Here is a 230,686-nt window from a genome sequence, read left to right as displayed (position 1 = left end):
TCTGCTTTACCTACGTTAGACGCATGGCCTTGAACAGATACAGTGTGTTGTGGGTATTTAGTTAAGTGGTCAGCAAGTTTTTCTAAATCAGCAAACGAACCAGCACGGATTTCAGCTGAATCATTAGCAAATAAAATACCACCTAAGTCATACTTAGTTGTAACGTTTTCATAAACACTACAACCAGTCGCATCAACTTTGTGAGTTGATGGTGTGTCTGGACATTTGTCGATGTTGTTTGTTACGCCATCTTTGTCATCATCACCTAGAGCAACAACAACGGGTGCAACAACAACTGGAGCAGCAACTGGAGCTGGAGTAATCGTACCAAAACGGTAGCTTAGAGCTAGACCCCAATAGTTACTTTCCATTTTTAAGTTGTTTAATGCGTCAGCGTCTAAATTTTCGTAACGACGATATTTCGCTTCTAACTTAAGATTGTCGGTAAAGTTATAACCAACACCAGCGCCAGCAAATAATCCTACGCCAGAATCACTTAATTTCTGACCATTAACTGTTTGTTGGTTTTCTAATAGGTAACTATAAGTACCTATTTCTGATGATAAGCTCCACTTGTCAGCAAGTGGGTAAAAACCAACTAAACCTAGACTAACGCCGGTAGCTCCGACATCGTAGCTTTTAGTATCGTAATTAGTCCATTCAGCACGGCCTAGGTCACGATAACCTAATTCGATACCAATGTATTCGTTGAATAAATAACCGCCGAACAAGTCCCAAGCATATGGGTCATCTTCACCACATACTTTCATGGTTTTTTGGTCGCAGCTAGGTTCATAGTTATTGACGCCTACACCACCACCGATATACCAAGGTGTTAGTTCTTCTGCAGCTGATGCAGCAAAAGGCAACATAGAGGTGAGTAATACTACTTTTAATGTGTTCTTCATCATATATACATCCATTGTTATTTTACTCCACCAAATATGCATGTAACGGAGTTGTTATTTTCATGCATTACTGACGCTTAATGTGGTGTTTCTTTGTATTTTAGTCAGCGGCGCAATTATGGTCGGTAATTAGATGTTTTTCCATAGTAAAAAGGATTAATATTTTGTAATAGTTCACTATGCTACCTCGTTGCCATATAAGTGAAATCTTAAAAATATGAATAAAAACAGAAGGTAATGTTAATTGTTTGACGCTCTGAACGATTAGATTTATTATAAAAATATTGTTAATATTTTTAATGAGTTACTCAAGAAACATGGTTAGTTATTTTTTTTGAGGGTTAAAAACAAAAATACGTCCAATTAGGACGTATTTTACGTGAGTGGTAGCTCTGTTAACGTGTCCACACCCAGTTTTCGATCTCTTCAGGGTCGACACCGTTTGCTTTGATGTAGTTTTTGTGGTCTACCAAGCGTTGTAACATATCGGTCGTGATGGTCACATGTTGTGATTCATCAATTACGCCTTGCTGGAACAACTTGTATGCCATATCGATAACTAAATGGTAGCGAGAAGTACCGTTACGCACACCCATATCAAATGGTGTAGTCGTTGAACCTTCTTCTTCATAACCTTTAATACGGAAGCGACGGTTACCTTTATAATCAAATACAAGCTTTTTGATGGTGTTTGGGTAGCCATGGTAGTTGAATACCACACCTTTATCTTCAGTGAAGACTTCATCCATCATCCAAGGCTTGCTTTGAAACTTAAGACTACCTAAACCGCTGCTGTGAAGTTCTGAGACACTTACAAAGCGGATGCGCACTCTTGGTAAAATCTCACGAATTAATACCAGTGAGGCCATACATTCTTGCGTCGCGTAGTCACCACAACCTGCAAGTACTACATCTGGTTTGTCATCAGAGGCGAAATCCCACACCATGATACCGTCTTTAGCTTGCTTACGGGCTTCATCAAGTGATAACCACTGTGGTAACGACTTTTTACCCGCAACAATAATGTTCAGTTTATCGCGATCAGCGTAAGCACGTTCAGTGTAAACCAAGGTACTGTTAGCATCTGCAGGTAAATAAGCAGAAATAATGTTCGGATGTTTCTCTAACATAGCGCCTAGGAAAGACGGATTCTGGTGAGAATAGCCGTTGTGATCTTGGCGTTCTAATAGTGAAGACAATACGACGTTACATGCAGGGATAGGCTTACGGAAATGGATGCCTTGGCTTGCATGAACATATTTACAATATTGATCTGCCATTGATGACACTACCTGAGAGAAAGATTCGTAGGTAGGGAACATGCCGTGACGACCTGTTACTGTGTAACCGTGTAACATACCGAAAAGTAAATTTTCAGATAGGAGCTCAATCACGCGGCCATCGCGAGACATATCTTGATCCCAGCTTTCGATTGGCCACTGCCATGCGCGGTCGGTTTCTTCAAACACAGCTTGTAGTTGGTTTGAGTATGTTTCATCAGGGCTGAAGATACGTAAGTTACGTTGATCGCGGTTTAGTTTGAAAGCATCACGCATCCACTCACCCATTTTCAACATTGAGAAACCACGTTGACCACGAGCTGTTTCTGAACCGTAACCCAATTTGTTTAAATCTGGATTTGCTAAAGCACGTACAACTTCACCGCCGTAACTCAGACGTTGACGACCACAACATAACTCTTTTGGCGGCATCAAAGACATAATGTCTTTATCAAATATCAATTCACCGCTTTCAGTGGTTTGCACTAATTCGTCAAACTTATAGCTAGCCAACCACTTATCAAGTGCTTCAAGATGGCCTTTATCTTTGGCGCAGTTGCTCACTATTACTTGATGAGATTCACAGTTACCAGCAAGTTTCTTACCATCGTATTCAGAAGTACCAGTCCAACCTTTTGCGGTTCTCATTAAAATAACTGGCCAGCGTGGTTTAACGACATCTTCACCTGAACGTGCGCGACGTTGGATGTCATTGATCATGTCATATGACAAGTCCATTGCTGCGGTCATTTGTTCAAAAATATCGGTTTCCATTTCATCATCAACGATGATTGGGTGATAACCAAGACCACGGAATTCTAAATCTAGCTCTTCATGGCTCATTCGGCCCATACGAGTAGGGCCTGAAATTTTGTAACCGTTAATATGTACGATTGGTAGCACTGCACCGTTGTTATCTGGTGAGACTAAACGGTTGGCATACCAAGATGCAGCTAATGGACCTGTTTCTGCTTCACCGTCACCAATTAAACAGGCGGCAATAAGATTTGGGTTATCTAATACAGAGCCCCAAGCAACTGAAAGTGAATAACCAAGCTCACCACCTTCTAATATTTGACCTGGTGCTTCAGGATTCGCATGTGATGGATAACCGTAAGCTGCTGAGAATTTTTTACAGATATCTTCGATACCCGTTTCTGTATAAGGTATGGTCTCTGGGTAGAAATGGCTTAATGAACCTTCTACAAATAAGTTAGCTTGTACTGCTGGGAAACCGTGGCCAGGGCCAACAAGGTAAATGAATTCACGATTATGCTTAACAATAAGACGGTTAACGTTAGCGTAGACAAAGTTGATACCAGGACACGTTCCCCAGTGACCAAGTAAACGAGGCTTTATATCAGTATGTTGTAAAGGACGCTTAAAAAGTACGTTTTGCTTCAGATAAATTTGCGATGTCGCCAAGAAGTTAGTCGCTCGTACGTATTTTTTTAGTGCAGTTATTTCATTTGAGTTAGTCATTGTGACCTCGATTAAAAGTGAAAATAATTATTTAACTTTCTTTGAGAACACTGTATCTGTAATTTTATTACAATAATGTGGCCTTTATCTGATTTTTGACGAGTCACTTTTAGTTCAGATCGCATTTTTGGTTGATATGTCGATAATTACTTGAAATTTAATAACGATTTGCCAGTGCTTTAAGCATAGAGCATTAATAATAGAAGTGATAAAGTGTGATGGATGTCACTTGTTGCTTTTTGTTTTATTTGTGTTGCTTCAACGTGTTATTTACTTAGGCAATGTATCAGGTAGGTAACGTTGTTTTAGCATTCACAGCCCTTGGTGATCTATACCTATTAATCCACCATCATTAGCTTTTATAATGGCGCCTTTATTTGGCACTTTTATTTGTTTTACCGTTTGACACATAGCAGCTTGCATATGAAGTGCCAGGTCTGTCCATTATGTGCTTTAACATTCAGCGCAATAGCCTGATACAAAAAAATAACCTTATAACGGGGAAGATTAGACAATATGGCAATGTTAGAAACGATTATTAATTTTATGAATAGCCTACTTTGGGGCAAGCTACTAGTTTATGGACTGGTAGGCGCTGGGTTATTTTTCACCATTCGTCTCGGTTTTATTCAAGCCACTCATTTTGTTCATGGCATTAAAGTATTGGCTATTAGCCGTCGTCCAGGTAAGCATGGCTTATCATCATTTCAGGTTTTTTGTACCAGTATGGCAGCACGTGTAGGTGCTGGTAACATGGCTGGTGTGGCTGTTGCAATTGGTACCGCAGGACCAGGTGCCGTGTTCTGGATGTGGGCTATTGCGGTACTTGGTATGGCAACCGCAATGATTGAGTCGACCCTTGCCCAAGTTTATAAAGTGAAAGATGGTGATGGTCAGTACCGTGGCGGGCCTGCTTATTATATGGAGAAAGGTCTTGGTCAACGCTGGATGGGTGTGCTGTTCTCGATATTTTTAATTATAGCCTTTGGTTTAGTGTTTAATGCAGTCCAGGCTAACACCATAACTGGTGCTATGACTCAGGTGTTTGGTTTTGAGCCTGTCTATATTGGAATTGGTATTGTTATTTGCAGTGCCTTTGTGATCGTTGGAGGCCTTAAAAAGGTTGCTAAAGCGTCTGAGTTAATTGTACCCGTGATGGCTATTGCTTATATTGCCATTGCTTTTGTCGTTGTGGGTATGAACATTGAAAAATTACCCGACATATTCATGTTGGTTATCAATAGTGCATTTGGTTGGCAAGAAGCTGCTGCTGGTGGTGTTGCATTTAGTGTTTCGCAAGCAATGCAAGCTGGTATTGCCCGAGGATTATTTTCAAACGAAGCGGGTATGGGGAGTGCCGCAAATGTTGCTGCAAGTGCATCTCCAAATCCTAACCATCCAGCATCGCAAGGTTTTGTGCAAATGATGGGCGTGTTTGTTGATACCATTGTTATTTGTACCGCAACCGCAGCGATTATTTTATTATCTGGAGATGCAGCTTCTAGCTCGGATGGTATTGCCAAAACCATTAGTGCATTAACCAGTCATGTGGGTGATTGGGGTGGAGCATTTATTGCTTTTGCCATTTTACTCTTCTGCTTTACGTCTATTATTGCCAACTATTCTTATGCAGAAACCAATGTAATGTTCTTGTCTGGCAATAGTAAAAAAGCCTTACCTTTATTTCGTTTAGTGGTTTTAGGTATGGTGATGTTTGGTTCTCTCGCTAAAATTAGTTTGGTTTGGGATTTAGCGGATGTGTCGATGGGGCTAATGGCCATTGTTAACTTAGTGGCATTAGTCTTGTTGTCTGGTTTGGCGGTTAGAGTGATCAATGACTACCGTGAACAGATAGACGCTGGTATTGATCCGGTATTTGATACTAGTAAGTTTCCGGAGCTAGCCGATCAATTAGAAGAAAAAATTTGGCCTAACTCAGCAGAGCCTGTAAAAAAATAGCATTTACCTATTAGGGTAATCGAAAAAACCATGCTACAGCAGCATGGTTTTTTTTTATCAGTTCAGTATGATGACATTATGATTTTACCTGGAGCGTACTTATGCTGGTTTTAGTTTCACCCGCGAAAACATTAGATTTCGAAAATCCACCTATAACTAACACCCATTCTCTGCCGTGTTTACTTAAACAAAGCCAAGCATTGATTGATGTATGCCGTGAATTAACACCAATGGATATTGCCAGTTTAATGAAAGTAAGCGATAAAATTGCCGGGCTTAATGCTGCTCGTTTTGCGGACTGGCAGCCACCGTTTAGCCTTGATAATGCTAAACAAGCTATATTCGCATTTCGAGGTGATGTCTACACCGGTTTTGATGCCGATCATTTATCTGAGTCACAAATAGCTTCTAGTCAAAAGCATCTGCGTATTTTGTCTGGTTTGTATGGTTTACTTAAACCGTTGGATTTAATTCAACCGTACCGGTTAGAAATGGGTACCAAACTAGCAAACTCACAGGGCAGCAATTTATATGCTTTTTGGGGCGAGACTATCACTGCTGAAGTGAATAAGGCCTTGAAAGAGCAGGGTGACGATATCATTGTCAATTTAGCGTCGAATGAATACTTTAAATCGGTCAACGTTAAGCAACTTGAAGGACAGTTGATTACACCAGTATTTAAAGACTGTAAAAAAGGTCAATTTAAAGTGATTAGCTTTTATGCTAAAAAAGCGCGCGGATTGATGGCTCGTTACATTGTGGATACTAAACCTACTAGTGTTGAACAATTAACCGAGTTTGATCTTGAAGGTTATTATTATAACGAAGTGCAATCGACCCCTACAGCGCCAGTGTTTTTACGAGACGAACAAAAATAACGCTCTCTGAAATAATAAAACCAGCTTGATAAAAAGCCCTTGAATAAGGGCTTTTTAATGTCTGAGTGTTAAGCTCGATTGAGATAAACCGATTAGTGTTGTTCTTTTTGCTGAGTAACAGGCCTTAAATCGATTTCTGATTGCGCCATCATATAAGCAAATTGTGCATAAGCAGCGGCACTTTGCGCTAGTTTCTTGGGATCAATTTTATCCAAGGTGTCGTTAGGAGTGTGGTGATAATCAAAATAATCTGAACCATCTTGATTTAACGACGCAACTGGAACGCCTAATGCTGGTAGAATTGAAACATCTGGGCCACCAGACGCTTCATTATTGCCTAGTTCAACGCCGTTTAAGGTCATAGCTGAATGTTCTTGTTTGACCTGTTCAAATGTCGCGGCATTAACGTTAAAATCAATTTTATATACTGGTCCTGCACCAAAATCAGATTCTGCGGCAATATAGTGTTTATCTAATTCATCAGCATGTTGTGCCGCATAGGCTTTACCGCCAACTAAACCGACTTCTTCTGCAGCGTATAATACTACTCGAATAGTGCGTGCTGGCTTTTGTGGTAAGTCTTGGATAAGTTTAGCAGCGGTGGTGACAATCGCCACACCAGCGCCATCATCAATCGCACCTGTACCTTCATCCCACGAATCAAGATGAGCACCAATAAGGACGATTTCGTCAGGCTTACTGCTACCTGTGACTTCTGCAATGACATTATAAGAGGTGGCTATCCCTAGATTTTCTGAGGTCAAATTTAATGATAGTGTGATGTTAGGATCGCGCTTTAACATCGCATTAATTAAATCGGCATCTGGATTCGACATTGCTGCCGCAGGAATTTTAGGCGTTCCTTCTTCATATCGCATCATGCCAGTATGGGCCATTCTGTCATGATCCGTCCCAATAGAGCGGATAACGATGGCAACCGCTCCTTTTTGTGCAGCAACTATAGCTCCACGAGAGCGACCACCTACAGCTTCGCCATAACCTTTACCTGTAATATGGCGTTCAGTTTTGTGGTCGATGAATACAATTTTGCCTTCGATGCGTCCAGGTGATGCATTAGATAACTCTTCTAAGCTGTCAAAGCGTACAATTAATGCTTGAATACCGTTAACCGGTGTTGCCACGCTTCCACCTAAGGCGGTAACGACTAATGGCTGATCATAAGGCGCCACGATACTTGCGTGGGCGCTACCTCTTGACCATGCAGGAACTTGAACAGACTCCTTGTACACTTTATCAAATCCGAGCAGCCACAATTTTTCCATTGCCCAATCAACCGCAACTATATCTTTATCCGTGCCAGCTAATCTTGGTCCAACTTCAACGGTGAGTGATTCGACTATGTCATAACTTAAGCGAGACGATAAAGCTTGTTTAGCTAATTGTTGACTGATTTTTGCATCATCAGAATCATTAATCACTAATTGTGGTGCAGGGGCTTTAGTTGGTGACGTTGTTTGACAGCCAATAAGTGCTGCAAAAATGGCACCGACGAGAGTGGCTCTTTGATAGTTTTTCATGAGTTTCCTTTGATTATTTTAGCTAAGTCTCATTTTTTACAACAATCTACCAAAAAGTGTGCTTTATGTCCCGACTCTATTTGTAAGGGAACGCTATATTAGAGCGGGGTTAGATGAGGAGAAGAGCGCGTGATGAATATAGAAAAAATGCAGCAGCAAGCAGATCATGCGGTCGTATTGCTAAAAGCATTAGCAAATGAACGTAGATTGTTTATTTTGTGTCATCTTCTTAATGAAGGTGAAATGTGTGTTGGTGAAATGAATAAGAAGTTGGGGTTGAGTCAATCGGCATTATCTCAACATTTGGCATGGCTTCGTAAAGACAATTTAGTCTGTACTAGAAAAGAAGCACAAACCGTTTTTTATTCATTAAAAAGTAATGAGGTAAAAGAGTTAATTCAAGTATTAAATAATATGTATTGTTATTAAATTGACTCCACAAACGTCTTAACTGATGCATCTCATTGATGATGTCTTAAGTTAAGACGTTTAGTTCTGTAAATTATATACACGCCATATGCCGCTTACTGGCCGCAATTAAGACACTTCAAACCACAAACCTGCAATGTATCAATATTTTCAAAACCACCAACAATCAACTTTCAACTTTCAACTTTCATAAAATTGATCGTTCTCCCGTTGAAATGAGTGAAAGCTTTCATACTGTCTTTCTACAGGCTTAGTTAGTCGCCAATATTAATAGTATTAAATTAAACGTTAAAACAGCTCTCAAGCGCAACTTGCTTTTAATCAGACTATTTTTCAGGGTCAGATCATTAATAATTTTGACATTATTATATTGATACTAATCTGTTGAGTTGAGTTGAGTTGAGTTGAGCTGAGATAGGGGAAGTTGCAGATGAAAAAGATAGATAGGTAAAATTTAGTAATAAAAAAACCGGCCTAAGCCGGTTTTTTGAATCTTAATCTACAAAAACTTAAGCTGCGATAGCTTTGATTTTTGCATTTAAGCGAGCCTTCTGACGACCGGCTTTATTCTTATGAATAAGACCTTTAGTCGCCATACGGTCAACAATTGGTTGTGCAATAGCGAACGCTTCTGTAGCCGCTTTATGGTCACCACTTTTGATAGCAGCGATGACTTTTTTAACGTATGTACGTAACATAGAGCGACGACTAGCATTATGCTGACGACGCTTTTCAGACTGAAGCGCGCGCTTCTTTGCAGACTTGCTATTAGCCAAGGTGCAACTCCTAAAAACTGGATTTGATACTTTTAAAGGCCGAGGAATATGCCTGCTTTTTGTCGTCTTGTCAACGACTACAGTTGAATAATCATCATAAAGATAAATTAATCCAACCTAACATGCCTAACTTCAACCCACTCGTGTAATATGTGGCGCAATTCTACCAGCTCTTTGGTCTGTGTGACAGGGCCATAATAGAATATTTATTAATATATCCCATTAATTTTCGTTGAAGTGTGTTTGTGCCTGGGGGGCTGTTTGAGCAAAAAATTATTTAAATCAGGCTTGATTGTCAGCGTTATGACGCTGATTTCACGAGTATTAGGTTTAGTTCGAGATGTAGTGATTGCGAACCTAATGGGAGCAGGCAGCAGTGCTGACGTGTTCTTTTTTGCAAATAAGATACCTAATTTTTTAAGGCGTTTATTTGCCGAAGGGGCTTTTGCGCAGGCATTTGTGCCGGTACTGACCGAGTACCAGGAAAAAATGACCCCAGAAGATACACGCGAGTTATTAAGTAAAGTCGCTGGTACCTTAGGTGTACTAGTGACAATTGTTACTTTGGTTGGTGTTGTTGGTTCTCCAGTATTAGCTGCTCTTTTTGGTGGTGGCTGGTTTGTCGATTGGTTAAATGACGGGCCTAATGCAGAAAAATTTGAACTGGCTTCTGTCATGTTAAAAATTACCTTTCCGTACTTATGGTTTATCACCTTCACAGCCCTAGCAGGATCAATCCTTAATACTCGTGGACGCTTTGCAGTTTCAGCCTTTACGCCAGTATTTTTGAATGTGGCGATTATTGCCGTGGCTTTATGGTATGCGCACACATTAGAAAACCCTGAAATTGGTTTGGCTTGGGGGGTATTTGTTGGTGGATTGATTCAGTTTTTATTCCAAATACCTTTCTTAATTCGTGAGAAAGCACTTGTTAGGCCTACGTGGGGATGGCATCACCCTGGTGTGGTAAAAATTAGAACCTTGATGATCCCAGCTTTATTTGGTGTGTCTGTGTCGCAAATTAATTTATTGTTCGACACTTTTATAGCCAGTTTCCTGATGACCGGATCGATTAGTTGGTTGTATTACGCAGACCGCCTATTGGAGTTCCCTTTAGGATTATTTGGTATTGCCATCGCGACAGTGATTTTGCCTGCATTATCGCAAAAACATGTTAATGCCCAAGGCAGTGGCTTTAACCAAACGATGGATTGGGGAGTAAAAGCCATTTTACTCTTAGGCACACCGGCTATGTTAGGACTGATTATTCTTGCTAAACCAATGCTGATGGTGTTGTTTATGCGTGGTGCATTTAGCCTAAATGACGTTGAAATGGCTTCGTATAGCTTGGTTGCTTATGGCTGTGGTTTGTTAAGTTTCATGATGATTAAAGTGTTAGCTCCAGGATATTATTCGCGTCAAGACACTAAAACTCCGGTTAAATATGGCATTATTGCCATGGTTAGTAATATGGTGTTTAACCTTATTTTTGCCATTCCATTTGGTTATGTGGGCTTAGCCATTGCGACCTCAATGTCTGCGCTATTAAATGCGGGTTTGTTATATCGAGGTTTGCATAAAGCGGGCGTTTATCAAATGAGCCGACAAACGTTATTTTTCTCGTTTAAAGTGATTATTTCTACAGCCTTAATGGCCATTGGCATTGTTTATTTTATGCCGCAACAAAGTACATGGCTCGAATGGCACACCTTCGAACGGATGTTTATGTTGATTGAGCTCATTGTTGGTGGCGCGGTTATTTATTTGTTGAGTTTACTCGCATTGGGTGTACGGCCTTGGAAAATTAAACGTCAGGGATAATTTATCCTACGTGAGAGACTTAGGCATATCGGCTGATTATCCAAAATTCGCTGTAATAATCTGAGGTTGAAACTCGCATCTGACATTGGTTTGGGTATATAATCTGCCGATTTGCAATAGGCAGTATTGAGCGTAATGGAATTAATCCGCGGTATACACAATATTTTACCTTCTCATCATGGTTGCGTTTTGACCATTGGGAATTTTGATGGTGTCCATCGTGGCCATGCACAGGTGATCAGCAGCTTGGTTAATAAAGCGCATCATTTTCAACTGCCTGCAATGTTAATGACCTTTGAACCGCAACCGCAAGAACGTTTTCGTGGTACAGATGCGCCGGCACGTTTGAGTCTTCTACGTGATAAAATTAGATTGTTAGATGAGCTTAAAATTGATCAGCTACTTTGTATCAATTTTACTGAAGCCTTTGCTAGTCAACCTGCTGAAGCGTTTATTGAAGAGTTACTGGTTAAAAAACTCGGGGTTAAATATCTCGTTGTTGGAGATGATTTTTGTTTTGGTAAAGGTCGCTTAGGCAACTTCGATATGCTCGTTGCTGCGGGTAAAGAATTTGGCTTTACTGTGGTCAGTACACAAAGCTTTGTTGTTGGTTCGTTGCGAGTAAGCTCTACTGCAGTGAGAGAACAACTAGCGTTAGGGCACTTAGAGCAAGCAAGGCGGTTATTGGGTCATCCTTTCATTTTAAGTGGTAAGGTTGCACACGGGCAAAAATTAGGCCGTACAATTGGTTTTCCAACAGCAAATATTGCCTTAAAACGACACGTAGTACCTGTAAGAGGGGTGTTTGCGGTTCGTTTGTACTGGGATGGCAGCGATATTTATGACGGTGTGGCTAATGTGGGTTTTAGACCCACTGTAAATGGTCAAACTTGCAGATTAGAAGTCCATTTGTTTGATTTTAGCGGTGATTTATACGGCAAACGAGTGGAAGTAGAATTAGTAGCAAAGATCCGTGATGAACAACCTTTTGAGTCATTGGACGCGCTAAAAAAACAGATTTTAAATGATGCAAATGAAGCTCGCGCTTTATTTAGCAACGATGCTAGCTGAAATGAATCAGCTTTAAATAATGGTATGGGATCAATGAGCGACTATAAATTTACTTTGAACTTGCCGGAAACAGAGTTTCCGATGCGCGGTAATTTGGCAAATCGCGAGCCAGAAATGTTAAATAGCTGGACGCAAGACGGACTGTATCAACAGATCCGTGATAGCCGTGCTGGCCGTAAACCTTTCATTCTTCATGATGGCCCTCCATACGCCAATGGCAGCATTCATATTGGTCACTCGGTAAACAAAATCCTTAAAGACATCATTATTAAGTCTAAAACCATGTCAGGTTTTGACGCGCCTTATATTCCAGGCTGGGATTGTCATGGATTACCGATTGAGCTTAAAGTTGAGCAAAAAGTCGGTAAGCCAGGTGTCAAAATTTCTGCGGCAGAGTTTCGTGAAGAATGTCGTAAATATGCCGCTATCCAAGTTGATGGCCAACGTGATGACTTCATTCGTTTAGGTGTATTAGGTGATTGGCAAAACCCTTACCTAACCATGGACTTTTCAACCGAAGCGAATATTGTCCGTTCATTGGCAAAAGTAATTGAAAGCGGTCATTTACACAAAGGTGTTAAACCTGTGCATTGGTGTACCGACTGTGGTTCAGCACTTGCTGAAGCTGAAGTGGAATACGAAGATAAAACATCTCCAGCAATCGATGTCGCTTTTGTAGCGGTTGATAGCCAAGCTGTTGCAGCTAAATTTGGCGTAGAAAATTATGCTAAACCAGTAGCGATGGCAATTTGGACCACGACCCCATGGACGATTCCTGCAAATCGTGCATTAGCGTTAAGCCCTGAGTTAGATTACAGCCTGGTTGAATTTGTTAAGAATGGTGAAACGACTACCTTGATATTAGCTCAAGTTCTGGTTGAGTCATGTCTTGAGCGTTACAGTGCAGAGTCACACACTATTTTAGGTGAAGTAAAAGGCGCAGAACTTGAGTTAATGCGTTTTAATCACCCATTTTATGCGTTTGACGTGCCTGCTATTTTAGCCGATCACGTTACTACTGACGCAGGTACCGGTATTGTACATACAGCACCAGGCCACGGTCAGGACGATTTTATTGTCGGCCAAAAATACGGTTTGGAAGTCGCTAACCCTGTTGGCGACAATGGTGTTTATAAGCCAGACACTGAGTTTTTTGCTGGTCAGCATGTATTTAAAGCCAACGCCAATGTGGTTGCGCTGTTAGAAGAAAAGGGCGCATTACTTCTGCATGTTGCTATACGCCATAGCTATCCACATTGCTGGCGCCACAAAACACCAATTATTTTCCGTGCCACGCCACAATGGTTTATCTCTATGGATAATCATGGTTTGCGTTCACAAGCGTTAAAAGAAATTGAACAAACGAAGTGGATCCCTGATTGGGGCCAAAGCCGTATTGAAAAAATGGTAGAAAATCGTCCAGACTGGTGTATTTCACGTCAGCGTACTTGGGGCGTACCTATTACGTTGTTTGTACATCGTGAAACGGATGAATTACATCCAGACAGTGTTTCATTAATGGAACGTGTAGCGCATCGCATTGAACAACAAGGCATTCAAGCTTGGTGGGATTTAGATGCCAGTGAATTGTTAGGTGATGAGGCAGATCAATACCGCAAAGTGACTGATACATTGGATGTATGGTTTGACTCAGGTTCATCATTCTCATCTGTTGTCGCAGCGCGTCCAGAGTTTCATGGGCATGACATTGACTTGTACCTAGAAGGAAGCGATCAGCATCGTGGTTGGTTTATGTCATCATTGATGATCTCAACCGCTATGAATGGTAAAGCACCTTATAAGCAAGTATTGACGCATGGTTTTACCGTTGATGGTAAAGGCCGCAAGATGTCAAAATCTGTTGGTAACGTGATTGCTCCATTACAAGTAATCAATAAGCTTGGTGCTGACATTTTACGTCTATGGGTTGCCGCAACCGATTATAGTGGCGAAATGACCGTATCTGACGAGATTTTAAATCGTAGTGCTGATGCATATCGTCGTATTCGTAATACTGCCCGTTTCTTGCTTGCTAACTTGAATGGCTTTAACCCAGAAACGGACATGATCGCATCTGAAGATATGGTCGCGTTAGATCGTTGGGTTGTTCGCCGTGCAGCAGTACTGCAACAAGAAATCATCGAAGCGTATGATCAATACAACTTCCATTTAGTGACTCAAAAACTGATGCAGTTCTGTTCTGTAGAGCTAGGCAGCTTCTATCTTGATATTATTAAAGATCGCCAGTACACCGCTAAGCAAGAAGGGCATGCACGTCGTAGCTGTCAATCTGCGCTTTATCATATTGCCGAGGCAATGGTTCGGTGGATGACGCCAATTTTAAGCTTTACCGCTGATGAAGTGTGGCAATTGTTACCAGGTAAACGTGAAAAGTATGTGTTTACCCAAGAATGGTATCAAGGCTTAGAAGCCGTCACTCTTGAAAGTGATTTAAGCGATGATTATTGGGAGAAACTATTAACTGTCCGTAACGAAGTTAACAAAGTACTCGAACAAGCGCGTCGTGATAAACGTATTGGTGGTTCATTAGAAGCTGAAGTGACATTGTTCGCCGATGCTGATTTAGCTGCTGAGTTAGCTAAAGTGGGTGATGAGTTACGATTTATTCTTATTACCTCTAAAGCAGCCGTGGCGGATATGTCACAAGCGGGTAGCGATGCCATCGAAACCGAATTAAGTTCGCTTAAACTAGTGGTTGCCAAAAGTAGCGCCGAGAAGTGTGAGCGTTGCTGGCACTATCGTGAAGAGGTTGGCACTATTGAAGCTCACCCAACATTGTGTCAACGCTGTGTGACCAATATTGAAGGTGAAGGCGAGAAACGCGAATTCGCTTAAGGAAACATTGATAATGAGTACTGTGCCATTAACATGGAAAGACAGTGGCTTACGTTGGTATTGGGTAGCTGCATTGGTGTTTTTAGCCGATCAGCTGTCTAAACAATGGGTCCTGAGCAATTTTGAATTGTATGAGTCTATACAGCTTTTGCCGTTTTTTAACTTCACTTACGTGCGAAACTACGGTGCAGCGTTCAGTTTTTTAAGTGAAGCAGGAGGTTGGCAACGTTGGTTGTTTACCATTATTGCGGTTGGTTTTAGTACCTTGTTAACAATATGGTTGCGTAAACAATCTTATTCGTTATGGCGCAGTAATTTAGCCTTTACCTTAGTTATTGGCGGCGCATTAGGTAATTTGGTTGATCGTTTAATGCATGGTTTTGTAATTGATTTTGTCGATTTTTACTGGAATACCAGCCATTACCCTGCATTTAATATTGCCGATGCAGGCATCTTTATTGGTGCGGTACTGATCATTTGGGAATCATTTAGACCCGACGCAAAGCCATCGAAGGAGCAAGATTAACTGTGACAGATTTAAATAAGCAAGACAGTCATTCATTAATATGTCATATGAATATTGTACTGGAAGACGGGTCCACAGCCGACAGTACAAAATCATCTGGCAAACCTTCACGTTTAAATATTGGTGACGGTAGTCTAAGTCCGGCTTTTGAAGACGAACTAAAAGACTTGAAAGAAGGTGATAAGCACACATTTACCTTAGCGGCAAAAGACGCTTTTGGTGAGTCAAACCCTGATGCGATTCACTATATGGACCGAAGTCGATTTCCTGCAGATATGAAGCTTGAAGACGGTGTTATTGTGAGTTTTGCGGGTCCTGGTGGCAGTGAAATACCGGGTATCGTTCGCGATACTGCTGGTGATTCAATTACCGTCGATTTAAACCATCCACTCGCAGGACGCACGCTTACGTTTGAACTTGAAGTTATTAGTGTCATAACTGAGTAAAAAAGGTATCACATGCTAAAAGTTGATCCGACGTCTCCAGAACTGAGTATTTTATTGGCCAACCCTCGTGGTTTTTGTGCCGGTGTTGACCGTGCTATCAGTATTGTTGAGCGTGCTTTAGAGTTATTTGAACCGCCAATCTATGTACGCCATGAAGTGGTACATAACCGATATGTGGTTGAAAACCTAAAACAGCGTGGTGCTCTTTTTATTGATGAACTTGACCAAGTACCAGACAACAGTATTGTTATTTTTAGTGCACACGGCGTATCACAAGCTGTGCGTAAAGAAGCTAAACATCGTGGTTTAAAAGTCTTCGATGCGACATGCCCGTTAGTGACAAAAGTACATTTACAAGTGACTCGTGCAAGTCGTAAAGGTATTGAGTGCATTTTGATTGGTCATGAAGGCCATCCAGAAGTTGAAGGCACCATGGGACAATATGATAATCCTAAAGGTGGTGTTTATCTTATTGAGTCTCCAGAGGATGTTAATAATCTTCAGGTCAATAACCCAGACAACTTATGCTTTGTCACTCAAACAACACTTTCTGTTGATGACACCTTAGATATTATTACTGCATTGCAAAAGCGCTTTCCTTCAATTGAGGGGCCGCGTAAGGATGATATTTGCTACGCGACGCAAAATCGACAAGATGCTGTACGTAGTATGTCTTCCGAAGTCGATTTATTGATTGTTGTCGGTTCTAAAAATAGCTCTAACTCAAATCGATTACGTGAGCTGGCTGAAAAAACAGGTACGCAATCTTATCTCGTTGATACCGCTGCTGACGTTGAGGCTGTGTGGTTTGATGGTGTGAAAAAAGTGGCTGTAACCGCTGGAGCTTCAGCGCCTGAGGTGTTAGTGCAACAAGTTGTTAACGCTATAGCTAAACTTGCTCCAAGTATTATTACTGAAGTTGAAGGCCGTAAAGAAGACACTGTATTTGCAGTTCCAGCTGAATTACGTTAGTAATTTCAATCATCTATAAATATTAACCCGCAACTTAATTTAAGTTGCGGGTTTTTTGTGCTTACAAAGTAAACCGAGTATAATACGGATAAAATATGTTGTTCTATTAATCATACAAAATTGATACTATCTGATTACATTTAAGTCAGCTATTATCTATGCTGAATGTTTAGACTGGTTAAATAGTTGTGCTGTATAAAATATCGATATTCAAGAGTGAAAATATCTACTTTTGATCTTATCTGGAGGTTTTACGTTCATGTCATGCAAAAGGAATGGATTTTCCTTAATTGAAGTAATGGTATCACTGGTTATTCTGGTGATAGGCCTTATTGGGATTTTTAATCTTCATATTATTTCAAAACAGGGCAGTTTTGAGTCTTTTCAGCAAACTCAAGCGTCATATTTTGCCAATGATATAATAAATCGTATGCGCCTGAACGTAAGTGAATTAAGCAATTATGGATCGTCCTCCGGTACTCACTATAGTGGAGAATCATTAACAAAACCCACAGAATGCTCTGGAGTTTATCGCTGTTCTAATACTGAATTGAGGGCGTGGGATTTATATGAGTGGCAGAGTGCTTTTATTGGCGATTCTGAAGTTGATAGTGATGGCAGTATTGGAGGTTTGCCTTCGCCAACAGCATGTGTGTATGTTAATTCAAATGATGTTGTAATAGTGATGACGTGGAAGAGTGTCCGTAAATTTAATGGTGCCAATGAGAATTATTCTGATGAAGTAAAGTCATGCGATTCCTCTGGTGCAACGCGAAGAGTTTTTGAAATTAAAACGGCAATTTTTTAATGAGACATATGATGAATCACATTTCTATAAAGCATCGTGGAATGTCTTTAGTTGAATTAATGATAGCCATGCTTGTTGGGTTATTTTTAACCGCGGGTATCTTCACTATGTTTAATATGTCGTCAAGCAATGTGACAACTACCGGTCAATTCAATCAGCTACAAGAGAATGGGCGTATAGCTCTGGCTATTATGGAAAGAGATATCAGCCAGCTGGGATTTTTTGCTGATATAACTGGCACAGAACTTATTGTGAATGTTAATTCTAGTAACTCAGCGACAGTTTTAACATCGGACTGTGTTGGTGAGGGGGTTAATAATGCAACTTTTCCTCAAAATGTCCCTGCTCATTTTCGAAGGCTATGGGGAAATGAATATACTAATGCGTTAACTATGGTGTGTGGTGCGCCTCTCACTCCAGACAGCAAAACGGACATTATACAAGTGAAGAGGCTTGTTGGACCTTCCGTGTTAGCCGCTCAGTTAGATGCTAACAGTTATTATGCTTCAGTTACTGCTAACGAAATTGAATTCTTTAATGGCAGTGTAGCTACACCGCCAGTAAAATTAAATAGTCGTATGTGGAAATATCAACATAGAGTCTATTTTGTGGAAACTGATTCAGGTATCCCTGTATTAAAACGCCGTAGTCTTAATATTTCAGGTGGCATGTCAAACGAAGAGCAACTTGTTGAGGGTATAGAGAATATCCACTTTTTATATGGTTTTGATAATGATGGCGACTCGACACCAGATACCTTTATACCCGCGAAAAATGTGTCAACTTTTATGTGGGACAATCAAGGTTTTCAACGTCTAGTTGCTTTAAGAATGTACGTATTGGTTCGATCTATTCAGATTGATCGTAGTTATGAAAATGATGTGACCTACACATTAGGTGATAAAGAAATATCGGGTTCGGTCAATCCAAATAAGAGTAACGACACTGATTATAAACATTATCGACGAAAGGTGCTGTCCACAACGGTGGTGTTAGAGAATCCTGTATTGATTAGAAATTAATGTAAGGTTGTCAAACCAAATTTAGGTGTGAAAATGATCAAGACGTATAAATATCAACAAGGAATAGTGCTGTTTTTTTCTCTAATCGTTTTAGTATTAATGACGATAATCGGTGTTGCTTTGGCGGTTAGTTCTACACAGTCCTTAAGAATGTCTGGTGCTGGTAGTGATAGGTTAGCTGCTACATCGCTTGCTCTGGGTGGACTCAATACTGTTATTTCAAAAAGTGTGGTGTATCAATTTAGTACCACTACTGATCCAAAGAGAACTGTGGCGGAATTGAGCGGTAGCCAAGATATTACGCTTATGCCTCTAGATAATCCAGGTATCAATGTAAGTTGTCAAAGAACTGAAAAGGCTAATGCTGCAAATTTAATTAACTGTCGAAGAGTCGAAATTTCTAGCACAGTTAATTACGGACGAGGTGGTTACGGAGAGCTGTCTGTGACAATGGGTGTTGAGCAAGAAGTGCTCAAGGAGAATTAAAATGTTCAGTAAGTATCCGATTTTTATTATGTTATTTTCTGTATTGGGCTTTGTAGCTAATGCCGTTGCAGATGATACCGAATTATATGTTTTAGAGTCATCTGTGCGTAGTGATGATAATCCACAGATTCTTATTATTTTAGATACTTCAGGTAGTATGGACAAAAATGGCGGCGATATGCTTTCCCCTCCATTTCTTACCCAACCTACACCTTCTACTAGCACCAAATTATATTATTCCACAAGTGTCGATGAAGTTCCGATCTCAGGAAGCCAGAACTACTTTACATATAGCAAAAATAATTGTAATTCGTCGTTAAGTATTATCAAGTCTTTCGGCATCTATACTGGTTATTTTAGACAATACCAAGATGGGAAATGGATAGCGTTACCAATCTCTGATGGTAGCGGGATTTCTGCTGTTGATTGTTATGAGGACATAGCCGTATCTGATAATAAAAATGCCAGTGGTAAAAGTAATGGTTATCCTGTTGATGGTTTAAGTAGTGCTTATAGCAATGATTCAAATGCTTTAAGTAATGCTAGATTAACTGATTTTGGTTTAGGACAACCTATTACTTTATTTACCGAAAATTATATTAATTGGTACCATAATAGGCCTTCAAATAGCTGGACTACCCGTATGGCTGTCGCTAAACGAGTGCTGAGTGAAGTTATCGTGAATACACCGGGTGTTGATTTAGGTTTGATGATTTTTAATGTAAATTCAAACGGTTATGATCGACATGGTGGTCGTGTTATTTCGAGTATCAAAACAGGGAATATAACTAATAAAAATAGTTTACTTAATACTGTAAACAATACTAATTCAATTCAGAATAACTCTACACCGTTGTGTGAAACGTTATATGAAGCGGCTCAGTATTTACATGCAAAAAGTGTAGTCAATGGCCACAAAACTAGTGGTTCTTCAACTAATCCTAGTTATGACACCAATGCAGAGTCTCCTTCTGGAACCTATAAAAGTCCATTTATAGGCAAAGAATGTGGCTCTAATGCATCTATTATTTTAATTACAGATGGTGCTCCACAGTATGATACCCATGAAAATGGCAATATAAAAACTTTGTTAGGCTTACCATCTAATACAAATGACGAAAATGTTCCTGGATCCCAGTACGTTACAGCTTATAATTACGATAAACATTATAGTTTATTACCTTCAGTCGCGAATTGGTTAGCTAATAATGACGTTAATCCATATGCTCCTGGTGTACAAACAGTTAAAACATATACCATTGGTTTTAGTGAGGGAGTCAATAACGCAACAACATTATTGAATGCAACTGCAACTCAAGGTCAAGGGAAAGCATACTACGCGACCGATACCACAGGGTTACAAGCTTCATTGATTAGCGCCATAGAAGCAATTAGCTTGGATAGCTCAAGTTTTTCTTCGCCGTCTGTCGTTCTTGATAAAACTCAAACTGGTAACTCTGCCTATTTTGCTATGTTTTTACCTGGTGAAGGTCCTAGGTGGACCGGTAATCTTAAAAAATTTAAAGTGAGTTCAACAGGTGATATTTTAGATAAACGTGATGTAAAAGCCTTCTCTAGCGATGGTCGAATCGCTAAAGATGCATGCTCTTTGTGGGTAACTGACTCAGATTGCGCCAACGCAAGTTATGAAGGTTACGATGTTAATGACGGTGGCGTTGCTGCCGCATTACGATCTAATTATCGAAACTCTGCAGGATTAGCGACAAGAAATGTTCTTACAAACACGGGTAATTCAGGTCAACTTGTAGCATTGACTAAGACTAATGCTCAAATTAAAGGCAGTTTAACAGAGCAACAGTTAGCAACATTTTTAAATGTCGATAAAGATAGTATAGAAAGCACTTTAAATTGGGCTAAGGGGCAGAACGTCGATAATGAAAAATATGATTTAGATACAGCCCCCTATCTTAGACAAGATATATTAGGTGACCCGCTTCATTCAAGACCTCTGGTCATAAATTATGGCACAACCGCTTCACCTGATATAAGAATTATTATGGGAACCAACCATGGCTTTGTTCATATGTTTAAAGACACTGAGTCAGAGGTTAATGGTGAAAGTGTCAGTGCTGTATCTGAATCATGGGCTTTTATTCCTCATGAATTATTACCTAATATTAAAAGCTTAAGAGATAATCCTAAAACAGGTGTTCATTCTGTTTATGGTATGGATGGTTCTCCAGTTCCTTATTTTGAATATGATGCAGATGGTAAAATCAATAAAGCTTGGGTATTTATGGGGATGCGAAGAGGAGGCAGTTCATATTATGCCTTAGATGTAACAGATAAAGATGCAGCCCCAACGTTACTGTGGATTAAGAATAACAGTGACTATTCGTTATTAGGGCAGTCTTGGTCTGAGCCAGTAGTGACGAAGATATCAGGTTGGAAAGATTCTAAAGGTAAGGCAAAACCTGTTCTAGTTGTGGGTGCGGGATATAACCCCAATACAAAAGATGGTGCCAGTGTTGGTACTAATGACACAACAGGTGCTGGTATTTATATCTTGGATGCTGCAACAGGAGCTAAACTGCATAGCTTTGGCGGTTCGGGAGCTGATACATCTATGCCTGGCATTGTTGATAGTATTCCGAGCAAAGTGGCAGTATTAGATAGTAACAATGATCAATTAACCGATCGCATTTACGCAACAGATACTGGTGCTAATGTGTGGCGTTTAGATTTACCGGGGTTACCGACAGACACCCAAAACCCATGGAGTGCGTATCATTTTGCGAGCATGGGAGGAGGGGATCTTGCATCTGATATTCGTTTCTATTCTGAGCCAGTAATAGCTCAAACAGCTTTTAGTAATGTAGCTGAACATACTTATACAGATATAAACAATAATAGTGTCACTTCAAAACAATACCAAAGCATCCCTTACGATGCAGTTGTTGTAGGGAGTGGACATAGAGCGAATCCTTTGAATAAAAGTAGAAATGATAAGTTTTTTGTATTCCAAGATAGGAATATTATTTCTAAATCTTATAGCTCTGCTGCTGGGAATACTGTTCCAGATACATTAACTATTTCAGATTTATATGATGTAACTACGGAGTCCCCAACCGAAGAAACAGCATTAATCACATTTGGCCTAAAGCGAGGTTGGTATTATCGTTTCGCAGATGCTGGTGAAAAATCTTTATCCGCCGCAACAATTGTGCAGGGAAAAGTATTTTTTACATCCTATGTGCCTCAGACCGGAGCAACTGAAAATGCATGTTTAGTTCCAGGTGAAGGACGTCTTCGCGGCCGAGATCTCCATAAAGGAGGGAAAGTTTACAGCAACTCACAAGACTATTTTAAAATGAGCGAACAGGTTCCTGATACTCCAACCTTAGTAATTCCTAAAAATGGTGATGATAGTAGCTATATGTATTTAATCGGAATTGGCGATGCCGCAAATGATATGATCAAAAAAGATCTTTTGGGTGATGATGGCTGTGCTGCTGGCGATAACAAATGTGTCGGTGGTGGCTTAGGCGTTAATCAGATCTATTATCATATGAAAGAGAATTAAAAATGAAAGTAACAATCACTAAAGCATACTCTGGTTTTACCTTAATAGAGGTAATGATTACCGTCGTCATTGTAGGGATTTTAGCTTCTATTGCATATCCCTCGTATACTAAATTTGTTGCGAAGGGAGCTAGGGCTGATGCGCTAGCTGGTTTGATGAATGTGGCCAACAGGCAAGAACAATATTATTTAGATCATAAAACGTTCACTAAAAATATGAAAAAACTTGGTTTTTCTGTTGATGGTGATGGTAATTTTGTTGTCGAGAATGGATTTTATAAAATAGATGCAACTGTAGCTAATGCTAATAGATATACTATAGAGGCTAAAGCTATTGGTGTCCAAGCTACTCGAGATACAGAGTGTGCATCAATAGAGATAACTTCAGATGGGGTGAAAACACCAAGTGACTGCTGGTAAAGTTAGTTGTTTTTTACCGCTATGAATTGCAATTTACATCAGTGTTGATGGCTGCTATTTTCCCCGATGGGCTGATGCTAATGCCTTTAGAGTATTCACTATTTTTCTTAGACGGACAATAGTGAATACTTATTGAGCTTGTGCTACTTAGCATTCCATCCATACCAAACGTTATTAGTGTAGACGATGCTTTAATAAAATCTTTAGAGTTAAAACCTTGTATCCTCTTTAACACTTCAGTTCCATTGTCGGCAGTTTTATCTCCATTATCATCAATGAAAATAATGTAGCCATTATTCCAACTCCCCGAACAACTACTCCCATTTCCTGGACAAACAGATACTTTTCTACCAAAATTAACAGCTTGGCTTCTTGCGAATGCCATAGAACTTTCGATATTTCCGATTGCAGAAGCCGCGCGGGTATTATTGTATAACGAAGTAAACGAAGGCGCAGCGACAGCCAACAAAATTGCCGAAACGGCTACCGTTACCATCAACTCAATAAGAGTAAATCCGCTAGTTCTTCTCATGATTCATCCTTGTTGCACATAGTCATTATTAGTGGAATAAGCCTGATTTTCCGATGTTTTAGTTAAATAATACCATGTTTTTTGTTGTTTAATTGTTTTCAGCCTAAACCAATTCACTTTCAACATTCATCGTTTGTTCTTGAAAATAAAGATGGCATAGATCAGTAAAGCATCAAATAGCCATAGCCAATATGACTTTACTCCACAGTCGTGTCTAATCATATATTTTTGTTTATGACATGCTACAACGCTTGCTCTGAGGAACCACGCGTGAAGACTGTTTTCTGACAGTTATTCACAGAAAACGTTCAGGAAAATATCAACTTTTCATACCGGATAAGCAACGGACAAAAATAGTAGAGCATAAATTATTATTAATAATAAGCGATGAAAAGGTCTGTATAAAGTCATTTGACAATATATTTTTTATAGAAGGGCTATTATGGTATTGGTTCCACTAGTGCGGATTTATTCGTCTACAATTAGGTAAATAAGACGTTACCTTTTTTTACATGTTACCTTTTTCTTTGAAAAGCGTACTCTGCCAGATTGATTAATTATTACTGCTTTCGAGTAAGGGCTATCAATTGAATTAGGGCAGTACCTAAAAGTGCCGTTGGTTCCTGACGCGAGACCATCAGGTTGGAATCTTACTGATGTTCTATTGTAATAAACAAAGTCATTCTCATTAAAAGAAGGTACTTGAAGTAAAATTATATCATCTACAGATAATTCATTTTTTTGTGAACCATCAAGGAAAACTGTAAATCCTTTATGCCATTGCTTGGTGCAATTGTTATCTTCGAGATTACAAACCGTCACTCTTCTTCCGTAATTGATCGCCATATTACGAGCAAACTGCAATGATTGCTGAATTGTTATGATATTGCTTTTTACTCTGACTTGCTCATTAACTGATTTGAATGATGGAATTGCAATAAGTGACATTAACATTACAACGAGTGTCGTCACGATAACTTCAATAAGACCAAAGCCTTTAACTCGGTTAAAATTTGTCATACTTGTTCATCCTTAAACGTCGTTAGCTGCGTCCTGCAGTAAGATTAAATTAGTATAGAAAACAACCAGCAGCTTTGCCGAGAAATATCTTTTCGTAAATACGTAAAATAGCCGCGACAATTAGCTTCGCTTTCAAGTAAGATATTTGGATGATGTTAGCAAGCATATAAATTGCAATGAGGACATGTGCTTAATCAACTTCAGTATGGAATTATAAATGGTTATTAAATAGCTCCTGCTTGCTGTAGTGGATTGACTTGCAATAGGCACCATATTGACGTGCAAATGTGACTTGTTAGTAAAACAAATGGCAAATTCGATATTGCAGATTTGAAATAAACCATTTTCTTATCGATTTATCCCATCTCTTATCCCGAGTTGAGGTTAATCAAAAACTTAGCCGATGACAGGAGTATTTAATGAAAAAAGTCGAAGCGATTATTAAACCGTTTAAACTTGATGACGTGCGTGAGGCACTTGCTGAAATTGGCATTACGGGTATGACGGTATCAGAGGTTAAAGGCTTTGGGCGTCAGAAAGGCCACACAGAGCTTTATCGTGGTGCAGAATATATGGTTGATTTTTTACCTAAGGTAAAAATTGAATTAGTGATCCAAGATGACATTCTGGAACGTGCGATTGATGTTATCGTTGATATAGCCAGAACAGGTAAAATTGGTGACGGTAAAATATTTGTAACTGATATCGAACGCGTGATTCGTATTCGCACTGGCGAAGAAAATGAAGAAGCAGTATAAGGCCCATAAGGGCCTTTTTTTATAACTGTAAATATTGTGTGATTATGTTGTTGGTATAAGGTAATTCCGAGGTAGTGTATGGTGCAACGAATTGTTATCGTGGGTGGTGGGGCTGCAGGGCTAGCATTGGCTTCAAAATTGGGCCGGAAATTTGGTAAAAATCCGTTAATCGACATTAGTTTGATTGATAAAAATACCGTCCACATATGGAAACCTAAATTACATGAAGTCGCTGTTGGTGTAATTGATCAATCAATCGAAGGCCTACAATATCGAGATCACGGATTAAAGAATGGTTACCGTTATATTCGAGGTGCCATTGAGCAATGCGATCCGACGACTAAGAAAATTCAACTTGCTCCTGTGTATAACGATGAAGGCGAGATGATCATTGCCGCGCGTAATATTGAATACGATACTCTTGTTCTAGCCTTAGGGGGCGTATCAAATAGCTTTAATACACCAGGAGCCGAAAAACACTGTATTTTTTTAGACAGTCTAGACAGTGCTAATCTGTTTCATCATAAGCTGATGGATGCACTGTTACAGCTTAATGAAACCCAAGATCAATTAGGTATCGGCATTGTTGGTGCGGGTGCTACAGGTGTCGAGCTTGCCGCTGAGCTCCATCATGTTATTGAATCAGTAAGAGAGTACGGTTATCAAAACATCTCTAAAGATCATTTAGATATAAATTTAATAGAAGCATCCCCAAAAATACTCCCTCAATTGCCAGAGCAAGTCAGTACCAGAGCGCAAACTGTACTGTCAAAATTAGGGGTTAAATTGCATTTAGGTGTGCAGGTTAAAGAAGTAACCAAAGAAGGCTTTGTTACTGCGACAGGGGAGACGATAAAAGCCAATATCAAAGTGTGGGCGGCAGGTGTTAAAGGTCCCAAAGTATTTGAAAATTTCACTCAACTTCCCGTCACTCCACGTAATCAAATTGATGTAGATGATTGCATGCGTGTAAAAGGCATTGATGATATTTATGCTTTAGGCGACTGTGCTCAATTAATCTTACCATCAGGTAAGCCGGTACCACCAAGAGCCCAAGCAGCGGCTCAAATGGCAGATCGTCTCTATGCCAATATTTGTTTGAAGATGAAACAGCAGCCAGAAAAGCCTTTCGTTTATAAAGACTATGGATCACTAGTATCACTGAGTCGTTTTTCGGCGGTTGGGAACTTAATGGGAAGCCTCCGCTCAGGAGATTTTTTTGTTGAAGGACACATTGCTCGTTTGATGTACATCTCTCTGTATCAGCGTCATTTAGCCAGCTTGTATGGCTGGTTCTCAGCTTCTGTATATCGTATTGCCCAAAAGCTACTGCGCTGGCAACGCCCTAAGCTCAAGTTACACTAGGCGAGTAATCACATAGAGAGTTGAGCTACTATCAATATAAACGAATAAGCTTTGTTAAACACAAAGCCTATTTTGCACAAGAATTGGCCATTTGACGTTTATTGACGCAATTTAACTTAAATCTACTTGAATTTAAGATTTAACTTGGTAGTTTCAGTTATTAATTATTTGTTAACACAACGTATGACAATGATGTTGTACTTATACCATAAAAGATAATCAGTGCTTCAAGGAGCCAAGATGCCTAACCAGATTACATTATTAGAACAAACCAAGCATGGTGATTTAAAACTGACTCCAAGTGATTTTTCTCACGTGGCGGAGCAGCACATTGTGCCGGTTACCTTGCATGAAATTAACCGTGCTGCCACTGAGTATCCAATCGTATTTGTTAAAAACAGTGACACTAACGAATTTCAATCAGTTGCGATGTTAGGCCTAAAACCAGGTCAAAATCTAAGTGTGAAAGATGGTAAGTGGCAAGGTTTGTATATTCCAGCTGTTGTTCGTGACTATCCCCTTGGTTTAGTGGTTAATCCAGACGTTAAAGATAAAGTATGGATTGGTATACGCGAAGATGCCAAAGAAGTGACTAAAACAGACGGCCAAGCATTATTTGAAGATGGTAAAGAAACTCCATTTTTAGAAGCGCGTAAGCAAGCTTTGATTAGCCACTATGAACAAGATCAAGCTACTCGCGGTATTTTAGGGTTTCTAGATGAAAAAGGGCTGTTGATTAATCAGACTCTCACTGTTGATGTAGCGGGTGAGAAGCGTAATATCAATGGTTTATACCTTATTGATGAAGCTAAATTAAATGCACTAAGCGACGAAGAGTTTATCGAGCTTAAAAAGCGCGGTCTACTAGGCCCAATTTATGGTCATTTGGGTTCTTTAAACCAAGTTAATCGTTTAGCCCGTGTTGAAGTACTCGGTAGATAGTCTTCGGGCTTCCCCAAACAAAACAGGCACTCAATTGAGTGCCTGTTTTGTTTAGGGAAGTTAAATTCAATAAATACAATATCTGAATTAAGATGTTTAGATTTGACTAAATAGCAGATGCAAAAAAGCCACTCATTGAGTGGCTTTTTTGTTTTTATGGTGCCGGCACCAAGAGTCGAACTCGGGACCTACTGATTACAAGTCAGTTGCTCTACCAACTGAGCTATGCCGGCTAAATATGGTGCCCGAACCCGGAATCGAACCAGGGACACGAGGATTTTCAATCCTCTGCTCTACCGACTGAGCTATTCGGGCAACTAACTAAGCGTTAGTTAATCACTGCAGACTAGGTATTAACTTGGTAATCAATGCCCGTCTCGTCTGGAGTGCGCACATAGTATAGTGATGGTTTTTATCGTGCAAGTGGTTTTTCAAATGTTTTTACTCGTTCGGCTAGTTAATGTGCAAACTGGTGGTTTTTTATCGATTTTTAACGCTAAAAGTAGTTTGTAAGTGTTAATCGGTAAGAATAAAGTCGTAGAAGTTTGCTGACGATTAAATAAAATAACTAAAGAGAAACCAGAAAATTGAATTCGTCATTTGTTTTTTGCTCAGCACTAGACCCGTTTGATTTTTAACTTATGGTTAGTGTCCTCGCTTTAATTGCAAGTTCAAGAACGGTAAGCTTGAGTTGTTAGGCTGATGAATAACTTATTTACATGTAAATGAGTGAACTTTTTGTAGCGTCGTTTATCTTAATTTATGTGAGCTGAAATGCTAGGGCATTTACTCAACGGGATAGAGGTGCTTCGGATATGGTTATTTAAGGCCATACGATCTTTCAAGCTCAATTTTACCGTTAACTGTGGTGACTATTGATACCAGACAGAGCTATGGTATGTCGTTATTCGTTATTCGTTATTCAGTAAGCATTAAGCAGTAAACAGTAAGCGATAACGCAGTAGAAAGAAGCCACAAACGCTGCCCGAAGAGTTCAGCTTAATCTTTATAGAATATGTTTGTTACAGTGCATAAGCGTAGTTAGAGACTTAATGTCTAACACTGCGCTGTCTTTTAATATAAAAAACTAAGCCGTTTATCTTGAAAATATTTAGCCAAGAAAGATCAATACATCCTAGATGCTATTTGATAATTAATGACTACAATTGAGACATGTTTAATAAGTAGTTGCTTAATTATTTGGTTGTTCGCTATTTTAATACCTGTTACTTCTATTTTATAGAACGATTTCGGCTATTTTTACTGATTTTCTTTCCTAAAATTAACGTTAAAATGTTGTGACTTTTTTAGAGGAAAGTAAGATATGTTAAAAAACACTTCAGCTGGCTATGGCTTAGTAACCATTTTTTTCCATTGGTTGTCCGCCATCGCAGTTATTGGTCTATTTAGTGCTGGTTATTGGATGGTAGATCTTACCTACTACAGTAGTTGGTACCAAACTGCGCCGCATCTGCATAAAAGTGTCGGTTTGCTTTTACTTGGGTTAACGCTATTAAGGTTAGTTTGGCGAGGGATATCACACACTCCGAGCCCATTATCGAATCATCAGCCTTGGGAAAAACGCTTGGCAAAGTGGGCACATACTGTTCTTTATACGCTAATGTTACTCATTATGAGTTCAGGAATTATGATTTCGACAGCCGATGGTCGAGATATTTGGATTTTTGACTGGTTTGCCGTGCCATTTCCTAATGCTTTTATTGATGATCAAGCTGATATAGCGGGGTTAATACATCAATACCTTGCCTATAGCTTAATTGGCTTGGTTGTGTTGCATGCAGCTGGTGCGATTAAGCATCATGTTATTGATAAAGATAACACCCTTAAAAGAATGCTGATGCCAAATCGTATTAGCAAATAATCGAATTGTTTAACCGTTGAATTGTTTAACCGTTGAATATATTAACCGTTATGTTTGATGAATATATCAATACCTCTTTATATATCTACTTGTTATTAACTTAAAGGAATAAAAAACCATGAAAAAACACCTTATAGCAGCACTAATCGGTGCAACGTTTATGTTACCTGTTGCAGTTAATGCTGCCGACTATGTTATCGACACTCAAGGTGCACATGCATCGATTCAATTTAGTGTAAGCCATTTGGGTTATAGCTTTGTAGTAGGGCGCTTTAATGAGTTTTCTGGCGACTTCAGTTTTGATGCTGACAAAGTCGCAGATGCGAAAGTGAATGTTAAAATTAACACTAACAGTGTTGATTCTAATCATGCCGAGCGTGACAAGCATTTACGCAGTGCAGACTTTTTAAATACCAGTAAATTCCCTGAAGCCTCTTTTTCATCAACATCAATTGTTGATAAAGGAAATAACCAGTTTGAAATTAATGGTGACTTTACTTTAAATGGTGTGACTAAGCCGTTAACCATTGATGCCGTTGCTATTGGTGAAGGTAAAGATCCATGGGGTGGATATCGTGCTGGTTTTAGCGGCACAACCACTTTTGCGATGAAAGATTTTGGTGTCAAAATGGATTTAGGTCCAGCTTCTGCTAACGTTGAATTAGCATTGGTAGTGGAAGGCGTTAAACAATAATCTGTCGGATTTAGTCATTGATAACCAAAAACAAAGCCGCTAAGTTAAGCGGCTTTGTTTTTTAATATAGTTATCTATTATATTACTAGGTTATTCATCTTCAGCAGGTGGAACATAGCCTTCAATTTCAACGTCTTTACCTTCAAATAAAAAGTGAGTCATTTGCTCTTCAAGAAATTTGCGGTCATCAACATTCATCATATTGAGCTTTTTCTCATTAATGAGCATGGTTTGTTTCTTTTGCCATAAGCCCCAAGCTTCTTTACTGATATTGTCAAAAATACGCTTACCTAATTCGCCTGGGTAAAGCTGAAAATCTAAGCCGTCAGCTGATTTGTTTAGGTGTTGACAGTGAACTGTGCGAGCCATGATGATTCCTTACTAACTTTAATTACACTAAAAACTAATATGTCGCGAAAAGTACGGCTAAATTAGCCAAAATACGTTCTGTGGCGGCTGCCAACCCGACTTTCGCAGGTTGCTCTATGTTATACCAGAGAGCCGAGGTTTGTTCCATGATGCCTGTTGCTTGATCGACAGATAGTTCAACTAATACTGGTTGAATATCAAGATGGAAATGACTGAATGTATGCCTAAACCCAGCAAGCCCTTGTTCTGACGCTGTCAAATTATGCAGCGTTAAATAATCTTCTAATTCTGCTTGCTGTTCAAATTGCGGAAAACACCATAACCCCCCCCAAATACCTGCAGGTGGGCGTTGGATAAGCTGAACTTTTACAGAATCTCCGCTGTTGTCGACTAATACCAGCATAAAAGCTGATTTTTCTGGCGTCACTTTTTTAGGTTTTTTACCGGGATATAGACTTTGATGACCCGTCTGTTGAGCCACACAATCAATTGCTACAGGGCAGGCTGCGCAATTAGGTTTACTGCGAGTGCAAACACTTGAACCAATATCCATCATTGCCTGGTTAAACTTTTCAACGTTTTTGGCAGGTGTGAACGTATCGGTTAATTGCCACAATTGTTGTTCAACGTTTTTTTGCCCTGGCCAACCTTCAATAGCACCATGTCGGGCCAATACTCGTTTTACATTACCGTCTAAAATAGGGTGGTGTTGACCGAGCGACAAGGATAATACTGCGCCAGCAGTTGATTTACCGATTCCAGATAACGCGAGCACATCATCAAACTGAGTAGGAAACTCGCCATTAAAAGCATCACGAATATGTTGGGCTGCTTTATGTAAATTGCGTGCTCTGGCGTAATAACCTAGGCCAGTCCACAAATGCAGCACCTCATCTTGATGAGCATTCGCAAGATCTACCACGCTGGGGAAACGCGCCATAAATTTTTCATAATAGGGAATAACCGTCGCGACTTGGGTTTGCTGGAGCATGATCTCCGACACCCAAACACGGTAAGGCGTTTTATTGATCTGCCAAGGCAGTGATTTACGACCATGTAGGTCATACCAAGCGATGATACGCTCAGAAAATGGAGTCAGATTTTTCATGGGCGCAGTGTAGCCATAGCCATTTTATTACACAAGTGGCACTGCTATTTTAAATCACACGTTTGCACTAAATTAGCGTAAACATGTGCAATGAGTTTAGGTATAATGCCCAACTGATTTTAAAATTGATCTATCACAGATAGCAAATGCGTAATGTGTTGATAAAGAGTGGCAGCCTAACGGTTAGACATTTAGTAACACAGCACAACAAAGTACGTAGACAATGAGGCAAAGATGAGCGACGTTACCACAGCTGAATTTAACGAAGACGGTAAGTATATTCGTAAAATCAGAAGTTTTGTTTTACGCGAAGGCCGTTTAACCAAAGGCCAATCTCAAGCAATTGAAGCACATTGGCCAGCAATGGGACTTGATTATACTCCACAAGCATTGGAGTTAACTCAAGTATTTGGTCGCGATGCTGATACCGTGTTAGAAATCGGTTTTGGTATGGGGGCATCATTAGTCCAAATGGCAAAAGCTGCCCCAGAGCAAAACTTTATTGGCATAGAAGTTCATAAACCTGGTATTGGTACGTGTCTTTCTGATGCCGGTGCAGCTGAAGTGACTAACTTACGTGTATATCATCATGATGCAATGGAAGTGCTAGAGCACAGCATTGTTGATGGTTCACTTGAGCGCGTACAATTGTTTTTCCCTGACCCATGGCATAAAAAACGTCATCATAAGCGCCGGATTGTACAAGCTGAATTTGTACAACTTATCCGCCGTAAGCTTAAAATTGGTGGTGTATTTCATATGGCAACCGATTGGGAAAATTACAGCGAGCATATGTTAGAAATAATGAATGCAGCAGAAGGTTATAAAAATCAATCAACAACTGGTACAGTTGTCGAACGTCCAGAGCATCGTCCGCTTACCAAGTTTGAAGCAAGAGGCCACAGACTCGGTCACGGCGTATGGGATATCATGTTTGAGCGTACTGCTTAATCACAACTACACTTTCAGCAATCGGAGAATACACCATGGCGCAAAATCGTAGTCGTCGTTTACGTAAAAAATTACGAGTTGATGAGTTTCAAGAATTAGGCTTTGAAATCAACTGGACTTTTGATGAGTCGGTATCTGAAGAAGATATTGATAACTTAGTTGATCAGTTTCTTGTTGAGGTCATTGAACCTCGTCAATTAGGTTTCCACGGTGGTGGACACAAGCAATGGGAAGGTATTATTGCTACCCAAGCTATCGGTAAATGTACTGATGAAGATACCGCAGCAGTGAATGCGTTCTGGAAAGACAAGCCTGTTTCTAACCTCGAAGTGAGTGATTTGTACGATATCTGGTGGGGTTAAGCTAAATTGCCTGAGCAATTATTACTTCAACAAGCCGTCGATAAAGTAAGATTGCTATTGGGTAAAGGCAAGGTTGCAGGATATATTCCTGCGCTTGCCTGCGTTGACCCTAACAAAATAGGGATTGCCGTTACTACCCTTGATGGCCAAACAATTGGTGCCGGTGATTACCTTGAGCCTTTTTCAATTCAAAGTATTTCTAAAGTCTTTAGCCTTACTCAGGCACTTAATTTATATACTGAAGATGAAATTTGGAGTCGTGTGGGTAAAGAACCCTCAGGGCATTCATTTAACTCGCTGGTACAGGTCGAATTAGAACGCGGTAAACCTCGCAACCCTTTTATTAATGCCGGTGCGCTAGTTATTGCTGACTTGTTGCAAGCCCGTTTAGGGGCGCCTAAGCATCGTATGCTTGAGGTTGTGCGTCAATTGAGCCAGAACCCGACGTTAGCCTACGATAAAGTTGTGGCGGATTCTGAGTTCCAGTTCAGTGCACGTAATGCATCTATTGCCTATTTAATGAAGTCATTTGGTAATTTTGAAGGCGACGTCAATACCGTACTTAAAAGTTATTTTCATTATTGTGCATTAAGAATGAATTGCGCTGACTTGTCCCGTGCGATGTTCTATTTGGCCAATCGCGGTAAGACACTCGATGGTGACAGCTTAGTTTCGCCGGTGCAAACTCGGCAACTCAATGCATTACTGGCGACATCTGGATTATACGATGGCGCAGGAGAGTTTGCTTATCGAGTAGGTATGCCCGGTAAAAGTGGCGTGGGTGGCGGCATTATTGCGGTTATTCCTGGTGATATGTCTATTTGTGTGTGGTCACCTGAGCTAGACAATAATGGTAACTCGCTTGCGGGCACAGCCATGTTAGAACATTTAAGCCAACAGTTAGGCCGTTCAATTTTTTAGTTTATACAAGGGCTAATCTTTCGCGGTTAACGTTGTTCGACCTTAACGTACTCACTCTTTGTATATCAAATTTGAATCTATAATATTGACTCAAAACGTTTAAAAGTCATTTTACTGCCCACTTGGGCAGTTTTAGTGGCTTCTTTTCGCCTAGGTTATTGCTTACTTATCTAGAACAACCACACGTCGTATACGCTTACTTGTCTAGCAAAATACAAACTGCAGTAAAATTCATCCTGAAGCTCAGCTGGCCCTAGATAGATTAATTATTATTGAGATTGGTAAAATAGACTATTTATTGGTTTATTTTACCAATACACTTCCGCTATTGTTTATTCATTAGCTTATATATTGCCTTATTTTATCATTAACCTATTAAAAGTCATGTAGTTATAGTTGTTGGCATAACTTGTGCTTTATAAAGCTCATATACGAGCTAATTATTGATATATGTATAGCAAAAGGATTTTTATCATGACCAAACAGAAGTTGATTTGTAGTGTAGCGTTAACCAGCATGTTATTCACAGTAGGGGCGCTAACTCCCGCCATAGCAAAAATGTCCATTAATGATGAAAAGTGCAATGTGACATTAAACTATGACGTTACTGTTGAACCAAAAAAATTGCAGATTAGTGATAATGGATCCGAGAAATATCGCGTTGAACTAGATCAACTATATGTAGACGGTAAAAAAGTCACCTTAACCGCTAAACAACAAACGTTACTCACTCAATATTCTGATGAGCTATCTCGTCAAGTACCTGAGGTAATTGATTTGGTTGGTGATGTTGTCGTAATGGCATCTCAAGCAGTCAATATGGCATTAACCCCAATATTTGGCGACGCCACTGGTAGCCAAATTGATAAGCTAATGACAGGGATTCAAACACGCATTGACACCATGGCGTATCAGCAAGGCGATAAGTTTTATTTAGGTTCGACAGAGTCTTCAATTGAACATGCATTTAATGAAGAGTTTGAACAAGAGATAGAACAAATGGTCACCAACTCAATGGGATCATTAATGATGACATTAGGTAGCCAGATCATGTCTTCTGAAGGCGGTTCATTTGAAGAAAAAATGAATACCTTTTCACAAAAAATGGACAATGTCGGTAAAGACATCGAGCAACAACTTGAGTCGCAATCACAAGGCCTTGAACAACGAGCTGATAAAATTTGTGATAATTTTGAAGGATTATTAGTGTTAGAAAGCCAAGTGCGTAAATCCATACCAGAACTTGCACCTTATACATTGGCCAAGCTAGGCGAGCTAAAAGAGTAAATTTATTTTGTTCAACCTGTCTTCCCGGACACCTGACCTTCCCCTGTGCTCTTTTTGAAGACACAGGGGCTTTTTTTTGGGGCCAATTCTAGCTGTTTTACCGCTATAGCTCGTGTTGCTTTGTTCTGATAAAAAAATTGTCAATTATAAATATAGAGCCATAGAGGCTTTTTTTGTTATACTCTTGAGAATTATTACAAAATTACACTCTACTTTAGATGTGGTTATATTTCAGAATCTTCATTTGTTAGTGTTGATTAAAGATATTAGTTTGTTTTGATGCTCATTTGGCAGCAACAATCATAATATCTGAGTGTCGATATTGATGCTAAGCAAGGTTTAGTTACCAGCAATGGCTAACAGATATCTGAAATTTTTATTAATGTCGTAACCAGCTTAAGGCGACTTTCATGTTAGAACTGTTAGAACCTATCGCAATTTTTACTCATGTTGCACGTGCAGGAAGTTTTAGTGCTGCAGCCAGACGTCTTGGCATTTCTAAATCTAAAGTAAGTACTCAAGTTGCAGATCTTGAACATAAACTTGGTGTGCAACTTATTCAGCGTACAACCCGCAGTTTAAGCCTTACTGAAGCCGGCAATTTATTGTATCTACAAGGCGAAGAACTTCTTCGTGATGCAGAGCAGGCCGTTTCAAGTGTTCACAACTTAAATGATGCAACTCGTGGTGTATTAAAAGTTGGGATATCACAATCATTTGGCACCATGCACATTATTCCAGCTTTACCAGCATTTATGGCAAGGCATCCAGAGCTTGAACTACAAGTGAGCTTACTTGATCATAAAGTCGATGTTGTCAGTGAAGGCTTAGACCTATTGTTAACCATGTCTGAGCAATTGCCGCTGGGTATGGTGGCAAGACCGTTAATGAAATGTCAGTTCTTGTTAGTCGCATCACCGGGTTATATTGCCCAACATGGTAACATTAGCCGCCCAGAGCAATTGGTTGAACACAATTGTTTGGTGTATCAAGGTGAGTGGCATGAGCACAGCATGTGGCAATTTAAAAAGGGTGAAGATTATTGCGAAATAGGTGTGTCAGGCAATTTTCGTGTCGATAATGCGCCAGCATTGAAATCGGCCGCAGTAAGTGGTTTAGGCATTGTCTATTTAGCCAGTTACTTAATGGAAGATGAAATCGCTCAAGGGACATTGATTCCTTTGTTACCTGATTGGCAGTTGACTCACAATCTTCCATTACAAGCTGTGTATCCTCGTCGTAAACATCTAGCTCCAAAAGTTAGTGCGTTCATTGATTTTATTAAAACGCACATCAGCAGCCCACCTTATTGGGATGCTAAGTTCGATCATTTGTATAAACTTCGTAAGTAAAAGTGGAAACATTATTTCAAATTTAGAACAAAGCCGCAGCTTGCCTTGCGGCTTTGTATTAAGCGGCTGATTTTAAAGTGCTTAAGGTGTTGATTGATTAGTTTATTAGTAAGTTGCTAATCAAGGGTTTAGCAATTTACATTTGTTAACTAGTTGAACTCTGTTCTGATATCAATACAATAGTACTCAGTTGATTCGAAATGATTTGAACCCTACGTTTTTCTGAGAAATGACCCCTTTTCAGTGAGATGTACAAATCGGCAAGGTAGCAAATTTTGAGTCAGTGTTGGCAATGGTTTTCGAACTAAAATAATGCCAACCTTAAAACCATCATCCTAATTTATTTGGTTTACCCCAGACTTTGTTCTGGGGTTATTTTTTTGTGGAAATTGATAAAGCAAAACGGCAACCTCAGGTTGCCGTTTTATGTTTCGAGTGGATTAATGATTAAAAATTACAGCGATTGAACCTGCTTAATCCACTTATTTACTTGCTCTTCAAGTATGTCTAATGGCAATGGTCCATTTTTAAGGATTACAGTATGAAATTCGCGAATATCAAACTTGGCTCCTAGCGCCTTTTTAGCCTGCTCACGTAGTTGTAATATTTTAATCATACCTACTTTATACGCAGTAGCTTGTGATGGCATAACAATATGGCGTTCGACCATTTTTATCGCATCAGACTCAGCGTTTGGAGTATTCTCAACGTAATAGGCAATAGCCTGCTCACGAGTCCACTTTTTAGCGTGTATCCCAGTATCAACCACTAAACGGCATGCGCGCCATAGCTCCATCGATAAACGACCAAAGTCAGAGTATGGGTCGGCATATAAGCCCATTTCCTTCGGGAAATATTCTGAGTAAAGTCCCCAACCTTCAATATAAGCAGTGTAACCGCCAAATTTACGGAATTTTGGAATGCCTTGCAATTCTTGTGCAATAGCAATTTGCATGTGATGTCCTGGGATCCCTTCATGGTAAGCAAGCGCTTCCATCTGATACTTTGGCATCGCTTCCATTTTGTATAAATTAGCGTAATAGCTTCCAGGGCGAGAACCATCTGGTGCAGGTTGGTCGTAAAATGCTTTACCTGCTGATTTTTCTCTAAACGCTTCTACCTTTCGAACCACTAATTCGGCTTTAGGCTTAATCGTGAACACTTCGTCTAAACGAGACTCCATAGTATCGATCAGCGATTTTGCTTGGGCGAGATATGCCGTTTTGCCTTCATCAGTTTCTGGGTAATAAAATTGCTTATCATCGCGCATGAACACAAAAAACTCTTGTAAGCTGCCGGCAAAGTGTACCTTTTTCATAATGACCCGCATTTCATCATGAATACGCTTAACTTCAGATAAGCCAAGATCATGGATAGTGTCTGCGGTCATATCGGTTGTAGTGGTGCGGGCGAGGGCGTTATTGTAAAACGCTTCTCCGTCAGGCAGTTTCCAGGCTCCATCTTGAGTATCGGCTCGAGCTTCAAGTGACTTAGTATAGGTGATTAACTGCTCATAGGCAGGTTTTACCTTAGTCAGTAGAGCTTGTTTTACTTCGACTAATAAGGCTTGTTTGTTGCCATCGGTTATATCGAGTTTATTTATCTTACGGTTCGCGTCAGCCCATAACGCGCTGTCTTTTCCAGTCTCTGTAAATGGGGCGCCAGTGATAATGTTTTTACTATCGGAAATTACATATGGGAAAACAAATTTTGGCGCGATAATATGCTTTTTAGCGCGAATTTCTAATGAGGTTTCTAATTGTGCAAGTAGTGTTGGTATGCCGTTCAAACGACTAATATAAGCTTTAGCATCACTTTCATCGGTTATTTGATGTTGGTTAATCAATAATGAAGCCACCACAGAATGGACGCCATACATTTGGTTAATCGGATAGGTGTGATAACGCCATTTATCGTCGCTAATACTGTGCTCTAAGCTGGCCTTCAACAGTTCATAACTGAGCGCAGCTTGTTCATTTAATTTATTGGCATCAAGGCGAGTTAATCTTATTAGTTGCTGTTTACTGCGGGCTAAATCAGCATCTGCAGCAGCATCAGACAAGTCATTCCACTTGCCGTAATCTTGTTTGATGCCCAGGTAAGTTTGGTTAACCGGATTCGCCATTACATTTTCCATAAAAATGGCTTCAAACAATACGTTGGCTTTTTCTGATTCAGTTTGTTGGCTTGATGTCGCTGTACTTTCTTGTTGGCTCAATTGCGGCATGTTGTGCAAGTTCGCAATGACTGATGCGCTTAATAAGCTTGATAACGCGACAGCAACGAGAGTTGTTTTAGTTTTAATAGACATTGATATCTTCCCAAAGTACCTAAGTTATAAGCGCATATCCTAATCAAGCTTTGCCTAAATGTGTGAATAGAAATGTTAGAAAGTGTGTATTTAAGGTAAGTAAATTGTGGCGCTAGAAGCAGATTTTTGATTATTGACTCGCAGTTAACGGTTGAAAAAGAAAACCGCGAGTCATATTATTTTATTCAATCGACTGGTAAATTAAATAAACTGAGACAGCAAATCATTTACAAACATGTGGCCTTTAGACGTCAATTGCCAATGCGTTGTGGTTTCTGTCAATAATCCCCGTTCAATTGATTTTTGCATTCCTTGTTTTACTACCTCTGCAGATTGGCCTGTACGCTGCTCAAATTCAGTTTTAGGGATTGGAGTCATCAACCTTAGACGGTTCATTAAGTATTCTAATGGGCGGTCTTCTTCAACGACATCTGTGGTTTCAAAGGTATATTTATCCGCAGCGAGGTAGCCTTTAGGGTGCTTTATTTTTACGGTACGTACAATCCGATTTGAGCCGGGCAGGGTGATTTTACCGTGGGCGCCGCAACCGATGCCAAGGTAATCGCCAAATTGCCAATAATTAAGATTATGGCGACATTGGAATCCAGGTTTTGCATAGGCTGATATTTCGTATTGCTCATAACCTAATGCCGCTAAGCGCTGCTGACCTTGCTCGTATATTTGCCACAGGTTTTCATCGTCTGGTAATTGTGGTGGTTTTGAATGAAACAAGGTGTTGGGTTCAATGGTGAGTTGATACCAAGAAAGATGCGGTGGAGCTAAAGCCGTTGCTGTGTCGATATCATGCATGGCCTCGTCAAAGCTTTGGTTTGGTAAACCGTGCATTAAGTCGAGATTAAAACTTAAATAATCTGCTTGTTTGGCTTTTTCAGCCGCCACTTTAGCTTCATCTTCATTGTGGATACGTCCTAGCAGATTAAGTTTTTCTTTTGAAAAACTTTGCACCCCAATAGATAAACGCGTGACACCCGCTGCGCGGTAAGCACTAAAGTCGTCGTGCTCTAATGTGCCAGGATTGGCTTCCATGGTGATTTCAATATTATCTTCAAAAGGGATTAACGCTTGCGCGCCTTCAAGTATGCGTTGAATTTGACTAGCATCAAATAACGATGGCGTGCCACCGCCGATAAAAATGGTATGCACCTTTCGACCTTGAACATACACCAAGTCTTGTTTTAAATCTTCTAATAATGCATCGACATATTGTTGCTGTGGTAACTCACCGTTTTGGCCGTGGGAGTTAAAATCGCAATAAGGGCATTTTTGCACGCACCAAGGAATATGGATATACAAGCTAAGTGGGGGTAATTGCAATATCATTTATTGGTGGCCGCCAGAAGTATTGTTCGATGTACTGTTCGATAAAATGATACCTTGAGCTTTCATGGCACTCACTAATAACTCAAGTGCTTTGCCTCGATGACTATGGGCATTTTTCTGTTCACGAGTTAGCTCTGCTGCCGAGCACTCAAAACCTTGCGGAATAAATACGGGATCATAACCATGGCCTTGCTCGCCTTGTGGAGCATGGTTGATTGTCCCTTCCCATGAAGCCTGGCAAATAATAGGCGTAGGATCTTTTGCATGACGCATATAAACCAGTACACATTGGAAACGGGCACTTCGAAGTGTTTCGCCTTGCAATGCATCAAGTAGCTTGAGGTAATTGCTGGTTTCGGTTGCATTGGCTCCTGAATAACGGGCAGAGTAAATCCCTGGTTGGCCTTGTAGTGCATCAACTTCAATACCTGAGTCATCTGCAATTGCAGCTTTACCGGTTATTTCTGCGGCATGACGAGCCTTAATAATGGCGTTCTCTACAAATGTAGTGCCTGTCTCTGCAACCTCTGTCACGTTAAATTGATTCTGTGGTAATACTTCAATATTAAATGCTGTCAGCATTTGATCAAATTCGGCAAGTTTGCCTTTGTTGCCACTGGCAAGAACAATTTGTTGTTTGACTAAGGTATGCATAAGTTTTTTAGATGAGGGTAAATTTGCCGTCATTATACTCTAACTACCCCGCGATAGGCTATTGCAAGCGATGACAAGCGGTAACGGCGATGAAAGCGATATCGATCGGTAACAGCGATGAAAAGCGATATCGATCGGTAACAGCGATGAAAAGCGATAACAAGCGGTAACAGCGATAGCAAGAGATAATGGCGAAACGGCGGTAATGGGCGATGAAAAGCGATGAAAAGCGATGAAAAGCGATAACAGCGGTAGCAAGAAGTAATGGCGTTAACAAACGATAGCAAGTATGACGAGCGAACGCTGCACTTTTTGCTTGTATAGGATCTAGCCGCGAAGCGTCCTAGCAGCGCTCTTTCGCTCTTTCGCTCTTTCGCTCGTTATCGAGATTTTAGGCCTTAATCTACATAGAATTTTTGTTTGAATTTCAATGAGGTGTTTAGCTGGTTGCCGTGCTTAATGGCAATGGTAAAATTGACATCTTGATCATCACGATAAGGCACTTCTGCGATGTAATAGATGGATTTCCCTTCGCGAATTTCTTTAAAATCCAGAGTTACGCGAGCATCAATTAAGTTATTGGCGATTCCTGAAATTTCAACTGGGACAGCAGGGTGTCCTTCTAGATTCGTATTGAGCACGGTAATGTTCACCAATCCATTGTAACTACTGCGTTCTATTCCGTAGTTTTTTGCTATTTCTGGGGTAATAAAGGTGCTACTGAGCGCCATGTAATGAATATCAAAATTACCAACTTGTTGTTTTTGTTCTGCTTGAGCGTAGCCGATACTGGTCATCGTTATTAGTGACAACAATAATATTTGTAATAATGGGCGACATAAACGCAATGATTGGAACATAATTTAGTCCTTAGCGGGCATGAGCTATAACGTTATTATAGGAGAAACAGTCACAAAAGGGCGGCTATTTCAGGCGGAATAATCTGCGGTTGGCATATTTTAATTTGCTTATGACGACCTTGTTCACCCTTAAGGATATGAACCTGACTTTTAGCCACTTTACAGGCTTTTGCAAGGTATTTAGACAGATAAGCATTTGCTTTACCGTCAATCGGTGGCGCTGTGATAGCTATTTTTAATTCGTTACCGTGCAAACCGACAATTTGATCGCGGCTGGCTTTGGGTTGTACATACACAAAAAGCAGCAAGTCACCTTGCTGCTCATCGTTAATATAGCTGACTGGATTCATTAGTTAGATTTGTTCGACATCTAAATAATTGACCAAAACGGGATATATTGCGCACACAACATATTAATGAAATTCATCGCAATAAATACCACTAATACAGATAGGTCTAAGCCACCAATAGCGGGTAGCACTTTGCGTACTGGCGCTAAAATAGGTTCTGTTAATTGGGTCATCACCATCACAATTGGGTTATAACCTTGGTTGAACCAACTCAATACTGCGCGGATAAGTAACATCCAAAAAAGTAACACGCCAGCTTGTTTTACGACAGAGATCACTGAGAATAATAACAAGGTAACAATATCTACAGTTGCCCCTGCAATGAAAGTAAGCACTAACATTTTGACCAACACGACAATCAGTGCCAGTACCATTGATGAAGTATCAAAACGTCCTACAGACGGTAATAGTCGACGCATTGGTGCGATAATCGGTTGTGTCGCTTTAACCACAAATTGGCTAAATGGATTATAAAAATCCGCTCTTGCAAGCTGTAGCCAAAAACGAAGAATGACGATCATTAGGTATAAGTCAAACAGAGTGTTGACTAAAAAACTCATTGCATTCATGTATGTTGCCTTACGTTGATGTGATTTAGTGCTTAATCTTGTACTTACATTAGAGCGCAGATTAGAGTGTGAATTAGCACTGAAATTAACTGCGTCAATATTTAACTGTACGACTAACTGAGTTAACAATATAACGGATTATCACTCAGATTTGGTGTTTATAAGCTTAGTTTTACGCAACTATTTTACACCAAAGAGGTTAACCGTAAGTTAAATAATCGTTCATCTCATAACGTTAGAATGTTTTAGCCATTTCTTGGGCTCTAGCAACGCAGTTTGTCATGGCTTTATCGACCAATTCGACTAAACCGCCTTGTTGAAACGTTTCAACGGCTTTAGCTGTAGTTCCGCCCTTTGACATAACATTTTGACGCAGTTCGGTTACCGATAACTGTTGGTTTTGTATCACCATCTGCGCGGCCCCCAAAGCGGCTTGCTCGGCAAGGAGTCTTGCTTTGTCTTCAGCCATGCCCATGTTGACGCCAGAGGCGATCATTGACTCGATAAACAAGAAGAAATAAGCCGGAGAGCTGCCTGCAAGGGCTATCACTTGATCTAATTCCGCTTCTTTATCAACCCAAACCACTTTACCGCCGCTTTGCATTAAAGTTTCACAAATCCCTTTGTGCTCGGCAGAAATACTGTCATCGGCATAAATACCTGTCATACCATAGCCAATTTGAGTCGGAGTATTAGGCATGGTGCGAATAAGTTTAATAGGTTGCTTAAAGTAGACTTGATAACGAGATGCTGGAATACCTGCAGCGATAGTAATGATTAACTTATTGGCTAAATCCAGTGAACTTAAGTCTTCACAAACCGTTGCCATTAATTGAGGTTTTACGCTTAACACGATGACATCGGCAGTTTGTGCAGCTGCATAATTATCGTGGGAAACTTGAATCGCAAAATCTTGCTGCAACGCATCCAATTTACCCTTGCTTGGATTGGTTGCATGAATAAGGTCACTAGGATAGCCATGCTTAACTAAGCCACTAATAATGCTACGAGTCATATTGCCCGCACCGATAAAACATACTTTTGCTTGAGTCATTAAGTCTGTATCCAATTAAAGAGTGAATTTATGTCCAATTGCAGTGTATGTTACCTAATTCAGCCCTAGGACGCTACGGTCGGTAAAACAGACGACAAGCGATAACAAGCGGTGAAGAGGGATAAAGATGATAACAAGCGATGACCAACGATATAGGGCGATAACGAGATAACGCTGCGCTTTTTGCTTGTCACCGCTTGCTATCGCTTGCTACCGCTTGCTATCGCTTGCTACCGCTTGCTATCGCTTGCTACCGCTTGCTACCGCTTGCTACCGCTTGCTACCGCTTGCTATGGCTTGCTACCGCTTGCTACCGCTTGCTATCGCTTGCTATCGCTTGCTACCGCTTGCTATCGCTTGCTACCGCTTGCTATCGCTTGCTACCGCTTGCTACCGCTTGCTACCGCTTGCTACCGCTTGCTATCGCTTGCTACCGCTTGCTATCGCTTGCTACCGCTTGCTATCGCTTGCTACCGCTTGCTATCGCTTGCTACCGCTTGCTATCGCTTGCTACCGCTTGCTATCGCTTGCTACCGCTTGCTATCGCTTGCTACCGCTTGTCACCGATCATCATCGTTCTTTTGATTATCTTTCACCAAAGATCGCACTGCCGATACGTACCATGGTTGATCCGTTGGCGATGGCGATGTCCATGTCGCCGCTCATACCCATTGATAAGGTGTCGACGCTTGGATATTGCAGCTTAAGTTGGTCAAAAAGTTGCTTTAATTGGCTAAATTCTTGTTGTTGAAGTTGTACGTCATCAGTCGCGGTTGGGATAGCCATTAATCCGCGCAGCTTAAGGTTGCTTAAGGAGGCGATAGTAAGTGCTAACGTGGCGACATCTTCAGGGTTAACGCCCGACTTAGATTGTTCCTGGCTTATATTGACTTGAATGCACACGTTTAATGGCGGCTTGTTATTTGGACGTTGCTCATGCAAACGTTGAGCAATTTTGGCACGACTTAAGGTATGCATCCAATCAAAATGTTCGGCAACAATTTTGCTTTTATTCGATTGCAACGGGCCAATAAAATGCCACTCGATATCTGGGTAATCAGCCTGCAAGGCAGTAATTTTAGTTTCGCCTTCTTGGACATAGTTTTCACCAAATAGACGTTGCCCCGCTTGATAAGCGGCAATGATGTCACTGATCGGTTTGGTTTTACTCACTGCTAATAGGCTTATTTCGGCCGATGAACGTGAACACTTTTGCGCCGCTTGACTAATTCTACTCTGGGCGATTGATATTCTGTCTGCTATTGTTGTCATAATGTTGGTTAAATGGATGTCTCTACAATGGAAATCACTGAATTACTCGCCTTTAGTGTAAAACACAAAGCATCAGATCTACATCTTTCAGCAGGCGTTTCTCCTATGATCCGCGTTGACGGTGAGGTAAGAAAAATTAATTTACCTGCGTTAGATCATCAAGGCGTTCATAGTCTTGTCTATGACATCATGAATGATAAACAACGTAAAGACTATGAAGAACATCTAGAAATCGATTTTTCATTCGAAGTGCCTAATCTAGCGCGTTTTCGTGTTAACGCCTTTAATCAGTCGCGTGGCGCTGGCGCGGTATTCCGTACCATTCCGTCTGACATTTTGTCGCTTGAGCAACTTGGCGCGCCAGAAATTTTTAAGAAAATTGCCAGTTTCCCACGTGGCTTAGTATTAGTAACCGGGCCTACTGGTTCGGGTAAATCAACCACATTGGCTGCGATGGTCGATTATGTAAATGAAAACCGACATGACCATATTTTAACCATTGAAGACCCTATAGAATTCGTACACCAAAACAAGCAATGCCTAATCAACCAGCGTGAAGTTCACAAACATACACATAGCTTTAATGCAGCCCTAAGAAGTGCATTACGTGAAGATCCGGATGTTATTCTTGTGGGTGAAATGCGCGACCTCGAAACCATTCGCTTAGCCATGACCGCCGCTGAAACGGGTCACTTAGTATTCGGTACTTTGCATACCACTTCAGCTGCCAAAACTATTGACCGTATAGTCGATGTATTCCCTGAAGGTGAAAAGAGCATGGTTCGTACCATGTTGTCAGAGTCACTTCAGGCGGTTATTTCACAAACATTGATCAAGAAAATTGGTGGTGGCCGAGTGGCGGCTCATGAAATCATGATGGGCACCCCAGCGATTCGAAATCTTATTCGTGAAGATAAAGTCGCACAAATGTATTCAGCTATTCAAACGGGTATGTCTCACGGTATGCAAACCCTTGATCAATGTCTGCAAAACTTAGTTAATCGTGGGTTAATTACCCGTGAAGATGCGATGCAGAAGAGTTCGAATAAACAAGCTAATTTCTAAGGAACTGGGATCATGGATGTTCGTCCGTTTTTAAATATGATGGTGGAAAAAAAGGCGTCTGATTTATTTATCACTGCTGGTTTTCCACCCAGTGCCAAAGTCGACGGAGAGCTACGTCAACTATCCGATAATCGATTAACACCAGAGCAATCATTAGTGTTTGTTGAGTCGTTGATGAGTGACGTTCAAAAGAAAGAATTTCACGACACTAGTGAGTGTAACTTTGCATTTGCAGCCAAAGATTTAGGTCGTTTTCGTGTCAGTGCCTTTTGGCAACGCGAATCAGCCGGTTGTGTTATGCGCCGTATCGAAACCCAAATACCTGAAGTTGATGACCTAAAACTCCCTCCTATTTTGAAAGACTTGGTCATGAGTAAGCGTGGTCTTATCATTATGGTGGGTGGTACCGGTACTGGTAAGTCGACTTCGTTGGCTGCGCTAGTGGGATATCGAAATGCTCATGCTCGCGGACATATTCTGACCATTGAAGACCCAGTTGAGTTTGTGCATAACCATCGTAAAAGTATTATTACTCAGCGTGAAGTGGGTATTGATACCGACTCATTTGATGCCGCGCTTAAAAGCTCTTTGCGTCAAGCGCCAGATGTCATTCTGATTGGTGAAATCCGTACTCAAGAAACCATGGAGTTTGCGTTGTCATTTGCCGAAACGGGTCATTTATGCATGGCAACCTTGCATGCAAACAACGCTAACCAAGCACTCGATCGCATTATGCATTTAGTACCGGAAAGTAAGCACAATCAACTGTTGTTTGATTTGTCGTTAAATTTACGTGGCATTGTAGCGCAACAGCTTATTCCTAAATCAGACGGCACCGGGCGCCGCGCCGCCATTGAGGTGTTAATTAATACCCCTCGAGTGGCCAGTTTGATTGCTAAAAATGAGTTGCATTTACTGAAAGAAACCATGGGTAAGTCACGCGAACAAGGCATGCAGACTTTTGACCAGGCATTGCTAGATTTATATGTAGAGGGTGAGATTAGTTACGCCGATGCATTACATCATGCCGACTCGCCAAACGATTTACGTTTAATGATTAAATTGCGAAATAATGAAGCGGCTTCTTCAGGATCAATGGAAGGCATTACTCTCGACATGGATTAGTGATGTTTTGAGGCAATAAATGAGTGAATTAGTGATGTTTTGAGCCAATAAATGAGTGGATTATCAATCGAACCATTGGTTATGAGAGGTCGTAAGTAACATCTTACGGCCTTTTTTTGTTATCATGGCCGTTATCATTGTTATAATTACTCCTGTTGTCGTGGACATTTCGATGACAAAAGTACATTAAAACCTTTATTTAGTAACCTTATCCGTATAAACACATTATACGTTACTCATTTTTATCACGCTTTATAACATTGTTCTTTCAAGGATGTTTCATGCAGTTATGGCAAAAAATCACCGTCTTTTCTTCGTTAATCTTACTCCCGCTTTCGGCATCGGCTGTACCTGTCACCGATGAAGTTGATATTGGCGGTGCAGTTCGGGTGAACTACGGTTGGAAAGATTACGACGACAACGCCAAGCTTGAGTTTGAATTGTTCCGTGCTGACGTTAATTACAAGAGCAAAGATGGCTTATTCGCCTCAGCTCAGTATCGTTGGTATGAAAACATGGACGTAGTGCATCATGCCTACATGGGTTATCAATTTGATGACGCCCAATCAGTACAAGTGGGTGTAACCCAAGTCCCATTTGGTTTATTGCCTTATGCTGCTCATTCATTTTGGTTCGGCGCAACCTATTATCTTGGTTTTGAAGATGATTACGATGCTGGTATCCATTACAAAAATGAACAAGATGGTTGGCGCTATGATTTAGCTTATTTTGTTAATGACGAAATTGGCGACGGTTCTAATTATGATCGTTACTCATTTGATGCGGCCACAACAGCCGATTCACCATATGAAGAGGCAGGACAAATCAACGCTCGAGTTGAACGTGAATTTACTTCTGGTGAAGTCACTCATAAGTTAGGTGGTTCATTACAATACAGCCAATTAGATTTTATGGCTGATGCAGCTACCGTAGTAGGTGAAGACACCAATGGCCTTGCCGCTGCAGCGCATTGGCAACTAGACTGGAAAAAATGGCAATTACAATTACAATATATTCATTATGACTATGATATAGACAACAGTGAACGTATTGCGTTGAGTGCATTTCAATATCCATTTGAAATTGCTGCTGAAGCCGATGTTGCTACCGTTAACATTGCTAAATCGTTTGACGTTGATTGGGGACCAATCACTAATTTAAATTTTTACAACGATTACAGCCAGGTAATGGCATCGGGTCAAGGTCTTGATGATTCTATCCAGAATGTGACTGGTGTTGCCATCACTGCAGGTAAATTTTATTCTTATGTAGATTGGATTGCCGGTAAAAATATGTGGTTTGTTGATGGTGCAGGTGTTGGTATCGATAACGGTGATACATCATGGCATTCACGTTTAAATATTAATATTGGTTTTTATTTCTAATCATTTATGATCTGAAAAAAGCAGTACTTCGTACAGTCCTGTGATACCTAATAGGCATCGATAAATTCGTTTATCGGTGCCTATTTCTATCTATTCTTATAAACTTTGAGTAAAGGACAAACTAATAATGATTAAATACCTAACGGCAATTGGCTTATTGGGATTAAGTTTTGGCTCCGTGGCTGCAAATTGTCCTGATTATCTCAATGTTGACGCTCGTAAATTACATTCAACAGAAAACGTCAATTTATGTGAACTCACCCAAGGCAAAGCCGTATTAATCGTTAATACCGCATCCCATTGTGGATTTACCCCTCAGTTTGAAGCACTTGAAGCATTACACAAACAATATGCCGATAAAGGTTTAGTGGTGATTGGCTTTCCGTCAGATGATTTTTTCCAAGAAGAAAAAGACGAAGCTAAAACTGCCGATGTTTGTTTCATTAATTATGGTGTTACGTTTACCATGGTGGCAACATCACCAGTTAGAGGCGGTGAGGCTAACTCAGTATTTAAATACTTAGGCGACAAAACTGGCGAACCTAAATGGAATTTCTATAAATACGTAGTTTCCGCTGATGGCCAAACCGTACAACAATTCAGTTCTCGTGTGAAACCTGATAGCGAAGAATTGAAAAAAGCGATTGAATCAGTTTTGTAATCGTTAGCTAAACAGAGTTGTTTAGCTTAGCGGCTAAATAAAGCGACTAGATAGAGCTGCTTAATAGAATGACCTAAGCGAGTTAGCTAGGGTAAATAAATATTTGCCGAGTGCGGGTTAATTTGATGATAAAATCGATACCTAGCGCTCTTTTTGTTTTAAATGAATGCGATACAATTTTGATTTAAGCTCATGAGATATCCAAAGTGAGCTGTATTTATAAAACCATATCAATAACGGAGAAGATACTTTGGCTAGATTTTCAGGGTTAGATAAAGACACCGGCCACAAAGCTCGTGGCAAAACTGGTGTATTATTATTGAATCTAGGTACACCAGATGCACCTACTGCATCAGCTGTTCGCATCTATTTAGCTGAGTTTTTGGCGGATCCTCGAGTAGTCGAAATTCCAAAGCTGATATGGATGATTATTCTTCATGGGATTATTTTACGTATTCGTCCTGCTAAATCAGCAGCCTTATACAAACAAGTCTGGACCGACGAGGGCTCCCCTTTACTGGCTATCAGCCAACGTCAACAAGCCAAACTAGCCAAACATCTTCAAGCGCAAGGGTACGATGCAAGTGTACATTTAGCGATGCGTTATGGTTCGCCATCAACGTCGAGCACCTTACAAGCTATGCATAAACAAGGCGTAGATAACCTAGTTGTTCTGCCTTTATATCCGCAGTATGCTGCGCCAACAACGGGTTCAGCATTTGATGCTTTAGCTAAAGAATTAATGAAATGGCGATATATCCCGGCACTGCATTTTATAAACACCTACCATGACAACCCTGATCTTATTGATGCGCTTGCAGCATCTATCCAAAAAGATTTTGATCAGCACGGTAAACCGCAAAAACTAGTGATGTCTTACCATGGTATGCCTGAGCGTAATTTGCATTTAGGCGATCCCTATTACTGTTTCTGCTTGAAAACGACTCGTTTAGTGGTCGAAAAATTAGGCTTAAGTGAAGACGATTACGTTGCAACATTCCAGTCTCGCTTTGGCAAGGCTAAATGGTTACAACCTTATACCGACGCAACAATCGCCAGCCTACCAGCCAAAGGCATCACCGACATCGCCGTCATCTGCCCAGCATTTAGCGCCGATTGCCTAGAAACCCTAGAAGAAATCAAAGGCGAAAATCGTCACGTATTTGAAGATGCCGGCGGCAAAAACTTCAGATACATTGAATGTCTAAATGACAACGACGACCACATCAATATGATGGCAAATCTGGTAAAACCTTTTCTATAATTTCATCGAAAAGAAACTACGATGAAATGAGGGTAACAAGCGGTAACAAGTGAACAGACGATGACAAGCTTCGCTGTTAAGATCTTTATAATCTAGCAGCGATGTAATTTCTCCGATGTTAATTTTAGCTCTTCACCGCTTGTTATCCTTCGACCTCGCTATATCGCTCGCTATCGTTTTCCACCGCTCTTCACCGCTTGTTTTCCTTCGACCTCGCTATATCGCTCGTTATCGTTTTCCACCGCTCTTCACCGCCAGTTATCATTCTTTTAATCGCCTTACATTGCTCGCCTCTGCTTTTATGATTTGTTAAACTCAAATAATGTTTTACTGCTAAAGAAATAATATGAGAATAGATCCCAATATCGCATTAGTTTATAGCACTGATAAAGGTCGTATTGATCAGCCAAAGCCACAAGCTGAAGTACCCACTGGCGACGGTATAGTGCGGATCCATAAAGACAGTAAAGGGCGTAAAGGTAAGGGCGTAAGTGTTATCAAAGGGCTCGAATTAGATGAAAAAGCCTTAAAAGACCTTGCGCAAAAATTGAAGAAACAATGTGGCTGCGGTGGTACAGTGAAAGACTTCTGCATTGAAGTACAAACTGACAATCGCGAACAAATAAAATCCATATTAGAAAAGTTAAATTTCACTGTGAAATTAGCGGGTGGATAATACAAAACGCTAAAACACTATTGGGGATAGCATATGGATAATTTCAAAGATCACTTTTTAATTGCAATGCCATCATTAGATGACACATTTTTCGAGCGCTCGGTGATATACATTTGTGAGCATGATAAAAAAGGTGCCATGGGCTTAATGGTTAACCGTCCAATCGGTGTTGAGGTTGAAGATCTGCTTGAACAAATGGAACTCTATCTGTCGCCAGAGTTTTTATTCTCCTTAGACAGTCAAGTGCTCATTGGCGGCCCTGTCGCTCCCGAACGTGGTTTTGTGTTACACACGCCTCAAAAGCACTGGGTTAACAGCACTGAAATTAGCGAAGAGACTATGTTAACCTCCTCGCGAGATATATTAGCCTCGATTGGTTCTGATAAATCACCCGAAAATTTTATTGTTGCGCTAGGTTATGCTGGTTGGAGTAAAGACCAGCTTGAACAAGAAATTGCCGACAACACCTGGTTAACGATTAAAGCGACACCAGAGTTATTATTTAACGTTGAGCCTGAACAAATGTGGCTAATGGCTACCCAACAGCTCGGGTTTGATATTTGGCAAATGTCCAGCCAAGTCGGACATGCTTAAAGCAAGGTAACAAGCGGGTAGAGAGATAACAAGCGGTTAAAAGATCACAGACGATGACAAGCGATAACAAGCGGTTATTAGATCATAGACGGTGACAAGTGATAATAAGCGGTTATTAGATCATAGACGGTGACAAGTGATAATAAGCAGGAACAGCGATTAAAACGATGAAATCCGAACGAGATGAAAAGCGCATGTTTGCTTACGAACACAATGACTCTAGAACTTAGGTTTTTCGCTCGTAATCTCTTGATGTCGCTCGTAATCTCTTGATGTCGCTCGTAATCGCTCGTAATCGCTTGATATCGCTCGTAATAACTTGATATCGCTCGATACCGCTTGTCACCGCCATTTCTACGTACGAAGCGTAGGCTCTTTGCCCTTATTAAATTATTCTCGCTCGATTAAAGAGATAAACATGCAACCACAAACCGTTTTAGGGTTCGACTACGGCACCAAAAGTATTGGTGTCGCTATAGGTCAAGCCATTACAGCTAGCGCCACACCTTTATTATCAATTAAAGCGGTTGATGGGATCCCTAATTGGGATGATATCGATAAATTATTGAAAGAATGGCAACCAGATCTTGTTGTTGTCGGTTTACCGTTAAATATGGACGGCACCGAGCAAGAGATGACTCAACGGGCTCGGAAATTTGCTAATCGAATTAACGGTCGTTTTGGCGTTAAAATTGCCACCCAAGACGAACGTTTAACCACTGCAGATGCTAAAGCCCGTTTATTTGAATTGGGTGGTTTTAAAGCGTTAACCAAAGGTCAAATTGATGCGGTGTCAGCGGTGTTAATTATTGAAAGCTATTTCGAAAACCAGTTCTAACTTAATGCCGAGATTCTAGGCCGCTACGCGGATAGAGCGCTGCGCTTCTAGGGACAGCTTCGCTGCTAAGATTTAGTCACCAGATTCCAGTATTAATCTAGATGCTAGATTCTAGGCCGCTACGCGGATAGTGCGCTGCGCTTCTAGGGACAGCTTCGCTGCTAAGATTTAGTCACCAGATTCCAGTATTAATCTAGATGCTAGATTCTAGGCCGCTACGCGGATAGTGCGCTGCGCTTCTAAGGACAGCTTCGCTGCTAAGATTTAGTCACCAGATTCCAGTATCGTTCGATTTACTAGGTCTTTTGGCTTTTATAGTATCTAGCAGCGTAGCGCTCTAGTCATCTAGATTCTAAATACTAGGCAGCTACGCGGATAGTGCGCTTCGCTTCTAGGAACAGCTTCGCTGCTAAGATTTAGTCACCAGATTCCAATATTAATCTAGATGCTAAACTCTAGGCCGCTACGCGGATAGTGCGCTTCTAGGAACAGCTTCGCTGCTAAGATTTTATAGCATCTAGCAGCGTAGCGTTCTAGCATCTAGGCTCTATCGCTTTTTATCGCTTTTTATCGCTTTCTATCGCTTGTTACCACTCTTTACCGCTCATCTTCCTTTTTTTTGCCCCAAAATGGTGCAATTTTTATTCATTGTTGCACATATGTTCTTATCCTGGTCAATACACCTTTTCACATCATCGTTTCTATTCTGAAAATAATATCAAAAATATCAATGGGTAAACTCTATTTGTGCCATTAAGGTGCAAAGTTATTACGTTTGGCACATATCCTGAATCTACCTAATCAGTTAATTGAGTTACAGCGACAACAGAAATAGCTATGACAGGTGATAACAAGCGAATGCTGTGCTTACGAATTTAGTGATGACAGGCGATAACGAGCGAACTGCGCTTACGAATTTAGTGATGACAGACGATAACGAGCGAACGCTGCGCTTACTGATAGAGCTATGACGAGCGATAACTAGCGGACGTTGCGCTTACTGATGGAGCTATGACAGGTGATAACAAGCGAACGCTGCGCTTACTGGTAGAGTTATGACAGACGATAACTAGCGGACGTTGCGCTTACTGATAGATCTATGACGAGCGATAACAAGCGAATGCTGTGCTTACGAATTTAGTGATGACAGACGATAACAAGTGAGGGCGATAACAAGCGGATTGTGTGGAAACGGGTGAACGTTGGCTTTCAGCTTTTATAGAATCTAGCCGCGCAGCGAATTAGCTTCTAGGCTTTAAGCTTGTCACCGCTCGTCACCGCTCGCTATCGCTTGATATCGCTTGATATCGCTTGATATCGCTTGATATCGCTTGTTATCGCTCGTTATCGCTCGTCACCGTTTATACCGCTTGATAACATTCTTGATAGTCAGCATTCAATGATTGAAAAGGGATACGATATGACAACACTACCACTTATCTTTACCGACATCGATGGCACTTTGCTGGACCATTTTGACTATAGTTTTAGTCATGCAATTGAAGTGATTGAAGCATTGAATGAACGCCATATTCCTATTATCGCTAATACCAGTAAAACCTTTGCTGAAATGGCGAAGTTACAACAAACCATCGGGTTTAACTCACCGTTTATATCTGAAAATGGTGCAGTCGTTTATATTCCAATTGGGTATTTTGACCAACAGCCAGAGGGGACATTTACCCAAGGATATTATTGGATAAAAGAGTTTTGTCAGCCGCGACAATACTGGCTTGAATTATTAAACCAACATGCACAGGCATTTAACGATGACTTTATTGGTTTTTCATCTTTATCAGTTGAAGAGTTATGTGAGATAACCGATTTGTCACCCGATAATGCCAAATTGGCTTTGATTAGACATTATGCCGAGCCAGTACTTTGGCAAGGTAATGAAGTTAATAAACAAGCCTTTATTGAGTTGATGACAAGCGTTGGTGCACATACCCTGCAGGGGGGACGCTTTCTACATGTGGGCGGAGATAGCGATAAAGGCAAGGCAATGAAATGGTTAGCCGATATCTATTCCAAGCAATATAGCGCTCCAGTGACTACCATTGCACTCGGCGACAGTGGTAATGATAATGCCATGCTCGAAGCCGCTGATCTTGCAATACAAATTAAGTCACCTGTTCATCCATTTCCCATATTAACGACCCAAAAACAAAGTATTCAAAGCAGTGAGTGCGGCCCTAAAGGTTGGGCCGAATGCATTAAGCAAACTCTATTGTCTTCATCGGCTGAATCGCAGCTAAACCAACTACCATTTGGAGGGGCGTAACATGGCCGACTTTTATCAAAATGGCATTGTCACCACAATGCATAATTTAACCCGACGTACTCATGAAGAGCTTGAACAAGACTTAATCAAGTTTTCAAAAACGCGTCCGTTAGGATTAATTTTGCCATCTCTGTATTCAGAGCTAGAAGGCGCCGCACTTAAAGATATTGTCAGTAAATTAAAACAGGTGCCGTATTTATCCGAAATTGTAATTGGATTAGATAGGGCCGATCTGAAGCAGTACAAACATGCGCTAAGCTTTTTTGGTGAGTTACCGCAGCATCACCGAATACTATGGAATGACGGCCCGCGCTTACAAGCGCTGGATGCAAAGCTACAAGCGTTAGGCTTAGCCCCTAAAGAGCTGGGTAAAGGTCGAAATGTCTGGTACTGCATGGGCTATATTTTGGCTTCAGGCAAAACAGAATCGGTTGCATTGCATGACTGTGACATCGTGACCTATGAAAAATCATTACTCGCTAGACTGCTTTATCCGGTCGCTAATCCACAGTTTAACTATGAATTTAGCAAAGGGTATTATGCACGTGTGTCTAATGGGCAAATTAATGGTCGAGTGTCACGTCTATTAGTTACACCGTTAATTAAAGCGCTTAAAAAAGTGGTTGGTTATAACGAATATTTAGAATACATGGACAGTTTTCGTTATCCATTAGCGGGTGAGTTTTCATTTAGACGAGACGTGCTCAACGACCTACGTATTCCAAGTGACTGGGGCTTAGAAATTGGGGTGTTATCAGAAATGCAGCGTAATTATGCCCATAATCGCATCTGTCAGGTCGATATTGCTGACAATTACGATCATAAACATCAAGACTTATCATTGGATAATGAAGAAGCGGGCTTGTCTAAAATGTCGATTGATATCACCAAAGCATTTTTCCGAAAATTAGCCACTCAAGGTAATACTTTTAGCACCGAATCTTTCCGAACCCTTAAGGCAACGTATTACCGTATTGCCCTCGATTATGTCGAAACCTATCATAATGATGCATTAATGAATGGCTTAACCACCGATATACATCTAGAAGAAAAAGCGGTTGAAATGTTTGCCCAAAATATTGTCACGGCAGGGCAACGCTTTTTAGATAATCCAATGGAAACTCCGTTTATGCCAACATGGAGCCGAGTCGTGAGTGCCATGCCCGACGTGCTTGAACAGCTTAAAGCTGCTGTTGAAGCCGATAATGCCGAGTTTAGCTAATATCAAAATCGACCAAGAGGACACCCTATGTCAGTAATGGATGGATTACAGCAAAAGCTGCAGCAACAACTTAGCTGTATTTACAACGATGTCGACATTGGCATAAGTGTGCCAGCATTGGCTGATCAGCTCATCGATATCATGCGTATCACCGAGTATTGTCAAGTGCCCGAACCCTTTGTAAATCATTGGTCTGAAAAAGACATTATTATGATCACTTATGGTGACAGTGTGGTCCAACAAGGTGAGCGGCCACTCACCACCCTGGCACAATTTATCGACAGCTATTTAAGTTGCATCAATGCTGTGCATATTTTACCGTTTTTTCCTTACAGTTCAGACGATGGTTTCTCGGTTATCGACTATTCAAGTGTTAACGAAGGGCTCGGGTCGTGGGCAGACATCAGTGCTATCGCCAGTAAACGACGATTGATGTCAGATTTAGTGATCAATCATTGTTCTAGTCGAAGCTTATGGTTTGATAATTTCTGTAAAGGTGAGGGTGTAGGACATGACTATTTCTTTACTGCCAATCTAAATGATGACTTAAGTGCGGTGGTTCGGCCAAGAACGTCAGCACTATTAAGACCCACAGAGACACCTAACGGAACTCAGCATGTGTGGTGTACCTTTAGTCATGATCAAGTTGATTTTGATTTTCGTAATCCACAAGTATTAATCGAGTTTGTCCGCATCATTCGTCAATATTTAGATGCGGGCGTGAGTATTTTTCGCCTCGATGCGGTGGCTTTTTTATGGAAAATAGTCGGCAATAAATCAATTAACTTACCGCAAACCCATGAAGTTGTACGTTTATTGCGGACATTAATTGAACACGCCCAACAAGATGCCATTATCATTACCGAAACTAACATTCCCAACACCCAAAACTTAACTTATTTTGGTAATGCAAACGAGGCACATTGCATATATAACTTCTCGTTGCCGCCTTTGTTGATCAACAGCCTGATTACCGGCAGTTGCTTATACTTAAAGCGCTGGCTTATGAGTATGCCGCCCGCACAAGACGGCACAACTTACTTTAATTTTATTGCTTCTCACGATGGCATTGGTTTGCGCCCGGCAGAGGGTTTACTCGATGAAGATGAGATTGAAACTCTGGTCGACACCATGAAGCAGTTCGGTGGCCAAATTTCATCAAGAACCACAGAAGATGGCCTGCAAAAACCTTACGAAATGAACATAGCCTTGTTTGATGCGTTACAAGGGACCACTAAAGGTAAAGACCTATGGGGAATGCAACGTTTTGTATGTGCTCATACCATCATGTTAGCGCTCGAAGGAATTCCAGGTATTTATATCCACAGTTTACTGGGAACCCGCAACGACTATGAAAAACTGGCCAATACTTCCCATAATCGGGCCATTAACCGTCATCGTTGGGATCTCAATCAATTAACGGAAAAACTAAATGATGCCAATAGCGATCATAGCCAAGTGCTAACCGAGCTGACCAATTTAATCAATATCCGTACTCAGCAAATTGCATTTCATCCCAATGCCACTCAATTCACCTTACATCTAGGGTTACAGCTATTTGGTTTTTGGCGTCAAAGTCGTAATCGTAAACAAAGTATCTTCTGTATCAGTAACGTATCAGACCAAATCACCGATCTGCCCATTAACGAACTGAATCTTATTATTGCGGAAAACTGGGTTGATCTATTAAGCGGACAGCCAATAGAAGACATCACCCAAACCATGTCACTGCAACCCTACCAAACAGTGTGGATTAGTAATGTAAAAGAGCGGTGACAGGCGATGGTAATAGATGACAAGCGATGACAAGCGGGTCTCGCTTGCCATCGTTATTCCGCTTATACCGTTCGTTATCGATTTTGCATGTCATCGCTCTTTAACACTATTTCCGTTTGTTATCATTTGTTATGAAACCTTGTTAACTTGACAACGCCTTTGCTCTCTATAAGCTAATAAGAATTAACATCTTGTTTTTGGAGCCTGTATGAAAACCTTATTTATCGCTGCGGCAGTATTAGCATTGAGCGCATGTAGCACCTTGAAATCTACTTCAGACTTCGATCCATCGGTATCATTTGAACAATATAAAACCTATTCATGGGTAGAGAAAAAAAATGAAGATGCGGGCTATCATTTAGACGGACTCATGGACCAACGTGTTCGTGCTGCTGTCGAAACTCAATTAAGCCAAAAAGGCATCAGCAAAGCCGACAAACAAAATGCCGATTTATTAGTTAACTACATCACTAAAGTAGATAAAAAAATCAATATCGACACCTTTAACAGTAACTTCGGCTATAACCCATATTACGGCCCTCGTTGGGGATTTGGCGGCAGTCTTCATAGTGAAACGACTGTGCGTGAATATGATGTTGGCACATTAATGGTCGACTTAGTTGACAACAAAACCGGTAAGTTAATTTGGCGTGGTACTGTGGCCGATACCGTGCGTGAACAAAGCACTCCAGAAGAGAGAATTAACACTATCAATCAAGCAATTGGTACTGTAATGATGAATTACCCACCCAAGCCGAATAAGTAATCTTTACGTCAACATAAAATATCTAATGAAAGCCTCGTTTATCGAGGCTTTCTTTTTTTGTAGGCTAGCAATATCTATAGCGCCTTAAACTGACATTAATGACTAACATCAAACAGAATTTATAAATTATCGATCGATAGTCGATCAATAATTTATCGATGGAGTAAGTAATTTAATAATCGGTCAAGTCAGATTTGGATTGTCATAACTGGAAGCAAAATAACATGATAAAAGACAGTCAATTAGTTGTTAAATCTGTTTAGGTATACAAAATATCAACGGATTTTGAGACTGTGCGTTTGCATTTGGTAACCGCCAACTTAAGAAGATTGACATTACTAAGCACTTTTTATTATACATAAAGCAAAATTAACCGAGTGCTGTGCGCTAAAAGTGTTAAGTCAATGTAGAATGATAAATCAATTAGTTACTTCTGAATGTAGATAATAAATGATGGTGTTATTGCTTAATATAAAACCAGACAATGATTTAAACGCTGTATTTATAGGCATTAAGGCTCAAAAACACATTCAAATAAGTAAGTAATTTTGTTAATATCCCAAGTCGTGAATGGGATGTCACTTGCTCAAACTGATGAGCAAATCTAAACAAGCGAGTAATAATGAAATCTTGGTATTTACTGTATTGCAAACCACGTCATGAAGTACGTGCACAGCAAAATTTGGCTTTACAAGAAGTCGAGAGTTATTTACCTGTGATCACCCAGCAAAAAATGGTCCGCAATAAACCACAAATGGTTACGGCACCACTTTTCCCTAGCTACCTGTTTATCTATTTTGATCCTCTTGTGACCAGCGTCAGCAAAATCCACAATACACGTGGTGCTAATCGTATTGTTGGCTGCCGAGAAGATATGACTCCCATTGACGACAGAATTATTTCAGCGCTTAAAAGACGTGTTCAAGGTTATGTACCAGAAGAGGTAAAACCGTTAGGCAAAGGCGATAAAGTCAAATTTGTCGATGGACCGTTTAAAGACCTTGAAGCAATATTCGACGAGAATAATCCAGATAAACGTTGCCATGTGTTATTTAACATCATGGGGCAACAGAAAAGGATTTTAGTTGAGTTGACGAATCTAACGCCTGTTTCTGGTAGCAAAACAGAATAATAGTAGTATGTTAAGACTTCCGCCCTAGATCTTGTAGGATATTGTCTATTCACATATTTAACTTTGGTTGTTATTTAACCAATTGATTGGTAAAAAGAACCAATATTAATGTTTTTATCTACTTTGCTATTTGTAGGTAAGTAAAAAACAATTTACTTACAACATTAAAGTTATCGTTTAGGTATAATTTCGCGCCGATTATTTAGATTATATCGGCGATAAAGATATATTTCGCACAGCGAAGGGCATGTTGGAAGCCGTAATCCATGGGCGGTAGCGTGTCTTAAAATCGATAACAAACGGTAAAAGTCGATAAAAAGATAGAAAGCGATCAAGGCCATAAAAGCTAAAGCTCCTAAAGCGAAGCGAGAGCGCTTCGCTGCTAGATGCTATAAAATCTTAACAGCAAAGCTGTCCCTAGTAGCGCAGCAACACTAGTAGGACGAAGCCCGTCCTCTGGCGAGCCTGCGAGTTCCTAGAACCATTTTAATTAAAAAAATAATATTGGAGATACCTGGTGTTACATAAAACCAAAAACGTGTTAATAGCTGGCTTATCAGCCCTTATTATTTTAACAACACAAGCAAATGCTGTTACACCTACACCGCAGATGCTTGAACAGTTTAAACAATTACCTAAAGCAGAACAGGAACGAATCGCCCGTCAGTATGGTATCGATCCATCAATGATTTCAGGTAGCTCTAATAATTCTGTTAACGTTACTAATCCTAACGTAGTTGAACCCCGTGATGATAAAGGCAATAAAGAAGATAAAGATCAATACACAGAAAAAAATAAAAAGAATGAATTTGATTTTAAAGAAGACAGTGACAAAGACACACTAAAACGTTTCGGTTACGAAATGTTTGAAGGTGAACCAACAACTTTTGCACCAGTAACAGATGTTCCTGTACCAAGTGATTATATGGTCGGTCCTGGTGATGTTATTAAAGTTCAGTTATACGGCAAAGAAAGCAACGAATACAGTTTAACTATTAATCGTGATGGTACAGTACAAATTCCTGATTTAGGTCCTGTATCTGTTGCCGGATTAAGCTTTTCCGATTTACGTCAAGAACTGTCTAAGCGCATAAAGCAGCAAATGATTGGCATTGAATCAAATATCACCATGGGTGAATTACGTTCAATTCGCATTTTCATCGCTGGTGATGCCTACAAACCAGGCTCATATACCGTATCAAGTTTATCAACCATCACTCAGGCGTTATTCGTTGCTGGTGGGGTAAATGAAATTGGTAGTCTTCGTAACGTGCAAGTTAAGCGAAGTGGTAAGCTTATTGGCTCATTCGACTTATATGATTTATTACTTCGTGGTGATGCTTCTGGAGACATTAATCTCCGTTCTGGTGACGTGGTATTCATCCCATCAATCGGTGGTTTAGTCAGTGTTGCTGGTGAAGTACAGCGCCCAGCTATTTATGAACTGAAAAAGAACGAAACCATTGAAGATGTTATCAATATGGCTGCTGGTATTAAACAAGGTGCCTATCCGAAAAATAGCAGTATTGAGCGCTATAATACTAATGGATTAAAAACCATAGTTAATGTCGATTTAACATCCGCCAAAGGTAACAACACTTTAGCTAAAGCTGGCGATTACATTCGAGTTAAAAATGCCTCTAATCAGTACGAAGATGCCATTACGGTAGTTGGTGCAGTGGTTCGCCCTGGTAAATATCAATGGAAGCAACAGCGTATTAGCGATCTTATGCCATCAATTTGGGGGGATTTACTCATATCTGCTGATTTAGATTATGGCTTAATCATTCGAGAAATAAATAAGGACGGCGATATTGAGACGTTACAGTTTGCCCCAGGTGAAGCCATTACTTCTCCTAATTCTGTACAAAACCTGGCTTTACAGCCTCGTGATAAAGTGATGATATTTAACTTTAATGACGATACTCAAAATCGCTTTGAATTAAACTCGTTAGTAAAGAAACGAGTGAATAAAGTTGAAGCATTGAAAGGTGATTCATTACTGGATGCAGATCTTTTCAAAGTAGGGTTCGAAACATTAGACAATTCAGTAGCAAAAAAATATACCAACGAGATTGCGGGCGTTGTCTTAAGTGAAAAAGAATCTGAAGAACAGTCGCTAGTCAGTAGCGAAGTCGCCAAAATGCTATCAAATCTTTTTGAAGACCGCGACTTAATCAAGCTCAGTAATGTGATGTCGCGAAAAGAGTTATTATATCCTATCGTAACCAAACTGACTCTTCAGGGTAACGCACAACAAGGCATAAGAATTGTCGCTATAGCAGGTAAAATTCGCCATCCAGGTGTTTATCCTTTAACAAATAACGCTAACGTAACCGACTTGCTTAAAGCCGCTGGTGGGTTGTTAGAAGGTGCCTACATTGAGCGAGCAGAACTAACACGCACACATACTACGTCAATAGTATCGGATATTATCCATAAAACCATTAACCTTCATGCAGCAATTAATGGCAGTCAAGAAGACAATCTCGAGCTAAAAGGTCGTGATATGGTCACTATTCTGACGACTCCAGAGTGGCAAGAAAGAAAAGTTATTGAAATCAAAGGTGAAGTTAAGTTTCCAGGTACATATAACATCAGACGTGGTGAAAGGCTATCAGACGTGATTGCTAGAGCAGGTGGGTTTACTGAATTTGCATATCCTTCAGCGTCAGTATTTGTTCGTGAATCCGTTCGTTTACAAGAGCAGCTCGAAATTAAGAAGTTAGCCGATCAACTTCGCAGAGACATTGCGACTCGTGGTGTATCAAAAGACGGTTTAGCCAGTAGTTATTCAGAAGTACAGTTAATGTTAACTGATTTGGAAAACATAAAAGCGGTAGGTCGTTTGGTTGTTGATTTAAATGCAATTAAATTAGGTATCCCAGAAGCCGATCTTCAACTTGAAGACAGTGACGTATTGTATGTTCCAACGACCAAGCAAACAGTTGCAGTAATGGGTGAGGTTCAGCATCCTTCAACGCATAGATTTAAAGAAGGCTTAACGTTAGAAGAATATTTACAACTGTCTGGTGGCTCTAGAGAGCGCGGAGACGAAGACCGAATTTATGTTATAAAAGCCAATGGTTCAGTGATGATGCCAACAAAGAGCATCTGGTTTAGTTCCGACTCTCAAATTTCAGCCGGAGACACTGTTATTGTCCCTCTAGATACAGAGTACAAAGATAACTTAACGCTTTGGTCGCAAGTCACTCAGATTATTTATAATTCTGCAGTTGCATTTGCCGCGATATCAGGGATCTAGCCCGCTTCGCTGATATGAAAAAGCGATAACAAGCGATAACAAACGAACGCTGCGCTCACGGATAGAGCGGTCGAGCACCTAGGTACTTGGCTTGCAATTGCCCCTAACCGCTTGTCATCTCTTGATATCGCTTGCTACCAAGATTTTATAGAACCTAGCCGCGAAGCGTCCTCGAATCTAGAAGCGAAGCGCACTGCTTCCCAGACAAAAAAGACTTATGACTAAACAAAACCTACAACCTGCTTATGATGGAAACCTTACCTCACAACAAGCAACAGAAAGCGTTCAAAAGGACGAAATCGATTTACGCGAACTTTTTGCTGTTATTTGGCAAGGCAAGTGGTTAATTATTGCCATCACTGCTGTATTTTCAATCGGCGCTGTTATTTTTGCCATTAACCAGCCTAATATCTATAAGTCAGAAGCGCTGTTAACACCTGCAGACACAGAGCAAGGTGGTGGTTTAGCTGCACTTGCAGGACAGTTTGGTGGCCTGGCAAGCATGGCTGGCATCAACTTAGGTGGCGGCGGTGGTGTCGATAAAACCCAAATGGCTATCGAAGTGATGAAGTCTCGTCAATTTATCAGTGACTTTATTCAAAAACATAGTATTTTACCTGACTTGATGGCAGCTAAAACGTGGGATATGGCTAGTAATACAATCAACTATGATGATGAGCTATATAATGTAAGTGATAAAAAATGGCTTCGTATAGTTGATGCCCCGTTTAAAGCAAAACCATCAATGCAAGAAGCATATAAAGAATTCAGTAAAATTTTTGCAGTTAATTCTGCAAAAGATACTGGTATGGTTACTGTATATATAGAACATTTATCTCCGCAAGTAGCACAGCAATGGGTTAACTGGTTAGTTGCTGATATTAATACAGAAATGAAACAGAGAGATGTCGCTGAAGCTGAGAAAAGTATAGAGTTTTTAAAGACTCAGATACAACAGACAAATATTGCAGATATACGTTCCGTTTTGTATAAATTAATAGAAGAACAGGCAAAAACTATTATGTTTGCCGAAGTTCGTGACGAATATGTGTTTAAAACCATCGACCCAGCATTAATTCCAGAAGAAAAAGCTAAACCCAAGCGAGCATTAATATGTTTGTTAGGTTTAATTTTAGGCGGCATATTATCCGTTATGTTGGTATTAATTAGGTCTTTTTTTAAAAAATAAAATTATAAAAAGGTTAAATAAAGAGACTATTGAAATAGTTTTTGTAAAAACCTACGTTCTATTTAGATTAGCGACGATTAACCTGTCTAAAATCGTAACATTAATACTGACGTATTAATGTGTAATTATTCAACATCTTTTTGTAGATGTTCTTCTAAACTAGGTCTGATGTCATGACGAAAAAGAAAGTACTTACAATATTTGGAACTCGCCCAGAAGCTATTAAGATGGCTCCGCTAGTTCATGCTTTAGCATCTGATGAACGGTTTGAAGCGAAATGTTGCGTCACTGCCCAACATCGAGAAATGCTTGATCAAGTACTTGAACTCTTCGATATTACACCAGACTATGATCTCAATTTGATGAAAGCGGGCCAAACGCTAAATGATATAACGGCTAAAATTATTCAAGAGTTAAAACCAGTACTGCAAGATTTTAAACCTGATGTAGTACTTGTTCATGGCGATACCGCGACAACATTTGCAGCAAGCTTGGCTGCATATTACGAGCAAATTCCAGTTGGTCATGTGGAAGCTGGTCTTCGGACAGGAAACATATATTCTCCTTGGCCAGAAGAAGGCAACCGAAGACTTACCGGTGTACTTGCTAAATATCACTTTGCCCCAACTGAAACATCTAAACTAAATTTGTTAACAGAGAATGTTAATATCGATGATATTACAGTCACTGGGAATACGGTCATTGACGCACTCTTAATGGTTAAAGATAAGATTGAGTCGGATGAAGTATTAAAACAAACCTTGGCATTGCAGTTTCCATTCCTGAACGAAGCTCAAAAATTGATTTTGGTTACAGGTCACCGTCGTGAAAGTTTTGGTGGTGGTTTTGAACGAATTTGCGAAGCATTAGCGCAGACTGCTAAGGCTCATCCAAATTGTCAGATCCTTTATCCAATGCATTTAAATCCAAATGTCAGAGAACCTGTTAATCGGATCTTAGATGGAATAGAGAATATCTTCCTAATTGAACCGCAACAGTATCTGCCGTTTATTTACTTAATGACTCGCTCTTATATTATTTTGACCGATTCTGGTGGAATTCAGGAAGAGGCTCCTTCTTTAGGTAAGCCAGTACTCGTTATGCGTGATACGACAGAAAGACCTGAAGCTATAGATGCTGGAACTGTGAAGTTAGTAGGTACTGATATAGATGCAATTGTAAATAATCTGAATAAGCTTTTGGTGGACAACACGGCGTATAAGGAAATGAGTTTTGCTCACAATCCTTACGGCGATGGTTTTGCATGCCAGAAGATATTAAATATACTAGCTAAGGTTTGATTGATGAAAATATTATTAACCGGTGGAGCGGGGTTTATTGGCTCTGCAGTTGTACGTCATATCATCAATAACACCCAAGATAGCATCATTAATGTCGATAAACTAACCTATGCTGGTAATCTTGAATCATTGGTAAGTATTGAGTCGAGTCAACGATATATTTTTGAGCAAGTTGATATTTGTGATCGTGCTGAATTAGACCGCGTCTTTAAGCTACACCAGCCAGATGCTGTGATGCATTTAGCTGCGGAGTCTCACGTGGACCGTTCTATCACTGGACCATCAGATTTTATTCAAACTAATATCGTTGGCACCTATACATTACTTGAAGCAACTCGTGAGTATTGGAATACTCTGTCAGCCGATGCCAAACAAGCATTTCGTTTTCATCATATCTCTACAGACGAAGTATATGGTGATTTACCTCATCCTGATGAGCAGGATGGTAAGCTGCCATTATTTACTGAGAGCACGTCTTATGCCCCAAGTAGCCCTTATTCGGCATCGAAAGCATCAAGTGACCACCTTGTCAGATCGTGGTTACGCACATACGGTTTACCAACCATTGTGACTAACTGCTCTAACAACTATGGTCCGTATCATTTCCCTGAGAAGCTAATTCCATTAGTGATCCTCAATGCGCTAGAAGGTAAAGCTCTTCCTATCTATGGTAAAGGCGACCAGATTCGAGATTGGCTCTATGTTGAAGACCATGCCCGTGCACTTTATAAAGTGGTGACGACAGGTAAAGTCGGTGAAACCTACAATATTGGCGGTCATAACGAGAAACAAAATATTGACGTAGTAAAAACCATTTGCAGTATTTTAGATACCCTCGTGCCAAAAGACACGTTATACGCTGAACAAATCACTTATGTAACAGACCGACCTGGTCATGACCGTCGCTATGCAATTGATGCCAGCAAAATGAGCAATGAATTGAACTGGCAACCAGAAGAAACCTTTGAAACGGGTTTACGTAAAACTATCGAATGGTATTTAGCTAACCAAACGTGGTGCCAACATGTACAAGATGGTAGCTATCAACGTGAACGCTTAGGCATAAACTCTTAATCGTATATTTTTGTAATATTTGGCATGTTTAACGTATAACGTTTGAGGATTTATGAAAGGAATTATATTAGCTGGCGGTTCAGGTACACGTCTATACCCGTTGACACGAGGGGTATCAAAACAGTTATTGCCTGTATACGATAAACCAATGATTTACTATCCATTGTCGACTTTAATGCTTGCTGGTATAAGAGACATCTTGGTAATCACCACACCAGAAGACAACGAAGGCTTTAAACGTCTATTAGGTGATGGTTCAGATTTTGGCATAAACTTAAGTTATGCCGTGCAAGCTTCACCAGATGGTCTAGCACAAGCATTCATCATCGGTGAAGAGTTTATCGGTAAAGATAAAGTATGTTTAGTCTTGGGTGATAATATTTTCTATGGCCAGTCGTTTAGCAAAACATTGAAGAGTGCTGCAAATAGAGAAGAGGGGGCGACAGTATTTGGTTATCAAGTCAAAGACCCTGAAAGATTTGGTGTGGTTGAATTTGATAAAAACATGAAAGCAATATCAATAGAAGAGAAGCCTACTAAACCTAAGTCTAATTATGCTGTTACAGGTCTATATTTCTACGATAATAGTGTTGTTGAAATGGCAAAAAAAGTTAAGCCATCTCACCGTGGTGAGCTAGAAATTACCACCTTAAATGAAATGTATTTAAATCAAGGCAACTTAAATGTTGAGTTGCTCGGCCGTGGCTTTGCCTGGTTAGATACAGGTACCCATGAAAGTTTGCACGAAGCCTCATCTTTTGTACAAACAATTGAACATATTCAAGGGTTAAAAGTTGCCTGCTTAGAAGAAATAGCCTGGCGTAATGGGTGGTTAACCGCAGAGCAACTTGCTGAAATAGCAAAGCCAATGATGAAGAATAACTATGGTCAATATTTAGCTCGTTTAGCTAACGGATTATAATATGAAGATTTTAATTACAGGCAAGAATGGCCAAGTTGGCAGTTGTTTAGTCGACCAACTAAGCATAATGTCAGATATCACCTTGCTAGCATTAGACCGTGTTCAGCTTGATATTACAGACGAAAATGAAGTTAATAAAATAATCGCGGAATTCAATCCAAACATCATTATTAATGCAGCTGCCTATACCGCTGTTGATAAGGCAGAGCAAGAAAGTTTATTAGCTTATGCTATTAATCGTGATGGGCCACATAACCTAGCGGTTGCTGCTAATACGATTAATGCCGCAATTATACATATCTCGACAGATTACGTATTTGCTGGCGACTGTAGTGCTTCTTATACCGAGTCTGATAAAACCAATCCCCAAGGTGAGTATGGGCTCAGTAAACTGGCTGGTGAACAAGCAGTTGCACAAGCGTGTTCTAGGCATATTATACTAAGAACAGCTTGGGTTTTTAGTGAGCATGGCAATAATTTTGTTAAAACCATGCTTCGTTTGGCGAAAACTAAAAATTCCTTGGATGTTGTTGCTGATCAGTTTGGTGGCCCAACCTATGCCGGTGATATCGCTTGTGCAATTATTAAGATTGCAAAATCAATAGTATCAGGTAATAAAGCATATGGTATATATCACTATTCAGGTTTTCCATATGTAAGTTGGTTTCAATTTTCTAAAAAGATTTTTGAAATAGCATTCGATCAAAAAATTATTTCTCATGTAATGCAATTAAGTGCTATTACAACTTCAGATTACCCAACGCCGGCTAAACGACCTGCGAACTCTAAACTTGATTGCCATAAAATTTTAAATAATTTTTCTATTAAACAAAGTAATTGGCAAGAAGCATTGTTAGATGTGATAAAAAATAAATAAAGTTTTTTGTATTAAATTCATACAAAATGTCTATTTTCCTAAGTAAAAAAATCTCTACGATACTTTATGAATAAATCCAATTGAAATATAATTTCATTTATATAAAAATATAACTTTTTGTTATAAAAGTATAATCAAGATATAAATTGATGAGTTCACATGAAAAAAGTCAGTATTTTAGTTGTAACATACGGAATTGATTTAATTGAATCATTATCACTTATTGCTATTTCCAATTTAGATTTACGGAATATTGATTATAAACCCGTATTGAAAATATGGATGAATAAATATTCCGATGAAAATATTTATCTAAACGAAGAAATAAAAGATAAATTTGAAATTGAAATAGTTAAAAGCCTCGAAAATAAAGCACTGCCTATTATATATAATAGATTCCTATTAGAACAAGATTCTGATTATGCGATATTACTCGATCAAGACTCAATCATTGAAGATGATTATATCAGTGAAATAAACCAAGTAATAAATGATATGAATGTTTACTTATTACTTCCTAAAGTAGTTCATGGAGACACACTAGTCAGTCCTGGGCGGTTAAGACTTTTTTTCGGTACTTTAGACCCAACACTAAAAGATAGGAAAGGTATCATTAAAGACAGAGATATTGTTGCTATTAATAGTGGGCTGGTCGTAAAAGTAGAATTAGTGAAAAAAGATATAATTAAATATGATGAGCGTCTTAAATTTTATTTTACGGATACTAAGTTTTTATTAGATTATAATAAATTAGGTTTTGGGATTTATTTGCTAGAATCGGTAATAAGCCATGACTTATCTGAGTTGAGTGATAGTAATAATACATCCAGAGCATCAGTTAGATTTAGTGATATGGTCTTTGGTTTTAGAGCAACATACCCTAATGGGGTTCTAAGAATATTATTAGAATCATATTTGGTTTATGTTGCGGTTAAATATTCAATTAAATTTAAAAGTTACATATTTCTTAAGTTATTAGTAGGGTAAATGACAAAGTACATATTTTTATTTCTAGCTAAAGCATGTTCCTTTTTTGGTTTGTTTATTTTCGCCAAGTTTCTAGATATTAAAGAAGTTGGACAAATATCTACATACCAAGTGATGCAGTTTTTTTTAATACCTATTTTATCATTACAGATACCCGCAGCTATATTTAGATTCTATGGTGATAAAAGTTTTGATGATGAAATAGGTTTAGCATTTAAATATGCAAATTCAATTTTGTTTTTTTCATTTTTTCTCGTTGTCGGATTTTCTTTAAGTGTTAATATATATATAGGTGTACTAGCATCTGCGTTTTGTTATATAGTATTTTATGTAAACTTGGAATATTTAAGACGAAGTGCAGGCGATAATACATATTTCTTTTTATTGTTTTTTCAGGTTTTTTTGTTTTTAATATTCTCACTTTTTTTTATTTTTATTTTAGAACAAAAAGGGCTTAAATCATTACTGTTATCAGAATGCTTTAGTATTTATATTATATGGATTGTTTTTTCTGTAAATAAGAACCTATCTATTCCTAATGCTTTTTTTAAGAAAATGTTAGATTATTCATTGCCATTAATACCAGCAAGTATGTGTTGGTGGTTATTAAGCGGTGGTATTATATATATGGTTTCGCTTTTATATGGCGATAAAGCGACAGCTCAGTTTAATCTAAGTTATAAAATCCCTTCTTTTGTTATTGTTCTATCAAGCTTAATTTCTGCAGTATGGCAATCTGAGTTTTTAATTAGATTTAATAATAAAACGTTAGACTCAGGTTTTATAAAATCAAGATGTAATCTTTTTATAATGATATCTGCTTTTCTATGTTTAGGTTTTTTTGCATTCTCAAATACTATTATATACTTTTTTTACAATGAGTATTTTATGGGATTTTCAATATCTATCCTAATTAGCATTATAACTGTTTTATATGCAGTAAATGCATTCATTGGCATGCAATATATTATTTCATGTAATACAAAACGTGATTTTTTAATATTGTCCATCGGCTCTGTAATTACGATGTTTTCAGGCTATTTATTTGGGTTTTATCTAGGAATACAAGGTTTATTATTCGGGTATATCATTGGGTTGGGTTTTATTCTTTTTGTTAGAATGAGAGATTTTTTAAATTGGCAGAATTCATTTTCATCGTAATGAATAATAAATTGTAGAAAGTTGATTAGGTTTTTAATGATAAATGATAAATGCAAATCTTATAACCTTATAAGTTCAATCTTATTAATAGTTTTCTGTTATATTTTATTTGAAAATTATTTTGTAGTTTCAATGAAAACAAATGGCCTCGATAAGCTATATTATTCATTCTCACTATTCAAACTTGTCTTCTTATACGGTACTTTTTTGATATTATTACTCTCCGGTATTTTGAAAGCCAGTTTTGAGATAAGAACAAAAACATTCTTTGTTATTTTATACATAGGAATCTTAATTTATATAGGGTACTTTGTAAAAGGTAATGGAACCATGGTAATGTTAAGTATTCAGAATATGTACTTCTGGATATTCTTATTATCTTTGTTATATGTGCTACCAGGTAAACCTCATACTCAGTTCTTTAAAACTTTAATGCCAGTAATGGTAGTTTGCTTGTTGATCCATTTCATATATTCATTGTGGATACAAACTTTATTTAATGGTGATTATAATTTATTTTATTTCTACGAACTATATTCAAATCTTGAGATGTTTGGTTCGTGGAATCATCTTAAAGATGGTGATGTAAGAGCATATGGTTTCTTTGGTAGCTCAACTGGGTTATCACAAGTTTTGTTAATACCAATATGTTATTTAATCGCTTGTTGTATATTGAAGAAAAAATCAAAAATATTGTATTTTCTATTTTTTATAATATTCATATATTTTCTTTTCATTACAAGAATTAGAAACCCAGCTCTTTCATTATGCTTTGTTGTACTTTTATTAAGTCTTTTAAAACTTTTAAAAATAAGCAGTTTTAGATCAATAATTGTTGTTTTTGTATTCCTTTTTATTTTTAGTTTTGCTATTGCTCCCTTAAGTGATTTATTGGGTATTGGCGATCTTTCATCACAAGCTAGAACACCTATGTTACTAAGCTTTATAGATAACATAACTGCTAATCCAATGGGATATGGTATTGGTTCAACTGGTAATTTAAAGGCATATCAATTTTTTTACGAATCGTCTTTTGCAACAATAGTAAATGATTTAGGGTTTTTCTACAGTATTCCTCTGTTCTCATTTTTGCTTATTCTAATAGCTTCATTCTATAGAGTTTACTTATATGGTACCCCTACGCATAAATTGATCGGCTTGACTGGTTTTCTGTCATTATCATCACTTTTTTTTCTAATGAACTATTCAAATATTTTTGATTTCACACTAAACATATACATTATATTTTTGTACTCTTGTTTTAGTGTTTTTAAAATTGATAAGGTAAGGCTTCAATAATGGCTGTTAATAAAAAAGTACTATATATTTCACATATTGATTGGAATTGGATAAAACAACGCCCACAATTTATCGCTGAAGGTTTAGAAGATAAAAATATTAATGTTAAAAAAATGTATCAATTTTCTTTTTCTCGAAAACTTTTACAGAAAAATGGTAAGCGCGTTGATAAAAATTTGTTTCCATTTTTTAAACTTCCTTTTTCTAATCGAAGTGAATTATTAAATCGTGTTTCTACTCATTTATTGAAGTTATATTTCAGGTTCGTGATTTTACTTTTTAAACCTGATTATGTTTGGTTAACTCATCCTACTTTAATCGCTTATATTCCAGAAAATCGAAGTTTTAAATTAATTTATGATTGTATGGATGATAATGCAGAATTTCATGAGAAAAATTGTTGGCAGTACAATAATATTACTAGGTTCGATAAGGCATGTATAAACTCGAGTGACTATGTCTTTTGTACCAGCACATGGTTACAAGAAAAAATAGCTAATAAACATAATATAAAAGCATCGCTATCTCGTAATGCATTTGGTGGAAAGATAATTACTGAAGAGGTTATACCTCCAGCTGAAGTAAGAAATATGGCTTATTTTGGTACAATTTCAAATTGGTTTGACTTCGAATCTATTTTATATGTTCTCGAGCAAATACCAGATTTGACTGTAGACCTTTATGGCCCTATTGAATCCGGTGTTATTATTCCTTCCGCTGCTAGATTAAATTATCGTGGAGTAGCTAATCATTCAGAACTTTTTTCTATTTCGAAGGGGTATAGTTGTTTATTAATGCCTTTTACTTTAAATGATCTTGTACTGGGGGTTGACCCAGTTAAATTATATGAATACGTTAATTTTGGAAATAATATTATAAGCGTTCAATATGTTGAGGTTGAACGATTTTCTCCATTTGTTCATTTTTATAATACTAAAGATGAACTAAAAAATATTATCATAAATGGCTTAGGTAAAAAATATACAGAAGAACAACGGATCCAATTTATTGATAATAATTCATGGTCAAATCGGGTTGATAATATTTTGAGTGTAATAAATTGATCATTTGTGGTAAATAAATATGATAGTTAAAAAGTTTATTGAATTTATGGTTTTAAAAATTAAAGGTCGTACTTTCGAAATTGATGAGAACGTCGACGATTTGTATTTAATTAATTTATCTTTGTCTCAGTTGTTTTCGTTGATGAGAGGCCTTATAAAGGTAAGGAAAATAGTTTTTCTTGGGCAAAATGTTAAGGTATACGGTACTAAAAAATTAAAAATTGGTAAGGGTGTTTCAATATCAGATTTTTGTATCATTGATTCCTTAAGTGTCAATGGTTTATTTTTGGGTGATGGATCAAGTATTGGTCGTTTCGGTATCGTTAAAGTTAGCGGTTCTTTGGCTTATATTGGAGATAATATTACCATAGGTAAGAACGTAGGTATTGGTGACTTCTGTCATCTAGGGGGAGCCGGTGGTGTTTCAATTGGCGACGATACTATTATTGGAGCTTATTTTAGTGTTCACCCTGAGAATCATATTTTCGACGATAAAGAAATTTTAATCCGTAATCAAGGTGTTACTCATCAAGGTATTTCAATCGGTCCCAATTGTTGGATAGGAGCCAAGGTCACCGTACTTGACGGAGCTATAATTGGTCCTAGATGTATTGTTGCAGCAGGTTCAGTTGTTAAAGGCTCTTTTCCTGAAGGCTGCGTAATTGGTGGCGTACCAGCAAGAATTTTAAAAGAAATTTAAAAGAAATCAAAATGAAAAAAAGTGTAGATATTTTTTACGTTCATTTATTTAATGACTTTAGTGGTAGTCCTAGAGTATTTAGGGATGCTATAAACAGTGGTATTAGCACACCGAATAATACATATGTACTTACAAGTAAGCATAGAGGCTTTCTTGATGGTGTTAATGCGAGACGGATTAATTGCTTTTATGCACGAAGTAATAATCGTTATATTCAACTTTTCTATTTTTTAATATCGCAGATTTTTTTATTCTTCCAGTTATCTTTTTGGTTGATCGGTAATAGGCTAAAAAGCCGAAAGTCAACAGTGATAATTAATACTATGCTTCCATTTGGAGCTGGGGTGGCAGCAAAATTATTTGCTACCAAAGTGGTGTACTATGTACATGAAACACATATAAAACCAGATTTACTTAAAGCTTTCTTACGATTCTTTATACAACATTGTGCTACAAGTGTAATATTTGTTTCAAAATATCTTCAACATCAAGAAAGTTTTGATAAAATTGGATCTGATGTTATTTATAACGGTTTACGAACAGATTTTATTCCTTCCAATGATCTTGATTTTCGCTCAAAGTTTGAAAGGAAACAGTTGTTTTTTGCCGGTTCGTTAAAAAAATATAAAGGAATATCACAATTAATTTCACTTGCATTAAGTCTACCTAAATTTAACGTTGTTGCAGCTATAAATTGCGAAAGTTATGAATATGATGAATTTATTGCTGGCAACACTATACCAAAGAATTTAATAATTCATGTTCGTCCGTCTAATATTCAACAGTTATTTCAGGAGAGTTTCCTAGTATTAAACTTATCTTTACCTGAAGCGTGGACTGAGACTTTTGGTTTATCGCTTTTAGAAGGTATGGCATTTGGTTGCCCAGTAGTAGCTCCAACTGTAGGAGGTCCTGTTGAATTCGTTAATAATGAAAATGGCTTACTCGTTGATGCTAGGAATACAGAAAAAATTGTTGAGTTTGTTTTATATTTAAATAGTTCTTTTGATGTTTGGAATCGATATTCTAACGAAGCTTTATCCATGTCAAAAAAGTTTACTGCTGAAGAGTATAAAATGGCTTTGATAGCATATTTTGAAAAGTTTGATTTAGTTTGATTTAGTTTTTATTTTAAAGATTTTTGCGTAACTTCTATTAGTAGTTTTAGTATTTATTACAATGAAAATTAGCTTGAAAATAAAGTTGGACTAATAAAATAAATATATATTTTAAATTATAATAAAAAATAAGAGTAATAACTATGAAGATCATAGCTACAGCAATACCTGAAGTTAAAATAATTGAGCCTGATGTTTTTGGTGACGACAGAGGTTTTTTTATGGAAACTTGGCAACAAGGCAAATTTGAAGAACTTATTGGCACCGGCCCTATTCAGTTTGTTCAAGATAATCATTCAAAATCTATGCATGGTATTTTGCGTGGACTGCACTATCAAACCCAAAATACCCAAGGTAAGTTAGTTCGTGTCGTTTCTGGAGAGGTTTTTGATGTTGCCGTTGATGTTCGTAAAAACTCACCAACTTTAGGCCAATGGGTAGGAGTGCTACTCTCAGCTGATAACAAACGTCAACTTTGGGTGCCTGAAGGATTTGCTCATGGTTTTTACGTAACGAGTGAAAGTGCTGAGTTTGTTTATAAATGTACTGATTATTATAACCCAAAGTCTGAGCATTCTATTATTTGGAATGATCCGGATATCGGCATTATTTGGCCTTTAGTTCATCAGCCGATTCTTTCAGAAAAAGACAAGTCTGCTACCAGAATGAAAGATCAGGAATTACTTTAATGATTAAGGTTGCAGTCGTTGGTACTGTTGGTATACCTGCTTGTTATGGTGGGTTTGAATCGCTAGTCGAAAATTTAACATTGTATAAGTCAAATGAGATTGATTATACTATTTTTTGCTCAGGTAAGTCTTACGTCGACAAAGTAGATACTTATAACGATGCTAAATTAGTTTATTTGCCATTAAATGCGAATGGTATTCAAAGTATACCGTATGATATTTTATCATTAATTAGATGTTGGTTTTTACGGCCTGATACAGTACTAATATTAGGTGTTTCTGGATGCCTTTTTTTACCTATTTTTAAGTTTTTCTCTAAAGCTAAAATCGTCACTAATATAGATGGTTTAGAATGGAAACGTGATAAATGGAACAAATGGGCTAAGAGATTCTTAAAGTTTTCAGAATCAATAGCAGTTAAATATTCTGACGTGATTATTACTGATAACAAAGCCATTGGCGATTATGTCGACGTTGAATATTCAACGGACAATGTTGTTATTGCCTATGGAGGTGATCATGCAATGATTGAAGGTATCGACGTTGGCCAAGAACAAGATTACTACTTATCACTATGTCGAATAGAGCCTGAGAACAATGTTCAAATGATCTTAGAGGCGTTTGTAAATAGTGATAAAAAGTTAAAATTTGTTGGGAATTGGAATTCTAGTGAATTCGGTAGAGAGCTCAAAAGAGAATTCTCAGACAAACCGAACATTGATATTATTGATCCGATATACGATATTAAACAGTTGTTTATGCTAAGAAGCGAATGTAAGGGCTACATTCATGGACACTCTGCCGGAGGCACCAATCCCTCTTTAGTCGAAGCTATGCACTTCCAAAAACCAATTTTTGCTTTTGACTGTAAATTTAATAGGTACAGTACCGAAGACCGGGCGGTATATTTTTCCTCATCACATAATTTGAATGGCATGCTAACAGAGGTGACTACTGATGAGTTATCAGCTATTGCAGTTAATATGAAGCAGATCGCTGAAAGTCGTTACACATGGAAAAATATTAATCAGATGTACGAAGAGACATATTCATAATTTCTAGTATATCAAGTTCAATAATAAGATTATATCAAGTTCAATAATGAAGATGGAAATATTTATTTTCATTATTTTTTAATAAAAGACTGTTTTCAGTATGATTTTTATACCAAACGATAATTTTTTGAGTATTTTTATATTAGCTAATTAATCATATTATAGCGTGGATATTCAGTTTAAAGACACTCCAGATTGTTTTCACCTAAAAACAGTTATGGTATGTCATGTTTATTGTGTGCTCCTGTATTACATGACGATTTAAAACTGATTACTATAGGCTTTGTTACCACCTGTCTAAAGTTTATTTTGTACGTTTTTGAGTCGAAAACGTATTTATTATTTCGCGTAAATAATTTACGTAATTTTTAGGCGAGCTCAACCAAATTTTATCTAACACTGAGTCATTTATGTCCATGAGTTTGTCTTTATTATTTGTATTCTGTGCTTCTTTCACCAGTTTGTTCATCTTCAGAAAGTTAGCCAAACGTTTTGGCTTAGTTGATAAGCCTAACGAGCGTAAGTTGCACGTTGGTCAGATCCCTCTTATTGGCGGTATTTCAATTTACTGCACGTTAATGATCGCCTTGTTTGCGCTTTTTCCTATTACCAACGCTTTACTTCTTTACGTTGTATGTTCGACAGTGCTAATTGTATTGGGTGCCCTAGATGACAAATACGATTTAAGTTTTAAATCGCGCTTAGTGGTCCAAGCTTGTATTTCACTTGCTATGATTTTGATTGGTTACAAAAGTTTGCATTACCTTGGCGCTATGATCAGCGATACAGCCTTAGTCATCCCAACTTACTTGAGTTATATCGTAACCATTTTTGCCGTAATAGGGGCAATCAATGCATTTAATATGGTTGATGGTATTGATGGATTATTAGGTGGGCTTGCTTCAGTGACATTCTCCGCGCTTGGTTTAATGTTTTATCTCGCTGGAAACGACTATTTAGCGCTTTACTGCATGTTGTTCGTTGGCGCTATGCTGCCCTATATCATGCTTAACTTAGGCTTTCCGTTTGGTCGTCGTTTCAAAGTATTTATGGGTGATGCTGGCAGCATGTTTATCGGGTTTACTGTTATTTGGTTGTTGATTGAAGCAAGCCAACCAGATAATTCTTTGGTTATTCGACCTGTAACCGCATTGTGGTTTATTGCTTTGCCTCTTATGGACATGGTTTGTACAATGACGAGAAGAATCAAAAAAGGTCAATCACCTTTTAAACCTGATAGAGAGCATTTGCATCATATTTGCCAGCGTATTGGAATGACTTCAACAATGTCACTCTTGGTAATCTGTTCATTTTCCGCAATTATGGCTATAATTGGTATTCTGTCAGATTTGTATCAAGTGCCTGAATTTATTATGTTTATTTCTTTTCTACTTGTCTTTGGTGTTTATTTCACCGTGATTTCAAATATTTGGCGCATCACGTCTTTTTTGCGCAAACATTTTCTGTTTACCTTACCATCACGCGATTAATTAATATTTATCACCAATCGGATTACATATGTGAAGTATAAGGTGTATTATTTTCTGGATCAGGTAAGTGGTCTGGATCGATAAGTGGTAAAGTTTCGTGTTGTATTTTGAGTTTTGTATATGCTTAAGGATGAGGTGATGGATTATTTTGTTCCGTTTATAACAGCTTTTGTGTTGAGTTTTGGGGCTATTTTAGTTTTTAAGCCCATTGCTGCTAAGGTTGGCTTGTTAGATTTACCTAACGAGCGTAAGTGTCATGATGGTGCTATACCTCTTATTGGTGGTATAGCCATTTTTTGTAGTATTTTCTTCGCTTCCAGTTTATTTATTCAAGCTAGCCAAACGCTTAATTTATATCTAATTTCCTCCTCAATGATTCTTTTTATAGGCGTTTTAGACGATCGCTATGATTTGTCAGTCCGTTTACGTCTTGTTGCTCAAGTTATTACAGCATCTATTTTGGTTTTTGGTGCAGGTTTTTATCTAACAACACTAGGCGATATTTTTTACTTTTTTGAGTTTAAACTGGGTTACGTTGGTATTTTAGTCACCATAATCGCTGTTATTGGCTCAATTAACGCATTTAACATGGTTGATGGTATCGATGGTTTAGCAGGAATGCTTAGTTTAGTCACTTTTACATCATTATCTGTGTTATTTTACCGCGCTGGTAATGAATGGTTTTTGCTGCCATTACTGTTTGATGCCGCTATCCTTGCCTATCTATTTTTTAACCTTCGTTGGCCTTTTATATCCGTTCAGAAAATATTTATGGGTGATGCGGGCAGTATGTTAATTGGGTTAACTGTAGTGTGGTTATTAGTACTAGGTACTCAACCTTATAACGTACATCATGGGGTTAGCATTAATGAGCCTGTATTCTCTCCAGTAACGGCTTTGTATTTGATTGCTATTCCGTTAATGGATATGGCCGCGATTATGTTTAGAAGGTTTAAAAAAGGCTTATCACCTTTTAATCCAGATCGTGATCATCTACATCATATTTTTGAGCGAGCAGGTTACAATCGTAAACAAACCCTCATCAGAATTACTTTGTTGTCATTGTTACTTTCTCTATGTGGTTTAGCAGGGGAGTTTTATCTGGTTCCTGAATGGATCATGTTCAGCTCTTTTATCGCTTTATTTATTATATACAATTGGGCCCTTGCCCATGTTTGGCAGATCATTACTTGGCTAAAACGTAGCGACTAAATTGTCTATCGCTATACTCTTTATTTGCTAATATTTTTAAATGATTTCGTCTAAAGATGTTAAATGAATCTTGTTTTTACGATTACTTATTAGGTATTCGTATGTTGTCTTTAATCGATGCCTGAAAACCAGCCATAGGTTAAATATCATCGAATCTTGCTGTTGTTAGGCGTTATTTGAGCAAACCTATGCTTGATCAGCTAAAACACCAACGGGATCGAGGATCAAATTCAGTTAACCGAAGCCATTAGTATGTTGATTTCGCAAGATGGCGTAGTAGTCTTTAATATAATGGGTAAGCAGCACTATTATGGAGACAAGCTAAGCTCCCCTCGCATGTATGCATTTGTTGAGTATCCATTACGTGAGGACAAGTAAGATTCAGTGTTTAGCCGTCAACCATATAAGCAGGACATCATTCTTCTTATTCATGATATAAGAAAACTGAAATTGCTAAAGTAGAAAAGGGTGTATCAGTCGGTTTCGGTTAAAATATGCAATTACACTGATAAAATAAAAAGTTAACTACAGACAGATTAATTAAAAACGCCAATAAATGTGTATTTTTGCTTCAAAAAAAGGATATTGCATCAGCAATATCCTTTTTTTATGACTAAAAATAAATACAGCAAGTCAAATATCTAATTATAACCGTTATTGTAGGCTTATCATGATGATTAATTAGGATTTAATACTGTATATTAGTTTTTTTGGCTGTAGTGTTTCTGTCACGTAACCGCAATATAATGGCAAAATTAATCACAAGATTGTCATTTCTGTCTGTAAATTACAGAAATTTTAAGTATAATCAGCGCTCAAAATGCATATTCGACGTAATTTAGTCGTAAATGCTTAAAAAATGGAAGTTTCGTTGAAATTTTGGGCATGCTGGAGCCGTAACCTATGGGCGGTAGCGTGTCTGAAGATCGCTCTAGGCTCTAGGCCGCTACGCGGATAGGTGCTAAGTTCTAGCAGTTAGAGCAGTTAGAGCGGTGTCAGGCGGTATAGAGCGATGACGTGCGATAGCAATCTAGCGGCTAGGAGCTAAGTTCTAGACCGCTTCGCTTCTAGATCGGACTTCGTCCTGCTAAGGACTGCTTTGCAGTTAAGATTTTATAGAAGCGCAGCGCTCTAGCAGTTAGAGCGGTGTCAGGCGGTATAGAGCGATGACGTGCGATAGCGATCTAGCTTTAACGTTTTTTGGTACGAAGCGCTAGTAATAGATAACAAGCGGTATCAGGCGATATCGAACAATAAATAGCGAATGAGCCCTTTTGGCTTGTCGACTAATCTCCTCGAATAAATAATGGATTATGTTCACTCAATTCTCATAAGAAACATGGCAACGCCTTTGTTCCTTAACGAGTCAGCTAATCCTAAAATTATAAAAACGATAATAAATGAACTAGACTCTAGCAGTTAGAGCGATGACGTGCGATAGCAATCTAGACTCTAGGCTTTTGCTTGCTAGCCTTTTGCTCTACTTAGAAGCGCAGCGCCCTAGAATCTAGCATCTAGGCTTTTGCTTTCTATGCTGCTACGCAGCTAGTGCGCTTCGCTTCTAGGGCGGACTTCGTCCTGCTAGGGACTGCTTCGCAGTAAAGATTTTATAGAAGCGCAGCGCCCTAGAATCATAGAGCCTAGGAAGCTACGCGGATAGTGCGCTTCGCTTCTAGGGCGGACTTCGTCCTGCTAAGGACTGCTTCGCAGTAAAGATTTTATAGAAGCGCAGCGCTCTAGAATCTAGCAACTAGGCTTTTGCTTTCTAAGCTTTTGCTTTCTAAGCTTTCTATCTTTTACCCTTAATTCATTACAAAAAATTTAAATAAATTGGAATCATACAATGACGTTTAGTTACAAAACACTCATTACATCATTTTTGCTTGTATCTGTGTCGGGTTGCGCCATTGTTCCCGGCAGTCATTTTGAGGGGATTGATTCTGGTGATCAAACAAGAAGCCTCGAACAAGACTTAGATAAGGTCAACATTCAAATTATTGATGCATCATTAATAGCACAGCAAAAACAACTTCGAAAAAGTGCTAAACCGATGTCCAGTTATGCAGGTATCGATACCAGCAATTATAAATATAAGTTAGGAATTGGTGACGTACTAACTATAGGTGTATGGGATCACCCTGAATTAACCATTCCTGCAGCAGTTCAACGTACCGCCGAGTTTGATGGTTTTAGGGTACAACAAGATGGCACCGTTACTTATGCTTATGCACCCAATATTCCTGCGGTAGGTAAAACAGTCAGACAACTGCATAAAGAATTGGTTGAACGGTTAAGTAAAGTCATAGCAGACCCACAAGTCGATATTAAAGTGGTTGGTTTTAGAAGCCAAAAAACCTATATCACCGGTGAAGTCACCCAACCGGGTGTGTTTCCTATTACAGAAATTCCGTTAACCCTTATTGATGCATTAAATCAAGCGGGTGGTTTATCCGAATCAGCCGACTGGCGCACGGTGACATTTACTCGTGGTGAAACCACTGAGATTATAGAGTTAGACAAGTTTTATGCCCAAGGCGATATATCACAAAACCGTTTACTGCAAGACGGCGACATCGTGCATGTAAATCGTAACGATGCGCAAAAAGTGTTTGTATTAGGCGATGTCAAAAAAGCCGGTACCGTAATGCTTAACCGTTATGGCTTAAACCTAGCGGAAGCGTTAAGTGATTCTGGCGGCTTAAACGAAAACACCGCAGATGCGAACGGCATATTTGTACTGCGTAAACGCGATTATCAACAAACGGGTATTTTAGCCGATGTATATCAATTACACGCTAAGAATATTGCCTCGTTGGTACTTGCTGAACAATTTGAGTTACAACCGCACGATATTGTGTATGTAACTTCTGCACCATTGGCCCGTTGGAACCGCGTAATCAGCTTATTACTGCCTTCGGTCGCGACATTAGATAATATTAATGGTATTTAAAATTAATCAATTAATGTCTACTCCGTTAAGGGTTTTACACCATGTTTGATTCAGTATTAATGGTTTGTGCAGGCAATATTTGCCGCAGCCCAACAGCTGAGTATGTTTTAAAAAGCAAGCTTATCGATAAAAATATCACCATCGCATCAGCAGGATTAACCGCATTAGTCGGTAAATCAGCTGATGCCATGGCGCAAAAAATTGCCTTAAGCCATGGTGTGGTAATGGACTCACACCAGGGTCAGCAATTGTCGTCGCAATTAATTGCCGCTAATAGTGTCATTCTTGTTATGGAACAACGCCATTTAAACGATGTTCACAGTCGCTACCCTGAAGCGCGTGGTAAAACGTTTTTATTAGGGAAATGGATTAATAATGCAGAAGTTCCCGATCCGTATCGCCAAAGCCAAGAAGCATTTGAGCATGTGTACGCATTAATCGATAGCGCATGTAGCGCTTGGCAAAAATATCTATAAGGAATGGCAACTTAATGAGTGCTCAGCCTACAACAAAAAAGAATGATAACCTTGCTCAGCAAGCACAAGAAATCGATTTAATGGCATTGTTTGGCGCCTTGTTAGACCGCAAATATTTTATTATTGGTTTAACGGCGTTATTTATGTTCGTTGGCGTTGTGTATGCAGTGTTATCGACACCTGTTTACCAGGCTACTGCGATGATCCAAGTCGAAGACAGCGGCTCATCCGTGCCTGGTTTAGATGACATGGCGGGGATGTTCGAAAGTACTTCAACAGCCGTGACCGAAATTGAATTATTAAAATCACGCTCGGTGATTGGTGAAGCAGTCGATAATTTAAAGCTAGATGTTATTGCTGAGCCAAACCTATTTCCATTTATTGGTTCTCGTTCATTTCGTAAATTTGCGCCTATGAATGAAGGTGACCTAGCTGAGCCCAGTTTTGGTGCCAGCAGTTATGCCTGGGGCGGCGAAATTATTGATGTATTCCGTTTCGATGTACCAAAATCTGCTATTGGTTCAGGTTTTACCTTAGTAGCCTTAGACAACAACGCCGTCGCGTTATTAAACGACGATGGCGAGCAAATTCTCAAAGGCAAAGTGGGTCAAGAGCTTACAAATTCAAAATTTAGCTTAACCGTGCGCACGTTACATGCACGCCCAGGTACAGAATTTACAATCACTCGCCAAGATAGATTAAACACTATTCTAGATTTGCAAGCCGCAATAGGTGCCAGTGAGAAGGGTAAAGACTCAGGCATTATCAACTTAAGCTTACAAAGCAACAACCCTAGCTATGCCGAACAAGTACTCGATAAAGTCGCGGCTATTTATGTCCGTCGTAATGTTGAACGAAATTCTGCTGAAGCACAAAAATCATTAGAATTTTTAGAAGTTCAATTACCCGAGATTAAAAAGCAACTTGAATTTGCCGAGCAACGCTTTAACGATTATCAAATAAAACGTCAGTCTATTAACATCACCCTAGAGACCCAAGGCGTACTTGAGCAAGTTGTTGCCCTCGAGACTAAATTACAAGAGTTGGAATTAAAACGACTAGAAATGAGCCGTAAGTTCAAAAAAGATCATCCAACCTATCAAGGCTTAGTCGAGCAAATTAGTGCGGTTAATGATCAAAAGAAAGAGCTTGTGGGGCAGGTAGGTAATTTACCTGAAACTCAACAAGAATTGTTACGTTTAAAGCGCGATGTTGAAGTCAGTAACGAGATTTATACCATGTTACTGGGTAAAACTCAGGAGTTGGACATTGTCCGTGCCGGTACCGTCGGTAATGTGCGCATTATTGACTCTGCCGAGGTCAACACCTCTAAACCAGTCAAACCTAAGAAGCCATTAATTGTGGTTATGGCAACGATGTTGGGTGGCATGTTAGCCATTGCGATTGTGTTAGTGCAAAAAGCAATGCACCGTGGCGTAGAAGACCCTAGCGAGATTGAAGCAATCGGCTTGCCTGTTTATGCCAGTGTGCCGTATTCAGAAAATCAACAAAAGCTCATGAGCTTCGGTAAATCGAGTAAAGCCAAAGCGGCTGCTAAGGCTAAATCAATATTAGCCATAGATAATCCGGCCGATTTATCCATTGAAGCTCTACGTAGTCTTCGTACTAGCTTACATTTTGCAATGATGGAAGCTAAAAATAATATTATTGCTATATCTGGTCCAAGCCCTGGAGTGGGTAAATCATTTATCTCGGTTAATTTAGCCGCAGTACTTGCCCAGAGTGGTAAGAAAGTACTGATTATTGATGCCGATATGCGCAAAGGCTATTTACAAACCCAGTTTGGCCTAAAGTGGGATGACGGTTTAAGTGATTACTTATCTGGCCGTTTAAATTTAGAACAGGTCACTAAGCCAAGCAAAATTGAAGGTTTAAAAGTTATTACCCGCGGACAAATACCGCCAAATCCGTCTGAATTGCTTATGCATAGCAACTTTAGCAAGCTAGTAGATGAAGTCAGTAAAGCTTATGACTTAGTCATTATTGATACCCCGCCAATTTTAGCCGTAACCGATCCCGCTATTGTCAGTGCTCATACTGGCACTACGTTATTGGTTGCCCGTTTTGGCCAGAATCATCTCCGTGAGATTGAATTGACTCGTAATCGCTTCGAGCAAAATGGTATCGATGTTAAAGGCGTAGTGTTTAACGGCGTAGTTAAAAAGGCCAGTAATGCTTATGGTTATTATGGCTATTATAATTACGAGTACAAATCGGATAAGTAAGAATTTTTAGCCATTTATAATATTATAAAAGTAGATTTTAAACTTTACTGATTTTAGATAATTAGTTACTCGGTTTGCGAACTAATTAAGTTTCAAAAACTGATATTCAATTTAAAGGATTGTGCTTTGAAAATTTTAGTATCAGGTGGTGCAGGTTTTATTGGCTCTGCAGTTGTTCGTCATATCATCAATAATACTCAAGACAGCGTCATCAATGTTGATAAATTAACCTATGCAGGCAACCTCGAATCACTTGTCAGTGTAGAAAATGATGAGCGATATGTTTTCGAGCAAGTGGATATTTGTGATCGTGCTGAATTGGACCGCGTCTTTAAGCAACATAATCCAGATGCAGTGATGCACCTTGCGGCTGAATCGCACGTTGACCGTTCAATTACTGGGCCATCAGACTTTATTCAAACAAACATCGTTGGCACCTATACGCTACTTGAAGCGACTCGCGAGTATTGGAATGCATTATCAGCAAAAGCCAAGCTTTCATTTCGTTTCCATCATATCTCTACAGATGAAGTATACGGTGATTTACCGCATCCTGATGAGCAAGACGGCCAAAGTTCTAATGAAGCGCTGCCATTATTTACTGAAGAAACATCTTATGCACCAAGCAGTCCTTATTCGGCATCTAAAGCATCAAGTGACCACCTAGTTAGATCGTGGTTACGCACATACGGTTTACCAACCGTTGTGACTAATTGCTCTAATAACTATGGTCCGTTTCATTTTCCTGAGAAGTTAATCCCATTAGTGATCCTTAATGCATTAGAAGGGAAGTCGCTTCCTATCTACGGTAAAGGTGATCAAATTCGTGATTGGCTCTATGTTGAAGATCATGCTCGTGCACTTTATAAAGTCGTGACGACGGGTATAGTCGGTGAGACTTACAATATTGGTGGTCACAATGAGAAACAAAATATTGAAGTGGTCAAAACCATTTGCAGTATTCTAGACACCCTAGTCCCAAAAGGCACACCTTACTCTGAGCAAATTACTTATGTCACAGACCGACCAGGTCATGACCGTCGTTATGCGATTGACTCAAGTAAAATGAATCATGAGCTTAACTGGCAACTACAAGAAACATTTGAAACGGGTTTACGTAAAACCATTGAGTGGTATTTAACTAACCAAACGTGGTGTCAACATGTACAAGATGGTAGCTATCAACGTGAGCGTTTAGGCATTAATTCTTGATAGTATTTTCTTTGATATTTGGCATGTGTAACATATAACGTTTGAGGATTTATGAAAGGGATTATTTTAGCTGGCGGTTCAGGAACGCGTTTATACCCACTCACAAGAGGTGTATCTAAGCAGTTACTACCAATATATGACAAACCCATGATCTACTATCCACTGTCAACATTAATGCTTGCAGGCATTAGAGATATATTGGTTATTACTACACCAGAAGACAATGAAGGTTTTAAGCGTTTATTAGGTGATGGTTCAGATTTTGGTATCAATCTAACATATGCAGTACAACCTTCACCAGATGGCCTAGCGCAAGCCTTTATCATTGGTGAAGAATTTATCGGTAAGGACAGTGTTTGTTTAGTCTTGGGTGATAATATTTTTTATGGTCAATCTTTTAGTGCAACATTGAAGAATGCGGCGAATAGAAAAGAGGGTGCCACAGTATTTGGTTATCAAGTCAAAGACCCAGAAAGATTTGGTGTGGTTGAGTTTGATAAAGATATGAAAGCCGTATCGATAGAAGAAAAACCAACGAAGCCAAAATCAAATTATGCTGTCACCGGTTTGTACTTCTACGACAACAATGTTGTCGAAATGGCAAAGCAAGTTAAACCGTCACATCGCGGCGAATTAGAAATTACCACGTTAAATGAAATGTATTTGAACCAAGATAACTTGAATGTTGAGTTACTCGGGAGAGGTTTTGCATGGTTAGATACCGGTACCCATGAAAGTTTGCATGAAGCGTCTTCTTTTGTACAAACGATTGAAAATGTACAAGGTCTAAAAGTGGCTTGCTTAGAAGAGATAGCATGGCGTAATGGGTGGTTAAGCGATGAGCAGGTACTCACGCTTGCCAAGCCGATGATGAAGAATGAATATGGTCAGTATTTAACTCGTTTAGTGACTGAAAACCAGAAAAGGATGTAAGTTAATGCGAGTACTAATTACAGGGTGTAATGGGCAGGTAGGTTGTTGCATTGTAGAGCAATTAACAAATGATGCTGATACAACAATATTAGCACTTGATAGAGATTCCTTGGATATTACTGATCAACATGCTGTAAATGCTGCAGTTGAAGAATTTCAACCAAGTATCATTATCAATGCCGCTGCTCATACCGCAGTTGATAAAGCAGAAGATGAAATTGAACTTTCTTATGCTATTAATCGTGATGGGCCTAAATACCTAGCACAAGCTGCGCAAGAGGTGGGAGCTGCAATACTCCATATTTCAACTGATTATGTTTTTGAAGGTAATAAAGTTGGTGAGTATGTAGAAAGTGATATCACAAACCCACAGGGTGTTTATGGCGAAAGTAAGCTGGCCGGAGAAATAGCTGTAGTAGAAGCGTGCGATAAACACATTATTCTTCGCACTGCTTGGGTGTTTGGTGAGAATGGCAATAATTTTGTAAAAACCATGCTGCGTATAGCCGCAACTCGTGATGCATTAAGTATTGTTGGTGACCAATTTGGTGGGCCAACCTACGCAGGTGATATTGCTAACGCGCTAATTAAAATCGCTAAGAGTGTAGCTCAAGGTGATACTGTTGAATATGGCGTATATCATTACTCAGGTTTACCTCATGTGAGTTGGTATGAGTTTGCAGAAACTATTTTTGATACTGCACTCGAGCAAGGCGTAGCCAAGAGAAAGCCTCTTCTGACCAGTATCACAACAGAGCAATATTACACACCAGCAAAGCGACCAAGTAACTCTCGTTTAAGTACTGAAAAAATAAACAATGCATTCTTAATAGAAGCATGTGATTGGAAAACAGCGTTAAATAATATTCAAGCCTACACAGAGTAAAACCATGAAAGTGATAAATACCAGTATTCCTGATGTAAAAATTATAGAGCCTAGTGTGTTTGGTGACGAACGCGGTTTTTTTATGGAAACCTGGAACCAACAACAATTTGAAGAGCTCGTTACAGGCAAAGAGACAAGATTTGTACAAGATAACCATTCTAAATCCAAGAAAGGGATCTTGCGTGGTTTACATTACCAGACTGAAAATACTCAAGGGAAACTTGTTCGGGTTATCTCTGGTGTGGTTTTTGATGTGGCCGTTGATATTCGAAAAGGCTCACCAACATTCGGCAAATGGGTTGGTGAATACCTTTCCGCTGAAAATAAGCGTCAACTATGGATACCTGAAGGCTTTGCACATGGATTTTATGTAACTAGTGAAGAGGCTGAATTTGTATACAAGTGTACCGATTATTACAATCCTAAAGCAGAAAATTCTATAGCATGGAATGATTCTTCTATAAATATTCACTGGCCAATTAGCTTTCCTCCTCTTTTATCCGAAAAAGATAAATCAGGACGTAAATTATCGGATGTTATTAAAATATAAAGGTTTAAACGTTAGAATTTAACAACTCTTTAATTTTTTGTCTTACAGTTTGGATTTTATTGATGATGAAGAAAATTTTACTTGTAACTGGAAATGATGGATATTTCGCGCAGAAAAAGTTCCCTTGGCAGTCTTTAGATGTTGTGAATATGAAAGAAAGGCTGGTTGAACTTGGTTATGATGTTGAGATAATGACTTTTCAGGTTTTACAAAAAACAAAATTTAATGAGATCGGAAACTATATTGTATATACAAGTTCTCAAAAGATTGAATTGAAAAAATACATCGAAGATACAATGTATTTTTTTGATAGAGATAATACATTAATTCCGTCATATGAAGCATTGAAAGCGCACGATAATAAAGGTTTTCAAGTTTATATGGCAAAAAAATACGGTTTTAACCTTATTGAGTCTAACTACTTTTCTGATTACAAAGAAGTAACAAATATTCGTGATTACCCTATAGTATTCAAATTTGCCAATGGTGCGTCATCTCAGGGAGTAAGGCTTATAAAAGTATTTGAAGATTTGAAAAAGAGTGTTTTTTTCATTGATTCAATAAGCCAAAACATAGTGAGATTGAAAAGGAAGCTAAAAGAGCTTGTTTTTAAAGCACGATTTGATAAACCGTGGCATGAGTATATATCTTACGGCGAATCCAGGTTCGTGTTACAGTCTTTTGTTAAAGACCTTGATTGTGATTATAAGGTTTTAGTTTTTGGTGAAAAGTTTTATATTTTAAAGAGACTTATTCAAGGCGATGATTTTAGAGCTAGCGGCAGCGGCCTGCATAGTTTAGAAATCGGTAGTGATATTATTTCTATATTGGACGAAGCAAAAGCATTTACAGACAAATATCCTTCTCATGTATACTCTCTAGATATTTGTGTTAGCAACCTAGAAGCTAAGGTGATTGAATTTCAGTTTACTCATGTTGGACCTGTAACGCTAACTGATTCAAATTGTTATTATATAAGTAAAAATGACAATTGGAAAAAGGTTGAAGGTAAGAGTAATTTGGAACAAGAGTATTGTAGTGCAATTGATATTTATATAAATAGAGTTAGTCAGTGAAAAGTATAATATCAAATTTTTGTAGTTTAAGTATGATAAATGTAATCGGTATGATAATACCTATTTTGTTGATCCCTTATCTAACGAGAACTATTGGATTAGAGTTACTCGCTGTGGTTCTTTTAGTTAACACTGTTGTTCAGTTTGGTATAATTGTGTCTGACTACAGTTTTAATATTACTGGGACTAGATATATTGCGGCAAACAAAGAGAATATTCATTTAGCTTTAAATGAGTATGCAGTTATTCAAAGAGTTAAGTTGATTATTTCTCTTTTTTATATATTTTTATCAAGTTCGTTTCTGTTTTTTTATGTAGATATTGATATTATTGTTATCACTTTAAGCATTGCATTTGGCGTTATCGGAAACTATTTTTTAGCTGTTTGGTACTATCAAGGCTTATCTGAACTCAAGGTAATAGCTCTAATCGCAAGTGTTTCAAAACTGATATTTTTTCTTTTTGTCATTTTATTTGTTGATGATAAAAGTGATATTAATTTGTTAATTATATCTTATAACTTACCTCTGTTTATACTTGGTAGTGGGTTTTACTTGATGTATATGCATAAGCCGACTAGGCGAATTCAAATCACTGTTCCTAGTTTATACTCAAAATTTGTCAGCGGGTTTAATGTTTTTTCTGGTGATTTCGCTCCGAATTTATATAACAATATTCCATCAATAGCATTAGGCGCTGCAACTGGAGGGGCTACTTATACCTATTATGCAGTAGCGACAAGGGTTACTAATGCCTTTGTAGGATTTCAACATGTTTTATCTAGATCAATTTTCCCTACGATTGTTGATGGAGGCAAGACAGGGTTAGATGTTTCTATAAAGCTTAATATTATTCTAATATTTCCATTTCTTTTAGCTATTGGTTTATTTTCGGAAGAAATAGTATTGTTTTTTCTTGGTGAAAACTCAACAGAAGCAGTTTTTTACCTGCAAATATTAACTGTTAGTGTATGTTTTAATGCTATAATAAATATAATCAATCAAGGCTATCTATTACCTAACAATAAAGACAAAGCATTTAGAAATATATCTGTATCCGTCTCAGTCGTTTCAGCTCTGTTAGGTATGTTGCTAATTTATTTTTTCGGAATATCAGGTTTAGTTTATACTCAGTTGTTAGCTCGCTCGTTACTCGCTACTTCAACTATTTTATATTTAAAGTTTGAAAAATAATTAAGGTTAGATAATGATAGGGTATTTTTTACATAATTTCAGTGGATATAGTGGGGCTTCAAAGCAGGCTAAGTTATTAGCTGAAAACATTGAACATGAAGTTGTTTTTTTTAATTTTGGAGATAGAGTCGAAAATAACCCCAAAGTAGTCAATATCCCAAGTTCTTTTTTTCTGCAGTTTTTTTATATTACATATTTTGTATTGAAATTTAAGATCAATACTTTTCATTTTCATGGTTCATTTAATGTTTCGCTCGTTATTTCGTTTTTATTAAATAAAAGAGTTATATTGAAAACGACATTACTTGGTGATGATGACTTTGATTCTTTTTCCACAAAGCGTAACTGGATCGTTAAGTTCTTCTTTATCAAAAATATCTATAAAAACATAACATTATCTAAAAGAGTTTATGAAATAAATTCAAAGTATCTACCAGTGCAAAAATTAATGTTAATACCGAATGGTGTTAGTATAGGTCCTTGTATAGAACTTAATAGTAAGGAAACTAATTCGTTCTGTTTTGTTGGCCTTGTTTGTAAAAGAAAAAGGACATTTGAAAGTATAGAATATTTTTTGCAAAACTTCTCGCACCTGCCTGATGCAAAATTTTATATTGTTGGCCCTTATGAAAATGTAAAAAATAATTTTGAATTTTCACAAGAATATGTTGATCTATGTATGCAACTAGTTGAATCTTCAGAGCATAAGAATAAAATAACATTTATTGGCCATGTCGCGCCTATAGAAGCACAGAATATCATGAAGAGGTGTAAGGCTTTATTGTTTTTCTCTAGTAAAGAAGGTATGCCTAACGTTGTATTAGAGTCTCTGGCACAAAATTGTGTCCCTATTACAAATTGGTTAGATGGTGTTTCTGCTGAAATTTTCGAAAATAAAGTTAGTGGTTTTATCATTGATTCACAAGAAGAATGTATTGATATCTCAGATATTGATTTAATGGTGTATAATAGAAAACCCTTTAAATTAATGAAAGATAAGTTTGATATAAAAGTTATTGCAAAGAGTTATAATAAGCTTTATTTGTAGACTTTAATTGTAAAGAGGTCGTAGTGGTTTTAATTTCAATAGCTTCACTCATTATATTTATCTTGCTTCTTTATTTGTACGCTAGGGTATCGTTATCATTATCTTTACTTCTAGTATCTTGCTTTTCTATATGTACTTTTTCTGGTGTAGTTTCATCTTCTGGTTTCATATTTTACCTTTTTTCAATCATAATATTTTTTTTGTTCAATCGAATTACATTTAAAAAAGATCTTTTTATTTTATTTTTTATGTTTTTATTTTTTCTTTTGCCAGTTTTGTTTTTGTCTCTTAATAATGGTGCTAGTGAACTAAATAGTTTTCTTAAATTCTTTCAGTCAATTGTTGCGACATTTGGTCTTGTATTCATTTCTAGAGCACATGTTTCAATTACTCAAGTTCAAATGGAAAGGATTTGCATTTCTTTTGTTATTGTAAATGTTGTATTTGGGCTTGTATTTCATTTATTGTTTAATGTTTATGACTTAGGGCTGATTCGTTTCAGCGGAATATTTTTTGATTCTAATTATTATGGATTGTATTGTCTGCTATTGTATTTTTCATTGGATTTGTTTTTTAAAGGTAATAGATTATTAAAGTTGACATTAGCTTTAATGGTGATTTCTAGTTTATCCTTTAGTATCCTCTTGATATTTTTAATGTATATAATACTGTCTCAAAAATGTCCTAAATTTATGATGAATCCTTTCTCCTTTTTTTTCGCTTTAGTTTCTAGTATGATTTGTTATTTAACATTGATGTTGGCAATGAAGAAATTGTCTAGTGAGGCTGTAAGTAATCAATTTATCTTTTATAAGTTGAGCTCCTTGTCCCACCGCTTATCTGCGCAGTTTGACGCACTTGACATTTTAACGTTAAATAATGCATTTTTTTCAGGAATGGGGAGTGGTCGGAATTTGGAGCTAACGGGGAGAGCCTTACATCATTCATTTTTACAAATGATTTTCAGTCATGGAGTTATTTACTATTTGCTAATGATTTTAATTCTGACTTTATCATTAAAAGGCTTAGATAATACACTTGTGATAACTAGAAAGTATTATGCTATTTTTTATTGTTTGTTAGTTGCGTGTTTTGTCTTAGACCCTTATGCAACTTTATATTTCAATATAGTTGCATTGTTATTTTATGCAATTAAATCGAAACCCATTTTAGAAAGAGGCTAATAATAGATGTATTTTTCGTTGATATTACCAACTCTGGGAAGAAAGACTGACTTAATTAGGTTTGTTAGTTCCCTTCGTTTTGCAGCAGAAAAAGTTGATAATAAACTAGAATTGATTGTGATAGACCAAAACGACAAATTGTTTGGATTAAAGGAAGTGTTGGAAACACTACAGTGTGATTTTGATATTATCTATATCCACTCTGATATTAAAGGACTATCATACAATCGAAATTTGGGCTTGAAAGTATGCAACGGTAAGTATATTGCTTTTCCCGATGACGACTGCACTTATTACCCTGATACTCTCAAAGTCGTCCTTGACCTTTTAGATATGGGGGATGAGATAGATTTTATAGTTGGCCAGATTGTTGATGTTAAAACTAATCAGAAAATTATAAAAAATTGGCCAGAAGTAATAAAGAAAATTACTTTTCTAAACTACTACTTTTTATCTTCATCGATTACCATTTTTGCTAAATTTGATAAAAATGATTATTTTGACGTATCTTTGGGAGCCGGTGGGCTGTTTGGTTCTTGCGAAGATCCCGATTTTCTTTATACAAAGCTGCTAAAAGGAAAGAAAGGTATTTACTATCCATCGGTTAAAGTTTGGCACCCAATACCTGACTTTAGCTCAATAGATAATTGTAAAGTTTTTAATTATGCTAGTGGTTTCGGTTATTTTATAAGAAAAAACATTTCAATAATAAATTTTTTGTTTTTGTTGCTGTTACTATTTAAAAAATCTATGCAATTTATTTTTCTTAATAGTAAGTTTAAAGATGGTTATTTTTCAAATTACTTTAAAGGATTGTGGCATGGGTTCAAAGGTTATGGCATTAAAAAGAGATAATAATTTTGATATTTTACGACTTTTCTTTGCCTTTTGTGTTGTATGGCATCATTACTCAGTCCTGAATAACGTGGAATTTTATTTTCCGCTGTTTGAAGTATTTAATTCTGATGTTGCTGTTAAATCATTTTTTTTCATAAGTGGGATTCTAATTTGGGATAGTGCTCTTAGGACGAAAAATGTAAAAACTTATTTTTTTAAAAGATTAACACGTATCTATCCCGCACTATTATTAGTTTTAAGTGTTTGCAGCCTAATTTTTTTGTTTATAGGGGCTGAACCGTTAAATCTAGCTAGCTACTTATCTTTTAGTTCTGTTTTTCTAACTTTCATCCAACCATGTGTCAATGGTATTTTTGATAATAATGTTATCTGCGCTGTTAATGGCTCTCTTTGGACGTTAAAGTTGGAAGTGGCGTTTTACATTATAATTGCTCTTGCGGTTTACTTTTTTAAAAATAAGCAATTTCAATTTATAATGCTGCTTTCATTAATATCGCTTGTACTCGATGTTGCGTACTCACTTGGCACGCTCGATAACATTCCTTTTATATCGCAGTTATCAAATCAAATATTTTTTAAGTTATATTTCTTCGGGGCAGGTGTTTTTTATTATAATTATAAGGAATATATAGGTGTTAAAGTTTTAGTCTCAATTCTTTTGCTATCTTTTTTGCTCCAGACATTTTTAAATCAGTCAATATTCAGTACTTTTCTTTTTGTTTTTTCTGCTGTTATCATTCTAGCTTTTTACGCACCTTATTTGAATATTTCTAAGCTTGGTGACATTTCTTATGGAATGTATATATTTCATTTTCCGCTTGTACAGTTTTTAGTGTTTTCTGAAGTTTCAACAGGAGATAAGGCTGTAGATTTTTTATTGTTTTGTATAGTATTAGTTTTTATTTCAAAAATGTCTTGGGATTATGTAGAAAAAAAATGTTTATATAGGTCAAAATAAATGGTTAATACTAAAGTTGCAGTTTTAATGGCTGCATATAATGGGCAAGATTTTATTGAAGAGCAAATCGAATCAATTTTATTGCAAAAGAACATATCGTTTAGATTATACATAAGTTTAGACCGCTCTGTTGATGGTACTTACGATATCATTGCTAAATATATATCTAAATACCCTGGGTTAATATCAATTTTACCTTGTGGAGAGCGCTTTGGGTCTGCATGTCGTAATTTTATTCGGTTGATAAAGGAGGCTGCAGTAGATGACTTTGAATATGATTTTGTCGCATTTTGTGACCAAGATGACATTTGGGAAGAATACAAACTATCTAATGGTGTGAAATCCTTGCGGGATAACTGTTGCGACGGTTATTCATCTAACGTGACGGCATTTTGGCCGGATGGTCGCACAGCGTTAGTTAGAAAGTCCTATAATCAAACCGAGTATGATTATTTATTTGAAGCGCCTGGACCCGGTTGCACCTTTGTATTAAACAAGGAGCTGTTTGTATCAATTAGAGATTTCATCAAAAAAAATGTTGATAACATTGATAGCATGTGGATGCATGATTGGTTTTGTTATTCTTTCGCAAGATATAACGGTTTTAAATGGTATATAGATAATAAACCTTCAATGAATTATCGCCAACATGAGTCCAACGTTGTTGGTGCCAATCATGGGCTTGGTAGTTTGGTTACTCGCGCTAAAATTGTTGTTTCTGGTGAAGCTTTTGATAAGGTCATCCAGCAAGCTATTTTGTTGAAACAGCAAAATGAAAAACCAGTCAAGTTTTTGTCATCCGGTAGTCGTATCTCCTTTTTAAAGCTTTTTTTAATTTCTTTGAAATTGAGACGCAATCCCGTACATAAACTTTATATGGGAACTATATTTTTACTTTTCATTTTTATTGGCTATAAAAATAAAACTGTTTTTAACTAACATAAATTATGTTGTTTTGTGATTAGCTTAAGATAAACTTATTTTTTCCATAAAATCAAACTGTAGGGTGATGTTGTGAGTATTTTGATAACTGGTTCATCTGGTTTTATCGGTAGGAGTTTTGCTTCTTGTACTGACAAAAAATTTAAATATGTAGTTCGATCTAATCAAAAAAATAATAGCAATAATTTTCTTATAGAGAACTTGGATCGTTTTACATCTTGGGAGGGGGCTTTTGACGGTGTTGATTCTATAATTCACTTGGCCGGATTAGTACACTCTAAGAGTTTTTCTGAACAAGATTATTTAGATGTAAACGTTGAAGGAAGCCTGCATTTAGCTAGAAAAGCAGCTAGAGCGGGAGTTAAACGTTTCGTGTTTGTGAGTTCGATTTTGGTTAATAATATCGAAAATTCAATGCTACAAGAAGGTATAGATGCTCATGGTAATAGTCCATATATAACTTCAAAGCTTTTAGCGGAAAGAGGCTTAAAGGAAGTTTCGTTAAAAACAGGTATGGAATTGGTTATTGTCAGGCCTGCTTTAGTTTATGGCGCTGGTGCTCCAGCTAATTTTGGTAGTCTTACTCGATTAGTCAAATTACTTCCATTATTACCATTTGGGGCTATATCAAATAAAAGAAGCTTTATAGCTGTTCAGAATCTTTCCGATTTGTTACTTCAGTGTGCTACTCACTCGAGTGCTAGCGGCAGAACTTTTTTAGCATCTGATTGTCGAACTGTATCTATGAAAGAATTCACAACGGCAATAGCTCATGGTTTGAATAAATCGACTTTTCAAGTATCCATACCTGTATTTATTTTGCGTAAACTTGCACAAATTTTCGGTAAATCAAATATGTTAGAACAATTATTGATGGATTTTGAAATTGACTCTTCCGATCTTTACAACGTTTTAGGTTGGAAACCGCCTTATACGATGGAGCAGGCAATGGCTTCACTTTCAGAGAGTAAAAAATGATTCGTTTAATAGATTTTCTAGCAGCCTTCTGTGGATTGCTATTACTGTGGCCTGTCTTACTTATTGTTTCTATTATCGGTATGTTTGATACTGGTTCGCCTATTTTTGTTCAAACCCGTGTAGGCCGAGATAAAAAACCATTTAAATTGATTAAGTTCCGTACAATGTCTGTAGAAACGAAATCAGTTGCTAGTCACTTAGCGAGTAATGCGTCAATTACAAAGTTGGGTAACTTTCTACGGAGAACGAAGATTGATGAACTACCTCAGTTGATTAACGTTGTTAAAGGTGAAATGAGTTTGGTTGGTCCTCGTCCAAACTTATTTAATCAGGAAGAACTAATTAAAGAACGTGATGCATTAGGTGTTTACGATTCTTTACCAGGTGTAACAGGTTTAGCACAAGTTCAAAACATTGATATGTCTACGCCGGCGTTGTTAGCCAAAATTGATAAACAGATGATTGATAGTTTAACAGTTAAGGATTACTTCAAGTACATTATAATGACAGTCACTGGTAGTGGCTCTGGTGATGCGGTAAAAAAATAGTTTCGCTTAACTCTCTATTTTTGCTCCTTGAAATCTGCTTTGGCAGTTTTGAAATTTTGAAATCAAAGGTTTATTAAAATAAATATGAAGATTGCTATTGCCGGTACTGGTTATGTTGGGTTATCAAACTCGATGCTACTTTCGCAACATAATGAAGTTGTTGCCATAGATATTATCGAAGAAAAAGTCGATATGTTGAATAATTGTATTTCGCCAATTGTTGATGAAGAAATAACTGATTTTCTTAAAAATCATACTCTTTCATTTACTGCTACATTAGACAAAGAATTTGCGTACAAAAATGCAGAGTATGTAATTATCGCAACTCCGACAGATTACGACGTTCAAACAAACTTCTTTAATACATCGTCTATTGAAGCAGTGATTAAAGATGTAATGTTAATTAACCCAAAAGCGATAATGGTTATCAAGTCAACTGTCCCTGTCGGTTACACAAGTCGAATTACTGAAGAATTGGGTTGCAGTAACTTGATCTTCTCGCCCGAGTTTTTACGCGAGGGTAGAGCGCTTTATGATAACCTTTACCCTTCGCGTATTATTGTCGGTGAACAAAGTGAGCGAGCTAAAACCTTTGCGAACTTGCTAGTTCAAGGCGCAATTAAAGAAAATATTGATGTTTTGTTTACTGATTCTACAGAAGCTGAAGCTATTAAGTTGTTTTCTAACACTTATCTGGCGCTTCGTGTTGCCTACTTTAATGAATTAGACACTTATGCTGAATCTCATGGGTTAAACAGTAAGCAAATTATTCAGGGGGTGAGTTTAGACCCTAGAATTGGTAATCACTATAACAACCCTTCATTTGGTTATGGTGGTTACTGTTTACCAAAAGACACTAAGCAGTTACGCGCAAATTATGCTGATGTTCCTAATAATATAATTAGTGCAATTGTCGATGCCAATACTACCCGTAAAGATTTTATTGCCGACTCTATTATTAAACGTAATCCTACCACTGTAGGCATATATCGCTTAGTGATGAAAACAGGTTCTGACAACTTTAGAGCTTCAGCTATTCAAGGTATTATGAAGCGAATTAAAGCTAAAGGGATTGAGGTTGTTGTATATGAGCCGTCTCTTGAACAAGATGAGTTTTACCACTCTCGTGTTATAAAAGATTTAGAGGAATTTAAACAAATTTCTGATGTTGTGGTTTCTAATCGTATGGTTGATGAGCTAAATGATATTATTGAAAAGGTTTACACTCGCGATTTATTCGGTAGTGATTAGCCATTAGTATCATGTATTAAATTTGTTAAGGAATAACATGAAGTATTTAGTTACAGGTGCAGCAGGATTTATTGGTGCAGCAACGACTCAAAAATTATTAGCAACTGGTCATGATGTTGTTGGTATAGATAATTTAAATGATTATTATGATGTTAACTTAAAGTTATCACGCCTCGCTCTGTTTGAAAATCACGACAATTTTACCTTTGTTAAAATGGATATCGCAGATCGTCCTGTAATGTCTGAGTTATTTCAAAGACATCAGTTTGATAAGGTCATTCATCTTGCTGCACAAGCTGGTGTTCGTTACTCTATTGAAAACCCAAATGCTTATGCAGACTCTAATTTAGTAGGTCATTTAAACGTACTTGAAGGCTGTCGTCATAATAACGTCAAGCACTTAATTTATGCTTCATCGAGTTCTGTATACGGCTTAAATGAAAAAACTCCTTTTGCGACATCAGATAGTGTTGATCATCCAGTATCTTTGTATGCAGCAACTAAGAAAGCCAATGAGCTAATGGCGCATAGCTATTCACATTTATATCATTTACCGACAACTGGGTTACGCTTTTTTACTGTTTATGGTCCTTGGGGACGTCCAGATATGGCACCATATATTTTTACTAAAAAGATACTTAATGGTGACACTATAGACATTAACAATAACGGTGATATGTGGCGTGATTTTACTTACATTGATGATATTGTAGAAGGCGTTGTACGAGCCGCTGATGTAATCCCTGTTGTTAACCCTCAATGGAAAGTCGAAAGTGGCTCACCGGCCTCTAGTTCTGCACCTTACGCGGTGTATAACATTGGTCATGGCAGTCCGATTAACCTAATGAATTTTGTTGAAGCGATTGAAACTGAAATAGGTATCACAGCACGCAAGAACTTTCGTGAAATGCAAGCAGGTGATGTTTATCAAACTTACGCAGATACCAAAGATCTATTTGCTTCAACCGGTTATATCCCTGAGGTCAGTGTACAAGTAGGTGTTAAACGTTTTGTTGATTGGTTTCGAGAATTCTACCGCTAAATATTCATAATCTATTTCGTTAAAATTGAAAGTAATTTTATTGTTATTAGTATAACTGTTTGTTCAACTTTAATATTTAGGAGCGGAAAATGGATTTTTTGCAAGTTATTTTTTCTTTATCACGAGCTAAAAAACGCTTAGTGAGCCTTATTGTCGATTCTTTATTTTTAATGGTAGCTTTTTTTGGTGCCTTATTAGTCCGACTTGATGACATTAATGTATTAAGCAATAGTGCCAATTGGGCTGTTATATTGACGGTTGTGCCTTTTAGTTTATTTGTATTTACTCGGCTAGGGCTTTATCGCGCAGTGTTAAGATATATGGGATTACAAGCCCTTATTGCCATTTTGGGGGGCGTTGTTTTTTCAACGTTCTCACTGATATTAGTGTCATTTTATGCCAATGTGAGTATACCAAGAACAGTGCCATTAATTTATATTGCTTTTGCCCTTGTGCTTGTGGGTGGGGCGCGTGCTTTAGTGCGTTCGTTAGTGGGCACCGGGATGAAACGTGTCGGAGAACCAGTGATTATTTATGGCGCTGGTGTCAGCGGTCGGCAGTTATTGACATCATTAGTACAAAGCCACGAATATTATCCGTTTGCTTTTGTTGATGATGATGAATCCTTGCATGGTTCTGTGATTCAAGGAGTACATGTTCATTCCCCCTCTATTATCCGTAAATTGATTAAACAGAAAACGGCCACCAAAGTGTTACTGGCAATGCCCAGTGCTAGCCGATCAATGCGCCAAACGATATTGACCCGGCTTGAACCTCTAGCGGTACAGGTATTAACTATTCCTGCTATGTCTGATTTGGTTAATGGCTCTAAGCTTTACACTGATATTAAAGAAGTCGAAATTGATGATTTATTAGGCCGTGATACCGTTGCGCCTAGACAAGATCTGTTGACTGCCAATATTAAAGATAAAGTGGTAATGGTGACTGGAGCGGGTGGTTCTATTGGCTCTGAGTTATGTCGGCAGATTTTAAAACAGTTGCCTAAAAAGTTAATCCTTTTTGAACAGTCTGAGTTTGCCTTGTATGCCATTGAACGTGAGTTAAATTCTACGGCTAAAGAACTCGGCTTAAACGTTAGAGTTTTGCCTTTGCTGGGTTCTGTGCAACGTGAGAATCGTGTGCAAGCGGTAATGGAGTCTTTTGGAGTACAAACTGTTTACCATGCTGCAGCCTACAAGCATGTACCTTTAGTTGAACATAATGTAGTAGAAGGTGTACGCAATAATGTATTTGGTACTCTTTATACTGCTAGAGCGGCTATTGCGGCTAAGGTTGAAACCTTTGTATTAGTGTCTACTGATAAAGCCGTGCGGCCAACTAATGTGATGGGCACCACTAAGCGTATGGCCGAATTAGTGCTGCAAGCACTGTCTCGCGAAAATCATCAAACTCGGTTTTGTATGGTGCGGTTTGGTAATGTGCTTGGGTCATCGGGCTCGGTTGTGCCGTTGTTTAGAACCCAAATTGCTAACGGCGGCCCTGTTACTGTCACGCACCCTGATATCACTCGCTTTTTTATGACCATACCAGAAGCATCGCAATTAGTGATACAAGCTGGTGCTATGGGCAAGGGCGGTGATGTTTTTGTGTTAGATATGGGGAACTCGGTCAAGATTGTTGATTTAGCTCAAAAGATGATTCGTTTAAGTGGCTATGAAGTACGTAGTGATATCAATCCTGATGGTGATATCGCTATCGAGTTTAGTGGCTTACGCCCTGGTGAAAAGTTATACGAAGAACTGCTGATTGGTGATGATGTTACCGGCACTGAACACGAACGGATTATGACAGCTAACGAGTTATATCTGACCTGGAAAGAGTATTCGTTAATCTTGGATCGTCTAGATGCCGCTTGTCATGACTTTGATCATGAATTGATTCGGGACATTTTACTTGGCACGCCAACAGGTTTTGCACCAACCGATGGCATTTGTGATTTAGTGTATCAACAAAAAGCCAAAAATATCGCATCAGTAAACAAAGTTGTTAACTTTGTTTCTTAGTGTTTTACATTTTATTCTTTATAACTGATGATTTATCGAGTTTCAGTTAGTTGTTAGTTTCAGTTAGTTGTTAGTTTCGGCTAGTTGTTAATTTATGCTTATTACTCGTGATGTTTACCGTCAGTTTAGGTCTATTTGACAAGGATTTATTATGAAAGTTGTTATTCCAGTGGCTGGTTTAGGTACCCGCATGTTACCCGCCACTAAAGCTATTCCGAAAGAGATGTTACCTTTAGTTGATAAACCGTTAATTCAATACATTGTTAATGAGTGTGTGGCTGCTGGTGTTAAAGAAATCGTATTAGTGACTCACGCCAGTAAAAATGCGATTGAAAACCATTTTGATAAATCATACGAGCTTGAGTCGACACTTGAAAAGCGTGTAAAACGTCAATTACTACATGAAGTACAAGCCATTTGCCCTAAAGATGTGACCATCATGCATGTGCGTCAAGGTGAAGCCAAAGGTTTAGGTCATGCGGTATTATGTGCTTACCCTTGTATTGGTAATAGCCCGTTTGCAGTAGTGTTACCAGATGTTGTTTTAGATGAATATACCGCGAATCAAAAAACTGAAAACTTGGCGGCGATGATTGCCCGTTATAAGGCCTCTTTTGCTAGCCAGATTATGGTAGCTCCAGTACCTGAATATGACGTTAATAAATACGGCATAGCCGATTGTAATGGTGTTGAGATAGCACCAGGTGATTCCGCTAAGATTAAAAGAATGGTTGAAAAGCCTGCTATTGGTGAAGCACCGTCTAATCTAGCGGTTGTTGGTCGTTATGTGTTATCTGAAAAAATTTGGGCTTTATTGGCTAAAACACCAGCGGGTGCCGGTGATGAAATTCAGTTAACTGACGCTATTGATATGCTGATTGAACAAGATACCGTTGAAGCTTTTAATATGACTGGTAAGTCTCACGATTGCGGCGACAAACTAGGTTATATGAATGCTTTTGTTGAATATGGCCTACGCGATGCTAAGTTAGGCGCAGATTTCAGAAAAAGTGTTGAAAAAATTCTGCTCGAACAGTAATTTTTACTGATAATTTGAAAACCAACTTATATTTAGTTGGTTTTTTGCTTTTTGCTTTTTGCATTTTGCCTAGATCAGCTGCGCTGCTAGGACGCTACGCGGCTAGATGTTAAGAATAGGGCGCCTGCGGCTGCTAGGACGACCTTCGGTCTTCGAGGACGCTTTGCTGCTAGATGCTATAAAATCTTAGCAGCGAAGCTGTTCTTAGCAGGACGAAGTCCGCCCTAGAAGCGCTGCACACTATCCGCGTAGCGGCCTAGAATCTAAGAAGCGGAGCGACTCTAGCAGGACGCAGTCCGCTCTCTGGCGAGCCTGCGAGTTCCTAGAACCTAGCAGGACGAAGTCCGTCCTAGAACTTAGCAGTGACGAAGTCACGCCCTAGGTACTTAATTTTTAATTTTGGAGTTTTTATGTCTCGTAAGTATTTTGGCACCGATGGTGTACGTGGAAAGGTGGGGACGTTTCCTATTACGCCTGATTTTGCTATGAAATTAGGTTGGGCTGCGGGCAAAGTATTGGCCTCAACCGGTACCCAAGAAGTGTTGATTGGTAAAGATACTCGTAGTAGCGGTTATATGTTGGAATCGGCGATTGAAGCGGGCTTATCTGCTGCGGGTGTGAACGTAGCATTAATTGGCCCTATGCCAACCCCAGCAGTGGCGTATTTAGCCTCTACATTCCGTGCCGATGCTGGTGTAGTGATTAGTGCGTCACATAATCCGTTTTATGATAATGGCATTAAATTTTTCTCTAATTCAGGTACTAAACTTAATGACGAGCAAGAGCTTGAAATTGAAGCGTTACTCGACCAGGCGTTAAATCATAATGCGATGGAATGTGTTTCATCTGAATTGTTAGGTAAAGTCCGTCGTATTACTGATGCTGCTGGTCGTTACATTGAGTTTTGCAAAGGGGTGTTTGCTAAAGATTTAACCTTAGCAGGTCTTAAAATTGTCGTCGATAGTGCTAACGGTGCGGCGTATCATATTGCGCCCAATGTATACCGTGAGTTAGGTGCTGAGGTGATTAGCATTAATGATAAGCCTAATGGCACCAATATTAATGACCATTGCGGCGCGACCCATTTAGACAGTCTGCAAACAGCGGTTATGGTACATGAAGCTGACTTAGGCATTGCGATGGACGGCGACGCTGACCGGGTGATGTTTGTTGATCACAATGGCCATGTTGTCGATGGCGACCAAATTTTATATATTCTGGCTAAAACAGCTAAACAACAAGGTACTTTGAGTGGCGGTGTTGTTGGCACGTTAATGTCTAACCTTGGCCTTGAGATCGCGTTAAAAGAAATGGATATCCCGTTTAAACGTGCCAAAGTCGGTGACCGTTATGTGGTGGAGCAATTAAAAGCCACAGGCTGGCGCATAGGCGGCGAAGGTTCTGGTCACATCTTGCACCTTGATCATGCTTCTACTGGCGATGCTGTTGTGGCATCACTATTAGTATTACAAGCGGTATTACAGTCTGGCCAGTCATTAGCTGAGATTGTATCGGGCATGAAAAAGTTACCTCAAGTACTGCTCAATGTTCGGCTAACCGCTAATAACGCTGATGAAATCTTAGCGTCAGAAGCCGTAAAACAAGCGGTGATAGAAGCCGAAGCCGTACTAGCCGAAAACGGTCGAGTATTATTACGTAAATCTGGCACCGAACCGCTTATCCGCGTAATGGTTGAGTCAACAGACCCAGAAATGTCACAAGCGCAAGCAGAGCATATAGCTAAAGAGCTAAGACGATAGCAAGCGTGTTGGGGCTGAGATGATAGCAAGCGCGTTAGAGCTGAGATGATAGCAAGCGCGTTAGAGCTGAGATGATGACAAGCGGTGACAAGCGGTTAAAGCTGAGATGATAGCAAGCGGTGACAAGCGATTAAGGCTGAGACGATAATAAGCTTTGTCTTTTTTTGACATGCATTTTCGCTTGTCATCGATTGTTAACGTTCTTCACCGCTTTTACCGCTCAAAGTGCGTTAGAGCTGAGATGATAGCAAGCGCGTTAGAGCTGAGATGATGACAAGCGTGTTAGAGCTGAGACGATGACAAGCGTGTTGGGGCTGAGATGATGGCAAGCGGTGACAAGCGGTTAAAGCTGAGACGATGACAAGCGTGTTGGGGCTGAGACGATGACAAGCGATTAAGGCTGAGACGATAATAAGCTTTGTCTTTTTTTGTCATGCATTTTCGCTTGTCATCGATTGTTAACGTTCTTCACCGCTCAAAGCGCGTTAGAGCTGAGATGATAGCAAGCGGTGACAAGCGATTAAGGCGGCGATGATAATAAGCTTTGTCTTTTTTTGTCATGCATTTTCGCTTGTCATCGATTGTCATCGATTGTCATCGATTGTCATCGATTGTTAACGTTCTTCACCGCTGGTCACCGCTGGTTACCGCTTTTATCGCTTTATATCGTTTGTCATCGATTTTACCTCTTCTATTATCTATTTTTTATTTTATGAATTAATCCAGCGAGCATTGCTGATATTTTGTTTGCTTGCTGTAATTGTTGTTCAACAAACTCAGGGTCCAGATAGTTGATGTCTCTGCCAATCATTAACTGGGTCATTAATTCTGCTAATGAACCTCTAGCAATATACATAAACTGAATTTGTTCTTTGTTAGTTTGCCTTTCAATACCCTCTGCAATATTTGATGGAACAGATAAGCCTGAACGTGTTATCTGATCTTTATATCCCCAATCTCGAAGATCTTTGGTCTGATTATAAATAGCACAAGATAGTTGATAACTCAGCTGCCAAACCTCTAAATTTTTAAATTTCATTTCATCCTCCTTTATATTCCCGACCGCAACCGCTATTTATCACTTGTCATCGATTGTTATCGTCCTTCACCGCTAGTCAACTCTCTTTTTTCTGCTCGCTACCGATTGTTATCGTCCTTCACCGCTTGCCATCTATCTTTATCACTTTTTACCTCTTTTTTGCCCGTCACCGCTTGTTACCGCTTGCCATCTATCTTTATCACTTTTTACCTCTTTTTTGCCCGTCACCGCTCGCTACCGCTCACCATCTATCTTTATCACTTTTTAACTCTTTTTTGCCCGTTACCGCTTGTTATCGTCTTTCACCGCTTGTTACCGCTCACCATCTCTCTTTATCATTCTTTACCGATAACGATTTCTGCCTCTGGCAGTAACTTTTGATATTCGTTTGCTAGCGCTTGTTTGGCTTCGTTGTCGCCGTGGACGATTCTGATGTGGCTGGGTTTGTGGTGCATGCGTTTGACGAAGTTGATGAGGTTGTGTTGATCGGCATGGGCGGAGTAGCCGCTGATGGTGTGGATGGCGGCTTTGATATCAACTTTTTCTTCGTTGATGTAAACGTATCCGCCTTGTGGGCCGTAGGTTTGTATGTCGCGGCCGGTAGTGCCTCTGGCTTGGTAGCCGACAAATAGAACGTCTGTGGTGGGTTTTGATAAGAAGCGGGCGAGGTAATTGCTTATTCGCCCGCCGGTGCACATGCCGGATGCGGCGATGATGATGGCGGGTTTATTAACTGAGTCTAAATAATTGATTACGGCGAGGTGGTCTTGGTGGCTGTCTATGGTGATGAGTTGGTTGAAGTCGAGTGGGTGGCGTCCCTGGGCAAGCTTAGCTTTGGCTTCGTTGTCCCAGAGTGTTTTGAACTGACGATATTTTTCGGTGAAGTTAGCTGCCATGGGGGAGTCGACGATAATGTCGATGTTTTGCCATACTGGGTTGTGTTTATTGCGATGAATAATGTGTTCAAATTCGTATAGAAGCTCTTGGGTTCTGCCGATGCTAAATGCTGGAATGAGTACCACGCCGTTATCTTTTACGGCGCTTTCGATGATATTTTTGAGTTGCTTGCTGCGTTCTTTACGACCTTGATGGTTTTTATCGCCATAGGTGGATTCAATGACTAAGGTATCTGCTCTATACGGGCTTTTAGGGCTAGCAAGTAACGGCGCGTAGGTTGCGCCTAAGTCACCAGAAAATACCACGCGGTGATTTGTGTTGCTGGCTTTGGCATTCGTTTTAGGGCCGCTTAAGTCTATTTCGACATAGGCTGAGCCGAGTATGTGGCCGGCAGGTTTAAATTTAAGTTTCGCGCTGGTATATATTGCGGCTGTCGGTTCAGTTTCGATTGAAGCGCTATTTGAATTTGTTGTCGTTGTTGCCGGAGGGTTGATTGGTAGCGTTATCCATTGGCCATAATCTACAGCTACAAGTAGTTTGTTGAGTCTATTAACGCAAGCTTGAATGAGTTTTTTATCGCGAGTGACACCGACTTTTAAGGCATCTTCTATTACCAGTGGTAATAGTGCCGCTGTAGCGGTTGTGGCATATATTGGTTGGTTAAATCCTGCTGCCAGTAAGTAGGGTATTCGCCCAACATGGTCGATATGGCAATGGGTAATAATGAGGGCTTTGATATTGCTAATGTCAAAGGTGATTTGTAGCTGTTCTGCTGAATTTTTTCCGGCAGTTTCTGCACCTTGAAATAAACCACAATCGATAAGATAACTGCTGATGTTGTTGCCGTTTCCGTGGTTATGACTGTTATTATTGTCGTTATTCACATCTAGTTGATGACATGATCCTGTGACACCGTTTACCGCTCCATGGTGGATGATTTGCATGTTAGTCCTTTAATTGTATTCAGTACGGTTAGTTAACTTAGCAGTGGTTGTGAGATTTTGCGAGGTTCTAGGCCGCTACGCGGATAGTGCGCTGCGCTTCTAGGGCGTACTGCGTCCTGCTAAGGACAGCTTCGCTGCTGAGAAAATAGATAGCGAGCGATAACAGGCGATAACAAGCGGTAACATGCAGTAGCGAGCGGTAACATGCGATAACAAGCGGTAGCGGGCGGTAACAAGCGATCATAAGCGGTAGCGGGCGATAACAAACGAACTAGATTCTAGTGCGCTGCGCTTCTAGGGCGGACTGCGTCCTGCTAAGGACAGCTTCGCTGCTGAGAAAATAGATAGTGAGCGGGAACATGCGGTAGCGAGCGGTAACAGGAGAATAAGCGGTAGCAGGCGGTAACAAGCGATCATATGCGGTAGCGGGCGAGGAAATAGATAACAAGCGGTAGCGGGCGAGGAAATAGATAACAAGCGGTAGCGGGCGAGGAAATAGATAACAAGCGGGAACATGCGGTAACAAGCGAACTAGATTTTAGTGCGCTGCGCTTATTTAGGTGCAATTACAATCGAGCAAGTTAACTGTCATTTATTTATGATGATTCGATAATGATTTATGACCACTATTAGCTAACCGTAAGGTAGTGGGCTAAGTGAAAGTTAATTAAACACTTAGCGAGAATACTGCAAAGCCTAGTGCTTAGTATTCTGCTGTTGGCATGATTTACTTTGGGTGAGATTACTTTGGGATAGATTACTAGAGGGATTAGATTAAGAGGGTAATCATACCTGGCATCATATCGGACATTATATCGGACATTATATTGCTTGCCGATCTTGGTTGATGTTAAAGGCGTGTTCATGCAATCACGTTTCTTAAACTAGATAAAAGTGATTTTTTTCAGGTCAAGCTTGTAAAGTGACTTCTATGCTGGTTAAGCCGTTTTTAGTAATGAATTATATTACCTCTAGGCAACGTCATTAAACTCAGATGCCACGCGGTCGCCAAGTGCATTCAACATTTCAACTTCACCTTTAAATACCGCCACGATGATTTTATCCACTTTGTATTCCGCCGGGATAATCACACGTCCGCTTACGCCTACTTCGAGATCGTATAACACTTCAGCTATGGGTTTAATGGCGAGTTCAGCTGGGTAGTAAAGTACTGTTATCGTCTGCGTTGTCATAATTGTATCCATACATTTTCTGGGTGCCCAGATGATCCTTTCTTATGTTAAATAATATACAAACCTAGCGTTGTTATCATGATTTAACTCTCTCGCAAATGAGAGGATTAACCGTACCGTATACGCAACACCTAATGGATCGGAATCATAGTCGTTTAGATGCATACAGTAAAGCGCAATAAACCCTTATTCAACGATTAAAAAACAGTGTTTCTTGTTTTAGCCTAAGCCGATTTCAGCGTCTGTAAAATACTGCAATCCTTTATCTGATGGCTTTTACAGCAGCTCGCGAGTGCGGCTAATGATTGTTCTAGTAATGCTAATTCTCGCTGTGTTTGTTGAATACGAGCAAGTTGTTCGGCAATGATGTTGTCGACTAATGCGCACGACGATTTTGGGTCTTGTTGTGTATCAACCAAGCGCTTGATGTCATCGAGTCCGATGTTTAATTCTCTGCATCGCCTTATGAACACTAATGTCTCGATGTCTTTTTCTTGGTAATGACGATAGCCATTACTGGTACGGATTGGCGGGGAGAGTAGACCAATCTGCTCATAGTATCTGATGGTTTTAACCGATACCTGGGCAATTGATGCCAATTCACTTATTTTCATATTGACCTTCCAGTGGCTGTAACCTTTAAGCTTAAGCATATCATTTTTCGATAATGTCTTGTTATAAGGAAGTTGTATGTTGAGTTATTCCGCGGCGTCATTAATTTTGTCGCTAGGTGTTATTGGGGTGAGTGAAGCCAGTGCGGTGGACGACTCGATAAATACGTCTGGGCAGAGTGCAAATCACAGTGAGAATGACAGTAAAAGCCACAGTGCAAACCCTCAACATTCTGAGCATGATGATCCACAAGCGGATGTTGATGAGCACGAGCATGAACATGAACACGAAGAAGAAATGGAAACCATTGTCATACAAGCCACTCGTTCTGGGCGGATTGCTGATGAACAACCTATTCGAGTCGAGGTGATTAACCGCGAAGAGATTGAAGAAAAAGCGGCGATGAGACCCGGTAATATTTCTATGCTGGTGGCTGAAACGGGCGGTGTAAGATTACAAACAACTTCTCCGGCGTTAGGCAGTGCCAATATTCGCCTACAAGGCTTGTATGGTCGTTATACCCAATTACTGGCAGATGGTTTACCGCTGTACGGTAACCAAGCAGGATCGATTGGTTTGTTGCAAGTGCCGCCGACAGATTTAAGTCGCGTTGAAATTATTAAAGGTTCGGCGTCATCACTTTATGGTGGTTCAGCACTCGGTGGGGTGATTAACCTTGTATCTCGAACGCCTGGTGATGAACTCAGTGGTGAAGTGTTGCTCAATGCAACCACGCGCGATGGTCAGGATGTGACCACCTATTTTGAGTCGCCATTGAGCGAGAATGTAAAAGGGTCGGTGACGGCAGGGGCTCATTATCAAGACAAGCAAGATATTGATAGTGACGGTTGGATCGATCTGGCAGGTTATGAGCGATACACTGTGCGTCCGCGTTTATTTTGGGAAGGACAAGAAGGGCAAACTCTGTATGTGACTAGCGGGTTTATGACCGAGCAACGTACTGGCGGTACTTTAGGGGATAACACGGTCGCTGATGGTACTTCGTTTGAGCAATCGCAAGATTCAGACCGGCTTGATGGCGGCCTGGTGTTTAGTATGCCGTTATTAGAGTCATTGACGTTTAATACACGCGCATCGGCGATGGTACAAGATCATGTGCATGTTTATGGTGCCGATATAGAAGAAGATCAACACGAGAGTTATTTGCTTGAAAATAGCATTGCAGGTTATACCGATAACAGTGATTGGGTTGTTGGTTTAGCCTATCAGTCTGAAATTTTTGCCTCTGACACGTACCCTGAGTTCGATTATTCTTATAAAGTGCCGGGTGCATTTGCTCAACTTGATTATGAGCTGACAGACCAAATCACCACCTCTTACAGTGCGCGCATTGATGAGCACAGTGAATATGGTACTCAATTTAGCCCAAGAGTGTCGGTGCTTTATCGCCCAAGTGACTTAACCATAAGAGGCTCTTATGGGGAGGGGTACTTTGCCCCTACGCCGTTTGTTGAAGAGATTGAGGCCGCAGGATTATCAAGATTAGCGCCGATTGACCACTTACAAGAAGAGCGCGCTAAAACGGCATCGCTTGATGTGAGTTATACCTTTAATGATGTGGAAACGAGTTTGACTTTGTTTGGCTCGAATGTGGATAACGTCACGGGTTTAGAGGCTTTCTCTGCCAATAACGATGGTTCATTAGATGCTGTTAGATTAGTTAATGCACCCGGCGAAAGTCAGATCCGCGGTTCTGAAGTGTTGCTGCGTTACTACTTAGGCGATGTAAAGCTTACAGCAAGTTACTTGTATTTAGATGCAACTGAAGTGTCACCCGACGGAGACGGCCGTAGAGCCATTGCTTTAACACCACGTCATTCTGGTGGTTTTGTCGCTATGTGGGAGCAACATGGCAACTTTAGAGCGGGCTTTGAAGCTTATTATACCGGCACCCAAAACGTTAACGATAACCCTTATATTGATGAAACCAACCCTTATTGGCATCTTGGTTTAATGGGCGAAATTACTGTGGGCAGAGTCAGTTGGTTTATTAACTTAGAAAACTTACTCGATGTAAAACAGACCGATGAACATCCAATGTTACTGCCTAATAGAGCGCCTAGTGGCCAATGGACTACCGATATTTGGTCACGTAATGATGGCTTTATTGCTAACGCAGGTGTAAGAGTTAAATTTGGTCATTAATCGCGCTTTACTCGTGTAAGTTGGCCCATCACAAAAAAGATAAACCGTCAGTCTAATACTGGCGGTTTCTATTTCATTTCTATTTTCATTGTATTGCTTCTTTAATTCACTCCCTCTGGCTAATTCACTTATCCTTGTTAATCAATTATTCGCATATACAAAGGGCGACAATTATTGATACACAAAAAATATGCATTTATCGGTCAGTTTTGTCACACTTGCATAAAGAATCAATAAAAAAAGCAACAATAAGGACAGGTAATGAAAACGTTTTCTCTGGTGTTAACCAGTTTAGCCATTGCAATATCGGGCATGGTACATGGGGCAGAAATTGACGCTAAGTACATTCAGCGAATAGGCCCAGTAAATCAAGTCTCAGCAGCGCCATTATCGAAAAGTGCTCATGCAGATGCGCTGCGTGCTAATTTGGTTGCTCAGCTTAGCCAGGCTAATCACGCCAGTAAGGTGACGATATTTAATCAGCCACTGTCTTGGCAAGCTGCATCAACTAAGGTTGAAGGCGAGGGCTGGTTAGCCTATCAAGTGCCAATGTCGACAGATCGTTTTACCCAAGGCACATTAACCGTTAACGGGCTTGAAAATCCTCAAGTGTATTTGAATGGGCAATTGGTTAAATCTGCCGATAAAGTCGAACTTGAGCTGAACAATGGTGACTATCACCTTGTGGTATTGGCCGATGGCCAGGCGCAAGATAGCGCATTTAGCCTTGATTGGCAGGGTAAAAGTGAAGTTGATAATCTCGACTTTGCTGTACAAAAAACGCAGCGTGTATCTGCGGAGCAGTTATTTGATTCAAAAGTGATCAGTGGCTTAACTCTGTCACCTAACGGCAAGTATTTACTGCAATCGACCATTGAATACCAAGCTAGCCAAGGCGATACGCCGATTCAAGTGACCGAGTTACGTAAATTATCGGATAACAGCGTGATGTACCGCTGGCAAGATAACCGCCCAAGCAGTGCGGTTTGGTCAAGCGACTCTTCACAACTCGTTTTTGTGGCTAACAAACAAATTCAATTATTTAATGTTGCTGATTTGAGCATTAACGTTGTCGCGACTGATATGGACAATGTGTCTGGTTTACAGTGGTTAGGTAACACTGTGTTATTTAGCTGGGAAAAGCCTTTTAAAGCCGATGACAAAGCGACATCAAAACGTTTTCAAGCATTAGAAGACCGCTGGAGTTATTGGCGTAACAACAGTCAACTTTATCAAGTAGATGTTGCCTCGGGCTTTATTCGTCAACTTACAGACAACAACGTCAGCAGTTCTTTGTTAGACAGTAATGCAGATAAAGGCAAACTATTGTTAACGCGCTCGCCTGTGGATTATGCACAGCCAGCCCATGGAATAACGCAGCTTGTTGAGCTGACGTTAGCTGATTTAAGCGAAACCATGATTGGTGAGTATCGCAGTTTTAATAGTGCACTATATGCTGATGACGGCATGTACATTACCGCTGGGCCGCGTTTTATGGACGGCATAGGAATACAAGATCCTAATATTGAAGTGAACGACTATGATGGTCAGTTATATTGGCGTGATGCTAAAGGCAATGTCAGTGCACTCAGTAAAGCGTTTGATCCTTCCATAGGCAGCATGACCAAGCTTGAAAATGATGATTTAATTGTGACGGTAACCGAAGGCGACCGTGCACCTTTGTATTTATTTGATAAAAGCAAAACACGCTTTAATCGAATAGACACTGGTGTGGATATGATCGACGGTTTTAGTGTTGCCATTGAACAATCTACGCCGACATTGGTATTTGCAGGTACCTCAGCCACTGCGCCGCAAAAAGCCTATAAAATGGCAGTTAATTCAAGCCGCAAACAGTTGCTGTTTGATAGTCAACAACTGAGCTATGCCAACACGCGCTTGGGGAAAATTGAAGATTTTGATTTTATTAATACTCATGGGCATAACATTGATGGCCGTGTTTATTTACCTGTCGATTTTGATGCCAGTAAAAAGTATCCCGCATTAGTGTATTACTATGGCGGTACCTCACCTGTAGGGCGTCACTTTACCGGGCGTTGGCCATTTAATTTATGGGCAGCCCAAGGTTATGTTGTGTATGTTGTGCAACCAAACGGTGCAACCGGATATGGCCAAGCCTTTAGTGGCCGTCATGTTAATGCCTGGGGCAAGTACAGCGCTGACGATATTATTGAGGGTACTAAAGCTTTCTTAAATGCGTACCCGTCGGTTGATGCTAAACGTGTGGGAAATATGGGCGCATCTTATGGTGGTTTCATGACCATGTATTTGGCGACAAAAACCGATATTTTTGCGGCGTCAATGTCGCATGCGGGGATCAGTAATTTATCGTCTTACTGGGGCCATGGCTGGTGGGGTTATGGTTATTCTGGCGTGGCCAGTCGCGGCAGTTTTCCGTGGAATAATCCAGAACTCTATGTAGAGCAAAGCCCGCTATACCATGCAGACAAAATTACCACGCCGTTATTACTTATTCACGGTAATGCTGACACCAACGTACCTGTAGGTGAAAGCCATTACATGTACACCGCGCTTAAACTATTAGGCAAAGAAGTTGAGTTGGTTGAGTTTAACGACCAAGACCATCACATCAATAGCCGCCAAGCCCGCTTTGATTGGTGGAATACCACTATGGCATGGTTTGATATGAAGTTAAAAGATGAACCACAGTGGTGGAACAGTATCTACCCAGAGACAAAAGAGTCTCAATAGCGCCTAATTAAATCAGCCCCGCAATGCGGGGCTGATTAGTTTTACCTAGAACAAGAATATAGCTGGATGGGTTAAATAATACCTCAATGTCATTAATTGAATTAATGGTTAGTACATCGCGTTGCGTGCATTATTGTTTTATATATTCTGCTTCTGAGTCTTGAGAGTTTTGAGCTATCAAGACTCGAATTTTTTCTATTTCCGATTCGCTAATCGAACGAAGTGGATGCCTGACTGTAGGCGATATCGGCATGCCGATAATGTGTAATGCCGCTTTTACTTGTGCATGTGAACTTGTCACTTTTTTTAACAAAGGTATTGGACAACGAGACAGAAGTGTTAACAGGTTCCATTGCCATTTGGCCGGCATGTTCAAAGCATTAATGATAGGTAACGCAGCCTTTAAATACTGATGATATACGCGGCTTTGTGTATCGTTATTCTGCTTAATAGCAAGCCAGTAGTGTTGGCTTTGTTGTGGATAGATGGCAGCTAAAGGACAAATGGCCCCAGCAGCATTAGGCAGTTGTTCAAGCATTAAGCTTAAGCCACTAAAATAGAGCGTTGATGGACATTTTTGAATGAGTTTTTTAGCGGTTAACAGATGCAATGAACTGTCTTTTATACCGATAATGTTTGGCAGTAATAAAATGACTTCAAGTTGAGACACCGTTAGGAACTGCTTGGTTATTTGAGGAAAGTAATAAAAAATGATCGGGGTGTCTGACGCTGCAGCTATAGTACGAATTGACTGATAATAATCTTCAAAAGCCACCGGATAATAACTGTTTACCAGCAATAATATGGCATCAGCATAAGGTTTGTAGTGATTAATCTTATCAATGGCTTGTGTTGCCGAGTAGGCTTGTAGTCCTACAATAATCTTTTTATGCGCTCCTATCGTGAGATGGGCTGATATCAGTAATTCGAGTTGCTCTTTATCACTAAAGTAGGGCAGTTCTCCGCCACTACCCAAAATGGTTACCCCAGTAATATCTGTCGTTAAATAGTGCCTTAAGCATGCCTCAAAGTTAACGATGTCCACAGATTGGTCAAGGTGTAATGGTGTATGGATGACAGGGTAAATCCCATGTGGTATTGGCATAATAAGGCCTAGGTAATGGCTTTCTGATCAAGATGATCAGAAAGCCTAATCATTAAATACTGAGGTCGTGTAGGTTATAGTCTTTGATGTCTTTTTGTGCTTGTTGATCCCAGCGGTATTGCAACCCTTTATCAATGAAAGGCTGATACTGATATGGGGTTTCATCAGGGTATTTTTGTTTTCGCGCATCAATTGCGTAGCCAATGACTTTTGAACGCTGCTCGATAATTTCTTCGGTATATTCTTGTGCTTCACTGTGCATGCCAGCGCCCATGATGCCCAATACCGACGAACGGCGATGAAAGCCAAAGTTAACGGTGACACGAGGTTCAAAACCGGTATTGGCAAACGATCCATGTAACAACTGTCGATTACAAATGACGACATCGCCAGGTCCGCAGATTAATGGCACTAGCCCTTCAATACGCTCGCTGCCTGATTGTTCGATAAGGGCTTTGATGTCAATTTTTCCTGTTTTATGACTTCCTGGTAAGACCCATACTCCATTTACAGCGGTGCTACCGTAAACTTGCGCCATAAAATTAAACCCATGAATGCCGTCATCAAAATGTTGGCTATTCCAATGAGTGTCGCCATCTTGATGCCAAGACACTGCAGCGCCAACGCCGGGATCTTTAATAAATAAGCATTCATGAAATGGCGCAAAGTCTTTGCCGTTAACGGCTTCAGCTACGCGTAATAACTGCGGATGGCCATAAATACGCAGGCAAGCTTCTGAGAACTGTAGCGAACCGAGTAGTACGAATGGCGAGTATTCTGGGGTGTCTTTTGCTGCTGTAGGTTCAAATAACTTAACTTGATGACGGCCATTGGCAATATCAGTGCCGCCCAATGGATCACCTAATGACTTAGACCAAATTAAGCTGGGTGCTTTATGGTCAGCCCCTAACGCAGGCTTACCGTCTGCGGTGGTTTTGCCATAAGGTGCTGCCGAAAAAGTACTGCGCATTTGAGCCAAGTCGGCTTTTACTTCATTGAGTTCATTTTCATTGAGCACGTTCTCGAATATGTAAAAACCATACTCGTTATATGCCTCGACGATGTGCTTTGCTAATGTGCCATTATTATCAAACGAAATAGGGCCTCTATTGTTAAGTGAGCTCGCTTTGGCTTGCCCATTCAGTAAGTAGGTTTTCATCGCTTGGGCTTGTTCACCGTAATGTGCTGCACATGCCTCGATTGATTTAGTTATATCTTGCTTCATAATGATGGCCTTATTGTTATTTTGCAGATTTTATTGTGAATAAAATTTAACTCATAATAAAAACTGTGGTCAAGTACTATTTTTAGGCTTATGTCATGACACCGTTAAGTAATGCCCGTGGCAATGCCACCCGCCAAGCGAATAAAACCTTAAGACGAGAGCGATTATTGTCGATCGCCAGAGAGCTTATTTCGGGTAATGGTTTTGAAGCATTTACCATCAATGAGCTTGCCTTAAAAGCACAGGTGAGTATCCCTACTGTGCATAATCTGTTAGGTAAAAAAAGTGATATTTTTGAACATCTTGTTGTTGATATGGTGGCAAAAGTTGAAGCTGCGCTTGCGCAGCCTAATATCAAAGATCCAATCGTGGCTACAGAAGCGTTTATTGACAGTTTGTTAGACCTTTTTGCCGCCAATGAAACATTTTATAAAGCGGCTTTTGTGGCTGGCGAGCGCACTCAATTTTTTGAACATGAATTGCCAACAGGGATTTTTAATAAATCGCTCAGTATTGCAATGCAGGTATGTGTCGACGCGAAAAATAATGGCTTTTTACAAGGTAATATTGACGTTGATTGGCTTGCGAAGCAGCTTTTTGGTTGCCAACGTTTAGCTCGCCATGATTGGGTTAATGGCTATATCAGCTTGTCTGAGTATCGAACTCAAGTATTGATCGGGGCATTTATTACTTTGGCTGCCGATGCGACACCCTCGTTTCAGTTACGACTTTTTGCGGTGATTAAGTCCCTTGCTAGTTAGTTGCAGGCGACTTGAGGTTGATGCTTTAAGGTACTAGGGATGATAAGCGTGTGATGAGTTATTTCCCACGCTTTAGTTTATTCATCCCTAATAGCGATATATTGTATGAACCTGTTTTTATTCTGCTTCATTCAACCATGGCAATAATGCGTTTATGGTGTTGGTTTGGGTTGCTGCTGATTCTGATTGATAGCCGTAGATGCGGATCCCAAATGTGACGGTCATCAGTTGAGCTGCATAGGCTTTAGCGGTTTCAGGCTCATATAATTGGCTTAGGTAATGTTGATATACATGCTCAATCTCAGTTAATTGTGATGAGGCAAATTTGTATAGCTCGTTGCCTTGAGAGGCGAGTTCAAGTTGGGTTTTGATTAAGAAGCAGCCACAGTAATCACAAGACTTTGACTGCTCGACAATGTTGTCGAGGATCTGTCTAATACCTACTTTGACATCGTCAGCTTGTTGCATCAGTTGGTGTATCGCCTCAATCGAAAAGGTGGCGTAGCGTGCTAAGGCTGCTTGGAATAAGCCTTCTTTGCTATCGAATTCATAATATAAGCTACCCGGTTTTAATCCGGTGGCTTTAGTGATTTGCTGAATGCTCGATGCGGCATAACCATTTTGCCAAAATAGGGTGATGACCTTATCTAATACGTCCGCTCGTTCAAAATTTTTCTTTGCCATGACATCGATCCTCAATCGTTACTGACGCTATAATACCACTACTTGAATGATTGTTCAAAAACTGCTTGCGTTGTTGACATGATTTGATTATCTTGAATGAAAATTCAAGATAATCTGAGAAGCCATTATGTCATTATCCACTCAACTGACTGAAAAACGAGATGCCTCTGCAGCCAACTTACCTGCAGAGGTATTGGCGATCATGTCGGATGCGACCTTAAACCTGAAGTTATCCGGCATTATTGATAATGCGCCTAAGGCAGGCGATAAACTGGCTGCGTTTTCGTTAACTAATGCATTGGGCGTTACCCGTCATTTAACCGATTTGTTAGCCAATGGACCGGTTGTGGTGACATTTTATCGTGGCAATTGGTGCCCTTATTGTAATTTAGCCTTGCGTGCCTATCAGCAGCATCTTGCTGAATTTAAACAGTTAGGGGCAACACTGGTGGCTATTACGCCTGAGTTACCTGATATGTCACTTTCAACGGCAGAGAAAAATGAGCTTGAGTTTGATGTATTGTCAGATGTGAATGCCGAGTATGCCAAAGCGCTTGGACTGGTGTTTACGTTACCTGATTCAATTCGTGATCTTTATAAGAAATTTGGTGTCGAAGTTGAGAAACATAATGGTGCTGAACAGTTTGATTTCCCATTAGCTGCGACATTCGTAGTAGCCAAAGATGGCACCATTGTGAAAGCATTTGTTGATGCTGATTATACTTACCGTCTTGATCCTGAAGATATCATTAGCTCATTAAAAGCGCTGTAGGGATCTGATTTATGATGTTTAAAAGCTTATTTGAATCTAAAACCGTGATGGCATCTAGAATGAACATATTACCTAAAATAGTGTTGTTATCTAAAGCGCGAGTGATTGCGTCTTTGGTGTTGCTGAGTAGCCTGTTAACCAGCACAGTGTTTGCCGCTGATTATTCGGTGTTTCGCGAGCTAGATAGCCAGCATCCTCCTGGTAATGTGGCCGTGTCGTCTACTGGGCGAGTGTTCATGAGTAATCATCACTTTTATGGTGTTGATTCGAGAATTGTGGAGCTTAAAAAAGATGGCTCTATCGTTGATTATCCCAATACAGAATTTAATCAAAATCTTAATCCTGTTTTGGGCGTGGTAATTGATGAACAGGGTATTTTATGGATGCTTGAAACTGCTTCCGCTGATGGTGTCGGGCGACTTATCGGTTGGGATACTCAACAAAACAGCCTATACAAAACAATATCTTTAACTGCGTCAGTATTGCCCAGTAATTCATTTTTAAATGATCTTGCGGTTGATAGAAAGCACGAAACGGTTTATGTCACCGATCCTGCTGGTGGCAGTAATGCGGCATTAATTGTGGTTGATTTAACGAGTGGCACAGCAAGACGAGTATTAGATGGCAGCGTTTATACCCGTCCCGAAGATGTTGATACGGTGATTAATGGCAATACTTTATCTATCGGTGGCCAGCCTATTCGTATAGGGGTTGATTCTCTGACCGTAGATCCGAACAACGAGTGGGTTTATTTTGGTGCATTGAGTGGTGAGAAGTTATATCGGGTGCACACTCAATACCTACTGGATGCTAAATTATCGGCTAATATGTTACGCAGCAAAGTAGAGTTTTATGCCAATAAACCGATTAGCGACGGCATCACCATTGATAATGGCGGCAACATTTATGTTACTGATATAAGCCATAATGCTGTCGGTTATATCGACACAGATCGTCAATATCATATTTTGTATCAAGATGATGACAAGTTCAGTTGGTCTGACGGCTTTTCAACTACGGCTGATGGTAAGTTGTTAGTTACGGTGAATAAGTTACATCAGTCTCCAGCGGTCAATAACCAGCAAGACAAAAGTGATGGTCGCTATTATATCATTCAGTTCGACGCGTTAACCGAAACGACAGTTGGGCGTTAGAGCTGAGACGATGACAAGCGGGTTAGAGCTGAGATGATAAACGAGCGGTTGGAGCTGATGGCAAGCGGGTTAGAGCTGGGATGATAACGAGCGATGACAAGCGGGTTAGAGCTGAGATGATAACGAACGATGACAAGCGGGTTAGAGCTGAGATGATAAACGAGCGATGGCAAGCGGGTTGGAGCTGAGATGATAACGAGCGGGTTGGAGCTGAGATGATGACAAGCGGGTTAGAGCTGGGATGATGACAAGATGGTTGGAGCTGAGATGATGGCAAGCGGGTTAGAGCTGGGATGATGACAAGCGGGTTAGAGCTGAGATGATAAACGAGCGATGGCAAGCGGGTTGGAGCTGAGATGATAAACGAGCGATGACAAGCGGGTTGGAGCTGAGATGATGACGAGCGATGACAAGCGGGTTAGAGCTGGGATGATAACGAGCGGGTTAGTGCTGAGATGATGACAAGCGGGTTGGAGCTGAGAAGCGAGGCTGCCTGATATCATTATTTATCCTTAATTAAATCATCTTTTTATATCGCTTTTCTTCGCCCGTAATCAGCCTTCTAGTCATTTATCTGTGATTATCGCCTTTTACCGCTTTTAATTGCTTTTAATTGCTTTTAATCGTTTGTTATCGCTTGCTACCGCTTGCTACCGCTTTTAATTGCTTTTAATCGTTTGTTATCGCTTGCTACCGCTCGTCATCGCTTTTACTACTGTTTATCGCCTTTAAATTGGGAAACACTATATTTTTCAGTGTCTAGCTTGTAAAAAACTATTTTGTCGTCCAAAGTTAATGCCTATGACACTTAACTAATGATAAAAATGACCAGACTATCTAGTTATAAAAATGCGCTTAAATTGGGTATTGGAGTATTTGCTTTTGGCTTAGTCATTAGTTTTGTTACTGCTTTAAGTGTTAAGAATCAAAATAACACCATCATTACTCAATCTCTCGAAACGGTATCTGAACAAGTTGCTAACAATATTATTGATCGTATCGTTTTGTATCAATATGGTTTACGAGGTGCTCGAGGTGCCGTTTCCACTATCGGTGAAGACAAAATAACCCGCGAAATCTTTAGAAAATATAGCTTAACGCGTGATATTGAAAGTGAATTTCCTGGCGCTCGTGGGTTTGGTTATATCCGACGTGTTCCTGTAGCCGATGAAGCTGATTTTGTTGCCAAAGCTAAACTTGATGATTGGCCAAATTACAGTGTACGTCAGCTTAATCCTCATGATGATGAACGGTATTTGATTGACTATATTGAACCCATTGAGCGTAATCTTGCCGCTGTCGGTTTGGATATTTCCTCTGAGCAAAACCGCAAAAATGCCGCACAACAAGCGTATTTAACTGGTGAAGTGCGCTTAACTGGGCCGATCACGTTAGTGCAAGCAACAGGTAATCCGTTACAAGCCTTTCTCATTTTAATGCCCATTTACCGTACTGGTTTTACCCCATCAACCGAAGCATTAAGGGAGCAACAAGCTTTTGGTTGGAGTTATGCACCGTTAGTTGCCAATGAAGTTTTTGATAAGATCAGTTTATCCCGTAAGACCACAAAATTATTGATCAATGATGTGACCGATGCTCAAAATAATGTCATGTTTTATGAAACCCACTTAGATGATGTAAATCCGTTATCGGATTATTCAGTTACATTAGATCGAGAGATATTTGGGCGTAAATGGCATGTATCGTTAGTGGCTTATCCCGAGTTTGTCAGTGGTTTACACTTAAGTTCACCTAATATTGTGTTTAGTTATGGTGCGATTGTTAGTTTGTTATTGGGCGGGCTTATTGGTTTTTACGGCTACGCATTAGGTCGTAAGCGCCTAATTTTGGAAGATAATGAAAGACGTGCCAATATTTTAGAACATTCGCTTGATGCGATTATTAGTTTTGACTGTGATGGTGTTATTACCAGTTGGAATGATGGCGCGGTAACGATTTTTGGTTATGAAAAACATGAGGTGATAGGTCTCAAGAAAACAACGTTCATTGTTCCTAACGATGGATATGATGCAGAAGCTGAAAAGTTTAATCAGGTCCTTAGCGGTAAATCGTTATTAAATTTTGTTAGCCAACATAAACGAAAAGACAATGCACTACTGTCAACGTCGATGACCTCATTGGCTATTTATAATGAGTTTGGCAAAATAATCGGTGTCAGCCAGACTATTCGAGATATTACGGTACAGCTGAATGCTGAAAAGCAAATTTTAAATATTAATGCCAACCTTGAACGTAAAGTTACCGAGCGGACCCAGGCGTTACAGCAAGCACTGTCAGAAAATAAAACCTTACTTGATAATATTAACCAGCAGCTGCTTTATTCTGAAACGGATAAAGATGGCGTTATCTTGGGGGTAAATGATTATTTCTGTTTAGCATCTGGATTTACTCGCGAACAAATGATCGGTCAGAAGCATTCAATTTTGAAATCTAACCAGCATGATGATGCCTTTTGGGCCAATATGTGGCAAACCATTAATGCTGGTAAAACTTGGCATGATGAAGTGTGTAACCATGATAGTCAGGGTAATGTTAAGTGGTTTGATACGGTCATTGCGCCTGTGATGGATGCGGACGATAACCTTGAACGCTGCTTTGCACTGCGAATTGATATTACTGAACGTAAGAATACCCAGCTTGAAAAGAATGAACTGGCTTCCTTACTTACCAATGTGCTTGCAGCTGCATCAGAAATAGCCATTATTTCCACCGATAATAACGGTATTATTAATATTTTTAATCGCGGTGCCGAGTTATTACTTGGCTATCAAGCTGAAGAGATAGTGGGTAAGCAAAGCCCTGCAATATGGCATTTACCTTCGGAGATCCGTGAACGCAGTAAACAGTTAACCAAAGAATTTGGCGAAGATATTATTGCTTTTGACGTGTTTGTGTATAAACCAAGAGTACAAGGGCCTGAAACGCGTACTTGGACGTATGTTCGCAAAGATTTCTCTCAATGCCAAGTGTCGTTGTCGGTATCCGCTATGCGCGATCAAAATGGAGAGATAATTGGGTATTTAGGGGTAGCGGTTAATATTGATGTGATGCTTCAACAACAAGAAGAACTAGTATCAGCCAGTAATCAACTGAGCAAAGCGGCTGAGGTGGCTGAGTTAGGTATTTGGAATTTAGATTTTCACACTAATCGTTTGCAATGGAACGATCGTATGTTTGCCATGTACGATTATCCATTAGCGCTTACGGAAGAGGAATTAAGTTACCAACATTGGCAAAAACGGGTCCATCCAGATGATCTTGCTATGGCTGAACTCGCTTTAAAACAAGCCATTGACTTAAACCTTCCTTACGATCCTACTTTTAGGATCATTACCAGTACGAATCAGATTCGCTATATTCATGCTGGTGCCCATATTAGTTACGATAAATCAGGTAAACCGGTACGCGTGGTCGGGATTAACCGCGACATTACTGAGCAACGCGAGTTAGAGCAAACCTTGCGGTTAGCGAAACAAGCTTCAGATGCAGCCAGTGCCGCTAAATCTCAATTTTTAGCGAATATGAGTCATGAAATCCGTACTCCAATGAATGCTGTATTAGGCATGCTACAACTTATTCAACATTCTGATATGAGTCGTCAGCAAGCTGATTATGTTTCTAAGGCTGAAATAGCTGCGAAGTCATTATTAGGGCTGTTAAATGATATTTTAGACTTTTCTAAAATTGATGCTGGTAAGTTAGAACTTGATTTGCATCCGTTTCAACTGGAAACGTTAATGCGTGAGCTAGCGGTGATGCTGGCGACCAATGTACACAGTAAAAATTTAGAAGTTATTTTTGATTTAGACCCTGCCATTCCATACCTTATTGAAGGTGATGAACTTCGTTTGCGCCAAGTGTTGTTAAACCTTGCGGGTAATGCGATTAAATTTACCTCAGAAGGTCATGTTATTGTCAGTGTGCACTGCAATGAATGTATTGCTAACCAAGCGAATTTAACCATTTCGATTACCGATACGGGTATCGGAATCAGTCCTGAACAAGGAAGTAAAATTTTCCAAGGTTTTGTCCAAGCAGAGTCTTCTACGTCAAGACGATTCGGCGGTACAGGATTGGGATTAGCAATCACTAAACGTTTAGTTGAGTTAATGGGCGGTGAATTAACGTTATCGAGTCATGTTGGCAAGGGCAGTCGCTTTTGGTTTGATTTGACGTTCAATATTGTTGAAATAAAGAATAACGATTTAGATATCGACTTACAGGGTAAGAATATTCTGATTGTTGATGACAGTAAGATGAGCCGTAAAATTTTATCCAAAACCTTAATGGCCCATGGTGCTTATGTTAATGAGGCTCATAACGGCAAGCAGGCTATCAATCTTATTGATCAAAGCTTAAATGCTAGCAATCATTATGATGTGATTATTATGGATTGGCGCATGCCTGATAAGAATGGCTTAGAAACCGCCAATCATATTCAAGCGATGTTTCCGGCAGGTAAAGCTCCGGCCATTATTATGCTGACCGCGTATGGTGCAGAGGTGATGGAACAAACTAAACAATATCGCCAACAGCCTTTTGTGAGTATGTTGACCAAACCGGTGACGGCGAACTTGATGCTCGAGTCGGTTTACCGAGCCATTCATGGTTTAGAACAGCCAATACAATCTAGAAAAATAACTAATTTAGCATTAAAAGGTGCCAGGGTTCTGGTGGTTGAGGATAATCAGCTTAATCGCCAAGTTATTGATGAATTATTACGTCTACAAGGTGCGATTGTTACATTGGCTAAAGACGGTATTGAGGGTGTTGATTGGGTCACTAAGTCAAATAATCAATTTGATATTGTTATTATGGACATGCAAATGCCGGTAATGGATGGACTTGAAGCAACACGTATTATTCGTGCCGATGGCCGATTTAATGATGTACCTATTTTAGCGATGACGGCTAACGCATCCCTTGCCGATAAAACATTATGCCTAGACGCGGGGATGAATGATCATATCGGTAAACCGATAGACATGACACTTTTGTTACCTTGTATACTTAACCTGCTAGGCCAAGATAATAGTGCTTATTATCATTCAACTGTTAATAATCCGCCTATTGCGTTACCTGAGGTGCGTAATGATGGCGACGATGATGCGATTATCGAAAATCCTGATTCTATTTTACGTCGTTTTGGTGGTGAACTTGCCTTTTTCATTGATGTGAAACATCATTTTGCATCAGAAATGTCAGAGCAATTATCATTACTTACGCAAGCGTTTGCACTCGAAGATGACAATGCTATCAGTAGTATTGCTCATACAATTAAAGGCACTTCGAGTAATATTGGTGCTAAGCGGCTGGCAGCTTTTGCTGCCACACTAGAGCACAATATAAAAAATGCTGTTAATGTTGATTCAGATGCTTGTTTAAGCCAAATGCAAGGCCAGATAAATGATAGCCTGCATATGTTAGATACTCTATTTCCAGATGAAAGTGCTGTATTAACCACTCGCACACTTGATAATAGCGCTGTATTGCCGATACAAAGCATAGACGCGGATAAAACCGATCGATTAATGGAATTATTGGTTGATCAAAATTTAGATGCCATTGAGTATCTTGAGCGCCTGTTAAGCAACGTGGTGCCAGATAAACAGTGGTTAAGATTAAAAAACCAAGTGAGCCAACTTGAGTTCTTGGATGCTGTCGATACATTAAAATCGATAATTAAGGAGTGATGCGTGTTCATAGATGAGTATATTTCAGGTGCTGCGCCTGTTAGAGGTAAAATACTGTTAGTTGATGATCAAGTTGTGAACATCAAAATATTGCATCAACTCTTGCAAGCGGATTACGACATTTATATGGCTCGCGATGGTCATCAAGCCATTGATATGTGTAAAAAAGTCAAACCGGATATCGTATTGTTAGATATTGAAATGCCGATGCTCAATGGATTTGATGTGTGTGCACATTTGAAACAAGATCCCGATACCGAAGATGTGGCGGTTATTTTTGTCACCGGTCATTTTGATGAAGTTAAAGAGGTTAAAGGATTTCAGTTAGGGGCAGTCGATTTTATTCATAAACCCATTAACCCGGTTATCACTAAAGCACGTATTAAAAATCAGATGATGTCTAAATCTCAAACTGATTTATTACGCTCTATTGCACTGTTAGATGGATTAACCGGTGTTGCTAACCGGCGTAAGTTTGACCAAGTGCTGCCTGTAAGTTGGTTACAATGTGCGCGTGAAAAACAGCCATTGACCATTATTTTATTGGATATCGATTTCTTTAAGCACTTTAATGATACTTACGGCCACACTGAAGGCGATACGTGCTTACGCATCGTTGCACAGAAGATACAAGACACCGTTAATCGTCCTTATGACTTAGTCGCGCGTTATGGTGGTGAAGAGTTTATCTGCGTGCTGCCAAACACTGATTTAATTGGCGGAACTTATGTGGCTCAGCAAATTGTTGACAGTATAGTATCATTGAAAATAGCTCATTTAAATTCACCAATATCTGAATTTGTTACTGTAAGCGCTGGGGTTTCAACGGTAGTGCCAATGTATGATATGCCGAATAAAAATTTAGTTGAAGCGGCAGATAAACAATTGTACTTAGCCAAAGACCGTGGCAGAAATAGAGTGTTAGGTTGTTTAGCAGAATAGCCTAGATAACTAGAGCGCTGCGCTGCTAGTACGCTTCGCGGCTAGATGCTATAAAATCTTAGCAACAGCCTAGATCGCTGCGCTGCTAGTACGCTTCGCGACTAGATGCTATAAATGCAAAGACCTAGAGCTTAGAGTCTAGACTACTAGAGCGCTTCGCTGCTAGATGCTATAAAATCTTAGTAACAGCCTAGATCGCTGCGCTGCTAGTACGCTTCGCGGCTAGATGCTATAAATGCATAGCCCTAGAGCTTAGAGTCTAGACGACTAGAGCGCTGCGCTGCTATAAAACCAAAGGCCTAGATGACTAGAACCTAGTTCGCTTGATATCGCTTTTCATTGCTTGCTATCGATTTACATTTAACAGCGCAGCTGTACCTAGCAGGACGCAGTCCGCCCTAGAAGCGCAGCGCTCTAGAACCTAGGATCTAAAATTTATGCCGATAACCTAATACATAAGCTATATCAGCACTGTTATCCATGTTTAAAAAGTTCTCAACCATAGTGAATTCGATGGCGCTGCTATTGAAGTAATAGCGATAACCCAACACCGCTTCATTAGAGGCTTCTGAGAAGTTTTTATCCCAACTCACCATGCCATCATAACGATGATATTCAGCTAACCAACCGTGCCTACCTCTACGATATTCGTAACCCAGCCCCAACATTAAGTAATGTGATTCGAAGGCATTTTGCGATAACGGTTCTGTATTGTGTAAGAAACTCATTCCTAAAGTCGAGTTCACATGGTGATTGCCATTGTGATAACCGTAATTGATTTGTACGCTTTGCTGGAAACTTTCATCAACAAATGGGCCTGAATCTACATACTTGTAGTACAAGGTTCCCCCGATGGAAATACCATGGTGTTCATTTTGCAGTAATTGATAACCTAGGTATGCATTAAGAGCATTATTGAGGGTTTCACCATTAAAGTTTTCAACATTGATATGGTATTTTTCTGAATGGATCTGACTTTGGTGTTTCGCTTGTTTATTACGACCATTTTGCTCAAATCCAAAAGCATCGTGAAACCACATTGTTAAGGAGTCTAAATGGTTATCACCGCTAAATTGCCAAGTGTATTTAGCATCAAACAATAAATCCTCAGTGATTTGCCATTTTAAGCCGCTGCTAATCGCATTTTGGTAGTAATCAGCTAATAACTCATCTGACTCTGACCAGACGCTGGCTGCATTGGCTGTGATGTACCATTCTTTTTGACCTTGGGGCAACGAAAAGCCAGATCGTAAAAGTGGGCTAAGATTAATAGATTGCATCGGTGATTGCGCATATACCTGTAACGGTCCGTAATCATTAAAACTGACTACTTGCGCTTTTGCAGGCAAGATCGTAAAAATACTCACAATGGATATCAGTTTAAGGTTGGTCTTCATCGCTATTCCCTGCGTTAACTGTCCAGTTAATCTATTTGTATCGGCTAATTACAGAAATAAAATAAATACTCGTATCTGCCAATATTTAGTGGTGTTAGTTGATGAGGTTGTGCGCATTATGATGGTATAAGAACATAATTTAAATATCCAAAAGGAACACATTATGACGTTCAGTTATATCATCACTCCTATGCTAACAATAGTATTCACTGTTTAAGATAATGTTGGCTAATATTACTGAGTATTTAAACAACTATTTTATTTGTAAAGTATTGATTATTATCTGATAGCAAGGTATAAAATTATTTATAGGCTCCTTGTGGATAATGAAATTAATATGATAGTGTTAATTTTGAATTGTTAATTCGAGTTTTATTTTGAGTTGTTGTTTGAATTGTTGTTTGAATGCTGTTGCTGTACAGAGATATAGTTTCTTTAATGTGTTATTTTTGATATCAAACTGCCGATTTACTCAGTTTTTTAGTTGTATTATTTAAGCGTTATTTCCCCAAAATGTGTAATGGATACGCATTAATAAAATGGATTTGTAATGAAAAAACTTTCTTTTCAATTTACGCAATCAATGTCCTTCGAACTATTTCTTAACCTTTATATTTCTGCAATACATCATCAATTAGTTTACTCAACAGTACCTTTTATCTCTGTTATTTATGACATTGTTATTGGCGAGAACGTTTTTTTCAGGATCACTTGCTGCAATATTAGCGATACAGTCCCTCACTGTTCGATGCTGGAGCTGTGATGGATTTCATTTGGTTGTTAGGTTTACTGGCCATCTATATTCCAATCCAAATGTGTATTGATACGTACATTGTGTATCGAACTGACGTACAACAAAAAGGTTGTGATTACCTGTTGGCATTTATTCCGTTGCTGACGCTTGCCTATCCAGAGCACTATTTGTATAGTTTTATCTCTTTAGCGCTCATTGTACTGTATGGCATATCACTGCGTTATTATGCTGCATTTAATGATTGGCTTGATTTTGATCAAGATCGTTTAGCTGGATTGTGTCTCGGTGGGTTGGGGGTTGGTGGCATAATTATCACCGCGAGTTTGATTTACCAATTTGTACAGCATTAACCTAAGATAATGTAGGTTTGACAATTTAATAGCTGAATGGCGTTATGCTTGAGCGACAATTTTTTGATGAAGATTATCCCATTGTTCTGGGAATTTTCCATCTAACATATACACAAATGCAATCAATTCTGCGATTAAAAGATACAGCTCTTTAGGTACTTCATCACCTAATTCTAATAGCTGCAAAAACTCACTTAAGTGTGGATCTTGATGTATATGGATCCCCGCTTCTTTAGCGATTAATATCATCTCCTCGGCAACTAAGTCCTTACCCGTAGCAGTAATTTTAGGAGCACTTTTACCATCAAAACTGAGTGCAACTGCTTGCTGTATTTTTTTAGAGTCATCTTTCATTATGTTCTCTATTAAGCTCTGGTTTTGACTAAATAGTGATCGCCAGGTAATAACGTCGCTGGAATTTGGGCTAACTGTGTTGTGAGCTTACCTGGTGTAAAACCAATTTGTGTAATTTTATCTGACAGTGTTTGGTTAAAACGTTCTACTTTCGTAAGTAGCATTTGGTTGTTGCCTTTAAATTGGATATCAAGCACATCTGCCTGCTTATGAGCACAAATCAATAATGATCCTTGGGCTAAATTAAATTTGAGTTGTAGTTTCCATCCTGCTTTTTTATCTTTGTCTGAATCATTTTCTTGTTCAAATTTACCTTCAAACTGTTCATCGCGTTGGTTAATTGAATAAGGTAGAGCAAAGTACCAAGTCATGGCTTGATTGGGATCGGTGCTTGCATGTTGGTACAGCGCAATACTGTTAGCCAATTGTGCCAAAGAGTCTGCCCCTCCTAACTTATCTAATGCGGCTAACAGGCCTGAATTAGCACTGAGTTTACTCAAGGTCCGTTGTTGCAACTGCGCAAGGTGGGCCTGAAGTTTATCGCTGATCCCTGAGCCTGTTGATTTTGTTTTCACCCCTAATAATAACTGGAATAAGGTTGTGATAGCGCTACCAGAAAACAGAGGCGAGGGTTGTGAGTTTGTTGAGTGACCTAGCTGAGTGTGGGCAAGATTAAGCGCCGCTAAACTGTATAGCTCACTGCTGAGTAATGCTGGGTCACTCAATGCACTTAATGGATGCGGGCTAATTTGTGGCAAATGCTTAAACAGTTCACTGGCCAGATTATGTGTAACTTGTTGGCTTAACTGCTGTTTTATTGGCATCGCGCCTGCTTTTGATAATGCTTTATTCAGCACTTCTATTGGTGCTGGGTCACTGTTCATTTTGTTTAATGCGTTGTTGTTGGATGCATTGTTGTTTAATGCATTGTTGTTTAATGCATTATTGCTTGGCGCATTGCTCTTTGCACTATTGTCTATCGCAGAAGCAGTGTTTGCTTTGGGTGTGTTTTGTTCCGCTAATGATTTTGTCGATAACGATGTTTGCTCTACCGTGTTGGTAGCGTTTTTGGCTAGATTGGCTTGCTGAGCCATACTGCTGGCGGTTTTAGTGAGATTCGATTCAGATGAAAGTCCTGATGGATTAGGTTGTTGTGTTACCGGCCCCCCGGTTTTTACTGTAGCACTATCTTGGCCGATTTTGGCTGAAAAAGGCGTTAATTTAATAGGCGTTTTTTGTTGGGTATCGCTTCCTTTTACCGCATTATCAAGTGTAGGCAGTGGTGTGGACTCTAGCTTTTTTAGAAATTGGCTGAGGATTTGTGCTGGTTCATTTTTAGTGATGATGATGTTTGCTGCTTGAACAGACTGATCTGCTTGAGGCGTTGTGGTGAGTTTCGTTAAATTAACGGTTATTTCAGCAATGACTGGCGTGAGCGCAAGTTGCAATTGCTGATGCTGCACCACCACCTTAGCTAAATATTGGCCTGAGTTTAACGCGGTGTTTGGCGATAATTGGATGCTTGTGCCACCAGAAAAAGTTAATTTCCCTTGGTCTATTATCGCTGTAGGCAGAGGATAACCTTGAGTTCTAGTTGCCAGCGTTGCGAGTTGTTGTGTTGATACACCATTTTGCTTTGCCAGTTCCTCAAGACCTTGTGGTAAGGAAAGCTGAATGGGTTGTGCCAAAAGCACTAATTGAGTGGTAACTGTTTGGGCGGGTGATGTGACCGTTGAGCCAGCAGAAGCCGTTGACATTACAGGGGTGGTAGCTTGGTTGTTGATGATTTCTGTTTGGACTACGGGTACATTTACACTGGAAACGGCACGAGCCACAAGTTTAGCGTGATCGCTTGCTATAACGACTTGCGCTGTCTGTTGTAATAATTTTTGCAGTTCAGCGGTCTTGTTTAGTTGATATTGCTGATTTTCAATGGTGACGTCGAGTGGTGCGTTTGCTGGTGGTTGTAACACTTTGACGGGCAATAATACGGCTGCTAAATCTGATTTAGTGGTCGACGAGCTAGATACCGCGGATTTGTCATTTGAAGTTTTTGTTGGCAAAGAAGGACTATCGGTTTGAGTTTGTTTGCGCTCAGCCAACTTCTGCGGACTTGCATCTGCAGGCTTTATTGTGACGGTATTGACCGTTTTTTGAGGGAGCGTTGTTGGTACAGCCATAGAAATCCTTTCAAACGAACATGTTTGTCTATTGAAATCAATCTACATGTCAGTGAATAATATTAACTACATTTACAATTTTTTGATTGATATTGTCAAATGGGACAGTATCCTTAGCTCCCTGTTACCTTATTGGGGTAACATACAGGGTTTTATTGCCATTACAGTGAATGATTGCTGATAACACAGACGTATGAGTAAGGCCTGACTGATAAATAGTGAATAATAACAGCCTTACACTTGCTTGCTAAATTATATCGACTTGAACAAAAATTGCTTTAATAAAAAAGACAAAAATAGCAGTTTGTTGAGTAGTACCTTTTGTCATTTTAAAGAGAATTATATGAAGTATAAATGGATATTACTTCAGGTGTTTGTTGCCGTTAGCATGCCAGTGTATGCCGAAGCAGAAGCACCTCAAGTTGCCACATCATCACGTCCTGCGGTCGAAATCAAATACAATGATCCTCGCGATCCATTTGAAGAAGTTAACCGCACAATGTGGGACTTTAACTATCTGTTTTTAGATCGGTATATTATTCGCCCAGTTGCCCATGGTTATAAAGACTATGTCCCTAATCCAGTCAGAACGGGTGTTAATAATTTTGTTTATAACCTAGAGGAACCTAGCTCTCTGGTGAATAATACCTTGCAAGGAAAGTGGGGATGGGCTGCTAATGCCGGCGGCCGTTTTACGGTTAATACCACCATAGGTTTACTGGGTTTAGTCGATGTAGCTGACATGATGGGGATGCACCGTAAACAAGATGATTTCAACGAAGTGTTGGGTTATTACGGTACACCAAATGGCCCTTATTTTATGGCGCCGTTTTATGGCCCAATTGTGACAAGAGAAATCGCCTCTGATTGGGTGGATGGTCTATACTTTCCTTTATCTGAGCTAACGATGTGGCAGTCAGTATTAAAATGGGGTTTAAAAGGCTTGGATGCTCGTTCTAAAGCCATTGATCAAGAAAGATTATTAGACAATGCTCTTGATCCTTATGCTTTTGTAAAAGATGCCTATTTGCAGCATATGGATTACAAAGTTTTTGATGGTGATGTGCCATCTAGTCAAGCGGACGATGAGTTACTTGACGAATATTTAGATGAACTAGAATAGTCGAGGCATACAGGCACCTCGGCAGTGTAGTTTGCGAGGTTGTTGTATGGCGCTTACTGATGTCGAGATCCTCTTTGTTGAAGATGACCCGATATTTCGCCATGTCGTTGCTGATTTTTTGCAGCGGCAAGGTGCTCGGGTTCAACAAGCATGTAATGGCGATGAAGGCATAGCCCTTTTTTCCGATGCTATTTTTGATATTGTTATTGCAGATTTAAGCATGCCAGGCCTTCATGGTTTGTCGATGCTTAAACAAATGCAAGATATTAATCCTGCTATACCCGCTATTGTTATTTCTGGTAATGATGTGATGTCTGATGTTGTCGAAGCATTGCGCATCGGTGCCAGTGATTATCTGACTAAACCTATTGCTGATTTATTCATTATTGAGCAGGCAATCATACAAGCGATGATGTCAGCCGCTACGCCGATGAATGTTTCTGGGCAATCGCATTTACAAGAAATGAATGAGTTATCTTACCAAGAGCTTACCGATAACTTATCTTTACTTGAGCAAAATGCTCAAGCGGCCAAAAGTGTTCAGCAGCAGTTATTTCCTGCGTCGCATATCTATTATCCCAAAGCCGAAATCAATTACAGTCTATTTAAAAATAATGATGTTAGTGCTTACTTCATTGATTCTACAATGGTGGGGGAGCATCATTTAGTGATGTATATGGCACACTTTTCGCCTGAGGATAATAGCGCCGCTTTTGGCTGTGTCTTATTGCGTAGTTTTATTAATCAAAAACTTAAGTTATTTAGAAATGGTTTAAGCAATACCTTAATCGAACCTAATAATATGTTGTCTTATCTTCATGAGCGTATGGTGAAGTCTGGGTTACATATTCATACCGATATTATTTATGTGTGCCTCGATTTGACCCGCTACCAGTTATCAATAGGGCAGTCTGGTAAAGGATTAAGGTGCTATTTACGTAACGGTAATGAGCTTACTCCTCTAGCATTGCCAGAATCAGCACCTCTTGGCAGTACCGTATGGGATAAGCCGAGTATGCAAACTAGAACCTTGTTACTGGATGAACAAATTTGTATTGGCACACATTTTTATGAGCATAAACAACAACTGCTTGATAACCGTTTTACAGGATTGGTTTATCAATCCGATATTAAAGCAGGTGGCTTTATGCAGTTAGCGTGTCGCTGATCATTGTTTAAGTCTATCTAGACACTAGAAACCTAGAGCGCTGCGCTGCTAGGACGCTTCGCGGCTAGAGGCTATAAAAGCAAACAGCATAGCGAAGTGAACCTAGCAGGACGAAGTCCGCTCTAGCAGCGAAGTGAACCTAGCAGGACGAAGTCCGCTCTAGCAGCGAAGCGAACCTAGCAGGACACAGTCCGTTCTAGCTGCGAAGTGAACCTAGCAGGACGAAGTCCGCTCTAACAGCGAAGTGAACCTAGCAGGATGAAGTCAGCTCTAGCAGCGAAGCGATTCTAGCAGGACGAAGTCTGCTCTAGCAGCGAAGCGATCCTAGCAGGATGATGTCAGCTCTAGCAGCGAAGCGATCCTAGCAGGACGAAGTCCGCTCTAACAGCGAAGCGACTCTAGCAGGACGAAGTCCGCTCTAGCAGCGAAGCGATTCTAGCAGAACACAGTCCGTTCTAGCAGCGAAGCGACTTTAGAAGGACGAAGTCCGTTCTAGCCGCGAAGCGATCCTAGCAGGACACAGTCCGTTCTAGCAGCGAAGTGACTTTAGCAGGACACAGTCCGTTCTAGCAGCGAAGTGACTTTAGCAGGATGATGTGGGTATATAAAAAATCCCCTCACAAGTGAAACTTGGAGGGGATTTTATTAAGAATAACAATTACATCAAAACCAATTAACGTTGAATTCCTTCGTGTTCGGCCGTGACTGCAATTTCTTCTTCTAATACTTCTTCTTCAGTCTCATTTTTGTTTTCTGCACCGTGCATCCAGTCAACTAATTTATCTGACATTAGGTATAAAATAATACCTGAGACGACCGCGGTAATACCAATGCCGGCAAAAATTGCCATTGCGTTAGCGAGTTGTTCTTCGACTTCGCCGCCATGGCCAATCAATGAACCGACTAGGCCACCAATTTTGTTTGCTGCAGCAATAAATAGGAACCATGCACCCATCATTAATGATGCAATACGCAGTGGAGCCAGTTTAGTGACCATCGATAAACCAATTGGTGATAAACATAATTCACCCATGGTGTGGAAGAAGTAAGCTCCTACTAACCACCACATGCTTGATTTAACTGAAGCGTCGCCACCCATTTCGAACACTGCGCCCATCATGAATAAGAAACCAATGGCCAGTAAGAATAAACCTAACGCAAATTTAACGGGTGAGTTAGGTTCATTTTTACCTAAGCGGATCCAAATAGAGGCAATCACTGGGGCAAAAACAACAATAAAGATAGCATTGAGTGATTGGAAGTAAGTGGTCGGTACTTCCCACGAGCCAATCATACGATCGGTGAAATTGTTGGTGAACAAGTTCATTAATCCGCCTGCTTGTTCGAAGCCAGCCCAGAAAATAATGGTGAATAACCCCATTACCATAATGACTTTAATACGGTCACGTTCAATCTTAGTTAGTGGTTCACTTCTGGTTTCACCTCTAGCTGCATTTTTTCTTTGTTCTACTTTAGCTGCCGGTTCGGTACCGATGTCGCCAAGTAATTTTTGGGCAAAGAAAAATTGAATAATCAACGATAAAATCATACCAACACCGGCGCAGAAGAAGCCTGCTTGCCAGTTATTGATAAACACGTCTTCACCACCAATAACCACTTCATGACCAAATGAAGTGTAAGCCCAAGCAACGATAAAGCCTGACAAGGCTGCACCTAAGTTGATGCCCATGTAAAATATGGTAAATGCGCCATCACGACGGTGATCACCAGCAGGGTATAAATCACCTACCATTGTGGAGATATTTGGTTTAAATAGGCCGTTACCTATAATTAGCGTCCCTAAACCAATATAAAACATAGTGGTTTCTAAACCCGGCATCCAGCTATGTGGTGCTGCAAGCGTAAATTGACCCGCTGCCATTAAGAAGCCACCAATATAAATGGCTTTACGTTGACCCAATACGTTATCTGCTAGCCAGCCACCAATTAATGGTGTTAAGTAAACTAAACCGGTAAAAGTACCATATAGAGATAATGCGTCTGCTTGGCTCCAGCCTAAACCACCACCTGCTTCATTGCTTTGCACTTTATCTACCAAATAAAGTACTAAAATTGCACGCATTGCGTAATAGCTAAAGCGTTCCCATAGTTCTGTTGTAAAAAGCAAGAACAGCCCCTTAGGGTGTCCAAACAATGTACCTTGTGGTTTTGCGTCACTCATTAAGTCTTCCACCTTAAGCTTGTGATTGCCTGTGAGAAAATATCGTCACAGAAATAATTGTTTGCAAGAGTTGTCTATGATTGCCTTATCAACTAACACTTGAAATAACGGGTGTTTGACCGTGATGAAGCAATACTGAGCAACTTTATTGTTTATTTTTTATATTAAATAATGTCAGTTTGACGCTGAATGCTAACCAAACATCAAAAAGCTAACCTTATATACCCTTTTCATGCCGGCAAAGTCAATGTTAATGCGGGGAACAGAGAGGTTAAGCTTGTTATAAAATGTGTCAATACAAACAATCAACTATCAGTAATGTTAGTTGTTTGTATTGTTTTTGTTGCAAAGTTAGCTGGAAATTAATAAGGTTTTCTGGCATCGAGCCGATACCTATATCACGCTTAAGTGACATTTTAGTTAAGCATGATGGTGCAAGGTGTTGATTATAAAGTGTTGTCTTTTAATTTCAGCGATAAACAGTTAAAATACGATTCTTTAACAAATTTCGATGTCATGTCGAAGAGGTATTTATGACTATCATTCGAGCTGTGACATTGATTTTAATTGGCTGTTTTATCTGCACTGCCCATGCCTGGGTCGATACAGATTTTGACGGCGTTCCTGATAAAAAAGATGCCTGTAATGATACCCCTGTTAATAGCGTTGTTATGGCAAATGGTTGTATTGATACTGAATTGTTGATTGTTGATGAGGATGCCGAAGATGATGCAGAGTTTGATGAAGCTGAATTAGGTGCGACAGTAACAAATAATTCGGCCCTTATTGCTGAACAATGTCGTCAACAACGAGATGTTTCTGTGGCAGTGGATTGTTTTGGGTCTATTCTTCAACCTGTGTATTTTGATTTTGATAAATCAGTAGTGTTGTTAACTCAGCGACCAACCTTGGTTAGGGTACAGCAATACATTGAACAACATCCTCAAGTGGCTATTCGTTTAGAGGGACACACTGATAATATTGGTAGTGATGCTGTTAACCGCTCACTATCACTTAAACGTGCAGCCACCATTAAAGATTTACTCGTAAATGAGTACCAATTTCAACCGACGTCGATTGAGATCGTTGGCATGAGTAACAAAAAACCGATCGCGGATAATGCCACTATAGAAGGGCGTCAGCGTAATCGACGAGTAGAATTTATTATATCGGCAGAATAAGACTGCTATTAAAATGGAGAAAGAAATGGAACATATAGAAGGTTTAGATGCTTTAGTGGAGCAGGCACCTGAGTTTTTGATGACTTATGGTCTTAAAGCGCTAGCTGCTATTGTTATTTTTCTCATCGGTAAGTATTTTTCCGGTGTAGCAAAACGCATAACAACCAAATTATTGACCAACCGCAAAGTGGATACAACAGTTGTTTCGTTTGTGGCAAACTTAGCGTGGATGTTGGTGTTTGTATTTACTATTGTCGCCACGCTGGGTCAAGTTGGTGTGCAAACTGCGTCATTGGTTGCGGTTATCGGTGCCGCGGGTTTAGCGGTAGGTTTGGCATTACAAGGTTCACTTTCGAACTTTGCATCAGGTGTATTGATGGTGCTTTTCCGTCCATGTCGCGTAGGTGACTTTATCGAAGCGGCTGGTGTTGCCGGTGTAGTTGATGAAATTACCATTTTCTCAACCCGTTTACGTACTGGTGACAACAAAATGATTATCGCGCCTAACTCAGCGATTATGAACGGCACTATCACCAACTATTCAGCCTTAGAAAAGCGTCGTATCGATTTAACGATTGGTGTTTCGTATACTGCTGATATCGCTAAAACTAAGAAGGTATTAGCGGATATTTTAGATAATAATCAGTTTGTGTTAAAAGACCCTAGTTATACTATCGGTCTAGCTGAGCTTGCTGACTCTTCAATCAACTTTGTTGTACGTCCGTGGGTTAAAACACCAGACTATTGGACTGCGCGTTTTGAATTGCTTGAGCAAATCAAGAATGCATTAGATGCAGCTGAGATTGAAATTCCATTCCCACAAATGGATTTGCATGTGAAAGAAGTTCCAGCAAAATAATATTGCAGACAAGTTAATCTTCTAAAAACCAGCATTTGCTGGTTTTTTTATACCTAATATCCGCTCTACTCCCCAAAAACATTCTTAATTGAGTTGTTTTTTGTGCGTCAATAATCATCTAGTTAGTCTTACTTTTATTATTTACTGTTTTTAGCAGCCATAACGCCTTATTTAATAAATATATATTTTTTTGAACATATAAAAAATAAATGTTTATGAAAAAATAACCATTTAGCATTGTTAAGCAGCGTTTCCAAGAGGATGATAATTAAAGGTAAGATTTTTGGCTGTCATTGATTAAAAATCTACTGCTGCACCTTTTTTCATCAAATTTCATACTTAGGAGTATCTTAATATGAGTCAAAGTATCGCAAGTTTTATTACTCAAACCCTTGAACAAGCAGGCGTGAAACGGATTTGGGGGGTAACTGGCGATTCACTTAACGGAATTAGTGATAGCTTGCGAAAAATGGGTACGATTGAATGGCTAGGAACACGCCATGAAGAAAGCGCTGCTTTTGCCGCAGGTGCAGAAGCACATATTTCAGGAGAGTTGGCCGTCTGTGCTGGTTCTTGTGGTCCAGGTAATCTTCATTTGATTAATGGGTTGTTCGATTGTCATCGTAATAAAGTTCCAGTATTAGCCATTGCTGCTCATATACCTTCATCAGAAATTGGCAGCAATTATTTCCAAGAAACTCACCCACAAGAATTATTTAAAGAGTGCAGTGTTTTTTGTGAATTAGTTTCCAGCCCTGAACAAATGCCATATTTACTCGAAACAGCCATGCGTCAGGCTATCTTACATAATGATGTTAGTGTGCTGGTTCTTCCGGGAGATATCGCGCTTAAGGCGATGCCTGAAACGACCAAACCAAAATGGAACGTCCCAAAACCTGCTTCTTATATCGCTAATTTAGCTGACACAAAAACACTTGCTACTCACCTTAATAAAAGCGGCAAAGTCACTTTATTGTGTGGTGCTGGCTGTAAAGATGCTCATGATGAAATTGTTGCCTTAGCCGCAAAATTACAAGCACCCATTGTACATGCCATGCGCGGTAAAGAGTTCCTTGAATATGATAACCCTTACGATGTTGGGATGACTGGGTTTATCGGCTTTTCATCTGGTTACCACGCAATGCAACAAGCAGATACGTTGTTGATGATAGGCACCAGCTTCCCTTATCGAGCTTTCTATCCAGAAAACATCACTATCTTACAAATTGATAATCAGCCCGCGTCACTCGGGAGACATGTGCAGATTGATTTTGGTGTTCTAGGGGATACCAAAAATACCGTCACTTCACTGCTTGAACTTATTAAGGAAGGCCGTTCTAGCGCTCACCTAGAGCAGTGTGTTAAAAACTATCAAGAATCCCGAAAAGATTTGGATGTTCTCGCCAATGGTAAAACATCACATAATTTAATTCATCCACAATACTTAACCCGTCTGCTTGATGAGCAAGCAGGTCAAGATACTATCTTTACCTGTGACGTTGGCACGCCAACAGTTTGGGCTGCTCGTTATTTATCGATGAATGGTCAACGTCGTTTAATTGGATCATTTAACCATGGATCAATGGCTAATGCATTGTCACAGGCAATGGGAGCTCAATCACTGGATCGTAATCGTCAGGTAATTGCAATGTGTGGTGATGGTGGATTTTCGATGTTGATGGGAGAGCTACTCTCTCTGAAACAACTTAACCTACCGATTAAAATTATTGTTTATAACAACCGCTCACTGGGTTTTGTCGCCATGGAGATGAAAGCCAGTGGCTACTTATCAAATGATACTGATCTAGAGAATCCAAGCTTTGCAAAAATTGCTGAAGCTTGTGGTCTGAAAGGGATCCATGTCAACGATCCAGGCAAACTACCCGAAGCAATGGCGGAAATGATGGAGCACTCTGGGCCAGTTGTTCTTGAAGTCGATACGGCGAAACAAGAGCTTGCGATGCCACCAAAAATTAAGTTCGAACAGGCGAAAGGCTTTAGCGTTTACATGATGAAAGCGCTAATTAATGGTAAAGGTAATGAAATTGTTGAACTGAGTAAAACCAACTGGTCACGTTAATCAAATCCCGTTCCTGTTGGGCTAGGTCATTTAGCCCTTTAGGAAAGTATATGATCGTTAAGCGTTACATTGTAAAATGCCTTGTCGATACTACAGTAACTAATAATCTCTAAACTGTAGATTGAGGCTTATTAAGTCACTAAACTGGCTTTTAAAGAGTATCGAGAAAATTTTATCTAGTAATATCGATTCAAAGTTAAATATATAATATTAAAACTGATTAACTATCTTTATCATAAGAGCACTGAGCCATTAGCTATCATTTACGTAACTATTGGCTCTAACTATTTCTACTGGTGTCATGTTTACTAAGATCTCTCGTTAGCACCCAGTTCAAACCGCTCATCAGTACCTTTAACAGGAGTTTTCCATGAAGCTATTTTCTACCATTGCAGTGATCACATTATTATCTTCATCGGTTATGAGTGCCCCCAGTTTTGCTGGCGAGAAAACCATGATTACTATGGGGGGAACCCCTGTTGCTTTAGAAGGTAAAATACCGAGTATAAATACGGTTGCACCCTTGTTTACTGTTGTGGATGAAAAGTTTAATCCAGTCAGTTTGAGTGACTTTAAAGGTAAGACGATACTCATTAGCGCGGTACCCAGTTTAGACACTGGCGTGTGTGCATTACAGACCAAACGATTTAATAAAGAGTTTACTCAATATGATGCCAATGTGGTCATGTTAACCATTAGCGAAGACTTACCGTTTGCTCAGAAGCGTTTTTGCCAAACCGAAAATGTGGATAAAATTAAAGTGTTGTCTGACTCCGTATGGCGTGATTTTGGCGAAAAGTATGGTTTGTTGATCAAAGACCGTGGTTTATTAGCCCGTTCAATTTTTATTATTGATTCTCAAGGCATATTGAAATATCAAGAATTAGTGACTGAAGTAAGTGAACACCCAAACTACGATGCTGCTTTAGCGGCATTAACAGAAATTTCATCAGCGGCGAAGTAGTTGCGTAGTTTCCATAATGTTGAGTGAAAGAGGATAGAGATGCAGCATGATTGATTTTCGAAGTGATACGGTGACTCAACCGACTGAAGCAATGCGTTTAGCCATGTCGAGGGCGGAGGTCGGTGATGATGTTTATGGTGATGATCCGACCGTCAATAATTTACAAGATATGGCTGCAGAGATGTTTGGCTTTGATGGTGCTCTGTTTGTCAGTTCTGGTACGCAAGCTAATTTATTGGCATTGATGTCTCATTGTGAACGCGGAGATGAGTATCTTTGTGGTCAACAAGCTCATAACTATAAGTTTGAAGGCGGCGGGGCAGCGGTATTAGGCAGCATTCAACCTCAGCCTCTGAATAATCAAGCTGATGGCAGTATTTTATTGAATGATATTGAAGCTGCGATTAAGCCTGATGACGTGCATTTTGCAAGAACACGGTTATTGAGCTTAGAAAATACCATTGGCGGCAAGGTATTAAACCAAGATTATTTATCCCAGGCACAAAGTCTTGCGTTTAATCGTGGGCTTAAAATCCATTTAGATGGTGCCCGGGTTGCCAATGCTGCGGTTGCGCAGGGCATTGCTATTGCCGATATTACTCAATACTTTGACTCTGTATCGATTTGTCTATCAAAAGGCTTATGTGCACCGATTGGGTCGATTCTGTTAGGCGATGAGCGATTAATTGGTAAAGCGACACGTTGGCGTAAAATGCTCGGTGGTGGAATGCGTCAAGCAGGTATTATCGCTGCAGCGGCTAAGTTGGCGTTAACTGAGCAGGTCGATCGTTTAGCGGATGATCATTACAATGCAAAAACCTTGGCTTTGTTGTTGGCTGAAATGAGTGAGTTTGCTGTCGATGTTAGTTTGGTGCAGACCAATATGGTTTTCGCCACACTCGCAGAACATATCGACCCTAAAATGCTTACTGCCAAACTGGCCGATAAAGGCATTATCATTAGTCCGAGCCGGCAGTTGCGCTTGGTGACTCATAAAGATATTAGTGCTAATGACATCAGTGTTTTTGTGAATACGTTGAAGCAAATTATTCGCTAATCAATATCAGTTAATATTCATTTTAAAGGCCATACTCAGTGTGGTCTTTTTCTTTTTTGGTGCGAAGATGCATTTATTTTGGGCATTCTAAGAGTTTTCTAATTTAAAAATCTATTTATCACATTGATTTTTAAAGCTTAATACACTTGGCTTGATCGTTGCTACTTATTTAGAGGTATGCGCCTAACGACGCAAAATTAATAAGTCAGATAATGAGGTCACTATGAAATATTTCTCACGTCATATCATCATGCCTATTCATCTTAATAGCACTCAAAGCTTATGTTGTGGCCAGTTATTAAGTTGGGTTAATGAGGAAGCAACAATTTTTGCCAGTTGCCAAATGCGCAGCCAATTCCATATTGCCAAAGTGATATCGGAAATTAATTTTATGGCACCGGCACAAACGGGCGACATTATCGAGTTTGGGTTTGAGCTCGTAAGCTTAGGTCAAAGTTCAGTCACTGTTCGCTGTAAAATACGTAATAAAGTCAATCATGCGCCGATTGCTTTCATCGATAAGATGGTATTTGTCAACGTGAATGAGAATGGCTTACCCATTCCGCACGGTATGCGAGCCAATGCCGCTTAATTGTATTTCTATTATCGTGGGTTCGTGTTCGTAAGTATGTGTTACGACAGGGCAAGAACTTATAGCCATTGACAATAAAACCGCAAAAAATAAGGAGCTATGATAGCTCCTTAATGTTGATGGTAAATAGACTTGATGTATTATTCGACTTTAGCGATACGCTGTTGATAATCATCGATTAAATGCTCCATTATTTGATTCGGAGAAGCATCTTGGCAGCAGTTGTCTAAATAGATTTTAAAAGTGACAAGGGCATGGCCATCATGCTTAAGGCGGCTACTTTGCATGGCAAAATAAGCTTCTTCATTATCGGCCTTTCGAACCACAAAATCGTCTAGTTCAAATGATTTGGTGCCAGAGAGGTTGTGCCATTTAGTGATACGGTCTAGAGCAATTTCACAAGATTGGTTTACTTCGATATGGTTGAGCCATGTTGCAGCTTGTTCGTTTTCTTTATAGTGCGGGCATCGAACGGTGTAATTATATATATGAGTGATTGCTGTCATTGTTTACCTACCTATTCGCTATCTAAGTGTTTTCACTATAGACCTTATTTTTTATATTGGTCAATCCTTATTTCAAGAACTTAGATCTAAGCATCACTTTTTACTAAATTAAAAATAAGCTGTTGTCATTGTTGATTTTTTACATTAAACGGCAGATAAAAAAGCCCGTAATAAAATACGGGCTTTATGCTGTGCTATAAAACGAATTAAGCTTAATTCTGGTTAATAACTATTTGATAATTACTTATTATCCCTTACTGAGGTTAGTTATAAAGCGTTTGTGAAAATTTGACAGATCTCTTGATGTGTCGCTTGTTTCGGGTTAGTAAAGCCACAAGCATCCTTGAGAGCATTGTCTGCTAAAGTTGGGATGTCTTGTGCTTTTACGCCTAGCTCGGTTAAATTAGCAGGAATGTTAACGGCTTTTGATAATTGCTTAATGGCGTCAATGGCCGCTTTAGCGCCTTGCTCGTCTGTCATTGCTGCTATGTCGACACCCATAGCTTTTGCGACATCAGCTAAGCGTCCAGGCACAACTTGGGCGTTATAGGTTTGTACATGAGGTAGCAATAATGCGTTACAAACCCCGTGTGGTAAGTCATAAAAACCGCCAAGTTGATGTGCCATAGCATGCACATAACCAAGACTGGCATTATTAAAGGCCATGCCCGCTAGAAATTGTGCATAAGCCATGTTTTCTCTGGCTTGAATGTCATCGCCTTTTTTAACTGCATTAATTAAATTGGCTTGGATCAGTTCAATAGCTTTGATTGCACACGCGTCGGTGATGGGATTGGCTGCAATAGAGACATAAGCTTCAATTGCGTGTGTTAATGCGTCCATCCCAGTTGCAGCAGTCAGTGATGCTGGCTTTTCTAGCATCAGTTCAGGATCGTTTACAGATAGAATAGGTGTGGTATTTTTATCGACAATGGCCATTTTAATGTGCCTTGCCTCATCGGTAATAATACAAAAGCGGGTCATTTCACTTGCTGTGCCTGCGGTAGTGTTAATCGCGACTAAAGGCATTTGTGCTTTAGTTGATACATCCACACCTTCATAATCTTTAATGCTACCGCCGTTGGTGGCCACGAGTGCGATTCCTTTAGCGCAATCGTGCGGTGAACCGCCGCCTAAAGAAATAATCACATCACACTGATTGGCTTTTAGTAGTTCAAGGCCTGCAGCAACATTACCTGTTGTTGGGTTAGGTTGAACTCCATCAAAAATAACCACTTCAATACCATTGGCATTGAGTTTATCTGCAACCTTCGCCACTAAACCAATACTCACTAGTGGTTTGTCGGTGACAATAAGTGCTTTGGTAAATCCAAACGCGTTGATGTCTTTAATCGCTTCATCTACGCTGCCTTGACCCAGAATGTTGACGCTTGGAATGAAAAATTTAGTCGCCATATTGATTGTCCTTTATGTAGAATTAAGTTTTCTCTGAATTAAACATACCAATAACATTGCAGTTTTTATGTGACGTGAAGCTCGTTAACGTCGATTAAGTCACAATCAATAGGCCGTTTTATTACCAACACGACATTTTCCAAGTAACTGTGATCTAGGGTGATATTTTTTGACACCGACACTATGGTTGGTCGGTTATTGCGCATTTTGTTGTGTTGGATAGGATGACAATTTCTCTTAAATAATATTATCGAAATTTCAGATGAATATTATGCCCTTTATATATAGAATGGTTTACGGTATAAAGACGAAAAATCATAGTGTTAGTTTACTTCTACTATACTAAATAGAGACAGCTTGGATGCTAATGTGCTTGTTAAGGATGGATAAGGGAAATGTATAGATGTTTGGTCTAAATGTTTTTTTCTCAATTTTAGAAAATGCAGCGCTATTACTTGCGCTAGTTTATGTTTACTCACTCTCTCCTACGCATCAACGTAAGGTGATGCCTTTTTTATGGCAATTTTTAATGGGCGCAGTTATTGGCACTATTGGCGTTGTTATTATGATGGATCCCTTGGTTCATCAACAGGAAATATTGTTTGATGCCCGCTCGGTAGTACTCTGTTTAAGTGGACTGTTTTTTGGAGGTATTCCAACACTTGTCGCAACTATTATCATGGCGCTTTATCGCTATCATTTGGGTGGCGTTGCTGTATGGGTTGGTATATTTGCGTTAAGCAGTAGTGCTGTCATTGGATTAGTGTGGCGTCGGTACCGTCGGCATGAATTAGATCAAATTCGTTATCGTGAATTCTACCTTTTTGGCGTTATTGTTCATTCCCTATTGTTGTTATGGCTATTTTTATTGCCATTTGATCAAGCGTTACACGCTATCAGTGTTGTGTCTTTGCCTATCATGCTGGTATTACCTTTATTGACTATGGTCATCGGTCATTTACTTGCAAAAATAGTGTTTCGTGGGCGCGATATTCAAGTCAAATTACAAGAAGATTTTCTTTTCAACAATCAATTTGATATTGGCAATATTGGTATTTCTATTACCACTAAAACTAAGCATTGGTTGAGAGTTAACCCCTATTTATGTCGAATGTTCGGTTACAGCGAAAATGAATTAAAGGCGTTAACGTGGGCTGAATTAACACACCCAGATGATTTGAATAAAGATTTATTATTATTTGAGAAAATGAGTAAAGGCGAACTCAATGAATATGAAATTGATAAGCGTTTTATTGCCAAAGATGGTTCGGTCATTTATACCCATGTGACCATCGCCTGCCGCCGTCATGTTCAAGACAATACTTTCCTAGTTATTGCCGGTTTTCTTGATATCACTCATCAGAAACAGGCCGAACAAGATTTATTGCAAAGTAACGAGCAACTTGCGCTGGTACTCGATAGCAGTGAGTTAGGCGTGTGGGACTGGGATGTACAACACAATCGAATTCGTACGAATCGATACAGTGCTGACATTTTAGGTTGCTCAATGGAAGAGCTTAATCAGCATCCTAAATTGTGGATAAATGCGATACAGCTAAAAGATAAATTTAAGTTTCTTCGCAGCATTAATGAAATTGTAAAAGGTCGCTGTATAAGCCAACGAGTGGAATATCAATTAACTAATATGGACGGCGACAGTCGGTGGATTTTGCAAACAGGAAGAGTGGTTGACGTTGATGATAAAGGTAAACCGCTTAGAATGTGTGGTACTCATAGTGATATCACTGATATCAAGCAGGTTGAAGACTCGCTAAGTATTGCAGCATCTGTATATCAAAACTCCAGTGAAGCCATGAGTGTGTTTACTGCAAAGGGCATTATCATTGATTCAAATCCTGCCTTTTCTTTTATCACTGGATTCAGTCAACAAGACATACAAGATCAGCATTTACGTATGTTTGAAACAGATCTTCAACCCCAACATTTTTATCAACAATTAAGCCAACAGCTTAGCCAGCAGGGACATTGGCATGGTGAAGTGTGGATGCGTCGTAAAAATGGTGAAAATTACCTTATCTTATTAACCATTAATTCAATCATCCGAACAAAGTCGCAGGCTGCGCGATTTGTTGCGTTGTTTTCCGATATTACCGAGAAAAAGCAAACTGAAGAGTTGATATGGCGCCAGGCTAATTATGATGCACTTACCGGTTTGCCAAATCGTAGGATGTTGTTAACATTTTTGAATCAAGAGGTATTCCATTCTGACCGACAGCATAATCATTTTGCATTGATGTTTTTAGACTTGGATTTTTTTAAAGAGGTTAACGACACGTTGGGCCATGATATGGGCGATGTATTGTTAATTGAGACGGCGGAACGCTTAAAAAACAGCGTACGCGAAACCGATGTTGTCGCCCGTCTTGGTGGTGATGAATTTACCATAGTGTTAACTAATCTTGAAGATACTCATGGGGTAGAACGTGTTGCACAACAAATACTTAAACGACTTGCAGAGCCTTATTTATTAGGTGATCAAACGGCCTATATTAGTGGCAGTATTGGTATTACGTTATTTCCAGACGATGCAAAAACAACCGAGGCATTATTGAAGAATGCCGACCAAGCCATGTATTCGGCAAAATCCCATGGTCGTAATCGGTTTAATTATTTTACCTCCGCAATGCAAGACGATGCACAAAAGCGGATGGCGTTGATTCAAGACCTTAAAGTGGCGATTATTCAGCAGCAATTTGAGTTGTATTATCAGCCTATTGTGGATTTAAGCCGTCAGCAGATCATCAAGGTGGAAGCGTTAATTCGTTGGAACCATCCAACAATGGGGTTGATTCCACCGGCAGATTTTATCTCTATTGCTGAAGATACTGGGATGATAATCGATATTGGTAATTGGGCTTTTTATCAAGCCTGCGAGCAAGTCGCAAAATGGAAGACACAATTTAATCACCATATTCAGATTAGTATTAATATGTCACCAGTACAGTTTAAAGACGAGTCGACCGATGTTGAAAATTGGCTTAAACACATGTCTTTACTCGCGCTGCCTACCAATAGCATTTGTATTGAAATCACTGAAAACTTACTACATGACATTGAACCTAATGTTGAGGCTAAATTGCAGGCTTATAGTGATGCAGGTATGCAATTGTCGCTTGATGACTTTGGTACTGGCTATTCATCATTACCCTATTTAACCAAATATAATGTTGATTATCTTAAGATTGATAAATCTTTTGTGGGTCGATTGGCTGCCAAAAACAATGATATGTGTTTGTGTGAAGCGATTATTGCAATGGCTCATAAACTCGGTATCAAAGTCATTGCCGAAGGTGTTGAAACCGAAAGTCAACGGCGTTTATTGGCGTCTGCTGGTTGTGATTATGGCCAAGGATATGTATTTTCGCATGCCTTGTGCCGCGATGATTTTGAGCAAAAGTATTTAGTGGAAAAAGTAATACCATTGCAGGTTAGTCAGCAGATATAACGTTAGTACTGTGACTCTTCATTCAAAACCGGCGTGACCATCGTGATGATATGGCTAATGCCATCACTAATGTAATAGTTAATGATGTTTAGATTAGTATACAATAGCGACCTATTTTTATTTGTGTTATTGGGTCTGCTATGTCATTTACGTCGCTAGGGTTACCGCCATTATTATTAGATGCGGTTAATCAATCTGGGTATCAAACTGCTACTCCTGTCCAACAAGCTGTGATCCCACTAGCGCTAGATGGCCGAGATGTATTGGCCAGTGCCGAAACCGGTACCGGAAAAACAGCTGCTTTTGCGTTACCGTTACTAAGTCATTTAATGGCGCAAGATCATTCAGACTTATTGCCACCAAATCGTTTACGCGCATTAATAATGACACCGACTCGCGAGCTAGCGATTCAGATTGAGCAAAATTTAGTTAAATACAGTCAGTTTATCAATCTGACCAGCTTAGCCGTTTATGGTGGCGCGAGCATCAATCCTCAGCGTAAGGCATTAGAACAAGGCGTAGATATTTTAGTGGCAACGCCAGGACGATTGTTTGACATTATTGGCCAGCATGAATTGGATCTATCTTTTGTTACTCACTTAGTGATTGATGAAGCTGATCGCATGCTTGATCTTGGTTTTGTTAAAGATATTGAAAAAGTGAAGCGTTTAATCGCCAGACAACATCAAACTATGATGTTTTCTGCTACTTTTTCTGAAGAAGTTAAAACGCTAGCGGCTAAAATGCTAAACAATCCTGAATACGTTCATGTTGAAACCCAAACTACTGCCGCTAATGTTGTCCAGCAAGTCTATCAAGTGGATACCCGCCGAAAAGCTGAGTTGTTATCTGAATTAATTGGCAAGCATAACTGGCAACAAGTTATGGTGTTCACCAGCCGTAAAGAAACAGCAGATCATTTATACCGCGAGTTAAGCTTAGACGGTATTAAGTCATCGGTATTTCACGGTGATAAAAGCCAAGGGGCTCGAAATCGTGCGTTGGAAGAGTTTAAAGCTGGTCAATTACGCGTGTTAATCGCTACCGACTTGGCCGCTCGAGGGCTTGATATTCAAGCTCTACCAAGAGTCATTAACTTTGAATTACCTGAAGAATGCGAAGATTACATCCATAGAGTAGGGCGTACAGGCCGTGCGGGATTAGGCGGTGAAGCCATTTCGCTGGTGAGTCCTCAAGAGCTAGAGTTACTAGGCGCGATTGAACAACTTATTGAACAATCATTGCCGATATTGGTACCAACAGGATACGAGGAAGGGGCGCCATTACCGGCTCGATATCGCGATGTTGCGGCAGAGAAACCGAAAAAAGTCCTTAAGTACAAACGTGGCAAGCCATCGCAAACAGATGTGAAACCTACTCGAAAGGGTAAATACGCTAAAGCGAAAAAATGATCACTAAACCGATTAACACCAATATTATTACTGGCTTTCTGGGGGTGGGTAAAACCACGCTCATTAGCCAATTATTAGCTCATAAGCCCAAAGATGAAGTGTGGGCGGTGCTGGTAAATGAGTTTGGCGAAATAGGCATTGATGGTGGTTTGTTAAATGCGACTGCTGCAGGTAATAGTAATAATAGTAATAATAGTAATAATAGTAATAGTCCTGATGTTACACCAGCAAAGCCTGCCAGTATTGTTATAAAAGAAGTGCCAGGTGGTTGCCTGTGTTGCGTCTCCGGCTTACCAACACAAGTCGCGATAAATCAACTTATTCAGCAAACTAAGCCGGACCGGTTATTGATAGAACCTACTGGGCTTGGGCATCCTGCTGAAATCGTGAAGTTATTAACATCTGAATATTATCAACATGTTATTACTTTGCAAAGTAGTGTATGTCTGGTTGATGCGCGTAAAGTCAGCGATCCGCGCTATCGAAATCATGATACGTTTACGCAGCAATTACAGATGGCAGATGTGCTGTTGGCCAATAAAGCCCAGCATTACACTGAAACAGATCATTTACAGTTACAGCAATTCCTCAGCAAGTTACATTTACAACAGACGCCACTAATTAGTGTCGATAATCACTTTACTGATGTTGACCTAATCCAACAGTTATTATTGCGCTTAAATACCCCGACAAAGTATCAAACGGTGCCAGCGGGACAACGGCTATTGGGGCGGAAAACGCTTATGGATAACTGGCTGTCTAACGAACCACCACTGAGCGATATCGATACCCCTGAGTTTTCCCCTACTGGGTTTATTCACAAAACTAACCAAGGTGAGGGTTGTTACAGTAGTGGTTGGATATTTTCAGCAGTACATTGTTTTCAGTTTGAGCAATTTATGGCGTGGGTAGACACGGTTAAAATGGACAAGGTACTGAGATTAAAAGCTATTGTTATTACCCAGGATGGGGTGCTCAGTGTCAATATGGTGGATGATAAGTTGATGCTTAATGAACTTGATGATGCACTAGATACACGGGTCGAAATTATTAGCGATATGCCGCTTGAACATGAAAGATTGCAGCAACAGTTACTGGCGTGTTTATTGATTTAGTCTGAGTTGAGATGGGCAATTCGTTTTATAGGACATCTCGTTTTGATACACATCTCGTTTTGATAGGACATGTCGTTTTGATAGGACATGTCGTTTTGATAGTACCTCTCGATTGAGTAGGATGACTCGTTTGAGTACGCTAATTAACGCTGAGTTCGGATATTAGTGTTAAGTATGGTAACAAAAATTAAGGGCATTGATATGATATCAATGCCCTTATTGTTTACGCTATTTACTGTGATGGTCCGTTAGTTTAACGAGTACATTCTTCTAATAAATACGCTAAATGGCGGTATGAAATACCACTGTGTTGGGTTAAGCCGACTTCACACATTCTGTTAGCGTAGTAACCTTCTTTCGTTTCTGCCGGAATGAGCTTTTTAATGTTACGCAGTGCGCTGGCATTAATTTCAGGCTTATAAAGCCCTTTTTCACCGGCATAACCACAACAGCTAATGCCCGCTGGCAACACTACATGGTTAGCACACGCATCAGCAATAGCTTGTTGCTTAGGCTCTAATTTCATCTTACGGGCACTACAGCCTTGGTGTAAAGTGACGTTAGATTTCTTCGTAATTGTCATGTTTGGTAACATCTCGTCGTGCATAAACTCGACTAAATCAGTTATTTTCACCTTAGGGTTACCGGTTAATGTGCGATAAGTACAAGACAATGCATCAACGATAATAGGCACTTTGCCATTTTCTGACTGTGTACTGAGTGCGTCAATAAGTTCATCACGCTTAGCATCGGCGTTTTTAAAATCACCTTTTGATTCCCACATCTGACCGCAACATAAATGGCGGGTATTTTCTGGGATGATCACATTGTAGCCAGCGCGTTCAAGTAAAGTCATAACCACTTCTGGCAAGGTGCGGTTGTCAGGATCTTTTGGTGTTGGACCAAAGGTTCTGCCACCACATGCAGGGAAGTATAAAACTGTTTGTTGACCAGGTTTATGGGCTGATGGCTTTGCCACTTTGCCACCTTTAGGGAAGTCTGGATTCCAATAAGGTACTTCTTTGGAAATCAAACGACCCGCTTTCATCAACGAGTTGGTGATACCATCGCCAGTTATTTTATGCACAATACCTAAAATATCAAAGCCGGTGCTGATCACTTGGTTTACTGCGCCAAAATGCTTGGCTTGGAAGTCGAGCACTTTTTGTTCTGTGGTGGTGATGTACGGTGTGCGCAGTTTACGCACCAAATTACCCATGCTGTTGTCAACTGGGCAGGCAATAGTACATAGCTGACAGGCTGCACAGGTATCAACCACATCATATTTGGCACTGGCACGCATTTCTGCGGCGGCTTTTTTATCACCCGATTGCTCTAAACGTTCAATTTCACGCAAGACCGCAATACGTTGGCGCGGAGAGAAGTTAAGCGCCGATGTTGGACAGGTTTTCTCACAAAAACCACATTCAATACATTTATCAATAAAGTCATCTACCACTGGGCAAGGTTTGATGTTTTTAACATGTACCAGCGTGTCATCATTGAGAATAACCCCAGGATTTAACAATTTACTTGGGTCGAAAATTTGTTTGATTTGCTTCATTAATGTATATGCGTCAGTGCCCCATTCCATTTCAACAAAGGGGGCTACAGCTCGACCAGTACCATGCTCTGCTTTCATCGAACCATCGTACTTATTGATCACCATTTCAGCGACATCTTGCATGAAATTTTGGAAACGATTGATATCATCTTGAGAGGCAAACGTTGGCGTGATAATAAAATGGAAGTTACCGGCTAAAGCATGGCCATAAATCACCCCTTCTGGGTAACCGTGTTGATGGAATAAAGCGGTTAAGTCTGCTGCTGCACTGGCTAAATGTTGTAATTCGAATGCAACATCTTCAATAATAACCGATGTGCCTTTAGGTCTTGCACCGCCAATAATAGGGAATAAACCAGAGCGCATTGCCCAATACTGGCCAAATACTGCTGGATCATTACTGAATTCAGTTGGACGTTCAGTGTCAATGTGAGCGATTTTTGTGATCACATCTTGAGTGTATTGCACTAACGTTTCGGGGTCATTAGCACGACACTCAATTAATAGAATGGCTGAACCTTCTGGTAAATCACTTAGCCACTCCGGCATGCCAGTTTTACCGGTAACGGATTTAATCGATGCCCAATCAAGTAATTCTGCAGCGGCCACACTATCACCTTTAATCGGTGGTATTGCGCTGGCAGCATCTTCCATATTGAAGAACACCGCCATGGCAGAAGCTTTAAATTGAGCTTCTTCAACAGTGTGATAAGTGACTTCATTTACAAACGCAAGTGTGCCTTCTGAGCCCACAATTAAGTGATTAATGATGTCAAATGGATCGCTAAAATCTACCAGTGCATTAATGCTGTAACCAGTGGTGTTCTTAATCGAGAACTTTTTACGGATCCGCGCCGATAGGGTTGGATTATTTTGAGTTAATTGCGCAAGATCGGTTAACGCCGTAAGTAACGCAGGATTAGACTGGCTAAATGCTGCTTTTGAATGCGGACAACCGGTGTCAAGTTCAGTACCATCGGCAAGCATTAATTTAACTGATTTAATGGTTTGATAACTGTTCTGCGCGGTGCCACAACACATTCCTGATGCATTATTTGCTACCATTCCGGCAATTTGTGCAGAGGCTAGTGTGGCTGGATCGGGACCAATTTTTTTATTGAAGGGTTTTAATGCCATGTTGGCATCTGAACCAATGACCGCAGCACCTAGAGTGATTGAATTTCTATCTTCACTGATTTCAATGTTTCTAAAACCATCATGGCCCAAAATAAGTAAAATACCATCACCAATTGCCTGGCCAGATAAACTGGTACCGGCAGCACGAAAGGTTACTGGCACATTATGTGCTCTGGCGATATTAAGGGTTATTTTAACTTGTTCTGGAGTATCTGCGTGTACCACAATTTCAGGTACGATACGAAAGTAACTGGCATCAGTTGACCAAGCAAAACGACGCACTGGATCATTGGATACGGCGTGACTGCCGAGCTGTGACGTTAACGTATCCATCACTACTTGATAATTAATAGTCATAACATGCTCTCTTTACACTCGAATGAACGGCAGGCATTTTGTGCCTGCTGTTGTATTGTTATCGTTAGAATATAAGTAACTTTATCGTTAATTAGAATCCACCCCAGATAACAGCAATAGTGCCTGCAACTAAGGCATAACCCAGTGCGATAGGCATTGTTTTACGAATAATTTCAGACTCACGACCTGCCATTCCTACCACGGTAGCAGCAGCAACGACGTTCATTACACACATCATGTTACCCGCATTGGCTCCAATGCCTTGCAACGCTAACGCGATGGCGTGATTCATGCCGATATTATCTGCAACTGAATACTGTAAGCCTGAGAACATCATGTTTGAGAAAGTCGCAGAACCTGACAGGAAGGCACCAAAAATACCGACAATAGGTGAAACCCAAGCCCAAACTGAGCCCATGCTATTGGCCAGTAGGTCTGCTAATGCAACTGGCATTGAAGCGAGACCAGCGCCATTTTCACCTGAGTTTAGGAATATTTTTACCATAGGTACTGATGCACCTAGTGAAATGATCGTTGGTAACATTGAACGACAAGATACGGTGATTGATTGCTTCATTGCAGTAGGTTTCATTTTAAATAAGATAAAACCGAATAAACATACAACAACAAAGAAGATTCCCGGTGCATACAATGTAGCAAAGCCGGCTTTAAGCTCTGTGCCTAATAAACCCGTCCAGCTAATGTTAAAGCCAAGCAACCAGCTTTTAAATGGTGTAACGACACGAGATAAGACTAATAACGACGCCATAATGATGTATGGAGACCAAGCGGCAATTTGTGAGAATTTAACCGGTGTTTGATTAATCGCGAGCTCTTCATCTGATTTATTGTCGTTTTCGCTGAAGTCACACCAAGGTGTTGATGGCAGTAACCAGCCTTTTCTCGCGACAGGGATAACTAACGCCATACCCACAAGAGCACCAATAACAGAAGGGAATTCAGGACCGGCAAAATAGTTAATTAACCATGCTGGTATGGTAAAGGCAAAACCCGCAAATATTGCAAATTTCCAAACTTGTAAACCTTCTTTAATCGACTTGTTGCGACCAAAAAATCCTGTTAATACACAAACCATCACTAACGGAATTAATGTACCTGTTATTAAGTCGATGGTGATCATGTGTTTAGCAATATACTGTGCATAACCTGCGAAGGTGCCACCATGTTCAGCAATTTGAGCTGCCGCCATGTTAACGCCGCCTTCTGTTAGGCCTTGTTCCATCCCAAATAGAACAGGTAAACCAATTGCGCCAAATGACACTGATGTTGAATCAGCAATCAAGGCCACTACGGCTGCAGCAATGGGTGGGATACCTAATAATACTAGTAGCGGTGCACCGATTGCAGCTGGAGTACCGAAGCCTGCAGAGCCTTCAATAAACGATCCAAACAACCAGCAAATAATAATCACCTGAACTCGCGCATCGGCACTGATGTTAGTAAAGCCTGAACGAATAGTGTCCATGGCGCCAGAATATTTAAGGGTATTTAACAAAAATACCGCGCCAAAAATAATGGTCAGCGGTGTTAACGCCGCGAGAAGACCTTCGACTACAGATGCCGCAAGAAGTTGCGTATCCATTTGCCAAATAAACATTGCTACAAGGCCTGTAGCAACCATTGATATGGGCATTGCTTTCGACGCTGGTAAGCGCATAAGCACCAAGAATACCATTACGCTAATAATGGGGGTCAAGCTTGCTAGTATCTGTAATATTGTCATGCATACCTCGTATCACTATAAGTGGGTACTAAATTGTTATTATTTGTTAGCATTTGGCTAACTAGGGCGTAATAGACGTTATTTAAGTGTTAAAAGTGTTGATCGAGATCATCTAATACACGGGAAAGTGCATTAGCCGACAGAACTGTGAAGCGAGTCCAATGTGAGGTTTTTAGTGCGTGGTAGAGATCACGCTTTTCAGAGATGTAACAATTCATATAAAGTAAAACCAAGCGAGTTACCGATTGGCTTACAATATAATTAATTAGTATTTGGTAATGTGAAGAGGCTCACTAGAAAGGCGACGGTGTTGTGATCGAGTTCAAACAGTTAGAAAAGTTTACTTCCCCAGCCTAATTTGTTACGTAATACGTGAAAATAATTATGGCCTTTGGGATGGATGAGTCTTAGGCGTTCATTTGAGCGGCGAATAAAAATTTCATCACCGGGTAATACGGCTAAATGAACATGGCCATCACAACTGACTTCGAGGTTTTCACCATTATCAGGTGATACCACTAATTTAATGGTACTACACGCATCGACTACAATAGGTCGGCATGACAAGGTGTGAGGAAACATCGGCACTAAAATAAGTGCTTGCAGATTAGGTGTTAATATTGAACCGCCAGCTGACAAAGAATAAGCTGTAGAACCTGTTGGTGTAGACACAATCATGCCATCAGCACGTTGGCTATACATAAACTGCTCGTCAATATACACCTCAAATTGGATCATATGAGCAATTTTGCCAGGGTGAAGTACCGCTTCATTGACGGCAGTATTACTGGCGGTTATTTTGCCGTGACGGTGAACTTCAGCCTCCAGTAAAAAACGGTGTTCAGTTTCAAATTCACCGCCGAGCACTTTAGACAAGGCTTCTTCGAAGTTATCAGGAGGTAAATCAGTTAAAAAACCTAAGTTACCCCGGTTGACACCAATCACGGCAACATTAAAACGCGCCAATACTCGGGCTGCACCTAACATATTACCATCACCACCAACCACGATGGCTAAATCACAATGTTCACCCATTTCAAGTAGGTCCATTGAACAAACATCTACCCCCAGCTCTGCAGAGACTCGTCCTTCAACGATAACCCTAAAGCCCTGCATGCTTAACCAATGATGCAATCGGGTTAACGTGAGGTTAGTCCCTTGATGATGTGGTTTACCGATGAGACCGATTGTCTGGAACATTTTAGTCATATTCGAGTTTGTTATGCCTTTAGGCCTTGAAACATAAGAATTGATCCCCATAATATACTCAAACTTATTAGAAGTGTGAGATTTGCTGTTAATTTATCAGTAAATGGCCACTTTATTTTATTGTCGTAGAATACGAAATAACGCATTTTTTAGCTGGAGTGAAAATGAGCAACGAATCGAACAACACATCGCAAGATCAAGTGGAAGAAGCTGTAACTCCTGAAGTTGTGGCTGATGAGGCAAGTTTGATGGATGAAGTAACCCAAGCAAATTTTCGAATTGAAGAACTAGAGCAACTATTGGCTGAGTCTGAAACTGCGTTAGCTGAGCGTAAAGATGTTGAAATGCGCGCAGCGGCAGAAACACAGAATATTCGTACTCGCGCGGCAAAAGATGTCGAGCAAGCACGTAAGTTTGCCTTGGAAAAGTTTGCTAACGAACTCTTACCTGTAATCGATAATATGGAACGCGCCTTACAGGGGACTAACCCTGAAGATGAAGCGACTAAAGCGATTTATGAGGGTGTCGAACTGACCATGAAAGGCTTTTTAACCTCGGTGGCAAAGTTTGGTGTAACTCAAGTTGATCCACAAGGCCAAGCATTTAACCCTGAACATCATCAAGCTATTGGGATGCAGCCAAGTGCTGAATTTCCTGCCAACACTGTCATGATGGTCATGCAGAAAGGTTATTTATTGAATGACCGTTTACTGCGTCCTGCGATGGTGATGGTATCTCAAGGCGGTGGCAGTGTGGATGTTGAAGCTTAACGATAACGTTAATCTCAATAATACTCGCTTGTTGACACTAGAGCTGTAGCCAATAGCATTATAGTATCTTCAACATAGTGCTATTCATATAGTGCTATTTATTATAGTGCTATTTATCATAGTTACGTGCACTATGATCACTAGAACGCGAGCCATAAAAAAGGACTGAATTTTCAGTCCTTTTTTGATCCTCTGCCAGTAATAACAGTAGAATATTAAGCCATAAATGCTTGGATTTGCGCTAAAATACCTTCAGCATCAAGTTGAAGATCCGTGATGATTTCATCAGGTGCGCCGTGTTGAATAAATTCATCAGGCAAACCAATCTGTAACACAGGTTTCACGATCCGCATTTTGTGTAATGCTTCAATCACTCCAGAACCCGCACCACCCATAATCGCATTTTCTTCAACGGTAACGATAACATCATGGCTATTGGCAAGTTGTTCAAGCAAGGCTAAATCTAGTGGCTTAACAAAGCGCATATCGGCAATGGTAGCATCCAGTTTTTCAGCAGCATAGGTAGCAGCTTCAAGTGTGGTACCAAAGTTAACAATGGCAATTTTTTGACCTTGACGGGTTAATACCCCTTTACCTATCGGTATTAATGTCATGGCCTCAACTTGTTCAGCCCCAGTCGCAAACCCTCGAGGGTAACGTACCGCAGTCGGCCCATCTTGATAGCAATAACCTGTATAGAGCATTTGACGGCATTCGTTTTCATCTGATGGCGCCATAATGATCATATTAGGAATACAACGCATAAAGCTTAAATCGAATGCCCCTTGATGAGTTGGGCCATCTGCACCAACAATACCACCACGGTCAATAGCGAATAATACTGGTAAACGTTGCAAAGCCACATCGTGGATAAGTTGATCGTATCCGCGCTGTAAAAAAGTCGAGTAAATAGCAACCACAGGCTTTAGACCTGCACAGGCAAACCCTGCGGATAAGGTGACTGCATGTTGTTCAGCAATGGCAGCATCAAAATATTGGCTTGGGAATCGTTGCGAAAACTCAACCATGCCAGAGCCTTCGCGCATAGCGGGCGTAATAGCGACTAACTTGTCGTCTGTGGCAGCCATGTCGCATAACCATTTACCAAATACTTGTGAAAACGTAGGCAAACCTGGTTTCGTTGTCGGTTTCTTAAACTGGCTGGGATCAAATTTAGGCACCGCGTGCCAGCCGATAGGATCTTTTTCAGCAGGCTCATAACCACGACCTTTTTTGGTCATGATATGCAGTATCTGTGGACCTTTGAGGTTACGCATATTACGCATTGTTTCAACGAGCGAATCAACATCGTGACCATCTATTGGGCCAATATAATTAAACCCTAGTTCTTCAAATAACGTTGCAGGCACCACCATGCCTTTAAGGTGCTCTTCAGTACGCTTAGCCATTTCTTTAATGACCGGCATCCCTTTAAGGACCTTTTTACTGTTTTCTCGAATGGTGGTATAAAAACGACCTGACATCAGCTGTGCCAAATGATTATTCAGTGCGCCAACATTTTCAGAAATCGACATTTCATTGTCATTCAGTACCACGAGCATGTCATTGTGCAAGTCGCCAGCATGATTTAAGGCTTCAAACACCATTCCCCCGGTCATGGCGCCATCACCAATTACAGCAACCACTTTTCGACCCGCACCTTCTTTCCCTGCCGCAATCGCCATACCTAAGGCGGCGCTAACAGAGGTGCCAGAGTGACCCACGCTAAACGTATCGTATGGGCTTTCTTCACGCCATGGGAAAGGATGTAAGCCATTCTTTTGTCGAATGGTATGCATCTGTTCACGACGATCGGTAAGGATTTTATGTGGATAAGCTTGATGCCCTACATCCCAAACTAACTGATCAAATGGGGTATTGTAGACATAATGAAGTGCCACAGTTAATTCAACTGTGCCTAAGCCAGAAGCAAAATGTCCGCTAGAAATAGCAACAGACTGAAGTAAGAACTGTCTGAGTTCATCAGACACTTGAGGAAGTAAACCTTGAGGTAACTTCCTTAATTCTTCTGGTGTATTAGCTTTCGCTAGTACTGGAAATTTAGAAATATCGAAGCTCATAGCGAGATTGTCTGACTCTTTATTATAATCTTCGCTCAATAATGTAGTGGGCGAAGTCTGCAATTAACTGGCTATTGTATGGTAATTTAGTCAGCGCTGATAGTGCATCTTGTATTAGTTGTTCTGCACAGGCTTTGGCACCATCGAGACCCAATAGTTTCGGGAACGTGCTTTTATTCGATTGCTGATCGCTGCCTTGTGGTTTGCCTAGCTCTTCGGTGCTAGCAGTAATATCTAAAATATCATCTTGCACTTGAAAAGCTAGCCCAAGCGTATGGGCATATTTCATCATTAATTTATAATGCTCATCGGGTACGTCAGCAGCGATTAAGGCAAGCTCAACCGCACAACTGATTAACGCTCCGGTTTTTTTATTATGTAATTCGGTTAATCGGTCTAAATTTATACTGTGATCTGTTGCACTCAGATCAATCGCCTGCCCACCGCACATACCTTGATACCCTGAAGCTTTTGCGAGTACTCTGACCATCGCCAGTTGTTGCTTCGGATGTAAGTCATTACAAGGGGCTGTGATAATTTCAAAAGCCAATGTTTGCAACGCATCACCGGCTAAAATCGCGGTGGCTTCGTCAAATGCAATATGAACAGTTGGTTGGCCACGACGAAGTGCATCGTTATCCATTGCCGGTAAGTCATCGTGTATTAATGAATAGGCATGAATACACTCAATAGCAGCCGCGGCTTTATCAAGTGCATTGATATTGACACCGAGCATGTCACCTACACTGTAGACCAAAAATGGTCTTATGCGTTTCCCACCCAATAGCGCACCATGGAGCATCGCTGCTTTTAAATCTGGTGCAGCGTCATCGAGCAGCGTTAAATGTTGGTTAAGAATACCATTAACGCGATTTTGGTATGTTGTTATTGCTTCAGCTAACACGTATCAAGACCTATTATTTAATACACACTATGTTGACGATTATTCACTTTCTACAGTGAACGACGCTAATTCGGCATCATCTTCATTTAATAAGATAGAGACTTTTTGCTGTGCTTGCTCAAGTTTTGCTTGGCTTTGACGTACTAACTTAATGCCACGCTCAAACTGCTTAAGTGCATCATCCAGCGACACTTCACCTTGCTCCAAATGAGCAACAATGGTTTCAAGTTCAGTTAATGATTGTTCAAAACTGAGATTTTCAGGTTTTTTAGCCACGAGTAATATTCCTTTCATTCAGCGTGTGACAAGGTATATCAGCCCAGCGTATCGGTCAAATACAGTCGCTGGTTATTTGCTCAACAGCACGCTTTGTTATTGAATTTTGTTTAGAATGTACAAAAACAAGCTAAACTTGAGCCAAGTTTGTCCGATAACAAGTCATGATTTAAATTTGCTAGCAAAAATAGTATTGAAACTTTTGCTGTAATACATAACGATGGGCGTTGTTATTAACACAAAATGCTGTCGGATTATTCGGGTCATATAACGTGCGCTAACAGCACGATGAAAGTAGCACAAATAAGCAGCATAATGACTGCGATTGAGGAGAGGTTGTGGATTTAGCTACCCTAATAGGTATTATCGGTGCTTTTGCATTTATTATTGGTGCGATGATCACCAGTGGTGGTATCGGATTATTTATCGATGTACCGTCAATTTTGATTGTTGTGGCAGGCTCTTTATTTGTGGTGATGATGAAATTTAACCTAAAGCAATTTTTAGGTTCAATAAAGATTGGTATGAAAGCCTTCATGTTTAAATTAGATAAACCTGAAGACTTGATAGAACAAGCTGTCACCATGGCTGATGCTGCCCGTAAAGGCGGTTTTTTAGCATTAGAAGAAGCGGTTATTACCAACACCTTTATGCAAAAAGCCGTTGATATGTTAGTTGATGGCCATGACGGTGATGTGGTGCGCAACGCATTAGAAAAAGACATCGCATTAACTGAAGAACGCCACAAAACAGGGGTGGGTATTTTTAAAGCCATGGGCGATGTGGCACCTGCAATGGGCATGATTGGTACTTTAGTTGGTTTAGTGGCGATGCTATCTAACATGGACGATCCAAAGTCTATTGGACCTTCAATGGCAGTGGCATTGTTAACGACTCTTTACGGCGCGGTAATTGCCAACATGATCGCCATCCCGATGGCGGATAAATTATCATTACGAATGAACGAAGAATTGCTTAATCGTAATTTAATTATGGATGCAGTATTAGCGATTCAAGATGGACAGAATCCACGGGTTATTGAAGGCTTTTTGAAGAACTATTTGGCTGAAAGTGTGCGAAAAATCGATACAACGGACGGAGAGTAACTCATGGCTAAGGCCAAGTGTGATTGTCCACCCGCTGGCGCCCCTATGTGGCTTGCCACATTCGCAGACTTAATGTCGTTGCTGATGTGTTTCTTCGTGTTGTTGTTAGCGTTCTCTGAAATGGACGTGATGAAGTTTAAACAAATCGCTGGTTCAATGAAGTATGCATTCGGGGTACAAAACAAAGTTGAAGTAAAAGACATTCCTAAGGGGACATCTGTTATTGCGCTTGAATTCCGCCCAGGTCGCCCCGATCCCACCCCAATAGAGATCATTAATCAACAAACCAATGAAATGACTCAACCGACGATAGAATATCAGGCGGGTGAAGAAGACAGCGCGGGTGGGACTCAAAAACAGAATGGTGAGCAACGCGGTGGCAATGCAGCCGCAACAGCGCAACAAGAAGCTGAAGCCGTTAAAAAAGACGCTGCCTCTTCGCAAGAAAACATTAATGATCAAGTTAAAAAAATGGCTGAAAAACTCAATGAAGAAATTGTCGATGGCGCCATTGAAATTGAATCTTTAGGCCAACAAATTATTATCCGTATCCGTGAGAAGGGCTCTTTTGCTTCGGGCTCAGGCTTTTTACAACCTAAGTTCAAACCTATTGTGCGCTCAATTGGTGAATTATTAAAAGATGTCCCTGGGATAATTACGGTGTCGGGTCACACTGATGGTGCTGATATCAATAATGAGCTTTACAGTTCAAACTGGGAACTATCAAGCCAACGAGCTGTGGCTGTGGCTCATGAATTAAGAAGAGTTTCTGGTTTTGATGAATCAAGGATGAAAGTGGTTGGCGAGGCGTCTAATCGACCATTAATCGCCAATGATTCTATTGAAAATCAGGCTCGAAACCGCCGGGTAGAAATCTCTATCGAACAAGGCAAAGCGAAAGAGTCGAATGAAATAATTGTAACTCAATAGTTTGCCATCAAAAGATAAGCGCAATCTCTACAAGTTAAAGAGATTGCGCTTTTTTGTTTTATAAATGTGCCTTACAGCGCTTTTACTAACAAATAACAGATAAAAAAGTGAATATGTTTGGTTAATAGGCATCATTTGGTATAATCGACGAATTATTGCATACGTTATGCTATCGACTGGATTATATACACATCTAGAAAATAGAGCTGTGCTGTTTTTTTAATTTATTATCAAGGTATTACTGTCTTTTTTATTTAGCAAAACCGAGTGTAGTGCTATTTGATGGTGACACCTGTGGACGCCCCATGAAGTTTATTGTAAAGCTGTACCCTGAAATTATGATGAAGAGCAAGTCGGTAAGAATGCGCTTTACCAAAATGCTTGAAACTAATATACGTAATGTGCTTAAAAATGTGGATGAAGGTGCAAAAGTACAACGCTTATACGATCGTATCATCGTGCAAGTACCGAGCGATAAACCGCAGTTATGTGATGTTTTTGCAGAGCGACTAGCGTGTATTCCAGGTATTGCTCACGTGGTGCAAGTGAGTGAGTATACTTTTGATTCAATCGATCATATTTATCAGCAAGCTTTACCAAAGTACCGCGATGAAATTGCCGGTAAAACTTTTTGTGTCCGCGTAAAACGTTCTGGTAATCACGACTTTAATTCAATTGATGTTGAGCGTTATGTCGGTGGCGGATTAAATCAACACACTGAGGCGCTAGGGGTAAAACTTAAAGACCCTGACGTGACCGTTAATCTTGAAATCAATCAAGATAAGCTTTACATGGTTGAGCGTCGTATTCAAGGTTTGGGTGGTTTTCCGATGGCGACCCAAGAAGATGTGTTGTCGCTTATTTCGGGCGGTTTCGATTCTGGTGTGTCGAGTTTTCAGTTTATTAAAAAAGGCGCTCGTACCCATTACTGTTTCTTTAATTTAGGTGGCGCTCAGCACGAAATTGGCGTTAAGCAAGTCGCTTACCATCTATGGAAGAAGTACGGTGAGTCTCACAAAGTACGTTTTGTGTCGGTGCCATTTGAGCCTGTAGTTGAAGAGATTTTAGAGCGTATTGATAACGGTCAGATGGGGGTGGTACTTAAGCGTGTAATGATGCGAGCAGCAACACGTATTGCTGACAAATACGGTATTCAAGCACTAGTGACAGGTGAGAGCTTAGGTCAAGTATCTAGCCAAACACTGACGAATCTAAATGTTATCGATCGCAGCACCGATTTATTGATTTTACGCCCGCTTATCGCAATGGACAAACAAGATATTATTAATCAGAGCCGTATTATTGGCACTGAAGATTTTGCTAAATCTATTCCCGAGTATTGTGGTGTTATTTCACAAAAACCTACGGTTAAAGCGGTATTATCGAAGGTTGAAGCCGAAGAGCTTAAATTCTCTGAAGATTTAATCGACCGTGTGGTTGCATCTGCAGTGGTAATGGATATTCGCGATATTGAAGCTGAAATGAACCAACAAGTGACCGAGACCGAAACGGTTAACGATGTCGCTTCTGGCGAAATAATTATTGATGTTCGTGCACCTGAAGAAGAAGAACGTAGCCCATTATTAATTGATAATGTAATGGTTAAAGCGATTCCATTCTTTAAGTTAGCCACCCAATTTGCCGATTTAGATAAGTCTAAAACGTATTTGTTATATTGCGATCGTGGCGTAATGAGTAAGCTGCAAGCCTTATATCTTGTTGAAAAGGGCTATACTAACGTTAAAGTGTATCGCCCTTAAGCCGTCGAAACGACACCGTCTTTGCGGTGTCGTGACTTTGGTCTATTTTTAGGGATTTATCCACGTTAGTGTTAGTTGTGGCAGTGAGCTTAAACAGTAATACGCTTTGAGTGAGATGAATCACAGACAATAAAAAACCGCATTTAATGCGGTTTTTTATTGTCTCAGTAACGTGCTTAAGATGAGCTAGCTCTAGTTAGCTTGAACCACTTCTGAAGTTTTTTGTTGTTCATCATTGTCAGCAATTAAAATGCTGTTAACATCATTATTGATATCAATTTGCATCGCTTCAATGCTTTGTGATAATTCAGCATGTAAATCGATCATATCGATAGGTTCTAGTTCAGTCGCTTGAGCAGAAGATAAACCCAATATAGATAATAGTGCGACTGCAAAAATAGTGTTTAGGTTGAACATAGGGGATGAGCCTCCAGGCTAATAAGTCACATTTGCCGGACTATCCCAGTAACATCGTAGAGATTGTCCAACTGTATTTTCAATGATGCTAATTTAACCAAACACAGTGTTCTTTACAAACGACAAAAAATAACGATAATCATTAGAAAAACTAATTAAAAAACGAGAGATTGATCACTATGTCTAGACGATTACCTCCTTTGAATGCAGTTAAAGCATTTGAAGCTGCAGCACGACATTTGAGCTTTACCCGCGCCGCAGAAGAGTTGTTTGTCACTCAGGCTGCGGTGAGTCATCAAATTAAAGCATTAGAAGATTTTTTAGGGCTAAAACTGTTTAGACGTAAAAATAGATCATTATTGTTAACAGAAGAAGGCCAAAGCTATTTTCTGGACATTAAAGACATTTTTATTGAACTCGGCGAGGCAACTAATCGCCTGCTTGCCCGAAGCGCGGTAGGATCGTTAACGGTGAGTATGTCTCCGAGTTTTGCTATTCAATGGTTAGTGCCTCGTTTAGCTAAGTTTAGCGAAAAAAATCCTGATATTGATGTGCGTATTAAAGCGGTAGACAGTGATGCCAGTTCGTTAACCGATGATGTCGATGTGGCGATTTATTACGGTCAAGGTAACTGGCCTGGACTACGTGCGGATAAACTGCGTAATGAAGTGCTGATTCCAGTATGCTCACCATTATTACTTAACGGCCCTAAGCCATTAATTCAACCGAGTGATTTAAAGCTCCATACCCTATTACATGATTCCAGTCGCCAAGATTGGCAGGCATGGTTTAGGCAATGTGGCGTCACTGACATCAATGTCAATCAAGGGCCGATATTTAGCCATTCTTCATTAGTGCTGCAAGCTGCTGCACATGGTCAAGGTGTGGCATTAGGATATAGCGTACTAGCAAGACCCGATATCAAAGCAGGGCGCTTAGTGTGTCCGTTTTCTGAGGTGCTGGTGAGCAAAGATGCTTATTATTTAGTGTGTCAGCAAAACCATTCTGAGATTGGTAAAATTTCAGCTTTTAGAGAGTGGATGGTCGATATGTTTGCCGAGGAGTCGCGTAGTGAGTTACTTACCGGATAATACGCCAGTATTAGCTGAAGACTTTCTTTTGCACGGTTCTAAAAGTGACACCTTGATTGTTTTTGCTCATGGTGCTGGTGCGAATATGCATCATCAATATATGACTTCGATGACCGATAAGTTAATCGCTCAAGGCTATCAAGTGTACCGATTTAATTTCTTGTATATGCAAGCCAATATGCAAGATGGTAAACGTCGTCCGCCTGACCGTGCGCCTAAATTACTTGCGCACTATGAACAGGTGCTGCTTGATATTCAACAAAAAATGGCTCTTGGTCTTATCAATTGTCAGCGGATAATCTTAATGGGTAAGTCAATGGGCGGTCGCATGTCGGCGATATTGACCAGTTCAGACCATCAACTACAACAGCCCCTTATTACCGATGTTGCCAATAAAATTAGTGCAATTGTGTGTTTGGGCTACCCATTTATTCCCCTCAAAGGTGGAGAGCCACGACTTGCGCCTATTCAGCACAATTCCATTCCGATGCTGATTGTTCAAGGTGAACGCGATAAATTTGGCGACCTTCAACAAGTACCCAATTGGGCTTTGGGTGAACATGCAGAAGTCTGTTGGATTGGTGATGGTGACCATAGTTTACAACCGCGAAAATCGTCTGGTTATACCCTTGAGGGCAATCTTAATCATGCCATTGAGAATATTCGTCAGTTTATTACCCGATTAGGTTAATGCTGTAACGCGATGTTTTACGCATATGTGGTGACTATTATGCTGATATTTTTATTAACGTCACCATAGTTATTAATACCTGCATTAATAAGTATGGTGATGGTTTAAGTCACGAAAATCAGCTTGCTTCAATAGTATGATGCATTGTCGGTTTATGTTGTATGAGGTTAAGTAAAATGAATAAAGGTCTATTATTATTTGCCACATTAAGTGGTTTTATGGCTGTAGCACTGGGTGCTTTTGCTGCTCATGGGCTTAAAACTATCGCACCACCGGAATTAGTGAGTATTTTTAAACTCGGGGTCGATTATCAGTTTTATCATACCTTTGGATTGATTGCATTGGCTTTTTCTGCTCATTGGATCCCCTCTAAGTTGATCAACTGGGCTGCTTATAGCTTTATTGCCGGGATAATATTGTTTTCTGGTTCGTTATACCTTTATGCCTTTACGGGGGCTAAATGGATTGGCCCAATTACGCCTATGGGCGGGTTATGCTTCTTAGTGGGGTGGTTGTTATTTGCTGCGGCAATTTGGCATGCTAAATCAGCAGAATAATGCCATAGCTAAATTCTCCCACCTTGAGCATTTTTGAGTATAATAGCGAGATTATTGTCTCGCTATTATGCGAATATCCTTACGCTAAGGCTCCAAATGAAAAACCTATTCCTATTTTGTCGCTCAGGCTATGAAAAAGACTGTGCGGCAGAAATTCAACAACGGGCAACAGAATTAAATGTGGGTGGTTTTGTTAAAACCAACATCAACGATGCCTATGTGATTTATCAATGTTTTGACGATAATGGTGCCGATACGTTAGTTAAGGAATTGGCGCTTAGTTCATTAGTTTTTGCGCGTCAGATGTTTGCCGCGGGTGAGTTGTTGAGTGATTTACCTGAACAAGATCGAGTCGGGCCTATTGTGGCTTCATTGGCCGCGCTGTCAAAATGTGGTGAGCTACGCGTTGAAACGCCTGACACCAATGAAGCAAAAGAATTATCTGCATTTTGTCGTAAATTGACAGTGCCGTTACGTCAAGGTTTAAAAAAGAGCGGCGCATTGCTTAACGCTGAAAGTGACCGCCGTCCTATTATTCATGTGTGTTTTATCGGACCAGGCAAAGCGTATGCGGGTTATTCGTTAAGCCACAATAGTTCGCCACACTTTATGGGTATTCCTCGATTAAGAATGGCTGCAGATGCGCCTAGTCGTTCAAGCCTTAAGCTAGATGAAGCGTTTGGAGCCTTTTTAACGAAAGAAGAACAAGAAACACGTTGTCGTAGTGGGTTAAATGCCGTTGATTTAGGCGCTTGTCCTGGCGGTTGGACTTACCAATTAGTTCGCCGTGGGATGATGGTGGCTGCGGTAGATAACGGTCCAATGGATCCGAAGTTGATGGAAACAGGCCAGGTGAAGCATTACCGTGCAGATGGTTTTCGTTTTGAGCCACCGCGTAAAAATGTGTATTGGTTAGTGTGTGATATGGTTGAAAAGCCAGCCCGAGTTGCTGAATTAATGGAAGCTTGGGCGATTAATGGTTGGTTTAAAGAAGCTATTTTTAATCTTAAGTTACCAATGAAAAGCCGCTATAAAGAAGTTAGCGTGATTTTAGAAACCATTGGTGCCATTTTAACTGAAAATGAAATTGATTTTAAAATGCAGTGTAAGCACCTTTATCATGACCGCGATGAAGTGACCGTGCATTTATGGATATTCCCTGAAAAGGGTGTGAGCTACGCATAAAAATACTATTGCGCCGCTAACAAAAAGCCCCTTATGCAACATTGCATAAGGGGCTTTTTAGTTAATGACAGATAACTCAGTCATTAACGTAACCATATGGAATTATCCTAGACGATCGAGTACTGCTTGAGTGAAGTCGGTAGTGCCGTGAGTGCCGCCTAAATCGCGGGTAGTACGGTCGCCTTCTTCAATAACAGCCGATACTGCGCTACGGATCATCTCAGCTTTATCAGACATACCTAGGTATTCTAGCATTTGAATCGACGCTAAAATTACCGAGGTTGGGTTAGCTAAGTTTTTACCTGCGATATCTGGTGCACTGCCGTGTACCGCTTCAAAAATAGCGGCATCGCGACCAATGTTTGCCCCTGGAGCCATGCCTAAACCGCCCACAAGACCGGCACATAAATCAGACAAGATGTCGCCAAATAGGTTAGTGGTCACAATAACATCAAAGTTTTCAGGATTCATAACCAGTTTCATACAAGTGGCATCAACAATCATTTCTTCGGTGGTGATGTCTGGGTAACGCAAGCTCACTTCACGTGCCACTTTCAAGAATAAACCTGAAGTTGATTTCATGATGTTAGCTTTATGAACGATAGTCACTTTTTTACGATTTTCTTTACGAGCAAGTTCGTAAGCAAATGTGGTGATTTGCTCTGCACCTTGACGAGTAATAATACTGGTCGCTTCGGCTGTTTGACCATCGTCAGAGATTTTTTGGCCTAAGCCTGAGTACATGCCTTCAGTGTTTTCACGCACGGTAATGATATCAATGTTCTCATAACGCGCTTGGGTTCCTTTAAATGAAATCACCGGGCGCACGTTAGCATAAAGACTGAACTTTTTACGTAAGTTTACATTAATAGAGGTAAAACCTTCACCGACAGGTGTGGTTAAAGGTCCTTTAAGCGTAATGCGGTTTTTCTCGATAAGGTCTAATGTACGTTGTGGTACTAATTCACCGTGCTTTTCTAACGCCGTTAACCCTGCATCTGCAAATTCATATTCAAAGTTACATCCTGCTTTGTCGAGGATTTTCAATGCTGAATCGATAATGCTTGGGCCAATCCCATCACCTGGGATCACGGTTATTGTACGTTTTGACATGAATAGTCCTTCCACGGTTGTGGTTACTGCAATTGATAGACCGCATATATGGCACGGCTAGGTGACGATAAAAAGCGTCGTTTTTCTGCGGCGTATTTTAACGACTTTTAATGTTTATTTACAGAAAATAGTGAGTATTATCACATTATTTCCGTTATTTTTAAGTCAATTCTAATTTGATTGTTTTACTATGAACCTTTATTACAAATCGTTTACTTGTAAAGTATCTTAATGCTGAAGATTTATCTGCGGTTCAATGTTTCATTGGCAGCATTAGCTTATTCTGTAAGCATTTTTTATAAAGACGACTTTGGTCGCATGTCATGTCTTTTGCTGGTTGGCTTAACGTTAGCTAGTCAATATTGAGATAATCCAACACGATGATCTATTACGGTGATCTATAAAAATAATCAATCAACGTTACCATTAGAGGAAAACTGTGAAATTATTCAATTTAATTCCATTGGCAGTCTGTCTGTCATTTAATGCCCATGCGGCTCCACAACGTGCACTGTCCCTTGATGACATTATGCATTTTGAAACCTTACAACAGCCGGTTATTTCTGATAATGGCAACGTGATTGCGGTACAGGCTACTCCTGATAGAGGCAATAGTCGTGCATTAATCCGTTTTAGTGATAACAGTAAACAGTATGAAATTGCCAATGGCACCGATGTGAATGTCAGTGCTGATGGCAAATTTGTGTTGGCGACCATTGAAGCGAACTTATTTGAGCGAGAAACCAAGAAGAAAGCCGATTTACCCCATGAAGTGGTCTTACTGAATACTCAAAGTGGTAAGCAACAGACGTTTGAGAATGTTGAATCTGCCCTATTTAGCGATAATGGTCATTTTTTAGTTTTAAAATTTAAAATTAACAAGCCTGAGTCTACGAATGAGAAATCTGAATTATCGGAATCTAAGGCTGTTGAATCCATTGCTTCTGAGTCTAAAGCTTCTGAATCTATTATCTCTGAATCAACGGTTACCGAAAATACTGCTAAGGTTGAAGATGATACTCATGTTGAAATTGAGGAAGCAGATAAAGGCTCTGATGTTCGGTTAATTAATCTGGCTACCAATCAACACACCCAGCTATCTGATGTGACCCAATTTGCTTTTGATAAAGCTGGGAAGCATTTTGTTGCAGTCGTTAATCAAGGTGAAAATCAATTGCACCAACTAGTGCTGGTAGCATTGGATGACCAAAAACAGCGTCAACTTTATGGTAGTCGCGATGAACATATTGAAGCATTAGCGATCAGCGATGATGGTCAATATGTTGCCGTGACGAAAGGCGCTGCGAGTTCGACACGCTATGGCCGTGAGCACAACATGTTGCTTATTGATGTAGAGCAGAATAAACAACAGCAATTTGCCCAGTCTGAAGCTTGGACATATAACCAATATTCAAGCTTACAGTTTTCAAAAGACGGCCAACGTTTGTATGTTGGTCGAGTCCCAAAAGTTGCTCAGCAAGCTGAATTAGCTGATTATCAAAATACCAATGATGTGTTTAATCCAGAGATTATCACGGCGAAAAAGCAGCTACGCATTTGGCATGGTGATGATGCCAAAATTAAGCCTCAAGAAGTCAAAGAATATGAGCAAGAATTAAAACGCACTTATTTAGCGGTTTTACACTTAGATTCAAATAAGTTAGTCCAATTAGCTGATCAAGTGGTGCCAGATGTTACTTATGGTGAGCAAGCGCGTTTTTTATTGGCCAGTTCAGATGTGCCATATCAAAAAATGATCACCTGGGCAGGTTTTTATCGTGATGTGTATTTGGTTGATGTAAACAACGGTAATAAAATTCCAGTGTTAACTCAGCAACCTAGTGATGCAATGCCGACTCTGTCACCGAATGCTAAGTTTCTAGCTTATTATCAGCAAGGTAACGTGTTTCTTTTAGACATTGCATCTCAACGTCGGGTTAATTTGACTGCTAATATTACGACACCGTTTGCTGATGAAGACCATGACTATCCCAGTGCTGCACCCGGTTACGGTTTTGGCCCTTGGCTAACTGATGATAGTGCGATAACCGTTTATGATAAATATGATGTATGGCAGTTTAATACCGCATCGAACCAAGGGTTTATGTTAACCAATGGCGAAGGGCGAAAGCAGAAAACTCAATTTAGACTGGTTGGCTTAGTGAAGGATGAATTGTTACCCGCAGTAGTGAGTGATGCTGAAACTGTGCTATTGCAAGGTTATAGTCATCTATCAAAAGCAGACGGTTTTTTCAGCGCCAAAATGGGTGTTGCTGGTGTGAAGCGCTTAACCGAAAGCAACAGTAAATTAACGTTGCTTGCCAGAGCTAATAAAGCCTCGACAGTGGTGTTTTCGAAACAGCGCTATGATTTGTATCCTGATTTATATATTGCAGCTAATACCTCACCACAGAACGCCCAACAGGTGACCCAATTGGATAAGCAGCGTAAACCCTTTAAATGGGGCAATGCGGAGCTAGTACATTGGCGAGATGGTGACGGTGTTAACATGGATGGGGTACTCATTAAGCCAACAAATTACCAAGCCGGTAAACAGTATCCAACCTTAGTGTATTTCTATCGGTTTATGAGCGATAGGCTACATGCGTTTCCTGATATGAAGCTCAATCATCGACCTAACTTTGCTTGGTATGCAGACAATGGTTATGCGATTTTCTTGCCTGATATTCGTTTCGAGATAGGTTATCCGGGGATCTCTTCAGTAAAAGCACTGACCGCAGGCGTACAAAAATTGATAGCGATGGGGATTGCCGATCCTGATGCTGTTGGTATTCAAGGGCATTCTTGGGGCGGCTATCAGAGTGCTTATGCGGTAACCCAAACCAATATCTTTAAAGCTGTTGTGACTGGAGCTCCGGTATCGAATATGACCAGTGCTTATAGTGGCATTCGCCATGGTTCAGGGCTAGCAAGACAATTTCAATATGAAACGGGCCAAAGTCGAATGGGCGAGAGTCTATTCAAGGCACCACAAAAGTATATTGAAAACTCGCCGATTTTTTATGTCGATCGCATTCAAACACCCATGATGATTATGTTTGGTGATAAAGATGATGCTGTACCATGGGAGCAGGGTATTGAGCTATATCTGGCAATGCGTCGTGCAGGCAAGGATGTGGTGTTTTTACAATATGAAGATGAGCCACATCATTTGAAAAAATATCCCAATAAACTTGATTATACCATTAAGATGAAGCAGTACTTCGATCATTACTTAAAGGGTGAGCAAGCCCCAGATTGGCTCCGCCAAGGTGAAGTTTATCAGGAGTATAAAAAGTAGATTAAAACGGCTATCAATGTTTGATCTGAATTAACTTTTACGCCCTATGCTGATACCGATAGGGCGTTTTTTGTTATTGATACCACAGACAAATAAGCAACTATTGTGGTTCTTGATGGGTTATTGGCACGGCAAAATATTGATCTTCAGTGTCTTGTCCCCATGCAATCAGCAGATTATCTCTAAATAACAATGGGGTGCACTCTTCTTTAGTGGTTTCACCGTCTGATTTTATGTGGTGGGTACGGTAATACATCACTTGATATTGTCCATCAATGCCGGTTTTGGCTTCGACAAAATCTGCACTGCCTAATAATGTTCTGATCTCATCAAGGCTTTGACCAAAGCTGACTTCACTCATTTTTTGTAAGTTGAATGCTTGGCGATCATCCCATGCTCGGTCTTCTGGCTGTGGTTCATAAACAAAAATCACCACGGCAACAAACAGTAAATAGGCAGTGAAAATTCCACCGATGATATACGTCACTTTTGCATTCATAATCTGTGTAATCCGTTATGGTATTAATACCGTTGAGGTTATGTGTTTTTACTCAACTCTGGATAATAAACGGTTATCAAATAACACTTTTCTGTTATCTGTATTGTATCGACTTACCATAAGCCTACTATTATGTTAAAACCCTTGGCAACATCAATAGCAAGAGTGATAGCAGACGTTAAATACACTTATTTTTAACGCTTTAGCCCATCCCTTATCCAGAGTAAAGGTTAGCTTATTATGGCATTAGTTTGTTATTGGATTGATCCTAAATTGTTTCAAATTAATATTCAGTGGAATATCGCATTGTAACTGCGCTAATTTATAACTAATTCTGGCAATCTCTTTTCCTTCGGCTAATTTAAGTGCTTGCTTGGCGCCAAGGTTATCTAAAGAACGATATAAATTAGCTAGCGTTCTAAATTTATTGAGTAAATCCGCTGCAGATTTTGGGCCTATGCCCATAATTCCGGGAATTTTATTGCCGCTGTCACCCGCTAATGCAATAAAGTCGAGCATTTGGTATTGCTCTATTCCCAGTTTCTTTTCATATTGCGCAACATCAAAAACGTGCTGATTAAAGTGATCCCACAAGGTGAGATTTTTGGTCGGTAACTGGCTAAAGCCTTTGTCGGTTGACACAATAATCACTTCACCCTTGTTGCTGATCATTTTCATCGCGATGGTGGCGATAACATCATCGGCTTCAGATTGAGCGTCGAAAGAATTGATATCGTGTTCAGCCAGTGTGGCTTTGATATTTACCAGGCCATCACTTAATGCCGTCGGCATGGGTTTACGACCTTTTTTGTAATCACTGTACAGCGTTTTGCGCCAAGATGGCTCATTGCCATCCCAAACGACAATGCAATGAGTCGGTTGATGTTGTAACAGCATTTTTTTGGATGCTGCTAAAACACGTTCTTGAACGCTGGTAATATCGTTTTCATCAGGTAGCACCGCATGAATGCGGCGTACGAGATTGAGTCCATCAATAATGAGTAATTTATTCATTTGTTTTTATTATTTCGTAGCAGGGCACGTAAGCGCTGCCTGGCAGTTTCATTCGTTGTTGTTTAACAAAAGCGTTTAATAGCTTATCCATCATTAGCATGAGCTTAGCATCACCTTCAATCTTAAAGGGACCAAACTCTTGAATTAACTTGATGGTATCGCCTTTTACGTTACCGGCGACAATACCTGAAAACGCTTTACGTAAGTTAGCGGCAAGTTCTGCCTTATTTTCTTGAAAATAGAGATTCAAATTTGCCATAACTTCATGGGTCGGCGCAAAGGGTAATTGAAATTCGGGTTCAATTTTGAGTGACCATTGATACTGGTAAGCATCACATTTTTCTTTGCGATAGATTTTTACTTGCTCCATGCCTTGCTTCATTATTTGCGCCACTTTGGCAGAGTCGCCGATAATGATTTGATACTTACTCTGTGCTTCTTCGCCTAATGTTGCCCCGATAAATTCATCGATAACGGCAAAGTATTCAGCACTTTCAGCAGGTCCGGTTAATACCAGTGGAAAGGATGCATGGCAATTTTCTTTATTTAATAAGATACCAAGAAAGTAGAGTAGTTCTTCAGCCGTACCCGCGCCGCCAGGGAAAATGACAATACCATGGCCTAAACGGACAAAGGCTTCTAGACGCTTTTCTATGTCGGGTAAAATGACTAATTCATTAACAATTTGGTTTGGGGGCTCAGCAGCAATAATACTGGGTTCGGTTAAGCCGATATAACGGGCGTTGTGAACTCGTTGCTTTGCGTGGGCAATCGCCGCGCCTTTCATTGGGCCTTCCATAGCACCAGGGCCGCAACCGGTGCAAATATCCAGTCTACGTAGCCCAAGTTGGTAACCGACATCGCGGGTATATTGGTATTCAACAGCATTGATGCTGTGTCCTCCCCAACAAACCACCACATTAGGGTCTTTCATTGGCGAGATTGCTTGAGCATTGCGTAAAATATCAAACACAACATTGGTAATGTGGCTGGCATTACTTAAGTCAATATGCTTTAAATTTTCGTACTTATTGCTGATGTATATAATATCGCGGAGTACTGCAAACAAATGTTCTTGAATACCGACAATGATTTCCCCGTCGACGAAGGCTTGCAGAGGAGGGTTGATGAGTTCAATTTGGATGCCTCTTTCACGTTGTAAAATATTAAGACTAAAAGATTCATAGCGACTAAACAGGTCTTCGGAACTGTCGCTGATAAGGCCTGAAGCTAACACTGCGAGTGAGCAATTTCGATATAATTGGTAAAGGTCGCTTTTTGCACCTTGTTTCAGACGTTCGACTTCTAATTGAGAAAGCTGATCTAGACTACCACGTGGACTAATTTTTACTATCATAAGCAACTCCTTTGGACTCGAGTGTTTGATGCCGAGTCCAAAGAAAACTGTCTTGGGAGGCTAGATATCAATAACGACTCGGTCTCTGCCGTTGTTTTTTGCTTGGTATAATGCAGCATCTGCTCTTTCGAAAGCTTCTTCAAGCGTTTCGTTTTCCATTACTTGTGCAGCACCTATAGATAATGTAACTGTAATTCTCTGATTTTTAAACTTAAACGGAATATTTTTGATTTTCTCTCTCACTCGATTCAATAATTGAGAGATATGTTCATCAGTAACATCAGGTAATAGTAATACAAATTCTTCACCACCATAACGAGCAACAAACTCGCTATCACGTAATGAGTTTTTTAACGCCATAGCAATGACTTGCAGGGTTTTATCGCCGGTACTGTGACCAAAGCTATCATTAATGCCTTTAAAGTGGTCTATGTCTGTAACGGCTATCCACAGTGGCGTTTTAAAGCGGACATGGTTGCGATACTCTTGCTCCATGCGATCTTCTAACGCAGTACGGTTTGCTAATTGGGTAAGCGGATCGAGTAGGTTGAGCTTTTGATGTTCAAATAGCTTTTCTTTGTAACTATTCGCTTCCTGGCTCATTGAATTGAGCTCTTTACGCATTGTCTCTATTGATTTACGTAAAATGGTTTGTTCACGTTGTTCCAGTGCCTCTTTACGAGACAGTGAATCGCGAAGTGAAGATAACTGCACCGTCAGTTGAATCTTTAATTGGTTAAGATCATCTGCATCTACCACTAACTCGTCGGCATTATTGACGCGTAAATTGATTTCTTTATTTAATTGACCTTTAAGTTGCTCACAACGTTGGTTATTGTTATGGGTGTTGTTGACCACATCGCGAACGATAGTCAGAGCATCATTGAGGGCAAATAAAAAGTCTTGTGATGCAGTTTTTTCGCGAGCAATATTTTCTAATAGTAAGCTTAATATCGATTGGTAAGAATCCAGTAAGCTATTTAAGCTGATATCACCAAGTAACACTTCTTTTATGACTAGAATTTGGTCCCGTTGATCTTTTCTAAATTCAATTTCAGCAATTTTAGCGGCAAGCTCTTTAGCTAGCTGAATATGGTGAGGCAAAATTTCGTAATTGTCGGCATCAGCAAATTCGTGTTTTAAAATTTCTTCATAGAAAAAAATCAGTTTTTCAACTTTGGGAATGTATTCCCATACAGTATGGAATGGTTTGCCTAATTCTTGTTTAAAGTAAGTGATTTCTTTTTTGAGTTTGTCTGGCGCAGAGTTAATTCGTTGGATCTGACGGATCACTCGATTGAGCCCATTACGACTGTCTTCTAAACGAGTCATGGTATGGCTATATTGAGATTTTAATAGTCTTTCGATATCGACGAGTTCAGGTAGTGCCTCGTCAATTTGCTCAAAATTGTGCATATGATGGCGCAATTTAGCCAGTTTATTATCGAGTTCTAAGTTTTGCCCTTTACAAGCAAGACTCAGATGAGTGATAAATTGAATTAATGTTTTCAATTTATCATTACGATCGATATTTATTTCTTCGAGAGCAAGTTTAGCTGCATGGAGCTTTTGCTTCATCAACGAAATTTGAGTTATCGCTGTATTTGACTCTTTCATTTTGCAGTGCCTACTTTCATTCTTCAGCTAAAGGCATCTATTGCCGTGATTAGGATATTAATTTAGACGGCAAATCGAATTTATAGTAACTAACATATCATCGATTAACATTATAGTAATATTATCTCAATAATGTTGTGCAGCAAATCCAATTACCGTACAAAATCTCATAACTGGTCACAACAGCATGTTTATTAATCGATTAGTTTTTCGGCCAGTTGATCTCTTGGGTGTTACGATTACTTTCTGCACGAATGATGCCGCGATTAAGTGCTTGAGTCAGATTTAAATAAAGTGGGCGCATAAAAACAGCCGCTGGAGCGAAATTAAGTGGTCGCAATGACACATAAGCGGGTTGCTCAGTTATTTCCATGGCTGCAGCCAGTGCGTATTGCAATGTTTCAAATTGTAATTCAGCACTGATGCTGGCATCTGGGTTACCCAGTAGTGGCAAATTAATGTGACCAATACTGGCATGTTGGACCGCGGATATGTTAGCAAAATTTGGTATAGTAAATTGGGTCTCATGTAATTGTTTAAGGCAATCAATTACAGCATGTAAGATATTTTCTGCGTCGTATTGCTTATCGAAATAACATGCAATCAATCCTGAACGTATTATATACACTTCAGTGTCGAGGTGTTTACTGAACAGGCTATTAAAATTTTGCATCAATGCGATAGATTCAGTGAGCCCAAGTTGAATATCAATATTGTTTAATTTATTGATATTCACTAACGCAATCGTTTTAGACTCAGTGTGTTTAAGAGTGCTGATGCGTTGAATAAACGCCCTGTAACCTTGGGCTTGCGTTATCGGGTCTATGGTATTTAAATGTTGGGCGTTAAGGTATAAGGTATTTCGCTGTTGAAATTTTCTGTAGATAAAAAACAACACGATAATCGCAATACTGAAACCGAGAATTAATACTAAAATGATAAATTGACTATATTTATTCTTTGCCGTTTGTTGATGTAGTTTATTACGTAATAAACCCAGTTCGAATTTTAATTTTTGTTCAGTGAGTTCAGAAAAATCATTTGTTTGTTCGGTTTTTTGTTGCGATGTGTTGATCAGCTCAACAATGGCATCGACTGTTGCAAGTGCTGCATTGAGGTTGTTTGTTTTGCGATATGCGGTAGATAAATAGCCTAATGCTTCTGTTTGCACATCATTTAAATGTTTCTTTTTAGCCAGTTCAATAGCCTTGCTCGCATGATCAATAGCCTCATTCCACATGCCTTCACTGGTATTTATTTGGGCAAATAGTAGTTCATTATGGACTAAGTAATGTTCTACTTTCCGAGCTCTAAATATATCATTTGCACGTTGCATTACGTTCAATGCTGCTTGGATATTATTTAATTTGAAGTAAGCCTCGCCTAAGTTGTGGTATGTGAGCCCTATGGCGATTTCATTTCCCATACGCTCATTAACTTGCTGGACATTTAAATAATAGTCGATGGTTTTATTCCATTGATCTTGGCCAGCGTAAATCATTGCGATGACCGTCAAGGTCTCTGCTAGGTAGACATCTTGACCTATCGCTTGAAGTATTTCGGCAGCATTATGGGCATATTTTAGGGCATCATCCCATTGTTCTAAATCTCGGTATGTACGCGCAAGATTAAGTTGTGTATGGGCTTTAATTCCGGGGTAATCCAGACTATTGGCTAAACGAAATGCTTCACTGTAGTGCTGGAGTGACTTGGCTTGATCGCCATTAAGATTGTAATAACGACCTAACTGGGTTTCGGCATCGGAGATAAAATAATTATTGTGTAATTGGTAAGCGATATCGCGGTAACGATTTAAGTGAGAAAATGCCGGCGTAGGTTGAAGTAGCAATGAATGTAACATGCTGAGTTGTTCATGAAGTGTTGATTTAAATAGCGTACTTTCTAAACTGACATCTGTATTAACCATATTCAACGCATTATTTGATTCAACAATCACCTGGTTATATTCTTGGTTTTGACGGCCTTTAATTCGCGCTTTAAGCATGATGACGACGGCTTGCTCAAGTGTGGTTGATGCAATGGCGTCTAATTGTGTTATGAGCAATTTAGCGTCTTTATACTTAGTAGGTGATGTAAGCTTTGCTTCTAAATTCAGTCGAGCCAGCAGCTCTAAATCGCGATGAAGTTCATTGGGTGGGTAACTTAATTCATTTGCGGCTTGCTCAAATTCCTCCTTATTTGAAAATTGTAAAGGAAACTCTGTGGCCTTCATTAGTTTTGTATACAGCTTTTGAGGATTTTCTTTGAAAAATATTTCTTGCTGCTCAATATCCCTTGCTGAAACCACTGAACTTAATAGTATCGAACATAATATGACCAGAGGAAAACATCGCAGCATAGTAAGAGATACCTTTTATAGTGTTAGTTAACGTTGACTTCATTTTTACGTGGAATGAATAAATAAATTTACCTGGGTCAGATGTTCTCACCGGGTGTTTTCCACTAAATTGCAAATTGCCACTGTGTTAATGAGTCTAGATCGTTATAATTGTTCGGAATTTAAAATAAAAACAATAGAATCATACCAGAAGGAACCTAGAGTGAAACCTACTTCTCTTGCAATTTTAACCAGCAGTGCTATTTTTTCGATGAGTTGGGCAATGCCTGCACTTGCAGATGTCGATTACCATATCGATATTAACCAACCCACACACCATTTAGCCCAAGTGAGTGTGTCATTCCCTCAAACCAATTCGGATGTATTAACGGTCAATTTACCGGTATGGCGAACAGGTCGTTATCAAGTATTACCCGTTGCAGATGGCGTAAGGTTGTTTAATGCGACCGACAGTAAAGGACAATCATTACCTTGGAAACGCACTGCCAGTGGCGAATGGCAAATCGCCTTAACCAAACCTACATCGGTGAAGGTGACATATCAATTACATGCCAATGAGCTTGGTGATCGTTTACGTCACATTGATAGTAGCCATGCTTTTTTAGATGCCAGTGGTGTATTTATGTATAGCCCTGCATTTCGTCAGCAACCCGTTACGGTCAACATGGAAGTTCCTGAAGGTTGGAAAAGTTACTCTGGCATGGATAAAGGCAGCACATCACATTCATTTAAAGCGGCCAATTATGATGTGTTAGTTGATTCGCCAATAGAAACAGGCATAAACCAACATGTCAGCTTTGAGGCTGACGGTCGTGATTACGACGTGGTATTTTGGGGCGAAGGTAATTACGATACTCAAAAAATTGTAGCAGATCTCACCAAAATCAGTGGTCAGGCATCGGCTATTTGGCCTGATTATCCATTTAAACGATATGTGTACATGGTGCATGCAACCAGCGGTGCTCGTGGTGCAACAGAGCATCTCAATTCTACTATTATCCAATTACCACGATTTAATTTTCGTGAACGCGAAGATTATTTACGCTTTATCAGTACCGCCTCGCACGAGTTTATTCATACGTGGAATGTTAAAGCTTACCGACCTCAAGGGCTGGTTCCGTATGATTACCAGTCGGAAAATATGACCGATTTACTGTGGATGGCTGAAGGCTCCACCAGTTATTTCCAAAATCAGTTATTGTTACGCGCTGGAGTGATAACCGCCAAAGAGTTTTTCGACGATTTAAGTCAACGTATTGTGCTTAATCAACATAACCCAGGTCGTGAAGTCCAATCTGTCGCAGAAGCCAGTTTAGGCCAGTGGAGTAGCACTTGGGGCGATTATGCGGTTAATCACAGTGTGAATATTTACTCTGAAGGTTACTTGGCTTCAATGGCACTTGATTTTAGTTTGCTAAGCGATACGCAACTTGCTCATTCATATAGAGATGTCCATAAAGCGCTTTATCAACAATATAAAATTCCATTAAGTTATAACGTCGCGGACGTGCAATCTATTTTAAAAAATCTTTCTGGTAAAGATTACCAGTCGTGGTGGGCTGAATATGTAAACCAACCGTTTAGTTTATCTTTTGATGACTTGTTGGCACATGCTGGTTTGATCACGACTTATGGTCCATCTCCTAAAACAGAAGTCGATGCCGGAATGATGTTGTCTGGCTTATATAACGATTTAATTATTGCGAGTGTGCTAAAAAATGGCCCAGCTTGGAATGCTGGTGTTGCTGCCGGAGATGAAATTGTTGCTGTTAATGGTTTAAAGGTTACCGCGGATGGTTTAACTAAACGTCTTAATGATTTTAATGTTGGTGATACGATTAAACTAAGCATATTCAGGGATGAGCGGTTAAAAGAAGTGAGTTTACTCCTGACTGAACAACCCAAAGGTGACTTATCAATTGCATCCGTAGATAAGGTAACTGATGCGCAGAAAGCGTTTTATAAAGCATGGTTGGGGGTTGAATGGCCGTTTGATGACAAGGGTGAGTGGATTAATACTACTGACTAAAATGTTGATTTGCATATACCCAAACGACCTTGAAATGCAGGATCCAGCATGTGGAGAAGTGACGCTTCAGAAACGATAACAAGCGAACGCTGCGCTCACGGATAAAGCGGTCTCGCGGCTTGTTATCGCCCTTTCGCTCGTCACCGCTTGCTACCTCAAGCGGTTGTGACAGCTTCGCTGTGCTGTCTGCTTTTATAGAATCTAGCCGCGTAGCGTCCTAGCCGCGCAGCGCTCTAAGAATAGTGATATTAATTCTCTTCAATCACTGCCTTGTTCAGTTATCCTACGGGGCTTTGAAACGAGCATGTTGAAGTGGCTTGGTTGAATATGTCATTCAGTATTGAGATGCGAGCCGTTATGATAAATAAAATGCCCTGAGAACAGGGCATTTTTGTATGATGGTTACGCCGGAGGAGCTGTTTCGATAAAAAATGGCTCTTTTTCTATTGTGGCTAAAAATATTTTCAGTTTTGGATAATCTTCGATATCAATCCGTTGGCGGAAAACCGCCCAACTTAAATAACAACCTAAACGCAATTGCACATCATTAAACGGTCCGTATAGCGGTAGTTCGAATTTTTCAAATTCAGCTAGTGTTGCGTTAATGCGTTGTGCTTGTCTGATTGTGTAATCAAAACGTTCAATATCAACGCCATCACGAGACAAGAAAAACAAGTTAATTGAACTGTCTAGAGCAGTGTTGATCATGCAAAACTGATCAAGTTCTACCACGGTATCAAGGTACGTTTTTGATGACTTATGACGGATGTAGCGCAAGATAGCGCTTGAATCCGTTAACGATAACTCTCCATCGTGTAAAAAAGGAACCCGTTTTGTAGGGGATAGCGTTGCGCTGCTAGCCTGATCTGTTTCAATAAATTGATAATCTAATGTTGATTCCAATAAGGCTATTCGGCAATGCCGAACAAAGGGAGACGTAAAGCTACCGTAAAGTTTCATGGGATACCCTTATGGTATTAAACGCTTTGCTCTAAAGGACCAAATGCTTGATTTACCGCGTTGACGAAAGCCACTAATTCACTGCCCATCAAGGCAAAGTCAGCGTCTAAACGTGCTAATGGATCTTCGGTACCAACGTCATCACTACCTGCTCTAAACTCTTCAGAAAACTTAAGTCGTTTAATACTGGCATCAGACTGCATTAAAAAAGCAATCGACTGACCAAAATGCAATGCCAATTTGTGCACTTGCTTACCTGTCGCAATATGGGCAAGCACTTCATCTTCTTGAAGCACTTGTTGTTTAAAGCGAACGATACCGCCTTCATCAGAGTCTGACTTAAGCTCGGCTTCATCTTGCATTTCAAATGGCGCCGGTGCTTCACCCGCTTGCAACCATTGCGTTAACGTTGATTCGATTGGTGTGGCATAACTTAGCGGGATAACCGGTAAGCTACCTATCGCTTTACGAAGCAGTGCCAACAACTCTTCCGCTTTAGTCGCACTAGAACTATCAACTAAAATCATTTCTAGCTCAGGCATGATGAGTGCATGAGTTTGGCTACGTCGAGAAAATGCACGAGGCAATAATGTTGTGGTGATTTCGTCTTTAATGGTGTCTTTTTCTTTTTTAGTGACTTTCCGATTCTCTAACTCTTCAATCTCTGCCACTTTTTCATCTAAGGCTTCTTTGATTACTTGGCCTGGGAGAATTTTTTCTTCTTTCGTGACGCAAATTAGATAGCGATTTTCGGCACTATGGACTAATGCCTGGCCTTTTTTGCCTAGGGCATTAGAAAAACCAAACTTGCTTATGTCTTGGCTTGAACAAGGAGAGAAAGTGAAATCAGCTAAGGCATTTTCTAATGTTTCGGTATCTGTCGTAAAAGGTTTGTTGAAACGGTACAGGGTGAGATTTTTAAACCACATAGAAGGCTCTCATTAATTAACAGGAAAAATAAGTTACTGCAGTTTACGGGATAGATGCAAAGCGGTAAACCTACAAAAAAACACTAATAATACCACCGCTGTCGTCGCTAGGGTCAGAATTCATCAAATTGTCACATTCCCCCAAACCTCCTTGAAACCACCGCTGTAGCTAGATCTACTGCGCAATAATCTAGTTCGGTATGGCAAATATTCATTTTTAATCAAGCATTGCAATATTTCTGAAACATTCGCAAGGCAAAATTCTGCTCGTTCCGATACAACTAACCCAGAATAACCATGACGAAATATGCGTCGAAAGGATGAAATGATGAATGTTTTTTGTAAAACTCTATTAGCCTCTGCAATGGCAGCCTCTTTAGTATCAAGTGCTTATGCGGCAGATCCTTTACAAGTTTATGGGAAATTAAATGTTACAGCACAGTCTAATGATGTTAATGATGAAACTGAAACAACTATTCAAAGTAATGCATCACGTTTTGGTGTAACCGGTGAGTTTGAGTTAAGCAAATCATTAGAAGCTTTCTACACCATCGAATACGAAGTTAATACCGGTGATGATGACAAAGAAAACTTTTTAGCTCGTAACCAATTTGTTGGTTTAAAAGGTAACTTTGGTGCCGTTTCTGTAGGTCGTAACGACACTATCCTTAAAGTATCTCAAGGTAAAGTTGACCAGTTTAACGATTTATCTGGTGACGTAAAAAACATGTTCAAAGGTGAAAACCGTATGGCGCAAACTGCGACATACTACACACCTATGTTTGGTGATTTTCAAGCGGGTGTCACGTATGTTGCATCTGGCGATTCAGACCAAGTTGTTGGTGACAATACAACTGGTGAAGATGGTGTGAGCATGGCTGTAATGTACGGTGATGCAGGTCTTAAAAGTACACCAATATATGCAGCGATTGCTTATGATTCAAAAGTAAAAGGTTATGACACTGCACGTGCAACGGTTCAAGGTAAAGTTGCTGGTTTAGTTATTGGTGGTATGTACCAGCAACAAGAAGCAATAGATAGCGGTGTAACAGATAACGGTTTCTTATTAAGTACAGCTTATGACATCAATGATGTGACACTAAAAGCTCAGTATGTCGACATGGAAAACAAAGGCGATTCATGGTCTGTAGGTGCTGACTACAAGCTAGGTAAACCAACTAAACTATTTGCTTTCTACACAGCCAACTCGTTTGATTCAAATGACCAAGATGATAGCTATGTTGGTATTGGTATCGAACATAAGTTCTAAACCAGTCATCATGTGATGGTTAAATCTTCAATCAATTAAAAAGGGCTTAGGCCCTTTTTTTGTTACATGGCATTAACAGCAATGAATTTTTTATGACAGAAAGGCGTATTTAATGCCAGAATCAGCTGTTAGATCATAAATCTGTAACAAAAGTGTCCAATAATAGTCTCGTGGCAAATTAACGTAGAAACCCAATATGACAGCTAGGATATTAATAGTAGAAGATGAATCAGCAATCCGTGAGATGCTGACATTTGTGATGGATCAACATGGTTTTACGACAGCTGCAGCTGAAGATTTTGATTCAGCAATTGAGTTGCTTAAAGAGCCATACCCTGACTTAATTTTATTGGATTGGATGTTCCCTGGTGGTAGTGGCATCCAATTAGCTAAACGTTTAAAGCAAGATGAATTTACGCGTCAGATCCCGATTATTATGCTGACAGCTCGTGGAGAAGAGGAAGATAAAGTCAAAGGCCTTGAAGTGGGCGCTGATGACTATATAACTAAACCTTTTTCACCTAAAGAGCTCGTCGCACGAATTAAAGCCGTTTTGCGCAGAAGCGCACCAACGCGCCTAGAAGAAACTATTGATGTGCAAGGATTACAACTCGACCCTGTGAGTCATAGAGTGACCGTTGGTGACGCCGTGCTCGATATGGGACCGACAGAGTTTCGCTTATTGCATTTCTTTATGACCCATCCTGAGCGAGTCTACAGTCGAGAGCAGTTACTCGATAACGTTTGGGGCACCAATGTGTATGTTGAAGATCGAACTGTCGATGTGCACATCAGACGTTTACGAAAAGCCGTAGAAGAGGGTGGACATGATAAATTGATCCAAACTGTTCGTGGTGCTGGTTATCGATTTTCAACCAGAATGTAATTCGTATTGGCGGCTCGAAAAGTTCTGCCATGCTAGGCAGAGCTTTTTAAAAACTGTTTTTTTCGCTGTCTAGCCATAATAGTCGATTTAGGCTATCTTGTGGTTCCTCGTTAGCCCTAATAATCAGTAACGGCACTGAATGTGTTGGCGGCGTTACTTTCGTATTTAGGTAGCCTATGTTTATCTCGTACTCTGGATATCGTTTATTTTTCCGGTTAGCTATATTGCTTGTTTTATTCATGCTTATCGGCGCTTTATTCAATCAAGTTGTTATCGTTATGCTATTAGGCTCGATTGCATTACTTGTGTGGCATTATCGTCAAATTACTCGTTTAAACTTCTGGTTATGGAAAGATAAAAAGCTTACGCCTCCACAAGGGCGGGGAAGTTGGGAGGGCGTGTTCAATGGAATATATCGCCTGCAGGGCAAGAATCGACGAAGAGTGGGTCAGTTAGCTACGTTGTTAGCCCGTTTTCGTCAAGGCGCTGAGGCCTTGCCTGATGCGGCTGTAGTGCTTGATGCCGAACATAATATTTTATGGTGTAACAAGCTCGCTCAGTTAATCTTAGGCTTTGTTTGGCCTCAGGATAATGGTCAGAGAATTGATAACCTTATTCGCCATCCTGATTTTTCGACTTATATAAAGAAAGCACAATACAAAGAACCATTAGAAATCCCTTCTCCCGTGTCCGATAAGCGTTTACTTGAAATTCGAGTAATGAGCTATGGTGATCGACAATTGCTGTTAATCGCTCGAGATGTCACCCGAATTCATCAGTTAGAGGGTATGCGCAAAGATTTTGTCGCCAACGTTTCCCATGAACTTAAGACCCCATTGACAGTATTACAGGGGTATTTAGAAATTATGCAAACCATGGAAGATGCAGACTCTCCTAATCACAAACCACTATCATTGATGCAGCAACAGACGACTCGGATGCAGTCGATGGTTGAGCAATTGTTGGCACTGTCGCGCATTGAAGACGCGGTTGATATTGATTTATCGCAAACGGTCAATATGTCATTGATGATGGAAATTCTTAAAGAAGAAGCCAAAGCTCTTGCTGGCACCGACTATACATTAGTGTTTAATTGCGAACCCGGTTTGAATACCCATGGTAATGAATTGCAATTACGCAGTGCTTGTTCCAACTTGATTTCAAATGCAATACGTTACACCACTCCTGGTGGAACGATTTCGGTTAATTGGAAAAGTGTTGCAACCGGAGCGTTGTTTTCGGTGACCGATACCGGAGTGGGTATCGCTCCACAACATATTAACCGCTTAACTGAACGCTTTTATCGAGTAGATAATGCCCGTTCAAGTAAAACTGGCGGCAGTGGTTTGGGGCTAGCGATTGTAAAACATGCTTTAAACCATCATCACAGTGAGCTTAAGGTGATAAGTGAGTATGGCAAAGGCAGTATCTTCAGCTTTGTTATTCCAGCGCACTTGTTAGTTCGACAATAGCTAGCCTCTAGATTTTCAATCCTTAAAAAACAGCATACGTGCTGTTTTTTTATTGCTGCTCCTCAGTTCAAATGGCTAATGATAATGAGCTAATCAGTTCAAAACCGCTGAGGAGTGCTAATGTAATTAGTCTTAGAGAGATGGCGTTGAATCAATCGCTGGTATTGCATAAATTGCATCAATTAAACCGGTATGATGAATGTCATAATGTAGCGTTATTGCTATAATTTTAAGCCGTAATTATCTTGTTTGTAATGTGTTTAGTGGGTGTTTATCTATTGTACTAAATAATTTCTTATCACCTTAACCCATTAAGTTATTGATATTCATTGGCTTTGTTTTTGTTTTATCAAATAAGACAGTTTTACTGCTGGTGTCACACAACTGTCATGTCAATGTCATAGACTTGTCATCAATGAGGTCGATACTGACTACGTTTTAAAAACTTAGTACGCTTAATTCTGGAGCATTAAAATGAAACTGAACAAACTTGTCGGCGCGATTACTCTTACAGCCGCTGGCGTATTCTCAGCAGCATCAATGGCTGCTATTGACCCTACTTTACCAATATACGAAAAAACAAGTGGTGTTTCTGGTAACTTGTCTTCTGTTGGTTCTGATACATTAGCAAATATGATGACGTTATGGGCTGAAGAGTTCAAACATATTTACCCTAACGTTAATATCCAAATTCAAGCGGCAGGTTCTTCTACTGCGCCACCAGCGTTAACTGAAGGAACTTCTCAGTTCGGCCCAATGAGCCGCAAGATGAAGCCTAATGAAGTTGAAGCGTTTGAAAAGCATTATGGCTACCAGCCAACGGCAGTTCGTGTTGCAATCGATGCGTTAGCTGTATTCGTACACAAAGATAACCCTATAACAGGCTTAAGCATTGAACAAATTGATGCGATTTTTTCTTCTACACATAAGTGTGGCGGTAAAGAAATTAACCGTTGGGGTGATGCCGGTTTAGATGGTAACTGGGCTGCAAAAGATGTTCAGCTTTACGGTCGTAACTCAGTGTCTGGTACCTATGGTTACTTTAAAGAAAAAGCGTTATGTAAAGGCGATTTCCGTCCAAACGTAAATGAGCAACCAGGTTCTGCTTCAGTTGTTCAGTCTGTATCACAGTCATTGAATGCCATTGGTTATTCAGGTATTGGTTATAAAACTGCTGGTGTAAAAGCGGTCGCTATCTCTAAGAAGGGTGATAAGTTTATCGAAGCCACAGCTGCGAATGCTGCCGACGGTACTTACCCACTTTCACGTTACTTATATGTTTATGTGAACAAGCATCCTAACAAAGACCTAACGCCAATGGATCGTGAATTCTTACGCTTCGTATTGTCTAAGCAAGGTCAACAAATTGTTGAGAAAGATGGTTATGTTCCATTACCAACATCTGTAATTACTAAAGATTTAGAGAAAGTAGGTATCAAGCTTTAATTAGCGAACTTTCCGTAAACTTAAAAAGGCCTCTTTGAGGCCTTTTTTGTTTTTTTTCGTTGAAAAAAAGATAAAAAAAAGCAACCTAACTAAGAGGTTGCTGCTATTGCTAAGGGCAATACTGTCGATAGATTGTTACTACTATCAAATAGGAGAATGATGATGAACAAAAAAACGCTACTAGCTGTTAATAAAGTAATGCAAATTCGGTTCATATATTCAGACTAGTCATTTTTCAGTTAGTTCCCTTGAATGCAAAAAAAGTACTTATTTTTATTTAAAATAAATTTGAGTAGAAAATCCAGATATCAATGTAGCGGTAGACATTAAATGTGAAGGTATTGATCGATAGTCTCCATTAAGTTCAAAGCAGCATAAAACGAAAGTTGGAAGTGCAGAGCTAACTTTGCTGCTTAATAAATCTATATGCCTTGAATTGACAAGCGTGGTTACTCTGAGTGACTCGGTATTAATGCGGCTTTTTACAGCATATTTTTGGTGATGCTAATGCTATTATCTTTGCTAGATTTCATGTTTTATTGCCTTTGTAAGGATATTTTGTGACTGCAAAATGGAACGAACAACACGATTACCATTCAAGTGCCAATACTGATGCTTTATGCGTGCATCATCTTGAACTTAATATTGTGGTTAATTTTGACTTGCAGCAACTCAATGGCGTTGCCCGGTTGCAGTTTACCCGAAAAATGGCTGCACTTTCATTAGTGCTAGATTGCCGAGACTTGATCATAGAAGGTATCACCGACAGCGACGCTAATGTGTTGTCATATTATGTGAGTGATGTGAATGCCATATTGGGTCAAAAGCTGGTTATTGATGTGGGTGAACGATTAACTGAGGTGGTCATCCATTATCGTACATCAACAACTGCCCAGGGGCTTCAATGGCTTACTCCGGAACAAACCTTAGGCAAACAATTGCCTTACCTGTTCAGCCAATCGCAACCCATTAATGCTCGTAGCTGGATACCTTTACAAGATACCCCAAAAGCACGCATAACCTTTAATGCGACAGTTACCGCTCCGCAAGGTTTACGCGTGGTAATGAGTGCTGAAAATAACCCTGAATTGCCAGATAATGGTGTGTTTACCTTTTGCATGAGCAAACCCATTCCAACACATTTATTAGCCATTGCTGTTGGAGAGTTAAGCTTCCAAGCCACTGGGCCTCGAAGTGGTATTTATACTGAACCCGGTATGCTTGCTGCTGCAGTTAAAGAATTTGAAGATACTGAATCAATGATCTTAATGGCAGAGTCCATACTAGGGCCTTATGCTTGGGGGCGTTATGACATGATTGTTTTGCCACCGAGTTTCCCTTTTGGTGGTATGGAAAATCCTATGCTGGCATTTATGACTCCCACGCTAATTGCTGGGGATAAAAGTCTTGTGTCCACGGTTGCTCATGAATTAGCCCATTCATGGACAGGTAATTTAGTCAGTAATGCGACTTGGCGAGATTTATGGCTTAACGAAGGATTTACCACTTACTTTACCAATCGTATTGTTGAAGCTATTTATGGTAAAGAGCAGGCAGAACTCGAATGGGTTATCGAGTACGGACGTTTGCAAGAGGAAATGGAATCTACTCCCTTAGTCAACCAAACTCTACCCGCCAATGTCCAAGACCAAGATCCTAATCTGGCATTTAATCGGTTTACCTACGATAAAGCATCGATGTTTGTTCATGAACTTGAAAGCCGATTAGGCCGGCCTGCATTCGATAGCTTTCTATCCCAGTATGTTGAGCATTTTTCGTTTCGCGCGATTACTACCGAAACATTCATTGATTATGTAAAACAGACATTGCTGGTGGAACATCACGATAAATTAACCCTGGCAGAACTCAATGAATGGGTATACGGGCAAGGATTACCACTATGGTTTAAAGGCCCTACATCAAGCAGCTTGGATAAAGTTGACTTGGCTGTGGAAGCTATTGTCAAAGGCGCTTCAGCAAGTGAGTTGTTGGTGAGTGAGTGGCGAGTTCATCACTGGCAGTATTTTCTGACTCAATTACCGTTAATGGTAAGCCAAGCCACGTTATTAGATTTAGATGATACTTTTACATTAACAAACAGTCCCAATGCCGAAATAGCGTGTGATTGGTATCGCGTTGTCATCCGTAATCACTATGATCCTGTATTACCAGCATTAAGTGATTATTTATGCCGCATCGGCAGAGGTAAATTTGTTAGACCTTTGTTTGTTGAATTACAAATAGCAGGCTATCAACAAGAATTAGCTGAAATCTATACAAAAGCTCGTGCTGGTTATCATCCTTCATTGCAAATTCAGTTAGATAATTTACTCAATTTTTAACAAGAAAATGTTATGACCTTTTACATCAAAAAAAGACAAAAAAATGGCAGCCATATTGGCTGCCAAAATAACTCTTTCCGGGTTGTCATTAACGGTGCGCTAGCGTGTTAATACTTCCCAATGGGGATGATGATGAACATTAAAACGGTGTAGCAGTAACTCAATCCTAACTGAAGTTTGAGGTAAGTAGGATAACTCACTAAGCAGTGTCATCAATTAACTCCGGGGGAGAAGGCTAACTCATCATACTGCACTTACTTCAAACTACATTTTAATCATTACATACTTGTTCGTACAATAAATAAGACCGGGTGATATCAGGAAAGTTCACAAAGAAAATGAAGTTTTTTAATTTATTTTTGTGATAGTCACTTTTTTGAACCCTTTGGTCGATATTTTTGGGGAAAGGATACGTTTTTTTAATTAAAAATAGCGTTAGAGTTAACCTAGATTCGATAATATAGATTATTAAAGCTATCGTAATTAGGCACTTAAGTTTTTTATTCTGAGGTGAACTCAAGTAAGTAATGGGTTACGCATATGACCGCGGCAAATATCGATGGTGAGGCATTTGGGTTTTATTTATGTAAAGCACAAAATGAACCTAAAAAAAAGGGCAACCAATTTGGTTGCCTAAGTCGTTCTTTGTGGGGGGCGATTAACGGTGCGCTAGCGTGTTAATACTCCCCAAATAGGGATGATGATGAACAATAAACATTAAAACGGTGTAGCAGTAACTCAATCCTAACTGAAGTTTGAGGTAAGCAGGATAAATCACTAAGCAGTGTCATCAATTAACTCCGGGGGAGAAGGCTAACTCATCATACTGCACTTACTTCAAACTACATTTTAATCATTACATACTTGTTCGTACAATAAATAAGACCGGGTGATATCAGGAAAGTTCACAAAGAAAATGAATTTTTTTAATTTATTTTGTGAGAGTAATTTTTTTTGATCTATATGGTCGATATTCCCTAGAAAAGGTTTCGTTTTTTTAATTAAAAATAGCATTAGAGTTAACCTAAACTTGATTTTTTGTTTTTATAAATGCTTTTTAATCAGTTGTTTATTCTGATTCTGAGGTAAATTCAGGTAAGTGATGGGTTACGCATATGACCGAGGCAAATATCGATGGTGAGGCTTTTTGGTTTTATTTATGTGTAGCACAAAATGAACCTAAAAAAAGGGCAACCAATTTGGTTGCCTAAGTCGTTCTTTGTGGGTCGTGATTAACGGTGCGCTAGCGTGTTAATACTCCCCAAATAGGGATGATGATGAACAATAAACATTAAAACGGTGTAGCAGTAACTCAATCCTAACTGAAGCTTAAGGTAAGTAGGATAAATCACTAAGCAGTGTCATCAATTAACTCCGGGAGAGGAGGTTAACTCATTATGCTGCACTTACTTCAAACTACATCTTCTTCGTACAATAAATAAGACCGAGCGTAATTAGGAAAGTTCACAATAAAAATAATTTTTTTACATTTATTTTGTGAGAGCAAGGTTTTTTGCTTTCTTAGCTGGTTTTTCGAAGGATTTATTAGGTTTTTAAGAGCTAAAAATGGCATTTAAATGAACCGAAACTCGATATTATAGTTAATCAAAGTCTTTATAATTAAGTGCTTATTGATCACTATGCTAGTTATACCAATCCTATTAAATATGTGATCTTTCAGCGGGAGTTAAAAGTGCTGTAGGCAAGGCAGATGATTGAAGCGAATAGTTATTCTATTTTGAAAACATCTAACGAAGCATAAAGTACTTTGAAACCCGCCAGAAAGGAGTCTCTCAGGTATTCCACTTCTGTGTTGCATCGATTTAAAAGGGAACAGCCATTTCTACATCAATGCGCCTTGAATTAAAAAACCTTAGAGACTCTGAACTGATCAGATATTTAATGAGATTGGTATTATAGCTCTGAGGTGTACTCAAGTAAGCTATTGGTTCTGTATATGGTTGAGGTAAATATCGATGATGATGCTATTTTTGGTTTTATTTGTGTAAAACACAAAATTAACCTAAAAAAATGGCAACCAATTTGGTTGCCTAAGTCGTTCTTTGTGGGTCGTGATTAACAGTGCGCTAGCGTGTTAATACTCCCCAAATAGGGATGATGATGAACATAAAACTGTCGCGACAAGCAAATACAAAAGTCAGTAATCAAACCTTTGGATACACACTAAAACGTTGGAGGAAGACGCTTAGCGAGTACATGTTCTTACTTGTTACATATAGTCTGACTAGTGCTCTTTAGAATAGTTCATTAAATAATGAAAAAATTTAAAAATAGATAATCAGTGGGTTTTACTCATCATTGGTAGTTGCACGTGGTTCTATGTAAATGACGTTTATCGTGGCATAACATCTGCTGTCTCGAGAGCCTAAAAACGGGTTTTACAAAATTATTTTCAAGCTCCCAGACCAGGTTACCCAATATCGAAATCGACTTAGCGAAACTCATTAGCTTAATTACTGTGAGTTAAACGACATCACCTATTTAGGTGTAGTGATAAACATGCGCAGTGCTAGTTAGCCCCCATCTCTTAATAATAGCTGGGATAAATCGATGAGAATGGTTTTATTTCATGTTGGTAATATCAAACTTGGCTAATATTGCTTTGCCTATTTACGCTACTTGCCTATTTACGATCATAGGGCGCATTGACACATTGCTGTGTGTAGCGTGCAAGCCAATGCGGTGAAGTTAGCTGGTTATGATCTTATGTTGATGAGCTTCCCTATATAGAAAACACATCACTAGGGTAGACCTAAGCTAGACCATGCAACGCATTCTAGTTGCGTTGTACAATCAACAGACATAAAAAAAGGCAATCAAATGACTGCCTATCGATCGACTTAGCGATCAAGGGGACCGCGCTAGAAGTCCCAGGGAGATGATGAACAAAAGTGAATATCACTGTTACTAAGTTGGAGTGCCTAATGGTTTAAAAGTTCAATATAAATGAATTCTTTTATCAAAATAGTGAGATTAATTTTATACTGATTATTTTTCAGTGGCTTAAGAGTTTACTTTTTCTAACGGTTTTTCATTGTTTGAGTACTTCTATTCGAAAATATCGTTAAATGAAAATATGGCAGACTTTAGATGTTCACTTACCAGGAACTGACTAAGCCGTGAGCAAAAGCAGGGTGATTATCATGACATCAATCACCCAAAGCCATTCTCATTGATTATCGGCCTTCGATTACACGATAGAGGCTATGGCTATCTAAGCAGTTTTTCAATGACAGCGTTAAGGTCTTCTGGTTTTGTTGTTGGTGCATACCGTTCAATCACGTTTCCTTGTTTATCGACTAAAAACTTAGTGAAGTTCCATTTTATCGACTCACTACCTAAAAGACCTTTGGCAGACTTTTTAAGATGTTGATATAACGGATGGCTGTTACTGCCATTGACTTCAATTTTACTAAATAATGGGAATGTCACGCCAAAGTTTAGTTCGCAAAATTGGCTGATCTCATCTTCATTGCCTTGTTCTTGCTTGCCGAATTGATTGCAAGGAAAGCCTAAAATAACTAAACCGCGATCTTTATACTGTTGATATAGTGCTTCAAGTGCTTTGTATTGTGGGGTGAAGCCACATTTACTTGCTGTATTAACAATAAGCAAAACGTGATCTTTAAAAATCTCCATAACAACATCATTGCCTTGAATGTCTTTTACGGAAATAGGGTAAATAGCTGTGGTCATGTGATGCTCCTTTATATGAAAGATAAACTATAATGTGAAAATGCTTAGCTGGCAATTAAGTTGTTGACAACCTAATTTATCTGTTTGCTTATCAATACCAATTTCAATATAGTTGCGCATATTTTACTATCAAGAATTAAGGGCGGGCTGATGAGTGAATTAAAGAACGAACTTAGTTCTGAAGATGAAATCGACACCAGTTCACAACCACAGGCTGATGTCAGTCAAGTGGTTCATTTGTTAACTGAAGCAGAAGGCGATGAACAGGCCGAAATGTTCAGTGAAATCTTGACTGAAGCAGAACCAGGCACAATTGCTTTATTATTAGAATCGTTACCACTTGATGAACGTTATGAACGTTGGCAGCAAGTCGATGTTGAAGAGCGTGTAGACGTTCTAAACTTAATGCGCGCCGATCCTCGTTTAGGCATTGTTAAGAAAATGCCAGATGAGGAACTAGACTTACTCTTTTCTCAATTAAGTCCCGAAGACCTTATTGAATGGAGTGATTCATTACCTGACAACATTACCGATCGTGCATTAGCACAGATGGGTGAACGTCAACGTAAGCACTTCGAACTGTATGATCAATATTCTGAAAATGAAATCGGTCGTTATGCTGATCACCAGATGTTGGCATTAAGTCTTACCTCTACCGTCGCGCAAGGACAACGCTTTTTTCGCCGAATTGACTTAGATTGTAATGACCATCTATTTTTAGTAGATAAAAACGATAAATATTTAGGTACAGTGCGTCGTTATGACGTTTTCAGAACTGCGGATCTTGATACTCAATTGCAGGCGTTAAAATGGGATGACAGCCGAGTTATCTCTGCCGATTCATCTTTAATCGAAGCAGCCGAAGCCATTGAGCATAGTCGCGAACTTGAATTACCGGTTGTCGATGAAGATGGTATATTAATTGGGCGAATGACACTGCGAACTGCTACAGCATTAGTGCGTGAACATTACGAAGCACAATTAATGGCAACTGCTGGTATGGATGAACACGACGATTTATTCGCCCCGATAGTGGTGGGTGCAAAGCGTCGTGCCGTGTGGCTAGGGATAAACTTACTCACGGCATTTTTAGCATCTGCTACTATTGGATTATTCGAAAATGTATTGTCGCAAGTGGTCGCGTTAGCGGTATTGATGCCAATTGTGGCTTCAATGGGTGGCATTGCAGGTAGCCAGTCGTTAACGTTAATGATCCGCGGTATGGCAATGGGTCAGATTTCTGCTGGTAACGTGATGTCGTTGATGAAAAACGAACTCGGTATCGGTGCGCTAAATGGCATGTTGTGGTCGATTGTCATCGGTATTATTGCCGGATGGTGGTTTAACGATACGATAATGGGCGTCGTTATTGCCTGTGCTATTTTAGTTAATATGGCTGTTGCTGCGATTGCTGGTGTGATGGTGCCGATGATTTTACAGCGCTTTAATCAAGACGCAGCTTTATCTGGTTCGGTTATTCTGACCACAGTGACTGACGTTGTAGGTTTTTTTACTTTTTTGGGGTTAGCCACCATATTTTATCTGTAAAAGGTCAATTTCAGAGACATCGAAATACACTGATTCAATATTGCCAACGCTTTACTTAAATGGTCTTGAGTTTCTCAAGGCCATTTTTTTCAACAAAAAAGCAAGTTGCAGGCAACTTGCTTTTTAAACTTGATGAGAAAATTCTGTTAAATTATTTCCACTTAGCAGGCGCGAACTCCATTTCTGCATTATCGTCAAAGTAACGGCGCTTAGTATCTCGGCGACGCTGTTTTACTTTTTTCGATTTTGGTTTTCCCTTGATGTTATCGCCCCATGGCGCATCATCTTCATCAAATTCAAATGAGTGTGACATTTTCAACATTCCAGATAACTGTACCTCTGTTGGTACAGCCTCTTTTTACCTAAAGTTAATGACAAGCTAAAGCGAAATATTTCATCCTTGATGGTAAAAATTATTGCACGTAAAAATGACACTGATATGACAATTCATTTTTTACTTTAAATAATTAAACTTTACTAAGCACCAATTCATTAAGGCATTGAGCTAATTGTTGTTGCCAAGGTTTGGGCATGGAGATTGAGTGCGATAAGCGGGTGTCTAACACACTGAAAGTGGGCCTATTAACGATAGATGCATATGGTTCTGATGTTATAGGCTGCAAATAAATTGATTGAGGTAATAAGCCTAACGCTATTCCTTGTGTTTTGATCTCTTGAGCAAACTCATACCAAGTACACTTACCTGTATTACTCCAATGGTAAATAGCTGACCATTGTTTTTGTGAACACAGTTTCCACAGAAAAAGTGCAAAGTCGTCAACGGCAGTCTAATGAGCAATGAATATCTATTTAATTGTGCTCCGAAGAGTTATTAAAAAGCTTTCAGTACTTTGATTATAAGAGTCATACTTCATTGTTAGTTTATTCTGATTTGCTGACCTAGTCCTTCGATTTTATCGACTCTATATCGCTCTGCGTCTGGGCCTGTAATTCGCCTAAATTTTACATCTAACAAATATAAGTGATCGGAATAGACTTGATAAATATGTCCACGATCTAAAATGATAATGTTACCACTTTTATCCCACTTAAATGTTCCGCTGCCACGATAAGGATTGGGATCAGTGCCTAGACGAATAGTGTGGATGGTATATTGGTTCGGTTGGGTTAGTTCAAGAGTGGTATCCATTCCATCGCAACTCGGGCATGGGAATACACCATGATACACACCTTGCCATTGCAAAGTGTTTTGACTACTTGAAGTTGTATCTATAGTCGAGGTGTCTTGTTGGCCGCAGCCGACGATTGTTAATATAATCACTAACCATAAATTTTTCATCTAAAATCCTTTTAGATACAAAATTGTTACGAATGTGACGCTCGGCAGTTCTGGTTTTATGTGTCTCAAGTGAATGATCAACAATTTAAAATAATATTCACTTTTATAAACGTGACTATGTAAAACATGTCTATTTGACTCAAGCTAAACCAGTATGACGAGGATGACTTTAATATAGATAACCAAAGCGCACTCGCGCTTTTATCATCAATTAATCCCGATGTTAATTCTTGATGTTAATATATAGGTATATCATAGATTTTGAGTATTAACGGTTAAACTTTAGTCTGTATATCGAAAAATTGTTTTATTTCATCAATTCTATCCATTGCATCTTGATAACCTAAATCAATCAAGGTGGTGGTATAGCTTTTTTCGAATAATAAATACGACACAATACTCGAGTCAGACTGTCTGTTAATACCAAATAATTTCAATAAAGTTCTGATTGCAAAAGGCATATCATCATAGAACCGTTCTGCAATTCGGCTTAAATCTTGACTAGGTTTTATCACTAAAGTATCAATATGACGCAAGTTCAAGGTTTCACGGTCTTGTGGGGATATCATTGATAAGGTGCTGTTGACCCGTTGCAGACGCTCTAAGTCGCTGTTCAATGTGTCCGAGAAAATGGTATCTAATAAATGTCCGGCGATTGTTGCTGTTTTAGGGTGATATTCAAACTCGATGGGAAAGTGTTTGTGTGGACTGTCTAAATTAATCACAAATATTTTACTAGCACCTAGGTGGATAGGGCTTGATAGTGGCGATAATTGATGGACGGACCCATCACCATAATAGGCTTGATTAAGTTTAATTGATGGGAATACCATTGGAATTGCTGAGCTTGCAAGTAAGTGCTCAGTATTTAATAAACTGCGAATACCAACTCGTCTAGCACGTTGCCAATCATCAATGTGTTCGTTACCTTGATAGAAAGTATATGAACGTGAATTGTTGTAGCATGATGAGTCGATACTGATAGCTTTGAGTGCATCATTACCAATATTACGATCAATTCTTTTAAAATCGATAAGGTTATTCAGCAACTCTCGTAATGGTTGATTATCCAGTAGGCTGCCAGCATCAGTATTGACTTTGTCATCTTGTAGACCTTTAATTGCCATTCGTCCCAAATGTCTCAACACTTGAGGGATCGAAGTGCGATAGACTTTATGGGTTTCAAAATGACGCCACACCCAGTCCAGTTTTTTTATGGCCAAATGGAAACAAGATGCGTGGGTCGCTATCGATATTGCATTAATGGCTCCTGCAGATGTACCACAAATAATATCAAATGGAACATTATGGTTGCGTGGGTAAAACTGCACTAACGCTTTTAATACGCCAATTTGATAAGCAGCCCTTGCCCCACCACCTCCAAGTACTAATGCTGTTGATACTGGCAATATCGGTCCTTTAATCGGTTAAGTTTGTTTGATTCTAGTATGAATTCTTTTTGTGTTCTACACCAGTTACCAATAAGTCGACTATGCTATTTATTGTCTATCCTTTATCTTCACTATATCTATTATCGAGGTTAATACTTTGAGATGAAAAGTTGAACATGATTACGATCACTCATTTGCAACACCATATCGAGATTGATAATAAGATCTAAAGTAATCTTTTACTCGTATGGTTATTTAGTCTTCATGATAAAACTAATGTAAATAGTTCATCATAGATTGTTGATGTTGATGTTGATTTTGTTAACGAATACTCAATTGATTATACCAATTTAAGGATGGCATGTGGCTCTGTTTAAGACAACATCAGAAGTATCGGTTGATAACGATGCAGCACATAAAGCAAAGCAACTTTCTCCCTGGAAAATTGCCATCATTGATGATGAACCAGGCATACATGATGTGACTAAATTTGCATTAAGTCATTTTGAGTTGGAAGGTAGGAAACTCGCTTTTTATTCAAGTTTTAGCGCTGAAGATGGATTCATTTTACTACGCGATGAGCCTGATATCGCGCTCGCATTTATCGATGTTGTGATGGAAAACGATCACGCGGGGCTGGATTTAGTTGAACGTATTCGAGGTGAGTTAAATAATCACAGTACAAGGATTATTCTTCGCACTGGTCAGCCGGGCAGCGCTCCTGAGGAAAGGGTGATCAGAGAGTTTGATATTAATGACTACAAAGCAAAAACAGAATTAACCGCTACCAAACTTAAATCGTGTGTTTATGCTTCCTTGCGCTCGTATCGAGATATTAAAACAATTGAACTAAGTCAACGTGGGATGGAGAAAGTCATCCAAGCTTCTTCTTCTGTGCTACTAAGCAATACACTGCATCATTTTGGCAGTGCTGTTCTTGAACAAACATTGCAATTACTTAATTTGAATAGCTCAGCGCTTTATTTAACCAGTTTTCGTGAAGATCTCTACCAAGATACTCATATGAACCTATTAGCCGCGACTGGGGATATGGTGAGTTACCGTGAAATAGAAAATGTCGAATCACTACCGGGTGAAGTGAAAGAGTATATTATTGAAGCCATTAGTTTAGAGAAGTCGATAGTTCACGATAATATTTATGTAGGCTTTTATAAGTTTGGCCACGATGTTACCAGTATTTTATACCTCCAACACGACACCGCATTAACGCCTTTGCAGGTCAGGATCCTTGAATTATTTGCTGCCAATGTTAGTTTGACCTTTGAAAACCTTTCAAGCAAAGAAAATGTCCAACAAACGCAACGTGAACTGATCCTAATTATTGGTGATGCGATTGAACAGCGCAGTAAAGAAACCGGTGCTCATGTTAGGCGTGTGGCAGTGATGAGTGAAATGCTGGCTAACCATATTGGTATGAGCGATGATTTTGTTGAAACCATGCGCTATGCCGCCCCTTTACATGATGTGGGTAAAATTGGTATTCCTGAAAGTATTTTACATAAACCCGGTAAGTTGACCGATAGTGAGTGGGAAATCATGAAAACCCATGCAGAAAAGGGCTACACCTTACTTGCGGCATCAAATCGTATCATAGCCAAAATGGGCGCTCGTATTGCCTATACACATCATGAACGATGGGACGGTAATGGTTATCCTCGTGGGTTAGTTGCTGATGCGATACCGATTGAAGGTCGCATTATGGCTATCGTGGATGTAATTGATGCACTGTTGTCAAAACGCAGTTATAAAGACGCCTGGTCCGCTGAAAAAGTAAGAGATTATTTAATTGAGCAGTCAGGTAAGCAATTTGATCCTTTGATGTGTGATGCCAGTTTAACCTTGCTTGATAAGTTTGTAGAGATCCAGCAACAAATGCCAGATGAACCTGCGCAAAGCACACATTAAGTTATCTATTATGAATCAGAATTTAGATCAAGTATTACTGGCTGTCAGCCGGTCTGAATTAATTGATACTGGAGACTTAGATTCGGCTTCAAAATTGATTATCGATTCAGTTTGTCGCGGACTCGATATCGACAGGGCAAGTATATGGTTGTTAACAGAAGATAATCAATCAATCGGTTGTTTTTTATTAGTTGATAATCAAACTAAACAAAATAATATCACGCTAACTCGCTTAGCGTTTCCGGGGTATTTTCGCGCTCTCGATACAGAAAGAACGATTGCTGCCAGTGATGCTATGACAGATCCAGCAACCTGTGAATTTAAAGAGATTTATTTACGTCCCAATGCAATCACAGCCATGTTAGACAGCCCAATAAGGCATGCTGGTAAAATGATCGGCATTATCTGTTGTGAGCATAAGGGAGGCGTTCGGCATTGGAGCCGTGATGAGCAATCATTTGTGAGCTCTTTGGCTGATTTGTATGGTAGAGCTGTTAACGCTAAAAAGGTCAAGGCTTACCAAAATGAACTTGAATTGAATAATTTAGCCTTAGAAGCAGAAGTTGAAAAGCGAACCGCAGAGTTAAAAAATGCGATTAATAATCTACAAGTAACGCAAACCAGTTTAATAGAGAGCGAAAAGCTTGCCGCCTTAGGTAATCTTGTTGCTGGTGTTGCACATGAAGTTAATACTCCATTAGGTATTTCAGTGACATCAACAAGCCACTGCATCGATGAGTTAACTAAACTCAAAACTTTGTTCGCTGCGGGTGAATTAGAACAACAAGACTTTGAAGAGTTTATCCATACACTTACTGACGGATTACATTTAATTGAACGCAATTTATCGCGTGCCGCTGAGTTAGTTCATAACTTTAAACGCACCGCCGCTGACCAGCTTATTTTAGAAAAAGAGCAGGTTAATTTAACTGAATATTTGGAACAAATATCTTCCCCTCTTAGGCCATTAACCCGTAAGCAAGGTATCGAACTTGATATTCAATTAGAACCCGACTTGGTTGTTGAATCTTATCCTGGTGCTATTGCACAAATCTTTACTAATCTGGTGTCCAATTGCTTTCGGCATGCATTTCCTGCCGATTATGTAGGACAAAAGCGAATTATATTAGGCGCTAATTATTGTGGTGATGAAATAAAGATGTTTTACAAAGATAATGGCAAAGGTTTGAGCCCTGAAGTAAAGCGGAGAATATTTGAACCTTTTTTTACTACCGCACGCAATATTGGTGGCACAGGGTTAGGCATGTCTATTGTGTATAATCTAGTAACGCAAAAATTAGGCGGTAGGCTTGAGATTATTTCAGAGTTGAATCAAGGCCTTGAAATCGATATTTATATCAAAAATATTACATAAAAGTGTTTTGCAGCGATAAAAAAACGCACCCTAAAGTGCGTTTTTAACAGGTTATATTGTTAATAACTAGCCTTTAGCTGCATTTGTTAAAAACGCCACAATCTCATCGAATGGAATATCTTGTTTCTCACCCGTACGACGGTTTTTATATTCAAATACACCCGCATCAATATTGCGATCGCCAATCACCACAACATGCGGTAAGCCAATGAGTTCCATGTCGGCAAACATAACCCCAGGACGCTCTTTACGATCATCCATCAATACTTCAACACCAGCATCAGCCAGGTCTTGGTAAAGTTTTTCGGCAATGTCAGCTACACGATGTGACTTATGCATATTCATTGGCAAAATGCCTACAGTAAACGGTGCAATCGCTTCAGGCCAGGTAATGCCACGGTCATCGTTGTTTTGCTCAATAGCAGCAGCCACAATACGACTCACACCTACGCCGTAACAACCCATCAATAACACTTGGGCTTTACCGTTTTCGTCTAACACGGTGGCATTCATTGATTTAGAATAACTTGTTCCCAACTGGAAGATATGGCCGACTTCAATACCACGAGCCATGGCATACGTACCTAAGCCATCAGGCGTTGGTTCACCTTCGACCACATTACGGATATCCGCAGCAGTCGCTAGAGGCAAATCGCGCTCCCAGTTAATACCAAAATAATGCTTAGCTTCAGTGTTGGCACCCGCGGCAAAATCGCTCATCACAGTCACACTATGATCAACAATAATTGGCATCGTTAAGCCAACAGGTCCTATAGAACCAGGACCTGCACCCACTGCTGCACGAATTTCTGCTTCTGAAGCAAATTCAAATGGAGATGCGACTAATTCAAGTTTGTCGGCTTTAATTTCGTTAAGTTCGTGATCGCCACGGATAACTAAGGCAACTAATGGCGCTTCGTCAGTAGCACCTTTTACGATTAAGGTTTTAACCGTTTTAGTGATGACTAAACCAAATTGCTCAACTAACTCAGCAATCGTTTTGGCGTTAGGCGTATCCACTAACGTCATTGCTTCAGTCGGCGTGGCAAGAGTGTCGGTTGGCATTGGTGATTCGGCTTTTTCAATGTTAGCGGCATAATCGCTACCCGTTGAATAAGCGATTAAGTCTTCACCACTGTTAGCCAGTACATGGAATTCATGCGACATGCTACCACCGATAGAACCAGTATCAGCCAGTACAGGACGGAATGATAATCCCATACGAGTCAGAATATTGCTGTATGCGGTATGCATAGCGTGGTAAGTGTTATCCATGGTTTCTTGATCTAAATGGAAAGAATAGGCATCTTTCATCAAGAATTCACGCGCGCGCATCACACCAAAGCGGGGACGAACTTCATCACGGAACTTAGTTTGTACTTGGTAAAGTGTTAACGGCAGTTGCTTGTAAGAACTTAATTCTTTACGGACTAAATCGGTGATCACTTCTTCATGGGTTGGCCCCAATACGAAGTCACGATTATTACGGTCTTGGAAACGTAATAATTCAGGACCAAACTTGTCCCAACGGCCCGTTTCAACCCATAAATCAGCAGGCTGAACTAACGGCATTAATATTTCGATAGCGCCTGTTTTATTCATTTCTTCACGAACAATGGCTTCAACTTTACGTAAAACACGTAAACCTGATGGAAGCCAAGTGTAGAGACCTGAAGCATTACGACGGATCATACCGGCACGTAACATTAACTGATGACTAATCACCTCTGCATTAGCAGGGGTTTCTTTTTGTGTTGAAAGCAGGTACTTGCTAACTCGCATTCCCAATGTCCAAAATAGTTGCTATGAATTAGCATCATTTTAGCACCTGCAACAATGATGTCACCTGCTAATTCGACTCAAAAGTAGCCTTTGTTATACTTTAACCGCAAGTGACCGTAATTAAACTTCACATCGGGATAATAAATGCATATTAAATAGCTTTCTATCCCTCTATCCAGTGTTGTATTGACTTGTTATAAGAACACAATAGTCGCGTCAATGTGCTTAGATAGCAACAACAATGGCAAGTTTGATATCGATGAGTTGCCACTAATTTGTCTTTATTGAATAACCCTATCTATTCAACGTATCTGAGGTTATTTATCGCGTCGGTCGCCAATAACTCGGGCAGGATTTCCAGCAACAATGGCAAAATCGGGTACATCTTTTGTAACAATGCAGCCCATGCCAATCACCGCACAATCCCCAATGGTGACACCGTCAACAATGCCTGCCTGAGCGCCAATCCATACATCCTGGCCTATCACTACACCTTTTGATGTCGCGGGTTGTTTATAAATGGGTGCGCTGGGTGACATACCATGGTTAAAAGCATAAATCGTGACGTTGTTAGCAATACGTGTTTGGCTGCCAATTTTGATACCGTTACGGCCCCCATCTAAGCTGCAGCCATGGTTAATGGCCACTTCATTGCCTAGGGCAATTGGGCCATGCATAAACACATCAGCGGCAATCATACATTGATCGCCAATGATAATGTCCCTACCAGGTTCGGCAAAAATCTGAGCTTGTGGGGCAATAAAACATTGTTCACCTACATGAATGGTTTCAAGCTGACATAGCCGTTGTTGAATGTCATCTTGCCAAGGTTTTGCCCATGTTAAATGTTTTGGTTTAAGTGAAAAATACAGCCATGGCATCCATGATAAGCGTTTTTTATGTTGAGCTTGGTAATCTATGTCTGCCATTGATTTAATCCTTCAGCAGTTCAACTTTTGTCGGTTTGAGTTCTAACACTTCAATACCTTGAGCTGTGATATGCCAAAAGATATCTAAGTCGTATAAAGCCACTTGATAAAGTTTGGGATCGTTTTTGGCTTTTTTGTATGCAGGACGAGGATCTTGTGACAATACCCCTTCAATAAGCGCGGCTAAATCTTGGTACTGCTCTTGTTGGCTGTAGTGATCTATTTGCTCTGTCGCTAACGATGTATAAGTCAGTGGGATGAGGATTGGGGCTTCTTGGGCTATGCCGCCTTTGGCGTCTAAAATAGCATCAGAAAAAGGAATATAAGGTTTAATATCGACAATTGGCGTGCCGTCTAATAAATCCATTCCAGATATTACTAAGCACACTTTTCCTTTACGTTGGATAACTCCATGGAGTTTTACCACTGATTGGCCAATACCATTTGGACGAAATGTGGAGCGTGTAGCAAAAACGCCCAGTTTTTCATTGCCGCCTAAACGAGGAGGGCGAACGGTGGTTTTCCAACCTTGAGCCAGATTTTCATGGAAACAGAATAATAACCATAAGTGTGAATATTGCTCTATTCCTCTTACTGCATCAATATGATTAAACGCGGGTTCAAACTCTATATAACCTACCGCATTGACTAAACCTGGCTGACGAGGAATACCAAACTTTTGTTTGTAAGGTGTTCTGCATATTGCAACAGCATTTAATTGGCTGCTAAACGGAACGCTAGATTTATGATTCATTAGATCTGTTTGACTGTGTCGATCGTTGCTTTGTGTCATGCGATACCTGAATTAAGCAAACAAAGGGAGTTATAAATCAAATATAAAAAATGTTGATGAGTGTTATATGAGCACTCATCATTTATGGGCAGCCAATATAATATATTGAGTTGTTATTTTTCTGTAGGAGTTTTAATGGCTTGACCGACACAAAGTGCACGGCTAAAACAACTATTGTCTGCTTCAGTAATCATAAAACAGCTTTTAACCACAAAACCATTTGCACCCATATCTGCAGCAGCTCTTCTGGCATTGCTTCGTGCTACGGCCATTTGCGGTGGTGCATCTTGTTTGCTTTCTTGGCAGGCTTCGCCTTCCACTAAACCTAAAGTTTCAAATGTTCCTTTAGGTTGATCGTTTCCTTCATATAACTGTACATCACCGACTTTAAAATAATCATTGATCGCTTTACTGTCTAAATTACTTTTGAACGTATAATCACTCGCACAAGCGCTCAATAATAGTGCTATACCTGAGGCAATAAATGCATATTTAAGAGGAAAAGTCATAGCCGTAGCCTTCTATTAATGGGGAATGGATCAACGATGGTTAGTTTACCTTTTCTCATGGCGATGATAAAGCGCTCAAATGCTATAAAAAAAGAGCTTACCGAAGTAAGCTCTTTTTTTATTTTAAAGGATAACGGTGTGGTTAACCCTTAATCAGAATAATTATTCCATACCAGGAATTAAGAATTCGCTCATATTTTTGCCGCTATCAACTTGTTGTTTGAATACGGTAGGCATACGACCTTGGCCAGTCCATTGAATTAATTCACCATCAACAGTGATTTGATATTTTGGTGGGCGCGGTGCACGTTTAGGTTTAGCTGTTTTAACAGAAGAGGTCACATCACCTAAATCTTCAATTGATAAACCACTGTTTTCAATTTGAGCAAGAATTTCAGCAATACGAGCGTTACGCTCTGCATTAGCTTCAAGTTCTAATTTCTCTTCTTCTTGACGTTCGGTAATGATTTTTTCTAATTTCGCCGCTGTTTCACGTAAATCATCAAGAGACAATTCTTTTACTGCAGCTTTAAAACGACGGCCGTGGGTTAATATGTCTAAAAAGTCACTCATGTTGTATAGTTTCCTAATGATTTATTTATAAAATAAAAGTTATAAGAGATAAAAAGTATCAACGTTCCGTGTAAGTTTCAGTACTTCATATTGTTTATTTGGGTCGTTATTATTAATATAAGTCAGATTAATTCTCTGATTATTACTAATACAGCTTAATCAATACTGAATATAGCTGTAATAATAGAAACTATTTGGCATTGAATCAAATAAAATCATCTAATTATGCAATTAATTTTAATTAAGCATTCCCATTAAGTAATTAATGATCCACTACTTGTTTAGTTTGATTGCCACCACAATAACAAAAAATATGTAAACAGTCGTTTGACTTTGATTGACGTTAACGTTAACAGGACGTAAAGTTAACCCATCTTGCATTGGCGAACGCCAGTGTGTTGTCCATATACATTGAAGGTGTAGGAAGGAAAACCTATGAAAGTATTGGTGCCTGTTAAACGCGTAGTTGATGCCAATGTGAAAGTCAGGGTAAAAGCTGATAACACAAATGTTGATACGACCAACCTTAAAATGGCGTTAAACCCATTTTGCGAAATAGCGGTAGAAGAAGCTGTTCGCCTCAAAGAAGCTGGCATTGCCACTGAAGTTGTAGTGGTAAGTGTTGGCCCTAAAGCGGTGCAAGAACAATTAAGAACCGCAATGGCACTGGGTGCCGACCGAGCGATTCATATTGAGACCGATGAAGAGTTAGTGCCTCTTTCGATTGCTAAGCTGTTAAAGGCAGTGCAAGAAAAAGAGCAAGCACAACTCGTTATTTTTGGTAAGCAGTCAATTGACGGCGACAATAACCAAACGGGTCAAATGCTCGCAGCATTAACTGATATGCCACAAGCGACATTTGCATCAGAAGTCAAAATTGATGGTGACATGATTACGGTCACTCGTGAAATCGATGGCGGACTACAAACGCTGAAAATGCCTTTGCCTGCGATTGTGACGGTAGACTTACGTTTGAACGAACCTCGTTATGCTTCATTACCTAATATTATGAAAGCTAAACGCAAACCATTAGAGATTATGGCTGTGGCTGATCTTGGTGTGAGCTTAAGAGCACATCAAACAGTACTTAGCGTCACACCTCCTGTTGAGCGTAAAGCGGGCATCATGGTGTCTTCTGTTGAAGAGTTAGTTGATAAGTTAAAAAATGAAGCGAAGGTGATCTAATATGACCATTTTAGTATTAGCAGAACACGATAATGTCAGCCTGAAAACTGACACGGCGAAAGTAGTTAGCGCTGCAGCAGCCATTGGTGGTGATATTCATGTACTGGTTGCTGGTGCTGATTGTTCTGCTGCGGTAAGTGCAGCACAAAGTTTAGCGGGCGTGAGTAAAGTGTTAGTGGCTGATGCTGCTCAATATGGTGCTCAACTAGCTGAAAATGTATCAAAATTGGTTGTTGATATTGCCGGAGACTATGAACATATTCTGGCTGCAGCAACCAGTATAGGCAAAGATACATTGCCTCGCGTAGCAGCATTATTAGACGTTGCCCAGATTTCTGAAGTGATTGAAGTTGTAAGCAGTGACACTTTTGTACGCCCTATTTATGCGGGTAATGCGCTTGCAACAGTGCAAAGCTTAGATGCTAAGAAAGTCATGACTGTGCGCTCAAGTGCGTTTGATGTTGTAGCATCAACAGGCAGTGCTGAAGTCATCAACTTAAGCCAAGCAATTGATTCAAAAACTGAGTTTGTTTCTCAGTCACTCACTGAATCAGCCCGTCCTGAACTCGGTAATGCTGGCATTATTGTGTCTGGCGGCCGTGGTATGGGCAGCGGTGAAAACTTTGCCATTTTAGAACAACTAGCCGATAAGTTAGGCGCAGCAGTAGGTGCATCACGTGCAGCTGTAGACGCGGGCTTTGTACCTAACGACTTGCAAGTTGGCCAAACGGGTAAGATTGTCGCCCCTAACTTGTACATTGCAGTGGGTATTTCTGGCGCGATTCAACATCTTGCTGGCATGAAAGACTCAAAAGTAATTGTGGCCATTAACAAAGACCCTGAAGCCCCTATTTTTCAAGTGGCGGATTATGGTTTGGTTGCCGACTTATTTGAAGCGGTACCGGCATTGAACAACCTCGTTTAATCAGATGTTAAGTCGCTAAACGGAGGCGTTGATTAAGCTCGTGTTGTTCAGCCGACTTTGACGCGCTATTAAACGTTCTGTTGTACGATTAAAAGGTTTCTACTCATAAGGTAGAAACCTTTTTTATTGGGCTACTCTTGGATTTCTCTTGGATTTAGTACTGGTTTAGGTGTTGATTTTTAAAAATTCAGTTCAAATATCCAGGGTTTGATGCGGTTGCTGTTTTTGTGCCCATTACACTAGTGTGCATTTGATTTAAAAACGTTAAACTAATGCTATGCAATTGTGGTTTAAATTGATGTTGTTGTTATTTGTCGTGCTGTTTAGTGCTTTTTACTGGCGCAGAATATGTAATTTATGATTGTATGTTCGCGTTATGTGTAATGAGCTTTAACTACAAACAACAAAAGTAGAGGTGCGTTGCATAAAAGTCATGTTGAATTGGGTGATGCCAATAATTCGACATAAAAGGGTGCAATGCCGAAATAAATGGGGTTATCAGCCGCATTTGTTGGGGCAGTTCTCGAAAGGGACTGCACTGTCATAGTGTTTTTATCGACTTGATAAAAAGAATGATATTCATATTAAATGGATATTACTGTGGAGTGCTACTAGTTAAGTTAACGCATACACTTCCTGTGTATGTTTAGCCTTATTTCTAGTTTTTCTCCATTCGTATCCAACGAAGAAATAATTAAATTATGATAATAAGTTATGCCGATTCGGCACTTTCTGTTTTGCCACCACTTGTGGCTATTACTCTGGCTATTTTAACTCGTAAAGTATTGCTATCTTTAGGGGTTGGCATTGTTTTCGGCGCCTTATTACTAACCGATTTCTCATTGGTTGGCAGTGGCGAATATATTTTAAATACAGCCAGCCAGTTAGTTTGGAAAGACGCCGGACTGAACAGTTGGAATGTGTACATTTTAGGCTTTTTGATTGTGCTGGGTATGATCACAGCATTGATCACTGTCAGTGGTTCTGCTCGTGCTTTTGCTGATTGGGCTAAATTGCGTATTCGCAATAAACGTGATGCCAAGTTAATGACCATGTTTTTAGGCTGCGTAGTGTTTATTGATGATTACTTTAATAGTTTAGTCGTCGGCTCGATTTCACGTCCAATCACAGATCGCTACCATATTTCGCGTGCAAAATTAGCTTATATTCTTGATTCCACCGCTGCGCCGGTGTGTGTTATTTCTCCCGTATCTAGCTGGGGTGCATATATTATCGCCTTAATTGGCGGTATTTTAACGGCTCATGGATTTACAGATTCTGGTCATTTGAGCGTCTTTATTCAAATGATCCCAATGAACTTTTATGCCATTTTTTCGTTATTATTATTACTGTGTGTTGCAACGTTTAGCTTAGATGTTGGCCCAATGCGCCAGCATGAATTAAACGCACTGCGGGGTAACTTGTTTGATGAGTCAAAAGGCCAACCCCCTGGCGCTGTTACAGATTTACCTGAAGCCGATACCGGTAAAGTGATGGGCTTATTTTTACCTATCGCGGTATTGGTGTTTGCGACAGTGTATTTTATGGTGTCAAGTGGCGCCGATGTGTTAGCAGCAAAAGACTTACCGTTTAATGTACTCGGGGCATTTGAGAATACCGATGTTAGCTCGTCACTATTTTTTGGCTCTGTAATTGGTCTTATTGCAACACTCATTCTAGCGATTCAGCAAAAAGTTGATTTGTCTATGTTACTCAAAGGGATGTCGGTTGGTGCGCGCTCTATGTTGCCAGCCATTTACATATTGCTTTTTGCATGGACAATTTCGAGTGTGATTGGTCAGCTTGAAACCGGTAAATACATGGCAAGTTTAGCCACTGACAATATTCCGTTTGCGATGTTACCTGCAGTGTTATTCTTGTTAGCGGGTATTACTGCTTTTTCGACTGGTACAAGTTGGGGCACGTTTGGCATTATGTTGCCTATTGCCGCAGACATGGCGATGGGAAGTGACAGTACCATGATGTTACCAATGTTGGCTGCGGTGTTGTCTGGCGCGGTATTTGGCGACCATTGTTCGCCCATTTCTGACACCACTATATTGTCGTCAACCGGTGCCAGTTGTCATCATATTGATCACGTGGTTACTCAACTGCCGTATGCCTTAATTGCCGCTTTCATCAGTTTAGTCGGTTACACCGTATTAGGTTTTACTGGCTCATTAATCGCAGGGTTAGTTTGCTGTAGCGTGTTGTTTGTCATCAGCATTGTGATATTACACTTTTGGGCTAAGAAGTAATTTCTTGAACTAAGCCCTACTGTATGTAGGTAAATGTCCAATTTAAGCTGTAATAAAAATGCCGTATTCGTTATGAATACGGCATTTTTATTTGTTATTACGATGTTGGAAAAGGTAATATGAACGACATTCACTAGCTAAACATTAGGACGCTTCATTTTGGCGCAACTGTACTTTTATTATTCGGCGATGAATGCCGGTAAATCAACATCATTACTGCAGTCTTCTTATAATTATCGTGAGCGCGGTATGCACACTTTAGTGATGACGGCATCGATAGACAATCGTTATGGTGTCGGCAAAGTGTCATCACGTATCGGCATCGAAACCGAAGCGCAGGTGTTCGGTAGCACTGATAATTTAATTGAGTTAATTTCGACGTCGAATGATGAGCAAAAAATTCATTGCGTATTGATTGATGAAAGTCAGTTTTTAAGTAAAGAACAAGTTAGGCAGATTACTCATGTTGTTGATAATCTGGATATTCCAGTATTGTGCTACGGTCTTCGCAATGATTTTCAAGGCGAACTATTTCCAGGCAGCCAATATTTATTAGCCTGGGCTGACAAATTGGTTGAGCTTAAAACTATCTGCCATTGTGGCCGTAAAGCTAACATGGTCGTGCGTCTTGATCATGACGGTAAACCGATGCGTGAAGGCGAGCAGGTTGCCATTGGCGGTAATGAAAGTTACGAGTCGGTTTGTCGAAAGCATTTTCGTGAGTTTTTGTGGGATTAAGTCAAACCCAACTTAACTGAATAAAAAAGCCGCTTCAAGTTAATTGATGCGGCTTTTTTGTGTGTCACTATTTATTAAAAATCGGCTTCTGCGAAATCGACAATATCTGCACTACTCGATTCAATTTGTTTGCGTAAGCTGCGGGTTTGGCTGCCCCAATAGCTCATAAAGAATTGTGCGGTTTTAAGTTTAGCTTGGTAAAAACCCGTCTCTTCAGTACCCGCTTCTAATGCGGCTAATGACGTTGCTGCAACGCGAGTCCACATCCATGCTAGTGCGGTAATTCCAAACAACTGCATATAGGCCATTGACGCTGCACCAATGAGATCAGGATTCTTACTGGCTGACTGCACAATAAAACCGGTCGCTTTTTCAAGATCGCCTGCGGCATCCATTAAGCCTGCAAGATAAGGTTTCATTGCGTCATTAGCCGCGTTTTGCTGAATTAATTCCTTCACCATACCTGACCACAAAGTTAATGCTGCACCTTTGTCGGCAAGTAATTTACGGCCGACTAAATCGAGTGCTTGTACCCCATTTGTGCCCTCGTAAATCATTGCAATACGGATATCACGAACAAACTGCTCCATACCCCATTCATTAATATAACCATGGCCGCCATAGACTTGCTGGGCATCGACACAAGCTTTAAAGCCTTGGTCGGTGACAAAGCCTTTAACAATCGGTGTAAATAACGCAGCAAGTGCATTAGCTTGTTTGGCTTTTTCTGGATCGGTATGACGTTCTACTTGGTCAAGCCACAGCGCTTGTTGACCCATTAGCGCACGTGTACCTTCGTTGAACGACTTTTGTGATAACAACATACGACGCACGTCGCCGTGGACTAATAATGAGTCTGCAGCTTGCTCTGGCTGCTTAACACCACTTAATGCACGGCCTTGAATACGCTCTTTGGCATAAACGAGAGCATTTTGATAAGCAATATCTGATACGCCTAAACCTTGAATACCGACACCTAAACGTGCTTGGTTCATCATGGTAAACATGGCTTTTAGACCTTGATGTGCAGCACCAACAAGCTCACCTATTGCGCCGTCAAAATGCATCACACACGTTGAGTTACCATGAATGCCCATTTTATGCTCAAGACCTGTTGCGCTAAGCTTGTTAGCTTCGCCTAAGCTACCATCGGCATTCACTAAAAACTTAGGTACAGCAAATAATGAAATACCTTTAACACCGTCCGGTGCATCTGGTAAACGCGCTAATACTAAATGAATGATGTTGTCGGCTAAGTCGTGATCGCCCGACGAAATGAAAATTTTCTCACCGCTAATAGCAAACAGTTCATCACCAGCAGGAACCGCTTTAGTGCGCAGTAAGGCTAAATCTGTACCCGCATGAGACTCTGTTAAGTTCATGGTGCCGGTCCATTCACCACTGACCAGTTTGGCTAAATATTTTTGCTTTAGCGCATCGCTGCCGTGAACGTGAATCGCTGAATAAGCCCCATGGGTTAAGCCTGGATACATGGCAAACGCCATATTAGTGGCTGTTTTCATTTCGGTTGCAAATGTACCGATAACTTCGGGTAAACCTTGGCCACCAAATTCAGGATCGCAAGTTAACGTTGCCCAACCATCTTCTACGTATTGTTTATAAGCTTGCTTGAACCCTGTAGGGGTAATGACCTTACCATCAACCAGTTTACAACCTTCTAAGTCTCCACTGGCATTGAGTGGCAACATGATGTCAGTGCTGAAATCGGCAACACCTTGTAAAATCGCATCAGTTAGCTCAGCATCTAACTCATCAAAACCACGTAAATCAGTTTGTTGATAGACATTAAGCAGTTCAGATAGAATGAATTGATAATCGCGAAGAGGAGCTTGGTAAATTGGCATAAGATCATTCCTTGGTTATGTTGTATTTTAGTTGGGTCTCGGCAACAAAATGTAGTTAGTTACTGGTCCAATCAGATAGTTGATTTATCTAACCATACCCAATTTCGAGTAAAAACTCAGTATTATTTTTACGTAAACGTAAACTTAATTTTATACGTTTAATGTACCGATTTATTTACTCTGAAATATGCGTGTTGTTAGCCTCTTTATTAATACCGTAACCATCTATAGAAAGTTCAGTTACTGATGAACCATTTTTTTGCTCTGCAAACGAATACAGAATCATTTTTGTCCGGTCTATGAGTTATCTACAAAAATTATCTATTCAAAATTATCTATCAAAATTATCTATCAAAAGAATACGCCATCAAAAAGGGGCTAGTGATGAAATTAGTTTGGTTTGGAATAAGTATATTGGCATTGTTCTTTTTGTCTTTCATGCCGTTACACATAGCTGATGCGGCGTCGAAGATGGAAGAATCCGTTGCTCCTAACTTTGAGTTAACTCATGCTGATGGTCAGCCATTTAATCTACATGACCACGCGGGAAAACCAGTCATTTTGCATTTTTGGGCTACATGGTGTCCATATTGTAAAAAACTTCAACCCGGCTTAGAAAAGCTGCGGCTTAAATATCAACATACAGACTTACAAATGATTGGTATTAGTTTTAAAGAAGATGTCGGCGCAACTCCCGGACAAAGCTTGCTAGATCGAGGGGTAAAGATGAAAACGTTGGTTTTAGGAGATGAGGTTGCTAAGTTGTATGGCGTAAGAGGCACACCGACAACAGTATTTATTGACCGCACTGGCCATATTGCGTGGGTGACAAATACATCTAATCCTGACGATCCTAATTTAGAAAAAGCGCTGCAGTTTTTAGTAGACTGATCATTATGTTACTCAGTACTGATATTTCAGTCGAAATGACTTAAGCGGTTAATGCTGCTTACTTAACGTATATTTCAAAATAAGCGGCCCTATTAGGGTCGTTAGGGCGATAATCATAACTAATATTGCAAACTCTTTAGCTGGTATCACCCCAAGTTGACGGCCCATTTCCGCGAAAACTAGCCCAACCTCTCCACGAGGTACCATCGCGGCACCAATGATACATTTTTCTTGCCAGTTCTGACCTGCTATTAAACCTGCCACGAACTTACTTAATACAGCAATAAACGCTAACCATCCTAGAATGACTAAACCTGTAAAACTTGAATCTAGCTGGCTGAGATCGAGGCTAACTCCGACATAAACAAAAAATATCGGGCTGAATATTTGCACCAGCGGGCGAGAGGACAGTTCTAGTTTATAAGTGTAAGGAAAGGGATTTTTCAAAAATTTATTTAATGGCGAAGTAAACTGCCGCGATATACCCATGCCAACTGCAAACCCACCTAATATTGCTGGTGTGCCAAACCAGTGTGCCAGCCATGCAAACATGCTAATCAGTGACATTACCACAAACACTTCATAACCCGGGATATTCGTTTTGGGACGTAACCAGCGGGTAAAATAAATGATAGCTCTAACAAGTGGGGGGCTGAAAACGATAAAACTGGTTATCGTGATAAACAACATCAGTGTTGAGCTTAATGCCAATTCACCTGAGGAAGCAAAATGAAACAACAAACTAAGCAGTATCACTCCGACAATATCATCAATTACCGCGGCTCCAAGAATAATATGTCCAGCTGAACTTTGGGTCTGTTTGTATAGTGTTAACACGCGCATTGATATACCAATGCTGGTGGCGGTGAGGGCACAACCAAAAAATAAGGCTGTAAAAGGTGCTAGGGACAACCAATAAAGACTGGCAAGTCCTGTTGTTAATATGGGTAAAGCAATCCCTAATAATGCGACCCGAACGGCTTGACCTCCTGCATTGACGAGCCGTTTAATTGAGGTTTCGCACCCAATATCAAAAAGTAATAGGATAACCCCAAGTTCTGCGATAATAGCTAATGTGCTATTAGGTTCTACCCAATTGAGAATTGATGGCCCCAGTAATATCCCTGCAATAACTTCACCCACCACGCTTGGACACCCAAGTTGGTCGCTCAGTTCACCGAGTATTCTACCTACCACTAGAATAAAGAATAATGACATTACAAAACTATCTATTGTCATTTTGTCTGCCTTAGTTTGCGCTATATCCCTTGATTCGATTTGATCTCAGAAAGTTGATTACGATCAACTTACTGATTAATTATTAAACACAAACTTACTCTATTGACTAAACTAATGATAGCTAATAAGACATGATTTACTGTGTTTTAACGGAAGAAATATTTAGTTGGAACTTTCAATTATTTACTATTTGAGCTAGGTGAGTTGGTTATTTGGACGACTGTTTTTAACGGTGACATTTGCCTATAAAGCTCAGCTGATGGGGTTTTTAGTTCAAGTCCCCATCAATGAAGATTGTTATATAGCACAACTAATCAGGACATCACTATTTCAGTAGCTGTACATCAAAAAATTGGCAGACTTAAGGGGAAGGAAATGGATAAGGTGTTTATTATCGCGCAAATGGAACAAGCACACACCGATGCGATAGCGAGCGGTTTGCTGTTAGCTAAGCAATTGAACAAAAATGCGGAAGTTTTTGCTTATTCTTATGCTTATTTTAGTGGTCCTGAAAGTTATAACCCTCGTTTAGTCAGCGTTGCTCAAAAGCAGTTAATGGATCAACGAGAAGCTGAATTAAAGCAGCATCTAGTGGATCTTAAAGGTGAAGATATTCCGGTACACATGGTGTGGAGCAAATATTTATTTGAACATGCCTGTCATCATTCTATTCGTCATGGATTTGACCTTATGGTGAAGGCTGTACATCATGCAGACCATTATTTATCCACTGACTGGCAGTTGATACGCCATACTCGGATCCCGTTATTATTATTAACCAGTAATCCACTCACTAAAGGCAACGCAACGTTGATGGCTGTCGATCTTGCTACTCATGATCCTATTAAACAACAGCTTAATAGCGTTGTAGTGGCATATGGTAAGCAACTTGCAGAAGCTACAGGGACCAAATTACATTTAGCGTTTGTGCTTAGGGTACCCAAAATATTACGAGATATGGATTTGATTGATACCCATGCTCTTGTTAAAAAGGCATATAAAGATCATCAAAAACAGATTGCTCAATTTAATATGGATCCCGAATGTATCCACATTATTGCTGGTGAGCCTGAACTGTGCTTGTTTGAGCTAGCCTGCAGATTGAAGAGTGAATATTTTGTGATTGGTGCTCGGCAACGAGAAGGATTATTAGGACGGATTATAGGTAATACTGCTGAGTTAGTTTTAGAGCGGATGCGCAGTAACGTATTGATTATTCCAGCAGATGATCAATTGCTTGCGCCTTTAACCTGGTAGTTTTTCTGCAAATTAACGGTCACATCAAGGAACCGTTAGGTATTTTTAGTTAGTTGTCATTTTAAAAAATACAAAAAAGCCCGCATTACTGAGTATATCCAGAGTGGCGGGCTTTGTTATATTAACCATTTAAGATTAATTAAAAAGTCATTTCTGGCACATGGTCTGGTACCACTAACTTACCAGCTGTTTTTGTGACGATTTCTTCAACAGACACGCCAGGGGCTCGTTCAAGTAAATGGAATGCACCCTCTTTAATTTCCATAAAGGCCAAATCTGTCATTACACGTTTAATGCAACCATAGCCCGTTAATGGCAGTTCGCATTTTGACAATAACTTTGAATTGCCGTATTTGTCTGCATGCATCATGGTGACAATAATATTATCAGCGCCAGCGACTAAATCCATTGCGCCGCCCATGCCTTTAATCAGTTTTCCTGGGATCATCCATGAGGCAATAGAGCCGTTAACATCAACTTCAAATGCGCCTAACACGGTGAGATCTACGTGGCCGCCACGGATCATCGCAAAGCTTTCTGCTGATGAAAAGAATGACGCGCCAGCCACTGCGGTAACCGTTTGTTTGCCGGCGTTGATAAGGTCGGCATCAATGTTTTCTTCTGTCGGAAACTCGCCCATGCCGAGTAAACCGTTTTCAGATTGCAGCATCACTTGCATGCCTTGAGGAATATAGTTAGCCACAAGGGTAGGGATCCCAATACCTAAATTAACGTAAAAACCGTCTTGTAATTCTTTTGCTACGCGCTGGGCGAGTTGTTCTCTGGTCAGTGCCATGGTGTTGTCTCCCTTATTTCGCAGCTTTGACGGTACGTTGCTCAATTCGTTTCTCAAAGCTGGCTTTGATAACGCGATCAACATAAATACCGGGTGTATGAATGTGGTCTGGATCTAACTCACCAGGTTCAACAATTTCTTCAGCCTCAACCACGGTAATTTTACCTGCGGTGGCCATCATTGGATTGAAGTTAGCGGCGGTTTTTCGAAATACCAAATTACCCATGGTGTCGGCTTTCCATGCACGAACTAAGGCAAAGTCTGCCGTCAATGATTCTTCTAATACGTAGTGACGACCTTTAATTTCGCGCGTTTCTTTACCGTCAGCAATCGGCGTGCCGTAACCTGTTGCGGTGAAAAATGCCGGAATACCCGCACCGCCAGCACGAATTTTTTCAGCCAATGTGCCTTGTGGCGTGAGTATCACATTAAGCTCACCAGACAACATTTGTTGTTCAAAGGTGGCATTTTCGCCAACATAAGAGGCTATCATGGTTGAAATTTGATGTTGTTTAAGTAACAAGCCTAAACCAAAATCATCAACACCAGCATTGTTTGAAATTGCGGTTAAGCCTTTAACACCCAATTTAACCATGTGGTTTATTAAGCCTTCAGGAATACCACACAAACCAAACCCGCCGACCATAATGGTCATGTCGTCATTCAGTCCTGCCAGTGCTTCTTCATAGCTGTGGACGACTTTATTGAATCCTGCCATCTTGTTGTCCTTATCGTTATATTGATATCAACGGTTAGCGGTATGCTACGTTAACCATTTTTAGTATATGTGATTACGTTCTGATTGCATTTGCCACTTTAGACCCATTGGTTCGGCCTAATGCGCGACTAATGTTGTCGCCAGCAAATGCCAGCTTAGCTAAGTCAATACCGGTATCAATTCCCATGCCATGGAGCATGTAGACCAGATCTTCAGTGGCGAGATTGCCCGAAGCCCCTTTCGCATATGGGCAACCACCAAGACCGGCGACTGATGCATCAAATACGCTGACACCAGTGTCGAGACAGGCCAGAATATTGGCTAATGCTTGACCGTATGTGTCATGAAAATGCAAGGCTAACTTATCAACCGGAACCACTTTGGCGACAGCTTCAACCATCTGCCGCGCTTTATTGGGAGTGCCAACACCGATGGTGTCGCCTAATGAGATTTCGTAACAACCCATTTTATAAAGGATCTCAGATACTCTCGCGACTTCACTCACTGCAATGTCGCCCTCGTACGGACAACCCAGCACACAAGACACGTAGCCACGCACTGCAATCCCATGTTGTTTGGCGGCTTCCATTAACGGAATAAAGCGTCCGATTGACTCATCGATTGAGCAATTAATATTTTTTTGACTGAAGCTTTCAGATGCGGCGCCAAAAATAGCCACTTCATCCGCACCTGCAGCAAGGGCTAGTTCAAAGCCTTTTAGGTTAGGGGTTAATGCACTGTAAACCACACCAGCTTGTCGTTTGAGTTGCTGCAATACGGCATCAGAATCGGCCATTTGTGGCACCCACTTAGGTGACACAAAGCTGCCTGCTTCAATACGCTTAATACCTGCATCACCAAGTTGTGTGATTAGCGTGAGTTTGTCTGCAGTGGTCACTGGCACTTCGTTTTGTAAACCGTCACGGGCGCCAACTTCAAAAATGCTCACTTTAGTCGGTAACATTTACGCTTCCTCGACGTTAGCTTCAGAGGCTAATGGTTCAACGTTTAATAGTTGTGCACCGTCACTGACAAGCTCACCGCTTTGGAAATAAAACTCGCTCACCACGCCATCAAATGGTGCCTCGATGGTGTATTCCATTTTCATGGCTTCCATCACTAATAAACCTTGGCCTGCTTTAACTTGCTGGCCCACTTCCACTAAATGAGTCACAACAGTGCCATTCATGGGGGCCTTAAGCTTATCTGCATGGTTAACCACTTCTTCAATCACTTGAGCCAATATGGCTTTAAAGTGATAACTGCCAGATGGTAAAAATAGCGTAAAGTCATCGCCTTGATGGCTAACAGGGATTTTGCTCTTATGGCCATTAATCTCAGCTAAGAGTAAATCGGCTTTCAATTCACCCGCTAACGTCAACACTTGGTCGTGTAAACACAATTGATATTGTTCGCCAACGGCTGTCAGTAGCAAGTCATGTTGTTGCACTTCGGCTGATGCGTCAGTTAATAACGACACACGATGCACGCTTGAACTATTGAGTCTAAAGCCGCTCACGAGGCCCCAAGGCGAATATGGGTCGGCGCTGTTTATGGCCAGCGCTTTTGCCGCTTCTTTACGTGACAGCACTTGAAAAAGTCCTGCTAGTGCTAACGCAGTATCTGCTTCAATAGCTGCGTCACCAATTAAGGTGTCGCCATAACGCTCAATAAAGTCAGTACAGAAGTCTGCCGCAGCAAAGGCTGGGTGTTCAGCAATGTTGGCTAAAAACTCGATGTTATGTTTAAGGCCACTGATTTGGTATGACTCAAGTGCGTGTACTAAACGTTGTAGTGCGCGAGGGCGCGACTCATCCCATACAATCAGTTTGGCGATCATCGGGTCATAAAAGTTACTAATGACATCGTTTTCACGAATACCTGAATCGATACGCACGTGACGATTTTGTTCTGGTTCACGTAAAAAATTGAGCTTACCGCTGGCAGGTAAAAATTCGTTTTGCGGATCTTCAGCGTAAATTCGCACTTCAAATGAGTGACCATGAATACGCACTTCATCTTGGCGCAGCGGTAATTCACCACCACTGGCGACAACTAGCTGCCATTTTACTAAGTCTTGGCCTGTGACCATTTCGGTAACCGGATGCTCTACTTGCAAACGGGTGTTCATTTCCATGAAGTAGAAGCTATTATCGGTATCGAGTAAAAACTCAACGGTGCCCGCGCCAACATAATCAATGGCTTTGGCGGCTGCAACGGCTGCGTTACCCATCTGAGCTCGTAGTTCGTCTGACAAACCTGGAGCAGGTGCTTCTTCAACCACTTTTTGATGGCGACGTTGAATAGAGCAGTCACGATCCGATAAATAAATCGCATTGCCATGAGTGTCGGCAAATACTTGTACTTCAACATGACGTGGTTGACGTAAGTAGCGTTCCATTAACAGTTTGTCATTGCCAAATGACGAGCTGGCTTCACGGCGTGCTGATTTAACCGCTTCAAGGATTTCGCCTTCGTGTTCTACGATACGCATCCCTTTACCGCCACCACCATAGGCCGCTTTAATCAGTAACGGGAAGCCAACAGCTTTGGCTTCTGCTATTAACGTGGCATCCGTTTGATCGTCGCCATGATAACCCGGCACTAAGGGCACATTGGCTTTTGACATGATTTTTTTGGCGGCACTTTTGCTGCCCATCGAATCGATAGCATCACTGCCAGGGCCGATAAAGGCGATACCATTTTGCTCACATTTACGAGCAAACTCAGCATTTTCAGACAAAAAACCATAACCAGGGTGAATGGCTTCCGCGCCCGATTTTTTAGCTATCTCGATAATTAAATCAGCTTTTAAATATGAGTCCGCTGGGGCGCTGCCACCTAGATAAAACGATTCATCTGCCATGGCTACATGGCGGGCATCTTTGTCTGCATCGGAATAAAGGGCTATGGTGCGAACACCCATGGTTTGAGCCGTTTTAATAATACGGCAAGCAATTTCACCACGGTTAGCAATCAGTAATTTGGTAAACATTATTGGGCTCCTTGTGGATCAGATTTAGCGGTTTGCCATGTTGGCGTACGTTTTTCAAAGAAAGCATTAAGGCCTTCTTGACCTTCATCTGATACACGAATCCGAGCAATTTGCTCGCTGGTAAAATTGAGCGTAGCGTCGTCAATCACGCCGTTTTCTAAATGCGATACGAGATTTTTTGCCCATGCCATGCCCTGAGGACTGTTGGCATTAAATGCTGCGATAAAAGGGGCCGCAGCAGCATCTAAGTCGTCGTTAACTTCATGAATGACTTGATGGGTTAAGGCAACATCAGCACTAAAGCGTTCAGCGGTCAGCATAAAGCGACGCGATTGGCGATTACCCATAGCACGAACCACATACGGACTTATCACAGCAGGGATAAGCCCCAGCTTGACTTCGCTTAAGCAAAAGCTTGAACGGGTGTTGGCAATGGCAATATCGCAACAACAAATTAGTCCTAACGCGCCACCAAAGGCCGCGCCTTGTACTAAGGCAATAGTGGGTTTTGGAAACTTGTCTAACACGTGCATCAGCTTGGCAAGCTCATGGGCATCAGTCAGATTTTGTTCAAAGTCCATTTTTGCTTGTTTGCGCATCCAATTGAGGTCGGCGCCAGCACTGAAGTTTTTACCATTAGCACGCAAAATCAACATATTGCATTGATTGTTACTGGCAAAGCTTTCGATAGCCTGGATCATCTCGCTAATCATCACTTCATCAAAGGCATTATGCACTTCAACTCGGTTTAAAATGAGCTCTGCCACCCCTTTGTCTAGACGGCATTCAATGAACTTATATTGGTTTGATAACATTATTTATTACTCCTTATTAGCTGAATTAACCGCACAATTACATGCGGAACACCCCAAAGCGGGTGTCTTCAATAGGAGCATTTAATGCTGCCGATAAGGCTAAGCCGACCACATCACGCGTTTGTGCAGGGTCGATAATGCCATCATCCCAAAGTCGGGCACTGGCATGATACGGATGACCTTCTTTTTCGTATTGTTCAACAATTGGTTTACGGAAGGCTTGCTCGTCTTCTGCCGACCATTCAACGCCTTTACGCGCTAAACCATCGCGGCGCACTGTGGCTAATACACCAGCAGCTTGTTCGCCACCCATTACCGAAATACGGGCGTTTGGCCACATCCACATCATGGTCGGTTCAAATGCGCGACCACACATGCCGTAGTTACCCGCGCCATAACTGCCACCGATAATCACGGTAAATTTAGGCACGTTAGCGCAAGACACTGCGGTCACCATTTTGGCACCATGTTTAGCAATGCCTTCGTGTTCGTACTTTTTACCCACCATAAAGCCAGTAATGTTTTGTAGGAATAACAGCGGAATTTTACGTTGGCAACACAGTTCAATGAAGTGAGCGCCTTTTTGCGCCGATTCGGAAAAAAGAATGCCGTTATTGGCCACAATTCCTACTGGATAACCATGTATACGGGCAAAACCACACACTAAGGTTGCACCGTAGTTGGCTTTAAATTCGTCAAAGTCAGAGTCATCAACCACACGGGCAATGACTTCTTTTACGTCAAACGGCTTTTTAAGATCGGTACCAACAATGCCGTACAATTCATGGATATCGAATTGTGGTGGTTTGACTGGGCTTAATAAGCTTTTGATTTCTTTTTGATGATTAAGTCGCAGTACTGCACGGCGAGCAAGCTCAAGCGCGTGATCGTCATTTTGGGCTAAATGATCGGCAACACCGGATATTTTGGTGTGAACTTCTGCACCACCAAGCTCTTCGGCACTCACTTCTTCACCGGTAGCCGCTTTAACTAATGGCGGACCTGCTAAAAAGATAGTGCCTTGATCTTTGACAATAATTGATTCGTCAGCCATCGCAGGAACATAAGCACCGCCAGCGGTACACAAGCCCATTACTACCGCAATTTGCGGAATGCCTTTAGCTGACATCTGTGCTTGGTTATAGAAAATTCGGCCGAAATGATCGCGATCTGGAAATACTTCATCTTGGCGAGGTAAATTCGCGCCACCAGAATCGACTAAGTAGATACACGGTAAGTGACAACGGCTGGCGATGTCTTGCGCACGTAGATGCTTTTTCACGGTAATAGGGTAATAAGTACCGCCTTTTACTGTGGCGTCGTTGGCAATAATCATGCACTCAATACCACTGACTCGACCAATACCGGCAATGACGCCTGCGGCAGGGACTTCTTCATCGTAGACTTCGTAAGCGGCAAATTGCGATATTTCTAAGAAGGGGGAACCTGGGTCGAGCAGCTTTTCTACGCGTTGACGCGGCAATAACTTACCACGAGATAAATGGCGCTCTAAGGCGACTGGGCCGCCACCTTGTTCGATTTTTTTTAGTTTTTGTTGAAGATCATCGACCAATAACGCCATGCTGTCTGACTTGGCTTTAAATTCGTCACTGCGAGGATTGATACGGCTGCTCAGTTGCGTCATTTCTATATCCTTAATGAAGCAAAAAATAGGGGGGCTTGAGTAAGGCGACACGGCACGCTTGATATGTCGCCTTGGTGATGCAAGTACTGGTTACTTTGACTCGTTAAACAATTCGCGACCAATTAACATGCGGCGAATTTCAGAGGTGCCAGCACCAATTTCGTAAAGCTTAGCATCACGTAATAAACGGCCAGTTGCGTATTCATTCACATAGCCATTTCCGCCGAGTAATTGAATGGCATCTAAGGCCATTTTAGTGGCAAGCTCTGCGCTGTATAAAATCGCGCCAGCGGCATCTTTACGGGTAGTTTCACCGCGGTCACATGATTTAGCCACACTGTAAACATAAGCGCGTGCAGCGTTCATACCCGTGTACATATCGGCTAACTTGCCTTGCACCAATTGGAATTGACCAATCGATTTACCGAATTGTTCGCGTTCATGAATGTAAGGCACCACGATGTCCATGCAGGCAGACATAATACCTAATGGGCCACCAGACAAAACAACACGTTCGTAATCAAGGCCACTCATTAACACTTTTACGCCATTATTTAGGCCGCCTAAGATGTTCTCTTCTGGTACTTCACAGTCTTCAAATACAAGTTCACAGGTGTTTGAACCGCGCATACCTAGCTTGTCTAATTTTTGTGCTTGAGTAAAACCTTTAGACCCACGTTCAACGATAAACGCAGTAATGCCATGTGCACCTTTTTCGATGTCGGTTTTGGCGTAAATAACATAGGTGTGGGCATCTGGACCGTTGGTGATCCACATTTTATTGCCGTTAAGGATGTAGCGGTCACCTTCTTTGCGAGCATTCAGTTTCATTGAAACCACATCTGATCCCGCATTAGGTTCGCTCATCGCAAGTGCACCAATGTGCTCACCACTGACTAGCTTAGGTAAATATTTTGCTTTTTGAGCGTCATTACCATTACGGTTAATTTGGTTTACACATAAGTTTGAGTGAGCGCCATAACTTAAGCCAATAGAGGCTGATGCGCGGGAGATTTCTTCCATTGCGACAACGTGCGCAAGGTAGCCCATGTTGGCTCCACCATATTGTTCATCAACAGTGACACCTAATAAACCCATATCGCCAAGTACTGGCCATAATTGATTAGGGAACTCATTGTCGATATCGACTTGGGCGGCCATAGGCGCAATTTCGTTGGCCGCAAAACCGCGAACAGCGTCGCGTAACATGTCAACATCTTCACCTAAACCAAAGTTTAAGCTGGTATATAAATCGCTCATTTGCATATGTCCTGTTGAATTTTATTGTCGTCTGGTAAACATTTTTTGCCAACGCTTTTATGTGCGTTTTTGGCAGTAGGAAAAATGTTGTTGGCCTTATTGAGTCAGCCATTTTTTTATTGAGTTTTATTTGGCTTTTTTAGCCGAGTTGTCGGCAAGCGCCGCTTTGCATTGTTGTTCGGCTGAATTAAGTTCCATTAACACTACTTTAATGTCGTCCATTTGCTGCTGTAGAGCTGATTTTTTTTCATTGACCAAATCCAGCATGGTATTGAGCTGTGTTGAGCTACTTTTATCAGCATCGTAAAGCTCAAATAGTCGACGAGTTTCAGCTAACGAAAATCCAAGACGTTTGCCGCGTAAAATAAGTTTTAAGCGCACTCTGTCTTTCAGGCTGTATATACGGGTTTGTCCGCGACGCTTAGGTTTAATCAAGCCTTGGTCTTCGTAAAAACGAATACTGCGGGTGGTGATATCAAATTCTTTTGATAAGTCACTGATTGAATATGTTGATTGAGGAATGTGGGTTGTGCTCATCATGTCACCAAAAGTGTTTCTTTTGATGCAAGATATATGAAGTTTACGTAAAGGTAAAGTTTGCTAGATGGTTTTCCGTTTTATGCGTGTTAATTTTGCTTGCCACTCAAACACTAATTATACATTAACATATTGTTATTTAGTGTATTTTATTACTGATAGTATTTGACCTGCACAAGTTAAACACTCGATTGAAACTAAAGGTTTTTTTGTTGGTTTTAGTGGTTGTTATCCCTTTGTCTAATAGGGGTATTTAATGAATTCTGCTCATAATCATTGTAATACAAGTTGATTAACGGAGAACAATATGGCTGATGTAGGACTATCAATGCACGCACAATCGATAGCCGATCCCGAAGTATTTTGGCAGCAAGCCGCTGAGGCCATTAGCTGGGATCTTGCACCAAAGACGGTACTGGATGATAGCAATAAGCCTTTTTACCGTTGGTTTGCTGATGGCAAGATGAATACCTGTTTTAATGCCGTAGACCGCCACGTATTAGCAGGAAGAGGTGAACAAACAGCGATTCATTACATTAGCCCAGTGACGCACAACGAATACTCAATTAGTTATCAATCTGTGTTGGCTCAGGTAAAGCGCTTAGCTGGATTAATGGTGTCACTTGGTGTTGAAAAAGGCGACCGAGTGGTTATTTATATGCCAATGGTGCCAGAAACAGCCTATGCCATGCTGGCATGTGCACGGATTGGTGCGATTCATTCTGTGGTATTTGGTGGTTTTGCCGCCAATGAGCTTTCTACGCGGATTAATGATGCAAAACCCAAGTTAATTCTGTCTGCTTCATGTGGCATTGAACCTTCTGGTGTCGTACCGTATAAGCCTTTACTCGATGACGCATTATCCCAAGCACAACATCAAGTCGATCACTGCATTATTTTAAATCGTACTGAATACCAAGCACAATTACAGTCACCAAGAGATCTTGATTGGTACAGTGCGCTGGTGGATGCGCCTGATGCTGCTTGCGTGTCGTTGGATGCAACAGACCCCTTATATGTTTTATATACCTCTGGTACCACAGGGCAACCTAAAGGTGTAGTACGCGACAATGGCGGCCATGCAGTCGCATTAGCATGGTCGATGAAACACATTTATGACATTGGTGTGGGCGATGTTTTTTGGGCTGCATCAGATGTTGGCTGGGTGGTAGGGCATTCATATATTGTTTATGGGCCATTGCTGGTGGGTGCGACGACCATAATGTATGAAGGTAAACCTATTGGTACCCCTGATGCGGGTGCATTTTGGCGTATTATCGAACAAAAAAAGGTTCGTAGCTTTTTTACCGCACCTACAGCTATTCGGGCTATAAAACGAGAAGATCCTGAAGGCGAGTTTATTAAACAATTTGATTTAACTTGCCTTAAGCAAATGTATTTAGCGGGGGAGCGTTGCGATCCTGACACCTTAAATTGGAGTCAGCAGCAGTTAGGTAAACCTGTAATTGATCATTGGTGGCAAACTGAAACTGGTTGGCCTGTAGCGGCAAACTTGATGGGCACCGATCCGATAGAGATTAAAGCCGGATCGCCTGCGCGAGCAGTACCTGGATATCAAGTGGAGATTCTTGATGCGATGGGGCAACAAGTGGCTCCTAATGAAAGTGGTAATGTGGTGATAAAGCAGCCTTTACCACCAGGCACATTAACGACTTTGTGGCAAAATGATAAACGCTATATCGACAGTTACTTGTCTATGTATCCTGGTTATTACTTAACTGGAGATGCGGGTTACGTTGATGAAGATGGTTATTTATACATTATGAGCCGAATTGACGACATCATAAATGTTGCCGGACACCGTTTATCTACGGGTCGATTTGAAGAAGTTTTATGTCAGCATGAAGCGGTGGCCGAGGCTGCGGTAATTGGTGTGCAAGATAAACTAAAAGGCCAGGTGCCTCTTGGATTAGTAGTCCTTAAAAATGGCGTTACCTTGTCAGATGAAGCTCTTTATAAAGAGTTACTTGCCTTGGTACGTCATGAAATTGGCCCAGTGGCTTCATTTCGGCTGGTAAGTGCTGTGCAAAAGTTGCCTAAAACCCGCTCTGGAAAAATATTACGAGCCACAATGCGTAAAATTGCAGACAATCAAGAGTACACCATGCCAGCAACGATTGAAGACCCACAAACCTTAGATATTGTCCGGAATGCGTTGACTAAAATGGGTTATGCTAATGCACTAACTACTGAGATAACATGATGTTACTCTTCAATATTTAGCCATGCCAAATGATAAGGTGATTTTAAATCGAAACCATAAAAAACCAGTGTTTTTATGGTTTTTTCTATTGTGACACGATGTTATCTCCTAATAAACAGATTGGGCATACATTGTAAAAAACAGCGTTTCCGCGTTTTGTTACTGGTAATTTAGTTACAAGAATCGCTATAATTGCCACCCAAATGGATTCGCACTACGCGATTAATCTCTGTGACCTGTGGAAACATACACTATGAATAACCACACCCAACAATCTCACGTCGGCGTTATCGGCCTTGGTGTTATGGGCAAGAACCTCGCATTAAACATTGCTGACAACGGCTACCATGTTGCAGTTTTCGATTTAGATACTCCAAAAGTCAACGCAGCTGTGGCTCAAGAAGAAAGTGAGCGTAAAGCCGGTACGGCACCGCGCATGCAGTCATGTAATAATCTTACAGAAATGCTGGCTAAATTAGTTGAGCCTCGAGTTATTGTATTATCTGTGCCTGCTGGTGCGCCTGTTGACGGTGTATGTAAATCGTTAATTGAAGCTGGTATTGAAGCCAACGATATCGTTATTGATACGGGTAACAGCCTTTGGACCGACACGGTAGAACGCGAAGCACGTTATAAAGATCAGTTTGTTTTCTTTAGCTCTGCAGTGTCTGGTGGCGAAGTAGGTGCCCGTTTTGGCCCATCTCTCATGCCTAGTGGTGATGAAAAGGCATGGCGTTATGTTGAACCAATTTGGAAAGCTATTGCTGCTAAAGTGGATTCAGCAACGGGTTTACCGATAGAGCGTTTTGAGCCAGGCAATCCGGTAACCGAAGGTGAGCCGTGTACGACTTATATTGGTCCAGCTGGTTCTGGTCATTACGTTAAAATGGTTCATAACGGCATTGAATATGCTGATATGCAACTTATTTGCGAAGCGTATCAATTGCTCAGTGACGGCTTAGGCATGTCTGCCCATGACATTGGTGACGTGTTCAATGGTTGGAATAAAGGTATTCTTAACAGTTACCTTATGGGGATTAGTGCTGAAGTCTTACAACAAGACGATCCATTAACCGGTAAGCCATTAGTTGAAATGATTTTAGATAAAGCAGGCCAAAAAGGCACTGGTTTATGGACTGCAGTGAGCAGCTTGCAAATTGGTTGTCCTGCGCCAACGATTGCTGAAGCCGTTTATGCACGCGCTGTGAGCACTCAGAAAAACTTGCGTATGCAGTTAAGCTCGAAGTTAGCAGGACCTGCACCAGTCAGTTTTAGTGATGCTGAAAAAGTGGCATTTATTGCTAATCTTGAAGATGCATTATATTGCGCTAAAGTGTGCTGTTATGCGCAAGGTTTCCAGTTAATGGCGATGAATGCTAAAGAGCAGAATTGGTCTTTAGATTTTGCTGAAATTGCTAAAATTTGGCGAGCGGGTTGTATTATCCGTGCTACGTTCCTGCAGTCAATTACTAAGGCTTATCAAGAAGATGCAAACCTTACTAACTTATTAATGGCTGACACTTTTAGTCAAACATTATCGCAAAAACACCTTAACTGGCGTAAAACGGTCGCAGCTTCTGTTATGCAGGGCATTCCTGCTCCATGTATTAGTTCGGCAATTGCCTATTATGACAGCTACCGCTGTGAGACATTACCCGCTAACTTGTTACAAGGTCAGCGCGACTTTTTCGGTTCACATACTTTTGAACGCACCGATAAACCCGCTGGTGAGAAATACCACTTAGACTGGAGTGCGAAGCAGCGTACTTTAGCTAAGGTGTAATTAGTCTTACATTATAAAAAGGCGCTTCATTTTACAATGAAGCGCCTTTTTATTTAGCTAAGGAAAATGGTTAGGTTAGCGAAAAGTACAATCCAATGCTAAATAAGACGCTAAAAATCATCGTCAATTTAGCTGTTTGCCCAAGGATAGGATTTAATGCTTCACCAGTATTATTATGAAATTCGCGACTCAGGTTACGTGCGATTACTAATGATACACCTGCTAATAATACGGGTAACCCATCGAGCGACCCGAGCAAGAATCCCGCGATAATGATACCAAATGGTAAGTAGACAAAACTTTGATATAGCACTTTTGCTTGTGCTTCACCAATTCTTACCGCAAGAGTATTTTTACCTGCTTTTGTGTCGGTAGAAATGTCTCTAGTGTTATTGACCAGCATAATGGCAGCATTAAAAAAACCAATAGCACAGCCAAGTAACCATGCTGTCATGGTGGTGGTGCCTGCTTGTAAATAGTAACTGCCAACAACGGCCACTAAGCCGAAAAATACAAATGCAGCAATTTCGCCTAATCCATGTGATGCCAGTGGGTAGGGACCTCCGCTATAACATAACGCGCCTAATATAGAGGCTGTAGCAAGAATGGCTATTGGCCAGCCACCGTGAACGATTAGCAATGAACCTACTAACAATGATATGACTAGGCAACCAATCATGGCATTTCGTACAGATGACGGAGCAAGAATACCGCTTTGAGTGACT

The 230,686-nt window shown here is 40.0% G+C and carries 184 protein-coding genes, 2 tRNA genes, 1 pseudogene and 1 riboswitch (2 of these 188 running past the window's edge); of the genes and pseudogenes, 120 read left to right on the top strand and 67 right to left on the bottom strand.

Annotation, left to right across the window (positions count from 1 at the left end):
- Positions 1-911, bottom strand: partial view of an OmpA family protein gene (locus GUY17_RS15520; protein WP_162023675.1) — the 5' portion only. It extends 208 nt beyond the left edge of the window; only the first 911 of its 1,119 coding nucleotides appear in the window; the start codon lies at positions 909-911; its stop codon lies beyond the left edge, outside the window.
- A gap of 392 nt (positions 912-1,303) precedes the next feature.
- Positions 1,304-3,670: a phosphoketolase family protein gene (locus GUY17_RS15515; RefSeq protein WP_101086375.1), complete on the bottom strand. Its 2,367-nt coding sequence runs from the start codon at positions 3,668-3,670 to the stop codon at positions 1,304-1,306.
- 522 nt (positions 3,671-4,192) lie between these two features.
- On the opposite strand from GUY17_RS15515, the gene GUY17_RS15510 reads away from it, so the two are divergent.
- The gene (locus GUY17_RS15510) at positions 4,193-5,629 is read left to right on the top strand and encodes a sodium:alanine symporter family protein (protein WP_101087192.1); all 1,437 of its coding nucleotides are present in this window, start codon (positions 4,193-4,195) and stop codon (positions 5,627-5,629) included.
- Positions 5,630-5,730: 101 nt separating this feature from the next.
- On the top strand, positions 5,731-6,507 hold the full coding sequence (gene yaaA, locus GUY17_RS15505; protein ID WP_162023674.1) for a peroxide stress protein YaaA: 777 nt from the start codon (positions 5,731-5,733) through the stop codon (positions 6,505-6,507).
- A gap of 92 nt (positions 6,508-6,599) precedes the next feature.
- On the opposite strand, the gene GUY17_RS15500 is transcribed toward yaaA, so the two are convergent.
- Positions 6,600-8,045, bottom strand: a complete 1,446-nt coding sequence (locus tag GUY17_RS15500; RefSeq protein WP_162023673.1) for a M20/M25/M40 family metallo-hydrolase — start codon at positions 8,043-8,045, stop codon at positions 6,600-6,602.
- Between the two features lie 132 nt (positions 8,046-8,177).
- Here GUY17_RS15500 and GUY17_RS15495 point away from each other — a divergent pair, with 132 nt between their 5' ends.
- Positions 8,178-8,474 carry a metalloregulator ArsR/SmtB family transcription factor gene (locus GUY17_RS15495; RefSeq protein ID WP_011638342.1) on the top strand — a complete coding sequence of 99 codons (297 nt, stop codon included), beginning with the start codon at positions 8,178-8,180 and terminating at the stop codon, positions 8,472-8,474.
- Between the two features lie 509 nt (positions 8,475-8,983).
- Here the strand turns inward: GUY17_RS15495 and rpsT are convergent.
- Positions 8,984-9,250: a 30S ribosomal protein S20 gene (gene rpsT, locus GUY17_RS15490; protein ID WP_059744082.1), complete on the bottom strand. Its 267-nt coding sequence runs from the start codon at positions 9,248-9,250 to the stop codon at positions 8,984-8,986.
- Positions 9,251-9,511: 261 nt separating this feature from the next.
- Between rpsT and murJ the strand changes: the two genes are divergently transcribed.
- From murJ to GUY17_RS15435, 11 genes are all read left to right on the top strand, one after another.
- A complete protein-coding gene (gene murJ / locus GUY17_RS15485; protein ID WP_162023672.1) occupies positions 9,512-11,071 on the top strand; it encodes a murein biosynthesis integral membrane protein MurJ in 1,560 nt (519 codons plus the stop codon).
- A gap of 135 nt (positions 11,072-11,206) precedes the next feature.
- Positions 11,207-12,142 (top strand): bifunctional riboflavin kinase/FAD synthetase, encoded by a 936-nt coding sequence (ribF, locus tag GUY17_RS15480; protein WP_101086379.1) that lies wholly within the window; start codon positions 11,207-11,209, stop codon positions 12,140-12,142.
- Positions 12,143-12,175: 33 nt separating this feature from the next.
- The gene (ileS, locus tag GUY17_RS15475) at positions 12,176-14,998 is read left to right on the top strand and encodes an isoleucine--tRNA ligase (protein ID WP_101086380.1); all 2,823 of its coding nucleotides are present in this window, start codon (positions 12,176-12,178) and stop codon (positions 14,996-14,998) included.
- 22 nt (positions 14,999-15,020) lie between these two features.
- Positions 15,021-15,524, top strand: coding sequence for a signal peptidase II (gene lspA / locus GUY17_RS15470; RefSeq protein ID WP_041413659.1), 504 nt, complete (start codon positions 15,021-15,023; stop codon positions 15,522-15,524).
- Positions 15,525-15,526: 2 nt separating this feature from the next.
- Positions 15,527-15,970 (top strand): FKBP-type peptidyl-prolyl cis-trans isomerase, encoded by a 444-nt coding sequence (gene fkpB / locus GUY17_RS15465; protein WP_162023671.1) that lies wholly within the window; start codon positions 15,527-15,529, stop codon positions 15,968-15,970.
- A 42-nt stretch (positions 15,971-16,012) separates the two neighbouring features.
- Entirely contained in the window at positions 16,013-16,942 is a 930-nt protein-coding gene (gene ispH, locus GUY17_RS15460) for a 4-hydroxy-3-methylbut-2-enyl diphosphate reductase (protein ID WP_174839684.1), read from the top strand.
- A gap of 259 nt (positions 16,943-17,201) precedes the next feature.
- Positions 17,202-17,750, top strand: a complete 549-nt coding sequence (gene pilV / locus GUY17_RS15455) for a type IV pilus modification protein PilV (RefSeq protein ID WP_162023669.1) — start codon at positions 17,202-17,204, stop codon at positions 17,748-17,750.
- Positions 17,750-18,772 carry a PilW family protein gene (locus GUY17_RS15450; RefSeq protein ID WP_162023668.1) on the top strand — a complete coding sequence of 341 codons (1,023 nt, stop codon included), beginning with the start codon at positions 17,750-17,752 and terminating at the stop codon, positions 18,770-18,772. Before pilV ends, GUY17_RS15450 begins: the two co-directional genes overlap by 1 nt.
- A 33-nt stretch (positions 18,773-18,805) precedes the next feature.
- On the top strand, positions 18,806-19,258 hold the full coding sequence (locus GUY17_RS15445; RefSeq protein WP_162023667.1) for a PilX N-terminal domain-containing pilus assembly protein: 453 nt from the start codon (positions 18,806-18,808) through the stop codon (positions 19,256-19,258).
- Position 19,259: 1 nt separating this feature from the next.
- A complete protein-coding gene (locus GUY17_RS15440) occupies positions 19,260-22,802 on the top strand; it encodes a pilus assembly protein (protein ID WP_162023666.1) in 3,543 nt (1,180 codons plus the stop codon).
- Positions 22,803-22,804: 2 nt separating this feature from the next.
- Complete coding sequence (locus GUY17_RS15435; protein ID WP_162023665.1) at positions 22,805-23,221, top strand: type IV pilin protein; 417 nt, start codon at positions 22,805-22,807, stop codon at positions 23,219-23,221.
- Positions 23,222-23,240: 19 nt separating this feature from the next.
- Here GUY17_RS15435 and GUY17_RS15430 read toward each other — a convergent pair whose 3' ends face one another.
- Together GUY17_RS15430 and GUY17_RS15425 are read right to left on the bottom strand one after the other, a co-directional pair.
- Positions 23,241-23,753, bottom strand: a complete 513-nt coding sequence (locus GUY17_RS15430; protein ID WP_011638329.1) for a GspH/FimT family pseudopilin — start codon at positions 23,751-23,753, stop codon at positions 23,241-23,243.
- 498 nt (positions 23,754-24,251) lie between these two features.
- Positions 24,252-24,773: a GspH/FimT family pseudopilin gene (locus GUY17_RS15425; protein WP_162023664.1), complete on the bottom strand. Its 522-nt coding sequence runs from the start codon at positions 24,771-24,773 to the stop codon at positions 24,252-24,254.
- Positions 24,774-25,192: 419 nt separating this feature from the next.
- Between GUY17_RS15425 and glnB the strand changes: the two genes are divergently transcribed.
- The 3 genes from glnB (at position 25,193) to GUY17_RS15410 (ending at position 27,838) form a co-directional block, all read left to right on the top strand.
- On the top strand, positions 25,193-25,531 hold the full coding sequence (gene glnB, locus GUY17_RS15420; RefSeq protein WP_101086390.1) for a nitrogen regulatory protein P-II: 339 nt from the start codon (positions 25,193-25,195) through the stop codon (positions 25,529-25,531).
- Between the two features lie 78 nt (positions 25,532-25,609).
- Positions 25,610-26,896, top strand: coding sequence for an NAD(P)/FAD-dependent oxidoreductase (locus GUY17_RS15415; RefSeq protein ID WP_101086391.1), 1,287 nt, complete (start codon positions 25,610-25,612; stop codon positions 26,894-26,896).
- 240 nt (positions 26,897-27,136) lie between these two features.
- The gene (locus GUY17_RS15410) at positions 27,137-27,838 is read left to right on the top strand and encodes a SapC family protein (RefSeq protein WP_011638325.1); all 702 of its coding nucleotides are present in this window, start codon (positions 27,137-27,139) and stop codon (positions 27,836-27,838) included.
- Positions 27,839-27,995: 157 nt separating this feature from the next.
- Here the strand turns inward: GUY17_RS15410 and GUY17_RS15405 are convergent.
- Together GUY17_RS15405 and GUY17_RS15400 are read right to left on the bottom strand one after the other, a co-directional pair.
- Positions 27,996-28,071 (bottom strand) — tRNA-Thr (locus GUY17_RS15405).
- A 6-nt stretch (positions 28,072-28,077) separates the two neighbouring features.
- Positions 28,078-28,153, bottom strand: a tRNA-Phe gene (locus GUY17_RS15400).
- A 1,009-nt stretch (positions 28,154-29,162) separates the two neighbouring features.
- Here GUY17_RS15400 and GUY17_RS15395 point away from each other — a divergent pair.
- Both GUY17_RS15395 and GUY17_RS15390 read left to right on the top strand, forming a co-directional pair.
- A complete protein-coding gene (locus GUY17_RS15395) occupies positions 29,163-29,720 on the top strand; it encodes a cytochrome b (RefSeq protein WP_162023663.1) in 558 nt (185 codons plus the stop codon).
- A gap of 118 nt (positions 29,721-29,838) precedes the next feature.
- Positions 29,839-30,414: a YceI family protein gene (locus GUY17_RS15390; RefSeq protein ID WP_162023662.1), complete on the top strand. Its 576-nt coding sequence runs from the start codon at positions 29,839-29,841 to the stop codon at positions 30,412-30,414.
- Positions 30,415-30,504: 90 nt separating this feature from the next.
- Here GUY17_RS15390 and GUY17_RS15385 read toward each other — a convergent pair whose 3' ends face one another.
- Positions 30,505-30,783 carry an oxidative damage protection protein gene (locus tag GUY17_RS15385; RefSeq protein WP_101086395.1) on the bottom strand — a complete coding sequence of 93 codons (279 nt, stop codon included), beginning with the start codon at positions 30,781-30,783 and terminating at the stop codon, positions 30,505-30,507.
- Between the two features lie 34 nt (positions 30,784-30,817).
- Positions 30,818-31,891: an A/G-specific adenine glycosylase gene (gene mutY / locus GUY17_RS15380; RefSeq protein ID WP_162023661.1), complete on the bottom strand. Its 1,074-nt coding sequence runs from the start codon at positions 31,889-31,891 to the stop codon at positions 30,818-30,820.
- Between the two features lie 234 nt (positions 31,892-32,125).
- Here mutY and trmB point away from each other — a divergent pair, with 234 nt between their 5' ends.
- The 5 genes from trmB (at position 32,126) to GUY17_RS15355 (ending at position 36,764) form a co-directional block, all read left to right on the top strand.
- Entirely contained in the window at positions 32,126-32,842 is a 717-nt protein-coding gene (trmB, locus tag GUY17_RS15375) for a tRNA (guanosine(46)-N7)-methyltransferase TrmB (protein WP_101086397.1), read from the top strand.
- A gap of 35 nt (positions 32,843-32,877) precedes the next feature.
- The gene (locus GUY17_RS15370) at positions 32,878-33,204 is read left to right on the top strand and encodes a YggL family protein (RefSeq protein WP_101086398.1); all 327 of its coding nucleotides are present in this window, start codon (positions 32,878-32,880) and stop codon (positions 33,202-33,204) included.
- 6 nt (positions 33,205-33,210) lie between these two features.
- Entirely contained in the window at positions 33,211-34,125 is a 915-nt protein-coding gene (glsB, locus tag GUY17_RS15365; protein ID WP_162023660.1) for a glutaminase B, read from the top strand.
- A gap of 474 nt (positions 34,126-34,599) precedes the next feature.
- Positions 34,600-35,412, top strand: a complete 813-nt coding sequence (locus GUY17_RS15360) for a YggN family protein (RefSeq protein ID WP_162023659.1) — start codon at positions 34,600-34,602, stop codon at positions 35,410-35,412.
- Positions 35,413-35,822: 410 nt separating this feature from the next.
- Complete coding sequence (locus tag GUY17_RS15355; protein ID WP_101086401.1) at positions 35,823-36,764, top strand: LysR family transcriptional regulator; 942 nt, start codon at positions 35,823-35,825, stop codon at positions 36,762-36,764.
- 454 nt (positions 36,765-37,218) lie between these two features.
- On the opposite strand, the gene GUY17_RS15350 is transcribed toward GUY17_RS15355, so the two are convergent.
- The 8 genes from GUY17_RS15350 to GUY17_RS15315 form a co-directional block, all read right to left on the bottom strand.
- Entirely contained in the window at positions 37,219-39,075 is a 1,857-nt protein-coding gene (locus GUY17_RS15350) for a DUF885 family protein (protein WP_162023658.1), read from the bottom strand.
- 201 nt (positions 39,076-39,276) lie between these two features.
- Entirely contained in the window at positions 39,277-40,416 is a 1,140-nt protein-coding gene (gene hemW, locus GUY17_RS15345) for a radical SAM family heme chaperone HemW (RefSeq protein WP_174839647.1), read from the bottom strand.
- Positions 40,417-41,103: an RdgB/HAM1 family non-canonical purine NTP pyrophosphatase gene (gene rdgB / locus GUY17_RS15340; RefSeq protein WP_174839646.1), complete on the bottom strand. Its 687-nt coding sequence runs from the start codon at positions 41,101-41,103 to the stop codon at positions 40,417-40,419.
- Between the two features lie 365 nt (positions 41,104-41,468).
- Complete coding sequence (locus GUY17_RS15335; RefSeq protein WP_254439934.1) at positions 41,469-41,867, bottom strand: DUF4426 domain-containing protein; 399 nt, start codon at positions 41,865-41,867, stop codon at positions 41,469-41,471.
- Positions 41,868-41,980: 113 nt separating this feature from the next.
- A complete protein-coding gene (gene yggU, locus GUY17_RS15330; protein ID WP_101086406.1) occupies positions 41,981-42,280 on the bottom strand; it encodes a DUF167 family protein YggU in 300 nt (99 codons plus the stop codon).
- 20 nt (positions 42,281-42,300) lie between these two features.
- Positions 42,301-42,849 (bottom strand): YggT family protein, encoded by a 549-nt coding sequence (locus tag GUY17_RS15325; protein ID WP_101086407.1) that lies wholly within the window; start codon positions 42,847-42,849, stop codon positions 42,301-42,303.
- A 235-nt stretch (positions 42,850-43,084) separates the two neighbouring features.
- Entirely contained in the window at positions 43,085-43,903 is an 819-nt protein-coding gene (gene proC, locus GUY17_RS15320; RefSeq protein WP_162023656.1) for a pyrroline-5-carboxylate reductase, read from the bottom strand.
- A 585-nt stretch (positions 43,904-44,488) separates the two neighbouring features.
- Positions 44,489-45,175 (bottom strand): YggS family pyridoxal phosphate-dependent enzyme, encoded by a 687-nt coding sequence (locus tag GUY17_RS15315; protein WP_162023655.1) that lies wholly within the window; start codon positions 45,173-45,175, stop codon positions 44,489-44,491.
- A gap of 27 nt (positions 45,176-45,202) precedes the next feature.
- Between GUY17_RS15315 and GUY17_RS15310 the strand changes: the two genes are divergently transcribed.
- The 50 genes from GUY17_RS15310 (at position 45,203) to glmM (ending at position 104,517) form a co-directional block, all read left to right on the top strand.
- Positions 45,203-46,240 carry a type IV pilus twitching motility protein PilT gene (locus tag GUY17_RS15310; RefSeq protein ID WP_059744125.1) on the top strand — a complete coding sequence of 346 codons (1,038 nt, stop codon included), beginning with the start codon at positions 45,203-45,205 and terminating at the stop codon, positions 46,238-46,240.
- 12 nt (positions 46,241-46,252) lie between these two features.
- Entirely contained in the window at positions 46,253-47,365 is a 1,113-nt protein-coding gene (locus GUY17_RS15305; RefSeq protein ID WP_162023654.1) for a PilT/PilU family type 4a pilus ATPase, read from the top strand.
- A gap of 281 nt (positions 47,366-47,646) precedes the next feature.
- Entirely contained in the window at positions 47,647-48,750 is a 1,104-nt protein-coding gene (locus GUY17_RS15300; RefSeq protein ID WP_162023653.1) for a hypothetical protein, read from the top strand.
- Between the two features lie 127 nt (positions 48,751-48,877).
- Positions 48,878-49,411, top strand: a complete 534-nt coding sequence (locus GUY17_RS15295) for a glutathione peroxidase (protein ID WP_101086412.1) — start codon at positions 48,878-48,880, stop codon at positions 49,409-49,411.
- 250 nt (positions 49,412-49,661) lie between these two features.
- Positions 49,662-50,675 (top strand): ferrochelatase, encoded by a 1,014-nt coding sequence (gene hemH / locus GUY17_RS15290; RefSeq protein WP_162023652.1) that lies wholly within the window; start codon positions 49,662-49,664, stop codon positions 50,673-50,675.
- Between the two features lie 346 nt (positions 50,676-51,021).
- A complete protein-coding gene (yciH, locus tag GUY17_RS15285) occupies positions 51,022-51,351 on the top strand; it encodes a stress response translation initiation inhibitor YciH (RefSeq protein ID WP_059744130.1) in 330 nt (109 codons plus the stop codon).
- 33 nt (positions 51,352-51,384) lie between these two features.
- Entirely contained in the window at positions 51,385-51,945 is a 561-nt protein-coding gene (locus GUY17_RS15280) for a YqgE/AlgH family protein (protein WP_101086414.1), read from the top strand.
- A 418-nt stretch (positions 51,946-52,363) separates the two neighbouring features.
- The gene (ruvX, locus tag GUY17_RS15275) at positions 52,364-52,783 is read left to right on the top strand and encodes a Holliday junction resolvase RuvX (RefSeq protein ID WP_059744132.1); all 420 of its coding nucleotides are present in this window, start codon (positions 52,364-52,366) and stop codon (positions 52,781-52,783) included.
- Positions 52,784-54,203: 1,420 nt separating this feature from the next.
- Positions 54,204-55,064 (top strand): HAD-IIB family hydrolase, encoded by an 861-nt coding sequence (locus GUY17_RS15270; RefSeq protein WP_162023651.1) that lies wholly within the window; start codon positions 54,204-54,206, stop codon positions 55,062-55,064.
- Position 55,065: 1 nt separating this feature from the next.
- On the top strand, positions 55,066-56,286 hold the full coding sequence (locus GUY17_RS15265) for a glycosyl transferase (RefSeq protein ID WP_101086416.1): 1,221 nt from the start codon (positions 55,066-55,068) through the stop codon (positions 56,284-56,286).
- Positions 56,287-56,313: 27 nt separating this feature from the next.
- On the top strand, positions 56,314-58,062 hold the full coding sequence (locus GUY17_RS15260) for a sugar phosphorylase (RefSeq protein ID WP_162023650.1): 1,749 nt from the start codon (positions 56,314-56,316) through the stop codon (positions 58,060-58,062).
- Between the two features lie 208 nt (positions 58,063-58,270).
- Positions 58,271-58,828, top strand: coding sequence for a DUF4136 domain-containing protein (locus GUY17_RS15255; RefSeq protein WP_101086418.1), 558 nt, complete (start codon positions 58,271-58,273; stop codon positions 58,826-58,828).
- A 622-nt stretch (positions 58,829-59,450) separates the two neighbouring features.
- Entirely contained in the window at positions 59,451-59,960 is a 510-nt protein-coding gene (gene rfaH, locus GUY17_RS15250; RefSeq protein WP_162023649.1) for a transcription/translation regulatory transformer protein RfaH, read from the top strand.
- 517 nt (positions 59,961-60,477) lie between these two features.
- The gene (locus GUY17_RS15245) at positions 60,478-63,225 is read left to right on the top strand and encodes an SLBB domain-containing protein (RefSeq protein ID WP_162023648.1); all 2,748 of its coding nucleotides are present in this window, start codon (positions 60,478-60,480) and stop codon (positions 63,223-63,225) included.
- Between the two features lie 217 nt (positions 63,226-63,442).
- Entirely contained in the window at positions 63,443-64,414 is a 972-nt protein-coding gene (locus tag GUY17_RS15240) for a Wzz/FepE/Etk N-terminal domain-containing protein (RefSeq protein WP_162023647.1), read from the top strand.
- A 173-nt stretch (positions 64,415-64,587) separates the two neighbouring features.
- On the top strand, positions 64,588-65,715 hold the full coding sequence (wecB, locus tag GUY17_RS15235; RefSeq protein WP_162023646.1) for a non-hydrolyzing UDP-N-acetylglucosamine 2-epimerase: 1,128 nt from the start codon (positions 64,588-64,590) through the stop codon (positions 65,713-65,715).
- A 3-nt stretch (positions 65,716-65,718) separates the two neighbouring features.
- Entirely contained in the window at positions 65,719-66,789 is a 1,071-nt protein-coding gene (gene rfbB / locus GUY17_RS15230) for a dTDP-glucose 4,6-dehydratase (protein ID WP_162023645.1), read from the top strand.
- Between the two features lie 52 nt (positions 66,790-66,841).
- Positions 66,842-67,711 (top strand): glucose-1-phosphate thymidylyltransferase RfbA, encoded by an 870-nt coding sequence (rfbA, locus tag GUY17_RS15225; RefSeq protein ID WP_162023644.1) that lies wholly within the window; start codon positions 66,842-66,844, stop codon positions 67,709-67,711.
- A 1-nt stretch (position 67,712) separates the two neighbouring features.
- The gene (gene rfbD / locus GUY17_RS15220; protein ID WP_162023643.1) at positions 67,713-68,588 is read left to right on the top strand and encodes a dTDP-4-dehydrorhamnose reductase; all 876 of its coding nucleotides are present in this window, start codon (positions 67,713-67,715) and stop codon (positions 68,586-68,588) included.
- A gap of 159 nt (positions 68,589-68,747) precedes the next feature.
- Positions 68,748-69,575, top strand: coding sequence for a hypothetical protein (locus GUY17_RS15215; RefSeq protein ID WP_162023642.1), 828 nt, complete (start codon positions 68,748-68,750; stop codon positions 69,573-69,575).
- Positions 69,576-70,736, top strand: a complete 1,161-nt coding sequence (locus GUY17_RS15210; protein ID WP_162023641.1) for a lipopolysaccharide biosynthesis protein — start codon at positions 69,576-69,578, stop codon at positions 70,734-70,736.
- A 207-nt stretch (positions 70,737-70,943) separates the two neighbouring features.
- Positions 70,944-72,035 (top strand): hypothetical protein, encoded by a 1,092-nt coding sequence (locus tag GUY17_RS15205; RefSeq protein WP_162023640.1) that lies wholly within the window; start codon positions 70,944-70,946, stop codon positions 72,033-72,035.
- On the top strand, positions 72,035-73,099 hold the full coding sequence (locus GUY17_RS15200; RefSeq protein WP_162023639.1) for a glycosyltransferase family 1 protein: 1,065 nt from the start codon (positions 72,035-72,037) through the stop codon (positions 73,097-73,099). Before GUY17_RS15205 ends, GUY17_RS15200 begins: the two co-directional genes overlap by 1 nt.
- A gap of 19 nt (positions 73,100-73,118) precedes the next feature.
- Positions 73,119-73,799 (top strand): acyltransferase, encoded by a 681-nt coding sequence (locus tag GUY17_RS15195; protein WP_174839645.1) that lies wholly within the window; start codon positions 73,119-73,121, stop codon positions 73,797-73,799.
- A gap of 11 nt (positions 73,800-73,810) precedes the next feature.
- Positions 73,811-74,917, top strand: a complete 1,107-nt coding sequence (locus GUY17_RS15190) for a glycosyltransferase family 4 protein (RefSeq protein ID WP_162023638.1) — start codon at positions 73,811-73,813, stop codon at positions 74,915-74,917.
- A gap of 143 nt (positions 74,918-75,060) precedes the next feature.
- Complete coding sequence (rfbC, locus tag GUY17_RS15185) at positions 75,061-75,606, top strand: dTDP-4-dehydrorhamnose 3,5-epimerase (protein ID WP_162023637.1); 546 nt, start codon at positions 75,061-75,063, stop codon at positions 75,604-75,606.
- Positions 75,606-76,661, top strand: a complete 1,056-nt coding sequence (locus tag GUY17_RS15180; protein ID WP_162023636.1) for a DUF1972 domain-containing protein — start codon at positions 75,606-75,608, stop codon at positions 76,659-76,661. Before rfbC (GUY17_RS15185) ends, GUY17_RS15180 begins: the two co-directional genes overlap by 1 nt.
- 410 nt (positions 76,662-77,071) lie before the next feature.
- On the top strand, positions 77,072-78,151 hold the full coding sequence (gene wecA / locus GUY17_RS15175) for a UDP-N-acetylglucosamine--undecaprenyl-phosphate N-acetylglucosaminephosphotransferase (protein ID WP_162023635.1): 1,080 nt from the start codon (positions 77,072-77,074) through the stop codon (positions 78,149-78,151).
- A gap of 138 nt (positions 78,152-78,289) precedes the next feature.
- Positions 78,290-79,363 (top strand): UDP-N-acetylglucosamine--undecaprenyl-phosphate N-acetylglucosaminephosphotransferase, encoded by a 1,074-nt coding sequence (wecA, locus tag GUY17_RS15170; RefSeq protein WP_162023634.1) that lies wholly within the window; start codon positions 78,290-78,292, stop codon positions 79,361-79,363.
- Between the two features lie 1,843 nt (positions 79,364-81,206).
- A complete protein-coding gene (locus GUY17_RS15165; protein WP_101086437.1) occupies positions 81,207-82,313 on the top strand; it encodes a polysaccharide export protein in 1,107 nt (368 codons plus the stop codon).
- Positions 82,314-82,354: 41 nt separating this feature from the next.
- Positions 82,355-82,789: a low molecular weight protein-tyrosine-phosphatase gene (locus tag GUY17_RS15160; protein ID WP_162023633.1), complete on the top strand. Its 435-nt coding sequence runs from the start codon at positions 82,355-82,357 to the stop codon at positions 82,787-82,789.
- A 14-nt stretch (positions 82,790-82,803) separates the two neighbouring features.
- Positions 82,804-85,035 carry a polysaccharide biosynthesis tyrosine autokinase gene (locus tag GUY17_RS15155; protein WP_162023632.1) on the top strand — a complete coding sequence of 744 codons (2,232 nt, stop codon included), beginning with the start codon at positions 82,804-82,806 and terminating at the stop codon, positions 85,033-85,035.
- A 126-nt stretch (positions 85,036-85,161) separates the two neighbouring features.
- On the top strand, positions 85,162-86,247 hold the full coding sequence (gene rfbB, locus GUY17_RS15150) for a dTDP-glucose 4,6-dehydratase (protein WP_162023631.1): 1,086 nt from the start codon (positions 85,162-85,164) through the stop codon (positions 86,245-86,247).
- A gap of 51 nt (positions 86,248-86,298) precedes the next feature.
- Positions 86,299-87,180, top strand: coding sequence for a glucose-1-phosphate thymidylyltransferase RfbA (rfbA, locus tag GUY17_RS15145; protein WP_162023630.1), 882 nt, complete (start codon positions 86,299-86,301; stop codon positions 87,178-87,180).
- Positions 87,181-87,184: 4 nt separating this feature from the next.
- Positions 87,185-88,066: a dTDP-4-dehydrorhamnose reductase gene (gene rfbD, locus GUY17_RS15140; protein WP_162023629.1), complete on the top strand. Its 882-nt coding sequence runs from the start codon at positions 87,185-87,187 to the stop codon at positions 88,064-88,066.
- A 4-nt stretch (positions 88,067-88,070) separates the two neighbouring features.
- Entirely contained in the window at positions 88,071-88,616 is a 546-nt protein-coding gene (rfbC, locus tag GUY17_RS15135; protein ID WP_162023628.1) for a dTDP-4-dehydrorhamnose 3,5-epimerase, read from the top strand.
- Positions 88,617-88,678: 62 nt separating this feature from the next.
- Entirely contained in the window at positions 88,679-89,692 is a 1,014-nt protein-coding gene (locus tag GUY17_RS15130) for a hypothetical protein (RefSeq protein ID WP_162023627.1), read from the top strand.
- Positions 89,689-90,885, top strand: a complete 1,197-nt coding sequence (locus GUY17_RS15125) for an oligosaccharide flippase family protein (protein ID WP_162023626.1) — start codon at positions 89,689-89,691, stop codon at positions 90,883-90,885. Before GUY17_RS15130 ends, GUY17_RS15125 begins: the two co-directional genes overlap by 4 nt.
- 13 nt (positions 90,886-90,898) lie before the next feature.
- Positions 90,899-91,933, top strand: coding sequence for a glycosyltransferase family 4 protein (locus GUY17_RS15120; RefSeq protein ID WP_162023625.1), 1,035 nt, complete (start codon positions 90,899-90,901; stop codon positions 91,931-91,933).
- Positions 91,934-91,956: 23 nt separating this feature from the next.
- The gene (locus tag GUY17_RS15115; protein ID WP_162023624.1) at positions 91,957-93,117 is read left to right on the top strand and encodes a hypothetical protein; all 1,161 of its coding nucleotides are present in this window, start codon (positions 91,957-91,959) and stop codon (positions 93,115-93,117) included.
- 6 nt (positions 93,118-93,123) lie between these two features.
- A complete protein-coding gene (locus GUY17_RS15110; protein ID WP_162023623.1) occupies positions 93,124-93,972 on the top strand; it encodes a glycosyltransferase family 2 protein in 849 nt (282 codons plus the stop codon).
- A complete protein-coding gene (locus GUY17_RS15105; RefSeq protein ID WP_162023622.1) occupies positions 93,938-94,933 on the top strand; it encodes an acyltransferase in 996 nt (331 codons plus the stop codon). The genes GUY17_RS15110 and GUY17_RS15105 overlap by 35 nt, the downstream gene beginning before the upstream one ends.
- Positions 94,934-95,872: a glycosyltransferase gene (locus GUY17_RS15100; RefSeq protein ID WP_162023621.1), complete on the top strand. Its 939-nt coding sequence runs from the start codon at positions 94,934-94,936 to the stop codon at positions 95,870-95,872.
- A 75-nt stretch (positions 95,873-95,947) separates the two neighbouring features.
- The gene (locus tag GUY17_RS15095) at positions 95,948-96,853 is read left to right on the top strand and encodes an NAD-dependent epimerase/dehydratase family protein (protein ID WP_162023620.1); all 906 of its coding nucleotides are present in this window, start codon (positions 95,948-95,950) and stop codon (positions 96,851-96,853) included.
- Positions 96,850-97,401, top strand: a complete 552-nt coding sequence (locus GUY17_RS15090) for a sugar transferase (protein ID WP_162023619.1) — start codon at positions 96,850-96,852, stop codon at positions 97,399-97,401. The genes GUY17_RS15095 and GUY17_RS15090 overlap by 4 nt, the downstream gene beginning before the upstream one ends.
- An 84-nt stretch (positions 97,402-97,485) precedes the next feature.
- Entirely contained in the window at positions 97,486-98,652 is a 1,167-nt protein-coding gene (locus tag GUY17_RS15085) for a nucleotide sugar dehydrogenase (RefSeq protein WP_162023618.1), read from the top strand.
- A 37-nt stretch (positions 98,653-98,689) separates the two neighbouring features.
- Positions 98,690-99,694 carry an NAD-dependent epimerase gene (locus tag GUY17_RS15080; RefSeq protein ID WP_162023617.1) on the top strand — a complete coding sequence of 335 codons (1,005 nt, stop codon included), beginning with the start codon at positions 98,690-98,692 and terminating at the stop codon, positions 99,692-99,694.
- Positions 99,695-99,783: 89 nt separating this feature from the next.
- Positions 99,784-101,718 carry a nucleoside-diphosphate sugar epimerase/dehydratase gene (locus GUY17_RS15075; RefSeq protein WP_162023616.1) on the top strand — a complete coding sequence of 645 codons (1,935 nt, stop codon included), beginning with the start codon at positions 99,784-99,786 and terminating at the stop codon, positions 101,716-101,718.
- A gap of 151 nt (positions 101,719-101,869) precedes the next feature.
- Entirely contained in the window at positions 101,870-102,757 is an 888-nt protein-coding gene (gene galU / locus GUY17_RS15070; protein WP_162023615.1) for a UTP--glucose-1-phosphate uridylyltransferase GalU, read from the top strand.
- Positions 102,758-103,167: 410 nt separating this feature from the next.
- A complete protein-coding gene (gene glmM / locus GUY17_RS15065) occupies positions 103,168-104,517 on the top strand; it encodes a phosphoglucosamine mutase (protein WP_162023614.1) in 1,350 nt (449 codons plus the stop codon).
- A 694-nt stretch (positions 104,518-105,211) separates the two neighbouring features.
- Here glmM and GUY17_RS15060 read toward each other — a convergent pair.
- The 4 genes from GUY17_RS15060 to GUY17_RS15045 all read right to left on the bottom strand — a co-directional run bounded on the left by GUY17_RS15060 (position 105,212) and on the right by GUY17_RS15045 (position 109,204).
- Positions 105,212-105,556, bottom strand: coding sequence for a four helix bundle protein (locus GUY17_RS15060; protein WP_162023613.1), 345 nt, complete (start codon positions 105,554-105,556; stop codon positions 105,212-105,214).
- Between the two features lie 335 nt (positions 105,557-105,891).
- Positions 105,892-107,397, bottom strand: a complete 1,506-nt coding sequence (locus tag GUY17_RS15055) for an MBL fold metallo-hydrolase RNA specificity domain-containing protein (protein WP_162023612.1) — start codon at positions 107,395-107,397, stop codon at positions 105,892-105,894.
- 971 nt (positions 107,398-108,368) lie between these two features.
- Positions 108,369-108,590, bottom strand: a complete 222-nt coding sequence (locus GUY17_RS15050; RefSeq protein WP_162023611.1) for a DUF2375 family protein — start codon at positions 108,588-108,590, stop codon at positions 108,369-108,371.
- 224 nt (positions 108,591-108,814) lie between these two features.
- Positions 108,815-109,204 (bottom strand): Cd(II)/Pb(II)-responsive transcriptional regulator, encoded by a 390-nt coding sequence (locus GUY17_RS15045; protein WP_011638267.1) that lies wholly within the window; start codon positions 109,202-109,204, stop codon positions 108,815-108,817.
- A 76-nt stretch (positions 109,205-109,280) separates the two neighbouring features.
- Here GUY17_RS15045 and GUY17_RS15040 point away from each other — a divergent pair, with 76 nt between their 5' ends.
- Positions 109,281-111,368, top strand: a complete 2,088-nt coding sequence (locus GUY17_RS15040) for a TonB-dependent siderophore receptor (RefSeq protein WP_162023610.1) — start codon at positions 109,281-109,283, stop codon at positions 111,366-111,368.
- A gap of 261 nt (positions 111,369-111,629) precedes the next feature.
- Positions 111,630-114,101 (top strand): S9 family peptidase, encoded by a 2,472-nt coding sequence (locus GUY17_RS15035; RefSeq protein ID WP_162023609.1) that lies wholly within the window; start codon positions 111,630-111,632, stop codon positions 114,099-114,101.
- A 130-nt stretch (positions 114,102-114,231) separates the two neighbouring features.
- On the opposite strand, the gene GUY17_RS15030 is transcribed toward GUY17_RS15035, so the two are convergent.
- The gene (locus GUY17_RS15030; RefSeq protein WP_162023608.1) at positions 114,232-115,206 is read right to left on the bottom strand and encodes a dihydrodipicolinate synthase family protein; all 975 of its coding nucleotides are present in this window, start codon (positions 115,204-115,206) and stop codon (positions 114,232-114,234) included.
- Between the two features lie 52 nt (positions 115,207-115,258).
- Complete coding sequence (locus GUY17_RS15025) at positions 115,259-116,431, bottom strand: phytanoyl-CoA dioxygenase family protein (RefSeq protein ID WP_162023607.1); 1,173 nt, start codon at positions 116,429-116,431, stop codon at positions 115,259-115,261.
- Between the two features lie 95 nt (positions 116,432-116,526).
- On the opposite strand from GUY17_RS15025, the gene GUY17_RS15020 reads away from it, so the two are divergent.
- A complete protein-coding gene (locus GUY17_RS15020) occupies positions 116,527-117,192 on the top strand; it encodes a TetR/AcrR family transcriptional regulator (RefSeq protein ID WP_162023606.1) in 666 nt (221 codons plus the stop codon).
- A gap of 117 nt (positions 117,193-117,309) precedes the next feature.
- Here GUY17_RS15020 and GUY17_RS15015 read toward each other — a convergent pair whose 3' ends face one another.
- Complete coding sequence (locus GUY17_RS15015) at positions 117,310-117,876, bottom strand: TetR/AcrR family transcriptional regulator (protein WP_162023605.1); 567 nt, start codon at positions 117,874-117,876, stop codon at positions 117,310-117,312.
- Positions 117,877-118,003: 127 nt separating this feature from the next.
- On the opposite strand from GUY17_RS15015, the gene GUY17_RS15010 reads away from it, so the two are divergent.
- The 4 genes from GUY17_RS15010 (at position 118,004) to GUY17_RS14995 (ending at position 126,458) form a co-directional block, all read left to right on the top strand.
- Positions 118,004-118,648 carry a peroxiredoxin-like family protein gene (locus tag GUY17_RS15010; RefSeq protein WP_101086461.1) on the top strand — a complete coding sequence of 215 codons (645 nt, stop codon included), beginning with the start codon at positions 118,004-118,006 and terminating at the stop codon, positions 118,646-118,648.
- Positions 118,649-118,659: 11 nt separating this feature from the next.
- Positions 118,660-119,802, top strand: coding sequence for an L-dopachrome tautomerase-related protein (locus tag GUY17_RS15005; protein WP_162023604.1), 1,143 nt, complete (start codon positions 118,660-118,662; stop codon positions 119,800-119,802).
- Between the two features lie 815 nt (positions 119,803-120,617).
- Positions 120,618-125,516 (top strand): PAS domain S-box protein, encoded by a 4,899-nt coding sequence (locus GUY17_RS15000; RefSeq protein ID WP_162023603.1) that lies wholly within the window; start codon positions 120,618-120,620, stop codon positions 125,514-125,516.
- Between the two features lie 3 nt (positions 125,517-125,519).
- On the top strand, positions 125,520-126,458 hold the full coding sequence (locus tag GUY17_RS14995) for a diguanylate cyclase (RefSeq protein ID WP_162023602.1): 939 nt from the start codon (positions 125,520-125,522) through the stop codon (positions 126,456-126,458).
- Positions 126,459-126,886: 428 nt separating this feature from the next.
- Here GUY17_RS14995 and GUY17_RS14990 read toward each other — a convergent pair whose 3' ends face one another.
- Positions 126,887-127,855: a DUF3187 family protein gene (locus GUY17_RS14990; RefSeq protein WP_162023601.1), complete on the bottom strand. Its 969-nt coding sequence runs from the start codon at positions 127,853-127,855 to the stop codon at positions 126,887-126,889.
- A 762-nt stretch (positions 127,856-128,617) separates the two neighbouring features.
- Between GUY17_RS14990 and GUY17_RS14985 the strand changes: the two genes are divergently transcribed.
- Positions 128,618-128,959 carry a hypothetical protein gene (locus tag GUY17_RS14985; protein ID WP_162023600.1) on the top strand — a complete coding sequence of 114 codons (342 nt, stop codon included), beginning with the start codon at positions 128,618-128,620 and terminating at the stop codon, positions 128,957-128,959.
- A 42-nt stretch (positions 128,960-129,001) separates the two neighbouring features.
- On the opposite strand, the gene GUY17_RS14980 is transcribed toward GUY17_RS14985, so the two are convergent.
- Positions 129,002-129,313, bottom strand: a complete 312-nt coding sequence (locus GUY17_RS14980; protein WP_041413136.1) for an EscU/YscU/HrcU family type III secretion system export apparatus switch protein — start codon at positions 129,311-129,313, stop codon at positions 129,002-129,004.
- Positions 129,314-129,324: 11 nt separating this feature from the next.
- Positions 129,325-131,493 (bottom strand): hypothetical protein, encoded by a 2,169-nt coding sequence (locus GUY17_RS14975; protein WP_162023599.1) that lies wholly within the window; start codon positions 131,491-131,493, stop codon positions 129,325-129,327.
- A gap of 343 nt (positions 131,494-131,836) precedes the next feature.
- Here GUY17_RS14975 and GUY17_RS14970 point away from each other — a divergent pair, with 343 nt between their 5' ends.
- Positions 131,837-132,616 (top strand): VacJ family lipoprotein, encoded by a 780-nt coding sequence (locus GUY17_RS14970; protein WP_101086468.1) that lies wholly within the window; start codon positions 131,837-131,839, stop codon positions 132,614-132,616.
- Between the two features lie 46 nt (positions 132,617-132,662).
- A complete protein-coding gene (locus tag GUY17_RS14965) occupies positions 132,663-133,784 on the top strand; it encodes a response regulator (protein ID WP_162023598.1) in 1,122 nt (373 codons plus the stop codon).
- Between the two features lie 673 nt (positions 133,785-134,457).
- Here the strand turns inward: GUY17_RS14965 and GUY17_RS14960 are convergent.
- Positions 134,458-135,966 carry a peptide MFS transporter gene (locus GUY17_RS14960; RefSeq protein ID WP_101086470.1) on the bottom strand — a complete coding sequence of 503 codons (1,509 nt, stop codon included), beginning with the start codon at positions 135,964-135,966 and terminating at the stop codon, positions 134,458-134,460.
- Positions 135,967-136,499: 533 nt separating this feature from the next.
- Here GUY17_RS14960 and GUY17_RS14955 point away from each other — a divergent pair.
- The 6 genes from GUY17_RS14955 to GUY17_RS14930 all read left to right on the top strand — a co-directional run bounded on the left by GUY17_RS14955 (position 136,500) and on the right by GUY17_RS14930 (position 142,699).
- Positions 136,500-137,147 carry an OmpA family protein gene (locus tag GUY17_RS14955; protein ID WP_162023597.1) on the top strand — a complete coding sequence of 216 codons (648 nt, stop codon included), beginning with the start codon at positions 136,500-136,502 and terminating at the stop codon, positions 137,145-137,147.
- Positions 137,148-137,181: 34 nt separating this feature from the next.
- Complete coding sequence (locus GUY17_RS14950) at positions 137,182-138,006, top strand: mechanosensitive ion channel family protein (protein ID WP_101087193.1); 825 nt, start codon at positions 137,182-137,184, stop codon at positions 138,004-138,006.
- 355 nt (positions 138,007-138,361) lie between these two features.
- Positions 138,362-140,086, top strand: coding sequence for a ubiquinone-dependent pyruvate dehydrogenase (gene poxB / locus GUY17_RS14945; RefSeq protein WP_162023596.1), 1,725 nt, complete (start codon positions 138,362-138,364; stop codon positions 140,084-140,086).
- 370 nt (positions 140,087-140,456) lie between these two features.
- The gene (tpx, locus tag GUY17_RS14940; RefSeq protein WP_101086473.1) at positions 140,457-141,050 is read left to right on the top strand and encodes a thiol peroxidase; all 594 of its coding nucleotides are present in this window, start codon (positions 140,457-140,459) and stop codon (positions 141,048-141,050) included.
- A gap of 46 nt (positions 141,051-141,096) precedes the next feature.
- Positions 141,097-142,107 (top strand): low-specificity L-threonine aldolase, encoded by a 1,011-nt coding sequence (gene ltaE / locus GUY17_RS14935; protein WP_101086474.1) that lies wholly within the window; start codon positions 141,097-141,099, stop codon positions 142,105-142,107.
- 223 nt (positions 142,108-142,330) lie between these two features.
- Entirely contained in the window at positions 142,331-142,699 is a 369-nt protein-coding gene (locus GUY17_RS14930) for an acyl-CoA thioesterase (protein WP_101086475.1), read from the top strand.
- A 140-nt stretch (positions 142,700-142,839) separates the two neighbouring features.
- Here the strand turns inward: GUY17_RS14930 and GUY17_RS14925 are convergent, their stop codons facing one another.
- Both GUY17_RS14925 and yiaY read right to left on the bottom strand, forming a co-directional pair.
- Positions 142,840-143,205, bottom strand: coding sequence for a cytoplasmic protein (locus GUY17_RS14925; protein ID WP_101086476.1), 366 nt, complete (start codon positions 143,203-143,205; stop codon positions 142,840-142,842).
- A 267-nt stretch (positions 143,206-143,472) separates the two neighbouring features.
- Positions 143,473-144,621, bottom strand: a complete 1,149-nt coding sequence (yiaY, locus tag GUY17_RS14920; protein ID WP_162023595.1) for an L-threonine dehydrogenase — start codon at positions 144,619-144,621, stop codon at positions 143,473-143,475.
- 403 nt (positions 144,622-145,024) lie between these two features.
- Between yiaY and GUY17_RS14915 the strand changes: the two genes are divergently transcribed.
- The 3 genes from GUY17_RS14915 to GUY17_RS14905 all read left to right on the top strand — a co-directional run bounded on the left by GUY17_RS14915 (position 145,025) and on the right by GUY17_RS14905 (position 150,614).
- Complete coding sequence (locus GUY17_RS14915; protein WP_162023594.1) at positions 145,025-148,087, top strand: EAL domain-containing protein; 3,063 nt, start codon at positions 145,025-145,027, stop codon at positions 148,085-148,087.
- 140 nt (positions 148,088-148,227) lie between these two features.
- On the top strand, positions 148,228-149,499 hold the full coding sequence (locus tag GUY17_RS14910; protein ID WP_162023593.1) for a DEAD/DEAH box helicase: 1,272 nt from the start codon (positions 148,228-148,230) through the stop codon (positions 149,497-149,499).
- Positions 149,496-150,614 carry a GTP-binding protein gene (locus GUY17_RS14905; RefSeq protein WP_162023592.1) on the top strand — a complete coding sequence of 373 codons (1,119 nt, stop codon included), beginning with the start codon at positions 149,496-149,498 and terminating at the stop codon, positions 150,612-150,614. The genes GUY17_RS14910 and GUY17_RS14905 overlap by 4 nt, the downstream gene beginning before the upstream one ends.
- Positions 150,615-150,867: 253 nt before the next feature.
- On the opposite strand, the gene GUY17_RS14900 is transcribed toward GUY17_RS14905, so the two are convergent.
- The 3 genes from GUY17_RS14900 to nadK all read right to left on the bottom strand — a co-directional run bounded on the left by GUY17_RS14900 (position 150,868) and on the right by nadK (position 156,625).
- A complete protein-coding gene (locus GUY17_RS14900) occupies positions 150,868-153,672 on the bottom strand; it encodes an FAD-binding and (Fe-S)-binding domain-containing protein (protein WP_162023591.1) in 2,805 nt (934 codons plus the stop codon).
- 91 nt (positions 153,673-153,763) lie between these two features.
- On the bottom strand, positions 153,764-155,416 hold the full coding sequence (locus tag GUY17_RS14895; protein WP_101086482.1) for an L-lactate permease: 1,653 nt from the start codon (positions 155,414-155,416) through the stop codon (positions 153,764-153,766).
- Positions 155,417-155,746: 330 nt separating this feature from the next.
- Positions 155,747-156,625, bottom strand: coding sequence for an NAD(+) kinase (gene nadK / locus GUY17_RS14890; RefSeq protein WP_162023590.1), 879 nt, complete (start codon positions 156,623-156,625; stop codon positions 155,747-155,749).
- Positions 156,626-156,789: 164 nt separating this feature from the next.
- Between nadK and grpE the strand changes: the two genes are divergently transcribed.
- The gene (grpE, locus tag GUY17_RS14885; RefSeq protein ID WP_162023589.1) at positions 156,790-157,395 is read left to right on the top strand and encodes a nucleotide exchange factor GrpE; all 606 of its coding nucleotides are present in this window, start codon (positions 156,790-156,792) and stop codon (positions 157,393-157,395) included.
- 215 nt (positions 157,396-157,610) lie between these two features.
- Here the strand turns inward: grpE and dxs are convergent, their stop codons facing one another.
- The 3 genes from dxs to xseB are packed head-to-tail and all read right to left on the bottom strand — an operon-like array spanning position 157,611 to position 160,656.
- A complete protein-coding gene (dxs, locus tag GUY17_RS14880) occupies positions 157,611-159,476 on the bottom strand; it encodes a 1-deoxy-D-xylulose-5-phosphate synthase (protein WP_101086484.1) in 1,866 nt (621 codons plus the stop codon).
- Positions 159,477-159,498: 22 nt separating this feature from the next.
- A complete protein-coding gene (gene ispA, locus GUY17_RS14875) occupies positions 159,499-160,380 on the bottom strand; it encodes a (2E,6E)-farnesyl diphosphate synthase (RefSeq protein WP_011638238.1) in 882 nt (293 codons plus the stop codon).
- Between the two features lie 39 nt (positions 160,381-160,419).
- Positions 160,420-160,656, bottom strand: coding sequence for an exodeoxyribonuclease VII small subunit (gene xseB, locus GUY17_RS14870; RefSeq protein WP_011638237.1), 237 nt, complete (start codon positions 160,654-160,656; stop codon positions 160,420-160,422).
- 338 nt (positions 160,657-160,994) lie between these two features.
- On the opposite strand from xseB, the gene pomA reads away from it, so the two are divergent.
- The 3 genes from pomA (at position 160,995) to thiI (ending at position 164,452) form a co-directional block, all read left to right on the top strand.
- Entirely contained in the window at positions 160,995-161,762 is a 768-nt protein-coding gene (gene pomA, locus GUY17_RS14865) for a flagellar motor protein PomA (protein WP_101086485.1), read from the top strand.
- A gap of 3 nt (positions 161,763-161,765) precedes the next feature.
- Positions 161,766-162,692: a flagellar motor protein MotB gene (locus GUY17_RS14860; protein WP_101086486.1), complete on the top strand. Its 927-nt coding sequence runs from the start codon at positions 161,766-161,768 to the stop codon at positions 162,690-162,692.
- Positions 162,693-162,997: 305 nt separating this feature from the next.
- Positions 162,998-164,452, top strand: coding sequence for a tRNA uracil 4-sulfurtransferase ThiI (gene thiI, locus GUY17_RS14855; RefSeq protein WP_162023588.1), 1,455 nt, complete (start codon positions 162,998-163,000; stop codon positions 164,450-164,452).
- A 192-nt stretch (positions 164,453-164,644) separates the two neighbouring features.
- Here thiI and GUY17_RS14850 read toward each other — a convergent pair whose 3' ends face one another.
- A complete protein-coding gene (locus tag GUY17_RS14850; protein ID WP_162023587.1) occupies positions 164,645-164,869 on the bottom strand; it encodes a hypothetical protein in 225 nt (74 codons plus the stop codon).
- 179 nt (positions 164,870-165,048) lie between these two features.
- Here GUY17_RS14850 and GUY17_RS14845 point away from each other — a divergent pair, with 179 nt between their 5' ends.
- From GUY17_RS14845 to rlmM, 4 genes are all read left to right on the top strand, one after another.
- Positions 165,049-165,960 carry a transcriptional regulator GcvA gene (locus tag GUY17_RS14845; RefSeq protein WP_011638232.1) on the top strand — a complete coding sequence of 304 codons (912 nt, stop codon included), beginning with the start codon at positions 165,049-165,051 and terminating at the stop codon, positions 165,958-165,960.
- Positions 165,941-166,651, top strand: a complete 711-nt coding sequence (locus GUY17_RS14840; protein WP_162023586.1) for an alpha/beta family hydrolase — start codon at positions 165,941-165,943, stop codon at positions 166,649-166,651. Before GUY17_RS14845 ends, GUY17_RS14840 begins: the two co-directional genes overlap by 20 nt.
- A 176-nt stretch (positions 166,652-166,827) precedes the next feature.
- Positions 166,828-167,208, top strand: coding sequence for a DUF423 domain-containing protein (locus tag GUY17_RS14835; protein ID WP_011638230.1), 381 nt, complete (start codon positions 166,828-166,830; stop codon positions 167,206-167,208).
- Between the two features lie 96 nt (positions 167,209-167,304).
- A complete protein-coding gene (rlmM, locus tag GUY17_RS14830) occupies positions 167,305-168,393 on the top strand; it encodes a 23S rRNA (cytidine(2498)-2'-O)-methyltransferase RlmM (protein WP_011638229.1) in 1,089 nt (362 codons plus the stop codon).
- A gap of 102 nt (positions 168,394-168,495) precedes the next feature.
- Here rlmM and GUY17_RS14825 read toward each other — a convergent pair whose 3' ends face one another.
- Complete coding sequence (locus tag GUY17_RS14825; RefSeq protein WP_162023585.1) at positions 168,496-169,506, bottom strand: isocitrate dehydrogenase; 1,011 nt, start codon at positions 169,504-169,506, stop codon at positions 168,496-168,498.
- A gap of 439 nt (positions 169,507-169,945) precedes the next feature.
- Here GUY17_RS14825 and GUY17_RS14820 point away from each other — a divergent pair, with 439 nt between their 5' ends.
- Positions 169,946-172,807 carry a prolyl oligopeptidase family serine peptidase gene (locus GUY17_RS14820; protein ID WP_162023584.1) on the top strand — a complete coding sequence of 954 codons (2,862 nt, stop codon included), beginning with the start codon at positions 169,946-169,948 and terminating at the stop codon, positions 172,805-172,807.
- A gap of 100 nt (positions 172,808-172,907) precedes the next feature.
- Here the strand turns inward: GUY17_RS14820 and GUY17_RS14815 are convergent, their stop codons facing one another.
- From GUY17_RS14815 to GUY17_RS14795, 5 genes are all read right to left on the bottom strand, one after another.
- Positions 172,908-173,306, bottom strand: a complete 399-nt coding sequence (locus GUY17_RS14815) for a DUF3192 domain-containing protein (protein WP_162023583.1) — start codon at positions 173,304-173,306, stop codon at positions 172,908-172,910.
- A 246-nt stretch (positions 173,307-173,552) separates the two neighbouring features.
- Positions 173,553-174,320, bottom strand: a complete 768-nt coding sequence (gene xni, locus GUY17_RS14810) for a flap endonuclease Xni (protein WP_101086493.1) — start codon at positions 174,318-174,320, stop codon at positions 173,553-173,555.
- Positions 174,313-175,677: a nucleotide 5'-monophosphate nucleosidase PpnN gene (gene ppnN, locus GUY17_RS14805; RefSeq protein WP_162023582.1), complete on the bottom strand. Its 1,365-nt coding sequence runs from the start codon at positions 175,675-175,677 to the stop codon at positions 174,313-174,315. The genes xni and ppnN overlap by 8 nt, the downstream gene beginning before the upstream one ends.
- Before the next feature lie 60 nt (positions 175,678-175,737).
- Positions 175,738-177,294, bottom strand: coding sequence for a GGDEF domain-containing protein (locus GUY17_RS14800; RefSeq protein WP_162023581.1), 1,557 nt, complete (start codon positions 177,292-177,294; stop codon positions 175,738-175,740).
- A gap of 202 nt (positions 177,295-177,496) precedes the next feature.
- On the bottom strand, positions 177,497-179,527 hold the full coding sequence (locus GUY17_RS14795) for a lipopolysaccharide assembly protein LapB (RefSeq protein WP_162023580.1): 2,031 nt from the start codon (positions 179,525-179,527) through the stop codon (positions 177,497-177,499).
- A gap of 328 nt (positions 179,528-179,855) precedes the next feature.
- Between GUY17_RS14795 and GUY17_RS14790 the strand changes: the two genes are divergently transcribed.
- Positions 179,856-181,682, top strand: a complete 1,827-nt coding sequence (locus tag GUY17_RS14790) for a M61 family metallopeptidase (protein WP_101086497.1) — start codon at positions 179,856-179,858, stop codon at positions 181,680-181,682.
- A 402-nt stretch (positions 181,683-182,084) separates the two neighbouring features.
- Here the strand turns inward: GUY17_RS14790 and GUY17_RS14785 are convergent, their stop codons facing one another.
- Positions 182,085-182,642: a glutathione S-transferase family protein gene (locus GUY17_RS14785; RefSeq protein WP_162023579.1), complete on the bottom strand. Its 558-nt coding sequence runs from the start codon at positions 182,640-182,642 to the stop codon at positions 182,085-182,087.
- Between the two features lie 17 nt (positions 182,643-182,659).
- Positions 182,660-183,571, bottom strand: coding sequence for a recombination-associated protein RdgC (rdgC, locus tag GUY17_RS14780; RefSeq protein ID WP_101086499.1), 912 nt, complete (start codon positions 183,569-183,571; stop codon positions 182,660-182,662).
- Positions 183,572-183,896: 325 nt separating this feature from the next.
- Here rdgC and GUY17_RS14775 point away from each other — a divergent pair, with 325 nt between their 5' ends.
- From GUY17_RS14775 to GUY17_RS14750, 6 genes are all read left to right on the top strand, one after another.
- The gene (locus GUY17_RS14775; RefSeq protein WP_101086500.1) at positions 183,897-184,841 is read left to right on the top strand and encodes a porin; all 945 of its coding nucleotides are present in this window, start codon (positions 183,897-183,899) and stop codon (positions 184,839-184,841) included.
- 196 nt (positions 184,842-185,037) lie between these two features.
- Positions 185,038-185,727 carry a phosphate regulon transcriptional regulator PhoB gene (phoB, locus tag GUY17_RS14770; protein ID WP_011638217.1) on the top strand — a complete coding sequence of 230 codons (690 nt, stop codon included), beginning with the start codon at positions 185,038-185,040 and terminating at the stop codon, positions 185,725-185,727.
- A 176-nt stretch (positions 185,728-185,903) separates the two neighbouring features.
- Positions 185,904-187,199, top strand: coding sequence for a phosphate regulon sensor histidine kinase PhoR (phoR, locus tag GUY17_RS14765; RefSeq protein ID WP_162023578.1), 1,296 nt, complete (start codon positions 185,904-185,906; stop codon positions 187,197-187,199).
- 474 nt (positions 187,200-187,673) lie between these two features.
- The gene (locus GUY17_RS14760) at positions 187,674-188,645 is read left to right on the top strand and encodes a PstS family phosphate ABC transporter substrate-binding protein (protein ID WP_101086502.1); all 972 of its coding nucleotides are present in this window, start codon (positions 187,674-187,676) and stop codon (positions 188,643-188,645) included.
- A gap of 560 nt (positions 188,646-189,205) precedes the next feature.
- A complete protein-coding gene (locus GUY17_RS14755; protein ID WP_162023577.1) occupies positions 189,206-190,987 on the top strand; it encodes a M1 family metallopeptidase in 1,782 nt (593 codons plus the stop codon).
- 540 nt (positions 190,988-191,527) lie between these two features.
- Entirely contained in the window at positions 191,528-191,668 is a 141-nt protein-coding gene (locus GUY17_RS14750) for a hypothetical protein (protein ID WP_162023576.1), read from the top strand.
- Positions 191,669-194,218: 2,550 nt separating this feature from the next.
- On the opposite strand, the gene GUY17_RS14745 is transcribed toward GUY17_RS14750, so the two are convergent.
- On the bottom strand, positions 194,219-194,704 hold the full coding sequence (locus GUY17_RS14745; protein ID WP_162023575.1) for a glutathione peroxidase: 486 nt from the start codon (positions 194,702-194,704) through the stop codon (positions 194,219-194,221).
- A 150-nt stretch (positions 194,705-194,854) separates the two neighbouring features.
- Here GUY17_RS14745 and GUY17_RS14740 point away from each other — a divergent pair, with 150 nt between their 5' ends.
- Complete coding sequence (locus GUY17_RS14740) at positions 194,855-196,252, top strand: magnesium transporter (protein WP_101086525.1); 1,398 nt, start codon at positions 194,855-194,857, stop codon at positions 196,250-196,252.
- A 151-nt stretch (positions 196,253-196,403) separates the two neighbouring features.
- On the opposite strand, the gene GUY17_RS14735 is transcribed toward GUY17_RS14740, so the two are convergent.
- The 4 genes and pseudogenes from GUY17_RS14735 to GUY17_RS14720 all read right to left on the bottom strand — a co-directional run bounded on the left by GUY17_RS14735 (position 196,404) and on the right by GUY17_RS14720 (position 198,961).
- Positions 196,404-196,565 carry a hypothetical protein gene (locus GUY17_RS14735; protein ID WP_041413129.1) on the bottom strand — a complete coding sequence of 54 codons (162 nt, stop codon included), beginning with the start codon at positions 196,563-196,565 and terminating at the stop codon, positions 196,404-196,406.
- A gap of 154 nt (positions 196,566-196,719) precedes the next feature.
- Positions 196,720-197,028: pseudogene (locus GUY17_RS21345) on the bottom strand (sugar nucleotide-binding protein); the annotation flags it as partial.
- A gap of 101 nt (positions 197,029-197,129) precedes the next feature.
- A complete protein-coding gene (locus GUY17_RS14725; RefSeq protein ID WP_162023574.1) occupies positions 197,130-197,552 on the bottom strand; it encodes a copper resistance protein NlpE in 423 nt (140 codons plus the stop codon).
- Positions 197,553-197,827: 275 nt separating this feature from the next.
- Positions 197,828-198,961: a patatin-like phospholipase family protein gene (locus GUY17_RS14720; RefSeq protein ID WP_101086528.1), complete on the bottom strand. Its 1,134-nt coding sequence runs from the start codon at positions 198,959-198,961 to the stop codon at positions 197,828-197,830.
- A 345-nt stretch (positions 198,962-199,306) separates the two neighbouring features.
- On the opposite strand from GUY17_RS14720, the gene GUY17_RS14715 reads away from it, so the two are divergent.
- Both GUY17_RS14715 and GUY17_RS14710 read left to right on the top strand, forming a co-directional pair.
- Positions 199,307-200,869 carry a DUF3369 domain-containing protein gene (locus GUY17_RS14715; protein ID WP_162023573.1) on the top strand — a complete coding sequence of 521 codons (1,563 nt, stop codon included), beginning with the start codon at positions 199,307-199,309 and terminating at the stop codon, positions 200,867-200,869.
- A 10-nt stretch (positions 200,870-200,879) separates the two neighbouring features.
- The gene (locus GUY17_RS14710) at positions 200,880-202,244 is read left to right on the top strand and encodes a sensor histidine kinase (RefSeq protein WP_162023572.1); all 1,365 of its coding nucleotides are present in this window, start codon (positions 200,880-200,882) and stop codon (positions 202,242-202,244) included.
- A 66-nt stretch (positions 202,245-202,310) separates the two neighbouring features.
- Here the strand turns inward: GUY17_RS14710 and GUY17_RS14705 are convergent, their stop codons facing one another.
- The 5 genes from GUY17_RS14705 to GUY17_RS14685 all read right to left on the bottom strand — a co-directional run bounded on the left by GUY17_RS14705 (position 202,311) and on the right by GUY17_RS14685 (position 206,830).
- The gene (locus GUY17_RS14705) at positions 202,311-204,026 is read right to left on the bottom strand and encodes a proline--tRNA ligase (RefSeq protein WP_162023571.1); all 1,716 of its coding nucleotides are present in this window, start codon (positions 204,024-204,026) and stop codon (positions 202,311-202,313) included.
- Between the two features lie 317 nt (positions 204,027-204,343).
- Positions 204,344-204,955: a DapH/DapD/GlmU-related protein gene (locus GUY17_RS14700; RefSeq protein ID WP_162023570.1), complete on the bottom strand. Its 612-nt coding sequence runs from the start codon at positions 204,953-204,955 to the stop codon at positions 204,344-204,346.
- 4 nt (positions 204,956-204,959) lie between these two features.
- Positions 204,960-205,709, bottom strand: a complete 750-nt coding sequence (gene tsaA / locus GUY17_RS14695; protein ID WP_101087197.1) for a tRNA (N6-threonylcarbamoyladenosine(37)-N6)-methyltransferase TrmO — start codon at positions 205,707-205,709, stop codon at positions 204,960-204,962.
- 152 nt (positions 205,710-205,861) lie between these two features.
- Positions 205,862-206,257 (bottom strand): Rcs stress response system protein RcsF, encoded by a 396-nt coding sequence (gene rcsF, locus GUY17_RS14690; RefSeq protein ID WP_162023569.1) that lies wholly within the window; start codon positions 206,255-206,257, stop codon positions 205,862-205,864.
- 162 nt (positions 206,258-206,419) lie between these two features.
- Positions 206,420-206,830 carry an H-NS family nucleoid-associated regulatory protein gene (locus tag GUY17_RS14685; protein ID WP_101086534.1) on the bottom strand — a complete coding sequence of 137 codons (411 nt, stop codon included), beginning with the start codon at positions 206,828-206,830 and terminating at the stop codon, positions 206,420-206,422.
- 435 nt (positions 206,831-207,265) lie between these two features.
- Here GUY17_RS14685 and GUY17_RS14680 point away from each other — a divergent pair, with 435 nt between their 5' ends.
- From GUY17_RS14680 to GUY17_RS14665, 4 genes are all read left to right on the top strand, one after another.
- Positions 207,266-208,015: an electron transfer flavoprotein subunit beta/FixA family protein gene (locus GUY17_RS14680; protein WP_059744357.1), complete on the top strand. Its 750-nt coding sequence runs from the start codon at positions 207,266-207,268 to the stop codon at positions 208,013-208,015.
- A 1-nt stretch (position 208,016) separates the two neighbouring features.
- On the top strand, positions 208,017-208,940 hold the full coding sequence (locus GUY17_RS14675) for an electron transfer flavoprotein subunit alpha/FixB family protein (RefSeq protein WP_162023568.1): 924 nt from the start codon (positions 208,017-208,019) through the stop codon (positions 208,938-208,940).
- Positions 208,941-209,342: 402 nt separating this feature from the next.
- Positions 209,343-209,559, top strand: a riboswitch (Lysine riboswitch).
- Between the two features lie 79 nt (positions 209,560-209,638).
- Positions 209,639-211,198 (top strand): Na+/H+ antiporter NhaC family protein, encoded by a 1,560-nt coding sequence (locus GUY17_RS14670; protein WP_162024378.1) that lies wholly within the window; start codon positions 209,639-209,641, stop codon positions 211,196-211,198.
- Between the two features lie 159 nt (positions 211,199-211,357).
- On the top strand, positions 211,358-211,936 hold the full coding sequence (locus GUY17_RS14665) for a thymidine kinase (RefSeq protein ID WP_101086537.1): 579 nt from the start codon (positions 211,358-211,360) through the stop codon (positions 211,934-211,936).
- Positions 211,937-212,010: 74 nt separating this feature from the next.
- On the opposite strand, the gene GUY17_RS14660 is transcribed toward GUY17_RS14665, so the two are convergent.
- On the bottom strand, positions 212,011-213,801 hold the full coding sequence (locus GUY17_RS14660) for an acyl-CoA dehydrogenase C-terminal domain-containing protein (protein ID WP_162023567.1): 1,791 nt from the start codon (positions 213,799-213,801) through the stop codon (positions 212,011-212,013).
- Positions 213,802-214,185: 384 nt separating this feature from the next.
- Here GUY17_RS14660 and GUY17_RS14655 point away from each other — a divergent pair, with 384 nt between their 5' ends.
- Positions 214,186-214,692: a TlpA disulfide reductase family protein gene (locus tag GUY17_RS14655; RefSeq protein WP_254439827.1), complete on the top strand. Its 507-nt coding sequence runs from the start codon at positions 214,186-214,188 to the stop codon at positions 214,690-214,692.
- A gap of 48 nt (positions 214,693-214,740) precedes the next feature.
- On the opposite strand, the gene GUY17_RS14650 is transcribed toward GUY17_RS14655, so the two are convergent.
- Complete coding sequence (locus tag GUY17_RS14650; protein ID WP_101086539.1) at positions 214,741-215,931, bottom strand: cation:proton antiporter; 1,191 nt, start codon at positions 215,929-215,931, stop codon at positions 214,741-214,743.
- Positions 215,932-216,306: 375 nt separating this feature from the next.
- On the opposite strand from GUY17_RS14650, the gene GUY17_RS14645 reads away from it, so the two are divergent.
- Positions 216,307-217,188, top strand: a complete 882-nt coding sequence (locus GUY17_RS14645; protein WP_101086540.1) for a universal stress protein — start codon at positions 216,307-216,309, stop codon at positions 217,186-217,188.
- Between the two features lie 139 nt (positions 217,189-217,327).
- On the opposite strand, the gene GUY17_RS14640 is transcribed toward GUY17_RS14645, so the two are convergent.
- The 8 genes from GUY17_RS14640 to GUY17_RS14605 all read right to left on the bottom strand — a co-directional run bounded on the left by GUY17_RS14640 (position 217,328) and on the right by GUY17_RS14605 (position 225,954).
- The gene (locus GUY17_RS14640; protein WP_162023566.1) at positions 217,328-217,984 is read right to left on the bottom strand and encodes a 3-oxoacid CoA-transferase subunit B; all 657 of its coding nucleotides are present in this window, start codon (positions 217,982-217,984) and stop codon (positions 217,328-217,330) included.
- A 13-nt stretch (positions 217,985-217,997) separates the two neighbouring features.
- Positions 217,998-218,702, bottom strand: a complete 705-nt coding sequence (locus GUY17_RS14635; protein WP_160056821.1) for a CoA transferase subunit A — start codon at positions 218,700-218,702, stop codon at positions 217,998-218,000.
- 73 nt (positions 218,703-218,775) lie between these two features.
- Positions 218,776-219,666 (bottom strand): hydroxymethylglutaryl-CoA lyase, encoded by an 891-nt coding sequence (locus tag GUY17_RS14630; protein ID WP_162023565.1) that lies wholly within the window; start codon positions 219,664-219,666, stop codon positions 218,776-218,778.
- Complete coding sequence (locus GUY17_RS14625) at positions 219,667-221,697, bottom strand: acetyl/propionyl/methylcrotonyl-CoA carboxylase subunit alpha (RefSeq protein WP_162023564.1); 2,031 nt, start codon at positions 221,695-221,697, stop codon at positions 219,667-219,669. It lies immediately after the preceding gene.
- Complete coding sequence (locus GUY17_RS14620) at positions 221,697-222,512, bottom strand: enoyl-CoA hydratase-related protein (protein WP_162023563.1); 816 nt, start codon at positions 222,510-222,512, stop codon at positions 221,697-221,699. Before GUY17_RS14620 ends, GUY17_RS14625 begins: the two co-directional genes overlap by 1 nt.
- A 37-nt stretch (positions 222,513-222,549) precedes the next feature.
- Entirely contained in the window at positions 222,550-224,157 is a 1,608-nt protein-coding gene (locus GUY17_RS14615; protein WP_059744381.1) for a carboxyl transferase domain-containing protein, read from the bottom strand.
- A gap of 90 nt (positions 224,158-224,247) precedes the next feature.
- On the bottom strand, positions 224,248-225,417 hold the full coding sequence (locus tag GUY17_RS14610) for an isovaleryl-CoA dehydrogenase (protein ID WP_162023562.1): 1,170 nt from the start codon (positions 225,415-225,417) through the stop codon (positions 224,248-224,250).
- 126 nt (positions 225,418-225,543) lie between these two features.
- Positions 225,544-225,954, bottom strand: coding sequence for a MerR family DNA-binding transcriptional regulator (locus tag GUY17_RS14605; RefSeq protein WP_101086547.1), 411 nt, complete (start codon positions 225,952-225,954; stop codon positions 225,544-225,546).
- Positions 225,955-226,261: 307 nt separating this feature from the next.
- Between GUY17_RS14605 and GUY17_RS14600 the strand changes: the two genes are divergently transcribed.
- Positions 226,262-228,178: a propionyl-CoA synthetase gene (locus GUY17_RS14600; RefSeq protein WP_162023561.1), complete on the top strand. Its 1,917-nt coding sequence runs from the start codon at positions 226,262-226,264 to the stop codon at positions 228,176-228,178.
- A gap of 253 nt (positions 228,179-228,431) precedes the next feature.
- Positions 228,432-229,961 (top strand): NADP-dependent phosphogluconate dehydrogenase, encoded by a 1,530-nt coding sequence (gene gndA / locus GUY17_RS14595; RefSeq protein WP_162023560.1) that lies wholly within the window; start codon positions 228,432-228,434, stop codon positions 229,959-229,961.
- Between the two features lie 70 nt (positions 229,962-230,031).
- Here the strand turns inward: gndA and GUY17_RS14590 are convergent, their stop codons facing one another.
- Positions 230,032-230,686, bottom strand: the 3' portion of a protein-coding gene (locus GUY17_RS14590) for a 1,4-dihydroxy-2-naphthoate polyprenyltransferase (RefSeq protein WP_101086550.1). Its footprint extends 239 nt past the window's final position; only the last 655 of its 894 coding nucleotides appear in the window; its start codon lies off the right edge, out of view; the stop codon is at positions 230,032-230,034.

The sequence above is a fragment of the Shewanella sp. Arc9-LZ genome (assembly GCF_010092445.1).
GTDB lineage: Bacteria > Pseudomonadota > Gammaproteobacteria > Enterobacterales > Shewanellaceae > Shewanella.
The sequence above is the reverse complement of the archived record's forward strand: the minus strand, read 5'-3'. Positions and strand labels throughout refer to the sequence as shown.

Excerpts from the sequence above, each read along its gene's own strand:
- GUY17_RS15515 (WP_101086375.1), bottom strand. The coding sequence starts at position 3,670 with ATGACTAACTCAAATGAAATAACTGCACTAAAAAAATACGTACGAGCG.
- GUY17_RS15510 (WP_101087192.1), top strand. The coding sequence starts at position 4,193 with ATGTTAGAAACGATTATTAATTTTATGAATAGCCTACTTTGGGGCAAG.
- yaaA (WP_162023674.1), top strand. The coding sequence starts at position 5,731 with ATGCTGGTTTTAGTTTCACCCGCGAAAACATTAGATTTCGAAAATCCA.
- GUY17_RS15500 (WP_162023673.1), bottom strand. The coding sequence starts at position 8,045 with ATGAAAAACTATCAAAGAGCCACTCTCGTCGGTGCCATTTTTGCAGCA.
- GUY17_RS15495 (WP_011638342.1), top strand. The coding sequence starts at position 8,178 with ATGAATATAGAAAAAATGCAGCAGCAAGCAGATCATGCGGTCGTATTG.
- ribF (WP_101086379.1), top strand. The coding sequence starts at position 11,207 with ATGGAATTAATCCGCGGTATACACAATATTTTACCTTCTCATCATGGT.
- ileS (WP_101086380.1), top strand. The coding sequence starts at position 12,176 with ATGAGCGACTATAAATTTACTTTGAACTTGCCGGAAACAGAGTTTCCG.
- pilV (WP_162023669.1), top strand. The coding sequence starts at position 17,202 with ATGTCATGCAAAAGGAATGGATTTTCCTTAATTGAAGTAATGGTATCA.
- GUY17_RS15450 (WP_162023668.1), top strand. The coding sequence starts at position 17,750 with ATGAGACATATGATGAATCACATTTCTATAAAGCATCGTGGAATGTCT.
- GUY17_RS15445 (WP_162023667.1), top strand. The coding sequence starts at position 18,806 with ATGATCAAGACGTATAAATATCAACAAGGAATAGTGCTGTTTTTTTCT.
- GUY17_RS15440 (WP_162023666.1), top strand. The coding sequence starts at position 19,260 with ATGTTCAGTAAGTATCCGATTTTTATTATGTTATTTTCTGTATTGGGC.
- GUY17_RS15435 (WP_162023665.1), top strand. The coding sequence starts at position 22,805 with ATGAAAGTAACAATCACTAAAGCATACTCTGGTTTTACCTTAATAGAG.
- GUY17_RS15430 (WP_011638329.1), bottom strand. The coding sequence starts at position 23,753 with ATGAGAAGAACTAGCGGATTTACTCTTATTGAGTTGATGGTAACGGTA.
- GUY17_RS15425 (WP_162023664.1), bottom strand. The coding sequence starts at position 24,773 with ATGACAAATTTTAACCGAGTTAAAGGCTTTGGTCTTATTGAAGTTATC.
- glnB (WP_101086390.1), top strand. The coding sequence starts at position 25,193 with ATGAAAAAAGTCGAAGCGATTATTAAACCGTTTAAACTTGATGACGTG.
- GUY17_RS15415 (WP_101086391.1), top strand. The coding sequence starts at position 25,610 with ATGGTGCAACGAATTGTTATCGTGGGTGGTGGGGCTGCAGGGCTAGCA.
- GUY17_RS15410 (WP_011638325.1), top strand. The coding sequence starts at position 27,137 with ATGCCTAACCAGATTACATTATTAGAACAAACCAAGCATGGTGATTTA.
- GUY17_RS15395 (WP_162023663.1), top strand. The coding sequence starts at position 29,163 with ATGTTAAAAAACACTTCAGCTGGCTATGGCTTAGTAACCATTTTTTTC.
- GUY17_RS15390 (WP_162023662.1), top strand. The coding sequence starts at position 29,839 with ATGAAAAAACACCTTATAGCAGCACTAATCGGTGCAACGTTTATGTTA.
- GUY17_RS15385 (WP_101086395.1), bottom strand. The coding sequence starts at position 30,783 with ATGGCTCGCACAGTTCACTGTCAACACCTAAACAAATCAGCTGACGGC.
- mutY (WP_162023661.1), bottom strand. The coding sequence starts at position 31,891 with ATGAAAAATCTGACTCCATTTTCTGAGCGTATCATCGCTTGGTATGAC.
- trmB (WP_101086397.1), top strand. The coding sequence starts at position 32,126 with ATGAGCGACGTTACCACAGCTGAATTTAACGAAGACGGTAAGTATATT.
- GUY17_RS15370 (WP_101086398.1), top strand. The coding sequence starts at position 32,878 with ATGGCGCAAAATCGTAGTCGTCGTTTACGTAAAAAATTACGAGTTGAT.
- GUY17_RS15360 (WP_162023659.1), top strand. The coding sequence starts at position 34,600 with ATGACCAAACAGAAGTTGATTTGTAGTGTAGCGTTAACCAGCATGTTA.
- GUY17_RS15355 (WP_101086401.1), top strand. The coding sequence starts at position 35,823 with ATGTTAGAACTGTTAGAACCTATCGCAATTTTTACTCATGTTGCACGT.
- GUY17_RS15350 (WP_162023658.1), bottom strand. The coding sequence starts at position 39,075 with ATGTCTATTAAAACTAAAACAACTCTCGTTGCTGTCGCGTTATCAAGC.
- hemW (WP_174839647.1), bottom strand. The coding sequence starts at position 40,416 with ATGATATTGCAATTACCCCCACTTAGCTTGTATATCCATATTCCTTGG.
- rdgB (WP_174839646.1), bottom strand. The coding sequence starts at position 41,103 with ATGACGGCAAATTTACCCTCATCTAAAAAACTTATGCATACCTTAGTC.
- GUY17_RS15335 (WP_254439934.1), bottom strand. The coding sequence starts at position 41,867 with ATGACCAGTATCGGCTACGCTCAAGCAGAACAAAAACAACAAGTTGGT.
- yggU (WP_101086406.1), bottom strand. The coding sequence starts at position 42,280 with ATGAATCCAGTCAGCTATATTAACGATGAGCAGCAAGGTGACTTGCTG.
- GUY17_RS15325 (WP_101086407.1), bottom strand. The coding sequence starts at position 42,849 with ATGAATGCAATGAGTTTTTTAGTCAACACTCTGTTTGACTTATACCTA.
- proC (WP_162023656.1), bottom strand. The coding sequence starts at position 43,903 with ATGACTCAAGCAAAAGTATGTTTTATCGGTGCGGGCAATATGACTCGT.
- GUY17_RS15315 (WP_162023655.1), bottom strand. The coding sequence starts at position 45,175 with ATGACAACAATAGCAGACAGAATATCAATCGCCCAGAGTAGAATTAGT.
- GUY17_RS15310 (WP_059744125.1), top strand. The coding sequence starts at position 45,203 with ATGGAAATCACTGAATTACTCGCCTTTAGTGTAAAACACAAAGCATCA.
- GUY17_RS15305 (WP_162023654.1), top strand. The coding sequence starts at position 46,253 with ATGGATGTTCGTCCGTTTTTAAATATGATGGTGGAAAAAAAGGCGTCT.
- GUY17_RS15300 (WP_162023653.1), top strand. The coding sequence starts at position 47,647 with ATGCAGTTATGGCAAAAAATCACCGTCTTTTCTTCGTTAATCTTACTC.
- GUY17_RS15295 (WP_101086412.1), top strand. The coding sequence starts at position 48,878 with ATGATTAAATACCTAACGGCAATTGGCTTATTGGGATTAAGTTTTGGC.
- yciH (WP_059744130.1), top strand. The coding sequence starts at position 51,022 with ATGAGAATAGATCCCAATATCGCATTAGTTTATAGCACTGATAAAGGT.
- GUY17_RS15280 (WP_101086414.1), top strand. The coding sequence starts at position 51,385 with ATGGATAATTTCAAAGATCACTTTTTAATTGCAATGCCATCATTAGAT.
- ruvX (WP_059744132.1), top strand. The coding sequence starts at position 52,364 with ATGCAACCACAAACCGTTTTAGGGTTCGACTACGGCACCAAAAGTATT.
- GUY17_RS15270 (WP_162023651.1), top strand. The coding sequence starts at position 54,204 with ATGACAACACTACCACTTATCTTTACCGACATCGATGGCACTTTGCTG.
- GUY17_RS15265 (WP_101086416.1), top strand. The coding sequence starts at position 55,066 with ATGGCCGACTTTTATCAAAATGGCATTGTCACCACAATGCATAATTTA.
- GUY17_RS15260 (WP_162023650.1), top strand. The coding sequence starts at position 56,314 with ATGTCAGTAATGGATGGATTACAGCAAAAGCTGCAGCAACAACTTAGC.
- GUY17_RS15255 (WP_101086418.1), top strand. The coding sequence starts at position 58,271 with ATGAAAACCTTATTTATCGCTGCGGCAGTATTAGCATTGAGCGCATGT.
- rfaH (WP_162023649.1), top strand. The coding sequence starts at position 59,451 with ATGAAATCTTGGTATTTACTGTATTGCAAACCACGTCATGAAGTACGT.
- GUY17_RS15240 (WP_162023647.1), top strand. The coding sequence starts at position 63,443 with ATGACTAAACAAAACCTACAACCTGCTTATGATGGAAACCTTACCTCA.
- wecB (WP_162023646.1), top strand. The coding sequence starts at position 64,588 with ATGACGAAAAAGAAAGTACTTACAATATTTGGAACTCGCCCAGAAGCT.
- rfbB (WP_162023645.1), top strand. The coding sequence starts at position 65,719 with ATGAAAATATTATTAACCGGTGGAGCGGGGTTTATTGGCTCTGCAGTT.
- rfbA (WP_162023644.1), top strand. The coding sequence starts at position 66,842 with ATGAAAGGAATTATATTAGCTGGCGGTTCAGGTACACGTCTATACCCG.
- rfbD (WP_162023643.1), top strand. The coding sequence starts at position 67,713 with ATGAAGATTTTAATTACAGGCAAGAATGGCCAAGTTGGCAGTTGTTTA.
- GUY17_RS15215 (WP_162023642.1), top strand. The coding sequence starts at position 68,748 with ATGAAAAAAGTCAGTATTTTAGTTGTAACATACGGAATTGATTTAATT.
- GUY17_RS15210 (WP_162023641.1), top strand. The coding sequence starts at position 69,576 with ATGACAAAGTACATATTTTTATTTCTAGCTAAAGCATGTTCCTTTTTT.
- GUY17_RS15200 (WP_162023639.1), top strand. The coding sequence starts at position 72,035 with ATGGCTGTTAATAAAAAAGTACTATATATTTCACATATTGATTGGAAT.
- GUY17_RS15195 (WP_174839645.1), top strand. The coding sequence starts at position 73,119 with ATGATAGTTAAAAAGTTTATTGAATTTATGGTTTTAAAAATTAAAGGT.
- GUY17_RS15190 (WP_162023638.1), top strand. The coding sequence starts at position 73,811 with ATGAAAAAAAGTGTAGATATTTTTTACGTTCATTTATTTAATGACTTT.
- rfbC (WP_162023637.1), top strand. The coding sequence starts at position 75,061 with ATGAAGATCATAGCTACAGCAATACCTGAAGTTAAAATAATTGAGCCT.
- GUY17_RS15180 (WP_162023636.1), top strand. The coding sequence starts at position 75,606 with ATGATTAAGGTTGCAGTCGTTGGTACTGTTGGTATACCTGCTTGTTAT.
- wecA (WP_162023635.1), top strand. The coding sequence starts at position 77,072 with ATGTCCATGAGTTTGTCTTTATTATTTGTATTCTGTGCTTCTTTCACC.
- wecA (WP_162023634.1), top strand. The coding sequence starts at position 78,290 with ATGGATTATTTTGTTCCGTTTATAACAGCTTTTGTGTTGAGTTTTGGG.
- GUY17_RS15165 (WP_101086437.1), top strand. The coding sequence starts at position 81,207 with ATGACGTTTAGTTACAAAACACTCATTACATCATTTTTGCTTGTATCT.
- GUY17_RS15160 (WP_162023633.1), top strand. The coding sequence starts at position 82,355 with ATGTTTGATTCAGTATTAATGGTTTGTGCAGGCAATATTTGCCGCAGC.
- GUY17_RS15155 (WP_162023632.1), top strand. The coding sequence starts at position 82,804 with ATGAGTGCTCAGCCTACAACAAAAAAGAATGATAACCTTGCTCAGCAA.
- rfbA (WP_162023630.1), top strand. The coding sequence starts at position 86,299 with ATGAAAGGGATTATTTTAGCTGGCGGTTCAGGAACGCGTTTATACCCA.
- rfbD (WP_162023629.1), top strand. The coding sequence starts at position 87,185 with ATGCGAGTACTAATTACAGGGTGTAATGGGCAGGTAGGTTGTTGCATT.
- rfbC (WP_162023628.1), top strand. The coding sequence starts at position 88,071 with ATGAAAGTGATAAATACCAGTATTCCTGATGTAAAAATTATAGAGCCT.
- GUY17_RS15130 (WP_162023627.1), top strand. The coding sequence starts at position 88,679 with ATGATGAAGAAAATTTTACTTGTAACTGGAAATGATGGATATTTCGCG.
- GUY17_RS15120 (WP_162023625.1), top strand. The coding sequence starts at position 90,899 with ATGATAGGGTATTTTTTACATAATTTCAGTGGATATAGTGGGGCTTCA.
- GUY17_RS15110 (WP_162023623.1), top strand. The coding sequence starts at position 93,124 with ATGTATTTTTCGTTGATATTACCAACTCTGGGAAGAAAGACTGACTTA.
- GUY17_RS15105 (WP_162023622.1), top strand. The coding sequence starts at position 93,938 with ATGGGTTCAAAGGTTATGGCATTAAAAAGAGATAATAATTTTGATATT.
- GUY17_RS15100 (WP_162023621.1), top strand. The coding sequence starts at position 94,934 with ATGGTTAATACTAAAGTTGCAGTTTTAATGGCTGCATATAATGGGCAA.
- GUY17_RS15090 (WP_162023619.1), top strand. The coding sequence starts at position 96,850 with ATGATTCGTTTAATAGATTTTCTAGCAGCCTTCTGTGGATTGCTATTA.
- GUY17_RS15085 (WP_162023618.1), top strand. The coding sequence starts at position 97,486 with ATGAAGATTGCTATTGCCGGTACTGGTTATGTTGGGTTATCAAACTCG.
- GUY17_RS15080 (WP_162023617.1), top strand. The coding sequence starts at position 98,690 with ATGAAGTATTTAGTTACAGGTGCAGCAGGATTTATTGGTGCAGCAACG.
- GUY17_RS15075 (WP_162023616.1), top strand. The coding sequence starts at position 99,784 with ATGGATTTTTTGCAAGTTATTTTTTCTTTATCACGAGCTAAAAAACGC.
- galU (WP_162023615.1), top strand. The coding sequence starts at position 101,870 with ATGAAAGTTGTTATTCCAGTGGCTGGTTTAGGTACCCGCATGTTACCC.
- glmM (WP_162023614.1), top strand. The coding sequence starts at position 103,168 with ATGTCTCGTAAGTATTTTGGCACCGATGGTGTACGTGGAAAGGTGGGG.
- GUY17_RS15060 (WP_162023613.1), bottom strand. The coding sequence starts at position 105,556 with ATGAAATTTAAAAATTTAGAGGTTTGGCAGCTGAGTTATCAACTATCT.
- GUY17_RS15055 (WP_162023612.1), bottom strand. The coding sequence starts at position 107,397 with ATGCAAATCATCCACCATGGAGCGGTAAACGGTGTCACAGGATCATGT.
- GUY17_RS15050 (WP_162023611.1), bottom strand. The coding sequence starts at position 108,590 with ATGACAACGCAGACGATAACAGTACTTTACTACCCAGCTGAACTCGCC.
- GUY17_RS15045 (WP_011638267.1), bottom strand. The coding sequence starts at position 109,204 with ATGAAAATAAGTGAATTGGCATCAATTGCCCAGGTATCGGTTAAAACC.
- GUY17_RS15040 (WP_162023610.1), top strand. The coding sequence starts at position 109,281 with ATGTTGAGTTATTCCGCGGCGTCATTAATTTTGTCGCTAGGTGTTATT.
- GUY17_RS15035 (WP_162023609.1), top strand. The coding sequence starts at position 111,630 with ATGAAAACGTTTTCTCTGGTGTTAACCAGTTTAGCCATTGCAATATCG.
- GUY17_RS15030 (WP_162023608.1), bottom strand. The coding sequence starts at position 115,206 with ATGCCAATACCACATGGGATTTACCCTGTCATCCATACACCATTACAC.
- GUY17_RS15025 (WP_162023607.1), bottom strand. The coding sequence starts at position 116,431 with ATGAAGCAAGATATAACTAAATCAATCGAGGCATGTGCAGCACATTAC.
- GUY17_RS15020 (WP_162023606.1), top strand. The coding sequence starts at position 116,527 with ATGACACCGTTAAGTAATGCCCGTGGCAATGCCACCCGCCAAGCGAAT.
- GUY17_RS15015 (WP_162023605.1), bottom strand. The coding sequence starts at position 117,876 with ATGGCAAAGAAAAATTTTGAACGAGCGGACGTATTAGATAAGGTCATC.
- GUY17_RS15010 (WP_101086461.1), top strand. The coding sequence starts at position 118,004 with ATGTCATTATCCACTCAACTGACTGAAAAACGAGATGCCTCTGCAGCC.
- GUY17_RS15005 (WP_162023604.1), top strand. The coding sequence starts at position 118,660 with ATGATGTTTAAAAGCTTATTTGAATCTAAAACCGTGATGGCATCTAGA.
- GUY17_RS15000 (WP_162023603.1), top strand. The coding sequence starts at position 120,618 with ATGATAAAAATGACCAGACTATCTAGTTATAAAAATGCGCTTAAATTG.
- GUY17_RS14990 (WP_162023601.1), bottom strand. The coding sequence starts at position 127,855 with ATGAAGACCAACCTTAAACTGATATCCATTGTGAGTATTTTTACGATC.
- GUY17_RS14985 (WP_162023600.1), top strand. The coding sequence starts at position 128,618 with ATGGATTTCATTTGGTTGTTAGGTTTACTGGCCATCTATATTCCAATC.
- GUY17_RS14980 (WP_041413136.1), bottom strand. The coding sequence starts at position 129,313 with ATGAAAGATGACTCTAAAAAAATACAGCAAGCAGTTGCACTCAGTTTT.
- GUY17_RS14975 (WP_162023599.1), bottom strand. The coding sequence starts at position 131,493 with ATGGCTGTACCAACAACGCTCCCTCAAAAAACGGTCAATACCGTCACA.
- GUY17_RS14970 (WP_101086468.1), top strand. The coding sequence starts at position 131,837 with ATGAAGTATAAATGGATATTACTTCAGGTGTTTGTTGCCGTTAGCATG.
- GUY17_RS14965 (WP_162023598.1), top strand. The coding sequence starts at position 132,663 with ATGGCGCTTACTGATGTCGAGATCCTCTTTGTTGAAGATGACCCGATA.
- GUY17_RS14960 (WP_101086470.1), bottom strand. The coding sequence starts at position 135,966 with ATGAGTGACGCAAAACCACAAGGTACATTGTTTGGACACCCTAAGGGG.
- GUY17_RS14955 (WP_162023597.1), top strand. The coding sequence starts at position 136,500 with ATGACTATCATTCGAGCTGTGACATTGATTTTAATTGGCTGTTTTATC.
- poxB (WP_162023596.1), top strand. The coding sequence starts at position 138,362 with ATGAGTCAAAGTATCGCAAGTTTTATTACTCAAACCCTTGAACAAGCA.
- tpx (WP_101086473.1), top strand. The coding sequence starts at position 140,457 with ATGAAGCTATTTTCTACCATTGCAGTGATCACATTATTATCTTCATCG.
- ltaE (WP_101086474.1), top strand. The coding sequence starts at position 141,097 with ATGATTGATTTTCGAAGTGATACGGTGACTCAACCGACTGAAGCAATG.
- GUY17_RS14930 (WP_101086475.1), top strand. The coding sequence starts at position 142,331 with ATGAAATATTTCTCACGTCATATCATCATGCCTATTCATCTTAATAGC.
- GUY17_RS14925 (WP_101086476.1), bottom strand. The coding sequence starts at position 143,205 with ATGACAGCAATCACTCATATATATAATTACACCGTTCGATGCCCGCAC.
- yiaY (WP_162023595.1), bottom strand. The coding sequence starts at position 144,621 with ATGGCGACTAAATTTTTCATTCCAAGCGTCAACATTCTGGGTCAAGGC.
- GUY17_RS14915 (WP_162023594.1), top strand. The coding sequence starts at position 145,025 with ATGTTTGGTCTAAATGTTTTTTTCTCAATTTTAGAAAATGCAGCGCTA.
- GUY17_RS14910 (WP_162023593.1), top strand. The coding sequence starts at position 148,228 with ATGTCATTTACGTCGCTAGGGTTACCGCCATTATTATTAGATGCGGTT.
- GUY17_RS14905 (WP_162023592.1), top strand. The coding sequence starts at position 149,496 with ATGATCACTAAACCGATTAACACCAATATTATTACTGGCTTTCTGGGG.
- GUY17_RS14900 (WP_162023591.1), bottom strand. The coding sequence starts at position 153,672 with ATGACTATTAATTATCAAGTAGTGATGGATACGTTAACGTCACAGCTC.
- GUY17_RS14895 (WP_101086482.1), bottom strand. The coding sequence starts at position 155,416 with ATGACAATATTACAGATACTAGCAAGCTTGACCCCCATTATTAGCGTA.
- nadK (WP_162023590.1), bottom strand. The coding sequence starts at position 156,625 with ATGACTAAAATGTTCCAGACAATCGGTCTCATCGGTAAACCACATCAT.
- grpE (WP_162023589.1), top strand. The coding sequence starts at position 156,790 with ATGAGCAACGAATCGAACAACACATCGCAAGATCAAGTGGAAGAAGCT.
- dxs (WP_101086484.1), bottom strand. The coding sequence starts at position 159,476 with ATGAGCTTCGATATTTCTAAATTTCCAGTACTAGCGAAAGCTAATACA.
- GUY17_RS14860 (WP_101086486.1), top strand. The coding sequence starts at position 161,766 with ATGGCTAAGGCCAAGTGTGATTGTCCACCCGCTGGCGCCCCTATGTGG.
- thiI (WP_162023588.1), top strand. The coding sequence starts at position 162,998 with ATGAAGTTTATTGTAAAGCTGTACCCTGAAATTATGATGAAGAGCAAG.
- GUY17_RS14850 (WP_162023587.1), bottom strand. The coding sequence starts at position 164,869 with ATGTTCAACCTAAACACTATTTTTGCAGTCGCACTATTATCTATATTG.
- GUY17_RS14845 (WP_011638232.1), top strand. The coding sequence starts at position 165,049 with ATGTCTAGACGATTACCTCCTTTGAATGCAGTTAAAGCATTTGAAGCT.
- GUY17_RS14835 (WP_011638230.1), top strand. The coding sequence starts at position 166,828 with ATGAATAAAGGTCTATTATTATTTGCCACATTAAGTGGTTTTATGGCT.
- rlmM (WP_011638229.1), top strand. The coding sequence starts at position 167,305 with ATGAAAAACCTATTCCTATTTTGTCGCTCAGGCTATGAAAAAGACTGT.
- GUY17_RS14825 (WP_162023585.1), bottom strand. The coding sequence starts at position 169,506 with ATGTCAAAACGTACAATAACCGTGATCCCAGGTGATGGGATTGGCCCA.
- GUY17_RS14815 (WP_162023583.1), bottom strand. The coding sequence starts at position 173,306 with ATGAATGCAAAAGTGACGTATATCATCGGTGGAATTTTCACTGCCTAT.
- xni (WP_101086493.1), bottom strand. The coding sequence starts at position 174,320 with ATGAATAAATTACTCATTATTGATGGACTCAATCTCGTACGCCGCATT.
- ppnN (WP_162023582.1), bottom strand. The coding sequence starts at position 175,677 with ATGATAGTAAAAATTAGTCCACGTGGTAGTCTAGATCAGCTTTCTCAA.
- GUY17_RS14800 (WP_162023581.1), bottom strand. The coding sequence starts at position 177,294 with ATGAAAGAGTCAAATACAGCGATAACTCAAATTTCGTTGATGAAGCAA.
- GUY17_RS14795 (WP_162023580.1), bottom strand. The coding sequence starts at position 179,527 with ATGAAGGCCACAGAGTTTCCTTTACAATTTTCAAATAAGGAGGAATTT.
- GUY17_RS14785 (WP_162023579.1), bottom strand. The coding sequence starts at position 182,642 with ATGAAACTTTACGGTAGCTTTACGTCTCCCTTTGTTCGGCATTGCCGA.
- rdgC (WP_101086499.1), bottom strand. The coding sequence starts at position 183,571 with ATGTGGTTTAAAAATCTCACCCTGTACCGTTTCAACAAACCTTTTACG.
- GUY17_RS14775 (WP_101086500.1), top strand. The coding sequence starts at position 183,897 with ATGATGAATGTTTTTTGTAAAACTCTATTAGCCTCTGCAATGGCAGCC.
- phoB (WP_011638217.1), top strand. The coding sequence starts at position 185,038 with ATGACAGCTAGGATATTAATAGTAGAAGATGAATCAGCAATCCGTGAG.
- phoR (WP_162023578.1), top strand. The coding sequence starts at position 185,904 with ATGTTTATCTCGTACTCTGGATATCGTTTATTTTTCCGGTTAGCTATA.
- GUY17_RS14760 (WP_101086502.1), top strand. The coding sequence starts at position 187,674 with ATGAAACTGAACAAACTTGTCGGCGCGATTACTCTTACAGCCGCTGGC.
- GUY17_RS14750 (WP_162023576.1), top strand. The coding sequence starts at position 191,528 with ATGACCGCGGCAAATATCGATGGTGAGGCATTTGGGTTTTATTTATGT.
- GUY17_RS14745 (WP_162023575.1), bottom strand. The coding sequence starts at position 194,704 with ATGACCACAGCTATTTACCCTATTTCCGTAAAAGACATTCAAGGCAAT.
- GUY17_RS14740 (WP_101086525.1), top strand. The coding sequence starts at position 194,855 with ATGAGTGAATTAAAGAACGAACTTAGTTCTGAAGATGAAATCGACACC.
- GUY17_RS14735 (WP_041413129.1), bottom strand. The coding sequence starts at position 196,565 with ATGTCACACTCATTTGAATTTGATGAAGATGATGCGCCATGGGGCGAT.
- GUY17_RS14725 (WP_162023574.1), bottom strand. The coding sequence starts at position 197,552 with ATGAAAAATTTATGGTTAGTGATTATATTAACAATCGTCGGCTGCGGC.
- GUY17_RS14710 (WP_162023572.1), top strand. The coding sequence starts at position 200,880 with ATGAATCAGAATTTAGATCAAGTATTACTGGCTGTCAGCCGGTCTGAA.
- GUY17_RS14705 (WP_162023571.1), bottom strand. The coding sequence starts at position 204,026 with ATGCGAGTTAGCAAGTACCTGCTTTCAACACAAAAAGAAACCCCTGCT.
- GUY17_RS14700 (WP_162023570.1), bottom strand. The coding sequence starts at position 204,955 with ATGGCAGACATAGATTACCAAGCTCAACATAAAAAACGCTTATCATGG.
- tsaA (WP_101087197.1), bottom strand. The coding sequence starts at position 205,709 with ATGAATCATAAATCTAGCGTTCCGTTTAGCAGCCAATTAAATGCTGTT.
- rcsF (WP_162023569.1), bottom strand. The coding sequence starts at position 206,257 with ATGACTTTTCCTCTTAAATATGCATTTATTGCCTCAGGTATAGCACTA.
- GUY17_RS14685 (WP_101086534.1), bottom strand. The coding sequence starts at position 206,830 with ATGAGTGACTTTTTAGACATATTAACCCACGGCCGTCGTTTTAAAGCT.
- GUY17_RS14680 (WP_059744357.1), top strand. The coding sequence starts at position 207,266 with ATGAAAGTATTGGTGCCTGTTAAACGCGTAGTTGATGCCAATGTGAAA.
- GUY17_RS14675 (WP_162023568.1), top strand. The coding sequence starts at position 208,017 with ATGACCATTTTAGTATTAGCAGAACACGATAATGTCAGCCTGAAAACT.
- GUY17_RS14660 (WP_162023567.1), bottom strand. The coding sequence starts at position 213,801 with ATGCCAATTTACCAAGCTCCTCTTCGCGATTATCAATTCATTCTATCT.
- GUY17_RS14655 (WP_254439827.1), top strand. The coding sequence starts at position 214,186 with ATGAAATTAGTTTGGTTTGGAATAAGTATATTGGCATTGTTCTTTTTG.
- GUY17_RS14650 (WP_101086539.1), bottom strand. The coding sequence starts at position 215,931 with ATGACAATAGATAGTTTTGTAATGTCATTATTCTTTATTCTAGTGGTA.
- GUY17_RS14645 (WP_101086540.1), top strand. The coding sequence starts at position 216,307 with ATGGATAAGGTGTTTATTATCGCGCAAATGGAACAAGCACACACCGAT.
- GUY17_RS14640 (WP_162023566.1), bottom strand. The coding sequence starts at position 217,984 with ATGGCACTGACCAGAGAACAACTCGCCCAGCGCGTAGCAAAAGAATTA.
- GUY17_RS14635 (WP_160056821.1), bottom strand. The coding sequence starts at position 218,702 with ATGGCAGGATTCAATAAAGTCGTCCACAGCTATGAAGAAGCACTGGCA.
- GUY17_RS14630 (WP_162023565.1), bottom strand. The coding sequence starts at position 219,666 with ATGTTACCGACTAAAGTGAGCATTTTTGAAGTTGGCGCCCGTGACGGT.
- GUY17_RS14625 (WP_162023564.1), bottom strand. The coding sequence starts at position 221,697 with ATGTTTACCAAATTACTGATTGCTAACCGTGGTGAAATTGCTTGCCGT.
- GUY17_RS14620 (WP_162023563.1), bottom strand. The coding sequence starts at position 222,512 with ATGTTATCAAACCAATATAAGTTCATTGAATGCCGTCTAGACAAAGGG.
- GUY17_RS14615 (WP_059744381.1), bottom strand. The coding sequence starts at position 224,157 with ATGACGCAACTGAGCAGCCGTATCAATCCTCGCAGTGACGAATTTAAA.
- GUY17_RS14610 (WP_162023562.1), bottom strand. The coding sequence starts at position 225,417 with ATGAGCGATTTATATACCAGCTTAAACTTTGGTTTAGGTGAAGATGTT.
- GUY17_RS14605 (WP_101086547.1), bottom strand. The coding sequence starts at position 225,954 with ATGAGCACAACCCACATTCCTCAATCAACATATTCAATCAGTGACTTA.
- GUY17_RS14600 (WP_162023561.1), top strand. The coding sequence starts at position 226,262 with ATGGCTGATGTAGGACTATCAATGCACGCACAATCGATAGCCGATCCC.
- gndA (WP_162023560.1), top strand. The coding sequence starts at position 228,432 with ATGAATAACCACACCCAACAATCTCACGTCGGCGTTATCGGCCTTGGT.